A 221,497-nucleotide genomic window follows, 5' to 3' on the forward strand; every position below is an offset into this window, starting at 1 on the left:
GGCGCGCTCGTCCGGCGCGCCTGTTTCGATCGGCAGCGAACCGATCAGCTCCGGCTTCTTGTTCTCGTTGGCCCAGATGATGACGCGCTGGTCGCGCAGGTTGAGCAGGGCCTCCGAACGCTGCAGCGATGCATTGAGGTCGGCGACGCGGCCGCGCAGCTCGACGTTCTCGGCGGCGATGCGTACCTTCTCGCGGATCAGCGCAATGGCGGAAATGAGCGCCGCTCCCATGACGCCGACGAGCACGGCGAGTTGGATGACTTCGGCCGTGCTGACGGGCAGGCCGACGGCGGCGGCCTGCTGGGCATGGGCATATCCGAAAGGCGTGCAGAGCGCCGTGGCGCCAAGCATGACTGCGGCAGAACGGCTGCCGAGCCGGCGCACGGCCTGCCACATACCGCCTGGAAGGGGCATCTGCGAATCCTGTCGGCCGCCGGAAACGGCCTGTCCCGCTGAAAGCGGGTATTCCCCCGGCATGTGTTGTTCCTCTCCGCCGCCTGACTGCAAGACCGCCTTGAAGCGCCCCAAAAAGTTCCGCCGAGAACGGGCGCGTGGCGAATCACGCCACAATAGCCGTTAGGCGAATCGCCGTGAAGAAGGCGTTCGCGCAAAAAAGAAACCGGGCGAAAGTCAATCGCCCGGCTTCAATATGTTGTATGTATTTGCGCTATGGTTAATAGCGGTAGTGTTCCGGCTTGAACGGCCCCTTCGGCGTCACGCCGATATAGCTGGCCTGTTCATCGGACAGGGTGGTCAGCTTGGCGCCGAGCTTGTCGAGGTGCAGGCGGGCGACCTTCTCGTCGAGGTGCTTGGGCAGCACGTAGACTTCGTTCTTGTACTGGCCGGGCTTGGTGAAAAGCTCGATCTGGGCAAGCGTCTGGTTGGTGAAAGACGCCGACATGACGAAGCTCGGGTGGCCGGTCGCATTGCCGAGGTTGAGCAGGCGGCCTTCCGACAGCAGCAGCATGCGCTTGCCATCCGGGAAGCTGATCATGTCGACCTGCGGCTTGACGTTGGTCCACTTGAGGTTGCGCAGGGCCGCGACCTGGATCTCGTTGTCGAAGTGGCCGATGTTGCCGACGATGACCATGTCCTTCATCAGGCGCATGTGGTCGAGGGTGATGACGTCCTTGTTGCCGGTCGTGGTGATGACGATGTCGGCGGTGGGAGCCGCATCTTCCAGCGTGACGACCTCGAAGCCGTCCATAGCAGCCTGGAGCGCGCAGATCGGGTCGACCTCGGTGACCTTGACGCGGGCGCCGGCGCCCTGGAGCGAAGCTGCCGAGCCCTTGCCGACGTCGCCGTAACCGCAGACGACGGCGACCTTGCCGGCCATCATGACGTCGGTGCCGCGGCGGATGCCGTCGACCAGCGATTCCTTGCAGCCGTACTTGTTATCGAACTTCGACTTGGTGACGCTGTCGTTGACGTTGATCGCCGGGAAGGGCAGCAAGCCCTTCTTCTGCAGCTGGTAGAGGCGGTTGACGCCGGTCGTGGTCTCTTCGGTGACGCCGCGGATGGCAGCCTTGTGCTTGGCGAAGAAGCCCGGCGTTTCAGCCATGCGCTTCTTGATCTGGGCGAACAGGATCTCTTCCTCTTCGCTGCCCGGGTTGGACAGTACGTCCTCGCCGGCCTCGGCGCGGGCGCCGATCAGGATGTACATGGTGGCGTCGCCGCCATCATCGAGGATCATGTTGGTGGCGCCGCCATCGGTCCACTGGAAGATCTGGTCGGTGTACTGCCAGTATTCCTCGAGCGTCTCGCCCTTGACGGCGAAGACCGGGATGCCGGCTTCGGCGATGGCGGCCGCGGCATGATCCTGGGTCGAGAAGATGTTGCACGACGCCCAGCGGATGTCGGCGCCGAGTTCCTTCAGCGTCTCGATCAGCACCGCGGTCTGGATGGTCATGTGCAGCGAGCCGGAAATGCGCGCGCCCTTGAGCGGCTTTGCTTCACCGAACTCCTCGCGGCAGGCCATCAGGCCCGGCATTTCGGTTTCGGCGATCTCGATTTCCTTGCGACCCCAGCCGGCGAGCGAAATGTCGGCGACCAGATAATCCTTGCTACCCGTCATGGCTTGCTCCGATTCCTGTTTGCTTCGCGCCGCCGCGGGAGGGCTGCGAGGGCGCGCGAAAGATCGGCCTGACTACCAGATCAGGCCGTTATCGACAATGGGACATAAAGAAATCTTTATTCGTGCATGTCGCACAAGACTCAGTCCGGCGATCAGGACTCCTCGCCGAAGCGCGCCGCGACCAGTGTCGCAAGCGCATCCATCGCTTCGACGGCCTCGGGGCCGCTCGCGGTAACGCGGATGGTGCAACCGGGGCTGGCGGCGAGCATCATCAGGCCCATGATCGACGTGCCGCCTACGGAAATGCCGTCCTTCTCTACGCTGACATTGGCCTGGAACTCGCCGGCAATCTGGACAAACTTGGCCGAGGCGCGGGCATGCAGGCCACGCTGATTGACTATGGTGAGATCGCGGACGATGTGGCCCTTCTCGGGCGAGTAGGGCATGCCGCTCATTTGCCGCTCAACACCTGACTAGCAACGTTGATATATTTGCGGCCAGCAGCCTGTGCCTCGTCGAGCGCGGCGGCCATGTTGTCGGCCTTGCGTACGCTCGTCAGCTTGATGAGCATCGGCAGGTTCATGCCGGCGATGACTTCGACCCGGCCGGCTTCCATCACCGAGATGGCGAGGTTGGACGGCGTGCCGCCGAACATATCGGTGAGCACGACCACACCATTGCCGGTGTCGGCGCTGGCGACGGCGTCGATGATGTCGCTGCGACGCTGCGCCATGTCATCGTCTGCTCCGATCGAAACAGTCTCGAAATTGTCCTGCGGTCCGACGACATGTTCCACGGCATGGCGGAACTCTTCGGCCAGCTGACCGTGCGTCACAAGCACGAGTCCGATCATTCTGATTTGGCTCCCGTCATGGCCTCTTCACAGCCGCGCAGTACTCTTGCCGCCTTCGCGGAGGGCGGGAGCGCTATCTTGTCGACGGCGAAGGCGTTTACAAGCCCCAATCTGCTGCTCGCCACGCCATTTTGACGCAATGCAGCAAAAATAATGTGCAGCTTCAGGCGAAGAGGGTGATGCCGAGTCGGACCAGAATTGTGGGGATGGCTGCGGCAATTTCACGTTCTGCGAGCAACAATCGCTGCGTCATGCAACCAAGAATCAGTTCACTGTCCTGTCCGGGCAGCCGTTCCACCTCGCTTGCCGGAACAAGCCTGACCAGCAGGTCGACCGCAGCCGCCGCCTCATGTTCGACCGGAACCGGCCCGACGCCGCGGACCTCTGCCAGGCCGGCAATGACTGCCGGCGCATGGCACAAAAGCCTGCCGTGGTGCACCGACAGGAAGACCTGGTCGTCGGAAACCAGCCGGGCGAACCGGCCTGCGGCGCGAAATTTCTCGACGAGGGCCAGGGCAAGAGCCGTCTTGCCCGACCCGGACAGCCCTGCAACCAGTACACAGCGATCGCCGAGAACAATCGCCGTGGCATGCATGTTGGCTGGCGCCACGGATCAGCTTTCGGCCGGCAGGGCAACGACGAAGCGCGCGCCCTTGAGTTCGCCAGGCTTGGTGCCGGCGATGTTTTCGGCGCTCAGCGTGCCGCCATGGGCCTCGACGATCTGGCGGCTGATCGACAGGCCGAGGCCGGAATTCTGGCCGAAGGCTTCGCCCGCCGGACGGTCGGTATAGAAACGCTCGAAGATGCGGTCGATGTTTTCGGCGCGGATGCCGGGGCCGTTGTCCTCGACCGTGATGACATTGAACTTGCCGACGCGCGCCAGCGAAATGGCAATGTGGCCATGGTCGTCGGGCACGAAGGAGCGGGCATTCTCTATCAGATTGGTGATGACCTGGCCGATGCGCAGGTCGTGGCCGACCACGTTGTAGTTCTTCGCCCCAGCCGGCAGCTTCGCAACGGTGAATGCGATCTCGACCGCCTTCTTGTGGCGGCTGGCCTCGCGCGACACCGAAACCAGATCGCCGATGAACTTCTTGAGATCCACCTTGCCGGCGTCCTCGCGCGCGAGCTCGGCATCGAGACGGGATGCGTCCGAAATATCGGTGATCAGCCGGTCGAGGCGCTTCACGTCGTGCTGGATGACCTCCATCAGCCGTTCGCGCGAGCTCTCGTTCCTGGCAAGCGGCAAAGTCTCGACTGCGCTGCGCAGCGAGGTCAGCGGGTTCTTGAGTTCGTGGCTGACGTCGGCGGCAAAACTCTCGATCGCCTCGATACGGGCGTAGAGCGCCTTGGTCATGTCGCGCACGGCAACCGACAGGTTGCCGATCTCGTCCTGGCGGTCCGAGAAATCGGGAATTTCCTCGCGGCTCTTGCCGCCACGACGGACGCGGTTGGCGGCAGCCGACAACCGACGCAGCGGGTTGGCGATCGTCGACGCCAGCAGCATCGAAAGGATGGCCGTGACCAATGCAGCGACACCGAACACGCGCAGGATGGCCTTCTGTTCGGCGGCGACGATCTTGTCGATGTCGCCACCTTCGGTCGACAGCATCAGCACGCCGAGCACGGCACGGAAGCGCTGGATGGGGACGGCGACCGACACGATCTGCTCGCCCTGTTCGCTGACCCGGACGATCGGCGCCGGGCGGCCGGTCAATGCCTGCACGACCTCGGGGAAGGCCGCGCCATTGCCACCGGGCTGTTCCTTGTAGACCGGAAGCGCGCTGTCGCGGAAAAAGTCGAAGACGAACTTCTGCGCCCGCTCGAAGACGGTCGGCTCGTCTTCCTCGACCGGCGGAAGGTCGTAGCGCAGGATCTGGCCGCGCGAATAGAGATGCCGCGAATCGAGCAGCAGATTGGCGTCGCGGTCGTAGATACGGGCGCGCGTCCTTGTCGGCGAGATCAGCCGGCGCAGGACCGGCGCCACGCGCTCCGGATTGATCGGAAAATCAAGGCTGTCGAGCTGGTCGGAGCCGGGGCCAAGCGTCTCGCCGGCCTGCAGCTCGAGCAGCTTCTCGGGGTCGATGCTGATCGAATCCGTCTCGACGGTTGCCGAGGCGGCAATGGCGCCGGCAATGATCTCGCCCTGCGTCATCAGGCTTTCGACACGGGCGCCGATCAGGCCGTCGCGAAAGGTGTTGAGATACAGGATGCCGGCGACCAGTACCGCCAACCCGGCAAGGTTGAGGAACAGAATGCGGCGCGTCAGGCTGGAGAAGAAATAGTGGCCGAGGAACCGGCTCAGCCGGATCCTCGAGCGGTCGAGCAACAGCGACAGGCGACCGCGCGACCGCTTCGTGGCGGCCGCGGGTTTCCTGATCTCTGCTTCCATCGCCATGTGATCTCAGCCCCCGCCGATCTCACGCTTCGCGGAATCTGTAGCCGACACCATAGAGCGTTTCGATCATCTCGAAGTCGTCGTCGACGGCCTTGAACTTCTTGCGCAGGCGCTTGATGTGGCTGTCGATGGTACGGTCATCGACATAGACCTGCTCATCATAGGCCGAATCCATCAAAGCGTCTCGGCTTTTGACGACGCCCGGGCGCTGGGCCAGCGAGTGCAGGATCAGGAATTCGGTGACGGTCAGGATGACCGGCTCGCCCTTCCAGGTGCAGGTGTGGCGCTCCTGGTCCATCACCAGCTGACCGCGCTCCAGCGAGCGCGACTGCGGGCTCGGCGTCTTGGCCGCGGCCTCGCGGGCACTTGCCCGGCGCAGCACGGCGCGCACGCGCTCGACCAGCAGACGCTGGGAGAACGGCTTGCGGATGAAATCGTCGGCACCCATCTTGAGGCCGAAGAGCTCATCGATCTCGTCGTCCTTCGACGTCAGGAAAATCACCGGCAGGTCAGTCTTCTGGCGCAGCCGGCGCAGCAGTTCCATACCGTCCATGCGCGGCATCTTGATGTCGAGGATGGCGAGGTTCGGCGGCCGCGCGGCCAGCCCTTCAAGTGCCGAGGCACCGTCGGTGTAGGTCTCGACACGGTAACCTTCGGACTCGAGCGCGATCGAAACCGATGTCAAAATGTTGCGGTCGTCGTCGACAAGCGCGATCGTTGCCATTTCCAGCGGCTCCCTCATGAGCGGGTGTCCCTTCCTGCTTCAGAGCAGGGCTTGTGCAGGACAAATTAGGTACAAAATGTGGCATACCCCCCGATGAAGGGGAGCGCAACCACCACAACCAGTCCGCTTTCTATATGGGGCGCCTCAAGAAAAGCTCGAACAAAAAGGTTTTGTTGCAAGATTTTGACCAGCGTCATGGGAGGAAACCCCTGACAAGTCATCGGCGTATCAAATGTTCAAGAACCGCCAGTTCGCTTGCAATATCGCTCCCGGCGCCGGCGTAAACATCGGCATCAGGCCACGATTGAACCGACGAACATGCAACCGACGAAGTATGCAGCCATGCGCCAGCCCAGGCGGGTCCGTCTTGTCGATTGCAAGCAACTGAGGTGCCGGTTCGATGACGTCCTTGCCAATCGCCTTCTCTCTTCCATCGCGTCGCGAGCGAATTACTGGCCCAGAAAGGCCGCGGCCGCCGACTGACCGCCGATGACCGCCACCACTTCGGCCTCGATCAGGAAGCCCTCATACATCAGGCCGGCAACACGCACGGCGGTGGCCGCGGGGCCTGGATCGGAAATGTAGCGCAGACGCACTCGCGTCATCTTCTCCCAAAACTCCTGGATCTCCTCGCCCTGACCGTCGAAGACGTAGTAGGTGTTGAGCTTGACGACATCCTTCCAGGTCGCGCCGGCGCTGGCCAGCACGCGGGTGATGTTGTCGAAGACGTTCTGCGTCTGCAGTTCGATGTCGCCCTCTCCAACGACATTGCCATGTTTGTCGGCCGATAATTGCCCCCCCACGAACACCATCGGACCGATCCGCCAGCCTTGCGAGAACGGCGTGGGAATGTGCCAGTCCCAATGGTTAGCAGGCGACAGGCGCTGACGTCCGGTATCAAGGATAGGCTGGCTGGACAAAATTCTTTTCCTACTGCTGTTGGCGGCACGCAAGCCGTCGGCCCTCATATCTGCGGCCTCATGCATTAGGACTTGCAAGAATGCATCGATAAACACCTATCTTTCTAAATTCTTTTCGATAGTTTCGATGTGATCGGAGAGGGAGGTCAGCATGCGGTTTTCGCCGTCGGATTTGCGCGGTCTCGCCGTGTTCCGGTCGATCATCGACAATGGCGGCTTCGGCGGCGCCCAGTTGGCCCTCGGCATGAGCCAGTCGACGTTGAGCTTTCATCTGAAGGCGCTGGAAGATCGTGTCGGCTTCGAATTGTGCCGCCGAGGCCGCCGCGGCTTCCAGCTCACCGAAAAGGGCCGGGAAGTGTTCGAGGCCTCCAAGAGCCTCGTCGCAGCCGTTTCAAGTTTCGAAAGCAAGCTCGGCGAACTGAAGAAGGAGATCGTGGGGACACTCCGTGTCGGCGTGGTTGCCAACACTGTCAGCGATCCGAATCTGCCCATCGACGCGGTGATGGAAGCATGCCTGCGGAAGGTGAAGGACGCCGACATCGAGCTTCTGGTCGCACACCCGCAGGCGCTGATAGACGAATTGGGAAGAGACGGCATCGATATTGCGCTGACGCCGCCGATGCGTATCAGTGCGGATTTTCGCGAGAAGGTCTTCTACCACGAGATGCACTCGCTCTACTGCAGCCACCGCCACCCCCTGTTCAAGGTTGGCAAGGCGGCGCTGACACGAGAGGAAATCGCCCGCCACGACTTCATTGTGCGGTCTTACGCCAACAAGGCCGAGATCAGCTTCTATCCGGGTGCCCAGGTACGGATTCAGTCATCCACCATGGAGGCGCAGGCGATCTTGGTCCTGAGCGGCAGCGTGATCGGCTATCTGCCCGAACATTTCGCTCGCCAGTGGGAGCAAAGCGGCCAGATGCGGCGGCTGAATTCACCGGCCGAGCGCTATGCCTCGCCGTTGGTGATCGTCTCGAAGCTGGATCAGAGAATTTCCGCGATCCAGCGCATGTTCATCAAGGAACTGACGAGCCGGTGCGTTCTGGATGGAACCGGCCCGTAGGCCTTCATCGTTGTCTGCTTGCCAGACCCAAGCCAGCCTCCAAAGGCCCCCCAGGTCCGGCTCGCATTTAGGCCGTCACGAAGAAGGCTGCCATTTCCACTTACGGCCGCAACCGGCCTTGCGCGCGGCCATGGCGGCGAATGCCTCGGCCATCAGTCGAGCGGCAAGCGCCGAGGTGATGTGCGAGGCGCTGTCATGCTCGGGAGCAACCTCGACGACGTCGAAACCGACAAGGCCGTTCTCGCAGACCAGCCTTACGGCATCGATGGCCTCCCTGGCCGTCAGTCCGCCGGGCTCGATGCTGTTCGTGGCCGGCGCGAAGGCCGGATCGACACCATCGATGTCGAAGCTGACATAAGGGGCCTGCCCGTCAGGAGAAGCCACCTGAAGCGCCTCGATGGCGACCTCAGAGATCCCGCGCGCCTCGATTTCCGACATTCCATAGATGCGGATTCCAAGCTCACGTGCGATGGGCGTCCACTCCTGGACGTTGCGCGGGCCGCGCGCGCCGATGATCGCGACGCGACGCGGATCGATATTGGGAAGCTCGCAGATGCGCTTGAGCGGCGAGGCGCGGGTCAGGCGGTCCTCACGATAGCTCTCGGCGAGATCGAGATGGGTATCGAAGATGACCATGCCGGCCTTGTAGTCAATATCCCGGACGGCCTCTTTCACCGCCGGATATGTAACGCCATGATCGCCGCCGATCATGAAAGGAACGGCCGACGCCTTCTTGACGGCAGCAATTCGCGCCTCGAGACGCTCGTAGCTCCTGGCATTGTCACCGGGCACGATATCGACATCGCCGGCATCGAGCACCTTGATGTGGTTGAAGACTTCGAGATCCCAATCGAAGTTGTATGACCCATAGAGAAGCGACAGCTTGCGAACCCAGGCCGGTGCCAGGCGCGTAGCACCGCCGCGCAGTGTTGCAATGCCGTCGTAGGGCATGCCGACCACGATCGCGTCGGCTTCGACGTCCGACAGATCGGGGCAGTATGGCGTTGCCATGAAGCTGGGCGTGTCGCCATAGATCAGCTTGACCAGCCGGGGATTCTCGAAGGCGCTTTCAGTCATCATCATTTCCATTCTTGCAGTTTAGAATAGTTGCCCGAAGGCACGCCCAGGCCCTGGAACCGGATCGTACCGATCCGGTTCCGCTGGCGTGACCTGCAGGTTGGGAAGAACTCGTGGACTAAGTCGCCGGACTTGCGCTGACCTTCCGCTAGAAGGAGCGCGTCCTCCAGGTGTCGAGGAATTGCTTGAGGCGGTCGTTACGAGGGTTCTTGAAGATCTCGTCCGGACTGCCTTGTTCAAGGATCACGCCTCGATCCATGAAGACGACCGTGTCGGCCATCTGTGCGGCAAACCCCATTTCGTGTGTCACAATGGCCATGGTCATGCCTTCGACGGCAAGCTGGCGCATCACGCCAAGCACCTCGCCCACCAACTCGGGATCAAGCGCCGAGGTCGGTTCGTCAAACAGGATGACGTGCGGCTTCATCGCGAGTGCCCGGGCAATGGCCACCCGTTGCTGCTGTCCGCCGGACAATTGCGACGGGTAGTTGCCAGCCTTGTCGCCCAGGCCGACCTTGGAGAGTGCTTCTCGGGCCTCCCTTTCGGCCTGATCAGCCTTCAGCTTGCGCGTGACGCGAAGCGCCAAAGCGACGTTTTCCAGAGCCGTCATGTGCGGCCAGAGATTGAAGTGCTGAAAAACCATGCCGACGTTGCGGCGCACCTTGGCGAGCTCGCGATGCCCCTGCATGAGACGGCGCTCGCCCTGTTGCTTGTAGCCCAGCAGTTGCCCCTCGATGCTGACCCTGCCGCCGGTATAGGGATCCAGGAAGGCAAGGCATCGGAGCAGCGTGCTCTTGCCGGACCCCGACGGGCCGATGATGCAAACGACTTCCGACCTTCGGATCTTCAGATCGATCCCATTGAGAACAGGCACCGGACCAAAGGTCTTGGTGAGTTCCTCGACCTCGATGACAACCTCCCGGTCGGAGGCAGCCAATTCAACCCGGGGCTGACCATTAAGCGCCATGACTAAACCTCCGCTCCAGGAACAGGCCACACCGGGCGACGGCCTCAATGATGACCCAGTAGATGACTGTGACCGCGATGTATGGTTCGATTATCGACGACGTCTCGTTGACGATCTGGGTCGCGACCTTCGTCAACTCGCTGACGGTGATGATGGAAAGCAGCGCCGACTCCTTGAACATCATGACGATCTGACCAAACAGGGCGGGAATGATGAGCCGCAGCATCTGCGGAATCTTGATACGCAGGACGATGCTGGTCCGCGAAAGACCGAGCATTTCTCCCGCCTCGATCTGTCCGCGCGGGATCGACTGAAAGCCGGCGCGGAATATCTCCGCAAAATAGGCTGCCCCGTAGATCCCCAGTCCGAGAATTCCTGCGGGAACCGGGTCCACAACGAGCCCGATGGAGGGCCCGCCGTAGTAGAGCATGAACAGCACGATCAGGACGGGCGTGCCGCGCATGATCTCGACATACGTCCTGACCATCCATCGGACCGGCGCCAAAGAGCTTCCGTTGAGAAGTTCGAGGACGAGACCAAGACCGAGCGCCAACACTGTCGCCAGCGATGTCACGTAAAGAGTGGCCCAGGCTCCCGATAGGAGCAGTGGCAGGAATTGGCTGATTGTATCGATGACCGTCACGCCCGGGCTCCACGTGCAAGTCGCGCCTCGGCACGACGCCCCAACTGCGCAATGACCAGATTCATGACGATGTAGATGATGGCGATCAGCCCGTAGACCTCGAGTGGCCGATAGGTAGCGGAGACAATCTGCTGCCCGGTCCGCAGAAGTTCTGTCACCGAGATGACCGAAATAATCGACGAGTTTTTCAGGATGCTTATGAACTCATTGGTGATGGCGGGCGTCACTAGACGCAGCAGCTGCGGGATGACGATACGCCGGCGGATGGTGATGGGCGCTATGCCAAGCATCTGCGCCGCCTCCACCTGTCCCTTGGGAACGGCGCTCAATCCTCCGCGGAAGATTTCTGCCTGGAAAGCCGATGTGTTCAGTATCAATGCGAGCACCGCGGCGGTGACCGGCGAGAGATCCAGCCCGATCGACGGCAGCAGATAAAAGACGAGCAGAATCTGCACGAGCAACGGCGTGCCACGCCAGAAACTCCGGTAGACCGCGCAGAACAGGCGGATCGGCCGGTTATGTGAGACGAGGCCAAAAGCGAAGGCCAGTCCCAGCGGCATGCCGAGCAGGATGGAGGCGCCTGAAATGACTGCCGTCGTTGCCGCGCCCACCAGCAGCATCTCCTTGTAGGCCCATGCAATGTGCAGAAATTCCATCCGCTCCTCCTCCTGGCGCGACTCGTACGGGATTGCTCGTCGGCGCCGCCGTTTGGCGGCGCCGACAGTTCGGGACGGCCTGGTGGCCGATGTGCCTTATTGCGGTGCTGGGAGCGTCAACGGCAGATCGACGGAACTGCCGATCCATTTTTTCTGGAGTTCCGCCAGGACACCGCTCTTGTTCAGTTCCTGCAGACGCTCGTCGATCTTGCGGATCAGAGTGGCACTGTCTTCGTCCCTGCGTGCCGCCCAGGTGATATAACGGCTGGGTCCGAAGGCGGGCTGAACGACCTCGAAATCATCGGGGCGCTTCTGTTTCAGCATGAACAAAGCCGGCAGCGTATTGGCCACGGCATCGATACGACCGACCATCAGGTCAGCGTAGGCCTCCTCGAAGCCGACATAGGTCTTGACTTCCTTGACCGGGATTCCCTGCGCCTTGAGCTGCTCGGCAAATGCATTTATGTCGCCGAGCGGAACCGAACCGGCCTGCGTGCCGACAATCTTGCCGGCGATGTCCTCGGACACGTTGAGCGATGTGTCGGATTTGCGCTTGATCAGAGCGACGGTGGCGTCCGCAATCGGCGCGCTCAACGCGAACTTCTCATAGCGCGCCTTGTCGGCCACGATCGAGGTGACGACATAATCGAACTTTTTCGCCTGAAGGCCAGGAAGAATTCCCTGGAAAGGCAGGTCCATCCGGTTCAGCTTGACGTCGGGGAAAACCTCCATGACGCGAGCGATGACATCGGCCGAATAGCCGACGATCTCGCCGTTTTCGACGAACTCGAACGGCGCATAACGCGCCTCCGTCCCAACCACGAATTCGCCGCGCGTCTCGATCGACGCAAGCAGGTCCTGCTCTCCGGCATGTGCTGGCACCGCAGCAAGAGCGGCCGCGCAACAGCCCAGCGTCAACGACAAAAGGCGCGAAATAAATGCCGACTTGACCTTACCACCCACAAGCCACCTCCCTGATTTTTTCCACCCCAAGCTTCGGCCTCATGGCACGAGCCGTAGGGACAGGGGCGACTGATAGACAGTATTTTACATCACATACATCTCAATTTTGCGATGCTGACATTCAATTTCCAAATACTTGATCGCTGATTATAATGCGGTTCTGGAACGCGCTGAACGCGGGCGGAATGTTGCACATCCGCCTGGGAGCGGCGGGCAAAAACGTGCAAAAAGGGGTAACGATGCGATTTTCGGACATGGATCTGAAGTCGATCCGCGTCTTTCGTGCTGTGGTCGATAACCATGGTTTCGCGGGCGCCCAGATCGCCCTCAACATAAGCCAGCCTGCCGTAAGCGCTCACATCAAAGCCTTGGAGGAACGACTCGGCTTTACCCTGTGCCAAAGAGGCAAGTCGGGCTTCCAGCTCACGGAGAAAGGCGAGCGCGTCTATGACAGCATCAAGACGCTGCTTCATGCGGTCGAACACTGCGAGACGGCAATTGGCGAACTGCGCCACCACCTGACCGGCGTACTGCGCCTGGGGCTTGCGGCCAACACCATCACCGACAGGAATTTCTCCATCCGCGAAGCCATGGAGAGATTCAACCTGCGCGACCACGACGTCTCGCCCAACATTCTGATCGGAACGCCGGACCTTCTGGAGAAGGAGCTATTGAACGGATCGCTTCATCTGGCGGTGGGAAATTTCACGAGCAATTTCGATGTTTTGCGCTACCGAAAGCTCTATGACGAAAAGAACACGATCTATTGCAGCGCTCACAGCCCCCTCTTCACGATAGACGATGCGGAAATTTCGCCGACGAAGGTTCGGAATGGCAATTTCGTCACCCGCGCCTATCTGAACCAGATTGAGCTGTCGCACCTTCCCGGCACGCGCCCATGCGCCGTCGTCTCGAACATGGAGGCGCAAGCGATCCTGATCCTCAGCGGCAACTATATCGGCTATCTTGCGGATCACTATGCCGCGGGGTGGGTGGAAACGGGCGAACTCCGACCGCTGTCCCATCCCGAGCTCGACAGGCTCATCCCGTTCCATCTGGTGACCCGGAAGGGGATGCCGCCGTCGCAGGTGGTAGAAGTGTTTATTGCAGATTTGTGCGCAGCCATGCGCGTCTGAGGGTCCAATCCTGGCGGCTCAGGCCCGCGCCGCGCTGACCATCTGCCCGATGGAAACCAACGGCTTGCGGCCGCCCCCCAAAGCTCTGCGGCAGACACTCGACGAGTTAGTCCTGACCTTCCAATTGCGACGGGCTCTGGCCCTGCGCCGATGCCCGTCGCTTCCCGTACTCAAGCCCAACACCGGAACGAACTCAGAATTGGACAGATTCTGCAGGCAACGACTCAATGAGAAGTGCTCAGTTCGTTGCTACGCATTTTGCGTATGGTCCATTCAATAACCAACGCAACAATCGTCATGGCGATGAGCAAGCTGCTGACCGCGGCAATGGTGGGTTCGACCTCAAGCAAGAGGCTGTTCCAAATACGCACGGGCAACGTTTCCGCGCGAATCCCTGCGAGGAAAAGCGAGATGAGCAATTCATCGAATGAAGTCAGAAACGAGAACAGCAGTGCGGATATCAGGCCGGGCATTGCGAGCGGAAGGACAACGTGGCGAAGCACACCAGCGCGCGAGCAGCCGCTGATCATCGCCGCACGCTCAAGATTTGGATCGATGGTCTTCAAGGTCGACTGCAATATGATCAGAACGACAGGGAGTGCCACGACACTGTGCGCCAACGCGATCCACGGTTTGAACCCTACCAGGCCGAAGCGCGCGGAAAGGAAGTACATGGCAACCGCAGTTACTATGTGCGGCACAATCAGTGGCATCAGAAGCAAGGCGACAACGGCATTGCGGAAGGCGAAAGCGCCGCGTGCGATTGCATAGGCTGCCAGAAACCCCACCGCAGTCGAAAACACGCAGGCCATGAGGGCTATGACGAAGGAGTTCCACAACGACGCGAGCCACCGAGCGTCCCCGAGGAAGCGGAAATACCACTGCAGCGAAAGGCTTTCCGGCGGGAACTTTAGGTATCCGCCACCGCTGAACGATGCCACGACCACCACGGCGATCGGAGCAAGCATCCCGCCGCAAAGCAGAACGACGAGCGCCTGTAGTATCCAGCTTCGGAGTGAATTACCGGCCATCATACGAATCTTTCCCCGGAACGATCCGCAAATCGGCCGTAGAGCGCATAGAGAGTGAGCGTGATGGCCAGCAGCGCGATCGTCATCAGGGCGGCGACAGGCCAGTTTTGCGAAACCTCGATCTCACGCTCGATGAGCGTCGCCATCATGATGTCGCCGGTCCCGCCCATGAGGGCAGGCGTTATGAAAAATCCGATCGCAAGGATAAAGACGATCAGCGATCCGGCCATGACTCCGTGCAGGGTCAACGGCAGGAAGACCTTTGCAAAGATCGTAAGCGGCCTTGCGCCCATTCCCTCGGCGGCCTGGAGCAGCCGGGAATCGACGGCCTTCATCGCACCAAACAGTGTCAGCACCATATATGGAAGCAGAACATAGGTCATGCCAATGACCACCCCGAGCCGGTTGTACATCAGGTTCAACGGCTCATTGATCAACCCGGTCGAAAGAAGAACCTGATTGACGATGCCGTTGCGCCCCAGAATGACCATCCAGGCGTAAGTGCGAACCACAACACTGGTGAAATAGGGAACGACGATGCAAATGAGAATGAGGGAAAAGGCGAGTCCCTTTGCTCTCGAGAGCGCGTAGGAAAGTGGGTATCCGATGATCAGCGCGGAAATCGTCACGACCAGAGCGATCACATTCGTCGTCCAGATTGCCCCAAGGATAGCGCGGGAGCCAAGGACGGACTTCGCCTCCGACCAAATTGCGTCAATGCTGCCAAGCTCCGCCAGCGAGGCGCCGACAAACCAGGCGATCGGCATCATGAACAGCGCGATCACCAGGACAAGGGCTGGCGCGATGAGCGCCCATTGGCTGATGCGGTAAAGGGGCATCTAATTACTTTCCCAGGAAACGTGCATCAGCCGACTGCCAGGAAAGGAGCACTTTGTCCCCCGGGCTAAAAGTCGAGCTGCTTGAGCCATTTGCCGCGTCGCACAGGACGGTCTGATCGTTCACGACGGAGACTTCGTAGCGAATGATGTTTCCGAGGAAGGAAACGCGCCTGACCTCACCGGGCAGCTGATTTACGTTTGGCGGTGCGTCCGACGGCAAGAGGGTCACTTTTTCAGGTCGAACGAACAGTTTCCCATCGTTCAGGTCGCCGATGTCTTCAGCGGTCTGGAATTGCGATCCAGTGGCGCTTTGCAGAACACCGTTGACACGTCTCGCCTCGATCAGGTTTGCCTCACCCAGAAATTTGGCGACGAAGGAGCTTTCGGGACGCTCATAGATCGCACGCGGTGAGCCCATTTGTGCAATCACGCCCCGGTCCATGATCGCGATGCGATCCGACATGGTGAGGGCTTCTTCCTGATCGTGCGTCACGTAGACGACCGTCATACCCAACCGCCGGGAGATCTCCTTGATCTCGACCTGCATGTGGTAGCGCAAGTTCTTGTCGAGAGCTCCCAGAGGCTCATCCATAAGGACGACCGAAGGATGCCCGACGATAGCACGCGCCAATGCCACGCGCTGTTGCTGGCCGCCGGAAAGCTGCCGCGCGAAGCGGCTCTCAAACCCTGTAAGCTTGACCATCTCCAGTGCTTTTTTTACCCGTTCCGCAATCTCTGCCTTCGGCAGTTTTCGGATGGTCAATGGAAAGGCCACATTCCCGAAGACATCGAGGTGCGGAAAGATCGCATAGTTCTGGAAAACCATGCCGAGCCCCCGCTCTCGCGGGGGCGCAAAGGTGGCATCGGTGCCATTGATGTGGATGCGGCCCTGGTCGGGTCGGATGAACCCCGCGAGCAGGGACAAAGTCGTTGTCTTGCCGCTGCCTGAAGGACCCAAAAGACTGAAAAACTCACCTTGCGGGATGGTCAAGGATATATCCTTGACCACGGTTTCCCGACCGTAGCTCTTTCTGAGGGCGCTAAGTTCGACGCTTGGAGGAGTGCTCGGTTTCATTGGAGAATCCAGTTCGACCATTCGCGATTGACCAGTTCCCGATTGTCCTCCCACCAATCAATGTTCGGCAAGAACCCGACCGCCCTCGATGCGGGGCTGCCTGGCAGCTGGGCGGCCTGTTCAGCGGTCAGGATGCCGAAGGCTTTCTGATTGGTAGGTCCGTATTGGAGGTCGGCCGAATACCTCGCCTGAACCTCAGGCTGCAACATGAAGTCGATCAGCATCTGGGCGTTCTTGGCGTTCGGCGCGCCCTCGAATACGCCGAGCGACTGGAGTTGCTGCATGTGCTGGTTCCAGACGAAGCCGAGCGGGACACCCTGATCGATCAGCGGCTGGACGCGACCATTCCAGATCGAGCCAAGCAACACTTCCTGGTCAAGCATCATCTGGCTGGATAGTGCCCCGGTGTCCCAGAACTTGCGGATATGAGGGCGCAGCCTGCTCATCGCTTCGAACGCTCTCTTGATGTCCAGCGGATAAAGCTGATCCATCGGCACTCCATCCGCGAGCAGAGCGAATTCCAGGTTCGGATGGCCCGTGGCCATGTCGGCGAGCATTCTCGGACCCGCGAATTTCTCGGAGTTCCAGAAGTCGGACCAGTTCTGCGGATGCTGTCCATCCGGGAAGCTGTTCGTATTGTAGGCGAGCACGCTCGCATAGACGTAGTGCCCGACATGCTTGTCCTGGCGATAATCGACCATGACGTCATCGGGCTTGGACCATTTCCAACTTCCATAGTCGATCGGAGCCAGGACGCCTTCGCGCTGCAATGTCACGAGCGGACCGATGGCCGCGTCGATAAGGTCCAGCTCGACATTCCGAGCCCTCGCCATGGTCAGCATTTTCGCGATTGTCGCGGCGACCGGAATAACCGTGATACCGGTTAGTTCCGTGAACGGATCGTAGACTTGGCGCCGCATGACATCGTCATAGCGGCCGCCTGTTGTCCGGACGATCACCTGTTCCGACGACTGCGCCGTGCCGCGCAGCACGAACGGCGCAGTGAGCATCACGCCACCGCCTAAAAGAACTTTCCGACGCGACGGCAAGAAATTCGTCGTTGTGTCTGCCATAAACCTCTCCCATTTCCGATATTTCAGGCTGCGTGCGCTGCTTTCAAAACCCGGCACCTCGGAAACCTCGGCCGCGCAATGCACATTCATCGATTTGGTTGGCTGGCCGCGCTATGCGGCGAGACATCAGAGTCTTCGGGCGCTCAGGCCTCGTTGACGATCAGCCGGCGCGGAAACTGAGTAAGCAACTCCGGTCCGTTTGAGCCGACGGCTACGGTTTCACTCATCGAAACCTGGTCGGCCGAGGCGTAGATGTGAAAGACCATGCCCTCCTCGACCACCCAGTCGGCGCCAGGGTGAAACGTTCTGGTGAAGTCGCTGGATCGGGGCGTCTGCGTCAAATAGTGCCCGAGCGTGTAACCGGTGATGTTGTCGTAGCTGTCCCTCAATCCAGATCGCACGACGCCCTCGCGGAGAATACCATCGACCTTCGATGCGAGAGCGCCCGGCCTCAAGGCGGCGATCTGCTCATCCTGAATGGCGATCAGTTTTTCTGCCGTCGCTGCGAGCTTCGCTGACGGCTCACCGACGCTAACGCAGCGCATGAGGCGCGCGCTGTACCCTGACACCCGCGGCATCAGCTCAAGGTGAATCACATCGCCGCGGGAAAGCGGTCCGTCGGTGAAGTGTCCATGGATGAAGTCTGCGCCTATTGCAGGGCAGATCAGCGTGTGCGTGGCAAGGTCGCTCCCGAGCTCGACATAGGCAGCCGTTGCGACACGCGCCGCATCCCGCTGCGAACCGCCGACAACGCAGGCGGCGGCTGCGCGGCGCATGGCCTCGTCGGCGATCGACGAAGCACGGCGGAGCAGTTCGATCTCGGCAGGCAGTTTGATAAGACGCAGATCGTTGGCCAACTGCCCAAGATCCACGGTCCGGAGCCCGGGCAAAACGCTCTTCAATCGCTCCAGCCTATAGTAGGACATGCCATAGGAGTTGTAGTCTAGACCCATGGCGGCGCTGGAAAGTCCCCGCTCTGCCAGCAGCGACGCGAGGACCGGCATCGGGTCTTCCCAATCGCGGTAAGGGTAAACGTCGCGGATCCAAGTGCCCTGGCGGCATGGCTCGGCATCCAACGCCCGGATGAGAATAAACGGGTCGCTTTCGATCGGGACAATGACGCAACGCCACCGGTTCATCGAGTTGGCGTAGCCGCAGATCCAGGTCATGGCTTCAATTTCGTCAAACAAAGCCACATCCACCTTGGACGCCCTCATGTGCCGGCGTATTTCGGCGAGCCGTCCAGCAAATTCTTCTGTCGAGATCTGAACAGTCTTGGTCATCGAAGTCATTTCCGTTGATTCTAGTACCGGCATCGGCCCGGCGGACCGCGAACAATCAGATTGGGAGGCGCGAACGGCGCGGCACGTCTGGCGCGGACATCAGAAATCGTCCCGTAGACGGCAGAGTGCGAATAGCCTGCAACGAGGACCGCATTCAGCCTGCAGGCACCGCAGCCCCATCCTCAAGGACAGTAGCTCCTGATCGCCAAGTAATTGCTGGGACATCGACACGGACACCTCCCCCATATCCACGTTTTGTCCAGCATGGCGCCGCCTATCATATCTGTCAAGTGACTTGATCAATGATCATGCGGTCCGATAAATAGTAATCAGCATTTCTTCTTTTGCAAACGCTCTCGCCGGCAATTATGGTGACAACGGCGACCCCTAAGGAGCAAGCATGGCAAAGCGAGTGAGCGCGCAGTTGAACGTAGGCGATCACCAAGACGTCGATCAGCGCGACCAGCCTCCGGCCATCGGCATCCGTCTCAAGCATGCCCGACTCACCAAAGGGTTGAGCTTGCGGCAGATCGCGGACATCGCCGGCTGCTCGGAGAGCTTCGTCTCGAAGGTGGAGCACGACCGGGTCCGTCCCTCTCTGGCGACCTTGCATCGCTTGGTCAAAGCGCTCGAAATCAATATCGCAGCACTGTTCTCGGACGCGGACCTCGATGAGAGCGGTCCGGTTTTCGTCTATCGCGCAGGACAGCGTCCTCTCATCCACATGGACCCTCTTCGAAAGGGAGAAGGGATCACGCTTGAACGCCTCATTCCCCATGCGCGCGGCATCCTGCTCCAGGCTAACGTGCATATTGTGGCGCCGAACGGGGCGAGCGCTGGCCTGATCGAGCACGAAGGGGAAGAGATTGGCTATGTGCTAGAGGGCGAGCTGGAGTTGCAGGTGGAAGATAAATTCTATCATCTCGTCATCGGTGACAGCTTCTTTTTCAACTCCAAACTGCCGCACGGCTATCGAAATCCGGGCAGCGTCCAAGCCTCGATCCTGTGGGTGAATACACCACCAAGCTTCTGAAAGAATTGTATATTCTGCAACTCGGCACTACAGGACACTCTGATCTACCCCTTGAGTCGTTTGCACGAAAACCAGCCCCGCTGCCTCCCCGGCCCTGGCTTCAAGAATGCCGGGATCCACAAGCGTGTCCCCCTGACCAAGCACGTGGTCGCCGGCGATTAGCTTCCCGAAAGCGCAATAGACGGCGACGAGGTTGTGGGCCAATCGAATGCGATGACCGCCGGCGACGATGCGTGCCGACACCTCGATACGTCCGTAGTCCCGCGCCACATAAACATTGAAGGCGCGCGCGGGAGTCCGCACGCGACAACGGGTAGGCACGTCGCCGGCAAAAAAGAATGGCACAAGCGGGGTGCACCGCACAGGCACACCCGCGCCGACTGCCAGTTCAACCCCTTCGCCATCCACCAGAGTGAAGTATCGGTCACAATCGGCAAAATACGAAAAATCAGCATCCCTCGTCAGGTCCGCGATGCTGATAAGCCAGTCGATTCGTCTGTCCAGCGATTGCTTTCCCGCAACGTCCCGGGTGATGCCATGCCCGTTGGGCCAGGGCTTGGCGACCAGATCTGCACCCCGCACCATTGTCTGAACCATTGTTCGATCCTTTCCGCAGGCCGGGTCTCTTCGATGGTATCCGGCACTCCAGTCATTCTTATGGCATATTTATCAAGCTACTTGACTCAAGAGAAATATATATTCAAGTAGCGCATTCGAAAATTGCCGAAGTGAGCCCCCTATGGATCGCAGCCCCCTATCGAGCCTCCCGCTTACGATCGATGGCGAAGCATTGTGGCGGCGCCTGCAGGAGCTCGCCACATTCGGCGCCCGTTCAGATGGGGGGGTCGATCGCCCAGCCCTAAGTGCGACCGAAAGAGCCGCGCGCCGCCGGCTGATCGAATGGGCGGATGCACTGGGCGCGACCAGCCATATCGACCCTGCAGGAAACATGTTCTTTCGTCGGGCTGGTATCGACGACCTCGATCCGGTTCTTTTCGGGAGCCACATCGACAGCCAGCCCAATGGTGGCCGCTACGACGGCGCGTATGGCGTGGTGGCCGGCTTTGCCTTGCTGGAAGCGGCGGCGCGAGCACAATTGGTCCATGCGCGCCCAATTGAAGTCGTCGTCTGGAACAACGAGGAAGGCTCCCGCTACTCGCCGGGCGCCATGGGATCGGCACTTTTCGCGGGCCAGATCGGACTGGACGCTCTCCGCGACGTGCAAGACGCTGACGGGCTGCGTTTTGCCGACGAACTTGAAGCGACCATTGCCGATGCAAAGGCCGCCGGTGCACGTGAACGAAAGCTGGGGTTTCCGGTTCACGCATTCATCGAGCCTCATATCGAGCAAGGGCCCATTTTGGAAAGAGAAGGCCTGCCCGTCGGTATCGTCGACGGAATACAAGGGCTGCGATGGTATCGCGTCACGGTGCACGGCTCATCGGCCCACGCAGGCACCACCCCGCGGGCCGCGCGACGAGATGCCTTCGTTGGAGCCGCGGAACTGGCAGCGGCGTTGCGGGCGCCCACCATCGATTCCGAAGATGCCGTTCGTTTCACAATCGGCCGCTTCCGAGTCTTCCCGGGCAGCCCGAATACAATCGCCGAACGGGCGGAATTCAGCGTTGACCTGCGTCACAACGACGACGCGCTGCTCACCTCCCTCGATGAGGTTTTCACGGAACTGGCGCAAAGGAGCTGGTCCGGCTGTTCCGTCGAAATGGAAAGGGTGATGACACTGAGCCCGGTCTCCTTCGACGAGCGGGTGATCGGCCTTCTCGAGCAAGGCGCAAGAACCAGCGGACGTTCCTATCGCCGCATGACTTCGGGTGCCTTCCACGACGCCACGCACATGGCATCACTTTGCCCGACTGCAATGGTATTTATTCCCTGTGCCGCCGGAATTAGCCACAATCCCCTCGAACGGATCGAACCTCATGATGCGCTGGCCGGCGCCGAGGTGGCGATTGCCGCTATTGTGGCTCTGGCACAAAGCTGATCCAGGCAACTTGCTGCCACGACGCAGATAGATGGGTGGCATCATTGCTTAGAGCTGCTGCTCGCGAAGCAAACTTCGCCACTTCCGCATCATCTCGATCTCGGTGCTGCACATGCGCATCGTGCGGCATGAGATCCTCGACATACACCAGTCGCCAGTTGAGCCACAGCGCCGAAGCCGCATCGGCAAAATGGCTGCGCTCGACAAAACCTCGGCCACCAAGATCGCTCCCGCAACAAAACCACAACCTGCCTGCCTACCCGGCAAGGTGGGACTAATCCCCGTCATTTAAACGATTTAGATAAATTCTAAAATATTTAAATCGATTAATGATTTGAAATCGCTTGGCTTTTCTGTTTCTGGCTGCCTCGGTCCCTCGGGGACAGCGGCGTCCGGCCCGAAGACCGGACATTGGCGTCAAATCGAACGAGGGTTCACCGAATGTCGGAAGTCGGTAAGCGTAATCCCGCCAACGGGATCGAAACGGCAGGGCTCAAAACGTCGGGCACCGTGCATTACAACCTTGGCGCTGCCCTGCTGGTCGAAGAGGCGGTCCGTCGCGGCGAGGCCCGGCTGACTGCCCATGGCGCGCTCGTTGCCGACACGGGGCAGTACACCGGCCGCTCGCCCAAGGACAAGTTCGTCGTGCGCGACGAAAACACCGAGTCCCAGGTCTGGTGGGACAACAACAATGCGATGATGCGAGCGCAGTTCGACGCGCTGCATGCAGATTTCCTGGCCCATGCGGCCGACAAGGACCTGTTCGTCCAGGACCTGATCGGCGGCGCCGACCGCTCGCTCAGCCTGCCGACGCGCGTCATCACCGAATACGCCTGGCACTCGATGTTCATCCGCAACCTGCTGATCCGCCCGGAAACGGCTGAACTGGCCGGCTTCGCGCCGAAGATGACGATCATCGACCTGCCGTCGTTCCGGGCCGACACGGCGCGCCATGGCGGCCGCAGCGAGACGCTGATCGCGGTCGATCTGACGCGCATGATCGTGCTCATCGGCGGCACCAAATATGCCGGCGAGATGAAGAAGTCGGTCTTCACCGCGCTCAACTACATCCTGCCGGCGGGCGGCGTGATGCCCATGCACTGCTCGGCCAATGAAGGGCCCGATGGCGACGCCGCCGTGTTCTTCGGCCTGTCGGGAACCGGCAAGACGACGCTGTCGGCCGATCCCAAGCGCACGCTGATCGGCGACGACGAGCATGGCTGGGGCCCGGACGGCATCTTCAACTTCGAAGGCGGCTGCTACGCCAAGACCATTCGCCTGTCGGCCGAAGCCGAGCCGGAAATCTTTGCGACGACCCAGCGTTTCGGCACGGTGCTCGAGAACGTCGTGCTCGACGAGAACCGCGTGCCTGACTTCAACGACGGCTCGCGTACCGAAAACACCCGTTGCGCCTATCCGCTCGACTTCATCCCGAATGCCAGCGCCACCGGGCGCGCCAGCCACCCGAAGAACATCATCATGCTGACGGCCGACGCCTTCGGCGTGATGCCGCCCATCGCAAAGCTGACGCCGGCGCAGGCGATGTACCACTTCCTGTCCGGCTATACCGCCAAGGTCGCCGGCACCGAGCGCGGCGTGACCGAGCCGGAAGCGACGTTCTCGACCTGCTTCGGCGCACCGTTCATGCCCAGGCACCCCAGCGAATACGGCAACCTGCTGCGCCAGCTGATCTCCGACCACGGCGTCAATTGCTGGCTGGTCAACACCGGCTGGACCGGCGGCGCCTATGGCACGGGTTCGCGCATGCCGATCAAGGCGACGCGCGCGCTGCTCACTGCCGCCCTCGACGGCTCGCTCAATGGGGTCGAATTCCGCACCGATGCCCATTTCGGCTTCGCCGTGCCGGTTTCGGTTCCCGGCGTCGACGGCAAGATACTCGACCCGCGTTCAACCTGGGCCGACGGCGCTGCCTATGACCGCCAGGCCAAGAAGCTGGTGCAGATGTTCATCGACAACTTCGGCAAGTTCGAAAGCCATGTCGACGCCTCGGTGCGCGGCGCGGCACCGCGCACGCAGGAAGCCGCCGAATAACCACGGCACCTGGCGTAACGATCTCGAAAAAGGCCCGGCCAAGTGCTGGGCCTTTTCTTTTCGGCCGCACCACGGCATGACTTGGCGCATGAGTGCCGACGACAAGATCATCATCGCAAGTGACGTGGTCATCCATCCCGACGACCTCGAGGAGAACTTCATCCGCTCGTCGGGGCCGGGCGGCCAGAACGTCAACAAGGTCGCCACAGCCGTGCAGCTGCGCTTCGATGCGGCCAATGCGCCGGGCCTGCCCGAGCGGGTGCGTGAGCGCACCATAAAGTTCGCGGGCCAGAAGGCGACCAAGGAGGGCGTGATCGTCATCGAGGCGGGGCGCTACCGCACCCAGGAGCAGAACCGGGCCGACGCCAGGGCGCGGCTGGTGGCACTTGTCGCCAAGGCTGCCGAGCCGCCACCGCCGCCGCGCAAGAAGACCAGGCCGACAAAGGGCTCGGTCGAGCGAAGGCTGAAAAGCAAGGCCGGCCGCTCGACGGTCAAGAAGCTGCGCGGGCGCGTCGACGGCGATTAAGCCTTGGGAATCAATCCCGCTTCCATTTTGGCAAGGCAGGTGCCAAGCTCCGGCGAATGCCACAGCAAGGGAGACTACGAATGGGCATGTTCGATTTCGTCAAGAATGTCGGCAAGAAGCTTGGCTTCGGCGACGACGAGGCACCGAGCGCCGACACGCTGAAGAAGGAGCTCGATTCGCACAAGCTCGGCACCGACAACGTTCAGGTGGTGGTCAAGGGCGACACTGCCGTGCTGACGGGCGTGGTCAAGGACCAGTCGATCTTCGAAAAGGCGGTGATCGCCGTCGGCAACACGCTCGGCGTCTCCAAGGTGCAAGCCGACGAGTTGAAGGTGGTGGCGCCCGATTCCGGTCTCAAGCTCGACAGCAAGGTCGACATGACCGAACTGGTCAAGGCGGCGACGCCGGCCAAGGCGCCGGTGTTCTACACGGTCAAGAAGGGCGACAATCTGTCGAAGATCGCCGAAGCCCAGTATGGCAAAGGCAAGGCATCGAAATACACCGTTATCTTCGAAGCCAACAAGCCGATGCTGACGCACCCCGACAAGATCTATCCGGGCCAGGTGCTGCGCATCCCCGATATCGCGACGGCGTAACCTCGCCTCGCACAAATCATTTCGCGGACGGCGGCTTTCGGGTCGCCGTTTTGCATTTCGGCTGACATTGTCGCCTGCGACAACCCAACTGGACCTGAACCGTGCTCGTATTGCCCAAAGGCGTCCGCCACATGCCCGGCTTTCTCTCGCGCGACGTGCAGGAGAGCCTGGTCGAGAGCATCCGCGAGGTGGTGAAGGCTGCACCGCTCTACACGCCGGCCATGCCGAAGACCGGCAAGGAAATGAGCGTCAGGATGACCAATTGCGGCTCGCTGGGCTGGGTCACCGACAAGGAGGGCGGCTACCGCTACCAGCCGACCCATCCCGTCACAGGCGAACCGTGGCCGCCGATCCCCGAGGCGCTACTTGCGCTTTGGCGCGAGGTTTCGGGCTATCCGCATCCTCCGGAAGCCTGCCTCGTCAATTTCTACACGGACACTGCGAAGATGGGCCTGCACCAGGATCGCGACGAGCGGGAGTTCGCCGCACCCGTGGTGTCGGTGTCGCTGGGCGACGCCTGCCTGTTCCGCGTCGGCGGCACAAGGCGCGACGATCGCACCGTGTCGTTCAGGCTGGAAAGCGGAGACGTCGTCGTGCTCGGCGGGGAGGGGCGGCTGGCGTTCCATGGCGTCGACCGCATCTACCCGATGACATCGGCGCTGCTGAAGCAGGGCGGGCGGATCAATCTCACGCTAAGACGCGTGACGCGGCCGGCCTAGAGCATCCCCGAAAAGTGGCCCCGGTTTTCGGACAAGACCATGCTCCAACAAAAAGACCTTCAGAGCTTGCGGATCGCCACTTCCTCGACGAGATGGCCGGCACCCTTCTTGAGGATGAGGTCGGCGCGCGGCCGCGTGGGCAGGATGTTCTCGCGCAGGTTCTTCAGGTTGATGTTGGCCCACAGCCCCTCGGCAATGGCGCGGGCCGCATCCTCCGACAGCTGCGAGTAGCGATGGAAGAAAGACTGCGGATTGCGGAAAGCGGTCTCGCGCAGCCGCATGAAGCGGTCGATGTACCACTCGTGGATGATGCTCTCATCGGCGTCGATGTAGATCGAGAAGTCGAAGAAATCGGAGACGAAAGGCACGAAGTTGCCGTCCTTGGGCAGTTCGCGCGGCTGCAGCACGTTGATGCCCTCGAAGATCAGGATGTCGGGCCGGTCGACGGTGACGAACTCGCCCGGCATCACGTCGTAGGTCAGGTGCGAGTAGACGGGCGCGCGCACATTGGGCTGGCCCGACTTGATCGCCGAGAGGAAGCGCAGCAGCGCACCGACATCGTAGCTGTCGGGGAAACCCTTGCGCTCCATCAGGCTGTCGCGGCGCAGCACGTCGTTGGGGTAGAGGAAGCCGTCGGTGGTGACGAGATCGACCTTCGGGCTCGACGGCCAGCGGGTGAGCAGTTCCTTGAGGATACGCGCGGTGGTCGACTTGCCGACGGCGACCGACCCCGCCATGCCGATGATGAAGGGCGTCTTGGTGCCCTTCTTGTCCGAGTTGAAGAAGCGCTGGCGCTGGCGAAACAGCTGCTGGCTGGTCTCGACATGGGCGGAGAGCAGACGCGACAGCGACAGGTAGATGCGCCGGACCTCGACGAGATCGATGGGCTCGTACATCGAGCTCAGCCGCGCCACCTCGTCCTGGGTCAGGGTCATCGACATGTCGGCGCCGAAACCGGCCCAATGCTCGGCCGAGAAGAACCAATAGGGTGAGTATTTGTCCGTCGGCGCGAGTTGATCCATCGAACCTCCCCTGCGGGACCTGACCAGTGGTCAGCCCTCGTTCTTCCGCGCTGCCTTCTCGGCGACACCCGACTGCGAGGTGCGGCGCTCGAGCTCGGTCATCACCTCGGCCATCGGGACGCCGGCGACAGCCAGCACGACGAGCCAATGATAAAGGAGATCGGCGCTTTCCGAAACGAGGGCACGATCGTCACCCTTGACCGCGGCGATGACGGTCTCGACCGCCTCTTCGCCAAGCTTCTTGGCCGCCCGCTCCATGCCGCCCTGGTAAAGCTTGGCGGTCCATGAATTGGCATCGCCCGAACGTGCCCGCTCGGTGACGATCTTTTCCAGGTCGGCAAGGGAAAATCCGCTCATCTTGGCCTCGGCAACAAAGTCAGCCAATCGGGTCGAGCCGCATCGGCAAACCCGCTTTTGCCATGTGCGCCTTGGCCTCGGCAATGGTGTAGGTGCCGAAATGGAAGATCGAAGCGGCAAGAACCGCCGTCGCATGACCCTCGCGGATGCCTGCTACCATGTGGTCGAGGTTGCCGACGCCACCCGAAGCGATGACCGGCGCTCGCACGGCGTCCGCCACCGCACGGGTGAGGGCGATGTCGTAGCCGATCTTGGTGCCGTCGCGGTCCATCGACGTGAGCAGGATTTCACCGGCGCCGAGATCGACGACCTTGCGGGCGAACTCGACCGCATCGATGCCGGTGCGCTCGCGGCCGCCATGGGTGAAGATCTCCCAGCGATCGGCTTCATTCGCCACCGAAACCTTCTTGGCGTCGATGGCAACGACGATGCACTGGTTGCCGAACTTGTCGGCGGCTTCGGCGACAAAGTCGGGGTTCTTCACGGCAGCCGTGTTGATAGACACCTTGTCGGCGCCGGCGAGCAGCAGCTTGCGGATGTCGGCAACCTGGCGCACGCCGCCGCCGACGGTCAGCGGCATGAAGCACTGCTCGGCGGTACGGGCGATGACGTCGAAGATGGTTTCGCGGTTGTCGGAGGACGCTGTGATGTCGAGGAAGCAGAGTTCGTCGGCACCGGCGGCATCATAGGCCTTGGCGGCCTCGACCGGATCGCCGGCGTCGATTAGATCGACGAACTGCACGCCCTTGACGACGCGGCCGTCCTTGACGTCGAGGCAGGGGATGACACGGGCCTTGAGGGTCATTTCCGTTCCTCGAACAGTCCGGGTTCAGGCTTCAGAGTGCCGCGCAGGATGGCCAGCGCCTCAGCCGGGTCGATGCGACCGTCATAAAGCGCGCGGCCGGAAATCGCACCTTCGAGCTTTTTCGCATCCGGCATGGTCATGCGGACGATGTCGGCGAGCGATGCGAGACCGCCAGAGGCAATGACCGGGATCGACACGGCCTCGGCGAGGTCGATGGTCGAATCCCAATTGATGCCGGCAAGCACCCCGTCGCGGTCGATGTCGGTGTAGATGATGGCGGCGACGCCGACACCCTCGAACTTCTTCGCCAACTCGACGACGCCGAGGCTCGACGCTTCGGCCCAGCCTTCGACGGCGACCTTGCCGCCCTTGGCATCGATGCCGACGGCGACCTTGCCGGGGAATTTCCTGCAAGCTTCCTTGACCAGTTCGGGGTCGCGCACGGCGACCGTGCCGAGGATGACGCGGGCGAGGCCCTTTTCCAGCCAGCTCTCGATATGGGCAAGCGTACGGATGCCGCCGCCGAGCTGGACCGGGTTCTTCGTCGCCTTGAGGATTGCCTCGACGGCCGCACCGTTGACGCTCTCGCCGGCAAAGGCGCCGTTGAGGTCGACGACATGGAGCCATTCGAAGCCCTGGTCCTCAAAGGCTTTCGCCTGGGCAGCGGGGTCGTTGTTGTAGACGGTCGCCTGGTCCATGTCGCCAAGCTTGAGGCGTACGCACTGGCCGTCCTTGAGGTCGATGGCCGGAAAGAGGATCATGGCTTCCACCTCAGGAAATTGGCGATGAGGGCAAGGCCAAGCGCCTGGCTCTTTTCAGGATGAAACTGCGTGCCGACCAGGTTGTCGCGCGCCACCGCGGCAGTGACCCGGCCGCCATAGTCGGCGCTGGCCAGCACCTGTCTCTCGTCGGTTGCGTCGAGATGGTATGAGTGCACGAAATAGGCGTGCAGGCCGCCTGGTCCCGTCGGAATGCCGTCGAAGACGGGGTGGCCATGTTTCACGTGAATCGTGTTCCAGCCAATCTGCGGAATCTTCAGCGACGGGTCGGACGGAGTGATCTCCTTGACGTCGCCCGATATCCAGCCGAAGCCATTGGTGACGGTCTTTTCCAGCCCGCGTTCGGACATCAGCTGCATGCCGACGCAGATACCGAGGAAGGGATGCGCCTTGCGGATGGCCACCTCCTCGACTGCGTCCCACATGCCGTCGACGGCGCGCAGGCCACGGGCACAATCGGCATAAGCGCCGACGCCGGGCAGCACGACGCGGTCGGCGGAAAGCACGCGCTCGGCATCGGCGGTCAGCTCGATCTTGGCCGCTATGCCGGCCTCGCGGGCGGCACGTTCGAAGGCCTTGGTCGCCGAGCGCAGATTGCCCGAGCCGTAGTCGATGATGGCAACGCGCATGTCAGTTTCTTCCGGGATAGTGCAGGAGGCCGAGCGCTCCGCCAGCAGGTTGAGGCCGGGGCGTGGCAGGGGAGATGGCGACGGCAGCCGATGTCGGCTCTTCGTCGGCTTCAGCGGCGAAGAGGTAGCGCATTTCGGCGTCTTCGACCGAATCCGCCTCGATCACGCCCCATTGGCGCCAGCCGGCACGGCGAAGGGCTGCGATGCGCAGCGCACCGCCTTCGAGCCCGACATAGAGCGAGATGAGCAGCGGCAGCAGCGGTGCGGCAAAGGTCAGCCCCGCCCATTCGCTGGCCGCGGCAAGCGCCAGGGTGGCGGCAAAGGTCATCGCCGCCTCGAGCCAGAGCCGGTGCCACAGCAACCACAGCAGCGGCGCAATGAAGCCGAAGAAATGGAAGCCGTCGCGAATGAAGACGGCGCTTTCCGAAGCGCTGGTTCCCGCCTTGGCGGGCGGCTCCATGACGACATGGATGGCCATGGCTATCCCTTCAGGCTGCCCTTGGTCGAGGGTACTGCGTCAGGCTGGCGCGGGTCGCTTTCAAGTGCCATGCGCAGCGCGCGCGCCACAGCCTTGAAGCAGGTTTCGGCGATATGGTGGTTGTTGGCGCCATAATGGTTGGTGACATGCAGGGTGATGCCAGCGTTCTGGGCCAGCGCCTGGAAGAACTCGCGCACCAGCTCGGTATCGAAGGTGCCGATCTTGGGCGCCGAGAAAGCGACGTTCCAGACCAGGAACGGGCGGCCCGACACGTCGATGGCGGCGCGCGTCAGCGTCTCGTCCATGGCGAGGTCGATCGAGGCATAGCGCATGATGCCGCGGCGGTCGCCCAGCGCCTTGGACAAGGCCTGGCCGAGCGCGATGCCGCAATCCTCGACGGTGTGGTGGTCGTCGATGTGCAGGTCGCCCTTGGCGGAGACCTTCATGTCGATCAGCGAATGCCGCGACAGCTGGTCGAGCATGTGGTCGAAGAAGCCGACGCCGGTCGCCATCTCCGAACGGCCGGTGCCGTCGACATGGACCGAGACGGAAATCTCGGTTTCCTTGGTCTTGCGGCTGACTTCGGCGGAACGGGGGGCCATGGCGGATCCTTGTCCTCAAAAACGAGTGCCTAATAGCAGCATGAGCGACCGCTTGCCAATCGCCGCGAAAGGGCATTTCGTGATGCGGCATGCGGATTTGCATTCCTTGCGCCGCGTCATACATAAGATCGAACTTCCACTCGTAACGCCCGAGCCGCCTCGAAGGGGCCGTGCGCCATCGGAGCAACATATGTCCAACGAACAGAGCATGCACGCCACGACCATCGTGACGGTGCGCAAGGGCAACAAGGTAGTGATCGCCGGCGACGGCCAGGTCAGCCTCGGCCAGACCATCATGAAGGGTAATGCCCGCAAGGTTCGCCGCCTCGGCAAGGGCAATGTGATCGCCGGGTTTGCCGGCGCCACGGCCGACGCCTTCACCCTGCTCGAAAGGCTCGAGGCGAAGCTCGAGCAATATCCCGACCAGCTGACGCGCGCCTGCGTCGAACTCGCCAAGGATTGGCGCACAGACCGCTACCTGCGCCGCCTCGAAGCGATGATGCTGGTGGCCGACAAGAACGTGTCGCTGGCGCTGACCGGCACCGGCGACGTGCTGGAGCCCGAATTCGGCGTGATGGCCATCGGCTCGGGCGGCAATTATGCGCTGGCCGCGGCCCGTGCGCTGATGGACACCGACAAGGACGCCGAGGAGATCGCCCGCAAGGCGATGCAGATCGCCGCCGACATCTGCGTCTACACCAACCACAGCTTCGTCATCGAAACGCTCGATGCCGGCTGAGCCAGCCTTGCGCTACGACTTCCGGCCCGTCGAAAAGAAGGACCTGCCGCTGCTGGCCAGATGGCTGGCAGCGCCGCATGTCGCAGAATGGTGGGGCGATGCAGCCGAAGAACTGGCCTCGATCGAAGAACATATCGACAGCATCTCGGTCGAGCCGCTGATCGTCGAGCTCGACGGCAAGCCGATCGGCTATCTCCAGAGCTACGACCCACATCTGGAGGACGACCATCCCTACCAGGACCAGCCTTTCGGCACGCTCGGCGTCGATCTGACCATCGGCGTGCCTGAGCTGGTCGGAAAAGGCCACGGCTCGGCGATCCTACGACAGTTCGTCGAGGAATTGTTCGAGGAAGGCGTTCCACGCGTGATCATCGATCCGGATCCGTCCAACAAGCGGGCCATCCGAGCCTACGAAAAGGCAGGGTTCGTGGCTTTCGACACACGCACGTCGATTTACGGTCCCGCGCAAATGATGGCGCGCGACGCGGAGGAGGGGGATTTCGACGCATGAGCATATCGCAGGACCGTGAAGCCGCCGCGCAACGCGAAAAACTCGGCTGGTGGCTGCTGGTCGCAGCGCTGATGATCGCCGGGCAGGCGGTCGCGCTCTATTGGATGGGCCATCCGGCGATCTGCAAGTGCGGATACGTCAAGCTGTGGCACGGGGTGGTGCAGAGCTCGGAGAATTCCCAGCACATTTCCGACTGGTACACCTTCTCGCACATCATCCACGGTTTCCTTTTCTATGCGCTGCTGAGCTGGCTCGCGCCCAAGAGTTCGCTCGGTTTCCGGCTGGCGGTCGCCATCGGTATCGAGGTGGCGTGGGAGCTGGTCGAAAACAGCGACTTCATCATCAACCGCTACCGCGAGGGGACCATTTCCCTCGACTACTACGGCGACAGTGTCCTGAACTCGGTGTTCGACACCCTGGCCATGGTGCTCGGCTTCGTGATGGCCGCGCGGCTTCCTGTATGGAGCATCGTAGCCCTCGCCCTCATCTTTGAGATCGGCGTCGGCTACGTCATTCGGGACAATCTGACGCTCAACGTCATCATGCTGGTCTATCCGCTCGATGCGATCAAGCAGTGGCAGGCGGGGGTCATGTGATGACCAATCTTGCAATGCCGTCAGAAGCGCCAGGCATATCGCCCGATACCCTGCTCGCCGCAGTCGCAAACGGCCTGCTGACGGCAGAGCAGGCACAAGGGCTGCGGGACCTGGAGAGTGCGAGTGCGAGCACCCTCGACAGGGAGCCGCATGACGACGAAAAATTTCGGTTCATCAGCGGTTTCAGCGATATCTTCGTCACCATCGGCCTTGGGCTGTTTCTGGGCGCCCTGGGCTATTTCTCCGGCGACATGATCGGCAACACCGGCATGTTCGCCGCCATCGCCGTGGCGAGCTGGCTTCTGGCCGAGTATTTCACCCGCCGGCAGCGCATGGCGCTGCCCAGCATCGTGCTGCTTCTGGTCTATGCCGGAGCGGTCTTTTCGACGGTTGCGGAAGCCTTCAACCCCAACCTCAGTTTCGGCATGGGTCTCGGCAACCACGGCGGCTTGCCGATCGTTGTCGCCGGTCTTGCAACCGCCGCGGCAACCGCATTGCACTACCAGCGCTTCCGCGTGCCGGTGACGATCGCAGCCGGCGTAGCCGCCCTTGTCGCCTCGGCCATCGGGATTCTTTTCATGGTCTTGCCGGATTTCGCCATCCAGACGGCCAAGCCCCTGCTGCTCGCCTGCGGCGTTGCAGTGTTCGCGCTGGCCATGCGGTTCGACCTCAGCGACCCGCAACGCCAGACCCGACGCACCGACATCGCGTTCTGGCTGCACATGCTGGCAGCACCGCTGATCGTCCATCCGCTGATCAGCGGGCTCGTCGGCGAAGGCGGTTCCGACGCGATCTCCGCCTGGAGCATCCTGGCGATCTTCATTGGACTGGCGCTGGTCGCCCTCGTCGTCGACAGGCGCGCGATCCTTGTTTCCGGCCTGTCCTACGCCGGTTTTGCCTTCGGCTCGCTGGTCGTCAAGGCGGGGCTGGCGGACAGCGTCGTGCCGCTGACCATGCTGGTGCTCGGCGCCCTGGTGCTGCTGCTCAGCGCCGGCTGGCATGCGCTGCGGCGGACCCTTGTGCCACTGCTGCCCGGCGCCCTTGCGGTCCGGCTTCCAGCCCATACATAAGCCCCAACTGAGTATTCGAGAGTAACGCCATGTCCACATTCTCTCCCCGTGAGATCGTTTCCGAACTCGACCGCTTCATCATCGGCCAGAAGGACGCCAAGCGCGCCGTGGCGATCGCGCTACGCAACCGCTGGCGCCGGCAGCAGCTGGAAGGCCAGATGCGCGAAGAGGTCATGCCCAAGAATATCCTGATGATCGGACCTACCGGCGTCGGCAAGACCGAAATTTCGCGCCGCCTCGCCAAGCTCGCAGGTGCGCCCTTCGTCAAAGTCGAGGCGACCAAGTTCACCGAGGTCGGCTATGTCGGTCGAGACGTCGAGCAGATCATCCGCGATCTCGTCGAGGTCGCCATCGGCCTGGTGCGCGAGAAGATGCGCGAGGACGTCGAGGCCCGCGCCCATGTCAACGCAGAGGAGCGCGTGCTCGAGGCGCTGGTCGGCAAGACCGCCAGCCCGGCGACCCGCGACTCGTTCCGGAAAAAGCTCCGCGACGGCGAACTCGACGACAAGGAAATCGAGATCCAGGTCGCCGACACCGGCACCGGCGGCATGCCGAGCTTCGACATCCCCGGCATGCCCGGCGGCAATGTCGGCGTGCTCAACATCAACGACATGCTGTCGAAGGCGATGGGCGGCCAGCGCACCAAAGCGCGCAAGACCACCGTCAAGGAATCCTACGGGCTTCTGATCAGCGACGAGTCCGACAAGCTGCTCGACCAGGACGAGGTCGTCCGCCGGGCGCTCGAGGTCACCGAGAACGAAGGCATCGTCTTCCTCGACGAGATCGACAAGATCGCCCGGGGGGGCGACGTCCATGGCGGGCCGTCGCGCGAAGGCGTGCAGCGGGATCTGTTGCCGCTGGTCGAAGGCACGACGGTTGCGACCAAGTACGGGCAGGTTAAGACCGACCACATCCTGTTCATCGCCTCGGGTGCGTTCCACGTGGCCAAGCCGTCGGACCTGTTGCCGGAGTTGCAGGGCCGCCTGCCGATCCGCGTCGAGCTGCGCGCGCTGGAGAAGGACGACTTCCGTCGAATCCTGACGGAGACGGAGGCCAGCCTGATCAAGCAGTACATCGCCCTGATGAACACCGAAGGCGTCAACCTCGAATTCACCGACGACGCCATCGATGCGCTCGCCGGCATCGCGGTCGACCTCAATGCCTCGGTCGAGAACATCGGCGCGCGGCGCCTGCAGACGGTGATGGAACGCGTGCTCGACGAGATCTCCTACGACGCACCCGATCGCAACGGCACCTCGGTCAAGATCGACGCTGCCTATGTCGAAAAGCATGTCGGCGATCTCTCGAGGAACACCGACCTGTCGCGGTTCATCCTCTAAAAGCTCCAACGGCGGCCCGGCAGGGCCGCCGTGCATCCCGACCTGTGGCCGAATGGAACCATTCGGCCAGGTTTCGCAGCTTCGGGCGACAACGCCCTCGACTAAGCGTGGGGCATTTTCTAGTTTGCCCGGACAAAGCTTGGGCATACAGCAGCATATGAAAAGCGCATTTCTCACGGCATTTCTTCTGGCGGCAGCCTTCGGCCCGCCGCAGGCATCGGCTGCCACGACGGTGGTCGCCGCCGGCAACGTCAATGTCGAACAGCCCGAAGTGCCCGGCGCCTCGTCCAAACGTACGAGGGCAGGCAAGACCACGTTCGACGCCAAATACCGCAAGGTCTATGCGCTGTTGCAGAACGATGGCGAGCTGCGCGGCAAGATCAAGTCGGTGGCACGCGACTACGGCATCGACCCGATGCATATCGTCGGTGCCATCGTCGGCGAGCACACCTACAATGTCGACGCCTACGACCGGCTGCAGACCTACTACGTCAAGGCAGTGTCCTACCTCTCCAGCAAGCTGCGTTTCGCCTATGAGGGCGAAGACATCTCCGATTTCATCAAGCGGCCGGAATTCGCCGAGTGTAGCGGCAAATCGGGCAGCTACGACCTTTGGGAATGCCGCGAGCGGGTTTGGAACCAGGATTTCCGCGGGAAGACCGTGGGCGGCACCAGTTATCCCAACGACCGCTTCAGCGCGACCTTCTTCCAGCCGTTCTACGCCGGCCAGACATTCGGCATCGGCCAGCTCAATCCGCTGACGGCGCTGCAGATGAGCGACGTCGTGCACAAGGTGTCGCGCCTGCCCAAGCTCGATGAGAGCGACCCCAATGCCGTCTACAAGACGATCATGGACCCGGACCTGACGCTGCCTTACGTCGCAGCGACGCTGAAGACCTCGATCGACGCCTACAAGAGCATCGCCGGCTTCGATATTTCCGGCAATCCGGGGATTACCGCCACGCTGTACAATGTCGGCAACCCCGAAGCGCGCGCCTATGCGCTCAAGGCCGAGAACGACCGGCGCGAGGCGGCTGGCGAAGCGCCCAAGGTGCCGGAGGAAAATTACTACGGTTGGCTGGTCAACGACCGCCTCAGCGAACTCAAGGCGCTGTTCTAGCCGCGTTTCTTCCGCGCGATCGCCAGGCGGACGTGAACGTTGAGGGCGGCAAGTTCGGTCTCGTTCAACTCGCCTATGGCCTGGGCCAGGAGATTGGCGAGTTCGGTGGCGGCAGGCGAAAGCCCCGCCGTGTCGACCACGACGCGCGGGTGCGAACCCTCGGCCAGCTTCTGCAATTCCTCGGCATCATCCCAGATGACATTGAAGTAGCCGATGATCTTCTGGATCATCGCCCAGGTCGGCACGCCGCGATGGCCATGCTCCAGCGCCGAGAGATAGGCGGCGCTGACGCCGATGGAGGCAGCCATGTCCTTCTGGCTGACGCCGCGTTCGCGCCGGAGTTCGCGGATGCGTTCGCCCAGCGGTGTCAATGGCCGGTCCTCCGCCGCAGCCGGATGTAGATCGCACCCGAGCCGCCATGGTGGCGTGCGGCATGATCGTGGCTGGAGACCAGCATGCGGAATGGCGCCGTGTTCAACCAAGCCGGAACCATGCGCTTCAGCACGCCGTCGCCGCCCTTGGAGTTGCCCTTGCCGGTGATGACGAGGACATAGCGAACCCCACCGGCATGGGCCCGCGCCAAAAAGGTAAGCAGCAGGGAATAGGCCTCGTCCTGGGTCAGGCCGTGCAGGTCGACGCGGCCTTCGATCGGCAGGCGGCCCTTGGACAGCTTGTCGCGCGTCGGCTCGTCGAGCGAGTGGGCGACATACTGGCGTTTCGGCGGCGTCGGTGCCGAGGGTGCCGGCACTTGCGCTGCCTGGACCGGTGCTGCCACCGGCTTTTCAGCTAAGGGCACAGGCAGTTCGGGAACCTCAACCGCCCGCTTGCCCTTCAGCGGCGAGGTCGTCCGGGCAATGACGTTCCACAGCACGCGTTCTTCGTCGCTCAGCTTGCGTTCGCGACGCGTGCTCATGAACTGGCCCCGGCGAACAAGGACTTCGGCAGAAGCGCGAAGAAATCGGCATCGTTGCGGACGACGCCGGCGATCTCCCCGGCATCGAAGCCCGATCCGGCGAACAGGTCGCCGCGCGCCTGGCCGGTGATAGCCGATCCGGTATCCTGGGCGATCATGAGCCGGGCGAACGGTCCGCCGCCGAATGCGGTCAGCGACGGCGCCGCGATGAAAAACGGCGTTCCGAAAGTGTGCAGCAGGCGATCGACGGCGACCGAGCGGCCCGGCGTGAGCGGCACCTTTGCCGCGGCGATCGGCCCGAGAGCGGGATCATCGACCTCTGCATGCCTGAAGAAGATGTAGGACCGGTTCTGCCACAGGATCTCGTCGATCCTCTGCGGGTTGGCTTTGAACCAGGCCCGGATCGACTGCATCGTCACCTTCTCGAGCGGAATCTCGCCGATCCCGGCCAAAATCCGGCCGGGACCGGTAAAGCGCTGGCCGGATTTCGCGGCGTAGGTGACGCGCCGCAGCGAACCGTCGGTCATATGCAGGCGCGCGGCACCCTGGACATGGATGAAGAACGCGTCGACAGGATCGGCGACCCAGGCGATCTCGAGGCCCTTGCCCGCCAAGGCGCTCTGTTCGATCGCCGCCCGGTCGAAATATTCGACGAGGCCGTTCGGCGTCTGGCGGGCGAAGGCGAGATAGGGGTCCATGCCGGCTGGACGGTTCTGGTCGTCAATGTCGACGAGGTCGGCCGGGCGCGACAGCAGCGGTATCCGGAAAACCTCTGTCCTGACGGGAGATGCCTCGACTTCGGGCTCGTAGAAACCAGTGACCAGACCACGGTCGCGGCCATCCGGCGCGACAAAGGCTGGCTGGAAATGACGTTCGAAGAATTCGCGGGCCTTGGCGCCGGTGGTTGCCGGTTGTTCGCGGGCGTCGGCATAGGAGGGGCCGAAAGCATCGAAAGCGACGCCAAGGGCGCCGCTGCGATAGGGTTTGGTCAGGACATGAAAGGCAGAGCGCCGGAAGGCTTCGAAGGCCGCCAACTGGTCATCTTCCAGCCAGCCGGGCAGGTCGGCGAAAGTGACCTGGCAGAACGCGGGCGAGAGCGGCACGGGCTTCGCCCGCCAGTCGCGATCAGTCTTCTTCCTCGGTGGCGACGAGCTTCCAGTTCGGGTCGCGCGAGCGGGTGTCGCGGGCGAAGGTCCAGACATCCTTGACCTCGGCCACGGTCTCCGGATCGCCGTCGATGACGTCGCCGGCCTTGTCGCGGGTCGCCGAGATCAGCTCCGAGACGATACGAAGCGTGACATGGGCCTCGCCGCCCTTCATCTCGGCCGAAACGATATCGGCCTTGTCGATACCGACGAAGGAAGACTGGATCTTTTCCGAACGGCCCTCGCGCTCGGTGATCGCCGCGACGAAGCCGTCGAAGACCTCGCGCGACAGCAGGTTCTTGAGAGTTTTGCGGTCGCCGTCGGCATAGGCCATGACGATCATCTCGTAGGCCATCTTGGCGCCTTCGACAAAACCCTTGGGCTCGAAGGAAGCATCCGCATCCTTGATGGCGCGCAGGCCCTTGTTGAGCTCGGTGCCGGGCTTGGCAAAGGCGTCGATGGCGACATAGGCGTCTTCAGCGGGCTCGCCGGCTGCGCGCTTGCGCGGCAGCGAGACGACGTTCTCGGACTTGCCATTGGCGTCCTGCGGCTTGTTACGCGCTGCGGTGTAGGGATCGAAAGGCGGGCGTTCGTTGCCGGTGCGGCGGCCGAGCACGTTGCGCAGCTGGAAGAAGATCACCACCGCTGCGATCAGAAAGAAAATCGTGCCGAAATCGAAGAATTCCATATCTTCCCGCCGATCCGTCCCTTGTTCACGGCCAAAGCCAGACTATCTGCCAATTGCCGGCGCTTTTGGGGCGCCCCTGAGCCTTTGCATATAGAACGCATGCGCCGATCATTCAAATTAAAGGCGCAGCGCCCTATCTAAAGATGTATGCGGTATGCCTGTGACCGCATATCGTTGTCACGTCAACACAAACCGGACCGGATCGACGCCCTTCATGCTGCCACTCCTGATCCTTGCCTTGCCCTTGCTCGAAATAGCCGGCTTCGTGGTGGTCGGCAGCGAAATCGGCGTGCTGGCAACCATCGGCCTGATCCTTCTCAGCGGCATCGTCGGCTCGATCCTGCTGCGGGTGCAGGGTTTTGGCGTCATGACCCGGATTCGCACCGAGATGGACGCCGGCCGCGACCCTTCGAAGGAGCTGGCCAACGGTGCGATGATCGTGCTGGCCGGTATCCTGCTGCTGATCCCCGGCTTCATCACCGACATTCTGGGCATACTCCTGTTCCTGCCGCCGGTCCGCGCCCTGGCCTGGCGCTTCCTCGGCAAGCGGGTTCGCTTCTCTACCGATTTCGGCGGCTTTGCCCGACGCGGCGGTCCGGCCGGCGGCAAGACCATCGATCTCGACGAAGACGATTTTTCGCGCCAGCCCAACCCCAATTCGCCCTGGCGTTCGATCCGCGACGAGTAGGGCCGAAGCTTGCGACGCCGGCAAAACCTTGTCTTGGCATGCCGAGCGTGGTAGCCAACGCGCGATTTCAATACGGGCCGCGCCGCGGCCGAGCCAAGAGGACATGGGCTTATGGCCACTAATGAAGCGCCGGAAGGCGCCAACGGCAACGGTAACGCACAGCAGCCCACGCTCAACGTGCTGGCGCAGTATGTAAAGGACCTGTCCTTCGAAAGCCCCGGCGCGCCGAACTCGCTGCGCGGCCGCGACAAGGCTCCCGGCATCAACATCAACGTCAACGTCAACGCCAACCCGATGACGGACAAGCAGTTCGACGTCAACCTGACGCTGAGCGCCAAGGCTGCCTTCGACAAGGACGTGCTGTTCAACGTCGAGCTGGTCTATGGCGGCGTCTTCCGCATCGACGGTTTCCCGCAGGAACACATGCTGCCGCTGCTCTTCATCGAGTGCCCGCGCCTGCTGTTCCCCTTCGCTCGCCAGATCATCGCCGAAGCGACCCGCAACGGCGGCTTCCCGCCGCTGATGCTTGATCCGATCGACTTCGCGCAAATGTTCCAGCAGAAGATCGCCGAGGAAAAGGCCGCTTCGCAGGTCAAGGTCAGCTAAGACCTCGCCCAAGAGCGCAGATATCTAAAGCCCGGCCTCAGCGCCGGGCTTTTTCGTATCCGCCGGTCAGTTGGGTTCGGCAGGAGAGAGCAGCTTCGCCCAGATCGCCTTTTCGCCAAGGGTGCCTACCAGCTTCTCGTGCGCGGCAAGCTCGGCCTCGCTCAGCCGGGTCGGCAGCGGCTCGGCCCGGGCGGCGATGACGATCTCGATCTGCCGCGTCGACCCGCCATTGCCGCCGGATGACGAAAAGCTGTCCAGCACCAGCGCCGACTGCTTGCCACCAATCAGCTCGATATAAACTTCGGCCAGAAGCTCGGAGTCGAGCAGGGCCCCGTGCTTGGTACGGCGGCTGTTGTCGATGCCGTAGCGCCGGCACAGCGCATCGAGCGAATTCGGGCCCATCGGGTGCTTGCGGCGGGCAAGCGCCAGCGTATCGATCAGGCGCTCGGCCTCGATCGCCGCCTGGTCGAGCCTGGCAAACTCGGCATTGATGAAACCCAGATCGAAAGTGCCGTTGTGCGCGACAAGCTTGGCGCCGTCGATGAAGTCGATGAAGTCGTCGATGATCTCAGCGAAGGTCGGCTTGCCCTCGAGATCGGCGTTGGAGATGCCGTGCACCGCCTGGGCTTCCGGATGGACCTGCCGCCCCTGCGGGTTGATGTATTTGTGGAACGTGCGGCCGGTCGGAAAGCGGTTGACCATCTCGATGCCGCCGATCTCGATCACGCGGTCCTCGCGGTTGTCGAGGCCGGTCGTTTCCGTATCGAAAATGATCTCGCGCAAGTGATGATTCTCCTTGCCGCGAGCATGCCCTCATGGGCAGCCGGCGGACAAGTGCGGCGATTCGCCGGCCTAGGGCTTTCCCACCGTCAAATCGGCAATGATGGCCTGAACGGCAGCGCGGGCCGGCTCAAGGCCCTGGCCCGTATCGACGATGTAGTCGGCGCGCGCGCGCTTTTCAGCGTCGGGTACCTGCTTGGCCAGGATCGCCTCGAATTTTTGCTCGGTCATGCCTGGGCGAGCCAGAACGCGCTCGCGCTGGATTTCCGGCGATGCGGTGACCACCACCACCTTATCGACCCGGCCGCGGCCATTGGTTTCAAACAGCAGCGGGATGTCGAGCACGGCCATCGGCGCACCCGCGGCGCGGCTGCGCTCGAGGAACGCATTTGCATCGGCCCGGACAAGCGGATGGATGATGCCTTCGAGCTTCTTCAGGGCCGCTGCATCGCCCAGGACATGACGGGCGAGTTCGGTGCGGTCGACGGTCCCGTCCTTGACCGTTCCGGGGAAGGCCGCCTCGATCAGGGGGGCTGCGTCGCCGGCATAGAGCCGATGCACCGCCTCGTCGGAATCATGGACCGGGACGCCGGCTTCCGCGAACATCCTGGCTGTCGTCGACTTGCCCATGCCGATCGACCCTGTCAGCCCCAGGACGATCATTTCTTGCGGTCCATGTCGGCAACGATCAGGTTTCGCAACTCGGCCGTGACTTCAGGCCTCTTGCCGAACCAGCGTTCGAAGCCCGGTACTGCCTGGTGCAACAGCATTCCGAGGCCATCGACCGTCTTGAGGCCTCGCGCCTTTGCCGCTGTGAGCAGCGGTGTCTCGAGCGGCACATAGACGATATCGGTGACAATGGCGTGGCCGGGCAGGTTTGCGGGATCGGCAGGCAGGCCCTCATTGCCATGCATGCCGAGCGCCGTCGTGTTGACCAGCAAGGATGCATCTCCAAGCAGTTCGGGCGTCGCCGCCTGCGGATGCGCTGTGATACCGGCGCCGAACTGGTTGGCAAGCTGCTCGGCGCGCGCAACCGTACGGTTGACGATGCGGATATCCTTGAAGCCGCGCTGCTTGAGCGCATGGATGATCGCCCGCGACGCACCGCCGGCGCCCAGCACCACGGCCACATCGCCCTTGGCCCAGCCCGGCGCAAAGTGATCGAGATTGGCGGCAAAACCATAGGCGTCGGTGTTACCACCCCACAAAACGCCATCCTCGAACCACAGCGTGTTGACGGCGCCGATCTGCTCGGCGGCCTCGTCGCGGCGCTGGACAGCGGCGAAGGCTGCCTCCTTGTGCGGGATGGTGACATTGCCGCCGCGGAGGCCAGCCGCAGCAAGACCGCTGAGAAACACGGCAAAATCAGTTGGAGCGACGTCGATTGCCGTGTAGCTGCCGTCAATGCCGTAGCTCTTCAGCCAATGGCTATGGATCAGCGGCGAGCGCGAATGCGCGATGGGGTGGCCGCAGACGAATGCCTTCAACTCAGCCATCGATGGCCCCGAGCTCGCGCAGTTCCTTGAGAACCGGCAAAAGCGGCAGGCCGACGATGGTGAAGTGGTCACCTTCGACCTTTTCGAACAGCTGGATGCCTTCGCCCTCGATCTGGTAGGCGCCGACGCTCGACAGGGCTTTCCTGCCGACACGGGCAAGGTGGCGGCCAATGAAAGCCGGGTCGAGCTGGCGCATGGTCAGCGACGCGACCGCGACATGGCGCCAGATCGTTTCGCCATCGCGCACCAAAACCACGGCGCTGTTGAGCTGATGCGTCTGGCCGGAAAGCTTGAGCAGGTGGCGACGGGCCCCTTCCATGTCGGCCGGCTTGTGGAACACCTCGTCGCCGAGCGACAGCGTCTGGTCGCAGCCGAGCACCAGCCGGCCAGGGTGTGCTTCGCTGACTGCCACCGCCTTTGCCTCGGCGAGCACCAAGGCCACTTCCTCGGGCGTCGCACCGCTTTCGGCCAGCGGTGCCTCGAGAGCACGCTCGTCGAGATCGGCGGGGATGGCATCGACGGCCACGCCGGCATGTTCGAGCATGGCTTTGCGAAACGGGCTGCCGGAAGCAAGGATGAGTTTTTCGGTCACTGGCTTTGCCTGAAAACGAACCGCGCAGGCGGCGTTGCTGGGTGTATCGGGTCCTAGCGGCTCTTGTTGCGCAGGGCAACGATCGCGGCGGCCGTTTCCTCGATCGAGCGGCGGCTGACGTCGATCATCGGCCAATTGTGCTTGGTGCAGATCTTACGGGCATAGGCCAGTTCCTCGGTGATCGAGGCGCGGTCGATGTATTCCTGGGCGTCGAAGGCCATGGTCGTGCCGAGAATACGGTTCTGGCGCACATGCGAGATGCGCTCGGCGGTGGCGATCAGCCCGACGACCAGTGGCTTTTCCGCCTTGACCAGGCTGTCGGGCACGGGGACGCCAAGCACGATGGGGATGTTTGCGGTCTTGATGCCGCGGTTGGCGAGATAGATGCTGGTCGGTGTCTTCGACGTTCTCGAAATGCCGATCAGCACCACGTCGGCCTGCTCCATGTCGGTCGGCAACTGGCCGTCGTCATGTTCCATGGTGAAGTTGAGCGCGTCGATGCGGCGGAAATATTCGGCATCGAGCACGTGCTGGGCGCCGACACGGCGGCCGGCCGGCGCGCCGAGATAGGACTGGAACACCGACAGCACCGGCTCGAGCACCGACACGCAGGGCAGCCCCATCGCCGCGCAGCGGCTGTCGATGATGCCGGCGAGGTGCTGATCGACAACGGTGTAGAGCACGATGCCCGGCTCTTCCTCGATGTCGTCGAACACCTTCATCAGCTGCTTTTCGGTGCGGATCAGCGGGTAGATGTGCTCGATCGCGCGCGCGTCCTTGTATTGCGCGGAGGCCGCGCGCCCGGCCGCCAGAAGCGTCTCGCCGGTGGCGTCGGAGATCAGGTGCAGATGGAAGAAGCTTTGCGGTTTGTTCACAGCGGGCGCCTGGGTCTGTGGTCAAATGTGGATAAACGGGCGGTTTGGCTCAAAGCGGCCGGCGCGACTGTATCAGATGCCGACTTGTCCACAATTCGCTCTGCTGTCTGTTTCGATTCAGTGGCGGGGAGTATTGTGGGGATAGTTTTTTAGTCCCCGGCTGTCCACAGAATCAGCATCTGGCATGCGCTCAGCTACATTCCTGATTCAAATCGACGAATCCGCTTCTTGCTCGAAGTTTTCCACGCTGGCGAAAACGGCCGCGCGTCACTATGACAGGTGGATATCTTGGGCTGCCTATGGACAGGTCGTAATTCTCGATTCCAACAGACTCTAAGAATTAGAAGAATCCTTCGATATAAATTTTTGTTTATAGAAGGCACAAGGAAAGGCAGACCTGATGCCCGTAAAACGCGCTCTGCTCCAAGTCCTGAAAGGCGAAAGCCTGGAGGTTCCTCCGCTCTGGATGATGCGCCAGGCAGGCCGCTATCTCCCGGAGTATCGCGAAGCACGTAAGAAGGCCGGGAGCTTCCTCGATCTCTGCTATAACCCCGACTTTGCCGTCGAAGTGACGCTGCAGCCGATCAGGCGCTTCGACTTCGATGCTTCGATCCTGTTCTCCGACATCCTTGTGGTTCCGCATGCGCTCGGTCGCGATCTCCGCTTCGAGGAAGGCCGTGGGCCCTTGATGACGCCGATCACCGCGGCCGGCGTCGCAGCGCTGGACGGCGAAAAGTTTCACGTGAATCTCGAACCGGTCTACGAAACCGTGCGCCGGCTGCGCCGCGAATTGCCGGAGAAGACGACCCTGATCGGCTTCTGCGGCGCGCCCTGGACGGTTGCCACCTACATGATCGCCGGACACGGCACGCCAGACCAGGCACCAGCAAGACTGTTCGCCTATCGCGAGCCGGAAGCCATGGCGCGGTTGCTGTCGATCCTTGCCGATCATTCGGCAGCCTATCTCATCCGCCAGATCGAAGCGGGCGCCGACGTGGTGCAGATCTTCGATTCCTGGTCGGGCGTGCTCGACGAAGCGACTTTCGAGGCCTGCTGCATCAAGCCGGTTGCCGAGATCGTGCGCAAGGTGCGCGCGGTCTATCCGGACGTTCCGATCATCGGCTTCCCCAAGGGGGCTGGAGCCCAGCTCGACAGCTACAGGCAGCGCACAGGCGTCACCGGCCTCGGCCTAGATTGGACGGTGCCTCTGTCGCAGGCGCAGCGTCTGCAGGGCGCAGGAGCCGTGCAGGGCAACCTCGACCCGCTCAGGCTCGTTGTCGGTGGCAAGGCGCTGGAAGAGGGCGTGGACGCCATCCTGAAGGCGTTGGGAAACGGTCCGCTGATCTTCAATCTCGGCCACGGCATTACGCCCGAAACGCCGGTGGCGCATGTCGAGGCGATGGTCCGCCAGGTGCGAAAGGCAACCCAGCAATGAGCAGCAATGCGCAAGGGACATCAAGCGGTGCGACGGCTGCCAAGCGCGCCGTGATCTCGATCGTCGTTCTGGTCGCGCTGACGGCGCTGCTTTTCCTGGCCGCGCCAGACGGGTTCTACCCCTGGGCAAAGGCCATTCACATCATCGCCGTGATCTCATGGATGGCCGGCATGCTCTATCTGCCGCGGCTGTTGGTTTATCACGCAGAGGCGGAGAAGGGCTCCGTGCAATCGGAGACCTTCAAGGTGATGGAGCGTCGCCTGCTGCGGGCCATCATCAACCCGGCGATGATCGTCACCTGGGTGTTCGGCCTGTGGCTGGCTTGGAAGGGATTTGATTTCAGCGGCGGCTGGCTGCACGCCAAGCTTACCGCAGTACTGCTGCTTTCGGGCGTTCACGGCTATCTGTCAGCGTCCGTCCGCCGCTTTGCCGAGGACCGCAACGAGAAACCGTCGCGGCACTGGCGCATCGTCAACGAGATCCCGACGGTCCTGATGGTCGTCATCGTCATCCTGGTGGTTGTAAAGCCCTTCTGACGACCTTAAATTTGCTGGACTGCGCCTTGCTCTTTCGTTTCGGGAGAGCTAAAAGGCTCTTCTTCCTTCCCGCCATGCGCCGCCCCATTCTCATTCCCTGGCCGCGCCCGGCGCTTATCGCAAAATGCCGATAGCCAATCCTTCCCCACGCTCAGAGTCCGTCTATGCAGGAAACTAAACTCGCCGAATTCAAGAACAAGAAGCCGCCGGAGCTGATCGCTTACGCCGAATCGCTCGAGGTCGAAAACGCCAGCGTCATGCGCAAGCAGGAACTGATGTTTGCGATTCTCAAGAAGCTGGCCGGCCAGGATATCGAGATCATCGGTGACGGTGTCGTCGAAGTGTTGCAGGACGGTTTTGGCTTCCTGCGTTCGGCAAACGCCAATTATCTTCCGGGTCCGGACGATATCTACATTTCACCTTCCCAGATCAGGCGCTTCTCGCTGAAGACCGGCGATACGGTCGAGGGCCCGATCCGCAGCCCCAAGGAGGGCGAGCGCTATTTCGCGCTGCTGAAGGTCAACACGATCAATTTCGATGATCCCGAAAAGATCCGTCACAAGATCCACTTCGACAACCTGACGCCGCTGTACCCGACGTCGCGGCTCAAGATGGAAGTCGAGAACCCGACGACAAAGGACATCTCGCCCCGCGTCATCGACCTGGTGGCGCCGCTGGGCAAGGGCCAGCGCGCCCTGATCGTGGCGCAGCCGCGTACCGGCAAGACCGTGCTGCTGCAGAACATCGCGCACTCGATCACCACCAACCATCCCGAGTGCTACCTGATCGTGCTTCTGATCGACGAGCGTCCGGAAGAAGTGACCGATATGCAGCGCTCGGTGAAGGGCGAGGTGGTGTCGTCGACCTTCGACGAGCCGGCCGTTCGCCACGTCCAGGTTGCTGAAATGGTCATCGAGAAAGCGAAGCGACTGGTCGAACACGGCCGCGACGTCGTTATCCTGCTGGATTCGATCACCCGTCTCGGCCGCGCCTACAACACCGTCGTGCCGTCATCCGGCAAGGTTCTGACCGGCGGTGTCGACGCCAACGCTCTGCAGCGCCCGAAGCGCTTCTTCGGTGCTGCCCGTAACATCGAAGAAGGCGGTTCGTTGACCATCATAGCCACCGCGCTGATCGACACCGGCAGCCGCATGGACGAAGTCATCTTCGAAGAGTTCAAGGGCACCGGCAACTCGGAAATCGTGCTCGACCGCAAGGTCGCAGACAAGCGCATCTATCCGGCGATGGACATCCTCAAGTCCGGCACCCGCAAGGAAGACCTGCTCGTCCAGCGCCAGGACCTGCAGAAGATCTTCGTGCTGCGCCGCATCCTGGCGCCGATGGGCACCACCGATGCGATCGAGTTCCTCATCGACAAGCTCAAGCAGACCAAGACCAACGCCGATTTCTTCGATTCGATGAACACCTGACCTATTCAGCGACGGCGAAGGGCTTCTTCCAGCTTTTCGGGAACGCAAATGACAGGCAGACAGATGAGGCCGGTGCAGAGATATGCACCGGCCTTTTTCGTATCCGGCAGGATGTCGCCGGGCAGTTTGGCACGGGTCACGTCGTCGCCAACATTGACGAAGATGTCGACGCGGCGCGGGTCGGGGTTCCGATTCGCTACCGAAACAAGGCTTGGGCTCGTGGGATCCTCGACGATTATCAGCTTTGACGGCTCGAGCGCCAATACGCTGGCATTGACGATGCCGGCCTGCCCGTATTGCTGGTTCTGGATGCGGCCCGCGGCGTGCTCGGCGATCGTCCAGGCGCGTTGCTGCAGGTCGATGTCGCCGGTGACATTGGCGAGCCGCACCACCGCTTCCATGATCTGGCTGGTTGCTGACGGGATCGCCTCATCGATGTCGCCGCGGATACGCATTGGCACGTCGGTGCTGTCCGAAGCGGTGAGATAGTGCCCCGTCTTGTCGGCATCGGCATGCCAGGTCTCGAGTATGTCGAGAAAACGCGCGCCGTGCTCCAGGTATCGCGCGTCCCTGGTGGCTTCGAACAGCGAAACGGCAGCGTTGATCATCGCGGCGTAATCACTCGACAGTGCCGGATAGAGCCGCTTTTCGCCCAAGCTGGAATGGGGAAGCCGGTCGTCTGGATTGGCCGAAGCCAGAATCGCGTCGAATGCTGCCCTCGCAGCCGCTATCCAATCGCTGCGTTCGAGGCTTCGTCCTGCTTCCGCGAGGGCAACGATGGCCAGGCCGTTCCAATCCGTCAGGGCCTTGTCGTCGCGGCCGGGCCGAACGCGCTTCTCGCGCGCCTCGAGCAGCCGGGCCAGGAGCCCGGAGACTAGGCGGCGCGCATCGGCCGACTGAACGGTCTGCGCCTCTGTCTGGTGGATAATGGGATCCCCTTCCCAAGAATCCGGCTTGCTGAGTGTGAAGTGGTTGAAAAACAACGACGAATCGTCACCGAGAATGGCTTCTATGTCGTGTCTCGTCCAGGTGTAGAACAGGCCTTCTTCACCTTCACTGTCGGCGTCAAGGCTGGAGGCGAATGTTCCGTCAGGCAGCTTCATTTCCCGCATCAACCAGGCGACGGTATCTTCGATTCGTATCCGAAACAGTTCGTTTCCGGTGGCTGCATAGGCCCAGTTGGCCTGGCGGATCATCTGGGCATTGTCGTACAGCATCTTCTCGAAATGCGGCACCAGCCATTTTGCGTCGGTGGAATAGCGCGCCAAACCACCGCCGACATGATCATAGATGCCGCCGGCAAGCATATGTTGCATGCTTTCCGTGACTGCATCGCGATGCTCCTGGTTGTCCGAGCGGAGCCAGGAAAGCCAAAGGGCCTGCATGAAGGGCGCGTTCGGGAATTTTGGCGCCCCGCGGAGCCCGCCCAGTTTGCGGTCGATCATGTCGTAGATGCCAGATGCAAGTGTCCGGGCAGTGTCGGTCGACAATTGGCCGGGAGCACTGCTGCCGCCGAGGCGCTTGCTGACATGCTGGGCAAGGTCGGATGCGCTTTGCAGGATGCTGGCGCGTTTGCCGCGCCATGCTGCATCGACGGCGTTGAGTACCTGGATGACGCCCGGACGCCCGTAGCGCGCCTCACGCGGAAAATAGGTCCCGCCCCAGAACGGCTTGGCGTCCGGCGTGAGAAACATCGTCAGCGGCCAGCCTCCTTGCTCGCCCATGCTGGCGAGCGCTGCCATGTATATCTGGTCGATGTCGGGCCGCTCCTCGCGGTCGACCTTGATGTTAACGAAGAGCCGGTTCATGACCTCAGCAACTTCGGCATTCTCGAAGCTTTCGTGCGCCATGACATGGCACCAATGGCAGGCGGCATAACCGACGGAGAGCAAGATGGGCCTGTCCAGCTCCACGGCTTCCGCCAGAGCCGCAGGTGACCACGGGCGCCAGTGCACCGGATTGTCGCCATGCTGGCGCAGGTAAGGGCTGCCTTCGTCACGAAGCAAATTGTCTTGCGGAAGCATGCGCGATCAGTCCGAAACAGTGGTAATACCGCCCAACCTAGGGCGCTTCCGTGAGACCGGCAAATGCTATTCACCGATTCCATCGCCGCACTTTCCAGCGGCCACTTACCATCCGGGGTGGCGATCATACGCATTTCGGGGCCGAATGTTCGATTCGCCATCGAAACAATTAGCGGTTCTCTCCCGAAACCGCGCTTGGCTCACTACGGCCCATTGCATGCGTCCGACGGCAGGCGGATAGATCAGGCGCTGACGCTGTTTTTCCCCGGTCCGAACAGCTTTACCGGCGAAGACTGCGGCGAGTTCCAGGTGCATGGTGGCCGGGCGGTCGTGGCGACGTTGCTTACCGAAATTTCCGGGTTGCCGGGCTTTCGCCAGGCCGAGGCAGGCGAATTCACGCGACGCGCTTTTCTTAACGGCAAGATCGACCTCCTGGAGGCGGAGGCGCTCGCCGACCTCGTTAACGCGGAGACAGAAGCGCAGCGCCAGTTCGCCGTGTTGAACTCCGGCGGAGTGCAGAGCGAACTCTATCTCGGATGGCGCAAGCGCCTGATCCACGCGCGGGCAATGATTGAAGCGGAGATGGACTTTGCCGACGAGGCCGATGTGCCGGGATCGGTGTCGTCCCAGGTCTGGCGCGACGTCGGATTGCTGATCGAAGAGATCCAACGCCACATCGACAGCTACGGTAAGGCCGAGATGATCCGTGACGGCTTTGACGTTGTCATCCTGGGTGCGCCGAATGCCGGGAAGTCGAGTCTGCTCAATTCATTGTTGCGCCGGGAGGCGGCAATCGTGACTGACGAGGCGGGCACGACGCGCGACCTCGTCGAAGCAGTTCTGGATCTCGATGGCCTGAAGGTTCGGATCACCGATACGGCGGGTTTGCGTGAGCCGGCCGGTAAGGTCGAGGCCATTGGCATCGAACGCGCCAGGGAGCGGGCAAAAGGCGCAGATTTGGTGGTCTTGTTGGAGGACATGTCTTCGCCGGGCGAGGAGCTCGACGTGCCCTCGGGAATTCGCACCGTCAGAGTTGGCAACAAACTGGACCTGGCCACCGGGCCGGCAGCCGATCGGTACGCTGCGACGATCTCCACCAAGTCCGGCGAAGGTATCGATAGTCTTCTCAAAATGATCAGCGAAATGGCTGGCGAAGCCGTTGGACAACGCGGCGACGTCCTTCCCTCGCGTTTGAGGCATGTCGAATTGCTGCAGGAAGCGTCCGGATACCTGGGGTCCGCACTGACGACCCAGAATTCGCTTCTGGAGTTGAAGGCCGAGAATCTGCGGCTGGCGAGCGACAGGATAGGCAAGCTGTCCGGCGCAGTCGACGTTGAAGACCTGTTGGACGTGATTTTCTCCCAGTTTTGCATCGGCAAGTGATTCTCGTGAAACATTTTGGCGGGGGATTGTGCTGATTCACGTGAAACATCGGCGTTGACTCCCGCTCGCGCGGCCAGGTTGTTTCACGTGAAACCACCACTCCAGCGATTCTCTTGACATGAGGCGGAGATGGGGACATCTGTCACGGCAAATGTTTCCTGGAGACTCTGATGCGTGAAAGCTACGACGTCGTCGTGGTGGGCGGAGGCCATGCCGGTTGCGAAGCGGCGTCTGCAGCCGCACGTGCCGGTGCCAAGACCGCGCTCGTGACCCTTCGCCACGATACGATCGGCACCATGTCGTGCAATCCGGCGATCGGCGGATTGGGCAAGGGCCATCTTGTCCGCGAGATCGACGCCATGGACGGGCTGATGGGCCGTGTTGCCGATGCCGCGGGCATCCAGTTTCGTCTGCTCAACCGGCGCAAGGGCCCGGCCGTGCGCGGTCCGCGCACCCAGGCCGACCGCAAGCTCTACCGGCTGGCGATGCAGGATGCCATCGCAGCGCAGCCGAACCTCGCCGTTGTCGAGGCGGAAGTCTCTGATTTCATTATAGATAATGACCGAGTCACAGCTGTCGTTCTCGGTGACGGGCGTGAGTTGGCCTGCGCGGCCGTCGTCCTGACGACCGGCACTTTCTTGCGCGGGCTTATCCATATCGGCGAACGCAAGTTCCCCGCCGGGCGCATGAATGAGCAGGCCTCGATGGGCCTGTCGGAAACGTTGAAGCGGGCCGGATTGCGGCTTGGTCGCTTGAAGACTGGTACGCCGCCGCGTCTCGATGGCCGGACGATCGACTGGGCGGCGCTGGAGACGCAGGCGGCAGACTCAGATCCGGTGCCGTTCTCGTTGCTCACCGACAGCATCACCAACCCGCAGATCGAATGCGGCATCACACGCACGACTGAGGCGACACACCAGATCATCCGGGAGAATCTCGGTCGCTCGGCGATGTATTCCGGTTCGATCGAGGGCATCGGGCCACGTTACTGCCCGTCGATCGAAGACAAGATCGTCAAGTTCGGCGACCGCGAGGGTCACCAGATCTTCCTCGAGCCGGAAGGTCTCGACGACGACACCGTCTATCCCAACGGCATCTCGACCTCGCTGCCCGAAGATGTTCAGCTCGATATCCTGAAATCGATACCGGGGCTGGAGCGTGCGGTCATGCTGCAACCCGGCTATGCGATCGAATACGACCATATCGACCCGCGCGAACTGGAAGCGACGCTTGAAGCCAGGCGCATTCGCGGGCTTTTCCTGGCCGGCCAGATCAACGGGACGACCGGTTACGAAGAAGCGGGTGCGCAGGGCTTGCTGGCGGGCATCAATGCGGCCCGTCTCGCTGGCAATAGCTCGCAGATGATTCTGAGCCGTAGCCAGGCCTACATCGGTGTGATGGTCGATGATCTGATCAGCCGCGGTATCAGTGAGCCCTATCGCATGTTCACCTCGCGGGCCGAGTTCCGGCTTTCGTTGCGTGCCGACAATGCCGACGAGCGACTGACGCCTCTGGCAATCGAGCTCGGCATTGCATCCGAAGAGCGTGAAGCGCGTTTTGGCGAAATGACTGCGCGTGTCGATGCTGCCCGTGCGCTGATCAAGTCGCATATCCTGTCGCCCAACGAAGCGCGGCGCCATGGCATCGAAGTGAATCTCGACGGCGTCAAGCGCTCGCTTTATGAGCTTCTGGCTTACCCCAATATTGACCTCAACCAACTTGTTAAGATCTTGCCAGAACTGGCGTCGATTGACGCCAAGACCGCCGAAGCCATTGAAACTGAAGCGAAATACGCCGTCTATCTTGACCGACAGAAGGCCGATGCGGCACTGATGTTGAAGGAAGAGGAGAGGGTCATCCCCGAAACGCTTGATTTTGAGTCGGTTCCCGGGCTTTCGAATGAATTGCGCCAGAAGATGCGGACGCGTCGCCCGCGCTCTCTGGCTGAAGCACAACGAATCGACGGCATGACGCCGGCGGCGCTTGCAATTATTCTTTCCCACGTCCGAAATGCCGAAGCGCTGGCGCGCAGGGGTGCCGCTTGAAACAGCACGCTTATGACAGGTTGCAAGACGTCGCAGGTCCCGTTTCACGTGAAACATTCGACAAGCTGATTGCCTTCGAGACCGTGTTCCGCAAATGGGCGCAGCGCATCAATCTCGTGGCGCCGTCTACGCTCCCGGATGCGTGGGAGCGGCATATTCTCGACAGCGCCCAGGTCGTACGGCTCGGCGGCGAAGCCAGCCAATGGCTCGACATCGGCTCCGGCGGCGGCTTTCCCGGTTTGATCATAGCTACTATGATTGCGGGGCGGGCGGAGGCATCCATCGATCTGGTTGAGAGCAACCGCAAGAAAGCCGGCTTCCTGCAGGCGGTGACCGGAGAACTCAGCCTGCCGGCGCGGGTTCATGCCAAGCGTATCGAGGACGTGCACGGCGTGATTCGCACTCCTGAAGTGCTGAGTGCCCGGGCACTGGCGCCGCTGCCATTGCTGCTCGAACTGTCGTCGCCCTGGCTCGAGGCCGGCACCACGGCACTTTTCCATAAAGGCCGGGATTACCGCCAGGAGATCGAAGATAGCGCTCTCCAGTGGGGATTCGATCTGGTAGAACACCCAAGCCTGACCGACACGCAGGGGGTCATCCTCGAGATTCGGAACCTGCGTCGCATCTGATCGCGACGCCATGTGACGAGACGGAAAACAGCAGTCGAGCCATGAAGATCACACCAAGAATCATTACAGTTGCCAATCAGAAGGGCGGCGTCGGCAAGACCACGACGGCCATCAATCTGGCGACGGCACTTGCCGCCATCGGCGAGCGCGTGCTCATCATCGACCTTGATCCCCAAGGCAATGCCAGCACCGGTCTCGGCATCGATCGCAAGGATCGCAGCGTGTCGTCTTATGACGTGCTGACCGGCGAGCTGGAGATCGAGCAGGCGGCCATCGAGACGGCCGTGCCGGGCCTATCGCTCATTCCATCGACGCTGGACCTGCTCGGCATCGAAATGGAAATCGCCTCGGCGCCCGATCGCGTGCTCAAGCTGCGCAATGCCCTGCGGGCATCCTCGGAGCGGTCGGCAGGCTACAGCTACGTGCTGATCGATTGCCCGCCGTCGCTCAATCTGTTGACTCTGAATTCGATGGCGGCAGCCGATTCAGTGCTCGTGCCGCTGCAGTGCGAATTCTTTGCGCTTGAGGGCTTGAGCCAGTTGCTTGAGACCGTGGATCAGGTGCGTCGGTCGATCAATCCCGACCTGACCATCCAGGGCATCGTGCTGACGATGTTCGACGGCCGCAACAATCTGGCGAACCAGGTGGTCGAAGACGTGCGCGCGCATATGGGCGAGAAGGTCTACGATACGGTGATCCCGCGCAACGTGCGCATCTCGGAAGCGCCGTCCTATGGCAAGCCGGCGATCCTCTACGACCTCAAGTGCTCAGGCAGCCAAGCCTATCTGCAGCTCGCCTCTGAAGTGATCAGGCGCGAACGTAAACTCCGCGCCGCGTAAATCGATTCGGACTCGAAACAAGCTGGGTTAGACATGAACGAAGACCTTTCCAGAAAGCGCCTTGGGCGAGGACTTGCCGCACTGATCGGTGAAATGGACAAGCCGGTTGTTCCCGAAAAGCCCGCAGCGCGCGCCGATGGACGGGTACCGATCGAATTCGTCAGTCCGAACCCGCGCAATCCGCGGCGCCATTTCGGCGAGGCCGAATTGGCCGACCTGGCGCAGTCGATCCGCGAGCATGGCCTGGTGCAGCCGGTCGTCGTGCGGCCCGCCGCCCAGTCCGGACGCTATGAAATCATCGCCGGCGAGCGCCGCTGGCGCGCCGCCCAGCGCGCAGGGGTCAACGAGATTCCGGTCATTGTCCGTGACGTCAATGACCGGACGGCGCTTGAACTCGCCATCATCGAAAACGTGCAGCGCTCCGATCTCAACGCCATCGAAGAGGCGATGGGCTACCAGCAGCTGATCGACGACCACAGCTACACCCAGGCCGATCTCGGCCAGGTCATCGGCAAGAGCCGCAGCCATGTCGCCAATACGCTGCGGCTGCTGAAGCTGCCGGATGTGGTGCGCGACATGCTGATCAATGGCGAATTGTCCGCCGGCCACGCGCGCGCCCTGATCACGGCCCAGGACCCGGCCGGTCTGGCCAAGCGGATCGTTGAAGAAGGCCTGTCGGTGCGCCAGGCGGAGGCTCTTGCCCAGCTTCCGGCGGACGCCGTTATGGAAAAGCAGCCAGCACGCCCGGTCGAGAAGGATCCGGACACGATCGCACTGGAAAAGCTGCTCACCGACGTCGTCGGCATGAAGATTTCGATCGCCCACAAGGAAAAGGGCGGCGAGCTGCGCATCAGCTACCGCTCGCTCGAACAGCTGGACGATCTATGCCGCCGCCTGAAGAGCGAACGTATCTAATTGATTCCATTTATTCTTATTCTGCGGACGCCGGCTTCTTAGCCGGCGTTCTGCTTTCAACGCCGGCCACCGGCCAAGCGTGCACCTTCGACGGCGATGCCCAGCATCGCTTGCCTGGCCAGGGCAACGGCGAGGTCCGGCCGACGTCGCGTCTGCAAGGTTGTTGACTGCAGCCGCATAAGCGCGCGGGTCAGCGCCGCCGCAGTCCAGCCTGCCAGCGCGCGCTCGACTGCGCGGCGACGTGCGAAGAACACCGGCGGCCGCGTGGCTGCGATCACGGCTGCGGCGTTGCGGCTGCCCGATTCCATCTCGCCGCGCATCAAATGGATGTTTTGCAGGTGGCGGGTCGCAGTTGCCAGCAACTGGGCCGCCTGGCTGCCGGTCTGGCACTGCTTGGTGAAGGCCGCGTCGAACTCGGCGATGTTGCCGCCGAGGGCTGCGTCGATGGCATCGTCGAGAGAAAGCGCGGAGACATCGCCGGTCATCGCCTTGACGTCGTCGAGGCTGATTTCGCCGCGTCCCATGGCGTAGAGCGTGAGCTTCTGAACTTCGCCGCGCGTCGCCAGGCGGTCGCCGCCGAGGCTGCGGCGCAGCGCATTGCGGGCATCGATCGCCATCGACAGGCCTGCGGCACGCAACTCTTCGTCGATAAGGGTCTCGATGTCGCGCGCTTCGTCGCCGTAGCAGGGCAGGGCCATGCCGGCGAAGGCGCCCTCGACCACGGTGCGCAGCGGTGCGCCTTTCTTGAGGTCCTGGGCCTCGATCAATACGATCGCATCGCGCGGCGGATCGGCGACGAGGGCCTTGACGTCGTCGGCCAGGCTCTTCTGGGCGGCTGCGTTGCGCACCCAGATCAGGCGGCGCGGTGCAAACATCGGAACGGTCCGCGCCTCGTCGACGAGGCGCCCGCTGTCGCGTTCGACATCGGCGGCGTCGAGCTTCACCACCGAGAACGGATCGTCGAGAGGAAGGCCGGTCTTGGCGGCAAAGGCTGCCGCACGTTCGGACACGAGACCGCGATCAGGACCGTAGATCAGCACGATCACCGCTTCGGCTGCGGGGCGTGCGAGCCAGGAATCGACCTCGTGAGCTTTCTTCTGCGCCATGCCGCCCTGTTAGCACAGGCCTTCGGGCTGCCGCAGCATTTTTGTCCGCGCTCTAGTCGTCGTCGACCAGGATGCGTTCGGCTGCGCCATCCATGTCGTCGTATTGGCCGCTGTGCAACGACCAGAGAAAGGCCGCAAGCCCGAGTCCGCCGAGGAGAAGTGCGACAGGGAGCAGGAACAACAGACCGGTCATGATGCCATTGCCTCCTTGGTCGAAAAGGGTTGCCCCTGGCCGGCAGCAGGCCTTGGTGACCTGGTCTTGCCGGTACCGAGCCGCAATCCATTGGCGATGACAATAACCGAAGACCCCGACATTGCCAGAGCCGCAACCAGCGGGGTGACGTAGCCGAGCAGGGCAATCGGCACGGCGACGGCATTGTAGACGATCGCCAGGATGAGATTCTGCCGGATCAGGCGGCTTGCTTCGCTGGATGTCGCAAGCGCCAGCGGGATTGCCGAAAGGCTTTCGCGCAGGAAGACGAAATCGGCGGCACTGCGGCCGATATCGGCAGCACTGGCCGGAGCCATGGAGACATGCGCCGCAGCCAGCGCCGGGGCGTCGTTGAGCCCGTCACCAACCATCATCACCTTGCGGCGCTCGGCCTTGAGCGCTTCAAGCCGGGCGACCTTGCCATTGGGCAGCACGCCCGAAGAGAACTGGTCGATGCCCAAGGCTGCGGCGACTGATGCCACCGCATCCGGCCGGTCGCCGGAAACGATCTCGATCGCCAGGCCCTTGTCGCGCAGCGCGGAAACGGCGGCCATGGCGCCGGCGCGCAGCCGGTCCTCGAAGATGAATTCGGCGAGGCGGGTACCATTCTTCGAAAGCACCGTGCCGGTTGCGCCATTCGCCACTGGCAACGCCCAGGCGGCACGGCCCAGACGGTAGGTGTCGGTGCCGCTCCTGGCTTCGAGCCCGAAGCCGGGAATTTCTTCAACCGCGTCGAATGCCCATTCCTTTGCCGGCTTTTCGCCCGGGATTTCGGCCAGGGCGCGCGAGATCGGGTGACGCGAATGCAGGCCGATCGCTGCTGCCAGCGCCAGCGCTTCAGGCGACACCTCGCCGGCATTGACCAGCCGTGGCATGCCGAGCGTCAGCGTGCCGGTCTTGTCGAAGACGACGGTGTCGACTTCGGCCAGCCGCTCCATGGCCGAGCCGTCCTTGACCATGATGCCGTTCTCGAAAAGGCGCCGCGCGGCGGCCACCTGCACGATCGGCACCGCAAGGCCCAGGGCGCAGGGGCAGGTGATGATCAGCACGGCAATGGCGATGGTGATGGCTTGGTGCCAGTTGCCTGCTGCGACCATCCAGCCGATGAAGGTCAGGAACGCGGTCAAATGCAGGATAGGGGCGTACAGGGCCGCCGCCCGGTCGGCGATGCGGCGATAGCCGCCGCGGCCGCTCTCGGCCGCTTCCATCAGCCGCATCATTTCGGCGAGGAACGAATCCTGTGCCGCCGCGGTTGCTTCGATGGTCAGCGGGCCGGTGAGATTGAGCGTGCCGGCGCGCAGCGCGGCACCGGTCTCGACGGCGACGGGATCGCTTTCGCCCGAGACGATGGCGCAGTCCAGCTCGGAGCGGCCCTTGAGCACCCTGGCATCGACAGGCACGCGTTCGCCCGCTGACAGCAGGATGTGCGTGCCCGGCTTGATGTCACTGACCGGCAGATAGGCGCTGCTGCCGTCGGGGTTGAGCACGGTCGCGCCGCGGGCGGCGAGCCGGGCTAGGCCCTTGACGGCGACGCGGGCACGCTCGCGCATGACGTGGTCCAGCGTGCGGCCGATCAGCAGGAAGAACAGCAGCGAGGCCGAGGCGTCGAAATAGGCGTGCGGGCCGCTGTTGGCGGTATCATACAGGCTCATGCTGTAGGCGAGCAGGATGCCGATGGAGATCGGCACGTCCATGTTGGTGCGGCCGTTGCGCAGTGCGCCCCAGGCCGAGCGGAAGAAGATGCGGCCGGCATAGGCGAGTGCCGGCAGGGCGATCAGTGCCGAGATCCAATGGAACAGGTCACGCGTGGCATCGGTTGCACCCGACCATACCGAGACCGACAGCAGCATGATGTTGCCGGCGGCGAAACCGGCAATGCCCAAGCCGCGGATGAGTTCGGCAAGCGTCTCGTCCTTGTCGTCGGCGCCTTGCTCGAAGAGATGGCTTTCATAGCCCAGCCGCCCAAGCGCCTCGGCGATGTCGGGGGCGCCGGCATTCTCGCGCCAGCGCACCGAGACACGCTTGGTTGACAGGTTGACGCGCGCATGGTCGACGCCGTCGAGGCGGCCGAGGGCGGCTTCGATATTGGTCATGCAGGCGCCGCAATGCACGCCGGGAACGGAGAGGTCGGTCTGACGCATGCCGCCGGGCAGGGTGCGGCTGGACAGCGCCAGTTCTTCGCGCGACGGCCCCCTGGCGGCAGCCGAGGGCAGGCTGAGGGCGGCATCGGCGTTAGGACCACAGCAGTTCATTTCACCGCTCCATCGGCCACGACGATCCGGCGTGCCTCCTGGTAGGGCGCCCCGTCCGTCATTCTAGCTTCGGTATTGACGATCCAGATGCCGTCGCGGACGGCAGCCGTCGCCGAGAAGGTTCCGTCGGCCTTGCGAGCGAGCGTTACCTGCCAGTCCTCGGCCTCGTAGGCCGGGCGGCGGAAGGAGGTGGTGACGCTCTCGGCTCGAACGGGCGCGCCGGAGGCATCGTTCAGGCTGTAGCGGATCTCGCCGCCGGCGATCGTCAGCGTGCCCTTCCAGCCGAGGGCAGCCTGGGCGCGGGATTCGGCGACGCGCTCATTGAACTGCTGGCTGGCGACATAGGTGTTCTGGACGACAAGGCCAGTCCAGCTGGTGTTGGCGAAGGTCGCCATCAGCAGGTTGACCGCGATGATGACGCCGAAGAAGGCGACCATGATCGCCAGCATGTGCCAGCCGGTGAACTGCCTGGGCTGGCCGGCGCGAGAGTTCATTTGCCTGCCTCCGGGACGTTGAAGTTTGCAACATAGGAGTCGGCTTCGGAACTTGCCTTGTCCTCGACGATGAACTTGAAGCTCTGGCCCTCGGCCAGGCTTTCGCGCGGCAAGCGGACATAGACCCTGATCGTCTTGAGCCTGTCCGGCTCGGCCTCGACCGTGACCGAACGGCCCTCCGGCAGGTCCATGCCGACCACGGTCATCATCGCTTCCGGCAGGCCCTCCATGCGGAGCACGATGGTGCGCGGCTCAGGCACCATGTTGAGCAGCTTGACGGTGTAGCCGTTGCGGATCGAGCCGTCGGCCAGGCGCACGAATTGCGGATTGCGGTCCTGCAGCACATTGACCTCCAGCCGGTCGCGGCTGAGCAGGGCAATGAGCAAGGCAACACCGATCAAGCTCCAGGCGCCGGCATAGATCAGGGTGCGCAGCCGGAAGATGCGGCCCAGGCGGAAATGGGCGATTGCCGCATTGAGCCTGCCCTCGGAATTGCGCACCCGCTTGGGGTCGATCGTGGCCGTGACCGGGTCGGTGGCGATCGCCATGTTCGACTGGTAGTCGGCAAGCGTGGCATACGAAATCAGGCCGCGTTCCTTGCCGATCTTGTCCATGACGCTATCGCAGGCATCGATGCAGAGCGCACAGGTGATGCATTCGAGCTGCTGGCCGTCGCGGATGTCGATGCCCATCGGGCAGACCGCCACGCAGGCGTTGCAGTCGACGCAGTCGCCGACGGAAAGGCCCTCGGCGGCGGCCTTCTTGGCATGGCGCGAGCGCGGTTCGCCGCGCCAGTCGTTATAGGTGACGGTCAGCGAGTTTTCGTCGAGCATCGCCGCCTGGATGCGCGGCCAAGGGCACATGTAGGTGCAGACCTGTTCGCGCATCAGGCCGCCGAAGACATAGGTGGTGGCGGTGAGAATGGCGACGGTCATATAGGCGACGGGCGCTGCCTGGCCGGTCACGAAGTCGCCCAGCAATCTGGGCGCGTCGGCGAAGTAGAAGATCCAGGCGCCGCCGGTGGCCACCGCGATAACGAGCCAGATGGCGTGCTTGAGCGTGCGCTTCGCCAATTTTGCCGCCGACATGGGCGCCGCGTCGAGCTTGATGCGGGCGTTGCGGTCACCCTCGATGCCACGCTCGACTACCAGGAACAGATCGACCCAGACGGTCTGCGGGCAGGTGTAGCCGCACCAGGCGCGGCCGACGGTGGAGGTGACGAGGAACAGGCCGATGCCGGCCATCACCAGCAGTCCGGCGACGTAGAAGAATTCCTGCGGCCAGATCTCGATGGCGAAGAAGTAGAAGCGGCGGTTGGCGATGTCGAGCAGCACTGCCTGGTCGGGCGCATAGGGACCGCGGTCCCAGCGGATCCATGGCGTCAGGTAGTAGATGCCGAGCGTGATCAGCATGATCAGCCATTTGAACTGGCGGAATCGACCGGAAGCGCGCTTGGGAAAGACCTTCTTGCGCGCGCTGTACAGAGGTTGGCGGGTCTTGGCGGAGTTGACCGCCTCTACCTCGAGCCTCTCGACTTCGGTCTCGTCAAGCATCTAAGTCTCCTGCAACCCATCACCCGGGTTGGCCTGTTATGCCCGGCCGGCTGAAGTCCGGCCTTGACCCAGGTCAATCCCTGGGTTCTTGCGCGTCGAGGCCCGGCATTGCTGCCGAGCCTCTCCCCCGCCTTCGTCCATCACCACACGGCGATGGAGGGTTATTCGCCGCCGCCGAGCGAATGGACGAAGATGGCAAGCTCCTTGACCTTCACGTCGCCCAGTCGCTCGCCCCAGGCGGGCATGGCGCCGTGCTTGGGGTGACGTACCTGCTGGGCGATGGCGGCCTGCCCCGAGGCATAGAGCGCGATGGCGTCGGTCAGGTCGGGCGCGCCCATTTCCTTGTTGCCCTTGGCGTCCTCGCCATGGCAGGCGGCACAATTGTCGGCGAATACCTGCGCACCGGCGGGCACCAGGTCGGGCGTGTCGGCCTGACCCTCGAGGCTGGCGACATAGGCGGCGACCTCGTTGATCTGCTGCGGTTCGAGAACCTCGGCGAAAGCCGGCATCTCCGAGACATGGGTTTCCTCGTCGCCGGCAAAGCGGACGCCGTGCGCGATGGTCTGGTAGATTTGGTCGATGTTGCCGCCCCACAGCCATTCGTCGTCGTTCAGGTTGGGAAAGCCTGGCGAGCCCTGCGCACCAGAGCCGTGGCACTGGATGCAGTTGACCTTGAAAGCTGCCGAACCGGCGGCGGTGGCGAACTGCCTGAGCTCCGGGTCGGCCAGGATATCGCCGACGCTCTTCGCGCTGACTGCCTCGACATAGGCGCTCTTGGCCTCTTCGGCGGCGGCGAGCTCGTTCTTGACGTCGACGCGGCTTGAATAGCCCAGCAGGCCGGTCGTCGCGGTGCTGATCATCGGCCAGGCCGGATAGGCGATGCTGTAGGCAACCGCCCAAACGATGGTGGCGTAGAAGGTCCACAGCCACCAGCGCGGCATCGGATTGTTGAGTTCCTGGATGCCGTCCCATTCATGTCCGGTGGTCTCGACGCCGGACAGTTCGTCGATTTGCTTTTCGCTCACAGATCAGTCCTCCTTGAGCGGAATTTGTGCGGCCCGTTCGGCCGCTTCGCGGCTGCCCGGGCGAAGCGCGAAGATCACGGCGCCGATGAAGAAGACGGTCATCGCCAGCAGCCCCCAGCTGTCGGCGAATTGTCTCAACGTGGTGTAGTCCATGACAGATCTCCTAGCGGTAGCCGGCGGCCGCGTCGTAGGTCGAGAAGTCGACCAGCGTGCCAAGCATCTGCAGATAGGCGACCAGCGCATCCATTTCGGTCAGTGCCGCCGGGTTGCCGTCGAAGTCGCCGAGCTTGGCCTTGGGGTAGCGGGCCAGGACGCCCGAGGTGTCGGCGTTCGGGTCGGCCTGCGCCTTGATGTCGGCCTCGGCGCTGGCGATCATCTCGTCGCTGTAGGGCACGCCGACCCGGCGGTTGGCCGTCAGGTCGTAGCTGATCGTGTTGACCGCAAGCGGCGTCTCCTTGAGGAAGGCGTAGCTCGGCATCACCGATTCCGGCACCACCGAACGCGGTTCGATCAGGTGCTGGACGTGCCATTCGTTGGAATAGCGGTCGCCGACGCGGGCAAGGTCGGGGCCGGTGCGCTTCGATCCCCACTGGAAGGGATGGTCGTACATCGACTCGGCCGCCAGGCTGTAGTGGCCGTAGCGCTCCACCTCGTCGCGGAACGGCCGGATCATCTGGCTGTGGCAGGTGTAGCAGCCCTCGCGGATGTAGATGTTGCGGCCGGCCAGCTCCAGCGGCGAGTAGGGACGCATGCCCTCGACCTTCTCTATGGTGTTCTCGAGGTAGAAGAGAGGCGTGATCTGGACCAAGCCGCCGATGCTGACGACCAGCAGCGTGCCGACCAGCAGGAGCGTCGCGTTCTTCTCGATGGTCTTGTGTTTGTCGAGCAGTGCCATGTCGGGCTCCTTACTGGGCAGGCTGGAGTGCAGGGGCCGCGCCGGGCAGCGGCTCTTCCTGGCGCACGTGGCCGCGGATGGTCATGTAGACGTTCCAGGCCATGACCAGCGCACCGGCGAGGAACATCAGGCCGCCGATGGTGCGGACGATGTAGTAGGGGACCATGGCCGCGACGCTTTCGGCGAAGGAATAGACCAGGAAGCCCTGCTCGTCGTATTCGCGCCACATCAGGCCCTGGCTGATGCCGGCAACCCACATGACGGCGGCATAGACGACGATGCCGAGGGTGGCGAGCCAGAAGTGCCAGGTGACCAGCCGCATCGAGTAGAGCCGCTCGCGGCCCCACAGGCGCGGCACCAGGAAGTAGATGGCGCCGAAGGTGATCATGCCGTTCCAGCCGAGCGCGCCGGAGTGCACGTGGCCGATGGTCCACTCGGTGTAGTGGCTGAGCGAGTTGACCGCCTTGATCGACATCATCGGGCCTTCGAAGGTCGACATGCCGTAGAAGGCGATGGCCACCACCATCATGCGGATGATCGGATCGGTGCGGATCTTGTCCCAGGCGCCGGACAGCGTCATCAGGCCGTTGATCATGCCGCCCCAGGAGGGCATCCACAGCATGATCGAGAACACCATGCCGAGCGTCTGCGCCCAGTCGGGCAGGGCGGTGTAGTGCAGGTGGTGCGGGCCGGCCCAGATGTAGAGGAAGATCAGCGACCAGAAGTGGATGATCGACAGCCGGTAGGAATAGACCGGGCGCTCGGCCTGCTTGGGCACGAAATAGTACATCATGCCGAGGAAGCCGGCGGTCAGGAAGAAGCCGACGGCGTTGTGGCCGTACCACCATTGCGTCAGCGCATCCTGCACGCCCGAGAACAGCGAGTAGCTCTTCGAACCGAGGAAGGACGCCGGCACCGCCAGGTTGTTGACGATGTGTAGCATGGCAATGGTGACGATGAAGGCGAGATAGAACCAGTTGGCCACATAGATATGCGGCTCCTTGCGGTTCAGGATCGTGCCGAGGAAGACGATGAGGTAGGCGACCCAGACGACGGTCAGGAAGATGTCGACATACCATTCGGGCTCGGCATATTCGCGGCTCTGGGTAATGCCCAGGAGATAGCCGGTGGCTGCCATGACGATGAACAGCTGGTAGCCCCAGAACACGTACCAGGCGAGATTGCCCCCGAAGAGGCGCGCGCGCGACGTGCGCTGGACCACGTAGAACGAGGTGGCGATCAGCGCGTTGCCGCCGAAGGCGAAGATCACGGCCGAGGTGTGCAGCGGACGCAGGCGACCGAAATTCAGCCACGGCTCGATGTTGAGGTCGGGGAAGGCAAGCTGTGCCGCAACGATGACGCCAACGAGAAAGCCGGTCACGCCCCAGAAGACGGTGGCGATGACGCCGTAGCGGATCGGCCCGTCCATGTAGGCCGACTTGTCCTCGGCCAAAATGTCGACCGGCGCATAGCTGCTGGTGCGCATCAGGACGATGACGCTCGCGGTCAGCACGAAGAACAGCACCCACATATGGGCGCCGAACTGGCTGTCCTTGGCGAAGGCGGCGCCGAGCAAGGCGGCAAAGGCCGCCAATGCCAGCAGGATTGTTTCCATTGCGTATTTCATGAGCGATCCCCGACGGTAGCTGGGCGCCGAAAGCTCGCGTCGGCACCAGACGGCACACATCCATGACAATTGCCCACCCTGCCTTGATCTGGATCAAGGTCAAGCGCCGCCGGGCAGACCAGCCTTGGGCCAATGAGGAACTTTCAAACAAGATGAATGCGCGCTCGGAAATGAAGGCCGGATCGGAGGACGCCGCTCTACTTGACGCGATCGCGGCCATACAGCGCGCGCATGTGGAAATGCTTGCGCTGTGCGACAGGCTGGAGGAAATCGCCGACTCCCTGCCCAACGAGATCGACCGCCGCAGCTGCGTGCTCGCGGCAAGAGCGCTCGGGCCCGCGATGGTCAAGGTCCATCGCTTCGAGGAGCAGCGGCTCCATTCGCAGTTCGCCGCGCGCCTGTTGCATAGTGGCGAGGCACGCGAGACGGTCGAGCGGCTCAAGAACGAGCATTTCGAGGATGAAGGCTATGCCGCCGAGCTGCGCGATGCCCTGCGTGCGACGGCACGCGGCGGCCGGGCGGAAAACCCGGAGACGCTGGGCTTCATGCTGCGCGGGTTCTTCGGGGCATTGCGAAGGCACATCGCCTTCGAGCGTGACCATGTGCTCCCGGTGCTGTCGTCCGGCGACTGAGCCGAGCGATCAGACGTTGGCGCGACGTTCCAGCCTGGCGACGTCGAAGACGGTGATGTGGCGGTTGTTCTCGACGGCGATCAGGCCGTCCTTGCGCAGCTTGGTCAGCTGCCGGCTGACGGTCTCGATGGTCAGGCCCAGGAAGTCGGCGATGTCGGCACGGGTTAGCGGCAGGTCGAAGCTGATCTCTCCGCTGATTTCTGCTTCGGGATCGCTGTGGCGGGCGATGAGATGCAGGAAGGATGCGACCCGCTCGGAAGCGGTTTTGCGCCCAAGCATCAGCATCCAGTCCCGGGCTTCGTCGAGTTCGTTGAGGGCCTGAAGGTGCAGCCGGTGACTGAGTTCAGGCGCCTGTTCGATCATTCGGTCGAGTGACTTCTTGGGGAAGGCGCAGACGCGTACCGGGGTCGCCGCCTCGGCGGTGATCGAGCTCTCGTGCTTGAACGGACGGCCAAGGAAATCGGGTGCGAATTGCAGGCCGACGATCTGCTGGCGGCCGTCGGGCAGGGTCTTGGTCAGCTTGACCACGCCGGCGAGCACATTGGCATAGCTGTCGATGGTGTCGGCGTCCGACACCAGCACCGTGCCCGGATCGACCTTGCGCTTGGTCGTGTGGCGGCTGAGCTCGACCAGCTGATCGGTAGTCAGCGCTCCGCAGACGCCGCGATGCCGTGCCTCACAGGAGCGGCACAGCGCGGGTATCTCAGAATTGTGAATGTCCTGGCGGATGGTCATCGCATCGTCCGGCGTCTGATTTGCTCAATCTAGGGATCGCGGGGGGTAAAAGGAACCGTGTCATTGTGTCCCCGCCCCGGCGTTTTTGATCCAGGTCAAGGTGTTGCCGCTGCGTCCGTCCGATGCTGGGCCATTGACGGAGATGACCATGGACAGAAGCCTCGTCGAAAAATACGCAAGCCCGGTGCCGCGGTATACGAGTTATCCCACCGCCCCGCATTTCAGCGCCGACGTGTCGACCTCGACCTATTCCGACTGGCTGCGGGCGCTGCCGAAGGGCGCGTCGGCGTCGCTCTACGTCCACATCCCCTATTGCGACCGGCTGTGCTGGTTCTGCGCCTGCCATACCAAGCAGACGCGACAATATGATCCGGTGGCGCGTTACCTCAAGGCGCTCGACGCCGAAATCGCCAGCATCTCCGCACTCGCCGGCAACCGGCTGCGCGTCACGGCGCTGCATTTCGGCGGCGGCTCGCCGACCTTGCTCCAGGCCGACGACATCCTGGCGCTAGGCGGCAGGCTGCGCGACAGCTTCGCCTTTGCGCCCGACGCCGAGATCAGCGTCGAGATGGACCCCAACGACATGGACGAGGCGCGGTTCGACGCGCTGGCCGCCATCGGCATGACGCGCGCCAGCCTCGGCGTCCAGGATTTCAACGAGCGCGTGCAGCAGGCGATCAACCGCGAGCAGACCTTCGAACAGACAAAATGGGTCGTCGATGCCGTCAGGGCCCGCGGCGTACATTCGGTCAATCTCGACATGCTCTACGGGCTGCCGCACCAGACGCTGGCTTCGATCGAAGCGACCACCGAAAAGGTGCTGTCGCTCAGGCCGGACCGCATCGCCCTGTTCGGCTATGCCCATGTGCCTTGGATGAAGAAACACCAGACCATGATCGACGAGGCGCTGCTGCCCGACGCGGCCGCACGGCTGGAGCAGGCCGAGGCGGCGAGCCGCCTGATCCTCGCGGCCGGCTATGAGCCCGTCGGCATGGACCATTTCGCCCTGCTCGAAGACAGCCTTGCGGTTGCCACGCGCTCGGGCACGCTGCGGCGGAACTTCCAGGGCTACACCACCGACCAGGCCGACGCGCTTCTCGGGCTCGGTGCCTCGTCCATCGGGCTGTTGCCGCAGGGCTATGTCCAGAACATGCCGGCGACCGGCGAATACGAGCGCCGCGTTCTGGCCGGCGGATTGGCCACCGTGCGCGGGGTGGCGCTGTCCGATGCCGACCACATGCGCGCCTGGGTCATCGAGCGGCTGATGTGCGACTTTTCCGTCTCCCGCTGCGAACTGCTTTCCCGCTTCGGCGAGCCGGCCCGTGCGGTGATCGCCGAGGCCGAATTGCTCGCCGCCAACGACCGCGACGGCATCTTTGCCCGTGCCGGCAACCGCTTTGTCGTCACCGATCGCGGCAAGCCCTTCGTCCGCTCGATCGCCGCGCATTTCGACGCCTATCTCGGCCAGGGAACGGCGCGCCATTCCGTCGCCGTCTGATCGCAAAGTGGTATTGGTGCGCCACGCCGAATTCCTGTATCTACGCCGTTCAAAGCGGGCGGCGAACAGGAACGGACCGTATGAAGCTCACGGTATTTGGAATCGGCTATGTCGGTCTTGTGCAGGCGGCGGTGCTGGCCGAGGTCGGGCATGACGTCGTCTGCGTCGATGTCGATGCGGCCAAGGTCGAGCGGCTGAACCAGGGGTTCGTGCCGATCTTCGAGCCGGGGCTGGAGGCCCTGGTGCGCGACAACCATGCGGCGGGCCGCATCGTCTTCACCGCGGATGCGGTGCTGGCCGTGCGCCATGGCGAGATCCAGATGATCGCGGTCGGCACGCCGCCGGGCGAGGACGGCTCGGCCGATCTCAAATATGTCCTGGCCGTGGCCGAGACGATCGGCCGCGAGATGGTCGAACCCAAGATCGTCGTCGGCAAGTCGACCGTGCCGGTCGGCACCGCCGACAAGGTACGAGCGGCGATCGCTTCGGCGCTGAAGACGCGCGGCCGCGAGGAGCTTGCCTTCGATGTGGTCTCCAATCCGGAGTTCCTCAAGGAGGGTTCGGCGGTCGCCGACTGCATGAAGCCCGACCGCATCATCGTCGGCACCGAAAGCGAGGCCGCCGAGGCGGTGATGCGCGAGCTCTATGCGCCGTTCAACCGCAACCACGAGAAGATGATCGTGATGGACGTGCGCTCGGCCGAGTTCACCAAATACGCCGCCAACTGCATGCTGGCGACCAAGATCAGCTTCATGAACGAGATGGCGAACCTGGCCGAACTGCTCGGCGCCGACATCGAGGAGGTGCGCAAGGGCATCGGCTCGGACCCGCGCATCGGCTATCACTTCATCTATCCCGGCCTGGGTTATGGCGGCTCGTGTTTTCCCAAGGACGTGCGTGCGCTGATCCGCACCGCCGACGATGTCGGCTTCGAGCCGGTGCTGCTGAAGTCGGTCGAGGAGCGCAACAACGCCCAGAAGGCGGTGCTGTTCGACAAGCTCAAGGGTCACTTCAACGGCGATCTCGCGGGCAAGACGTTTGCGCTGTGGGGGCTGGCGTTCAAGCCCAACACCGACGACATGCGCGAGGCGCCGGCCCGCGTCCTGATGGAGGCGCTGTGGGCCGCGGGCGCCAAGGTCCAGGCCTACGATCCCGAGGCGATGAACGAGGCGCAGCAGATCTATGGCCAGCGCGACGACCTGCTGCTCTGCGGCACCAAGGAGGCGGCCTTGCGCGGCGCCGATGCACTGCTGATCGCCACCGAGTGGAAGAACTTCCGGGCACCGTCCTTCGAGACGATCAGACAGGCGCTGTCGACACCCGTCATCTTCGACGGCCGCAACCTCTACGACCCCGCGGTCGTCGCCCGCCATGGCCTCCAGTACATCTCCATCGGCCGGAAGGCCGCTTAACACCGCCAACAAAAAGACCCGCTCGCCCGAGCCTTTTTTCGTCCGGAGTGGCGGCTACTGGTTGCGGCGCTTGCCTTCCATCAGGTCGAGCACGGCGCGCGCGGCATCGAGCACATTGGTGCCGGGGCCGAAGACGGCTGATACACCGTGATCGAGCAGGTACTGGTAGTCCTGGCGCGGGATGACACCGCCGACCACCACAATGATGTTGTCAGCGCCCTTGGCCTTGAGCGCGTCGACCAACTGCGGCGCGAGTGTCTTGTGGCCGGCGGCCAGCGACGACATGCCGACGACGTGGACCCTGGACGCAATCGCCGTATCGGCAGCCTCGCCAGGGGTCTGGAACAGCGGCCCGGCAATGACCTCGAAGCCGATGTCGCCAAAAGCGGACGCGATCACCTTGGCGCCGCGGTCGTGGCCGTCCTGGCCGAGCTTTGCTACCATGATGCGCGGTTTCTCACCTAGTGAGCCGGCAAACTGTTCGAGGCGCGACAGCAGGGTCTGGAATTCCGGCTCATCGTCATAGGCCTTGCCGTAGACGTTCTCGACCACTTCCGGGACGGCCGCATGATCGCCGAAGGCGCGGCGCATGGCGTCCGAGATTTCGCCCACCGTAGCGCGCGCCCGCGACGCCTCGACGGCGGCGGCGAGGATGTTGCCTTCGCCTGACCGGGCGACCTTCTCAAGCGCGGCAAGCGCTTCCTCGACACGCTTGGGGTCGCGCTGGCGCCGTGTCTGCTCGATGCGAGCGATCTGCGACACGCGGACTGCGGAGTTGTCGATCTCGAGAATGTCGAGATGGTCTTCCTCCTCGAGGCGGTATTTGTTGACGCCGACGATGACCTCGTCGCCGCGGTCGATGGCCGCCTGCTTGCGGGTCGCGGCCTCCTCGATCAGGCGCTTGGGCAGGCCTGTGGCGACCGCCTTGGTCATGCCGCCCATCGCCTCGACCTCCTCGATCAGCGCCCAGGCCTTTTCCGCGAGGTCGTTGGTCAGGGCCTCGACATAATAGGAGCCGGCGAGCGGGTCGACGACCTTGGTGACGCCGGTCTCGTGCTGGAGGATGAGCTGGGTGTTGCGGGCGATGCGGGCGGAAAACTCAGTCGGCAGGGCGATCGCCTCGTCGAAGGAGTTGGTGTGCAGCGACTGCGTCCCGCCCAATGCCGCCGACATCGCCTCGAAAGCGGTGCGGACGACGTTGTTGTAGGGGTCCTGCTCCTGCAACGACACGCCGGAGGTCTGGCAGTGGGTGCGCAGCATCAGCGACGAGGTCTTTTTCGGCTCGAACTCGGTCATGATGCGCGACCAGAGCAGGCGCGCGGCGCGCAGCTTGGCCGCCTCCATGAAGAAGTTCATGCCGATGGCGAAGAAGAACGACAGCCGGCCGGCGAAGTCGTCGACATTCAGGCCCTTGTTCAGCGCTGCGCGGACATATTCACGTCCGTCGGCCAGCGTGAAGGCGAGTTCCTGCACCAGCGTCGAGCCGGCCTCCTGCATGTGGTAGCCGGAGATCGAGATAGAGTTGAACTTCGGCATCTCCTTCGCCGTATACTCGATGATGTCGGCAACGATGCGCATCGAGGGCTCGGGCGGGTAGATGTAGGTGTTGCGGACCATGAACTCCTTGAGGATGTCGTTCTGGATGGTCCCCGACAGCTTGTCGCGCGACACGCCCTGTTCCTCGCCGGCAACGATGAAGTTGGCGAGGATCGGGATCACCGCGCCATTCATCGTCATCGACACCGAGGCCTTTTCGAGCGGGATGCCGTCGAACAGGATCTTCATGTCCTCGACAGAGTCGATCGCCACGCCGGCCTTGCCGACATCGCCCTCGACGCGCGGATGGTCCGAGTCATAGCCGCGATGGGTGGCGAGATCGAAGGCGACCGACACGCCCTGCTGGCCGGCGGCGAGCGCCTTGCGGTAGAAGTTGTTGGACGCCTCCGCCGTCGAAAAGCCGGCATATTGCCGGATGGTCCAGGGGCGGCCGGCATACATGCTGGCGCGCGGGCCGCGCAGGAACGGCTCGAAGCCCGGCAGCGTTCCGAGATGGCCGATGCCTTCGAGATCGTCGGCCGTGTAGAGCGGCTTCACGTCGATGCCCTCGGGCGTGTTCCAGGTCAGCGTGTCAGGCGAAGCCTTGATCTCGCGTTCTGCGAGCTTCTTCCAGGAGTCGATGGATGGTTTGTCGGTCATTTGGGCCTCCTCAGGCGCGGGCGCTCACCCTCCCCCTTGTGGGGAGGATCGGACCGCAGGTCCGGGGTGGGGGTAAGAGGGCTAAATCGAGTCCCTGGGGCGATGGATTCGATCGTCAGACCCCCACCCCGCTCCGCTTCGCGGATCGACCCTCCCCACAAGGGGGAGGGTGAAAGGGAGCCATTCGCCATCACTCGAACTCCATGATCAGCTCGTCGACGGCGAGGCTTTCGCCCGCCGTTGCAGCCACGCGCTTGACCGTGCTCTTGCGCTCGGCGCGCAGCACGTTCTCCATCTTCATCGCTTCGACGGTCGCCAGCGACTGGCCGGCTTCGACTTCGTCGCCCGCCTTGACCAGGATCGATGTCACCACGCCCGGCATCGGGCAGAGCAGCATCTTCGAGGTGTCGGGCGGCAGCTTGACCGGCATCAGCCTGGCCAGTTCGGCGACGCGCGGGCTGCGCACATGGGTCACCACGTCCATGCCGCGCCAGCGCAGGCGCCAGCCGGTGCCCGAGCGCGAAACCTTGACGCCGATGGACATTCCGCCGACCGCGAAATTGGCGTGCAGGTGCCCAGGCATCCAGTCGCTCGACACCGCAAGGGCCGTGCCGTCATCGAACGCGACCACCGTGCCGTCGGCGCCGTCCTTGACCTGCAGCGGCAGCGTGAAGCCGCCGAGCGTCACCACCCAGTCGATGCCGACCGGGCGCTGGTGGTTGGCGAGCGAGCCCGAAATCTGGGCGCCGCGGCGCTGGGTGAACTGGTTGATCAGCGCTGCGACCGCGGCGAGCTTGTGGGCGTCCGCCTCGGTCGGGGCCACGCCGGTAAAGCCGTCGGGAAATTCCTCGGCAATGTAGGCGGTGGTCAGGCGTCCGTCGCGGAAGCGCTGATGGTCCATGACCGCCGACAGGAACGGCAGATTGTGGCCGATGCCCTCGACCTCGAAGTCGTCGAGCGCGCGGCCCATCGCCTCGACAGCCGTCAGGCGGTCGGGCGCCCAGGTGCAGAGCTTGGCGATCATCGGGTCGTAATACATCGAGATCTCGCCGCCCTCGAAGACGCCGGTGTCGTTGCGGACGACCGTACCGTCGTCGCGTTTGCCCTCGACAGGCGGGCGGTAGCGAGTCAGGCGGCCGATCGACGGCAGGAAGTTGCGGTAGGGATCTTCGGCATAAAGCCGGCTCTCGATGGCCCAGCCGTTGAGCTTCACCTCATCCTGGGCGAAGCGCAGCTTTTCGCCCGCGGCGACGCGGATCATCTCCTCGACGAGGTCGATGCCGGTGATCAGCTCGGTCACCGGATGCTCGACCTGCAGGCGGGTGTTCATCTCGAGGAAATAGAAGTTCCTGTTACCATCGACGATGAACTCGACCGTGCCGGCCGAGAAGTAGCCGACGGCCTTGCCCAGCGCCACGGCCTGCTCGCCCATCGCCTTGCGGGTCTCGGCGTCGAGGAAGGGCGACGGTGCCTCCTCGATGACCTTCTGGTTGCGGCGCTGGATCGAGCATTCGCGCTCGCCGAGATAGAGCAGGTTGCCGTGCTGGTCGCCCAGTACCTGGATCTCGATGTGGCGCGGCTGGGTGACGAACTTCTCGATGAAGATGCGGTCGTCGCCGAAGGAGGATTTGGCCTCGTTCTTCGACGACTGGAAGCCCTCGCGTGCCTCGGCGTCGTTCCAGGCAATGCGCATGCCCTTGCCGCCGCCGCCGGCGGAGGCCTTGATCATCACGGGATAGCCGATCTGGTTGGCGATCTTCACCGCCTCGCTGGCGTCCTCGATCAGGCCCATATGGCCCGGCACGGTCGAAACGCCGGCGGAGGCGGCGATCTTCTTCGAGGTGATCTTGTCGCCCATCGCCTCGATGGCCACTGGCGGCGGCCCTATGAAAGCAACGCCTTCGGCCTTCAGCGCCTCGGCGAAGTTCGAGTTCTCCGACAGGAAGCCGTAGCCCGGATGCACGGCATCGGCGCCGGTCTGGCGCACGGCGTCGATGATCTTTTGAATGACGATGTAGGACTGGTTCGACGGCGCTGGCCCGATATGGACGGCCTCGTCGGCCATCTTCACGTGCAATGCTTCGCGGTCGGCGTCGGAATGGACGGCGACCGTTGCGATACCGAGTTTCTGGGCCGTCTTGATGACCCGGCAGGCGATCTCGCCACGATTGGCGATGAGGATTTTCTTGAACATTCTTGTCCTGCTCACAGCGGTATCGTGTCGTGCTTCTTCCACGGCGCCTCGGCCTTCTTGCCGCGCAGGGCGGCGAAGGCGCGGGCGATGCGGCGGCGCGACGAATGCGGCATGATCACTTCGTCGATGAAGCCGCGCTCGGCGGCGACGAAGGGATTGGCGAAGCGTTCTTCATATTCCCTGGTGCGGGCGGCAATCTTCTCCGCGTCGCCGAGTTCCGAGCGGTAAAGGATCTCGGTCGCGCCCTTGGCACCCATCACCGCGATCTCGGCGGTCGGCCAGGCATAGTTGATGTCGGCGCCGATATGCTTGGACGCCATGACGTCATAAGCGCCGCCATAGGCCTTGCGCGTGATCAGCGTCACCATCGGAACGGTCGCCTGCGAATAGGCGAACAACAGCTTGGCGCCGTGCTTGATGACGCCGCCATATTCCTGGGCCGTGCCCGGCAGGAAGCCCGGCACGTCGACCAAAGTCAGGATCGGGATCGAGAACGCGTCGCAGAAGCGCACGAAGCGTGCTGCCTTGCGCGACGAGTCGATGTCGAGGCAGCCGGCCAGCACCATCGGCTGGTTGGCGACGACGCCGACAGACTGGCCCTCGATGCGCATGAAGCCGGTGATGATGTTCCTGGCGAAGGCTTCCTGGATCTCGAAGAAATCGCTCTCGTCGGCGATGGCGAGGATCAGCTCCTTCATGTCGTAGGGCTTGGCCGCGCTGTCGGGGATCAGCGTGTCGAGACGCTTCTCCAGTCGCGCCGGGTCGTCGTGGAACGGCCGGACCGGGGGCTTCTCGCGATTGTTGAGCGGCAGGAAGTCGAACAGCAGGCGAACCTGCTCGAGCGCCTCGATGTCGTTTTCATAGGCACCGTCGGCGACCGAAGACTTCGACGTGTGGGTGCGGGCGCCGCCGAGTTCTTCGGCGGTGACGATCTCGTTGGTGACGGTCTTCACCACGTCGGGACCGGTTACGAACATGTAGGATGAGTCGCGCACCATGAAGATGAAGTCGGTCATGGCAGGCGAATAGACAGCACCACCGGCGCATGGGCCCATGATCACCGAGATCTGCGGCACCACGCCCGAGGCGTCGACATTGCGCTTGAAGACGTCGGCATAGCCGGCGAGCGAGGCAACGCCTTCCTGAATGCGGGCGCCGCCCGAGTCGTTCAAGCCAATGACAGGCGCGCCGTTGCGCATCGCCATGTCCATGATCTTGCAGATCTTCTGGGCGTGCGTCTCCGACAGCGAGCCGCCGAGCACGGTGAAGTCCTGCGAAAAGACATAGACTAGGCGGCCGTTGATGGTGCCCCAGCCGGTGACGACGCCGTCGCCCGCCACCTTCTGCTCGGCCATGCCGAACTCGGTGGTGCGGTGGGTGACATACATGTCGAACTCTTCGAAGGAGCCTTCGTCAAGCAGGACGTCGATGCGCTCGCGCGCCGTCAGCTTGCCCTTGCCATGCTGGGCGTCGATGCGCTTCTGGCCACCGCCGAGGCGGGCTTCGGCGCGGCGGGCTTCCAGTTGTTCGAGTACGGCGCGCATCAGTTCATGCCCTTTGCGGAAAGCCATTTCCAGGCGGCGGGGAAAGCGATGGCCGCAAGCACGGCCTTGGCGATGTCGCCCGGGATGAAGGGATAGAGACCGAAAGCCAGAACCGGCTTGTCCCAGCCGATGACGCCGCCGAGCCAGAGCAGGCCCGGCACGTAGATGATGGCTCCGGCGAGCAGTGCCGCAAGCATGGCGGTAAAGACGTTACGGTCCCAGCCGCGCTCGGCCAGCCAGCCGGCGAGCAAGGCGGCAGGCAGGTAGCCAAGGAGATAGCCGCCGGTCGGGCCCATCATGTAGGCGAGGCCGATGCCCTTTTCCGGCGTGCCGGCGAAGACCGGCAGGCCAAGCGCGCCTTGCGCGAGATAAAGCGCCACGGCCGCGGCGCCACGCACCGGGCCGAGGGCCAGGCCCAGGCCGATGACGACCAGCGTCTGCATGGTCATTGGCACGGGATAGAACGGCACCTGCACCTTTGCGGACAACGTCAAGAGCAGCGAACCCGCGACGACGGCAACGACGTCCATTGTGGTGAGCCGGCTGGTCTGCCTGTCGGCGACGGCTTGGTAGAGCGTCATGAGCTTTCTCCCGCGCTACGAGTTTGAAAACAATGGCCTCTCGCCGCGTCAGCGGCAAGCAGCGAAGTTGGCGCAATAGCCCTGTGGCGCGCGCAGGAAAACAGTTGAAAGTGTGCGAAAGCGTAATATACAAATATGAGAACTGTAAATTGCGAAATTGCAAACATGGCGTCACGCAAACTCTACATCGGCCGCAAGGTGCGCGAGCTGCGCGACGCCAACAAGGCGACGCAGGCGAGCTTCGCCGAGCGCATCGGCATCTCGACCAGCTATCTCAACCAGATCGAGAACAACCAGCGCCCGGTTTCGGCCTCGGTGCTGCTGGCGCTCGCCGAAAAGTTCCAGATCGACATCACCGAGATTTCGCAAGGCGACAGCGACCGGCTGTTGTCGGCGCTGACCGAGGCGCTGAGCGATCCGCTGTTCGAGAACTATGCGCCGAACCTGCAGGAACTGAAGCTGGTGACGCAGAACGCGCCGGGTTTTGCCCGTGCGCTGATCTCGGCGCACCAGGCCTATCGCCGCACTTCGGAGCAGCTGGCGAGCCTCGACGACACGCTGGGCAAGAGCGTCGGCCTGACCGAACCGACGCCTTACGAGGAAGTGCGCGACTTCTTCCACTTCGTCGACAACTACATCCATAGCCTCGACGTGGCGGCTGAGCGGCTAGCCGGCGAGCTCGGCATCGGCGAGCGCGACAGCTATGCGGCGCTCGCAGCACATCTGGACAGCCGGCACGGCGTGCGGATTGCCCGTGCCGAGGCCAATGACGATGCGCTGCGGCGCTTCGATGCCAAGTCGGGCGTGTTGTTCCTCAACCCATACTCGCCGCTCGCCACCCGTAGTTTCCAGATCGCCTTCCAGATCGCCGAGATGGAGATGGAGGCCGAGGTGGCGCAGATCGCCCGCACCGCCGATTTCCGCACCGCCGAGGCGCTGGAAATCTGCAAGATGGGGCTGCGCAACTATTTCGCCGGCGCGCTGACCCTCCCCTACCAGGCCTTCATGCGCGCGGCCGGAGAATTGCGCCACGATCTCGAACTGATGGCGGCGCATTTCGGTGCCTCGATCGAGCAGGTGGCGCATCGGCTCAGCACGCTGCAGCGGCCGGGCCACAAGGGCGTACCGATCTTCTTTGCCCGCATCGACCGCGCCGGCAACATCACCAAGCGCCACAGCGCCGCCAAGCTGCAGTTCGCCCGCTTCGGCGCGGCGTGTCCGCTGTGGAATGTTCACCAGGCCTTCGAGACTCCGGGCCGGATCATCCGCCAGCTGGCCGAGACGCCAGACGGCGCGCGCTATCTCTGCATCGCCACGGAGATCTCCAAGGGCGGCGGCGGCTTCAACGCGCCGCACCGGCGCTATGCCATCGCGCTCGGCTGCGAGGTCACCTATGCCCAGGATTTCGTCTATGCCGACGGGCTGGAGTTGGGCAGCAAGACGGCCTTCGATCCGATCGGCATCTCATGCCGCATCTGCGAGCGCACCAACTGCCAGCAGCGCGCTGTGCCGCCGCTCAAGCGCAAGCTGGTGATCGACCGGGATGTCAGGCATCCCCTTCCCTACAGGATCGGCTAGACTTCTAGTTGTTCCTTGGGGCGAACAGAGCACCAGCGGCGAGCGTCAGCCAACCCAACATCATGCCGGTTCCGCCCATGGGGGCGGCGAAGGGAAACAGCCGCTGGCCGAGATAATCGCGCGCCAGCAGATCGCCTGAGAACACCAGCACGGCCAGCAGCAGGATGGCCGCGCCGATGTGCAGGATCCTGCTGCCGGCAGCCACCAACGACAACGCGATCAGCGCCGGCGCATGAAAAAGCAGGAAGTTGGCTGCTGTCGCGACGTTGGTGCTGCCGCCATGGCTCGCCGCTGCCGAAAGTGCCACGCCCGCCGCGCCGAAAACAGCGCCGGCAGCAAACAGAACCCGGTCGAATTTCATGCTTTCCGCTCCTCGATTCACGGAGGGCGATCATACAGATGCCCGGCATGAAATGTTCCGCCGACTTTGCGCCGATTGCCGCAGGATGGCCGCTTTCCTGTGGACCTTGAACAGGCGGGCATGAATGGCCGTTTGGCGATCCGGCCGGCAGTCACTATGTTCGCGCACCCGTTCAACAGGCACCAGGAATCCATGGCTGGCGACATCAGGAAAATCGCTGCGATCATCGCAGCCGAGATCAATGCGAAGGCCGAGCAGGTCATAGCGGCAGTCGGACTGCTGGATGAGGGTGCGACCGTGCCTTTCGTCGCCCGCTACCGCAAGGAAGTCACTGGCGGCCTGGACGACACCCAGCTGCGCGATCTCTCCGAGCGCCTTGTCTATCTGCGCGAACTCGAAGCGCGGCGCGCGGCGATCGTCGAATCCATCACAAGCCAGGGCAAGCTGACCGACGATCTGGCGATCCGCATCGCCACTGTTACCACCAAGGCCGAGCTTGAGGACATCTATCTGCCCTACAAGCCCAAGCGCCGGACCAAGGCGGAAATCGCCAGGGAGCGCGGCCTCGGGCCGCTCGCCGAAGCCATCCTCGCCGACCGCAGCCTCGTACCGGTTGAGCTTGCCGTTGCCTATGTCGCTGGCGAGGTTGCCGATGTGAAGGCAGCGCTCGAAGGCGCGCGCGACATCGTCGCCGAAGGCATCTCGGAAAACGCCGAGCTTCTCGGTCGCCTGCGCACCCACATGAAGGAGCGCGCGGTGATGCGTGCCCGCGTCGTCGATGGCAAGCAAGAGGCCGGGGCCAAGTTCTCCGACTACTTCGACCATTCCGAGCGCTGGGCCGGCGTGCCCAGCCACCGCGCGCTCGCCATGCTTCGCGGCCGCAACGAGGATGTGCTGTCGCTTGACCTCGAGATCGACGCCGACGACACCTCGCCGGTCAAGCCGGTCGAGCGGATGATTGCCGCTGCCTATGCGATTGGCGCGACGCTGCCCGGCGACCAGTGGCTGATGACCGTCGCCGGCTGGACCTGGCGCGTGAAGCTGTCTCTGTCGCTGTCGCTCGACCTGATGCGCGATCTGCGCGAGGCGGCCGAGGAAGAGGCGATCCGCGTCTTCTCGCGCAACCTCAAGGACCTGCTGCTTGCCGCTCCCGCCGGCTCGCGCGCCACGATGGGTCTCGATCCGGGCATCCGTACCGGCGTCAAGGTGGCGGTCATCGATGCCACCGGCAAGGTGCTCGACACCACCACCGTCTACCCCTTCCCGCCCAGGAACGACGTGCGCGGCACCCAGGCCGAGCTTGCCCGGCTGATCATCCGCCACAAGGTCGAACTGATCGCCATCGGCAACGGTACCGGCAGCCGGGAAACCGAGCGCCTCGTCGCCGACATGCTGGCTGAGCTGCCGGCGCCCAAGCCGACCAAGGTCATCGTCAGCGAGGCCGGCGCGTCGGTCTATTCGGCATCCGCCACGGCTGCCGCCGAATTCCCCAATCTCGACGTGTCGCTGCGCGGCGCGGTGTCCATCGCACGCCGCCTGCAGGACCCGCTCGCCGAGCTGGTCAAGATCGAACCCAAGTCGATCGGCGTCGGCCAGTACCAGCACGACGTCGACCAGTACCGGCTCGGCCGTTCGCTCGAAGCGGTGGTCGAGGACGCGGTGAACGCCGTCGGCGTCGACCTCAACACGGCCTCCGCCCCCCTTCTCGCCCGCGTCTCCGGTCTCGGGCCGTCGCTCGCCGAGTCGATCGTGGCGCATCGCGACGCCTCGGGCGCCTTTGCCACGCGCCGCGACCTGCTCGCCGTGCCACGGCTCGGCCAGCGTGCCTTCGAGCAATGCGCCGGCTTCCTGCGTATCCGCGACGGCAAGGAACCGCTCGACTCATCGTCGGTCCACCCCGAAGCCTATGGCGTGGCCAAGAAGATCGTGGCGTCCTGCGGCCGTGACCTGCGCCAGTTGATGGGCGACAGCGCCGCGCTGAAGGCAATAGATCCGCGCGCGTTCGTCGATGAGCGTTTCGGCCTGCCGACGGTGCGCGACATCATCGCCGAGCTGGAAAAGCCAGGCCGCGATCCGCGTCCGGGCTTCAAGACCGCGACCTTCGCCGACGGTGTCGACGACATCAAGGACCTGAAGCCGGGCATGTTGCTCGAGGGAACCGTCACCAACGTCGCCGCCTTCGGCGCCTTCGTCGACATCGGCGTGCACCAGGACGGGCTTGTCCATGTGTCGCAGCTCGCCGACAAGTTCGTGAAGGACCCACACGAGGTGGTGAAGGCGGGCGACGTGGTGAAGGTCCGCGTCGTCGAGGTCGACATCCCGCGCAAGCGCATCGGGCTGACCATGCGCAAGGACGGCGGCGAGGCAGCCCCGCGCACGGCAGCGCCGGCCAAGGGCCGCGACATGAAGTTCGCCTCGTCCAAGCCACAGCAGGGCAAGCAGGACCAGCAAGGCGCGTTCGGCGCGGCGCTGCTCGAGGCGATGAAGCGTAAGTAAGGCGGCTTCATACCCTCCCCTTGTGGGGAGGGTCGATCCACGCAGCGGATCGGGGTGGAGGTAGAGAGAGGCTGTCGCAGCGGCATGATCGCCCTTGCCCGGCTCGCCGTTCGTGCTTAGAAAGCCCGGGAAAACGCGGCCCTGGGCCGCATGCGAAAGGTGCCGTGATCCCATGTCCAAGTGGAAAGACGTCAAGAAGGTCGTGCTCGCCTATTCCGGTGGCCTCGACACATCGATCATCCTGAAGTGGCTGCAGACCGAGCTCAATGCGGAGGTTGTCACCTTCACCGCCGATCTCGGCCAGGGCGAGGAACTCGAGCCGGCGCGCAAGAAGGCCGAGATGATGGGGATCAAGGAGATCTTCATCGAGGACGTGCGCGAGGAGTTCGTCCGCGACTTCGTCTTCCCGATGTTCCGCGCCAATGCCGTCTATGAAGGCGTCTACCTGCTCGGCACCTCGATCGCGCGTCCGCTGATCTCCAAGCATCTCGTCGACATCGCCCGCAAGACCGGCGCCGACGCCATCGCCCATGGCGCCACCGGCAAGGGCAACGACCAGGTCCGCTTCGAGCTGTCGGCCTACGCGCTGAACCCCGACATCAAGATCATCGCACCATGGCGCGACTGGTCGTTCAAGTCGCGCACCGACCTGCTCGACTTCGCCGAAAAGCACCAGATCCCGGTCGCCAAGGACAAGAAGGGTGAGGCCCCCTTCTCGGTCGACGCCAACCTCCTGCACTCGTCCTCCGAGGGCAAGGTGCTGGAAGATCCGGCCGTCGAGGCGCCCGAATACGTGCACATGCGCACGATTTCGCCTGAGGCAGCACCGGACAAGGCGACGGTCATCAAGATCGGCTTCGAAAAGGGCGATGCCGTGTCGATCAACGGCGAGCGCCTGTCGCCGGCGACCCTGCTCGCCAAGCTCAACGACTATGGCCGCGACAACGGCATCGGCCGTCTCGATCTGGTCGAGAACCGCTTCGTCGGCATGAAGAGCCGCGGCGTCTACGAGACCCCCGGCGGCACGATCCTGCTGTCGGCGCACCGCGCCATCGAATCGATCACGCTCGACCGTGGTGCGGCGCACCTCAAGGACGAGCTGATGCCGCGCTATGCCGAGCTGATTTATTACGGCTTCTGGTTCTCGCCCGAGCGCGAGATGTTGCAGGCGGCGATCGACAGGAGCCAGGAGCATGTCGAAGGCGAAGTCACGCTCAAGCTCTACAAGGGCAACGTCATGGTCATCGGACGCGAGAGCGAAAAGTCGCTCTATTCCGACAAGTTGGTGACCTTCGAGGACGACCAGGGCGCCTACGACCAGAAGGATGCCGCCGGCTTCATCAAGCTCAACGCCCTGCGCCTGCGCACGCTGGCCGCGCGCAACCGGTGAGATCAGCCAAAATCTGGCAGTTTAGTTTGGAGGTGCTTCGGCGCCTCCCTTCGTTTCAGGCCTCGCCCTGATACATGTCGGCGAGGTAGATCCGCTTGGCCGCGTCGTCGCGTGTTGAAAACAGATAGCGGACGAAGGCCTGGCGTTCGTGGTCGACCGCCGCAAGCTCCCAGACGCAGAAGGTCGCGCGGTGCGGCCCTGGCAGGGTAAACAGCGAGAAATCGGGAGCGTCCGCGGTCTTGGCATAGACCGTCTCCCACATCTCGTTGGCATTGCGCCACGAACTCACCAGAAGGAAGTGAAAATCGGCGCCGCAGCGGTGCAGGACGACGAAGCCGAGCTCGCCCTTGAGGTTGAGGCGCCCGGTCGCCGTTTCGGCTGCCAGGAAGCGCTGCGCCAAAGCGCAGGTTTCGCGCGTCACGGGCGTCGCATCTTCGGCAATGTCATACCATTTGAGCAGCCCGCCGCCTGCCGGCACGGCGAGTCCAGGTGTGACTGACTTGGGGTAGTGGCTGTAGCCCTGAATATTGCCGTAGGCGGAAAGGTCGCCCGGCAATGCGTTGAGAGCGTTCATCGTTCGTTCCTCGGCCGCATCGAAAAAACCCGACGTCTCCGCCGGGTTCATTCAATATGCGCCGATGGTCGCCCCTTGGCCAGCAGGATGGCGAACCATCCTGACACCTGCCAAACGGCCGCCTTGGTCAGTTGCCGTCGATCTCGGCGCCGATGATGGCGATCGCCTGCTGGTAGACGCTGGCCGCGTTCCAGCCCTGCAAGGCGCCGAAATTGGCCTGGCCGGGCTGATAGCCGCCGCCGGCGCTCCAGCCGTGGCCGCGCAGGAAGTTGGCCGTCGAGGCCAGCGCGTCGGCCTTCGAGCGGACCATGTCGATCTTGCCGTTGCCGTCGCCGTCGGCGCCGAATTTCAGCACGTTGACCGGCAGGAACTGGGTCTGGCCGATCTCGCCATGCGCGGCACCAACGGCGCTGGGGCTCAGCGTGCCGTTCTGGACGAGCTTGAGCGCGGCATAGAGCTGATCGGTGAAATATTCCGAACGACGGCAGTCGTAGGCCAGCGTCGCCACGGCCGACAGCGTGTGCTGGTTGCCGAGGAAGCCGCCAAAGCCGGTTTCCATGCCCCAGATCGCGATCAGCGGGCCGGCCGGCACGCCGTAACGCGCCTCGATGCTCTGGAACAGCGCCGCGTTCTGCTTCTTGATGGTCTTGCCCTTGGAGGCAATTGTCTTGCCGCCACGCTTGGCCATGAACTGGTCGAGCGAGAGCTTGAAGCTCTTCTGGTTGCGGTCGGCATAGATGGTCTTGGTTGCGTAGGTCGTCTTGGCAAGCGCGTTGAGCGCGTTGCCGCTGATGCCGTTGGCCGCCGCCTCCTGAGCGAAATCGGCCTTCCACGCCTCGAAGCCGCCCGCGTTGTTGCCGCACTGGGCGGCGTATGCGCCGCCAGCTGTCACCGCCAGAACGGCGGAGGCTGCAGCAAAAGTCTTCACCTTGGCAAGTACTGCCATGCCGTTCTCCTGATGCCTGAATCATTCCCCTGGGAGGGATGTTGCCAGCCGAACGCTCTCTTGTCATCGTTAAGAAGGCGTTTACGTCCCCACCGTCTTGCAATGGCTGGTGGCAAAAAACTCGCATACGATCAAGCGGTGAATGTGGCGAGAGCGGGGAAAAACCATGAAAGATGTCGATGTTGTGATCATCGGCGCCGGTTCTGCCGGCCTTTCGGCGGCAAAAGTGCTGCGTTCAGCCGGTTTGAGCTTCAACGTGCTGGAGGCAATGGACCGCATCGGCGGCCGCGCCTGGACCAGCAACCGGCATTTCGGTGTGCCCTTCGACATCGGTTGCGCCTGGCTGCACGCCGCCGACCGCAACCCCTATTTCTCGGAGGCTCAGGCCGCCGGCTGGACGATGCATCACCACGACATGAACATCGACCATCTCTACTATCGCAACCGCAAGGCGAGCGAGGCCGAGGAAGCGGCGGTCAAGGCAGCGGACGCTGCGATGGCAGCGCTGCTGGAAAACCACAGCGACATGGATGATCGCCTTGGCGCTCTTTTGGCCAAGGGACGGTCGTCGCGCGCCGCCGCCACCTTCTGCGGCCCGATGGACTTCGGTGCCGACGAGGACGAGATCTCCATCGCCGACTTCAGGAATGCCGCCGACCTCGACCCCAACTACTTCACCAGGGAAGGCTATGGCGCACTCGTTGCGCGTTTCGGCGCCGACGTACCGGTCGAACTTGCCACGCCGGTAACCCGGATCGACTGGGACGGTGCCGGTGTCGCCTGTCTCACCGATCGTGGCACGCTGCGCGCCAGCGCGGCCATCGTCACGGCATCGCCCGGGGTACTGGCCTTCGAGGAGATCGTCTTTTCGCCGGCCCTTCCCGACAGCCACATGGCCGCGTTTTTCGACCTGCCGATGGGCATGCTGACCAAGCTGCCGGTTGAAATCAGGGGCAGCCGCCTCGGACTCAATGCCTTCGACGACCTTCTGGTCGAGCGCACGGCGCGGCATGACATCTATTTCCTCGGCTTTCCGTTCGACCTCGACCTGATGGTCGGTTTTGTCGGCGGCGACTTTGCCTGGGAGCTGTCGGCTGCCGGCGAAGCTGCCGGCATCGACTTCGCCACGGACCGGCTGTGCGAGATCTTCGGCAACGACACCCGCCGGCATGTAGGTCGCGCGATGATGACCAACTGGGGTGCCGAACGTTATGTCAGGGGCGCCTATGCCGCGGCCCGGCCCGGACGATCCGGGGCGCGCGCGGCATTGATGCAGCCGGTTGGCGAGCGCATCTTCTTTGCCGGCGAGCACCTTGCAGGACCGCTGATCCAGACCTGCGGCGGCGCCCGGCTGTCAGGCGAAGCGGTGGCCAGGCAGGTCGTTGCGCAACTCGCGGCGTAAAGCCGGCACATATGAACATGCTACAATTCGTGAGCGGAACCGGTCTTCTGGACCGGAACTGACAGGTGCTTGGGCCGTTTTCGCCTCCTGAGGGACCAAGAAAACGGAGCGAAAAAATGAAAACCAAGCTGTTGTTTCCCGCTGTGGCGGGCGCGCTTCTCGCCTTCTCCGGCCCGTCATTTGCAGATGTCGCGGTCCAGGCGGCCACCGATCTCAATGTCCGTGCCGGCCCTGGCCCGCAATACCCGGTTGTCGGCGTCATCGGTGCCGGCCAGGCCACAACGCTGCGCGGCTGCCTCGAAAGCAGCAAATGGTGCAGCGTCGCCGATTCAGGCGGCGAGGGCTGGGTCTATTCCGACTATCTGGTCGGTGATTTCGGCGGCCAGCAGGTCGTGCTATCGGCACGCCCGGCCGATTCAGGCATCGTGGTCGTCGATCCGCCAGCCGGCGGCGCCGATGTCGTCATAGATGGGACGACGGGCGCGATCATCGCCGGCGAAGCCATGCCGGCCATCGACCCCCCCGTCGAGGTCCGCACCTATGTGACAGACAACCGGATCGAGCCGGTCTATCTGGACGGCGAAGTGGTCGTCGGCGCCGGATTGCCCGATACAGTCGAACTGACTGAAATCCCCGACTCCGAGTACCGCTATGTCTACGTCAACGGCCAGCCGGTACTGGTCGAGCCTTCTACCCGCCGCGTCGTCTATGTGATGCGTTGAGTTGAAGCGGCCGCCGGGCACCTGTCCGGCGGCTTCGTTTCACACATGGACCTGTGCCAGGGCGCTTTCAGCCGCATCGTCAAGCGGCCGGAACGAAACGTAGAGCAGCCAGAAGTAGAACCCCGCGACGCCTGTCAGGATCAACCAGCCCGGTGCAAGACCAAGGCTGGCATTGGCCGCTACCTCCCACAGCGATGAGACAAGGTCCCTGCTGCCGCCGGAGACCTGCAGCTTGGGCGTCGAAATCTTGAGCACCCATGCGAGCAGCAGGATCAGGAACATCCAGATGTAATTGCGTCTCAGCCGCCGCGAGAAGGCATCGGCGTAGGAGATGCGAAACTGCGGCTCCCGGAGGCTGTCGCCAAGCATCTGGCGCCAATTTGCGGTTTCCCCGGCCCCAGGCGAAAAAATCGGTGCGAAGTAATACCGTTCGAAGGTGCGGACGCGCGACCGGTAGACGTCAAAGAAGCGGTAGCGCCGTGCTTCGATCCAAAGCAGCAGGAAAATGAGCAGCATGGCAAACAGGAGCACGCCGTGATGAGCGTTGGGTGTCGACAGGGACACCGACATCATCGCGGCCACCACCGTGATCGCCCAGTTGCTCGTCTGGTCTATCCGGTCGCGCCACCCGGCCATCCTGGCCATTTCGGCGCGATGGTAATGTGCCATGGTGTTGACGATTTCGGTCGAGGTTGAAGGCAGCAGCGCGACCTGCTGTGGCAAAGATGAACTGGCGCTTTCGGGCATGGCAGCCTCCCTGGACATCCCCGGAGTGCCTGCATCAGGAAGGGCACAAGCCTCCTGGCGATGCTGTTGCGGCGCGGGCCGGGCCGACGGGTTTGCGGCTGTCTCGGCGGCAGGCCACGCTGGGGGCCCGAATATCCTGCGCCGGCGCAAATCCTATACCTGTTGCGAGGGGATCGCGCGGAAATCGACGACAAAGGTTCAGATTTTCGCCGCGGCTGCTTTCCTGGCTGCCTTGGCCGGACGCTTCATCAAGTGTTCGAAATCCGCCGGCGGCAGCGCCTTGGAGTAGAGATAGCCTTGTCCGACACGGCAGCCCATGGCGTAGAGGGCGGCTTCCTGCGCGCGCGTCTCGATGCCCTCGGCGACGACGGCCAGCCCCATGTCCCTGGCCATGCCGAGCACCGCGCGGACGATCGCGGCATCCTGCGGTTGGCTCAGCATGTCGCGGATGAAGCTGCGATCGATCTTGAGCAGCGTCAGCGGAAAGCGCTTGATGGTGCTGAGCGCCGCATGGCCGGTGCCGAAATCGTCGAAGGCAAGGCCGACGCCTGCCTCGCCCAGCTTGCGGAACGGTGCCAGCGTGCGCTCTTCATGGTCGAGGGCGATGGTCTCGGTCACTTCCAGTTCCAGGGCGTCGGCCGGCAGCCCGTGGCGGGCCAGCGTGGTCAGCACGGTTTCCGCCAGATTTCCCGCATTGACCTGCACCGCAAACAGGTTGACCGCCATGGAGATGGGGGCCAGCCCGCGGGCGCGCCATTCCGCCGATTGGCGACATGCCTCGTCGAGGATCCAGCCGCCGACGGTCAGCGCGCCGGAATGCGATTCAAGCACGGCAAGGAAGTCGGCAGGCGAAAGCAGCCCGCGCGAAGGATGGTTCCAGCGCAACAGCGCTTCGGCGCCCAGCACCTTGCCGCTCTCCAGGCAAACCTGCGGCTGGTAGTGCAACACGAATTCGCCGGCGCCGATTGCCCGCAACAGCTCGTCCTGCAAGGCGCGCCGGGCAGCGACCGCGTTGCGCATGTCCGGTTCGAACATGCGGTAGGAATTGCCCTGCTGCCGCGCCCGGTAGAGCGCAAGGTCGGCGCTGGCCAGCAACTCCTCGGCGTCGCCGCCGTCGCTTGGAGCCACGGCGCCGCCGATGCTGACGCCGAGCTTGATCAGGTGGTCGCCGATCTCGAAAGGCTTTTCGAACGACTGGAGCAGGCTGCTTGCGGCTGCCTCGCCGGCTGAGGGGCTGCCGGTCCCGCGCAGCAAGACGGCGAACTCGTCGCTGCCGAGACGGGCCACCATGGCATTGGCCTCGAGTGCTGCGGGCAGCCGTACGGCGAGCGCCTGCAGCAGTGTGTCGCCGGTGGAGTGGCCCAACGTGTCGTTGACCTTCTTGAAGCCGTCGAGGTCGATCAGCAGCACGGCCGTCTGCTCGCCGGCGGCGAGCGCTTCCTCGAGGCGCGTGTCGAACTGGAAACGGTTCGGCAGGCCGGTCAGCGTGTCCTGATGGGCAAGGCGATGCAGGCGCATGTCGCGCTGCCGCCGGTCGGAGATGTCGCGGATCATGCCGCCCATCGATACGCCGTCCGGCCCGTGCCAGACCGAAAGCGACAGCTCGATGGGGAACTCGCTGCCGTCGCGCCGAAGCGCTGCCACCTCGACCGTCTTGCCGGTCAGCTTCGACGGAGTGCCGGAGCCGACGCGCGCGATGCCAGCGTTGTGGGCACCGCGCAACCTGGGTGGAATGATCAGGTCGAGCGTGTGGCCGACCATGTCGGACCTGGCGTACCCGAACATGCGCTCGGCGGATTTGTTGACGAAGGTGATGTTTCCCGAGGCGTCGATGACGACCAGCGCGAATTCGATGTTTTCGACAAATCCGCCCAGCGACGAGTCGGAAATGCGATCGCCTCCCGGGGATACGACATGCGAGCCGGCCGCATGGTCACACATGGTGGCAAAACACCCTTATAAAATGCATATAGAGCCCCCCGGCAGGCGGCACACTAGAGGGCAAGTCTTAACAGGGATTGACCGTCGCGCCGCGAATGGTTCGAAAGCTCGCGGGAAATGTGCCTTCTCTTGACTCTCTGGCCTTTTTCCTGTCTACAGCCCACAAATTCCGCGACGAGTTCCACTCCGAGCGGCCGACCGGGACGCCCTTAGCGGCACAAAACGATCCCGGAGGCCAACACCCGGCAGCGCAGTGCGCCCCCGGGTGCTTTTTGGTTTGGTTCGCAGTCGCAGAGGCATTACCTCTCGGTTCGCCACCGGTTGGCTGAGAGAAGGGAAGTTGAATGTTTGAATCGCTGCAAGAGCGACTTGGATCGATCCTCAACGGCCTGACCGGCCGTGGCGCGCTGTCGGAAGCCGATGTCTCGGCTGCCCTGCGCGAGGTTCGTCGTGCCTTGCTCGAAGCGGACGTCGCACTCGAAGTGGTCCGCTCCTTCACCGATCGCGTCCGCGAGAAGGCGGTCGGCGCGGCGGTCCTGAAATCGATCAAGCCCGGACAGATGGTCGTCAAGATCGTCCATGACGAGCTGATCGAGATGCTCGGCTCCGAAGGCGTCGCCATCGACCTCAATGCGCCGGCGCCGGTTGTCATCATGATGGTCGGCCTGCAGGGCTCGGGCAAGACGACGACCTCGGCCAAGATCGCCAAGCGGCTGACCGAGCGCCAGGGCAAGAAGGTCCTGATGGCCTCGCTCGACACGCGCCGTCCGGCAGCGCAGGAGCAGCTGCGCCAGCTCGGCGAGCAGACAAAGGTTGCCACCCTTCCCGTCATTACCGGCCAGTCACCGGTCGACATCGCCAAGCGCGCCGTCCAGGCGGCCAAGCTCGGCGGCCATGACGTCGTCATCCTCGATACCGCCGGCCGTACCCATATCGACGAGCCGCTGATGGCCGAGATGGCCGACATCCGCAAGGTGTCGGACCCGCACGAGATCCTGCTCGTCGCCGACTCGCTGACCGGCCAGGACGCCGTCAACCTCGCCAAGAATTTCGACGACCGCGTCGGCATCACTGGCCTGGTGCTGACCCGCATGGACGGCGACGGCCGTGGCGGTGCCGCGCTTTCGATGCGTGCCGTCACCGGCAAGCCGATCAAGCTGATCGGCGTCGGCGAGAAGATGGAAGCGCTGGAGGAGTTCTATCCCAAGCGCATCGCCGACCGCATCCTCGGCATGGGCGACATCGTTTCGCTGGTCGAGAAGGCAGCCGAAAACATCGACGCGGAAAAGGCCGCGGCGATGGCCAAGAAGATGCAGTCGGGCAAGTTCGACCTGAACGACCTCGCCGACCAGCTTGGCCAGATGCAGAAGATGGGCGGCATGGGCGGCATCATGGGCATGATGCCAGGCATGGGCAAGATGAAGGACCAGATGGCTTCGGCCGGCCTGGACGACAAGATGTTCGGCCGCCAGATCGCCATCATCTCGTCGATGACCAAGGCCGAGCGCGCCAACCCCGACGTTTTGAAGCATTCGCGCAAGAAGCGCATCGCCGCCGGCTCCGGAACCGATGCGGCCGAAATCAACAAGCTGCTCAAGATGCATCGCCAGATGGCCGACATGATGAAGGCCATGGGCGGCAAGGGCAAAGGCGGCGGTCTCATGCGCGGCATGATGGGCGGCCTTGCTTCAAAGATGGGCCTCGGCGGCATGATGCCGGGCATGGGCGGCATGCCCGACCTGTCGAAGATGGATCCCAAGCAGCTCGAAGCGCTGCAGAAGCAGGCGGAAGCCGCCGGCCTCGGCCAGGGCCTCAAGGGCCTGCCCGGCGGTGGACTTCCCGGTGGCGGTTTGCCGGGCCTGCCTGGCGGCATGAAGCTTCCGGGCCTCGGTGGCGGCCTGCCTGGCCTCGGCAAGAAGAAGTGAGGAGCGCGCGATGACCGATATCAATCCTCAGGCGCAGCTCCAGGAGCTGCGTGCCTCGATCGACAACATCGATGCCGCCCTGATCCATATGCTCGCCGAGCGCTTCCGCTGCACCAAGGCGGTGGGCGTGCTCAAGGCGACCCATGGCCTGCCGCCGGCCGATCCGGCGCGCGAGCAGACCCAGATCGAGCGCCTGCGCCGTCTGGCCGACGATGCCCATCTCGATCCGGATTTCGCGGAGAAGTTCCTCAACTTCATCATCCGCGAGGTGATCCGGCATCATGAAATGCTGGCCGCCGAACATAACGGTGGCTCAGACAGGACTACCTCCGCCTGAGGCGGAACAAGCAGAACATACCAAACCCAAGACAGAACTATTCAGGAGTAAGACAATGTCCCTTAAGATCCGCCTGGCCCGCGCCGGCTCGAAGAAGCGCCCCTACTACCACATCGTCATCGCCGACGCCCGCAGCCCGCGCGACGGCCGCTTCATCGAGGCGATCGGCGCCTGGAACCCGCTGCTGCCCAAGGACGGCGATCGCGTGAAGATCGACGGCGACCGCGTCAAGCATTGGATGGCGAACGGCGCGCTGCCGACCGACCGCGTTGCCCGCTTCCTCGACGAGGCTGGCCTTGTGAAGCGCGAAACCCGCTCGAACCCGACCAAGGGTGAGCCGGGCAAGAAGGCCCAGGAGCGTCTGGCTGCCCTGAAGAAGGCCCAGGACGATGCAGCCGCCGCGATCGCCGCTGCCGCCGCTGCCCCGGCCGAGGCTTCTGCCGAGTAATTTTCGCCCAACCGGCGACTGGAGAACGGCGGGCCGCAAGGTCCGCCGTTTTCGTTTGCATCTGCCTTGGTTCATCCAACTGGCAGCAGTCGAGTCGCCAGCCGGTCGCTTGACCGCTTCTCGTGGCCGCGCCACCTTGCCACGGCGCGGGCCAGGAGGAGCAGGCGATGTCCAGCAGCACTTCGATCAATGCCAACGGTGTGTCCGAGCCCTTCGCGGCGGAATCCGTGCCGCTCGAGGCCTTTTCGCAGGGCGAGCGTTTCGGTTCGAGTTTCAGGCACCTATCCAATTTCGCAGGCGGCGACCACGTCGGCGTGGCGCTGGAAGAACTCGCGCCGGGCAAGGAATCCAACCCGTCGCACTATCACATGCTTGAGGAGGAGCACGCCTACATCCTCGAGGGCGCGCTTACGCTTCGGCTCGGCGCACGCGCCTATGTCATGAAGGCCGGCGACTATGTCTGCTTTCCGGCAGGGCAAAAGGTCGGACACTCGCTGTTCAACCATACGAACGAGCCCTGCCGCTATCTCATCATCGGCGAGCGCGATCCCAACGATGTCATCGTCTATCCCGACTCCGGCCGGGTCAGCGTCCGGCTGACCGGGGAGGGCTACCGCAAGGCGGCGACGATGGACTACTGGGAGGGCATCGACACGACCGCTGCCGGAACTGCGACCCCGGCTGCGCACCCTCAGGAATAGAAGAAGTTCTCGGCGGCCAGCATCGGCGGCGGCGTTTCACCCAAGGCCTCGAACACCGAGATCTCGCAGACGCGGCACAGGCCGTCGAGGGCAAGGTCGTTGGCCTCCATGCCGAAGGGGTCCTCCAGCTCTTCCGAGAGCGCGTCGAGGCCGAAGAAGGTGTAGGCGATCAGTGCGGTAAACAGCGGCGTCGCCCAGCCAGCGGACGCCGCCAGGCCGAATGGCAGGAGCAGGCAGAAGACATAAGCCGTGCGCTGCAGGAGCAGCGTGTAGGCGAAGGGCAGGGGCGTGCCCATGATGCGTTCGCAGCCCGCCTGCAGGGCGGCGATCGCCGACAGCCGCTCGTCGAGGATGCGATAGTCCATGGCTTCCAGAACCTTGGCGCGCTTGAGCAGGGCGAGCCTCGTGCCCATGCGGCGGATGGTGGCGTCCGGCTTGTTGGTGGCGGCATGGATCTCGTCGACGGCGTCGCCGATGAAGGGGCGGGCTGCCTCGCGCGTGTCGACGCGGCGCAGTTCGCCGCGCAGGAAGTGGCAGAAGGCCAGCGCATCCATCAGGAACGGCCGCAACTCGTCGCGGTCCGAAATCATCGCGTTGGAGGCGCGCGACAGGTTCCGGATCTCGAAGACCAGCTGGCCCCACAGCTTGCGCGCCTCCCACCAGCGGTCATAGGCGGCGTTGTTGCGGAAACCGAGATAGATCGACAGGGCGACGCCAAGCAGGGCGAAGGGCGCGACGCCGGCGTCACCCAGGTTGAGATCGAGCGCCTTGATCGCCGCCACCACCAAAGCGCCGTAGAGCGCGAAGCCGAAGATCTGCGGCAGGATGCGCGGCACGACGGACCCGCGCATGACGAAGAACAGTTTCAGCAGGCCGGTGCGGGGGCGGACGATCATGCGGGCGGAAACCTCTGGCGGTGCCGTGAGGCCGCCATTGTGCGCCGAAGGCTATCGGGAAGTCACCTCCAAATGCGACGTTGGCGCCAGTTTCGTCGAAATGATTCAGTCACTTGGCGGCTCGACGCGGGCTACCGCCATTTGCTGGGCCGGCCAGGGTTCAGCGACGTGTGTTCTTGCCGGTCAACAGTTCCAGCAGACTGCGGAACGGACCGCCGCGGCGAAGCTTGCGAACCTCGGCTGCCAGCTCCGCGGTCCTGCCCGAGAGTTCGCCCATGGCGAAATGAAACTCCTCGCTTGGTCCCACCCCTTCGCGCAGCTTGATGAAGCGGGGGTCGAAGATACGGTTCTGCTGGAGAAACGTTTCGAGGATCGCGGCCAGGGCCAAATCCTCCTCGGAGGCGACCTTCCTGGGCCAATCCCGTTCGGAAAGGACCGCGCGATAGATCGCCTCGAGTTGCAGTGCGCCTTCGTCGCTGTTGAAGTTCCGCCTGACATGCTGGGTCACACCGGCTGCGTCGTCTGGCCGATAGGCGGCGATTTCCCTGTCCAGGACTTCAGGTGACGCTGCTTCGGAAAGCGCGCCATAGGCAAAGTTGACGGCAGCGAAATCGTCGAGCCGTTGCCTGGTCACCAGGCCGCCGATGCCGAAACGGTCGGCGTTGATGACGGCGCGGCCTTTGGCCAGCGCTTCGAGCGCCATTCGTCCGCTGGCGAAGACCAGGTCGACACCATCGAGGCGCTTGACGACATCGTCGGCTGCCTTTGCCACCAATTCGCCGCGGAAGGCGATGCCGCGCCGTTCGCACGCTTCGGCAATCAAGTTGGCGAAGGGAATGGTGCCGGGGTGGGCAAAGATCGCGGCCGTGTGCAGCTTCACCGGTGCCGGTGCGGCGGGACCGACGCGCTTGAGGTCGATGGTGTTTGGCCAGAACGTGACGCGTGACGGCGGCAGGCCGTTTTCGTCGACAAGCCGGCCGCGCAGCACGCTGCGCACATAGAAATAACGCCTGATGCGGGGATGAACGGGGGGCGCATCCTGGTCGCTGGCGAAGTCATGGCAGGCAAACACCGCCGGCGTGCCGGGAAAGCGGACGAGGGCGGCGATCGTGGGACCCGTGTGGTGGCCGTGAATGATTTCGGGCACTTCACTGAGCGGTGCCAGCGAGGTGACCACCGGCGAGCCGGTGGCGCGGATTTCGGCCGCCGCCGGGCCGGTCACGGGCGCGAAGGTGACGACCGAATGGCCGCGCCGGCGCAGCGCCAGCACCGTGTCGCGGACGAGCGTTTCCGTGCCGCTGCGGCCGGTCAGGACGGCATTGGTCATGAGAATGCGCAGCGGGCGATCTTGGCCGTTTGCGTCTGTCACAGGGCTGGAATGCGCGGCGTCGACGCTGTCACGCGCCATGGCTGGTGGTCCCGATTGCTGGCGCCCGCACTGCCCATCAAGCAATGCTAATGTAGCGTAGCCGGAATCGGGGTCAAGCTTGAGACAGATGCCGAGGCGTCGAACGCACCGGCATCAAATCGCGTCGTGCCGCGTCGCAGGCCATGCCCGACGCGGCACTTTTCCGAGGCTGGCCTCAGGCCGCCTTCTTCTTCGGCGCAATCAGGCCGCGCTCGACCAGCAGTTCGGCGATCTGCACGGCGTTGAGGGCGGCACCCTTGCGTAGATTGTCGGAGACGATCCACATCGACAGGCCGTTGTCGATGGTCTGGTCCTCGCGGATGCGCGAGATGTAGGTCGCATCCTCGCCGGCCGAGTCGAGCGGGGTGGCGTAGCCGCCGTCCTCGCGCTTGTCGATGACCAGGCAGCCCGGCGCTTCGCGCAGGATGTCGCGTGCCTCGTCGGCGGTGATCGGCTTGTCGAATTCGATGTTGACGGCTTCCGAGTGGCCGATGAACACCGGCACGCGTACGCAGGTGGCGGTCAGCTTGATCTTGGGATCGAGCATCTTCTTGGTCTCGGCGACCATCTTCCACTCTTCCTTGGTCGAGCCGTCGTCCATGAAGACGTCGATGTGCGGAATGACGTTGAAGGCGATGCGCTTGGTGAACTTCTTGGCTTCGACCGGGTCGGCGACGAAGACGGCACGCGTCTGGGTGAACAGCTCGTCCATGCCTTCCTTGCCGGCGCCCGAAACGGACTGGTAGGTGGATACGACGATGCGCTTGATGGTGGCGGCGTCGTGCAGCGGCTTGAGCGCCACGACCAGCTGGGCCGTCGAGCAGTTCGGGTTGGCAATGATGTTCTTCTTGGTGAAGCCGGCAATCGCGTCCGGGTTCACTTCCGGAACGATCAGCGGCACGTCCTGGTCATAGCGGAAGGCCGACGAGTTATCGATGACGACGCAGCCCTGCTTGCCGATCTTGGGCGACCATTCCTTGGAAATGTTGCCACCGGCCGACATGATGCAGATATCGGTGTCGGAGAAGTCATAGGTGTCGAGAACCTTGACCTTCAGCGTCTTGTCGCCGAACGACACTTCGGTGCCGAGCGAGCGGCGCGAGGCCAGTGCGACGATCTCATCGACCGGAAAGCCGCGTTCCTCGAGGATGTTGAGCATTTCCCGGCCGACATTGCCCGTGGCGCCGACGACTGCAACCTTGAAACCCATATCGAAAATCTCCTGTCCCTCTCCGCTCGCTTCTGGAGAAAACCCGCTGGCCGTTGCGGGCTTCATCCCCCGGGCCGGACCCGGGAGAGGGTGAGCAGGCCAAGGGAAATCACACCGTTTTGGTGGTGGTGGTTTTGGCCATGGTTTTGGTCGAAAGCAGGGACGCGGTTGCGCGCCCGGCACGATGGTTGGCATCGTGGCCGGGGAAGTCGAATGCGAAAAGCGCCATCAAGAGGCCGCGCATCGGAGGGTTCCCTGTTCGCCGCCGCTTTTAGCCGGTTTGCGTGGAGAGTCAATCGGGGCCGGAGCTGTCGGCCTCCGGCGCTTGTGATTTGACCTTTGTCGCCTAGTACCTAGGCTCGCCGTGGATCGATTGACGGAGGAGCCCCATGGAAATCCTGTCGAAACGCGTCCCCATCGTCGCCACGCTGGCTGCGGCTGCCATGTTCACCCTGCCGGCACTTGCCCATCACGGCTGGTCCTGGACCCAGGACGGCTTTTTCGAGCTCAAGGGTGTCATCGCCGAAATCTACATCGGAAATCCGCATGCCACGCTCGACGTCGATGTCGAAGGCGACATCTGGCGGGTGGAACTCGCCCCGCCGGCGAGAACGATCTCGGCGGGCTTCAGCGACGAGGTCGCCAAAAAAGGCGACGAGGTCACCGCGATCGGAAACCGTTCGCGTGACGAAACCGAAAAACGCATGAAGGCAGTCCGGATCATCGTCAACGGCAAGACCTACGACGTCTATTCGGACCGCGTGCCGCCGAGCTGAGTGGGATCGGGGGACGTGGAGCCGCTGCAGGCTATCGAGCAACTCGACGCCGTCAAGCTGCTCAAGACCTCGTACTTTGCCTACCCGGTGGTCAATGCGGTCCATATCGCCGCCATCGGCGCCTTGCTCACCTCGGTTGCGCTGATGGACCTGCGCATCCTTGGCGCCTTTCGCGCCCTGCCGGAGCGCCCCTTCGTGGCGCTTCTCAGGCGACTTGCCTTCCTCGCCTTCGGGGTGGCCGTGCTGAGCGGGCTCCTGCTGTTTTCGGTGCGCGCGTCGCACTATGCGCAGATGCCGGTGTTTCTCGCCAAGATGAGCCTCATCGGCCTCGCCGGGGCCAATTTCGTGGCGTTCGCCACCGTCGACAAGGGGCTTGATGCGAGTGTCCGTCCGCCGGCGCCACGCGTGCTTGCCGCAACCTCAATCGTGCTGTGGTGTGCCGTCCTGCTGTGCGGCCGCTTCATCGGATTTCAGTGAAGCTACTTTTCCTTCAGCTTGATGCGGGGGAAACGCAGCGGCGGCCACTCGTCGGTGGGCAAGGGTTGCGCTAGCAGCTCGGTGAGCTCAGCGGGCAGGCCGACATGCGCCTGCTTGGTGGCGACGCCGTCGGCGATGCTGATGACGCTGTCGTAGAACTCCAGCCCCATCGCCGATTTCGGCGGGGTGGCCTCGTGCATCACGCTGATCACGGTGACATCGGGGCAGTTGTCCTTGATCGCCTGGTGGAAAGCGATCTTGGCCTCCGGGTCGAGTGCGGCGGTGGCCTCGTCAAGGAACAGCAGACCGGGCTGGAGCAGGAGAATGCGGGCCACCACCAGCTTCTGCTTCTGGCCGCCCGAGAGCACCTGGTCCCAGACCTTGCCCTCGCGCATCTCCTCGCCGAGATGCTCGATGAAATCGCCGAGCCCGGCCTTGTGTAACGCGACCGCAACGCGGGCCTCCGAATGCTCGTCGGCACTGCCCGGCAGGCAGACAAGCTGCTTTAGCGACACTTGCGGCAGCTTGACGTCCTGCGTGGCGTAGAAGGATTTCACCCCCTCGGGATAGATGATGGCACCGCGGCCATACGGCCACAGCCCGTTGATTGCCTTGACCAGGGATGTCTTGCCGCAGCCGGACTCGCCGCGCACGAAGATCCATTCGCCGCGCCTGAAGCGCAGGTTGGAAACGGTCAGGAACGGCGTTGCGTCGCTGCCCCGATGCATCAGTTCGAGATTGCGCACGGTCAGGCCGAAGATTGCGTTCTGACCGCCGTAGCTGAAATCGGAATGGCCGGTAAGGCCATAGAATTCCTGCGGCCGCTGGACGTCCTCGATTGCGTTGGCAAGGTCGATGACGCGCTGGCTGTTGGCTCTGAGCGTGGCGATCGCCGGCATGACGTGGATGAACCACGAGCACTGGCTGATCAGCGAATTCACCAGCTCGGCGCCGGTAATGTAGCCCTTCAGGTTGATCTGGCCATGCATGTAGGGCAGCAGGCCGGGACCGTAGGCGACGAAGCGGGCGGCGACGAAGTTGTAGATGAGCTCGAACGACATGTAGCCGGCATTGACCGTATTGAGCCGCCCCCAAGTCTTGTCGATGTCGAGATAGAGCCGGTCGTGCATCGACCGCTGCACGCTCTCGCCGCGCGAGGCCGCGACGTGGAAGCTGCGGCGCAAGAAGGTCGTCAGCTCGCCGCGGTAGCTGCCTTCGGCCTGCTGCATCCGGATGCTGAGCCGCTCCATCAGCCCGCCCAGCTTGATGGCGATGTAGGTGTTGAGCGGGACATAGGCCCCGACCGCGCCGATCGCCAGCACGAAGCTGCCGTAGTTGCCAAGGAACTCCAGCCCGCGCACCGAGGTCGAGGTTTCCAGAAGCTTCTGGCCGACGAAGAACAGCGAGGCGGCAACGCTCATGACGCCCATGGCCAGGCCGATCGCTCCGCCGGTCATGCCCTTGATCGAATCCTGGACGCGCTGGTCGATGTTGTCGGGGGGAGGAGTGCCGACGCCCGCGGCGTCGACGCCGCCGTGCTGGACATGGAAATGGGTGTGGTTGCCGTCGAGCAGGGCGGCGTTGAAGCGGCTGTTGAGCCAGCCTCGCCACTTTCGGTGCAATGTGGTGGAGAAGAGATGGCGGATGCCGGTAAAGCCCGCATCCTTGATCAGCACGAGAAGAAGCAGCGTGCCGGCACTGGTAAGCAGAGACGCCAGCGGCGTCAGGTTTGTCGGGTCGTGGAAGAAGGCAATCGAATTGACCAACTCACCGGAGGCTTCGGCCATCCAGACGCTGGCCTTGCTGGAAAGTGCAGTGAGGAGGGCTATCACCAGCGTCAGCCCCCAGGCTTCCTTCCAGCGATCCGACATCCAGTAGGCCCGCATCAGGCCCCAGAAGTTGAGCATCGCCGAAACCGGCGTCAGGGGAGGCGGCCTTGCGGCGCCGCGACGCCATCTGTTCACCGATGGATCTCGAGGTCTGTCGACCCGAATCACTGTTTTCCTGCCCCAGTGCCCATTTGCTATTGAAGGGTAACATGAGTTGAGCATTTCACAGTCAACATGTGGTTACCGGCTAATCAATGCATCGCGAGCGTTGCTGGAGGGCAACTGTCCGCTGTCTCCCCACTACCCCGGCCCATTCCGCCCCCGCGCTTGCGGCGCAGCCGAGTTTGGAACAATCTTCGCGCCAATCACGAGGCGACAGATGCGTGGGGACGTACTGCATTACGACGAGACCCAGGGCTTCGGCTTCATCGCCGGAGCCGACGGCAATCGCTACACCTTCGCCCGCGAGGACCTGAGGCACATGGCTGCGGTGAACAAGGGCGCTCAGGTCGAGTTCCAGCCGAGCGGCGGTCAAGCACGGGAGGTTTTTGCCATCCAGGCTCCGCTTGCCGCTTCGTCGGCCTCGGCTCCGGTCCGGGCTGCGGCACCACAGCATTTCGGCCGATTGGCGGCCGACGGGTCATCGCAACCGACCGGCCTGTGGGGCTATTTCCGCAGTGGATTGACCGAAAACTACGTCAATTTCCGCAGTCGCGCCCGGCGCAAGGAATATTGGGGTTTTTATCTGTTCTGGGCGATTTCGGCGGTCGCGCTCTCGACCGTCGGCTTCGGCATCGATGGGTTGATCGGCAACCTCGATGCCGGACTGGAGGAGCCGGTCGCCGGCTTCGCCTTGCCCGGCCTGTTCGTGCTGGCCACGCTGTTGCCCGGCATCGCCATGACCGTACGCCGTATCCACGACCTCGGCCTGTCGGGCTGGTTCTGTCTGCTGATGCTGCTGCCCTATGTCGGCGGGCTGATCACCTTGGTGTTTTCGCTGCTGCCGTCGCAGAAGCACGACAACAAATGGGGGCCGGTGCCGGCGGGGGTAACGGTTCCCCCGCCCTACGTTCCGGCCGCCTAGCGTTAGGCGAAGAACTTCGCGATGATGGCGTCGCCCATCTGGGTCGTGCCGACCTCGGTCTTGCCCTCGGACATGATGTCCTTGGTGCGCAGGCCGTCGTCGAGCACGGCTGCGATTGCCGCTTCCAGCTTGTCGGCCTCGGCTACCATGTTGAACGAGTAGCGCAGGCACATCGCAAAGGACGCGATCATGGCGATCGGGTTGGCGATGCCCTGGCCGGCGATATCGGGCGCCGAGCCATGCACCGGCTCGTAGAGCGCCTTGCGCTTGCCGGTGAGGGCGTCCGGTGCGCCGAGCGAGGCCGAAGGCAGCATGCCGAGCGAGCCGGTGAGCATCGCGGCAACGTCCGACAGCATGTCGCCGAACAGGTTATCGGTGACGATGACGTCGAACTGCTTGGGCCAGCGCACCAGCTGCATGCCGCCGGCATCGGCCAGCATGTGGTCGAGTTTGACGTCGGCGTACTTCGCCTTGTGGGTGGCGGTCACCACCTCGTTCCACAGCACGCCTGACTTCATGACGTTGCGCTTTTCCATCGACGTCACGCGGTTCTGGCGCGTGCGCGCCAGTTCGAAGGCGACGCCCGAGATGCGCTCGATCTCGAAGGTATCGTAGACCTGCGTGTCGACGCCGCGCTTCTGGCCGTTACCGAGGTCGATGATCTGCTTGGGCTCGCCGAAATAGACGCCGCCGGTCAGCTCGCGCACGATCAGGATGTCGAGGCCCTCGACCACTTCCTGGCGGAGCGAGGACGAAGAGGCGAGGGCGGGATAGCAGATCGCCGGACGCAGGTTGGCGAACAGCTCCATGTCCTTGCGCAGGCGCAGCAGGCCGGCTTCGGGGCGGACCTCGTAAGGCACGGCATCCCACTTCGGGCCGCCAACGGCGCCGAACAGAACGGCATCCGCGGCCATCGCCTTGACCATGTCGGCATCGGAGATCGCCTGGCCGTGGGCGTCGTAGGCCGAGCCGCCGACGAGGCCCTCGTCGGTGGTAAAGCCGCTGCCGAGCTTGTCGTTCATGGCCGCAATCAGCTTGCGGACCTCGGCCATGGCCTCGGGGCCGATGCCGTCGCCGGGGAGGAGAAGAAGATTGCGCGTCGCCATGGAAAGCCTTTCCGAAAGATGCGTGAACCGCGGTCTTGCTAGCCTTGGCGGGGCGCGCGTGCAAGCGGGAAAGGCGCGGATTTCTTGAATCTCTGGGCTGCTATGTGTATGTTTGCGGCAATCCATACACATAGGTGTGTCATGCGCACGAATATCGATATCGATGACCGCTTGATGAAGAAGGCCATGAAGGCCACTGGCCAGTCGACCAAGAAAGCCACCGTCGAGGCCGCCTTGCGCCAAGTGGTCGCGATTTCGGAGCAGGTGGCTGCTCTCGAGGCTATGCGAGGCATGGGTTGGGACGGCGATCTCGATGCCATGCGCAACGATTGGACACCCGATACCGACTGGGGCCTTGAAGACAGGAAATGATCGTCGTCGATACCTCGGTCTGGATTTTCGCCCTACGCGATGTGCAGCGCGAGAGTGTTGCCAAGCTCCACCGGGCAACGGCGCAGGGCAAAATTCTGCTCGGCGACATGGTGTTGCTCGAAGTCTTGCGCGGCGTCCGTGACGACCGGCATGCAACCTTTTTTGAAACCCATTTGCGGAAGTACCCCATCGTGCCGATGATGGACGATCGGCTGGCGGTAGCGGCCGCGGCCAACTATCGCCATCTGCGGGCGCGCGGCATCACCATCAGGGCGCTTGCCGATCTAATCATCGCCACCTTCTGCATCGAGCACGGTCATATGCTTTTGCACGACGACCGCGACTTCCTTCCGATGGCCGAGTACCTCGGCCTCCGACTCGCTTGAGCCGCACGCCTGTCGCCAGCAGCGCATTCACGCGCGCTTCAGCGCAGTCACCTCGATCTCGATCTTCATCTCGGGCTTGTTGAGCTGGCAGACGATCATCGTCGCCGCGGGACGAATGTCGCCGAAGGTCTCGCCGAGGATCGGGAACACCAGGTCCACATAGGCCTGGTCGGTGATGTAGTAGTGCGCGCGCACCACGTCGGCCATGTCGAAGCCGCCGTCTTTCAGCGCCTTGGCGATGGTCGCCAGGCAGTTGCGGGTCTGCGCCTCGACGCTCTCCGGCATGGTCATGGTGGCATAGTCGTAGCCTGTGGTGCCTGAGACGAAGCACCAGTCGCCCTGGACCACCGCGCGCGAATAGCCGGCGGTCTTCTCGAAGGGCGATCCTGTCGAAATCAGTTTTCGCATGGCTTTTCTCACTCTCCCTGTACAAGCGACTTGGTCATGGCGTCCTTCATCTCTGCCGGCCACTCGGCTAATGCCGGCCAGGTGCTGGGCTCGGACGCATCGCCCTGTTTGGCGAAGTAGAGCTTCTTGCCCGCAGTATCGACGCCGATGAAGGAATCGTTGATGCCGCAGGCATGGGGAACGCAGCCGGTGGCGAAGACCAGGCCCGAGGCTGTCTTTTCGGGTCCGCTCGACACCGAAAGGCCGAGCGCCACGCCCTCGAGCTGGTCGCCCAGCATGGCGCTTGCGGCCTGATAGAGCTCGGCGTTGTCGAAAAAGTCTACGGGGTAGGCGATGTTCTCGATCTTGAGGTCGGCCCAGGTCGTGCCGGGCTGCGGCGTGAACGCTAGCTCTCCGGCTACGGTCAGCCCATCGTCAAGCGACCACTTGCGTACGGGCGCCTGGGTGCCGGGCAGCAGGTAGGGCACGAAATAGAGCGTGTCGCTCGTCACAGCCGCAGGCGGGGTGCCGCATTCGCCGTCGCCGACGACGGTCGACTGGATGCCGGCGCCGGTCTTCCAGGCGAGCACGGTCTCCGGGCCGCAGGCATTGCCGCCATCGCCGAGCGCGAAGATTGCCACCTTGGTGCCGCTGACCTCGACCGTGCGATCGTGGAAGGCGACGTAGTTCCTGGCGATTTCCTTGCCGTCGTAGGCGACGATCTTTTCGCCTTCGGCGTTCTCGGCGATGGTGAAGTTGCCGCCTTCGAAGGCGATCGTCTGCGGGCCGTCGTCCTGGGCCAGCGCCGCGGTCGAGGCGGTCAACGCCAGCGCGAAAGCTGCAACGAGGGCGGAAGATTTCATGGTCTGCTCCTAGAGATCGACATGCGAAGTCACGGAGCGGCCGATGTCCGTGCGCGCTCCGAATCCCGAGGTGCGACCATGGCATGGCGCGGCAGGCCAGTCAGCCGGAGCCGATTGTTCCAGCAAAAAGCCCCGCCGCGATTTCAATCGGGACGGGGCTTCGAGACATTCCAGCCTTAAGGCGTCGAGGGCTCAGGCCCAGGGGCGGTTCTCGGCAGCCTTCTTCTCGTAGCTGTCGATCGACGAAGCCTTCTCCATGGTCAGGCCGATGTCGTCGAGGCCGTTGAGCAGGCAATGGCGGCGGAAGTCGTCGAGGTCGAACTTGACCACGCCGCCGTCGGGGCCGCGGATTTCCTTGACTTCGAGATCGACCGACACGGTGGCGTTGGCGCCGCGCGAGGCGTCGTCCATCAGCTTGTCCAGGTCTTCCTGGCTGACGGTGATGGGCAGGATGCCGTTCTTGAAGCAGTTGTTGTAGAAGATGTCGGCGAACGACGTCGAGATGACGCAGCGGATGCCGAAGTCGAGCAGCGCCCAGGGCGCGTGCTCACGCGACGAGCCGCAGCCGAAATTGTCGCCGGCAACCAGGATCTGTGCCTTGCGGTAGGCCGGCTTGTTGAGCACGAAATCGGGGTTCTCCGAGCCGTCCTCATTGAAGCGCATTTCGGCGAAAAGCCCGGTGCCAAGGCCAGTGCGCTTGATCGTCTTGAGATAATCCTTGGGGATGATCATGTCGGTGTCGACGTTGACGATCGGCAGGGGGGCGGCGACGCCCGTGAGCTTGGTGAATTTTTCCATGGCTTTTGCCCGTCTGGCTGTTGCGGGGATTTTGGCTTGCCCCGCTTTACACAAGCTTGGCCGGGAATCAAAGCGTTTCGACGCTGGGGAAAGCCAGGACGCCTCACCGATATGGCGACGCGTCCCCACTGGCGTTGGCTACTGCGCCGGCGTCACGCCGTAGACGCGGGCGATGTCGTCGAGCAACAGGTTGGCGGCGATCGCGCCGCCGGCCGTGTTCCACACCGCATCGTCAACCGCCACGGCCTTGCCGGCCTTCACCACCGGCAGGTTCTGCCACAGCGGCTCGGCCAGCCATTCTTCCGACTGTTTGCTCGCCTTGCCGTTGCCGGTTTCGTAGACGAAGTAGAACAGGCGGTCGCCGTCGAACTCGGGAATGCGTTCCTTGGTCACGTCGTCGGCGAAGCCCGGCTTGTCCTGCACCGCAGGCCGCGAGATGCCGATCTGGTCGAAGATCATGCCGGGGAAGGTGTCCTTGTAGTAGATGCGGGTCAGGCCGGGCATGAAGCGGATCAGCGACACCTTCTCGGCCTTCTTGTCGCCGAGCGCCTCGCCGAGCTTGGTCGCCTTGTCATCGAAGGCCTTGAGCTGCACGTCGCTTTCGGCCTTCTTGCCGAGCGCATCGGCATAAAGCGCGAAGTTCACCTTCCAGTCGCCGCGCAGGCGCTCCGACATGACGGTCGGCGCAATCGCCGAGAGCTGGTCGTAGATCTTCTCCTGGCGCGTCTTGTTGCCGATGATGAGGTCGGGCTGCAGGCCGGCGATCAGCTCGAGGTTGACGGCCGATTCCTCGCCCACCACCTCGACGCCCTCCATCTTGCCGGCGATGTGCCTATACCAGGGCGAGCCGGTCCAGGAGCGCACGGCGCCCACCGGCTTGAGGCCGAGTGCCAGCACCGCCTCGGTGCCCTCGTTGGTCAGCACTACGATGCGCTGGGGGTTCTCGGGCACGTCGGTCACGCCCATGGCGTGCTTGACCTCGTGGGCGAAGGCCGGGTTGAGGCCAAAAGCGACGAGCGCCGCACCGAGAATGGCTTTGACGAAGAGCTTCATGGCAAAAGGCTCCAAACTTGACGAGGGCGGGAAGGTTTGGCAAAGGGTCAGATCAAACCCTGACTGTCAAGTTCATATTAAGGCTGCCACGTGCCCCTCGCTTCGTCGACCACGAGCATCCGAGCGGATCCGCGTATCGGGCACCGGTCGCTCTTCGCCGGGCTTGCGCTGCTCCTGCTCGGGCTGATGTATCTCAGCCTGGCGCTCGGCTACCGGCTCTATTCGCCCGAGGAGATCTGGACGGCGCTCACCGCCTTCGACGGCAGCGAGACCGACGTGGTGATCCGTGACCTGCGGCTGCCCCGGGCGCTGATGGCGCCCATGGTCGGTGCGGCGCTCGGCATTGCCGGCGTCATCGTGCAGACGCTGTCGCGCAACCGCATCGCCTCGCCCGACACGCTTGGCCTCAACGCAGGTGCTGCCTTTGCCGTCGTCATGGCGAGCGGGCTGTTTGGCGTTGTTTCGCTGCCGGGCCTGTCGCTGGCGGCAGCAGTCGGGGCGCTGCTGACCAGTTTCGTCGTCTTCGGCCTGGCCGCCGCGGCCGGCGGCATCTCGCCGCTCAGGATCGTGCTTGTCGGCGTCACCTTCGCCGGCCTGTTCGACAGCTTCGTCAATGTCGTGCTCACTGTGAACGAAACGATGCTCGACCAGCTGCTGTTCTGGCTGGCCGGCTCATTCGCCGACCGCAAGCTTGGCCTCGCCCTCAATGGGCTGCCCTTCGTGGTCGTGGGAGCCGCGCTGGCGGCGTCGCTGGCCCGCCCGCTCGACATCCTCCAGACCGACGATTCGACGGCACGCGGTCTCGGCGTGCCGCTCGGCGTCGTCAGGGGGCTGGCCTTCCTTGCGGTTGCGCTGCTTAGCGGTGCGGCCGTCGCCATGGCCGGTCCCGTCATGTTCGTTGGCCTTGTCGTGCCGCATGCGGCGCGCGCCCTGGTCGGGCTCGGCCACAGGCTGCAGATTGCCGCCGCCGCGATGGTCGGCGCGCTCTACACCACGCTCGCCGACATCGTCGCCCGCTTCGTCATCTATCCGCGAGAGGCGCCCGTGGGCGCGGTCACGGCCATCGTCGGCGGCCTGCTGCTGCTGGTCCTGCTCAGGAGGCGCGCCGCATGAGCCCGCTCGCCCCACGCCTATCGCCGGCATTGGCCCGCATCAGCCGCCGCGCCTGGATCGCAGTTGCCGTCATTGCCGCCGTCGCGGCGGCCCTGGCGCTCTGCGGCATCGGCTTCGGCTCGACCTGGATCGATCCGCGTCGCATCGTCGAAATCCTGTTCGGAGAGGGCACGCGCGGCGAACGTGTCGTCGTGCTGCAGCTGCGCGCGCCGCGTGTCGCCATCGCCATACTCGCCGGCGGCGCCATGGCGGTATCAGGCTATCTGCTGCAGAAGGTGACGCGCAACGAGCTGGCCTCGCCCGGCGTGCTCGGCGTCATCGGCGGTGCCGGCCTCGGCGTCGTCATCTTCCTGGCGCTGCTTTCCGACGAGAGCAATGCGCTTGTCACCTCGATCGTCTGGCAGCCGGTGGCGGCGATGGTCGGCGCCAGCGTGGCGATTGCGGCGGTCTTCCTGCTTTCCGGCCAGCAGGCCTCGTCGGCGGTGCGGCTTTTGCTGTTCGGCATCGCCGTCGGTGCCGTCGCCAAGGCGGCGACACTGATCCTGATGATCGTCGGGCCGATCTACCGCACGACCCAGGCAAGCCGCTGGCTCGCCGGTGCGGTCAATGAGATCAACTGGGGCGAGGTCCAGGTCGTGGCCATCGGCCTCGCCATCGCCATGGTCGGCGTCTTCGCCGTGGCGCGCCGCCTGCCGCCCACCGACCTCGACGAGGTCTCGGCGCGTGGCATCGGCCTCAACCTGCCGGTCTTCCGCATCCTGGTCTTCGCGCTTGCCTCGGCGCTGACCGCACTTGCCGTCGCCTTCGCCGGCGGTGTCGGCTTCATCGGGCTGATGGCGCCGCATCTCGCCCGGCTGATCGTCGGCCGGCCGGTCATCCCGGGCATCGTCGCGAGCTTCCTTTTGGGCGCGATCATGCTCGTCGGTGCCGACCTCATCGTGCGCGTGCTATTTGCGCCGACCGAAGTGCCCGCCGGCACGGTCACCGCAGTCATCGGCACGCCCTATTTCCTCTACCTCGTGCTGCGCAGGGGGAGCACCAATGGATAAAGCGATCACCGTCGCCGCCCTTACCGTCGCCTATGGCGCGGCGACGGCTCTTTCAGCCATCGACCTCGAGATTCCCAAGGGCAAGGTTACCGTGCTCGCCGGCCCCAACGGCTGCGGCAAGTCCACGCTCTTGCGCGCCATCCGTCGGCTGCACCAGCCGAAATCGGGCGAGGTGCGGCTCGGCGACCTGCCGATATCAGGGCTCAAGGAAAAGGAACTGGCCCGTCATATCGGCCTCCTGGCGCAGAACCCGTCGGCGCCCGACGACATGAGCGTCGAGGAGCTGGTCCGGCTCGGGCGCTACCCTCACCAGTCGATGCTGCAGCCGTGGAGCGCCGCCGATGGCGAGGCCATCCAGGCGGCGATGTTCGGTACCGGGGTGTCGCACCTCGCCGACCGCCGGCTCGGCTCGCTGTCGGGCGGCCAGTTGCAGCGCGTCTGGATCGCCATGGTGCTGGCTCAGGAGACCGACATCATCTGCCTCGACGAGCCGGTCAACCATCTCGACATGGCCCACCAGATCGATTGCCTCGACCTGGTCAGGCGTCTCAACCAGGAGCACGGCCGCACGGTGGTGCTGGTGCTGCACGACCTCAACCTCGCCGCCCGCTACGCCGACCGGCTGGTCTTCCTGAAAGACGGCAGCGTCGTCGCCGAGGGCGCGCCGGCCGAGCTGATGAGCGAGGAATTGATCGAGGATGTGTTCGGCATCTCCTGCCGCGTCATCACCGACCCGGTGCACGAGCGTCCGCTGTGCATTCCGATCCGCAATTCGTCGCCACGCTTCCGGGCCGACACGGCGGCCTGATCCGCCCATGTAAAAACGGCCGCGGATCGGATGATCCACGGCCTTAACTTTCAGCGTGAACGAGAAGACATCAGGCGCGTGCGAGCGCCATCACGCCGGTCTCGGTGCCGGTCAGGCGGCGCGAGCGGCCGTCGGCGCCGACCACCATCTGGATGCGCCGGCGTTCCGACGAGAACAGCTTCGAGGTCGACACGTCCACCGGCGGATTGAAGGCGACGGTGACGCGCCAGAGGTCCGGCTTGATCGTCTCTTCGAGGCCGATGACGCGGCCCTGCGCAGGGTTGCCGTTGAAAGTGCCGGCGACGTTTTCGCCGACGGCAAAGGGCACGACAGCCTTGGGCTCGTCGGCCTTCGCCGACACCGGGGTCGCCGCCGGACGCGCAGCAAGCGTGTTCCAGTCGCGGACGCCTTCCTGGCGGGCGACGAGTTCCAGCGCCTTGGCGTGGCTGACGGCGATGCCTTCGCTGGCCAGCGCATCGCGCAGCCTGCGGGCATTGTTCTTGTAGTCGTTGGTCTGACCTGTGGTCATGGGTTCGCTCCTTCGCGATGCGCGAACGGCGTGGTTGAAGGTCGGGAGCCCGCATTGCCGCTTCGGCCGTCGCATCGACAGGGAAACGAACTTTTCGAGGGAAGCTTCACCAGGCCTTGCGGCTGCGGGCGGCAGGGGCTTCCCGCCCTTGACCGCCCTCAGATAGGGAGTAGACGGCGCGACGTCAACGGTCGCGCCGGCGCCGACGCTCAGGCTGCCTTGTCCCAGGTTGGAGCAAGGCCTGCCGGGCTGACGATACGTCCGCCGGAAGCGGAGCGCGCGTGGATCGCCGCCATCTCCTCGGCCGAAAGCTCGAAGTCGAAGATGGCGAAGTTTTCCGGCAGCCGCTTCAGTGTCGAGGTCTTCGACAGCGCGACCACGCCATCCTGCTGCACCAGCCAGCGCAGCACCACCTGCGCCGCCGTCTTGCCGTAGCGCGAACCGATGTCCTTCAACACAGGGTCGGACAGCACCTTGCCGTCGGCCATGGCGTAGTAGGCCGTCACCGACATGCCGAGCCGGCGCGCCGTCTCCAGCACCTTGGTCTGGTCGAGATAGGGGTGGTACTCGACCTGATTGGTGACGATGGGTGCAGCGCTCAGCTGGACAGCCTCGGCCATCAGCGCGGTGTTATAGTTGCTGACGCCGATGTGCCGCACCTTGCCGGCCTGCCGGACCTCGTTCAGTGCGCCGATCTGCTCGGCCAGCGGTACCGCGTCGTTCGGCCAGTGCAGGAGCAGAAGGTCGACATGGTCGGTTCGAAGCTTCTTCAGACTGTCTTCGACCGACGTCACGAAATCGGCGTGACGAAACTTGTCGACCCAGACCTTGGTGGTCAGGAAGATATCGGCGCGGGCGGCGCCAGATTTCTGGATGGCCTCACCGACCTCAGCCTCGTTGCCGTAGATCTGGGCGGTGTCGATGTGGCGGAAGCCGAGCTTGATGGCCTCGGGCACCACTTCGAGCACTTCCTTGCCAGGCATGCGGAAGGTGCCGAAGCCGAGGGCGGGGATCGTCGCGCCATTGGCGTTCACGAAGTTCATGGAATTCTCCTTGTGGGGGCTTGTTGGGGAGGCTTGGGCGGATGGGCTCCGCCTTTAGTTAGGTCTCGGGTGCAGCCGATCAATCATCCTAAGCCGGCTGGCATACCGGTTCGTCGCGACGGTCGAGTGCGCCGCTCCACACGGTCAGGACAAATGCGCCGGCCACCAGCAGGGCACCGACCCAGGGCGTGGCGCCGAGGCCGAGCGGCGAGGCGACCACCAGGCCGCCGATCCAGGCGCCTAGCGCGATGCCGAGGTTGAAGGCGGCGATGTTGAGCGCCGAGGCGACGTCGACCGCACCGGGGCGATGCTCCTTGGCCAGCTGCACGACATAGAGCTGCAGCCCGGGCACATTGGCGAAGGACAGGAAGCCGAGGCCGGCCAGCGTCACCATTGTCCAGGCAGGCGAGACGGCGGTGAAGGAAAACACCAGCAGTACCGCAGCTTGAAGCGCAAACAGCACGGTCAGCGCCTTGACCGGGTTGCGGTCGGCGATGCGGCCGCCGGCGATGTTGCCGGCTGCGATCGCCAGCCCGTAGAGCACCAGCAGCAGGCTGACGCTCGAGGCCGAGAAGCCGGTGACGGTCTCGAGGATCGAGGCGAGGTAGGTGAAGGCGACGAAGGTGCCGCCATAGCCGAGCGCGGTCATGGCAAAGACCAGCAGCAGCCGGCCGGAGCCGAGCACCCTGGCCTGGTCGAGCAGGCTCGACGGGGCGGCCTTCTTCAGCGTCGACGGCAGCAGCGCGGCGATGCCGGCGAAGGCGATGACGCCGAGCGCCGAGACGCCCCAGAAGGTGGCGCGCCAGCCGAAGGTCTGGCCGATGAAGGTGCCGAGCGGCACGCCGGTGACGATTGCCACCGTCAGGCCCATGAACATCATGGCAATCGCAGAGGCGCGGCGGTTTTCCGGTACCAGGTCGGCGGCGATCGTCGCGCCGACCGAGAAGAACACGCCATGGGCGAAGGCCGACAGCACGCGCGCCACCAGCAGCATTTCGTAGCTCGGGCTCAGCGCCGCTGCCGTGTTGCCGATGACGAACAGTGCCATCAGGCCGAGCAGCAGCGGCTTGCGCTCGATCCTGCCGGTCAGTGCTGTCAGCACCGGCGCGCCGAAGGTCACGCCGAGGGCGTAGACGCTGACGATCAGGCCGGCCAGCGGCAAGGTGATCTGGAGGTCATGCGCCACCGTCGGCAACAGCCCGACGATGACGAATTCGGTGGTTCCGATCGCGTAGGCCGCGATGGTCAGTGCGAATATGGCCAGAGGCATGGCAAAACCATTCCCGCCCGCTGAGCGCGGGCGCAGTTGAGGCGAGTTCCGCTCGCCGGTTGATCCTTGCCGGCAATATGGGGCAAAGCCACTTGCGCAATAATCCGCTATGATGGACGAATGCTTGTGAAACAAATTCACAAGAGGCGAGCCATGGACAACCGCGCCGGCGAGATGGACGTGTTCGTGCGGGCCGCGGGCCTCGGCAGCTTTTCTGCCGCTGGGCGCCAACTCGGCCTGTCGCCCTCGGCGGTCAGCAAGCTCATCACCCGCATCGAGGACAGGCTGGGGACGAGGCTGCTGGTGCGCTCAACGCGTGCGCTGCAATTGACGCCCGAGGGCGAGGTCTATCTCGAACGCGCGCAGCGCATCCTGGGCGATATCGAGGAGGCGGAGCGAGTGGTGACGTCGGGCGGCTCGGCCGTGCCGCGCGGCCCGCTCAGGGTCAGCGCCTCCGTCGCCTTCGGCGCCAGCCACGTCGTGCCGCACATGGCCGAATTTCTGGCGCTCTATCCCGAGATCGAGCTCGACCTGTCGCTGACCGACAGTGTTATCGACCTCTACCAGGAGCGCGCCGACGTCGCGATCCGCTCGGGCAAGCTGCGCGATTCCTCGCTCATGGCGCGCAAGATTCTCGAAATCCGCCGTGTCGTCGTCGCCTCGCCCGCCTATCTCGAACGCCACGGCGTGCCACAGGTGCCGGCCGACCTCGTCGGCCACAACTGCCTGCGCTTCAACTTCCTCTCCAGCCGCGACGAATGGATTTTCCGCGACCCCGAGACGGGCGAAAATTTCGCCCAGCGCATCAATGGCAACCTGCTCGCCAACAACGGTCCGAGCCTGCGGCGGCTCTGCCTCGACGGCGTCGGGTTGATCCGCACCGGGCGTTTCCAGGTCGAGGCCGACATCGATGCCGGTATGCTGGTGCCGGTGCTCGAAGCCTACAATCCCGAGGACATCGAGATGATCCACGCGGTCTTTGCCGGCCACGGCCATCTCGCCGCACGCGTCCGGGCCTTCATCGATTTCCTGGCCGAAAAGGCGCGCGGCGGATGACGCCATTGTTTCGGCCGATATGCGTACTACCTTCAACCTGTGTGGATTCTCGCACCGGAAGACCTGTCGATGCCGAGTAAAGCGAGTTCGAAACTGGCAACCCTGGTGGCGGCGGGCATATTGCTTGCCGGTGCTGTGCCGGCGCTTGCCATCGACCTGCCGGGGCAGCCGGACCGCAACCAGCTGGCGCGCGAGGGCCGCTTCAACGAGCTGCAGATCCTGCAGAGCCGCCAGAACCGCATCGAATTCCAGCGCGAGCAGCAACGCTTCCGCGAACAGGACCGCCAGATCGTGGTGCCGCAGATCCAGCGACCCGAGGTGCCGATGGTCAGGCAGAGCTGCCAGATCCGGCTGTTCGGCAATATCTATCGTCGCGTCTGCCGCTGAACGTTCATCCGCCCTCATCCTGAGCCTGTCGAAGGATGGCCTGTCAAAGAACGTGCGCCCGCGCCCGCCCTACTTCGCTGCGACCTGTTCCGCCAGGACGTCGTCCAGCCGGTCGTAGCCCGCCTCGACACCCTTGGCCATGCCGATGGCGATCGCGCCGTCGCGCGCCTCGCGCGAGCTGTAGAGCACGGTGTTGACCGAGATCGTCCGGCCATCCCTCTCCGTCAGCACCAGCGTCGAGCGCGCCTCGCCGTCGGTCCAGTCCATGTCGAACACCTCGACGCTGACGATCCTTTCCGGCCGGAAGATTTCGCGATAGGTGCCGGTCATGCCCATGTCGCGACCGTCCTCGTGGCGCCAGACGAAGCGGTACTTGCCGCCGACCTTCAAGTCGATGTCGCAGACGGCAAACGACCAGCCGTCCGGCCCCGTCATCCAGCGTTTCAGCAGCGCGGGAACGGTCCAGCAGTCGAACACCAGGTCGCGCGGCGCGTCGAAGACGCGGGTCATGGCGATCTCGCGGTCGCTCGGCGTCGTCACTTCCAGCCTGTGCTTCATCGTCGTTCCTCCTGGCCTTGCTGCGTCAGGCCTTGCCCTGGTTGGCCTGCAATTCGGCCAGCAGGGTGTCGAGCAGCTTGAAGTTGCCTTCCCAGACCTTGCGGTAGTCCTCGAGCCAGCCGGTCACTTGAGCCAGCGCCTCGCCCTCGATGCGGCACGGGCGCCGCTGGGCATCGCGGCCGCGCGAGATCAACCCGGCCCGCTCCAGCATCTTCAGGTGTTTGGAAATCGCCGGCTGGCTCATCGCAAATGGCTCGGCCAGTTCCATGACGGAGGCTTCTCCCTGCATCAGCCGTGCAAGGATCGCCCGCCGCGTTGGATCGGCGAGAGCCGTGAATGTGGCGTCGAGGCGTTCGGACGGCGTCATTTCACAACCTTTGTCTATAACAATGTGGTTATGAAGGATAGAGCCGTCTGTCAAGCCTGCGCCGCGAATGACTCATGGGCAGAAGCAGCGTGCCGGCTGAAACCGGCACGCCTCCGGGGGGTCAGGCCGCCTTGCGTGCGGCCTTGGCCCGCACATTCTGGTTCATGCGGAAGAAATTGTCGGGGTCGTACTTCTGCTTCACCTCCAGCAGCCGGGCATAGTTGCTGCCATAGGCCGCTTCGACCCGGTCGGCCTCATCCGCCGGCATGAAGTTGATATAGGCGGTGCCCACCGCCTGCGGCCTCGCCGCTTCGTAGATGTCGCGGGCCCAGTCGATGCAGGCATTGTCCATGTTCGCCTCGCGCCAGCGTGCATGCACGTTCATGACGAAATGCGAGTTGCGCTGCGGGAAGGCGGTGGCATCCGTCGCCACCCGCCCGGCGGCGCCGCCGACATGGCCGATGAAGATCTCGCATTCCGGCCCGGGCAGGTTCCTGATCGCGCCGTCGAGAATGTCGATGGTCTCGTCGGCCAGTTCGATGAAGTCGTGGCTCTTCCAGTAGTTGCGCGCGCCGGGCTGGAGCAGGGGGTCGAAGGCCGCCTGCCAGCCGGTGAACGGGTTCGGGCCGACCACGTCGACGATCGGCTTGCCGATGCCGCGCAGGGCAGCCGTTGCCTTCTCGCCGGCTTCGAGATCGCCGCTATAGCACATGGCCAGCACCAGCACCTCCTTGCCATGCCAGTCCGCTGGCAGGAACGGCAGCGGCGGTGCCTGCCTCGCCACGGCCCAGCAGGTCAGTTCGTCGGGCGCGTCCTCAAGCGCTGCGCGATATTCCGCGAGCACATGCCTGGCGTCGTCGAAGGGATGCACGACCAGCCCCGCCAACACCTGCGGCCCGAGCTTGTGCAGCTTGAACTCGAACGCCGTCACGACGCCGAAATTACCGCCGCCGCCGCGCAGTGCCCAGAACAGGTCCGGATGCTCGGCCGTGCTCGCCCGCACCAGTTCGCCGTCGGCGGTCACCACGTCGGCCGAAAGCAGGTTGTCGATGGTCAGGCCGAGCTTGCGGGTCGTCCAGCCGAAACCGCCGCCGAGCGTCAGCCCTGCGATGCCGGTGGTCGAGTTGATGCCGGTGGGTACCGCGAGGCCGAACGCCTGGGTTTCCTTGTCGAGGTCGGCGAGCGTGCAGCCGGGCTCTACCCAGACGCGCCGTGCGACACGGTCGACGCGCACCGATTTCATCTTGCTGAGATCGATCATCAGCCCGCCGTCGCAGACCGCACTGCCGGCGATGTTGTGGCCGCCGCCGCGCACGGCGACGAGCAGCTTGTTGTCGCGTGCGAAGTTGATCGTGGCGATGACGTCGGCAGCACCGGCGCAGCGCACGATGAGGCCGGGCCGGCGGTCGATCATGGCATTCCAGATGGTACGGGCCTCGTCATAGCCAGCATCGCCGGCATTGAGGACTTCCCCGCGCAGGCTGGCAGCAAAGGCGTCAAGCGTCGTGGCACTGACCATCGCCATGCCGCCATCCAGCGTCGTGAGGCTCAAGTCGTTCATGGTGCATTCCTCCCATGGAGTGACACCTCCTCTTCCGTCGCGGCCGTGGATTGTGCGCCTCCGGGAACGGTTCAACAAGCGACGTCCGTTAAAAGTGACGGATGCGACACGTCGCCGGGCGGATGTCGTCGCCTCGCCTTGCCGTTTCCGCCTCGCTCGCCGTAAAGTCGAGAATCACAGACTGGCTGCTTCGGCTCGCGGCGCACATTCGGAGGCCATGCAACGATGGGGGCTAGGGACAGCGACATCGACCCAGGGGCCGCGCAAGGGCAGGTCCGCCCGCAGAGGCTCAAGACCAGGCAGCGGAAATGGCGGATTCTCGGCTGGGCGGGCACCGCAGCACTGGTCTCCGCAAGCCTCCTCGCCTCCGAACGCGCGCTTGCCGCCGACGACCGCATGCTGCTGCTCGACCATGATGGCCTGATGATCCGGATGCATCTTCAGGCCGGCCTGAACGTGGTGACCGAACACAATGTGTTCTGGAACTATTCAGATACATTCGCACCGTCGGCCGGGTTCAATGCCAATCCGACCTGGCTCGAAGGCTACATTTTGCCCGGCCTCAGCTTCACCCAGGACCTGGGCGGGTTGGTGGCCTATGGCAAGGTCTCGGCCGTTGCTTCGGGTACGCTCGGCATTGATGCCTACGCAACCGGAAACACTGGCCGCGTCACGCTGGAAGAGGGCTACCTCGGCTTGCGCTCGGACGAAAAGAGCGATCCGTCCTTCGATCTCTCGGTCGGTCCCCGCACATTCAAGGCCGGCACCGGCATGCTGCTCGCCAATGGCGGGTCGAGCGGCTTCGACCGCGGCGCGCTCAAGCTCGGCCCGCGCAAGGCCTGGGAAATGGCTTCGATCGGCAGTTTTGGCTTCGACGATTTCACCGCCACGGCATTCTATCTCGATGCCAACGAGCTGAACGAAAGCGACACCCAGACCAGGATCGTCGGCGGCGATTTCCGCTACGATGGCGAGTCCGACACCTTTGCCGGCATGACCTTCGGCCATGTGCTGCAATCCGACTCGCCCTACCCACAGGCCGCGCCCGGCGGCATCGGGGTGCCGACGCTGGTTGCCAATGGCCGCGACGGGCTGAACTTCGTCAATGTCTACGGCCGCGCCATGCCGTTCGGCGACAGTTTCGAGAATTTGTTCGTCGCCGGCGATTTCGCCTACCAATGGAACGACCGCATCGACATGCGGGCATGGGGCGGCCGCGTCCAGGTCGGCTACACCTTCGCCGAATACTCGTGGGCACCGACGATCGCTTATTCCTACCAGACATTCTCCGGCGACGATCCGTCGACGTCGCGTCTGGAGCGCTTCGACCCGCTTTACTACGAGGGCAGCCCGAGTTCCTGGTCGACAGGCTCGAAGTCGTCGATGGTGTTCATCAATTCCAACGTCAACGCCCACCAGCTCAGCCTGCGCGTCACGCCGACCGAGCGCGACACGCTGACCCTGCGCTACGCCTATATCAGCGCCAACGAACTGCGCAGCCCGATCCAGTTCGGCCAGGGCACGCATCTCGAGATCATCAACGGCGTGCCCAATCCGGTCGCCGGCGTCTCCGCCAAGCATCTGTCGGACGACTTTTTCATCGAATACAACCGCGTGCTGAATCCCAACACCTATTTCACCGCCGGGTTCAGCGTTTCATTTCCCGGTCCCGGAGCCGACTCCGTCGTCAGTTTCGATGCACCGGTGTGGACAGGAGCCTTCGCCAATGTCGTCGTCAATTTCTGAAGCTGGGTTGGATGCAGTCAGGGGCGGTTTCGCGGGCGCTGCGCTGGTCGCGGCAATGTTTGCCGTGGCAACCCCGTCGATCTCTTGGGCACAGGAGGCAAAAGTGCTGTCAGCCGCAGAGTCCGATCCCGTCAAGCTCGGCTGGATGGTCGGTTCTCCGCCGCCGGCGGATAAGATCATCCGCTTCACCGATCCCGACTATTTCAGCTTTCCCAAGATGCGCTGGACGGTGTGCCATTTCCGCCAGCTGATGCCGACGGTCAATGTCAGCCGTGGGCTCGGCGCGCCGGCGCCGCTCGAACGCGCGTTGGACGAGACCATCGACGCGGTGAAGTTCACCCCGCTCGGCGGCGACGCCGAGATGACGTGGGAGCAGTCGCTGGCCGCCAACTACACCGACGGCATCGTCGTCACGCATGACGGCAAGATCGTCTACGAGCGCTATTTCGGCTGCCTCGACGATGCCGGCCAGCACGGCGCCATGTCGGTCACCAAGTCGCTCACCGGCCTGATGGGCGAGATGCTGGTGGCCGAAGGCAAGCTCGACGAAAACGCCAAGGTGGCATCAGTCGTGCCCGAACTCGCCAAGAGCGCCTTTGGCGACGCAACCGTCAGGCAGGTGCTCGAGATGACCACCGGCCTGCGCTACAGCGAGGATTATGCCGATCCCAACGCCGACGTCTGGGTCTATTCGGCTGCCGGCAGCCCGCTGCCCAAGCCGGAAGGCTACACTGGCCCGCGCAGCTATTTCGAATACCTGCAGACGGTGCGCAAGGAAGGCGAGCACGGCACGGCCTTCGGCTACAAGACCATCAACACCGACGCCCTCGGCTGGATCATCGCGCGTGTCTCGGGCCAATCGGTCGCCCAGTTCATGTCGGATCGGATCTGGAGCAAAATGGGCGCCGAGCAGGACGCCTACTACACCGTCGATTCCACCGGCACGCCCTTTGCCGGCGGCGGCTTCAACGCCGGCCTGCGCGACATGGCGCGGCTCGGCCAGATCCTGCTCGACGACGGCGCTTTCAACGGCCAGCAACTGGTACCGGCAGCGGCGATCGCCCGCATCCGCGCCGGCGGCGACAAGGCGGCGTTCGAAAAGGCCGGTTATCAGCTACTCAAGGGTTGGAGCTATCGCGGCATGTGGTGGATCACCAACAACGACCACGGCGCCTACATGGCGCGCGGCGTGCATGGCCAGGCGCTCTACATCGACCCCAAGGCGCGCGTCGTCATCGCCCGCTTCTCGTCGCACCCCACCGCCGGCAATGCCGCCAACGACCCGACCTCGCTGCCGGCCTACGAAGCGGTGGCCAAGCATCTGATGAAGTGAGCTCGTGCCGGGTCGGCGCTCCGTCGTCGACCTCCCACGACTGACTAAGCCAGCAGCGCCACGTCCAGCTGCGCTAGCCGATCCGGATCGGCGATGGCGTCGATGCCAACGATCCTGTCGCCGTCGAGCTTGAGGGCCAGCACGACGCGCAGCTTGCCCATCGGCGCGATCAGCAGGCCGATCGAGCCGTCGACCAGTGCCGGGCGGGCGACCTGGGCGCGACCCTTGAAGTTCTGCGCCACCGCCTGCGCCCCGCGCAGCTCGGCGGCCGAGCCCAGCCGGGCCGCCGCGGCGTCGGCGCGGAACACCACGTCGGGGTCGAGCACGGCCAGCAGGCCGGCGAAGTTGCCGCCGCGCGATGCCGCAAGGAACGCGTCCACCACCTCTCGCTGCCGCATCCGGTCGGGTGCGTCGGCCTCGTCGCTGCCCTTCACGCGCCGCCGGGCGCGGCTGGCCAGCTGCCGCGCGGCAACCGGCGTGCGCTCGACGATGGGGGCGATGTCGTCGAAAGACAGGTCGAACATGTCATGCAGCACGAACGCGATGCGCTCGGCCGGTGCCAGCCGCTCCAGCACCACCAGCAGCGCCAGCCCGACGGCGTCGGCCATCGCCAGTTCGCGCTCGGGGTCGATGCCGGCGGTATCGTCGGCGACCTCGTCCGGCCCTTCGACGTCCAGCGGGTCCTCGCGCCGCGATTTGCGCTGGCGCAGCATGTCCAGGCATACGCGGGCCACGACAGTGGTCAGCCAGCCGCCGAGATTGTCGATGTCGCCGGCGCCGGTCCGCGCCAGCCTCAGCCAGGTCTCCTGCACGGCGTCCTCGGCCTCGCTGGCCGAACCCAGCATGCGGTAGGCCACGGCGCGCAAATGCCCGCGATTGGCGGCAAATCGCTCGCTCAGAAAATTTTCGTCGTTCATCTGTCACGTCTCCTCTTCGGCATGCGTCATTGCGATGACGAACGAAACCTGGCCGATGTGACAGAGACCCGTCACGTGGCCGGCGGCGTCACCATCGACCGCACCCGACCGCGAAAGGAAGCGAAAAATGCAAGCCCGCATGAACAACCCAGCCCTCGTCTTGCCCGAAGCCCTGAAGGCGCTGCAGGCGCTCAACAAGGCGACCGAAATCGACAGCCTGCCCGAGGTGACGCGCATGCTGATCCACCTGCGCGCCAGCCAGATCAATGGTTGCAGCGTCTGCGTCCACATGCACTCGCTCGAACTGAGGAAGGCCGGCCAGAAGGACGAGCGCATCTTCGCCGTCGCCGCCTGGCGCGACACGCCGTGGTTCAGTGAGGCCGAGCGCGCAGCGCTGGCGCTTACTGAGGCCGTCACCCGCGTCAGCGACAAGGCCGACCCGGTGCCCGACGACGTTTGGACCGATGCCGCGCGCCACTATGACGAAAAGACGCTATCGGCGCTGATCCTCTCGATCGGCCTGATCAATGTCTGGAACCGGCTCAACGCCGCCGTCCGCCAGGTCGCGGGCGCTGCCTGGAACTGAGCTTCGCCGCGCTCTCCCCTCATCCTGAGCCTGTCGAAGGATGGGGGGCCTCGCCGCCCCCTACACCACCGCGCGGCGATAGAGATGCCACGTCGCGTGGCCGAGCACCGGCAGCACCACCAGCAGGCCGAGGAAGAACGGCACGCAGGCGGCCAGCACCGCAAGCGTCACCACCAGGCCCCAGCCCAGCATGACGACGGGGCTCGCCAGTACCGTGCGCACCGAGGTGATCATGGCGGTGACGAAATCGACCTCGCGGTCGAGCAGCATCGGGATCGAGATCACGGTGATGGAAATAGCACCAGCGCGAGTGCTGCGCCGACGACATGGCCGATGCCGAGGAAGATCCAGCCCTCGCTGGTGGTCGTCACCACGTCGACGAAGCGGTCGAGCGTGGCGAACGACATGCGGCCGAGGATCAGCGCGATCAGCAGACGGATCTGGTACATCCAGATCCAGAACACGAACAGCATGACGAAGGCCATCCACGACACCTCGCGGCGGCGCTGGGCCCAGATCACCCTGAGCACCTCGCCGAGGGTGGGCGCCTGGCCGGCCTCCAGCCGGCGGCTGACCTCGTAGAGGCCGACGGCGGCAAACGGCCCGACCAGCGGGAAGCCAATGGCGAAGGGATAGATCAGCCAGGGTTCGTGCAGCACCAGCAGCGACAACGTGATCGCCATGCCGATGACCATGAACACGGCCCCGATCATCAGCCCGACCGCCGGGCAGCGGGCAAAGTCGGCCGCTCCTTCCGCCAGGCTCTGCCTGATGTCGGCGACCGTCAACGCCCGCACCTCCGGCAGCGCCCCCGGGCGCTTGCCCTGCGGCTGCGCCGTTCCCTTCACGTCTGCCATAGCTTCCTCCCTCGCTGGCGCCGTCTGCCTACCCCTATACGTCACGGTGCGCAGGACATTGATCAGGATCAAGGGAAGTTGCCGTAGTGGCAAGGCAAACGCCGGACAAGAAAAAAGCGGGCAATGCCCGCTTCCCTCTGGCTCCTGAGACCTGTCATGCTGCCGGTACATCCGTGGTCGGCATGCCGTCGATCAGGGCAAATGCAGCGGCTCGCGGCAAAACCCGGTCATCGTATCCCGATGCGCGTTTCGCTCCCGGCAAGCTCGCCGATGAAGCCTATGTGGGGTGCCGGGTTCGCGATTGCAAGGCCGTCGTGCCGCCCTTTTTCGGGCCAGCCTTGCTATTGTCGTATTGAGCACTATATTGGACCAATCGATCTTGCTGTAGAACTTTGTTCCGCGCGCCTGGCGCCTCTACGATCTTCCCCCTCAAAATCGATCGGAAAACATCGCCCTGCATTCTGCTCGGCGAATACTTCACTATGTCGATTGAAAGGTTTCGTCATGGCTACTGGTACCGTTAAATTCTTCAATGCCACCAAAGGTTTCGGCTTCATTGCACCCGACACCGGCGAGCAGGACGTGTTCGTCCACATCTCGGCCGTCGAGCGTGCCGGCATGCGCACCATCGTCGAGGGTCAGAAGCTGAACTTCGACGTCGTGCGCGACAACCGCAGCGGCAAGAACGCAGCCGAGAATCTTCAGGCTGCCTAACGCATTGCTTCCGGCCGCTGACCACGGATGAACTGGCATCGGCCGTCGAGGCAATCAGGAGAAGGTCGGGAGTTCCCGGCCTTTTTCGTTTCAGGAGAAACCGCATGGCGAGTTCCATCACCAAGGACAATCTGTTTGTCCCCTCGCAGAACAAGGCCGAAGCAAAGGGCGACATGACCACCCGGGTGGCGCATTCGATCCTCCATGCCGAGGTCATCGCACGCGAGGCCAAGACCGCGCGGCTTCGGGCGGCACGGCTTGCCATCGAGGCAACCCAGGAACCCGCGCCCGCCAAGCCGGCGCGCCGCAAGAAGCCGGCGGCATAGGCCACCCGCTTCACCTTGGACCCTGATCCGGGCGGCAACTCCCGCCACCGGCGGGACAGGTGATTATCCGGCGGACAACGAGTCCTGCCGGCCTAGCGTGTCGGTGTCTGCTGTAGGGCGCGTCGGCTGACCAGCAGGAGGGGCATTGCCCGCCTATTCGGGACTTGCGCGCGAGCCCACCCATCCTCCACCAAGAACCTGGCGGACAAAACGTACCTTTTGCGGGCCCTCCATGCGCCCTCCAGGGAAGCGAGTCGACAGTGCAAAGCTGTCCACCGGAGGCTCGCCCGTGCGGAAGTAGACGAGCTGCGAATACTGATCGAAATCGCAGACATATTGTTGGCCTGGCTTCTCTGCCTGGCAGCCAGACTTGACAATTTTTTTCAGCCTGGCCTCCAATTCTCCCAACTGACATCTGGGCAGGTCGGTCACATCATGCTGCCCCGGAGCGCATCGCATTGCTGCTAACGGTGCATTGAAGCGTTCTACGAGGGTGAACATATAGGCTGCCATGTCACTGGCACTCGGTTCGGAGCGATCCTCTTCACTTGCGATGCTCTCGACCACAACCTCAGCCAATGCGGCCAGTTTCCGCCCTTCCGCCGCGATCGCGGCAAGCGGATATGACGAACTTGCCTGACCAAGGACATTGTAAATTACGTTCTCGGTCGCTGTGCGGGGGTCAGATTGTTGTCGCGCTACCGCCAACGCTTCGCGAAATGCAATTGCTATGGCCGGATTCAATTCAAGTTCTGCAATCCGTTTCAACATGGGAGACAGCAGGTTTTCTTGGTCTAGAGTTCCAAACGCCTGTTCGAGAGAATGTCGATAGTCTTCGATCGGAGCAATTGCCGCGCGGGCCTCTGCCAGACCTTCCAAGGTGGTGGGCAGGTTTGCTGCCAAAGCCGCAATCCCCGTCAACTTGGGCCGGAGTACTTCAGCTACCTGTTTTTGGCAGGCTTTGTAGACCCGAAGCTTGGTCTTGTCGGGCCATTCTGACGTCTGTGCCTGTCGGAAAATAAAGAGAGCCCTTCCTATGCCCTGAGGAAAGTCCTTCGGGCCAGATGCAAGTTCTTGCAGGAGAGCATCGGCTCGGACATCGGCCCGCGCTTCCCTAACCTCCGCCAGCAGCGTCTCCCTGGTCGCTTGATCGACTTTGCTGAATCCAACTTCGCGTTCGAGTTGGTTCCACCAGCGCGGCTTGTCCACACGCTTCCTGACGTATTCTTGGACTCGAGCGCGGACAGCCTTTATCCACTGGGGACCTTTTCGGTCGAACATTTCTGCTAGAGGGGGCGGCGGAGGCTCTTCGGGCGGTGGCTGCAAAAAAGCAGTAAAGGATCCGCCTTTGCAATCGAGGAGCGTCCCCTGGATCATGGGACGGCTACCGAAACGAGCGACCTGTCCCTGCAGTCCGACGGCTCGGAAGCCGGTGGGTTGCATGATCCATGGTCCGGGATCTAACTGAAACGCGCCTGTCGACGTGGTCGTGCCGACGACATGGTATTTTGCCTTGTGCCACCCGGACCGGAACTCGAAAACGCCCTTCAGCTTCCCATTCCTGGCCTCGGTGATGGATAGCGTCAACGGGAGGTTCTTATCTGGACCGCAGGTAAGGCCTCCAGTCCAGCGACCCAGCAGTTCTTCGTTTGCCAGGACCGCACTACTCGAACAGACCAAGAGTAATAAAACGCCGAGCCACCGGTTCATTGGGCCCCCCAACTACCTAGCGGCACGTTACGCTGACACGACTTCGGCGAACAGATAGCCTTTTTGACCTATTGCGGGGTGCCCTCTGACGTTGTGCTACATTGATCTTGATGGATTCCGGCACGGGGGCGAAGCCCGTTGCGGTGCAGGATATCTGCGGGGGCAATGCGGATCCCTTGCCCAAGGGGCGAGGGCGAATGGAGCGCCCGCATCCTTCGACAGGCTCAGGATGAGGGCGAAAAGACTCGGGATGAAGAAGGCAGGTGCCGAAAACCCTAGATCACGTTCAGCTCGCGGAACGGCCGGCCCTCGGCGATGCGCTGGTAGCCGAAGGCCGAGCAGTCGATCGAGCGGTAGCCGCCATGGACCAGGAGCTCGGCCAGCGCCTTGCCGACTGCGGGTGCCTGCTGCAGGCCGTGGCCGGAAAAGCCGTTGGCGAAGATGAAGTTTGCGACCTCCGGATGCGGGCCGATGACGGCGTTCTGGTCGAGCGCGTTGTAGTCGTAATGCCCGACCCAGGCCTGCGTCGCCTTGATCGCCTCGAAGGCCGGCACGCGCGTCGCCAGCACCGGCCAGATCACGTCTTCGAACAGGCCCCAGTCGGGGTTGAAGTCTTGCGGGTCGGCGGCCAGCTCGCCGTCCTCGCTCTCGGCCCCGCCGGTGATGTAGACCGAACCCTCGGGGCGGACATAGACGCCGCTGGGGTCGACCATCAGCGGCATGTCGGCGAACCTGTCGCGCGCCTCGAAAACGAAGACGTTGCGCTTGCGCGGCTCGACCGGCAGGGCGATGCCGGCCAGGGCCGAGACTTTGCCGGCATTCGGCCCGGCGGCATTGACGACGGTGCCGGCCACAAGGCGTTCGCCATTGGCAAGGGTGACTGCTGTGACACGGTCGCGCTCGCGCTCGATGCCGGTCACCTCGGCGGTGATAAGGTCGATGTCTCTGGTCTTCAGCGCCTTGCGGAACAGGCCGAGCATGGCGTGCGCGTCGAACCAGCCCTCGCCGGTGCGGCCATAGGCGCCGGCGGAAATGCCCTCGGTCGAGATCCAGGCAAAACGCCTGGCGAGCTGCTCGGCGTCCTCCAGCACGATGTCGGCGCCCTCGGCCGTCTGCGCCCGATGGTTGGCCTCGAGGATCGGCAGGCCATTCTCGCCGGCGAGGATCAGGTAGCCGCCCTCGCGGAAGCCGATGTCGGCGTCGGCGCCGAACTCGTCCTTCAGTCGCCGGAACAGGCCGAGCGTGAATTGCGACAGGCGGATGTTCTCGGGGATCGAGAATTGCTGGCGGATCGAGGCGCAGGACAGCGTCGTTGCCGAATGGGCGAATTGCGGGTCGCGCTCGATCAGCGCGATCGAGCCGGCAAAACCCTCGTCGCGCAGATAATAGGCGACCGAGCTGCCGACGATCGCGCCGCCGATGATGACCACGTCGTAGCGTGCCATGAAGTGTTCCCGTCCTGTTATGATGGAGGACAAAAGCAGTTACCGCATTGCCCGGCAAGCCCTTGCAAGGGCCAGCATTGCCGGGCAAGAAGACCAGATGTCACATTCTGTCTCCCGCCCGCGCCGTTCGGCGCTTTTCGTGCCCGCCACCAACGAGAAGGCCATCGCCAAGCTGCCGCAGCTTGCCTGCGATACCGTCATCTTCGACCTGGAGGATGCCGTGCTGCCCGAGCAAAAGGCCGCGGCGCGCGACAGGCTGGCCAAATTCTTCGCCGAAAGGCCGGCCGGCGCGCGCGAATATGTCGTGCGCATCAATTCGCTGAAAAGTGCGTGGGGTGCTGACGATCTTGCGGCGGCGAGCGGCTGGGCCACCGACGGGGTGGTGCTGCCCAAGATCGAGACGCCGCGCGACCTGCTGGAAGCCAATGACGTGCTCGACGAGGCCGACGCCCCCGACACGCTGAAACTCTGGGCGATGATCGAGACGCCGCGGGCGCTGGTCAACCTGGCGGCCATCGCCGAGCTCGGCCGCGATCCTTCGGCCCGGCTGTCGTGCCTGATCGCCGGGCTCAACGACCTCGCCAAGGATACCGGGGTGATGATCACGCCCGACCGCCGCTACCTCCAGCCGTGGCTGTTGCAGATGGTGCTTTACGCCCGCGCCGGCGGCGTCGACATGCTCGACAGCGTCTCCAACGATTTCCGCGATCTGGACGCCTTTGCCGATGAGTGCGGCGAGGCCGCGGCCATGGGCTTTTCCGGCAAGACCGTCATCCACCCGGCACAGATCGGCCCGGCCAATGCGGCATTCTCGCCATCGGCCGCAGCACTTGCCGAAGCACGCGCTGTCGTCGGCGCCTTCGCGCTTCCCGAAAATGCCTCGCGCGGTGTAATCTCGCTCGGTGGCAGGATGGTCGAGCGGCTGCACCTGGTGCAGGCCGAGAAGATGCTGGCGAGGGCTGCGATGATCGCCGAGATGACGGGAGACGAAAAATGAAACTCTACCGCTTCCTGACCGGTCCCGACGATGCCACCTTCTGCCACAAGGTCACGGCAGCGGTGAACAAGGGCTGGCACCTGTTCGGCTCGCCGACCTATTCCTTCGACGCCGACAGCAAGACCATGCGCTGCGGCCAGGCCGTGGTGAAGGACGTCGAAGGCGTCGAATACGACCCCGGTATCAAGCTCAGCGATTTCTGATTTTTCGGCGCTGGTTCGCCGCCTATTCGGCGGCTTCCTCCAGCCGTTCCATGTCGTCGTCCGACAGGCCGAAATGGTGGCCGATCTCGTGGATCAGCACGTGGGTGACGATGTCGCCCAGCGTCTCCTCGTTCTCGGCCCAGTAGTCGAGGATGGCGCGGCGGTAGAGCGTGACGCGATTGGGGCCTTCGCCGGTCTGCGGGTTCCAGCGCTCGGCGATGCCGCGCCCCTCGAAAAGCCCGAGCAGGTCGAACGGCGTTTCCAGCGACAGGTCGTCCATGATCTCGTCGGTGGGGAACTCGGCCAGCTGGATGACGACCTCGCCGGTCAGTTGGCGAAATTCCTCCGGCAGGTGGGCATAGGATTCGAGCGCCAGGAGCTCCATCTCCTCGATCGAGGGCGAAAGCTGGTCGTGCCAGGCGCGGGTCTTGTAGATGCGGGCCATTATTCTTCCTTTTGAGGGCATATAGCCTTTCACCGCTTCGCTTACGAGGCCTTTGCCGCCCGGGCGATAAATAAGCGGTGAGCGGGTTGCCTCCGGGAGAGGAATAAATTCCCCATGAATCGGCTTGACTCTGATCAGAGCCTCTGGAATCTATAAGAACATAACAGGAACAATTAGCCGGAGGCAGATCGACATGGCGACCAGCGCCGTGGCGCGGGACGTCGTTTTTGCCCTGCGCCAGAAGATAGCGAAGATCGAGGGTACGCTGCCCGAGCTGCTGGTGTCGCCTTCCGACAACCGGCCGCCCGCCGGCGTCCTGGTTCGACGCAACGGCGTTGCCTCGGCGCGCGACTTCTTCCTGCCGACCGGTGTCGAGCGCCTCGACGAGGCCCTGGGCGGCGGGCTGCCCAAAGCCGCGCTGACCGAGATCCATGGCACGGAAACCCGCAATGCGGGGGCGGCTGCGGGCCTGGCTCTATGCCTCGTCAGCCTGATGCTCAAAGCCAGCCAGAAGCCGGGGGCACTGGTGCTGTGGATCGGCACCGCCGAAATCTTTCGCGAGGCCGGGCTTCCTTATGCGGCGGGACTGGATTGGCTTTTTGGCCTCGCGCCGGAACGCCTGCTTTTTGCCGAAGCGCCCAAGCCCGCCGACGCACTGTGGATCGCCGAGGAAGCCGCCCGCATCGGCGAGCTTGCCGCCGTCATCGTCGAACTGCGCGGCAACCCGCGCAGCCTGGATCTCACGGCGACGCGCCGGCTGCACCGCCGGGCGCAGGATGCGGGCCGGCCGGTGCTCCTGCTGCGACAGTCGGCTGAATCGGAGGCCACGGCAGCGCCCGTCAGGCTCATCGCTTCGCCGGCCCCGGCATCGCTTCGCCATACCGTCGCCGGTCCGCTTGCCGGTTCCATCGGCCCGCCCGCCATCTCGGTCGAAATCGGCAAGAGCCGCACGGCGCTTCCCGGCAAATTCATTCTGGAATGGAACCCCGATGCACACACCCTCGAAGAAAGAAGACACAGCCCAGAGGATCGTGTCGCTGTGGTTTCCCCATCTCGCAGCCGAGCGGATCCTCAGGCGGCGGTTGGGACGGTCGTGGCGTTCAGGCCAGCGGCCGAACCAGCCCCTGGTGGTGAGCCATCGGGAGAACAATACCCAGCGCATCGCCGCCCTCGACGAGCAGGCTGAAGCACTGCGGCTGAGGCCGGGAATGGGGATTGCCGAAGCGCGCGCCATGCACCCGTCGATCGACGTCGTCGAGGCCGATCCCGAAGCCGACCGCCGGCTGCTCGAAAGCCTCGCCGACTGGTGCGACCGCTACACGCCACTGGTCGCGCTCGACGGCGAAAACGGCCTGTTCCTCGACATCACCGGCTGCGCCCATCTCTTCGGTGGCGAAAAGGCCCTGCTTGCCGATCTCATGGCCCGTTTCTTCCATCAGGGTTTCGATGTCCGCGCCGGCCTTGCCTCGACACCGGGCACGGCGTGGGCGGCGGCGCGTTTCGCCGCCGGCCAGATCATTGCGCCGGGCAGCGAGCGTAATTTCCTTTCCCGCCTGCCGCTGTCGGCGCTCAGGATAGATGCCAGGACGAAGGCGAGCCTCGAAAGCGTCGGGCTGCGCACCGTCGGTGCGATCATGGACGGGCCGCGCGCGCCGCTGGTCCGCCGCTTCGGAGCTGAACTCGTCGAGCGTCTCGACCAGGCGCTCGGCCGGCTCGAGGAGGCGATCTCGCCGCGCCTGCCGGTCGCCCCGCTTTCGGTCGAACGCCACCTCGCCGACCCGCTGTCGCTCCTCGACGATATCGAGCGGCTGGTCGGCCTGCTCGCCGCCACGCTCAAGGTCGATCTCGAACGCCGGGAAGAGGGCGCGCGGGCGCTCGAACTTCTGCTGTTCAGGGTCGACGGCGTGGTCAGCCGCATCACGGTCGGGGCGTCGCGCCCGATCCGCGAACCCAGCCTGGTCCGCAAGCTGTTCCATGAACGGCTGACCGCGCTTGGCGAGACCATCGATGCCGGCTGTGGCTTTGACCTCGTTCGCCTCTCTGCGTTTTCGACGGCCTGCTTCGATGCGCGGCAAGGCGACCTTGCCGGCGAAATCGAAGACACTGGCGAAGAGCTGGCCATCTTCGCCGATCGCGTGACAGCCAGGCTCGGCGAGGCCGCCATCCTCGAACCTGCTCCTGCCGCAAGCCATCTGCCGGAGCGGGCTGCGGCGGTTGTTTCTTACGCGCAGGAAGAAGACAGGAAGGCATTTGCACAGCACGGCAAGGCAAAAAGCGGGGCCACCAGCAGGCCGGCCCGCCTGGAGCGCCCGATCCGCCTGTTTCGCTCGCCAGAGCCGATCGAGGTTCCGTTGACCGAGGTTCCCGATGGTCCGCCGCAAAATTTCCGCTGGCGCCGCGCCATGCATCGCGTCGCTCGTGCCGAGGGGCCGGAACGGATCGCGCCCGAATGGTGGCGCGAAGAAACCGATGCGCCGACGCGGGATTATTACCGGGTCGAGGATGCCGATGGCCGCCGCTACTGGCTCTACCGGCAGGGCCTGTACGGTGCGCAGGCTCCAGCCCCACGCTGGTTCCTGCATGGGGTTTTCGCATGAACACGGTCGCCGCCGCCAGCTATGCTGAATTCGGCATCCAGTCGAATTTCTCCTTCCTGCGCGGGGCTTCCGCGCCGGAAGAGCTGGTGATCGCGGCAAAGTTTCTGGGACTTTCGGCCATCGGCCTTGCCGACTGCAACACGGTGGCCGGTGTCGTCCGCGCCTGGAAGATGGCCGATACGGAAGGGCTCGCCTACCACCCGGGCTGCCGGCTGGTTTTTGCTGATGGCACACCTGACATTCTCGCCTACCCTAGGGATCGCAAGGGCTGGGGGCATCTCTGCCGCATGCTGACCCAGGCCAATACCCGGGATGAAAGCGAAAAGGGCGCGCCGCTCCTCTACCGGGACGACCTTTTCGAGTGGGGCGACCTGCTGTCGCTTGCCGTCCTGCCCGACGTCACGGCTGTCACGGAAGATGATGTCGCGCTTCTACGTAGTCTCAAGGCGCGTTTCGGCGCCTCCTTGTGGCTGGCGGTCGCGCCGAATTTCGGCGGCAACGACCGCTTCAAGATCGAGCAGGCCGCCGCCATGGCCGCGATGGCAGGCGTGCCGCTGATGGCGACCAATGACGTGCTCTACCATGTGCCGGGCCAGCGCCCGCTCCAGGATGTGCTGACAGCGATCCGCCTCAACGTGCCGGTCACCGAGGCCGGGTTCGAACTGAGGGCGAATGCCGAGCGCCATCTGAAAAGTCCTGCCGATATGGCCAGGCTTTTCCGTAACCACCCGGAGCCCCTTGCCGAGACGCTGCGCTTTGCCGCAAGCCTGCATTTTTCGCTGGGTGAACTCAAATACAACTATCCCGACGAGCCGACGGAATCGGGCCTCGAACCGCAGGCGGAACTGGAAAGACTGACCTGGGAAGGGGCGAAAAGGCGCTATCCGGATGGTGTTCCGGAGAAGGTGCAGGGGATCATCCGGCATGAGCTCGGCATCGTCGAGGAACTCAACTATGCCCGCTATTTCCTCACCGTGCATGACATCGTCCAATTCGCGCGCTCGAAGGGCATCCTTTGCCAGGGGCGCGGCTCGGCCGCCAATTCGGTCATCTGTTTCTGCATCGGCATCACCGATGTCGGGCCCGATATCGTCGACGTGCTTTTCGAGCGCTTCATCTCGGTGGAACGTGGCGAGCCGCCGGATATCGACGTCGACTTCGAGCATGAGCGGCGCAGTGAGGTGATCGAGTTCATCTACGAAAAATACAGCGCCAAGCGCACCGCGCTCGCGGCTTCCGTCGTCACTTATCGCGGCCGCTCGGCACTGCGTGAAGTCGCCAAGGCGATGGGCCTGTCCGACGACGTCAGGGGGGCTTTGTCGGGGTCGATCTGGGGTTGGTATTCGTCCGAGCTTGGCGAGAAGGAAACGGCGGCTGGGGGACTCGACAAGGCCGATCCGGTGACCCGGCATGTGATCGAACATGCCAACGGCATCATGGGTTTTCCGCGCCATCTGTCCCAGCATGTCGGCGGCTTCGTCATCACCCGCGACCGGCTCGACGAGATCGTGCCGATCGTCAAGACGGCGATGGACGAGCGTAAGATGGTCGAGTGGGACAAGGATGACCTCGATGCCGTTGGCATATTGAAGGTCGATATCCTGGCGCTCGGCATGCTGACGTGCCTGCGCAAGGCCTTCGGCCTGCTCGAAGCGCATTACGACGAGCGCGACCCGCATGATCGGCCCTACACGCTGGCGACGCTGCCGCCTGGGGACCAAAAAGTCTATGACATGATCTGCCGTGCCGACACGCTCGGAGTCTTCCAGATCGAAAGCCGGGCGCAGATGTCGATGCTGCCGCGTCTAAGGCCGCGCGAATTCTACGATCTGGTGATCGAGGTCGCGATCGTTCGGCCCGGGCCGATCCAGGGCGACATGGTGCATCCCTATCTCAGGCGCCGGCAAGGCAAGGAAAAGGTCGAATTCCCAAAGAAGGAACTTGAGTCGATCCTGGGCAAGACCTTGGGCGTGCCGCTGTTCCAGGAGCAGGCAATGAAGATCGCCATCGTCGCCGGCGGCTTCAGCCCCGGCGAGGCCGACAAGCTCAGGCGCGCCATGGCCACTTTCAAACGCACCGGCACTATCGGCAATCATCGCGACAAGATGATCGAGGGCATGGTTACGCGGGGGTATGAGCGCGACTTCGCCGAACGCTGCTTCAAGCAGATCGAGGGCTTTGGCGAATACGGCTTTCCCGAAAGCCACGCCGCGTCTTTCGCGTTGCTCGTCTATGCCTCCTGCTGGTTCAAGGCCTTTTATCCCGACGTCTTCTGTGCGGCGATCCTCAACTCGCAGCCGATGGGCTTTTACCGACCGGCGCAATTGGTCCGCGATGCGCAGGACCATGGCGTCGAAATCAGGCAGGTCGACATCAATCATTCCGTTTGGGATTGCAGGCTCGAGCGCTCGGGCTTCGACCCGAAACGCATCCAGCGGCGTCACGCCGAAATGCGCGACGTCATCAGGACCAGCCACGCCGTCCGGCTCGGCTTCCGTCAGATCAAGGGCCTTGGCGACAAGAAGATGAACGCCTTCGTCGAACGGCGCGGCAAGGGCTACGTCTCGGTGCGCGATGTCTGGTTGCGCTCGGGGCTCGATGTCGGCGAGATCGAGTTGCTCGCGCAGGCCGATGCGTTCCGCTCGGTCGGCCTCGACCGGCGCGAGGCGCTATGGGCGGTGCGCGCGCTCGACGGCAAGAGTGCCGCCGAAAGGCTGCCGCTGTTCGACCAGCCGGAAGTTCATTTGTCCGATAACGAACCGCAGATGTATCTGCCCGCCATGCCGCTCGGCGAGCATGTCATCCACGACTACCGCTCGCTTGGTCTCTCGCTGAAGGCGCATCCGGTCGCCTTTCTCAGGCATCACCTCGACAGTGCCGGCATCACGCCGAATGCCCGGCTCGGCGACGTGCCCGACGGGCGGCGCGTGTCCGTTGCCGGACTGGTTCTGGTCCGCCAGCGACCGGGCAAGGGCAATGCCATCTTCCTCACGCTGGAGGACGAGCATTCGATCGCCAATGTCATTGTCTGGGCGCGGGTCTTCGACCGTTTCCGGCCCGTCATCATGGGATCGAAATTCATCCGCGTCAGCGGCAAGCTGCAGACGGAGTCGGGCGTCATCCATATCGTTGCCGACAAGATGGAGGACCTGACGCACTGGCTGGCGGCCATGTCGGAGGAACTCCAGGCATCGGCCAATGACAAGGCTGCGCTCCCCTCTGTGACGGGGCCCAGGCAAAGCGCTGCCGAGAAGGCGGCAAAGGACCCGCGTGTCGTGCAGAGCTACGACCGGCTTGTCCGCACGGCTAGCAGCGTGATGCCCAAGGGGCGTAATTTTCAATGAAGGAGGCCTGGAAGGAAGCTTAAATTCAGTCCAAGGACGGAGCGCCTTTCGGCGCTGCCTCGTCCGGAATCTGCCGCGCCTCTGAGGGCAGCATCACGGGGATGCCGTCACGAACAGGGTAGGCGAGGCGGGCGAGCCTGGACACCAGTTCGCCGCGCTCGGCATCCCACTTCAGCGGTCCCTTGGTCAGCGGACAAGCCAGCAGTTCGAGCAGCTTCACGTCGATGTCGCGCTTGTTGGCCTCAACCATTCCAGCCTCCTGGTTGCCCCGCCTATTGCAGGCTCGACCCGAAATCTTCGTTTTCGCGCGCCAGCGCCATTTCGGTGATCGCGATCAGCGTCTCGGCGCGGGTCTTGAGATCGGGCGCTTCGAGCAGCGCCTGCTTTTCGGCGGCCCCGTATGGCGCCATCATCGACAGCGCGTTGACCAGGATGGCATTGTCGGCGCGGCTGACGCTCTCCCAGTCGGCCTCGAGTTCGTTGGCCTGGAGATAGGTGCGGAATGCCTTGAGCAACGCCGGCCGGTCGACATCCGCGCCGGCCTTGTCCTCGCCGAGGTCGGCGCCAAAGCAGGTGATCTTGCATTGCCTGAATGGCGTCTTCACCGCCAGTTCCTGGCTGACCCGGAACCGGCAGACGCCCTGCAGCGAAATCAGGTAACGACCGTCCCCGGTCTCGGCGAGAGAGGTGATGCGGCCGATGCAACCGACGGGGCACAGGGCCGGTTCGCCGTCGGGACGCAGCGTGCCGTCGAGCGATGGCTGGATCATGCCGATCAGCCGCGATCCGGCGATGGCGTCGTCGATCATCTGCAGATAGCGCGGCTCGAAGATGTTGAGCGGCATGCGACCGCCCGGCAGGAGCAGGGCCGCCGTCAGCGGGAACACCGCCAGCGTCGTCGGCAGATCGGTGTCGAGCCTGTAATGCGCGTTTCCTGCCTGCATCTGGTCCTCAGCTGGCTACCCCTTCATCTGGGGCCGTAACGGTCGAGCGCAAGGGCGCCTGCGACAAACCGTTACGAAAACAGCAGCGACGACAGCTTGCGCCGCGTCGCCAGCGTCACCTCGTCGGTGAAGCCCCAGGCTTCGAACAGCTTGAGCAGCTGGGCCCTTGCGCCGTCGTCGTTCCAGGTCCGGTCGGCCTTGACGATGGCGAGCAGGCTGTCGGCCGCCTCGGTGCGCTGCCCGTTTGCATTCTGGATCATGGCGAGATCGAAGCGCGCCTGGTGATCCCCGGGGTTCTGCGCCAGCCGCCGCTCCAACTCGGCGGAATCGCCGAGGGCGGCGGCCTCCTCCGCAAGCGTTATCCTGGCACGCACGGAAGCCAGTGCCGGCGCATCCTGCTTGCCTTCGGGCGCACGCGCCAGCACCTCGTTTGCACCGGCAACATCGCCGGCCTCGAAGAGGATCTCGGCAAGCGCCGCGATGGCATCGAGGTTGTCGGGGGCCTGCTCGAGCACGGCGTCATAGATCTGCACCGCGGTCTGCAGGTCGCCTGCGTCGCGCGCCTCGGCGGCTGCGGCAAGCGCTTCGGCGATCTGCGGCTGGCCGCCATCCTTGCCGGCGACCTTGTCGATGAAGTCGCGGATCTGGCTCTCGGGCACGGCACCCATGAAGCCGTCCACCGGCTGGCCGTCCTTGAAGGCGATGACCGCGGGGATCGACTGGATGCCGAGCTGACCGGCAATCGCGGGATGATCGTCGATGTTCATCTTGACGAGCTTGACGCGGCCACCCGCAGCCTGGACGACGCGCTCGATCACCGGCGTCAGCTGCTTGCACGGGCCGCACCATGGCGCCCAGAAGTCGACCAGCACCGGCTGGTTGCGCGATTCCTGGATGACGTCGGCGCTGAAGGCAGCGGTCGTCGTGTCCTTGATCAGATCGGCCGCCGGTGCAGCACCGCCGGCGGGGGCGCCGCCAAACTGTACGTTCGTGGCATACTGGCTGCTTATGCCGCCGAAGGGGTTGTTCTCGTTGCTCATACTGGTTCTTCCGCTGTGTATTCTGTGCCCATCGGCCACCCGACCGCGCCGCTGTCAGGCCACCATGTGGCGATCAGCCGGTGACTTTCAAGATAACAGGATCGTGGCCGGTTGCCTTGACGAAATGCAACAGGTCGGCGGCCGCGATCGAGGTTGTCGCCTCATTGGTCAGCGGGTGGGCGTTGATCACGGCGTTTTCCATCAGGGCGCTGTCGAGCACCAGCCTGACCCTGCCCGACGTGTCGTTAATCAGCCCGAAGACGGTCACTGCGCCCGGGGCGACGCCGAGGAGTTCCATCAGCGCCTCCGGCTTGCCGAAGGAGACACGGCTCGACGCGCCGATCAGGTGATGGATCTGCTTGAGGTCGACGCTGGCTTCTTCATCGACGGTAACGAGGAAGAAGCTGTCTTTCTTGTCCTTGAGGAACAGGTTCTTGGTGTGGCCGCCGGGAATCGTCCCCCGCAGCGCCTGCGAATCGGCGACGGTGTAGAGTGGCGGGTGCTCGTGCGTCCGGACGGCGATGCCGAGCGTGTCGAGGAAGGCGAGTAGCTCGGCCTTGGTCCTGGGATTCGTCGCGCCGGTCATGGCCGCCTTCGTCAAAATTGTTCGATTGCAGGGTTTATGGGCAAAGCCCGGCGCCAAGACAAGCCCGGCCACCGCTTCCCCAGGCGTTCATTTCGCGGAAATCCGGGCTTTGCCGGGGTGCGGAGGAAGAGCTGAAAAAAGATCGCGATTTGCCTGTTGCATTCGCCGCGAGCATCGGCCATATAGGCGCCGTTGCGGTGACGAGCCGCGGCGAGCGGGTGTAGCTCAGGGGTAGAGCACAACCTTGCCAAGGTTGGGGTCGAGCGTTCGAATCGCTTCACCCGCTCCAAATATCCCACGAAAAAGGCCGCGGTTCTCCGCGGCCTTCGTCGTTTTCGGGCTTTGAAGAAAGCCCGTTCGAAGCTGCACTTAGCAATCGAGGCGCCGAAGTGCCGGCAACGATGGCGCGGTGCCGTGCGGGATTTCAGTCCAGCGCGCGGTCGAGATGGGTGTAGCCGCCGTCGACGAACAACCATTGCCCAGTGGTGTGGCTCGCCTTGTCTGAGAGCAGGAAGATCACCGTGTCGGCGATTTCCTCCGCCGTCGTCATGCGCTGTCCCAACGGGATCCGGCGGGTGATTTCTTCCAGGCGCGCTTCGGGATCGTCGAAGGTCTTCAGCCACTTCTCGTAGAGCGGCGTCATCACCTCGGCCGGGATGACCGCGTTGACGCGGATGCCGTCCCCGCGCAGCGCTGCCGCCCATTCGCGCGTCAGCGACAGTTGCGCACCCTTGGCGGCGGTGTAGCCGCTGGTGCTGCCCTGGCCGGTGAGTGCCGTCTTGGACGAGACGTTGACGATGGCGCCGCGCGATTTCTTCAACCACGGCAGGCAGTGGTGCGCGGTCGTGTAATAGTGGATCAGGTTGCGCTCCAGCGACTCGCGAAAGGCGTTGGGGCCAGCTTCGAGGCCGATGCCGTCGTTGATGCCGGCATTGTTGACCAGCCCGTCGATACGGCCGAAGGCCTTTGCCACTTCAGCGACCGCCGCACCGATCTCCGGGTCGTGCATCAGCTCGACATGGATGAATTTTGCACGCGGTGAGGCAACCTTCAGCTTCGCCGCGAAGTCGTCGGCCAGCGGGCTGCGTCCGAAGACGATGGGGACTGCACCCTCTGCCGCGAGGCCGAGTGTGACCGCACCGCCGATGCCGGCGCCGCCGCCGGTGACGATCACCACCTTGTCCTTCAGCCCCAGGTCCATTTTGGTCTCCCTCAGCCGCGGAACTGAAAATCTTCGAGCGTCGCCGGCTTCATCTCGATGGAGAAGCCGGGCGCGCTGGGGGGCATGTAGGCGGCATTGCGCACCACGCAGGGTTCCTTGAAATGCTCGTGCAGGTGGTCGACATATTCGACCACGCGGCCCTCGCGGGTTCCGGCGATGCAGACATAGTCGATCATCGACAGGTGCTGGACATATTCGCAGAGGCCGACGCCGCCGGCATGCGGGCAGACGAGCAGATTGTATTTGGCCGCCATCAGCAGCACGGCGAGGATCTCGTTGACGCCGCCGAGGCGGCAGGAGTCGATCTGCACCACGTCGATTGCGCCGCGCATGATGAACTGCTTGAACATGATGCGGTTCTGGCACATCTCGCCGGTGGCGACCTGCACCGGCGCCACGCCCTCGCGGATCTTGCGGTGGCCCTCGACGTCGTCGGGATTTGTCGGTTCCTCGATGAACCAGGGCTTGGCGAAAGCGAGGTCGCGCACCCAATCGATGGCCTGGCCGACTTCCCAGACCTGATTGGCGTCGATCATCAGCTGGCGGTCGGGGCCGAGCACCTCGCGGGCGATGCGCAGGCGGCGGATGTCGTCGGCCTTGTCGCGGCCGACCTTGAGCTTGACGTGGTTGAAGCCGGCGTCGACCGCCTCCTGGCAGAGCCGGCGCAGCTTCTCGTCGCCATAGCCGAGCCAGCCGGCCGAGGTGGTGTAGCAGGGGTAACCCTCGCGCTCGAGCGTGGCGATACGCTCTGCCTTGCCCGGTGCCTTGTCGCGCAGCATGGCGAGCGCTTCGTCAGGCGTGATGCAGTCGGTGATGTAGCGGAAGTCGATGCAGCGCACCAGCTCTTCGGGCGACATCTCGGCGACCAGCTTCCACACCGGCTTGCCCACCATCTTGGCCCATATATCCCAGACGGCGTTGACGACCGCGCCGGTGGCCAGATGGATCGCGCCCTTATCGGGCCCGATCCAGCGCAGCTGGCTGTCGGAGGTGACATGGCGCCAGAAGGCGCCCATGTCTGATGTGACCTTGTCCATGTCCAGACCCACGACCAGGTGGCGCATCGCCTCGATCGCCGCGCAGCAGATCTCGTTGCCGCGGCCGATGGTGAATGTCAGGCCATGACCCTCGATGCCTGATGCGTCGGTCTTCAGGATGACATAGGCCGCCGAATAGTCGGGGTCCGGGTTCATCGCGTCGGAACCGTCGAGATGCTGCGAAGTCGGGAAGCGCAGGTCGAGCACCCGCATGTCGATGATTCTGGTCATGGTCTGGGGTCCTCACAGCATGATCCCGAAAAGTTGCAGACTTTTCGGACAAGATCAGGCGACTAAAACGAGAGCTCGGGGCGAGATGGCGGCTCAAGGAGACGTCGTCTCGCACCAATGGGTTCAGGCGGCGACGACGTGCTGCCTCTGGATGCCGAGGCCTTCGATGCCGAGCGACATCGTCTGGCCGGCCTTGAGATAGACAGGCGGCTTCTGGCCGAGGCCGACGCCGGGCGGGGTGCCGGTGGAAATGACGTCGCCGGACTGCAGGCTCATGAAGCGGCTGAGATAGGCGACGACCTGCTGCACGGAGAAGATCATGGTCCTGGTCGAGCCGTCCTGGAAGCGCTTGCCGTCGACGTCGAGCCACATCTTGAGGTTCTGCGGATCGGCGATCTCGTCGGCGGTCACCATCCAGGGGCCGGTCGGGCCGAAGGTGTCGCAGCCCTTGCCCTTGTCCCAGGTGCCGCCGCGCTCGATCTGGTATTCGCGCTCGGAGACGTCGTTGACGACGCAATAGCCGGCGACGTGGCTCATGGCGTCGGCCTCGTCGATGTAGCGGCCGGGCTTGCCGATGACGACGCCGAGCTCGACCTCCCAGTCGGTCTTGAGCGAGCCGCGGGGGATCTCGACGTCGTCGTCGGGTCCGACGATGGCCGAGGTCCACTTGTTGAAGACGATGGGTTCGGCCGGGATGGCGGCGCCGGTTTCGGCGGCGTGGTCGGCATAGTTGAGGCCGATGCAGATGAACTTGCCGATGCGACCGACACAGGCGCCGAGGCGCAGGTCCTGCTGCGGCGTGCCGACGACCAGCGGCAAGGTCTCGGGGTCGATGCCGCGGAGGCGGGCAAGGCCTTCGGGCGCCAGCGCCTCGCCGGCTATGTCGTCGACGATGCCGGAGAGGTCACGGACGCGGCCGGACGTGTCGAGGATGCCGGGCTTTTCGTTGCCCTTGGGGCCGTAACGGAGCAGTTTCATTGAAGTCACCCTGGTTGAGAAAGCCGGAGGCGGCGAACCGCCTCCGGAGATGTCGGGATCGTGGTCAGTCGTACAGCACGGCTGCGATGTCGGGCTGGTCGATGTTCGACTTGTCGTAGTAATAGAAACCGGTGTCGATGTTCTTCTCGACCGCTTCGCCCTTGGCCGCCTTTACGGCCGCTTCGACGGTTTTGTAGCCGATGCCGACCGGGTTCTGGGTGATGGCGCCGGCCATTTCGCCGTCGCGGATCGCCTGCTTCTGCTGGGCACCGGAATCGTAGCCGATGATCACCAGCTTGCGGCCGAGTTCCTTGGCGCCGTTGACGACGCCGATGGCCGAGCCTTCATTGCCGCCGAACATGCCCTTCAGGTCGGGGTTGGCCTGCAGGATGGCCTTGGTGATCTCGGTCGACTTGAGATGGTCGCCGCCGCCATATTCGATCGACACGATCTCGACCTTCGGATGGGCCTCCTTCATGCGATTGACGAAGCCGTCGCGCCGGTCGATGCCGGTGCGGCTGGTCTGGTCGTGCACCAGCACCGCCACCTTGCCCTCGTCGCCGATCAGTTCGGCCATCTTGTCGGCGGCAAGGGCTGCCGCTGCGATGTTGTTGGTGGAGGCGGTGGCAACGGGGATGTCGCTGTCGACGCCGGAGTCGAAGGCGACGACCGGGATCTTGGCATCCTTGGCCTGCTGCAGCAGCGGGATCGCTGCCTGGCTATCGAGGGCGGCAAAGCCGATCGCCGCCGGCTTCTTGGCAAGGGCCGCTGCCAGCATGTCGATCTGGCGGTCGACCTGGGACTCCGAATCTGGACCTTCGAAGGTGACCTCGACGCCGAGATCGGCGGCGGCCTTGTCGGCACCTGCCTTCACGGCCTGCCAGAACTGGTGCTGGAAGCCCTTGGAGATCAGCGGGATGTACATCTTGTCCTGGGCCATTGCCATGGTCGAGCCGTAGCCGAGGATCGTCATGGCGCCGAGGGCGCCAAGCACGGTGCGTCTAGTGAACATGTTTCCTCCAATTGATCGTTGGTTGATCGTTTCCGTGGGGCGCTTTCGCCCTCTTCTTGATGTTGGCGCAGCACGTCGGCGCTGCGCGAAGCAAGCTTTCCTCAAAGCCCGCGGCGCCGCAGAATGTCGGTGTAGACGGCGAGAATGATGATGAGGCCCGTGACGACGGTCTGCCATTCCTGGGCGACCGAAAGGATGCGCAGGCCGTTGGCAAGCACGGAGATGATGAGCGCGCCGATGAGCGTGCCGATGATGGTTCCACGGCCACCGGAGAGCGAGGTGCCGCCGATGACGACCGCGGCGATGGCGTCGAGTTCGTAGCCCTGGCCGAGCGCCGGCTGCGCCGAGTTGAGGCGCGAGGCGATCAGCAGTCCGGCGATGCCGCAGATGGCGCCGGCGAGCGCATAGACGGCGATCTTCCAGCGGTCGGTGTTGACGCCGGAAAGCCGGACCGCCTCCTCGTTGGAGCCGAGTGCAAAGGTAAACCGCCCGAGGATGGTGCGCTCGAGGATGAAGCTCGTCGCAATCGCAACGAGAAACAGGATCAGCACGCCGTTGGGGATAGGCAGGCCGGGAATGACGGTGCCGATGAGCGAGCCCTGCGAGATCTGGGTGAAGCCGGGCGTGCTGTTGAAGTAGATCGGCCGGGTGCCCGAGATGACCAGCGACAGGCCCTTGAGGATCAGCATCATGCCGAGCGTGGCGATGAAGGGCGGGATCTTGAGCTTGGCGACAAACGTTCCGGAGGCGATGCCGCTTGCCGCGCCGGCCAGGATGGCGGCGAGCACGCCGAGGCCGAGTGGCATGCCCCATGAGGTCAGCACCACGCCTGCGACGACGGCGCAAAAGGTCATCAGCGTGCCGACCGACAGGTCGATGCCGCCGGTGATGATGACAAGCGTCGCCGCAATCGCCAGCACGCCGTTGACCGACGTTGCCTGCAGGATGGCGATGATGTTGGAGGTCTGCATGAAATTGGGCGAGGCGAGGCTGAAGACCACGATCAGCGCAATCAGGCTGGCAAAGGCCAGAAGCCTGTGCTGAGCGCCCGAGAAACGCGAGGCGGTCGAGACGTTCGCCGTGGATGCGGTCGCACTCATTTGGCCTCTCCCTTTGCCGGCTTATCTTGTTTGTTGTGGTTGGCGGCCTCGCCGCGAAGCGTGGCGAGATGCATGATCTCTTCCTGGCTGGCGCCGCCTGAAAGAATGCCGGTCAGCCGGCCCTCGCACATCACGGCGATGCGGTGGCTGAGCCGCAGTATCTCGGGCAGTTCGGACGAGATGACGATGATGGCGCGGCCCTGCTGGGCCAGTGCGTTCAACAGCTTGTAGATTTCGTTCTTGGCGCCGACATCGATGCCGCGCGTCGGCTCGTCGAAGATCAGCACCTCGCAGTCGCGCAAAAGCCACTTGGCGATGACGATCTTCTGCTGGTTGCCACCCGAGAGCAGGCGCACCTCCTGCCGGTCGGACGGGGTCTTGATGGCGAGCTGGTCGATGTAGCGGCTTGCTGCCTCGTGCATGGCCGACTCGCGCAACAGGCCGCCCGGGCCGGCGAAGCGGGACAGGCTCGCCAGCACGACGTTGTTGCGCACGTCCATGCCGGTGGCGAGGCCGAAATGTTTGCGGTCCTCGGAGAGGTAGCCAATGCCGGCGCGCACGGCGTCCTGCGGCATGCGGATGTCGACCTTCTTGCCGTGCACGAAGATGTCGCCGCTGTCGCGGCGGTCGGCTCCGAATATGGCGCGGGCGACCTCGGTGCGCCCGGCCCCCATCAGGCCGGCAAAGCCGAGGATCTCGCCCTTGCGGACGGAGAACGAAACGTCGCGGATGACCGCGCCGCGATTGAGATTCCTGACCTCGAGTACGACCTCCGCGTTCGAATGGTCGGGCACTTCAGGGCGATCCTCGGTGAGCGCGCGCCCGACCATCATCGAGATGATCTTTTCCACCGGCGTGTCGGCGGCAGGGACGGTGCCGATATATTCGCCATCGCGCATGACGGTGACGCGGTCGGCGATGCGCTTGAGTTCGTCCATCTTGTGCGAGATGTAGACGATGCCGACACCCTCGGCCTTGAGCCTGGCGATGATGGCGAAGAGCTCGTTGATCTCGGCGTCGTTCAGCGCCGCCGTCGGCTCGTCCATGATCAACACGCGCGAGCGGTAGGACAGCGCCTTGGCGATCTCGACCATCTGCTGGCGGGCGATGGTCAGCCCGCCGACCAACGTGCGCGGGTCGAGCTTGAGATGCATGCTGGCGAAGATTTCGGCGGCATCGGCATTGAGCTTCGCCTCGTCGAGCAAAAGTCCCGCGGCCTTGCGCGGCTCGCGGCCGATGAACATGTTCTGCGCCGCGGTCAGATGCGGCATCAGGTTGAGTTCCTGATGGATGATGCCGATGCCGAGGTCCTGGGCCTGGCGCGGCGAGTTGACCTCGACCGGCTTGCCGTCGAGCAGGATTTCCCCGCCGTCGCGGCGGTAGATGCCGGCGAGGATCTTCATCATCGTCGACTTGCCGGCGCCGTTCTCGCCCATCAGGGCGTGGACCTCGCCTGCGCGCAGGTCGAGTTGGGCATTGTGCAGCGCGCGCACGCCGGGGAAGGATTTCTCGATGTCCTTCATCGAGACGAGGGCGTTCATGCGCGTCCTCCTTCGATACCGTAGAAGCGTGCTGCGGTGCCGCCGAGGATCGCTGCGCGTTGCGACTGGCCGAGGCTCTGGAGCAGGCGTTCGGTTACCTCGTCCCAGAAGGGGAAGGACGCTGCCAGGGTCAGCACCGGCCAATCCGAGCCCCAGATCAGGCGATCCGGCCCGAACCAGGTGAGCAGGCTGTCGACGGTGGGGCGGAGGGCTTCGGCGGCAGCCTTCGGCGTCGTCCTCAACTCCGCCGGCAGTTCGGTCAGCAGGCCGGACAGCTTGCAGCACAGATGCGGGTGGCCCGACAGTTCGGCCATGCCGAACTTCCACATGGCATGGCGCGGGTCGTCGGTCGGTGCGGCGAAGGCGGGTTTCGCGGCGTGGTCGATGACGACAGGCAGGTCGGGATGCGTCTCGACGAAATGCCTGAGCGACTGCAGGTGCTGCGGCAGGACCAGCGCGTCGAAACGCAGGCCGAGGCGCTTCAGCGCGGCGACGGCTTTTCCGCTGGGACGGGTGGCGATCCAGTCGATGTCCTCCAGGTCCTGCAGCATCGGCCGCACGCCCTTGAACAAAGGATTTTTTGCGAAGTTTTCCAGGGAAGCGACGCTTTCGGCTGACGACAGGTCGACCCAGCCGACGATTCCGGCGACGGCCTTGTCGTTGCGGCCCTGGTCGAGCAGGAACAACGTTTCAGCTTCGGTGGGGGCTGCCTGGACGAGGATGCGCCTGGCGATTCCGGCCGCCTCGGCCAGCGGGCGCATCTCGGCCGGACCGAAGTCGCGGTAGATCGGGGCGAGGTGGGCGGCGCCAGGCGTCAGCCAGCCGTAATCGCCGCGCTGGAGCGTCCAGTAGTGGCAGTGGCCGTCGATCCTTTCGATCATGGCCGCCGCTCCGCCTAGATGGTGACGCCGCCGTCGACCAGGACGGCCTGGCCGGTGACGAAGCGGGATTCGTCGGACAATAGGTAGACGACCAGCGGCGCGATGTCGTCGACGGTGGCGAGCCGGCCGATGGGCTGGCGGGCGATGAAATCCTTCTCGGCCTGCACGGGATCGGCGGCGGCAGCGATGCGGCCGCGCAGCGAGGGCGTGTCGACGGTTCCGGGGCAGAGCGCGTTGCAGCGGACGCCGCGGCGGACATAGTCGGCGGCCATGCCTTTGGTGAAGCCGATCACCGCCGCCTTGGTGGCGCCGTAGAGCAGCCGGTTGGGGAAGCCTTTGATCGACGAGGCCATGGAGGCCATGTTGAGGATCGACACGGCGCCGGTCTTTTCCGCCTGCTCCAGCATGCCGGGCAGGAAGGCGCGGGTCGTGCGGTACATGCTCTTGACGTTGAGGTCGAAGCTGAAATCCCAGTCCTCGTCGCTGCAGTCCATGATCGTGCCGTTGTGGACGAAGCCGGCGCAGTTGAAGAGGCCGTCGAGTGCTGGCTGCTGCCTGGCAAAGGCGGCGACTGCCGCGCCGTCGCGCACGTCGAGACGATGGGTCTCGATGCCCGTGCTCTCGGCCGACAGGGCTTTCAGGGCATCGTCATTGATGTCGGTGGCGACGACGTGGGCGCCCTCTTTGGCGCAGGCCAGCGCGCTGGCGCGGCCGATGCCCTGGGCAGCGGCGGAAATGAAAATGCGTTTCCGGCTTAGTCGCATAACCGTCGCTCCTCCCAGCAAACTGCTTGCGCTTCTGTCTATATACGAACATACTATTCATAAATGAACCGACCTTGCAATGGGAAATGTGAGGCGGTGGCGAGGGAGGAATTCGCGCAATGCCAAAAAGGCCGATCAACGCCGCGAACGACCAGGACAAGGACGAGCGCTACCGGGCGCCGGCGCTCGACAAGGGGCTCGACATATTGGAGCTCCTGTCAGAGCAGCCGGGCGGCTTGACCCGTGCCGAGATCGTCAAGGCGATGGGGCGGGGGCCGAGCGAGGTCTACCGCATGCTCGAACGGCTGGTGGCGCGCGACTATGTCAGCCGCTCACCCGAGGGCGACCGCTATGCGCTGACGATGAAGCTGTTCATCCTCGCCCATCGCCATCCGCCGGTGCGCCGCCTGGTGGCGCGCGCCTTGCCGCTGATGGACGCCTTCGCCAGCGAGGCCGGGCAGTCCTGCCACCTCGTCGTTCCCGAAGGCGGCGCGGCACTCGTTGTCGCGCATGCCAGCTGTCCCGGCAACTGGGAGTTCGGCATCCGCATCGGCGCCCATATCGAGCTCTTGACCACCAGTTCCGGCCATATCCTGCTCGCCTTCCTCGACGAGCAGGCGCAGTCGGAGCTGGCGATGCGTTGGGAAGGCACGAAGCAGGCCGAGGCGCGGGACAGGCTGGAGCCGGTGCTGAAGGCCTATCGCGAGGCAGGGCACCGCGTCGGGCCGAGCCAGCAAATGCGCGCCATCGAGGATATCTCGGTGCCGATCCTGTCGCCCGACGGCTACGCGATCGCCGTGCTGACCTGCCCCTACATCCAAAGGCTCGACGACAAGCAGGCCGACATCGACCAGACGCTGTTGTTGCTCAAGGATGTCGCGGCGAAGCTGTCGCTGTCGTAGGCGGGCTGAATACTCTTTGCTCTAACTCTTTCTATTGGGCAGCTCAGCGCTGCCCCTCACCCTTGCCCTCTCCCCGCAAGCGGGGAGAGGGGGCGTCGACGTTTCCGCTGACCTCTTCTGTGTTGTGGAAGTGGGCGTAGTCGTCGCAGCCGGCTTCCTTCGCCCCGTTCACGGGGAGAAGGTCCGGTAGGGGATGAGGGGCGGCTGTTCCCTTTCAGGAGAGGTGCCGACCCTTCGACAAACTCGCAGTTGGATGAGGGCAGGTTGGTCGGAGCGCCTCACGCCTCCGGCGGCACCACGCCCTTGCGCACGGCGAAGTCGGCGTAGAAGCGGCGTTCCTGGGTCTGGATGACGGCATAGGCCTTCCTGGCACGCTCGTAGAAGGCGAAGCGCTCGATGCCGACCATCTTCGTGCCGGTGCCCTCGATCAGCTTGCCGACCTCACGCTGGACGTCCGGGATCTCGTCCGGCTTGCCGACGACCTCCATGCGGCCGAAGGCATCGTCGACGAAGGTGTCGACGGGCATCACCGACAGCACCGCCTTCATCACGCTGACGATGTCGCCATCGATGCGCAGCGGCCGGCCGAACACCGTCTGCCTCGCCATCGCATCGGCCGGGAAGTTGGCGTCGGCGATGATCAGGTCGTCGCCATGGCCCATGGCACGGAGCACGTAGAGCACGTCGGGGCCGAGCAGCGGGTCGATGCCAAGGAGCATTTTTGTCACCTGAGATGCGGGTTGCGGATTGGCTGTATCCAGAATTGCAGGCAAGTGCTTCGGCGTGCAAGCCGCCAGGGCATTTTCGCGTTTGCCGAATTTGCCCTAGCCGCCGCGCACGAATCCTTCCGACGCTACCAGAAGGTTGCGCGTGTAGTCCTGGGCCACGTTACGCGTGGCGAGGTCGCCGGCCTGCAGCCGCTCGACCTCCTCGCCGCTCTGCATCACCATCAGCCGCTCGCACATATGGGTGATGACGCCGAGGTCGTGGCTGACCATGACGAAGGTCAGCTTGCGGTCGCGGCGCACCTGTTCGAGCAGGTTGAGCACCTCGGCCTGGACCGAGGCGTCGAGCGCCGAGGTCGGCTCGTCGAGCAGCAGGATCGATGGCTCGAGGATCAGTGCCCGGGCAATCGCCACGCGCTGGCGCTGGCCGCCAGACAGCTGGTGCGAATAACGGAAGCGGAAGCCGGAACCGAGGCCGACCTCGTCGAGCGCGCGCTGGATGCGTTTTTCGGTGTCGGCGAAGCCGTGGATGTCGAGCGGTTCGAGCAGCAGCCGGTCGACGGTCTGGCGCGGATGCAGCGAACCGTAAGGGTCCTGGAACACCATCTGGACCTGGCGGTAGAACGCCTTGTCGCGGGTCTTGCCGAGGCGCTGGCCGGAAACGTCGATGGTGCCGGAGGTCACGGGCGCCAGACCGGCGACCGCGCGCAGCAGCGTCGACTTGCCGGAACCGGATTCGCCAACGAGGCCGAAGGATTCGCCCTGCGCAACGGTCAGGCTGACATCCTTCAATGCGATGAAGTCGTCATAGACGACGCGCAGTTTGTCGATCGCAAGCGCAGGGGTCACAGCAGCCACTCCGGCTGGCGGTCGAGCACGGGCAGCGGGTGCCGGCTCTCGCCGATCTTGGGCATGCAGTTGAGCAGGCCCTGGGTGTAGGGGTGCTTGGCCTGCGACAGTTCTGAAGCCTTCAACTCCTCGACGATCTTGCCGGCATACATGACGATGACCCGGTCGCAGAAGGTCGAGACCAGGCGCAAATCGTGGGAGATGAAGACCAGCCCCATGCCACGGTCGATCACCAGCCGGTCCAGGATGCGCAAGATGTCGAGCTGGACGGTGACGTCGAGCGCCGAGGTCGGCTCGTCGGCGATCAAGAGTTCGGGGCCGGCGATCAGCATCATCGCGATCATGGCGCGCTGGCCCATGCCGCCCGAGACCTCGTGCGGGTAAAGGTCGTAGACGCGCTTGGGGTCGCGGATCTGAACGGCAGCAAGCATGTCGAGCGCGCGCTGGCGCGCCTCCGACTTGCCGACCTTCTCATGCGTGCGCAGCGTCTCGACGATCTGGCGGCCGATGGTCATGACCGGATCGAGCGAATATTTGGGATCCTGCAGGATCATGGCGATGCGGCTGCCGCGCAAGGCCCGCCGTTCGGCCTGCGACGCCTTCAAAAGGTCGATGCCGCTGAATTCGAGCCGCTTGGCCTTGATCTCGGCCTGCTGCGGCGTCAGCCCCATGATGGCGCGTCCGGTCTGCGACTTGCCCGAACCAGACTCGCCGACGATGCCGAGCCGCTCTTGGCCGAGCGCGAAGGAGACGCCGCGCACCGCCTCGACCACGCCGGTGCGGGTGGGGAAGGAGACGCGCAGGTCTTCGACATGCAGCAGCGTGCTCATTGGCCACCGCTGCGGGTATCGAGCGCGTCGCGCAGGCCGTCGCCGAGCAGGTTGAAGCCGAGGCTGACGATGAGGATCGCTGCACCGGGTGCTGCGGCCACCCACCACTGGTCGAGGATGAAGCGGCGGCCGGAGGCGATCATGGCACCCCATTCGGGCAGCGGCGGCTGGGCGCCGAGGCCGAGGAAGCCGAGGCCGGCGGCGGTGAGGATGATGCCGGCCATGTCGAGCGTCACGCGCACGATCAGCGAGGAGATGCACAGCGGCATGATGTGGCGCAGCACGATTCGCATCGGCGAGGCGCCCATCAGCTTGACCGCTGAGATGTAGTCGGAGTTGCGCACCGTCAGCGTTTCGGCGCGGGCGATGCGGGCATAGGGCGGCCAGGAGGTCAGGGCGATGGCGATGATGGCGTTTTCGATGCCGGGCCCGAGGGCGGCGACGAAGGCCAGTGCCAGCACCAGCTTGGGGAAGGCGAGGAAGATGTCGGTGATGCGCATCAGCACCGCATCGATCCAGCCGCCGGCATAGCCTGCGGCGGTGCCGACCAGCAGGCCGATGGGGGCGGCGATGATCGCCACCAGCACGATGACCTGCAAGGTCAGGCGCGAGCCGTAGATCAGGCGTGAGAGGATGTCGCGGCCCTGATCGTCGGTGCCGAGCCAATAGGTGGAGCTGGGCGGCAGCAGGCGGGCGTTCCTGAGGTCGCCGATATAGGGCGAATGGGGCGCGAGCAGGGGTGCTGTGGCGGCGACGAACAGCAGCAGCAGGATGATGCCGAGGCCGATGACGGCGAGCTTGTTGGCGGTGAAGCGGCGCCAGGTCAGGTAGGTGCGGCCGAGCCGCGCCTGCATGCGTGATTGCGGCCGGTCGGTTAGCAGCCATTCGCGGCGGGTCATTGCTGTGTCGCTCATCTGATCCGCGTCCTTGGGTCGAGCAGGCGATAGAGCAGGTCGGAGAACAGGTTGAGTGCGATGAACACCGACCCGATGATGATCGTGCCGCCCAGCACCGCGTTCATGTCGGCGTTCTGCAGCGAGTTGGTGATGTAGAGGCCGAGCCCTGGCCAGGCAAAGACCGTCTCGGTCAGCACCGAGCCTTCAAGCAGGCCGGCATAGGATAGTGCGATCACGGTCACCAGCGGCACGGCGGCGTTGCGCAGCGCATGGCCCCAGATGATGCGGGTTTCCGACAGGCCCTTGGCGCGCGCGGCGACGATGTATTCCTGGCTGAGCTCGTTGAGCATGAAGGAACGCGTCATCCGGCTGATGTAGGCGAGCGAGAAATAACCGAGCAGCGAGGCCGGCAGGATGATGTGGGCGAAGATGTCCTTGAAGGCAGCCCAGTCGCGGTTGAGCACCGCGTCGAGCAGGTAGAAGCCGGTGATCGGGGTGAAGGTGTATTCGAACACCACGTCGATGCGGCCGGGACCGGCGGTCCAGCCGAGGCGGGCATAGAACACCAGCAGCGCCAGCAGCCCGAGCCAGAAGATCGGTACCGAATAGCCGATCAGGCCGATGATGCGCACGATCTGGTCGGCGAGGCTGCCGCGCTTGACGGCGGCAAGCACGCCAAGCGGGATGCCGAAGGCCGCCCCGATGATGGTGCCGACGGTGGCGAGTTCCATCGTCGCCGGGAAGACGCGGCGGATGTCGGCCATGACAGGGTTGGTGGTCAGCACCGAGGTGCCGAAGTCGCCCTGAAGGACGCCTTTCACGTAGAGATAGAACTGCTGGTAGTAGGGCAGGTTGAAGCCCATCTCGATGCGCGTGCGCTCGACGACATGGGCCGGCGCGCGGTCGCCGACGATGGCCAGCACCGGGTCGATCGGCACGACGCGGCCGATGAAGAAGGTGACGGCCAGCAGGCCGAGATAGGTGGTGGCCACGATCACCACGAAACTGGCGACCGCCTTGAGAATGGCGGAGGCGCGCCGGTTGGCGCGCCTCGCTTGCGTCTGGTTTTCCATGCTGCTCAAAGGTCTGATCCTATTGGGATCATTCCTTGGTCACGGGAGCGACGAAGTTCGAATCGAAGTTCGGCCCGAGCTTGTAGTTCTTGACGTTGCCGCGCAGGCCGGCAACCTCGGTCTGCTGGAAGATCAGCACGAACGGGCTGGTGTCGAGCGCCGCCTGCTGCAGTTCCTTGTACATGGCGGCGCGCTTGTCGTTGTCGCGCTCCAGAAGGGCTGCCTTGGTCTTCTCGGTCAGCTCCGGCACGTCCCAGGCGTTGCGCCAGGCCAGCGTCTTCACGGTGCCGTCGTCGGCGTTGTTCGGGTTGGAGGTGAAGGTCTCGGCGTTGGAGTTCGGATCCCAGTAGTCCATGCCCCACTGGCCGATATACATGTCGTGGTTGCGGGCGCGGTACTTGGTCAGCGTCTGCTTGCCGTCGCCGGGGATGATCTCAACCTTGACGCCGGCCTGGCCGACGGTCTGCTGGAACGATTCGGCGATGCCGGTGACAGGCTGGGTGTTGCGCACATCCATGGTGACCGAGAAGCCGTCCTTCAGGCCTGCCTTCTCCAGCAGTTCCTTGGCCTTGGCGGGGTCGAAGGTGAACGGGTTCGAGTCGAGCGCGCCGAGCACGCCCTTGGCCTGGTAGGTCTGGCGGATTTCGCCGATGCCCTTGATCAGCGTGGCGCCGATGGCGTCGTAGTCGACCAGGTACTTGAGCGCCTGGCGCACTTCCGGCTTGGCCAGGTTCTCGTTCTTCTGGTTGAGGCTGATGTAATAGACCGTGCCCTTGGGCGCGCTGGTGGTGGTCAGCTCGGCGTTCTTCGAAACCGCTTCGAGGTCGCCCGGCTCAAGGTTGCGGGCGACATCGATGTCGCCGGCTTCGAGCATCAGGCGCTGGGTGGCGCTTTCCTTGACGTGGCGATAGATGACGCGGGCCAGTGCCGGCTTGTCGCCATAGTAGTTGTCGTTGCGCTCGAGCACGAGGATCTCGTTGGCACGCCAGTCGCGGATCTTGAACGGTCCCGAGCCGGCATAGCCGGTCTTGAGCCAGCCATTGCCGAAGTCGTTGTCGAACTTGTAGTCGTCGGTCGGCGTGACCGGGGCGACATGCTCGAGCACCAGCTTGCTGTCCATCACCGCGCCGACGGTGGCGGTGAGGCAGTTGAGCACGAAGGACGGCGCATAGGACTTGTCGACGGTGAAGACGAAGGTGCTGTCGTCGGCGGCCTTGGCCTTCTCGGCGACGTTGTCCTTAGTCAGGCCGAACTGGGTGAGGATGAATGCCGGGCTCTTGTCGAGCTTGACGACGCGCTCGAACGACCAGGCGACGTCGGCGGCGGTGATCGGGTTGCCGGAGGCGAACTTCAGGCCGGGCTTGAGCTTGAAGGTATAGGTCAGGCCGTCGTCGGAAACGGTCCAGCTTTCGGCGACGCCGGGGCGCACCTTGGTGGTGTCGTTGATGTCGAGGCGCACCAGCATGTCATAGGCGTTGCCGAGGAATTCGGCCGGGCTGAGCTCGAAGGATTCGGCCGGGTCGAGCGTGATGGTGTCGTCGATGGCCCAGGCCTGGACCAGCGTGTCGGCCGGCGTCACCGCAAGCGCGGGTGCCGCAAAGACCATCGCCGAAAGGGCTGCGCCTGCAAGCAGCAGACGGAATTGTCCGTTCATTTTACCAAGCATCATTTTTCAGTTCCCCAAGTTGACGAATTATTTGTTGTTAGGCTGCCGCTTCGTGCCAGGCCGAGCGCAAGACCCTCAGCCAGTTGTCGCGGCAGATTTTCGCCAGATCGGCGTCACCATATCCAGCGTTCCGGAGGGCCGCAACGAGCTTCTGAAGCCCGGCGGCGTCGCCGATCTCGGCCGGGATCGTGGCGCCGTCGAAGTCGGATCCCAGCGCCACGCCGTCGATGCCGACATGCTCGACCATGTAGTCGATGTGCCGGACCATGTCCGACAGCGGGGTGTCGGCGCTCTTGGCGCCGTCCTCGCGCAGCATGGTGACGGCGAAGTTGAGCCCGACGAGGCCGTTGCTTTCCCTGACGGCGGCAAGCTGCTTGTCGGTCAGGTTGCGGCTGATCGGCGTGAGGGAGTGGGCGTTGGAATGGCTGACGATCAGCGGCTTGTCGCTGAGCTTCGCCACATCCCAGAAGCCCTTTTCGGTGATGTGGGCGAGATCGATGGCGATGCCGATGCGGTTGCACTCGCGGACCAGTCTTTTGCCGGCTTCAGTCAGGCCGGGGCCGGTGTCGGGGCTCGACGGGAAGGCGAAGGGCACGCCGTGGCCGAAGATGGTGTTGCGGCTCCATACCGGGCCGAGCGAACGCAGGCCGGCGGCGTAGAAGACCTCGAGCGCGCGGAGATCGGCGTCGATCGGCTCGCAGCCTTCCATGTGCAGCACGGCGGCAAACTTGCCTTCGGCCTCGGCGGCATCGATGTCGGCGCCGTTGCGGCAGATCTTCCAGCCGCCGGCACGCTCGATCCGGAAGGCGATCGACGCCATGTCGAGGGCGATGTCGAGCGACGGTGCGCGTTCAAGCGGGGCCGAGAGCGGAATGGCGTAGTGGCCGTTGCCGTCGCGGGCGTCGTCGCCAATGTCGCCGGAGGTGATGTAGATGGCGCAGAGGCCGCCGGCGAGGCCACCTTTCCTGGCGCGCGGCATGTCGATATGGCCCTGCCTGGTGCCTTCGATGAATTCGGCCACCGGGTCAGCACCCTTGGCGGCGTTGGTCCACAACCGGAACAGCACATCGTTGTGACCGTCGAAAACTGCCTGCATCATGCACTCCTGTCAGGGAGGCAGTTGAAGGACGCACGGCAGGCCGAGTCAATCTGCCGACGGCATGCGCTTTTGCGCCCATCCCGCAGTTCCGCTTCGTAAGGTGCCGCCAGGACCAAAAGGAAGTTCGCGCTGGACCATTCGTCGCAGGCTTATGTGTTTCGGCGCTAAAACGAGGCAATTTGCCGCCATTGCAGGCACAGACGAAGTTCAGGCCTGACCTTGCGGCAGGTCTGCGACCTTGTTCGGCATTGAAATCTGGCAAAAATTTGGGCAGTCGGGCTGCCAGCGGCTATCCGCCGCTCTCCGAACTGCAAATCCGTTTATCACGACAGGAAATTTACATATGTCAGAAGGCAGTCTTCTCGATCATGCTCTCGTGCGCCTCGACGAGGCGGCAAAACACCTGACCGTCGACGCCGATGTGATCGAGAAACTGAAATTTGCCCGCGAGACCACCAAAGCCCGCCTGATGATCCGCATGGACGACGGCTCGCGCAAATCCTTCCTGGCATGGCGCTGCCGCTACGACGACACGCGCGGCCCGACCAAGGGCGGCATCCGTTTCCATCCTGAATCGACGGCCGACGAAGTCGAGATGCTGGCCTTCTGGATGACGTTCAAATGCGCCGTGATGAACCTGCCCTATGGCGGCGGCAAGGGTGCCGTGCAGGTCGACCCGCGCAAGCTTTCCAAGGCGGAACTGGAGCGCCTCTCTCGCGCCTACATCCAGGCCTTCGCCAGCATCATCGGGCCGGATCGCGACATTCCCGCGCCCGACGTCTACACCAACTCGATGATCATGGGCTGGATGGCCGATGAGTATTCGCAGATCGTCGGCCAGGCGTCGCCCGCCGTCATCACCGGCAAGCCGCTGGCGCTGGGCGGTTCGCTCGGCCGCGGCGACGCCACCGCGCGTGGCGGCTACTATCTGGTCCGCCATCTCGCAGACGAACTCGGTCTGAAGGGCAACCTGCGCATCGCCGTCCAGGGTTTCGGCAACGCCGGCCAGCACATTGCGCGCCTGCTTGCCGCTGATGGCCACACGATCGTTGCCGTTTCCGACTCGGAAGGCGCCGTCCAGGCCGCCAACGGGCTCGACCTCGGCCGCCTGCTGGCCGCCAAGGACAATGGCCGTTCGGTCACCTCGACGGCCGGAGAGGGCGGGCACGAGCTGCTCGACGGCAATGCGCTGGTCGGTGTCGATTGCGATATCCTGGTGCCGTCGGCGCTGGAGAACATGATCCGCATCGACAACGCAGACATCGTCAAGGCCCGCATCGTGCTCGAACTCGCCAACGGCCCGGTCACGTCGGAAGCCGACGAGGTGCTGGAGAAGAAGGGCATCGTCGTGCTGCCCGACATCCTGGCCAATGCCGGCGGCGTCACCGTCTCCTACTTCGAGTGGGTGCAGAACCGGCAGGGCTACTATTGGCCGATCGAGGAGATCCACGACCGCCTGCGCATCATCATGGAGCGCGAGGGCCGCGCCATTTGGGATGTCGCCAAGGCCAAGGATGTCTCGGTGCGCACCGCGGCCTATGTCCATGCGCTCGCACGCCTCGCCGAGGCGATCGAAGCGCACGGCACGCAGAACTACTTCGCAAGCTGAGCCAAACTGCTGCGCCGCCGGATCGAAACGATCCGGCGGCGCAGCAGTGACTTGGGGCGCGCCTTTCCTGCGTCCATTGGGGCGCCCGGCGCTCTGGCCTGCCATTTTCCTGTTGAAGCGCTAGGTTGGCGGGCGTAGGTCTGTGGGTGAAATCCCGACTGACCCCCCTTCATCACGCCTCAAAGGCAAAACCCGGCAGCGCGACCATGTCCTTCATTCCCGATTGGGCGACCATCATCCAGTTTGCGATCGCCACCTTCATCATCGCGATCACGCCCGGCCCCGACATGACGCTGTTCGTCGGTCGGGCGCTGTCCGAGGGCCGCAAGGCGGGTTTTGCCTGCATGGCCGGGGCGATGACCGGCATCGTCATCCACACCACGCTGGTGGCGCTCGGGCTGTCGGCGCTGATCGTCGCCTCGCCGCAGGCCTTCATGGTACTCAAGATCGTCGGCGCCGGCTACCTGGTCTGGCTCGCCTTCCAGGCGGTGACCAAGGGCTCGGCGTTTTCGCCCGACACCGCCAAGCGCGAACCGCGCTCGGTGTTCCAGAACTGGGCGACGGGCCTCGGCATCAACCTGCTCAACCCGAAGATCATCCTGTTCTTCATGACCTTCCTGCCGCAGTTCGTGTCGGCCCACGACACCAATGCGCCGGGCAAGCTGTTCTTCCTGGGCGCGATGTTCATCGTGCTGTCGCTGCCGGTGACGGCGCCGATGGTGATCGCCGCCGACAAGTTCGCCGGCCTGCTCAAGAAGAGCCCGCGCGTCACCCGCATCGTCGATTATCTGTTTGCTGGCGTGTTCTCGGCCTTCGCGCTGAAGATTCTTACGGCGCAGGCGAAGTAGGCAGAATGCCTCATGGAACGGGAGGGTCGTATTCTTGAGGTCGCCGAGCGACGACGATGCCAGTGTCGGGGTCAGTTACTGTCGCGGGGAGTAGGGACCGTTCCAGATGGATTGTCTTTACGGAGGCAAGTTTCTTGTTGCCGACCAAGTTTGCCATTTCTTTGCTGTGCCCGGCATTTGGAGGGGATATCACCTTGATCGCCTTGCTAGGAAATTCAGCAAGAAGCATCTTGATGGCGGGAGTTAGATCGCTGTCACGGCTGAGTACGAAGGCCTCGTCGAAATTGTCTTTGTACGCTTCATTCACGAGCCAAAGAGCGATGTTAACGTCCGTTTCCTTTTCCTCGTGAGATATCCAGACGGCGCCGCAAGATTTGCACTTGCGATTTTTCGCCTTGAAGTGCCCCATGATCGGAGTGACGCCCGTTGCCTTAAGAGCTTCGACATATTGTTGATGCCGGGAATACGGCCCAGGCAGCCATGTCGCGAAAGCAGAGAAATAGAAAACTGATCTCAATTCATGCTTTGCGGGATCCAAAAAAGTTTCGACTAACTTTCTCAGGTCAAACCATTTGAGATGCGATTGCCCCAATTCGGCAACAGCATGATAGAGGTTGAAGCCGTCAACAAAACACGCAACCCGAGTTCGTTCCCCCATTCGCACCCCAGAAATGCAAACCCCCGAGCCGTGGCCCGGGGGAGGCGCTTAAGCCGTAGCCTAAGCGGGTTTACTGTAAACGTTATATGTGATTTGCCCTCGAAATGTAAAGGACGAATCGTCCTTGACAGACTCTTTCCTAGCGCAGAGTCAAGGGCTTTCTACATATGGCGCCCAGTTGCGCGAGCCGAACTACTTCTAGGCAATGCGACTAAGCTTCCAGCATTGTTTAGCGAGCAAATTGGCGCAATGTCCCGGCAAAACGGCCGGTGACGAACCAGTAGGCGATGCCGCCGATCAGGCCGCTGCCGACGATCGAAACCGGTAGCAGGGGATCGCGATAGGCGAAGCCCTGGTCACCGCCCTGGTAGGCAAAGCCGAGGAAGACCAGCGCGACGAAGCCGCCCGACAGCGCGTAGAACAGCCAGTCGCGCTTGCCGAGCAGTTCGGCGAGCAGCATGACGACAAGCGCCGGCACGAAGGCGAAGTAAGCGACGAACAGTGCCGTGAAGGGGATGGTGAAGACCATCGACCCGGTCGCGACCTCAGGCGGGATGTCTGATGCCATGAGGCCGGCAGCACCAAGGAAGACCACGTTCAGGAAAGCGCTGGCGGCAAGCGAGGCCGCGAGATAGCCCAGCACCATGTGGGCGAACTTGCCGAGATAGAGCAGGAAGCGGCTCACGCCTCGCCGTGTCCCGCAATCATCATCGCCTCGAGCGCCAGGCGCTCGCTCTTCTTCATGCGCTCGGATTCTGACTTGAGCTGGCCGCAGGCGGCGAGGATGTCGCGACCGCGCGGGGTGCGGATCGGCGAGGCGTAGCCGGCATTGTTGATGTAGTCGGCGAACTTCTCGATCGTCTCCCAGTCCGAGCACTGGTAGTTGGTGCCGGGCCAGGGGTTGAACGGGATCAAATTGATCTTGGCCGGCACGCCGCGCAGCAGCTTGACCAGTGCCTTGGCGTCCTCGAGGCTGTCGTTGACGTCCTTGAGCATCACATATTCGAAGGTGATGCGGCGGGCGTTCGACAGGCCGGGATAGGAGCGGCAGGCCTCGATCAGGTCCTTGAGCGGGTACTTCTTGTTGATCGGCACGAGCAGGTCGCGCAGATCGTCGTTGGTGGCATGCAGCGAGATCGCCAGCATGACGCCGATCTCCTCGCCGGTGCGGAAGATTTCCGGCACGACACCCGAGGTCGACAGCGTGATGCGGCGCTTGGATAGTGCCAGGCCGTCGCCGTCGGAGGCGATCAGCAACGCCTTCTTCACCGCCTCGAAATTGTAGAGCGGCTCGCCCATGCCCATCATCACGATGTTGGAGATTTTCCGCCCCTCGGCCGGCACGATGGCTCCAGCGGGCGTGTTGCGGTCGGGGAAGTCGCCCAGCCGGTCGCGCGCCGTCATCAGCTGCGTCAGGATCTCTTCCGCTGTCAGGTTGCGCACCAGCTTCTGCGTGCCGGTGTGGCAGAACGAGCAGGTCAGCGTGCAGCCGACCTGGCTGGAGATGCACAGCGTGCCGCGGCCTTCCTCGGGAATGTAGACGGTTTCGATCTCGACCGGGCGGCCCGCGCCGCGCGGCGGGAAACGGAACAGCCACTTGCGCGTGCCGTCGGAGGATATCTGTTCCTCGACGATCTCGGGGCGCGCAATGGTGAAGTGCTTGGCGAGTTCGGCGCGCAGGTCCTTGGAGATGTTGAACATGTCGGCGAAGTCGGAGACGCCGCGGACATAGAGCCAGTGCCAGAGCTGCTGGACGCGCATCTTGGCCTGGCGCTCGGGAACGATGCCCGAGGTTACAAGCGCGTCGGCGAGCTCTTCGCGGGTGAGGCCGATCAGCTCGCCCTTGACGGGCGCAGCCGCACGGGCGCGCAACGCATCGCGGGTAGCATCGGAGGTTAGGTCGAGCGAAAGGGTCATTCGGGCTCAGCTAGGTTGATATAGCGGCAAATGTAGGATTTTGGCGCGACATATCACAGGTCTGTCTCTGCGTCACGTTTTGGCGGCCATGCATTTGTGCCGCAGCTTTGCAGTCTGTTAGGCAATGGCTGGGATGCTGGCGCGATGAGCAACATCCTACACATCGTCCTGGTGGTGCTCGCCGTCAACTTTGCGGCGTTCGCTGCCTTCTGGCGCGACAAGCGCCTGGCCCGGTCCGGAGCGCGTCGTATCCCTGAGAAAACCCTGCTCTGGCTTGCTTTCGCCGGCGGCAGCCTTGGTGCGCTGTCGGCCCAGCACCTGTTCCGGCACAAGACGCGCAAGGAGCCGTTCCGCAGCAGGCTTTATGCGATCGTGGCGCTTCATGCGGTCGCCGTCGCCGTGCTGGCGCTCTGGCTGATCGCGCCGCAATGGGCATCCGGCCTGTTCAATGCGCTGAAAGGTCCCGCGGTTTCGTGAACCGTCGGCCTCAGCTTCCGGCGGCTGGATGGAGCGCCAGCTGGTAGCGTTGTTCCGGCCGCCCGCTGTGCGCATGCGGCACCGGGTCGCCCTGCCTGCGCCAGCCAAGGCGCTCGTAAAGCCTGACGGCGCGATCATTGTCGGCATAGACCGCGAGCTCGGCCGTATCGAAGCCGCGTTCGCGAAGCATTGCCGCAATGCGGGTCAACAGCTCGCCTGCCGCGCCCCGGCCCCAACGGTCGGGATCGACGCCGAAATAATGCAGCTCGGCGGTCGCGTTTGCACCCGGAACGGGTGCAATGGCGCCAAAGGCGACGGCAGTGCCGTCTTCGTTCACGGCGATCGCCAGCAGGGCATGCGGCGAGCTTTCGAGCACCCTCGAGATGACCGGCCGGGCTTCGGCGAGCGAGGCGACATCGTCGTCGCCGTCGCGCGCAGCGGTGGCCCGCGCCCAGATGGCCGCAGCTTCATCGATATGCGTTGAAGTTCCGTCGACGATGCTGAACATGGCTGGGCCTCAAACAAAAGACCGGGCGATCGGATCGCCCGGTCTTTGTAGCTGCACCCGAAGAGCTTATTTGCAGGTGGCGATAGAGCTCAGCGCTGCCGAAATGCCCTTGAGCGAGAAGACGTAGTTGGTCGGGTTGCCGCGGCCGGACTTGGCCGTGACCTTCATGTCCGAGCCGCCGCGCATGGCGGCGATCAGTGCCGGTTCCTCGGCCGCATTCTCGACCCAGGCCGACTTGCCCTTGGTGAACATCGAGAACGACTTGTCGCCGATGGTGACCGCGACCTTGGAGTTTTCCTGGAAATTGTAGCCGGCAATGAACTGCGGCTCGAAGGAAACCTTCTGGCCCGGGCGCTGGCTGACGAAGAAGAACATGTCGCCGTGATCGAGCGTCGGCGGCTGCTTGTCGGTCGGCACCGTCAGCACGTAGCAGACCTTGCCGTTCTGCGCCTGGTAACTGTAGGTGCCCCAGGCATTGTGCTGGCCGATCTTGGTCGCCGACTGGGCGAGCGCCGGCATTGCCGACGCTGCAAGCACCAGACCCGAAATTATAGCTATCAAACCGCGCATCGTTTTTCCTGTAGTTCAAATGGAGCGGGGCAGGCCGACTGCGCGCCCGCCCGTTGGCTTCATTTTGATTTAATCTGGGTTACCAAAGGGTGAATGGCCTTGCAGAAAGGACATTTGCCGCCTGGAACCCCGCCGTTCGGCCTGTCATGCACAGGCATCGTGTCCCTGTCGCGGTTGAACCCCGAGAAAACGGCAAGAGTTTGACTTTTGATGTCAGGCTGAAACAAGGCCGCCGCGCGTCAGGGCTCGCGCGACAGGCTTTCCTTGGCGGCAAGCCGGTGGGCCGGCGTCATGTGCGCGCGCACGGCGGTGATGGCCGCCGTCAGCACGGCGATGTCGTCGGTGAAGCCGAGGCCGAGGATGACGTCGGGAATGGTGTCCACCGGCAGGATGAAATAGCCCAGGGCGGCGAGAAGTATGCCCTTGGCCCGCAGCGGCGTGTCCTTGTCCATGGCGCAATAATAGGCCGCGACCACTTCCTCCATGAAGGGGACGTGGCGGGCGGCGCCTTTGGCCTTGCGCCAGAACTTTTCACGCACTTCGCTCTCGCTCGCCGGCGCATCGTCGCCGCGGAAGCCGTCAAAGCCGGGGATTTTCACCATCCAGACAGTCTCCTTTGCCCGAATTCCTTTGCCGGAAATGTGGGAAGGAGCGCGCCTCGCTGCAAGATGTGGCCCTCAAGAACCGAAATAGGCGTTCATGCGCTTGGCCAGCTTGACGTCGAGTTCGGTCAGCCCGCCGGCGTCATGCGTGTTCAGCTTGACGTCGACGGTCTTGTAGACGTTCGACCAGTCGGGATGGTGGTCCAGCTTCTCAGCCGCCAGGGCAACACGGGTCATGAAGGCGAAGGCCTCGCTAAAATTCCTGAACACGAAGCTGCGCGACATCGACAGCCCGTCGGCGGCTAGCGTCCAGCCGTCGAGCTCGGCAAGGGCCTGCGTCACTGCGGCAGGTTCAAGTTTCTCTCTGGCCATTTCATGCTCCCGTGCTATCGAGTTCTTTCCTCACCAGCATAGCGCGGGATCGATGGTCGAAAAGCAGGTAAAATCCATTCTCTTCGTCTGTCTCGGCAATATCTGCCGTTCGCCGCTGGCCGAAGGCGTGTTTCGCGCCGTGCTTGCCGAACGCGGACTGGACGGCGAATTCACCATCGACTCCGCCGGCACCGGCGGCTGGCATGCCGGCTCGGCGCCCGACCCGCGGTCGATCGCGGTGGCGGCGCAACACGGCATCGACATCGCCGCCCAGCAGGCGCGCAAGGTCGTGCCGGCCGATTTCGAGCGCTTCGACCTGATCCTCGCCATGGATCGCTCCAACGCCGACGACCTCAGGGCGCTTGCACCGCAGCAGGCCCAGGACCGCGTCGAGCTTTTCCTCGGCCATGTCACCGATCGGCCACAGGACGTGCCCGATCCCTATTATGGCGGGGAAGACGGGTTCCTGGTTGTCTACCGCATGATCCGCGAGGCTTCGGAAGCGCTTGCCGACCGGATCAGCGAACCGGCGTCCGAGCCATTGAGCGGCCACGCTTCCTCGACGATGTAGGGGCCGCCGCCGACCGAGTCGCGCGACGACATCAGCACGAAGCGGCCGACGCGGAAGGGCACAGTGGCGAAGTTGCCGCGTGCCGAAAGATAGTGCGCGACGTCGAGCGGGCTGGTGTTGCGGAGCCGTGCCAGCGTCACATGCGGGGTGAATTTGCGCGGGTCGGACGGGACGCCGAGGCGCTTGCAGATGCGTTCGATCTCAGCTTGCAGTGCGTTGAGTTCCGGCGAGGGCGTGACGCCGGCCCAGACCGCATGCGGCTTCTTCTGCCCGAAGGCGCCGACACCTGAAAGCGTCAGCGGAAAGCCTGGCCGGTCGACACGGTCGATGGCCTCGACGATCTCGTCGGCAACATGGCCTTCGACATCGCCGATGAAGCGCAAGGTGAGGTGGTAGTTTTCGACGTCGATCCAGCGGGCGCCCGACAGGCCGCCCCTGAGCAGGGAGAGCGACAACGCGGCATCACGCGGAATTTCGAGGGCGGTGAAAAGTCGCGGCATGGCCAGGCTCCCTTCCTCGAATCGCAATCCGTAACCTCAGCGAATCATCGATCGCAGCGCCGGGCAAGAGGTTTGTTTGCACGTTGCTGTTTAGGCAACGCTGCCGCCGGCGATGTGTTGCAACGTTGCATGACGAGGTTCATTTGCCGGCAATGGCCTTTTCCACCGTTGGCAGGGCGTTCTCGACCATACGGTCGATGCCCAGGGCATTCGGGTGCATGCCGTCCTCCAGCAACAGCTTGGCATCGCCGGCGACGCCATCGAGGAAGAACGGATAGAGCGTGGCGTCGTATTTTTCCGCCAGTTTCGGATAGATCGTCCCGAACTGTTCGCCGTAGGCGTGGCCGAGATTGGGCGCGGCGACCATGCCTGCCAGAAGCACCTCGATTTTGCGTTCCTTGAGCCGGGCAAGCATCTTGTCGAGGTTCTGCTCGACAAGCGCGGGGTCGATGCCGCGCAGCATGTCGTTGGCACCGAGCTCGAGGATCACCAGTTGCGTGCCGTCCGGTATCGACCAGTCGAGCCGCGACAGGCCGCCGCTGGTCGTATCGCCCGACACGCCTGCATTGGCGATCACCACATCGTGACCGCGGGCGCGTAGCGCGGCCTCGAGTTTTTCTGGAAAACCCTCGCCAGGGCCAAGGCCGTAGCCGGCCATCAGGCTGTCGCCGAAGCCGACGATGCGGAAAGGCTCAGCCCAGGAGGAGGCTGCGGCCGCAAGCATCAGAAGGGCCGCGGCAACTAGTTGTTTGAAAGCCATAAAGTCAGACCCGATATGACGAAGACGATCCCCGCCCTTCAATTTCCATATAGGACGAATTTGCCGTGACAGAAGCCGTCATCGAACTGAGGGATGTATCGCTGACGCTGGGCCAGGGGGCTTCCTCGGTACATGTGCTGAAGGGCGTGAGCCTCGATGTCGCTGCGGGCGAAGCAACAGGCATCGTCGGCCCCTCGGGTTCCGGCAAGTCGACGCTGCTGATGGTCCTGGCAGGATTGGAACGGGTCGACGGCGGCACGGTGACGATTGCCGGCGAGCTGCTCAATGGCCGCAGCGAAGACCAGATCGCGGCTTTCCGCGGCCGCAATATCGGCATCGTGTTCCAGTCGTTCCACCTGATCCCCAATATGACGGCGCTGGAAAACGTCGCCGTACCGCTGGAGCTGGCCGGCAAGCGCGATGCCTTTGCCATCGCCGCGCGCGAACTGGCGGCTGTCGGCCTTGCCGATCGCGTCACGCATTATCCGGGTGAGCTTTCGGGCGGCGAGCAGCAGCGCGTGGCGATCGCGCGTGCGCTGGCGCCGGAACCGCGCATCCTCATCGCCGACGAGCCGACCGGCAATCTCGATCAGGCGACCGGCCGCCAGATCGCCGACCTGCTGTTTGCCAAGGCTGCCGAACGGGCGATGACTTTGGTGCTCGTCACGCACGACCCGGCACTTGCCGCGCGCTGCGACCGGCAGGTGGCGATGCGCTCGGGGCGGATCGAGACCGCGACGATCGCGCCGGTTGCCGAGAAGGTGCGGGCATGAGGGTGCCCCTATGCTGAAGGACCTGCCTCTCGCCTTCCGCTTCGCATCGCGCGAGATGCGCGGCGGCCTGCGCGGCTTCCTGATCTTCCTGACCTGCATCGCACTTGGCGTGGCTGCCATCGGCGGGGTCAATTCGGTGGCCCGCGCCATCACCGCAGGCGTTGCCAGTGAAGGCCAGGCGCTGCTTGGCGGCGACATCCGCTTCCAGCTGATCCAGCGCGAGGCGACGGACAAGGAAAAGACCTTCCTCGAAGGGCTCGGCACGGTCTCGCACAATGCCGGCATGCGCTCGATGGCGCGGCTGGAGGACGGCTCCGACCAGTCACTGGTCGAGGCCAAGGCGGTCGATGCCGCCTACCCGCTCTATGGGACGCTGGTCACCGAACCGGCGCTGCCGCGCGACGAACTCTTTGCCGAAAAGTCGGGCGCTTATGGTGCTGCCGCGCCGGACCTGTTGTTCGAAAGGCTCGACCTCAAGCTCGGCGACAGGATCAGGCTCGGCGGCACGACCTTCGAACTGAGGGCCAAGCTGGTCAATGAACCCGACGCGGTTTCCGACGGTTTCGGTTTCGCCCCGCGCCTGCTGGTGTCGATGGAGGGCCTGAGCGCTTCCGGGCTGATCCAGCCGGGCAGCCTGGTCGAACACGCCTACAAGATCCGCATGCCGGTCGGCACCAGCGAGGCCGAGGTCACGGCTGTGCGCGAGCGGGCGAACGCGGAACTGCCCGAAGCCGGCTGGAGCATCCGCACCCGCAGCAATGCGGCGCCGGCGCTCTCGGCCAATATCGAGCGTTTCACGCAGTTCCTGACCCTGGTTGGGCTGACCTCGCTGGTGGTCGGCGGCGTTGGCGTGGCCAATGCCGTGCGCGCCTATCTCGACGGCAAGCGCGGCGTCATCGCCACCTTCAAGAGCCTCGGCGCCTCCGGCGGCTTCGTGCTGTCGGTTTATCTTATCCAGATACTGCTGATCGCCGGCTTCGGCATCGCCGTCGGCCTGGTGTTCGGCGCGCTGATGCCGTTTGCGGCAAGCGCGGCGCTCCAGTCTGTGATTCCGGTCCCGGCCGAGGCGGGCGTCTATCCTGCAGCACTTGGCATGGCCGCACTGTTCGGCGTGCTGGTGACGCTTGCCTTTGCCATCCTGCCGCTGGGCCGCGCCCGCGACGTGCCGGCGACCGCGCTGTTCCGCGAGATGGGTTTCGAGGGGCGCGGCTTGCCGCGACTGGTCTACATCGCGACAGCCGTAGCCATCGCGGCGGCGCTGGCATTGCTTGCGATATGGTTCGCCGGCGACCGGCGCATCGCCACCATCTTCGTCGGCGCGACGGTGTTTTCGTTCCTGGTGCTGCGCGTGGTGGCTGTCGCCGTGCAGTGGCTGGCGCGCAAGAGCCCGCGCGTGCGTTCGACCGCCCTTCGCCTTGCCATCGGCAATATCCACCGGCCCGGCGCGCTGACGCCGTCGGTGGTGCTGTCGCTCGGACTGGGGCTGACGCTGCTGGTGACGCTGGCGCTGATCGACGGCAATCTGCGCCGCCAGATCGCCGGCAGCCTGCCGGAGCGGGCGCCGAACTTCTTCTTCGTCGACATCCAACCCGGCGAGGTCGACGATTTCGCCAAACTGGTGCAGGCCGAAGCGCCCGGTGGCAAGCTGGTGCGCGTGCCGATGCTGCGGGGCCGGGTCATGGCGCTAAACGGCACCGACGTGCAGAAGCTCAACGTGCCGCCCGAGGGCGCCTGGGTGCTGCGCGGCGACCGCGGCCTGACCTATGCCAAGAACATCCCGGAAAACTCGACGCTGTCGCAAGGCACGTGGTGGCCGGCGGACTATGCGGGCGAGCCGCTGGTATCGTTTTCGGCGCAAGAGGCCGGCGAACTCGGCCTCAAGCTCGGCGACATGGTGACGGTCAACGTGCTGGGCCGCAACGTGACGGCGAAGATCGCCAATTTCCGCGAAGTGCAGTGGGAATCGATGGGCATCAACTTCGTCATGGTATTTTCGCCCAACACATTCGCCGGCGCACCGCACAGCTGGCTTGCCACGCTGACCGAAGACAAGGCGTCGCCGATCCAGGAATCGCGCATCCTCAATTCGGTGACGCGCAGCTATCCGGCCATCACCACGGTTCGCGTCAAGGACGCGCTCGACGTCGTCAACCGGCTCGTCGCCCAGCTTGGCACCGCGATCCGCGCGGCTGCCGGCGTGGCGCTGATCGCTTCGGTGCTGGTGCTGGCAGGGGCGCTCGCAGCGGGCAATCGCGCCCGGGTCCACGATGCGGTGATCCTGAAGACGCTGGGTGCCACCCGGCGGACGCTGATCTCGGCCTTTTCGCTCGAATACATGCTGATCGGCCTGGCCACGGCGGTGTTCGCGCTCGCTGCCGGCGGCGTCGCGGCCTGGTTCGTCGTTGCCCGAATCATGACGTTGCCGTCGTCCTTCCTGCCCGAGGTCGCGGTCGCGACGATCGTCTTCGCCCTGGTGCTGACGGTCGGCTTCGGCCTCATCGGCACATGGCGCGTGCTTGGCCACAAGGCAGCACCGGTGTTGCGCAGCGAGTAGCGAAATGCCGTTGAGGGCTGGACTTCAACGACATTTGTATGAGAAATGGCCCTCACAGCGGGTTTCAGGCCGTAACGGGCCTTGTTCTGGCCTGAAAGAATCATCATATTTCGGCGGAGGCATGCTGGAGCCCCGCCAGCGGCGCCTGGGTTTCGGCCTGACACCCGACGGGGCAGAAGCAACAGAGGAAACCATGTCCGACTTCAGAAATTACCAGACGCGTACGGCGACGGCGGGCAGCCGCGTCGACGCGTCGATCGACGAGGGCCTGCGCGCCTACATGCTGAAGGTTTACAACCTGATGGCGCTTGGCCTCGCAATCACCGGCCTGGCCGCGTTCGGCACGATGATGCTGGCGACCACCAACGATCCGGCGACTGCCGTCGCCACGATGGGCAACGGCAAGATGCTGACCAGCCTCGGCGTCGCGCTCTATGGTTCGCCGCTGAAGTGGGTCGTCATGCTGGCTCCGCTCGGCATGGTGTTCTTCCTGAGCGCCCGCATCCAGTCGATGAGCACCTCGGGCGCGCAGACCGCGTTCTGGGTCTTCGCCGGCCTGATGGGCCTGTCGCTGTCGTCGATCTTCCTGGTCTACACCAGCGCCAGCATCGTGCAGACCTTCTTCGTGACCGCTGCCGCCTTCGGCGCGCTGTCGCTGTTCGGCTACACGACCAAGCGTGACCTGACGGCCATGGGCTCGTTCCTGATCATGGGCGTGTTCGGCATCCTGATCGCGATGGTGGTCAACATCTTCCTGCAGTCGTCGGCCCTGCAGTTCGCCATCTCGGCGATCGGCGTGCTGGTGTTCTCGGGCCTGACCGCCTACGACACGCAGAAGATCAAGGAGATGTATTTCGACGGCGACGACGCACTCGTCTCCGGCCGCAAGGCGATCATGGGCGCGCTCACGCTCTATCTCGACTTCATCAACCTGTTCTCGTTCCTGCTGTCGTTCCTGGGCAACCGCGAATAACGCATCGAGACTGGACCATCAGACTTTCGAAGGGCGGCCCAACGGCCGCCCTTTTCATTTGTGCCGAGCTTTGCTCTAATGGAGGCAACAATCTGGATTGCCTAAAAAATGAGCATGACTATACGGCACGCGCTGCCTGACGACCTCGACCGGATTACCGAGATCTATACCGACGCCGTGCTCAACGGCACGGCCAGCTACGAGCTCGAACCGCCGACGCGTGCCGAAATGGGCGCGCGCTACGAGGCGCTGATGGAGGGCGGTTATCCCTATCTCGTCGCTGAACGGGACGGCATCATCCTGGGCTACGCCTATGCCGGTCCATTCCGGGCGCGCCCGGCCTATCGTTTCATCGTCGAGGATTCGATCTATATCGCGCCCGAGGCCAAGGGCACGGGCATCGGCAAGGCATTGATGCAGGCGCTGATCGACGAGGCAACCATCCTCGGCTTTCGCCAGATCATTGCGGTGATCGGCGACGGCCATGCCGATAGCGCGTCGGTTCGGCTGCATGAAAGGCTCGGCTTCCACCATACCGGACGGATGGAAGGCTCTGGCTACAAGCATGGCCGCTGGCTCGACACCGTGTTCATGCAGCTGGCGATGAATGGCGGCGCCACGCTTCCGCCCGACGCCAATTCGATGCCCGAGCGCCGCTTCGTGGCCAAGGGCGGCAAGGGCTAAGTCAGCCCGGACCTTCGATCAGCGGCACGAAACGCACGTCGACCAACGGCCGCTGGCTGTAGTCCTTGTCGCCGGTCCGCACGATCTTCATCAGTTTCTGGTCGCCGAGCGGCCCGAGCGGCAAGACGAGCCGGCCACCGATGGCCAGCTGTTCCTTCCAGGCCGTCGGCACCTTGCGGGTTCCCGCCGCTGAAAGAATGGCATCGAACGGTGCCTGGCCGGCGTACCCCGCCGTGCCGTCGCCCGATATGACTTCCACATTCGCATAGCCGAGCCGCTGCAGCCGGCTTGTCGCCAGCTCCGCCAGTGCCGCCACGCGCTCGATGGTGACGACGTGCCCGGCGATTTCAGCCATCACCGCCGCTGCGTAGCCCGAGCCGGCGCCGATCTCCAGCGCCTTGCCTGCTCCCGTCAGCTCGGCCGCCTGGGCCATCAACGCGACGATGTAGGGCTGGGAGATGGTCTGGCCGTGGGCGATCGGCAGTGCCGTATCCTCATAGGCGTAGTCGCGCAGCGCATCGGTGACGAACTCTTCGCGCGGCACCGCGGACAGCGCCTCGAGTACCGCCAGGTCGCGTATGCCGCGCCGGGCGATCTGGTATTCGACCATTCTGAGGCGCGCTGCCCTGTAGTCGATCATGGCCTTGCCTGCCGTTGCCAATTAACCGGCATGCGGGCACGAAGTTCCCCGCGTGCCGGACTTGCCGCAACGTCCGCCTGATGTTGCAGCGCGACGATCATGTTGCATTGCACAAAACGCAAAGCTCCTATGCAATATCAACACTTTAAAACCCGACCCGGCGGAGCTAGATATGGGTCATCGAATTTGTCGGGCCTACCTCCTCCCAGGTTTCCGACGAATAGGTCAGCGCCTACCTCCTCCCAGACGCTGGCCACCAATACGACACCCGCCGGACCTCCTCCCCCGGCGGGTGTTGTTTTTTCAGCCTCCCCCACATCGATAACTTCTGTGCCCCGCCAATCGGGTTGCAAGCTGTGCTTTCCGCCGGGTTTTGTGGACCACGTCAGGCCAATTCGCCGGCCAGAGGCCCTGGCTCAGCGACTGGTGTGGCGTTTCGGTGCCCGATCAGGCTATAGGCAATGCAAAGCGTCTCCCGGCAAGGCCCGCGGAGATACCAAACGATGAAGCCCCGGCCGGCGACAAGCAAAAACAGACACGCAGATGGCCGCGGGTGGTGAGGAACGAGGAAAGGTAATCAGCATGAACGTGACCAGCGAAACCGCTGCCCTTCTCGAACGGCTGGGCGTTGCCAAGGCCGATTTCAGCGGTGGCGACCTGATCGTGCGCAGCCCGGTGACCGGCGAGCAGATCGGCGCGCTGACGTCGATCTCGCCTGCCGAGGCGGGCAAGGCCATCGAACGTGCCGACAAGGCCTTCAAGGCCTGGCGCAACGTGCCGGCGCCGAAGCGCGGCGAGCTCGTCCGCCTGCTCGGCGAGGAACTGCGCGCCGCCAAGACCGACCTCGGCCGGCTGGTGTCGATCGAGGTGGGAAAAATCCCGTCGGAAGGTTTGGGCGAAGTCCAGGAGATGATCGACATCTGCGATTTCGCCGTCGGCCTGTCGCGCCAGCTCTACGGCCTGACAATTGCCACCGAGCGCCCCGGCCACCGCATGATGGAGACGTGGCACCCGCTCGGCGTGGTCGGCGTCATCTCCGCCTTCAATTTCCCCGTTGCGGTGTGGTCGTGGAATGCCGCACTCGCCTTCGTCTGCGGCAACGCGGTGGTGTGGAAGCCGTCGGAAAAGACGCCGCTGACCGCCCTTGCCTGCGACGCGATCTTCAAGCGCGCCGCGGCCCGTTTCGGTGCCGATGCGCCCGAAAACCTGTCGCAGGTGCTGATCGGCGACCGCGCCGTCGGCGAGGTGCTTGTCGACCACCCCAAGGTGCCGCTGGTGTCGGCCACCGGCTCGACCCGCATGGGCCGCGACGTCGGCCCGCGCCTTGCCAAGCGTTTTGCCCGCGCCATCCTCGAGCTCGGCGGCAACAATGCCGGCATCGTCTGCCCGACCGCCAATCTCGACATGGCACTGCGCGCCATCGCCTTCGGCGCCATGGGCACCGCCGGCCAGCGCTGCACCACCATGCGCCGCCTGTTCGTGCATGACAGCGTCTACGACGCGCTCGTGCCGCGCCTGAAGAAGGCCTATGAGAGCGTTTCGGTCGGCAGCCCGCTGGAGACCTCGGCGCTGGTCGGCCCGCTGATCGACAAGGCCGCCTTCGACGGCATGCAGAAGGCGCTGAAGGAAGCAGCCGGACATGGCGGCAAGGTCACCGGCGGCACCCGTGTCGACAACGGCCATGACGGCGCCTTCTACGTCAAGCCGGCGCTGGTGGAGATGCCGGGCCAGGTCGGCCCGGTGCTGGAAGAGACCTTCGCACCGATCCTCTATGTGATGAAGTATTCCGACTTCGACGCCGTGCTCGACGCGCACAACGCGGTCGGCGCCGGCCTGTCGTCATCGATCTTCACGCTCGACCTGCAGGAGGCCGAGCGCTTCCTGTCGGTCGAGGGTTCGGACTGCGGCATCGCCAACGTCAATATCGGCACTTCGGGCGCCGAGATCGGCGGCGCGTTCGGCGGCGAAAAGGAGACCGGCGGCGGTCGTGAGAGCGGTTCGGACGCCTGGCGCGCCTACATGCGCCGCGCCACCAACACCGTGAACTATTCCAAGGCGCTGCCGCTGGCGCAGGGCGTGTCGTTCGACATCGAATAAGTTATCGGGTGAGCCAACAGGCCTGACCGAAACCAAAGCGTCGCCCGCGAAAGCAGGCGGCGCTTTTTGTTTGCTTCGACTACGAAGCTTGACGGCGCGGCGGCGAAGCGGCTCAGATCGCGGCGGAAGCAGAACGGGGTGGACATGGTCGAACTCAGCATCAGCGGCGATGGCCGCTTCGACGGCACCGTCGAGACGGTCGAGATGCACACGGGCGGCGAACCGGTGCGCATCGTCACCTCGGGCTATCCGCCGATCCCCGGCGCGACGATCCTGGACAAGCGCCGGCACGCCCGTGAAAACCTCGACCACCTGCGCAAGCTGATCATGTTCGAGCCGCGCGGCCATTACGACATGTACGGCGTGATCCCGGTGGAGCCCGACCTGCCCGGCGCTGACATGGCGGTGCTGTTCATCCACAATGAGGGTTACTCGACGATGTGCGGCCACGCCACCATCGCGCTCGGACGCTATGCGGTGGATCACGGCATCGTCGCGCCCCAGGTGCCGGTGACCGAGGTCAGGCTGCAGTGCCCATGCGGGCTGGTCAACGTCAGGGTCGAGGTCGAAAGGACGGCGGATGGCTTCGCCACAGGTGCTGCGTCCTTCGAGAGCGTGGCGTCCTTCGCCTTTGCGCTCGACCAGAAGATCGACGTGCCGGGGCTGGGCGGCGTGACGTTCGATGTCGGTTATGGCGGCGCCTTCTACGCGCTGGTCGAGGCCGCCTCGATCGGGCTCGATCTCAAGGCAACGCCGCTCGACAGGCTGGTCGATGCGGCCGACCGCATCACCAAGGCGGTGGCGAAAAGCCTGCCTCTCGAACATCCCGACGATCCCGATCTCGCCTTTCTCTACGGCACCATCCTGACCGACGGCGGCGAGGGGGCGCTGGATCCGACGCGCAATCTCTGCGTCTTTGCCGAGCGCGAGGTCGACCGCAGCCCGACAGGTTCCGGGGTGTCCGCGCGGATCGCGGTTGCCGTTGCCCGGGGAACACTTGGGTGGGGCGAACAGCGCCGCTTCGAGAGCGTCACCGGTGCGGTGTTTTCCGGCAAGGCGGTGCGCGCCGACAAGGTCGGGCGGTTCGATGCCGTTCGCGTCGAGGTCGGCGGGCGGGCGTTCTATTCGGGGCGTTCGAGCTTCTCGATCGAGGCGGGGGACGAACTTGGCCGCGGCTTCCTGCTGCGATAGTGCGACAGATCAAAGAATATGTCGCAGTTTCCGGTAATTCTCCGGACCTGTCGATGATGCTATCAATTCGGCATCGAAGCTGAGGATCGGGCCGCTTGGTCGTGTTTCGCCGCCAGGGATGGGGATTTGGGGTCGCGTTTGCCGCGGCGCTGATGCTCGTCCTGCAGACGGCGGCCGCAGCGCTGGCGATCGGGCAGGGCACGCCGCCGCTCGACATCTTCGGCAACCCGCTCTGCATTACATCAGCCACTGACCACACAGCGCCTGCCAAGAGCGATCATCCGAGCCTGCCGGAATGCTGCACGCTCGGCTGCAACATGTTCTCCACTGCCATGGCCATGCCGCCCGACGGCGTGGCATTGCCGGTCACGCTGCAGTTTCCAATGGCAGCCGCGTTCGTTCACGTGCGGCGCGATCCGCCTACGGCTGCGAAGCACGATCCGGGCAGTCCGCGCGCGCCGCCACCGGCCGCCTGAGATCACTGTCGCGCGCAAACGCCCGCGGCGTAGTGAAATTTCGCCTGAAAACGAACCTCGCGCCACGATGGCTGGCGCTTCCATTCCATATCGGAGTTCCCCATGACCAATTCCGCTCGCGCCTTTGCGCGCCCGCTCTTCCGCAGCTTCGAAGAACGTCTCGGCATCATCGTCTTTGCGGCGATGCTGCTGTTTGCCTCGACGCATGCTTTACTCGCCCACGGCTTCAAGGTCGGCGATCTCGAGATCGGCCACCCGTGGTCGCGCGCCACGCCAGCCGGGGCCAAGGTTGCCGCCGGCTATCTCACCGTCAAGAACACCGGCGCGGAAGCCGACCGGCTGGTTTCGATCCAGTCGGATGTCTCCGAAAAGGCCGAGATCCACGAGATGGCCGTCGACGCCAAGGGCGTGATGACCATGCGCCAGGTGGCCGAGGGCGTCGAAATCCCGGCCGGTGGCGAAGTCGCGCTCAAGCCGGGCGCCTATCACATCATGTTTATGGGCCTGAAGGCGCCGGTGAAGGAAGGCGAGAAGTTCTCCGGCACGCTGACCTTCGAAAAGGCAGGCACGGTGACGGTCGAGTTCCAGGCCGACAAGATGGGCGGCCAGAGCCAAGACCATTCCGGTCACTGAGCATGGGCGCGCGCCATCTGCTCCGCACCAAGGGCGGCCTGCCGCCTGAAGGCGCGCGCCTCGCAGCCTTGCTCGCCCGGTTCCTGCTGGCCGCTGCGATCCTCGTCGGCGGTACTGCCATGGCCGCAGCCCATGCCTCGCTGCTGCGGGCGACGCCGGCCGAAGGTACGGTGGTCCAGACGTTGCCGCCGCAAGCGACGCTGACCTTCAGCGAGCCGGTGACACCTCTGGTCATCGAACTTCTGCGGCCGGACGGGGGGTCTGTCCGGCTCATCGGCGATGTCTCGGACGACGGCCTGAGCATCGCCTTGCCGGCAAATGATGCCGCCAGCGGCACTTACCTGCTGTCATGGCGCGTGGTTTCGACCGACGGCCATCCGGTCGCAGGCTATTCAACCTTTTCCGTCGGTAGCCCCAGCGCCACGCCGCCGGTGACGCCCGAGTTGAACGACCCGACATTGCGGGCCGCTCTGTGGGCGGCAAAGCTCGCGCTTTATCTCGGTGTGTTTTTCGGCGCCGGTGGCGCGTTTGCACTGGCCTGGCTTGCACCCAAGAGCCGCCACGGCATGGCGACCGTCACCGCCTTCACCGCTCTCGGCCTGGTCGCAGCACCTGTCTCGTTCGGCCTGCAGGGGCTCGATGCGCTCGGCGCGCCGCTCGGGCTGCTTGGCCAGCCGGTCACCTGGCAGGCGGCGGCTGCGACCAGCTACGGTTTCACCGCGGCGATCGCCTTCATGGCGCTGGCGCTGGCGCTTCTGGCGCTGGCGAGCGAGGGCGCGCTGGCGCGTGGGCTGGCGCTGGCGGCACTCGTCGGCACAGGTGCTGCGCTCGCGGCAAGCGGGCACGCCAGCGCGGCCGCCCCGCAATGGCTGACGCGGCCGATGGTCTTCGTCCACGGCGCGGGCATCGCCTTCTGGGCCGGCGCGCTCGTGCCGCTCGGCCTGGCCTGCCGCCACCGTGCGCCCGATGCCGGCGAGGCGTTGCGCCGTTTCTCGACCGCGATCCCCTATGTGGTCGCAGCCCTGATTGCTGCCGGCGTGGTGCTGGCCGTCATCCAGGTGGAGAAGGTCCAAGCCCTATGGCAGACGGCCTATGGCCGGCTCCTGCTGATCAAGCTGGCGCTCGTCGTGCCGCTGCTGCTGCTTGCCGCCGTCAACCGATGGAAGCTGACCAAACCGTCACTGGTCGCGCAGCCGGATGCGCAGCGACGGCTTGCGCGCAATATCGTCCTCGAGACGCTGGTCATGGTGGCGATCCTTGCGGCCGTCGCCGGCTTCCGCTTCACGCCGCCGCCGCGCGTGCTGGCGATCGAGGCAGCCGAACCGGCGACATTCCATGTTCATACGCCGGAGGCGATGGCCGACGTCAGTCTCACGCCCGGACGCGCCGGCGCCGTAAGCGCCTCGATCGTGATCATGTCGGGCGATTTCGGCCCGCTCGACGCGCGCAGCGTGACGCTGCGAATGAACCATGCGGAAGCCAAGGTGGCGCCGATCAGCGTCAGCGCGCACAAGCCCGGCGACGGCACCTGGCGTATCGACGGCATGGAACTGCCTGTGCCGGGAACATGGACGGCGGCGATCGACGTCGAGATCTCTGCGACCGAACGCGTGACACTGACCAGCGAGATCACCATCCGCCCATAGAGTTGAGCGGACGGAGCCTAGCTGGCGGCACCTCCGTCAGGCGACGCCCGACTGGCGGCTGAGCGCCAGGCCCGAGGCCTCGATGCGGCGCACGCCCGAGGTCGACGCTTTCGGCGTCTCGGCCGGGCGGGTTTCGCGGCCGACGAGGCTTGCGATCTCCGATAGCGGCTGGGGCCGGCCAAACAGGAAGCCCTGCATTTCGGAGCAGCCCTCGGCGCGCAGGAACTCGAAGTTCTCCTGCTTTTCGACACCCTCGGCGAGCACCGGGATGCGGAGGTCGTTGGCCAGCAGGATGGTCGCCCGGACGATCGCAGCTGACGCGCTGTCATTGGCCACGTCCTCGACGAAGGAACGGTCGATCTTGACCCTGTCGAAGGGGAAGATCTGCAGCGTCGACAGCGACGAATAGCCGATGCCGTAGTCGTCCATGGCGATGGTGACGCCCAGCGCCTTGAGCTGGCGCACCACATGCAAGGCGCGCTCGCGGTCCTCGATGATGCTGGCCTCGGTGATCTCGAGCTCCAGCCGCGAGGCGGCGAGGCCGGTCGCCAGCAGCGTCTCGTGGACGACCCTAGGCAGGTCGGCCTGGGTGAGCTGGGCGGCGGCGATGTTGACGGCGATCTTGTAGGGCTTGCGCCACGTCGCCACTTCGGCGCAGGCGGTTCGCAGCACCCACTCGCCGATCGGGATGATCAGCCCGTTCTCCTCGGCGATCGGGATGAATTCTTCGGGGGCGACGAGACCGCGTTCGCGGTGATGCCAGCGCAGCAGCGCCTCAAAAGCGGTCACTTCGCCGCTCTTCATGTCGTGCTGCGGCTGGTAATAGAGCTCGAACTCGTCGCGATCCAGCGCATGGCGAAGCTCGATGGCGAGCGCACTGCGCTCGCGCCGGCCCTCGTCCATCGACCGGTCATAGTAGCAGATCTTGTCGGTCAGGGCGCGCTTGGCGCGATACATGGCAAGGTCGGCGGCGCCGATCAGGTCGTCGGCGTCGCCGGCATGGTCGGGATAGAGACTGACGCCGACGCTGGCGCCGACCGACAGTGTCTTGGCCTTGTTGTGGATGGGATCGAGGACGCTGTCGACGAGGCGGCGGACAAAGCTGTCGACCTCTTGCCTGGAGCCGATGTCCTGCTTGACGGCGACGAACTCGTCGCCGCCGACGCGCGCGACCAGTTCGCCCGGACCGGTCAGTGCCTTCAGCCTGTTGGCAAGGGTCTGCAGCAGCAGGTCGCCCGCATTGTGGCCGTGGACGTCGTTGATTTCCTTGAAGCGGTCGAGGTCGACGACGATGACCGCTGCTTCCTTGCCGGCGGCGGCGCTGCGCTCGAGCATTGCGGGCAGGTTGTCGGAAAGGAATGCGCGGTTGGGCAGGCCGGTCAGCGGGTCATGCTGCGCGGCATGGCGGAAGCTGTCGACCAGTTCGCGCTGCGACTTGGCATCCATTGCATAAAGCGTCAGGCCGGCGATGATCGCCATGGTGGCCAGCACCAGGACGGCTAGGAATTCGCTCGAAAATACCTTTGTCGGCACCGGCACCGAGGGATCGGGCACCAATGTTGCCGCGCCCATGCCGGTGAAATGCATGGCGCAAATGGCAAGCACGAGTGCAACGACCGACAGCGGCTTGGCGAAGCGGATGCGCTGGCGGGCGGCCAGGTGCATCGCCAGCGCACCGAAGGCCACGGCAAACAGGATCGAGGCCTCGACCAGCCTGGCGTCCCATTCGATCCGGCCGGCGAACTCGTAGCCGCTCATGCCGGTGTAGTGCATGGCGACGATGCCGATACCGATCACCGCACCCCCGGTTTCAACCGGCATGCCGTTGGGCGGCGTTGCCGAGAGATGCAGTCCGGCAGCGGTGAAGGCGATGGCGATGAGCAGCGAGGCAATCGTCAAAAGAGGATTGAACGCGGCGTCGAAGGGCAGCTGGAAGCCAAGCATGGCGACGAAATGGGTGGTCCAGATGGCCGAGCCGCAGGCGACGCCCGAGAGCATGATCCATGCGAACCGCGCTTCGGGGGAGAGGCGCGCGGCGCGGTCGAAAAGCCGCATCGTCATGGCCGCACCGGCGACGCAGACGATCGCCGCAATGACCACGAATGAATAGTCATGCTCGTAAGCAAGACAGGAAATGACCTTGAACATCGCCACGCCTCAATTCCAGCCAGGACTTCCTGGCAGACCCCGGAACGAGTGTTCACAGCAAAGATGAAAGAATTTCCTAATGTAACAATGGTTTCGCTCGGGCTAGACGACTTCGGTGGCGATGAATCGCCTGTGCCAGGTCTCGCCGGTGAGATATCCGGAGGGAGCGGCTACTGGTCAGCCGCGAACAATCGCCCTGGTTGCGAATCCGGAGCTTATCTCGCACAAATGGACGTCTTAGTTCAAAGGAGCAAGACATGGCCGAGACGAAGACCAAACGCTTCGAGGCAACACTGACGGCGCTGCGGGGCATCCTGATCGTTGCTGCGGCTCTGGTCGGGTTGTTCTATCCGGTGCAGGCGGTGAAGCTGCTGGTCATGGTCGGCGGCGGCCTGCTGCTTGTCGATGGCGTGCTCGGGCTGGCGACGATCGATCATGCGGCGCCGCGTACGACCGGCCACTGGCTGGCATTGGCGCGCAACGTCCTGTCGATCGCCGCCGGCGTGATCGTGCTGGCCAGCGGCATCCTGGCCAATGTCTTCACCCTGTCCTTCATGGCCGGGCTGGTGGGCGCTCTTGCCCTGGTCGTCGGCCTGATCGAGATGGTGTCGAGCTTCATCGACAACGAGCGCCAGACGCGGCTTTGGCCGACGCTGGTAGGTGGCGCGGTCTATGCCGCCTTCGGCCTGGCGCTGATGTTCGTGCCGCTGACCAGTGCGGCGACGCTGATGCGAATCGCCACGATCCTGATGCTGCTCTATGCCTTGCTTCTGTTCTATCGCGCCTGGCGCATCCGCGCTGGGGCCTGATTCGGTCAGCGCGCGCCGGAGAAACCGGTGAGGAGGCAGTCAGGTTGTCGCCGAGCGCATCGCAGAGATAGCCGCCTTCCTGGACCATGACAGTGGGCAGGCCGAGGCGAGCGATCGCTTCGGCGATGCGCGAAAAGCCCGGCGTGGTGACCGACAGGCCGCCGAACGGGTCGCCCTCGAAGGCGTCGAGCCCGAGCGCGACGACGAGTGCATCGGGCGCGAAAGCCTGGATGCGGCGGCTGGCGCGGTCCAGCGCGGCGAGAAACTCGGCGTCGCCCGATTTGCGTGGCAAAGGCAGGTTGAGATTGTAGCCGAGGCCGCCCGCTTCGCCGCGTTCGTCGGCATGGCCCCAGAAGAAAGGGTAGAAGCGGCTCGGATCGGCATGCAGCGAAACCGTCAGTACATCGGGCCTTGCGTAGAAGATGCCTTGGGTGCCGTTGCCGTGATGCAGGTCGACGTCGAGGATGGCGACGCGTGCCCCCGTGCCGCGTAGCCGCTGCGCGGCGATGGCCGAATTGTTGAAGAAGCAGAAGCCGCCGGCGACGTCGGCGAAGGCATGGTGGCCCGGCGGCCGGCACAGCGCATAGGCGGCCGGCTCGCCGGACAGCACGGCGTCAGCGGCGGCCACCGCGCTCCAGGCGCTCCAGTAGGCACTGTCGAAAGTTTCGGCCGATATCGGGCAGGCGGTGTCGGCCATGTGATAGCCGGCCTGGCCGGCAGCGCCTGCCGGATAGCTGCCGTTGCGGGCGAAGGGGTGGATGTTGGGGATCACCTCGGCCGACGCGCCTTCCATGCGTTGCCAGCGCTCAAAGATGTGGGCCAGGAACTCGATATATTCGGGCGTGTGGATGGCGGCGATGGGTCCAAGTCCGAAACTGGGCGGGCGGTGGATCGTCGAGCCTGCGGCGCGGGCGCCCGAAAGCAGGCGCTCGACGCGCTCGGGCTGCTCCGGATTGGGCTTTTGCATCCCCATCGACAGGAAAGCCTTGGGGGCGTGGCGCTTCTGCTCGTCGGCGTAGAAGGTCTTCATGTCTGCTCCCCGATGGCTCCGCTCAGACCGGCAAAAGCGTCGCCGCTGGCAATGTAGGATCGCTGATCGCTCGTCCAAGCAAAACCGAGCCTGACATAGAAGGGGTGCGCCCGCGCGTTGTCGTCGTCGACCGCCAGGCGCATGTAGACGCCGCCTCTGCCGCGGCAAAGCCCGGCGACATGGCGCAAGAGCCGCTCGCCGATGCCGAGACTGCGGAAATGCTTGTCGACATAAAGGTCCTGGACGAACACGCCGGGGCGGCCGTACCAGCTCGAGAAAATCGGGAAGAACAGGCACATGCCGGCAAACGCGCCATCCACTTTCGCGATGACAGCCTCGAAGGCCGGGTTTTCGCCGAAACCGAAACGCCGCAGGTCCGCTTCGGTGCAAGCTACGCCGTCGGCCTCGCCGACATGCTCGGCCAGGCCGGTGATGGCCTGCATCAGCAGCGCCGCATCGTCCGATGTCGCCGGGCGAATGGTGACGGCGATTGGCCGCTTGGCTGTGATGCTCATTCGGTCGAACTCCCGCGCGGATGCGATCTTGATAGCATCCGGCGGAACCGTGGCGAGCAGGATTCAGTCGCTGGCTGCAAGGATCCGGCCGCCATGTCCCGATGCGCTCAGGCCTCGACGACCTTAAGCCGTTTGTCGAACACGCCGAGCACGCGAGCCAGTTCGTGGCCGCGCTTGAGGATCAGGCCGCCGGCGGCGATCACCGAGAAGGCACCTTGTTTGCGGGCGAGCCGGGGGTCCTTGACGATCTGGAACAGCGGGGTTTCGCTGGTGCGGCGGAAAACCGAGAAGACCGCGCGGTCGCTAAGATGGTCGATGGCGTAGTCGCGCCATTCATTGGCGGCAACCATGCGTCCGTAGAGCCTGAGGATCTGGTCGAGCTCCCGCCTCTCGAACGCGACCGGGAGGTCCGGGCGCTCCCGCCGGGCCTCATGAAGCGGGATCACTGTGGATGTCTCGCCATCCTCCGCTCCAGCACCGCGATCCGTCATCAATCGTTCCCTTGCAGAATACGACTACGGCTAAGAATCGCCCATTCGCGCCGGAATTGCAACCCGCGGCGGCGAATCAAACCATGCGGCGAACGATGCACATGGGGTTACCGCAACGGTAACGTTTACAAGACAGGCTGTTGGAATTGGTGATGACTCGCCACATTCCTGCCGTTTATTATCCGCGCTGACGCCCCAATGTCCGACGAATTTAGCCCCGTTGCCTGAGACGGTTCGGTCCGGCACTGGCTCGTAAACCCCAAGCCCCCCGCCCACGGGCCCGAGTCGGATCGAACCAACCTCGGTTCTTACTGGAACCAGGTGCGACGATCCCAAAATCTGAAGCCGACGTCAGGCAGCAAGCTGGCGTCGGCTTTTTTGCATGCCGGTTCGGGTTCGTCCGGGACGCGTCTAGTTGACCGGCCTGCGCACCACCGCCGCGCCGAGGATCGGGCCGGGCAGGCCATCCTTGCCGACCGCCTGCAGCAGGACGGCGCAGCCGCCCTTCTTTTCCACTTCGCTCCTGGGCAGTTCGTAGCGCTGTGGCTTGCCGTGCCACATGCCAGCGGTATGCAGGTCGGTGACGGCATTCCAGTAGGTGACCTTGCGGCCCTTGTTCTCGCCCTTCTGGAGATCGACCTCCTGTGGCGCTTGGTAGTGGACGACCACCACATGGGCTGCACTGCTCGGCCCCTCGGCGGCTCCGACATCGATGGTGAAGGTGTCGGGGTTTTCCGTGATCTTGATGTCGATGTTCATCGCCTGGCCGGTCTTGGCGAGGTTGTCGAGCGCGCCGGTCACGTCTTCGCGCTTGGCACCGCTGACATGGGTGCGGCCATTGATGACGGCCTGGGGCGTGTAGACGGAGCGCGAGCCGAAGGCGCGCATGTAGGCATACTGGCGCTCGGTGTTGTCGTTGCTCGCCAGCTTGTCCTGCCAGCCGAGATAATCCCAATAGGTGACGTGGTAGGCAAGCGCCACCATGTCATCTTGGGCAGCGAACTCGGCGAACAGTTCGTCGGCGGGAGGACAGGAGTTGCAGCCTTGGCTGGTGAAAAGCTCGATCACGCCGAGCGGACGATCCTTCACCTGGGAATTGGCTGAACCGGCAAATCCGGTAAAGGCCAGCGCCACGGCTGCCAGCCGAAAATATCTTCGAAACTCCATGACCAATCCGGATCCTCAGCCGACGTCACCGGCTTTTCTTGTCGTTGGCGAAATATGTGGCAGATGCGCCATTCAACGGGAAGTCACGTTGCGGTGAAATTTTGGCAGCTATGCATTTCCGCTGCGTCACCTTCGGCGTGCGGAATTTCTTATCGAAAAATGCCCCTAGATGGGTAGGATCGGGTACCGGCGGGGGAAGCATCGATGCTGGAACAGCTAAGCCAACATGTCGATCTTTACTGCGAGCGGCTGGGCCCCGGCCTGTGGGCCGAACCGCTCAATGCGGTCAGCAACCTTGCCTTCTTCGCCGCCGGTTTCTGGGGCGTCTACGAGGCGCGGAGGCTGAAGGCGGGCGTCTTCGCAGAGGTGCTGGGCTGGTGGGTGGTGGCAATCGGGATCGGCTCGACGCTGTTCCATACCTTCGCCACCGAAGCCACCAAATGGGCCGACATCCTGCCCATTGCCGGCTTCACGCTTGCCTATACGCTGTTCAACCTCAGGCGTTTCGCCGGCATGGCCTGGCCGAGGGCGCTGGCCATCTTCCTTGGTTTCTACATCGCGGTCGGCCTGTTGACCTACATGGTGCCCGACTGGCTGCGCGCGGCCTCGAACGGCACTACCGGCTACCTGCCGCCGTTCCTGGCACTGATCTTCTTCGGCTGCGTGGTCATCGCCAAGGGCAGTGCAGCCGGCTGGTACAATCTCGCTGCTGCTGCGATCTTTCTCGGCTCCGTCACTTGCCGGGTCCTCGATCCGATGGTCTGCGATGCCATGCCGATCGGCACGCATTTCATGTGGCATGTGCTCAACGGGCTGATGCTCGGCGTGCTGATGGCCGCAACGACGCGCTACGCAAAGCCCCGGACGGAGCCTCAGTCGATGTCGGGAGCCGTCGGCGCATGGCAGTGAACAGGCGCGGGCATGGCCGCGCGCCATCGACAAGCCCGGTCGGTCAGGCAGAGACTGCCGGCTGAGCGTGCCGTTCGGCCCAGCGGTCGAGCCAATCGGCGCCCTGCATCTCGATGAGGCGTGACGACGTACGGTCGAACTCGAAGGCCTCATGGCCGCGCTTGCCGGCATAAAGTTTGTCGGGCGAGGCGGCGGCGCTGAGCACCAGCCGCACATTCTGGTCGTAGAGCGTGTCGATCAGCAGGATGAAACGCTTGGCTTCGTTGCGGTTGGCTTCGGCCATGACCGGCACGTGGTCGACGAAGATCGTCTGATAGTGCGCCGCAATGGCAAGATAGTCGCGTGCCGCAAGCGGCTTGTCGCAGAGATCGGCGAAGCCGAAGCGCGCGCACCCGTCGACCGCTGCCGGTACATGCACCTTGCGGCCCTTGACGGCGACGGTCGCCGGCTGGGCCGCGGCGCCATGGGTCACCGCCGCCCAGGCCTTGTCCATCGCCTGGTCGGCCGCTTCGCCGAGCGGGCTGAGATAGACCGGGACACGGTCGAGCTTCTCCAGCCGGTAATCGGTGTCGGCATCGAGGTTGAGCACCGCGGCGTTCTGTTCGAGCATGGCGATGAAGGGCAAGAACAGCTGGCGGTTCAGTCCGTCGCGGTAAAGGTCCTTCGGCGCCACGTTGGAGGTGGCGACGAGCACCACGCCAAGCCCGAACAGCGCCGAAAACAGCCGCGACAGGATCATCGCATCGGCGATGTCGGTGACCGAGAACTCGTCGAAGCACAGCACCCAAGCCTCTTCGGCAAGGGCTGCGGCAACCGGCGGGATCGGATCGTCGTCGCGCGAGGTGCCGTTTTTGCGCGCCGCCCGCTGCTTCTGGATACGGTCGTGAACGTCGGCCATGAAGTCGTTGAAATGGACGCGGCGCTTGTGCTTGACCGGCACGAGCTCATAGAACATGTCCATCAGCATGGTCTTGCCGCGGCCGACGCCGCCATAGACATAGAGCCCCTTCACAGGCTCGCGCTGGGGCTTGCGCTTGGCGAACAGCCAGCCAAGCGCACTCGATTTGCGCGCCAGGCGCTTGTCGGAAATCTCGTCGATCAGCCTGTCGAGGGCGGCGATGATGGCTAGCTGCGCCGGATCGCGCCGAACGTTGCCGAGCTCGACCAGATGGTCATAGCGCTGCCTGACGGTCACATGGGTCTGTAGGCCGTCACGCAGGTGCATGGTTCACTCTGGCACGAATTCGAAATTTGCTCTTAGCGGTTGAGCGAGATCGGCAGGCCGTTCGAGGTCTGGCCGTCGAAGCGGCCTGCGCCCGACGAATAGAGCCTGGCCAGCGGCGAGCCGCCTTCATCATAGAGCGTCAGTTGCTTGCCGGCGACGTTCCACGACTTGACGCCGTCGACCGGTGCCGGGCAGCGCAGCGGGCCGGCGCGGAAGCCCTGGCCGAACTTGGTCTGCGGCGTCGCCACCTTGCAGCTCTGGCCAGAAACCGAAGCACTCCACACACCAGCCACGCTTGCCGCGGTGAGGTCGGGCGCATTGGCGGCAGCGGCGCCACCGTCGGCGGGCAAAGCCGCGACCTGGGTCTGCTGCTGGGGTGCTGCAGGGAACTGCGAGGCGCTGGCTGCGCCGGGTGCTGCTGGCGGCGGCAGCTGGCCGCTGGTCACCGTGCCTGCAGGTGCCGCGGGCAGCGGCGCGGGCTGTGTATCCATCGAGGAAAGGCGCGAACTGGTGCAGCCGGCGGCCGTCATCAGCGCTACCAGCGATGCGGCCAGTAGGCCGGTTTTCGAAAAAGCCATTGCAGTCCCTCCGTCGGGGCAGTTCTGGGGGCGCCCCCGCGCGATCGATAGCTCGCCTCTAAAGCGGCGAAGTTGGCAGAATTTCAACCCGATATGGTTAAAATAGGGTTTGCATATGAAATTGTTGCAAAATTGCCTCAATAGGCTGGCGCGCCGCGAGACTGGTAATTCGACGATGTTTCCGCCATATAGGCGCCGAACAGCCACGAGAAATGTCCGCCATGGCCAGTGAGGCCCCATTCGCCAAGATGAACGGGCTCGGCAACGAGATCATCGTCGCCGACATGCGCGGTCGCACGGACCGCGTTGCGCCTGCCGCGGCGATTGCGCTCGCCGCCGATCCGGCGACGAAGTTCGACCAGATCATGGCGATCCACGACCCGCGCACGCCGGGCACCGTCAACTATATCGAGATCATCAACGCCGACGGCAGCCATGCCCAGGCCTGCGGCAACGGCACGCGCTGCGTCGTCCAGGCGCTGGCCGCCGAAACCGGGCAGAAGGTCTTCACCTTCGAGACCGTCGCCGGCATCCTTAATGCCGAAGAGCACGCGGACGGCTCCATCTCCGTCGACATGGGCGCCCCGCGCTTCGGCTGGCAGGACATTCCGCTGGCGGAAGAGTTCCGCGACACCCGCGCCATCGAGCTTCAGATCGGCCCGATCGACGCGCCGGTGCTGCACTCGCCGTCGGTCGCCTCTATGGGCAATCCGCACGCCATCTTCTGGGTCGACAACGACGTTTGGTCCTATGACCTCGACCGTTTCGGCCCGCTGCTGGAAAACCATCCGATCTTCCCCGAGCGCGCCAACATCTCGATCGCGCAGGTGACGTCGCGCGAAACGCTGAACCTGCGCACCTGGGAGCGCGGCGCCGGCTTGACGTTGGCCTGCGGCTCGGCAACTTGTGCCGCTGCCGTCTCCGCCGCACGCACCGGCCGCACCGGCCGCACCGTCACGGTCACCGTGCCGAGCGGCGGCACTCTCCAGATCGACTGGCGCGACGACGACCACGTGGTGATGACCGGTCCGGCCGAGTGGGAATTCTCCGGCAGCTTCGATCCGGCCACCGGCGGCTGGAGCCGCGACCGGCAGGACGTCGCCTGATGGCGGTGGATGTCGTCACCTTCGGCTGCCGCCTCAACACCTACGAATCCGAGGTGATGAAGCGCGAGGCCAAGGCCGCCGGGCTCGACGAGCTCAAGGGCGGCGCCGTCATCTTCAACACCTGCGCGGTCACCAGCGAAGCCGTGCGCCAGGCCAAGCAGTCGATCCGCAAGGCGCGGCGCGAGAACCCCGACGCGCGCATCATCGTCACCGGCTGCGCGGCGCAGACCGATCCGGCCGCCTTTGCCGACATGACCGAGGTCGACCTCGTGCTCGGCAACGAAGAAAAGCTCAAGGCGCATAATTACCGCGCGCTGCCCGATTTCGGCGTCAACGATTTCGAGAAGGCCCGGGTCAACGACATCTTTTCCGTGCGCGAGACCGCCGGTCACATGGTCGACGCCATCGAGGGCAGGGCGCGTGCGTTCGTGCAGGTGCAGAACGGCTGCGACCATCGCTGCACCTTCTGCATCATCCCCTACGGCCGCGGCAATTCGCGTTCGGTACCGATGGGGGCTGTGGTCGAGCAGATCAAGCGTCTCGCCGGCAACGGCTATGCCGAGGTGGTGCTGTCGGGCGTCGACATGACGAGCTACGGCGCCGACCTGCCGGGCGCGCCGCGCCTCGGCAAGCTGGTCAAGACCATCCTGCGCCAGGTACCGGATGTGCGTCGCCTGCGCCTGTCCTCCATCGATTCGATCGAGGCCGACGACGACCTGCTCGAGGCGGTCGCCACCGAGAAGCGTCTGATGCCGCATCTGCATTTGTCGCTGCAGTCCGGCGACGACATGATCCTGAAGCGCATGAAGCGCCGCCACCTGCGCGACCAGTCGATCCAGTTCTGCGCTGATGTGCGCAAGCTGCGCCCCGACATCGTCTTCGGTGCCGACATCATTGCCGGCTTCCCGACCGAGACCGACGAGATGTTCGAGAACTCGATCCGTATCGTCGAGGAGTGCGGGCTGACCCATCTCCACGTCTTTCCGTTCAGCCCGCGCGAAGGCACGCCCGCCGCGCGCATGCCGCAGGTCAGACGCGAGATCGTCAAGCAGCGTGCCGCGCGCCTGCGCGCCGCCGGCGAGGGGGCCTACCAGAGCCATCTCGCAAGCCTCGCGGGCACGCGCCAACAGGTGCTGGTCGAGCGCGAAGGCCTCGGCAGGACTGAAGGTTTCACGCTCGTCGCGCTCGATCGCGGAGAACCGGGCGAAATCGTCGAGGTCGACATCGCCGGGCATGACGGCGAGCGGCTGACAGCGGCACCGGCCGCCGCACGTGCGGCCTGACGAAAGCAACCGCATGGCATTCGGGTTCATCAAGAAAGTCTTTTCCTTCGGCAAGAAGGAAGCCGTCGAGCAGCCGGCCGAGGACGAGGTCCTGCCGCCGCTGAATTTCGACGCGCTGGAGGCGCTGAAGCCGACGGAAGAGACTCCGGTCGCTCTGGAAACGCCCGTTGCAGTGGAGACGCCGGCAGTCCCGGTCGAGGAGCCGAAGCCGGAACCTGCTCCTGAAAGGCCGTCGGCGCCGCCAGTTGTGCCCGAACCGAAGCCTGCCGAGCAGCCTGTACCGGTCGAGCCCGCGCCGCAGCCTGCCCCCGAGGAGGAGCCCAAGCCCGAACCCGCGCCGGAAGTTCCTGTTGTCGAGCCGGAAAAGCCCGCCGAGCAGCCTGCGCCTGCGCCGAGCCCGGTCGAACCCGCGCCTGCGCCGGCAGAAGTTCCGCTGCCGCCGGCGGAGCCGTCCACGCCCGAGCTGCCCGAGGAAGTCCCTGTCCAGCCCGCGCCTGTGCCAGCCGAACCGCCGCTCGAAGTGCCTGTTCGCGATGAGGTTGCGCCGCAGCCCGAAGTGGCCGCCGAAGCCGAGCCTGCGCCTGCGATTCCCCTCCCCCTCGAGGGGAGGGTGGCCGCGCAGCGGCCGGGAGGGGTCGCCGAATCGTCGGACGCGACACAATTCGAAGCTACGCAGGCGCCGAGCACTGCCGAGACAACCCCCTCTGGTCCTTCGGACCATCTCCCCCCCGAGGGGGGAGAGGACGCCCAGCCATCGCCTGTTGCCCAGAAACCCGCGGCCGGCAAGGTCACGGTCCAGAAGAAGGTCGAGCAGAAGGCTGAAATCGTCGAAGCTGCCGCGCCAGCGCCGCGGCAAAGCTGGTTCCAGCGCCTGCGCCAGGGCCTGTCGCGCTCGTCGAAGGAGCTGTCGGGCAACATCGCCGGCATCTTCACCAAGCGAAAGCTCGACGAAGACACGCTGCAGGACCTCGAGGACGTGCTGATCCGTGCCGACCTCGGCGTCGAAACCGCGCTGCGCGTCACCGATGCGCTGGCCGCCAGCCGCTACGGCAAGGACGTCTCCGACCATGAGGTCCGCTCGATCATGGCGGTCGAGGTCGAAAAGGTGCTGAAGCCGGTGGCGCTGCCGCTCGAGCTCGACCTGTCGCACAAGCCGCATGTCATTCTTGTCGTCGGCGTCAACGGCACCGGCAAGACCACGACCATCGGCAAGCTCGCGGCCAAGCTCACAGAGGGCGGCCTGTCGGTCATGCTCGCCGCCGGCGACACCTTCCGCGCCGCAGCCATCGAGCAGCTGAAGATCTGGGGCGAGCGGACCAAGTCGCCGGTCATCGCCAGCAAGCTGGGCGCCGATGCTGCCGGCCTCGCATATGACGCTTTCGAGAAGGCCAAGGAAGCCGGCTCGGACGTGCTGATCATCGACACCGCCGGACGCCTGCAGAACAAGGCCGAGCTGATGGCCGAGCTGGAAAAGATCGTGCGCGTGCTCGGCAAGCTCGATCCCGAAGCGCCGCACACGGTGCTGCAGACGGTCGACGCCACCACCGGCCAGAACGCACTCAACCAGGTTGAGATATTCCGCAATATCGCAGGTGTGAATGGCCTGGTGATGACAAAGCTCGACGGCACGGCGCGCGGCGGTATTTTGGTCGCAATCGCCGCCAAACATAAGCTGCCGGTCTATTTCATCGGTGTCGGCGAACAGGTCGACGATCTCGAACCCTTTTCGGCAAGCGATTTCGCCAAGGCGATCGCAGGAGTCGCCTGACCCATGAACGCACCGATCCTCGAACGCGACCCTTCGGATCCGACGACCAAGAAGGAAGAGGTCAGCCCGCTGCTCAAGCTGGTGCTGGAACTTGGGCCGCTGGTCGTGTTCTTCTTCGCCAATGCGCGCGGCGAATGGCTGGCGTCGCAGTTTCCGACGCTGGCCGAGCTCGGCGGACCGATCTTCATCGCCACAGGCCTGTTCATGGCGGCCACGGCGGTGGCGCTGATCGCATCGTGGCTTCTGACCCGTTCGCTGCCAATCATGCCGCTGGTGTCGGGCGTCGTCGTCTTCGTCTTCGGGGCGCTGACGCTCTATCTGCAGGACGACGTCTTCATCAAGATGAAGCCGACCATCGTCAATACGCTGTTCGGGGCGATCCTGCTTGGCGGCCTGATGTTCGGAAAGTCGCTGCTCGGCTACGTCTTTGCCTCCGCTTTCCGGCTCGACGCCGAAGGCTGGCGCAAGCTGACTTTTCGCTGGGGGCTGTTCTTCCTGTTTTTGGCCGTGGTCAACGAAGTGGTCTGGCGCTCGTTCTCGACCGACACCTGGGTGGCCTTCAAGGTGTGGGGCATCATGCCGATCACGCTTCTGTTCACCTTCAGCCAGATGCCGCTGATCATGCGCCATTCGCTGGAAGAGCACGCCGGCAAGTAGGCCGAACCACACCAACTCTGACGCATCGTCGGGTCGCCATGCGCGTCGCGCATTGCTGCATTGCAGCATCTTATTTTGCGGCGCGGCAGTTCCTATGTCATCGTCGGATTGATCAGGGAGGTCAAATCGCGCCGCCACCAGCGGCATGATGAAAGGAACGCACCATGTTTTTCGACAGCCTTCTGAGCCGTGCCCGTGAAAGCGCCTCCAAGCGCAAGCAGTACAAGCGCCTCGTCGCCGAAATCGACGGCTTCTCCGGCCGCGACCTGGCCGACATGCGCGCCGACCGCAGCGAAATGCTGTACCAGGCCTTCAAGCAGGTCTACGGCTAAGCTTCGGCTTGCCCCAGCCATTCGATCCAGCGGCCGTGATAGTCGCAGCGGGCGAGCGCCCTGGTGCTCCCGCCCGGCCATGATGTCAGGCTGAGCGTTGCAAACGGGTCGCCCGCCACAAGCGGCTCCATCCTGAGCCAGTAGAGCGGCGACTGCCTTGTCGCTGCCGCGCCTGCCACCTGAAGCAGCTGCAAGATTTCCGCCCGCGTCGTCTCCGGCATGTACTGCCACATGATCGAGTGGAACAGCACGAAGGCTGCATCCGGCTTTCGTCCGGCAAGGCAGTCTTCCACGAATTCCTCGGCACCTTGCCTGACCAGCATTGGCAGTGCCTGCTCGGCGAGGCCGATCGCGGCGTCGAGCCGCTCGAGCCGAAGCGCCTGGTCGGCCCAGACATAAGAACGCAATCTCAGCCTTTGCGCCTGGTCGGAGATCCGGATCGGCGCGATATCGCAGCCTGCCCGTGCGGCGACCTGCAGGTAGCCCGACAGCGGCGGTGCCTGGCCCCTGATGTCGGGCGCGAGCTGGACGGGCGATACCGTGCTGCCCCAGCCATTTTCCCCGTAGCGATAGCCGAAACTGTCGAACAAGAGGTTCAGCCCGGCGCTGGCGCCGATCTCGGCCAGCTCTAATGGCAGGCCGCTGTCCCTTGATATGGCCAAAAACCCCGGCAGCAGCATGGCGGAGCGGGCGATCTCGTTGGTTTGCGGCGCGCTTTCGAGCATGGCCAGTAGGTGAGCTTCGTTGCGTATCAGCGCGTCGGGAACAGCCGATGCGATAGCCTGGTCGTCGGCTGTCTCGGGCGGATAGATTTTTGCCAGTCCCGCGTCGGTATCGGACAGCACCAGCGCATGCAGTCCGCCGCATAGTCTCAGCGCCAGCGCGTCGGCGCGCGCATCGCCGGGCCAGCCCAGTAGCTTTCGCCCGACCGCCGTTCGGCCGTCGAGCACCGAAGCCAGCGCCCGGCACAGCCGTGCGGTGAAAGGCGAGCCGAGTTGGTCGCAGGCATCGGCCTGATTGTGGAAATGGGCGCGGATTCGAGAGGAAGGGTCGCCATCGTACATGGCGGAGACCCTAACCCGCACAGCTGCTTATTGGGAAGCGGCGGCAGCCTTTTCGATCTCGGGCATCAGTGTGGTTGCTACCGTCTCAGGCGACATCGGGCCGACATGCTTGAACGCGATCTTGCCATCCTTGCCGACGAGGAAGGTCTCCGGAATCCCGTAGACGCCCCAGTCGATCGCCGCGCGGCCGTTAGGGTCGACGCCAACCGCGTCGTAGGGATTGCCAAGATCGCCGAGGAACCGGCGCGCGTTTTCCGCCTTGTCCTTGTAGTTCAGCCCCACGATGGTCAGGCGCTCGTCCTTGGACAGGCTGACGATCACCGGGTGCTCGTCACGGCACGGCCCGCACCACGATGCCCAGACATTGACCAGCGTCACCTTGCCGATGAATTCAGCCGAGTTGAGACCGGGAAGCGAAATCCCTTCGAGCGGCGGCAATACGGTCTTGGGCGCGGCCTGGCCGATCAGCGCCGAGGGCACGACCGACAGATCGCGGCCGGACAAAAGCTGCATCAGGAAAACCGCTGCCAGTGCAAGAAACACCAGCAACGGCAGCAGCACGAACAGCTTGCGCGGGCGTGCCGGCTTTTCGGTTTCGATGGTCATGACGCGGTTCCACTGCGGTCGGAGCGGCGGCGATGGCCGGCTGCCTCGAGTTCGGCCATTTCGCGCTTGCGGGCGCGCTGGTCGGCGAGGATCCAGATGATCAGCCCGGCGATCGCCAGCGCCGAGACGCCGTAGGCTGCGGCGACATAGAGGGCGTGCGCGCTCATCGGGCACCCGTGCGCTGGCAAAAATCGATCATGTCGCTGTTTCCGGCCATGTCCTTCACTTAGCCGCGGGTGTGCCGCCGCGCAATCGGACGCCGCGCCGCACCGTGTGTCTTGAAGCGATCGTGATCAGTCGGTGCCCGAGCGCAGGGCGACCGCCGCCGCCAGCGGCCCGATCACGGCCAGGAACATGCTCAGCGCGCACAAGATCATGAAGGGTGGGGTGAACGGGTCTGGATCGTTGACCGCACCGTAGCTCGCGGTGACGCCGAAGATCAGCACCGGGATGACCAGTGGCAGCACCAGAACCGAGATCAGCAGTCCGCCACGCTGCAGGGCGACTGTCACCGCTGCGCCGGCGGCACCGATGAAGACGATGGCCGGGGTGCCGACGAGCAGCGTCAGCGCCGCAGCGCCAATACCTAGCAGCGACATGTTCATCAACAACCCGAGCAGCGGGGCGGCGATGACCAGCGGCAACACGCTCGCCGTCCAGTGCGCCAGGCATTTTACGAACACTGTCAACGCCAGCATGTGCCGGTCGGAATTCAGCACCAGGAGGTCGAGCGAACCGTCCTCGCGGTCGGCCTGGAACAGGCGGTCGAGGCCAAGCAGGCTGGCGAGCAGCGCGCCGATCCAGAGAATCGCCGGGCCGATGCGGGCGAGCAAATTGAGGTCGGGGCCGACGCCGAATGGGATGGTGACGATGACGGCCAAAAAGAACAGCACGCCCGTCAGCGCCCCGCCGCCGGCGCGGATGCCCATGCGCACGTCACGGAGATAGAGGGCTAGCATGAGGGCTGCCTTTTCGTTCGCGCGCGGGCATTGAAAAGTTGGCGCTTCTTCCCACCCCCCTCTGTCCTGCTGGACATCTCCCCCACGAGGGGGGAGATCACGCCGTCATCGCTGCCCGCGCCAATCTCCGGCGCCGCAGGACGGGCGAAGCGGGTCGAGCTGCCAATCTTCCCCCTTGTGGGGGAGATGTCCGGCAGGACAGAGGGGGGCAACGTAGGGCGCTGATGCGGGCCGGATACGGCGCTAAACATGTACTCGCCCCATCTCCAGGGTCTTCACCCCCACCAGCCCAAGCGGCAGATGTGTCGCGGCGACGATGATGCCGCCGGCGGAGCAATGCGCCTTCATCAAGTCCGCGAAGCGCACATCGGACGCCTTGTCGAGGCCCGATGTAGGCTCGTCGAGCAGCCAGACCGGGCGGTGGCTGATGAGCAGTTTGGCGATGGCGGCGCGGCGTTTCTGGCCGGTGGAGAGGTAGCCGAAGGGCAGGTGGCCGAGGCCGCCGAGGCCTACCTCTTCGAGCGCATCTGCGATGCCGAGCTTTCCGTCGCCTGAGAAGTCACGCCAGAAGGCGAGGTTCTCGTTGACGGTGAGGGCTGCCTTCATCGCGTTCTGGTGGCCGAGATAGTGGCAGGCGGCGGCGACGGTCGAAAACTCCTCGCCCCCGCCCTCGACCATGATTCGTCCTGATGCATGCGGCAAAAGCCCGGCGATGACGCGCAAAAGCGTCGACTTGCCCGAGCCGTTGGGGCCGGTGACGACAAGGCTCTGGCCGTCCTCGAGCGCAAAGCCGATGCCGGTGAAGACAGCCTCGCCGCCGCGCTCTCCGCTGAGATTTTCGGCGATCAGCCGCATCCGTCCCCCATCGCCGAAGTCTTGTCGCCGCTGCCTTGCGTCACAGCAAAATAGGCGAATCTCCGTCTAGAACTATTCCAATTAATTCTCTATATGCCAGTTCGACCATGCCAGCGGTCGGCATGGAAAGCGAATATGCGCCGAACCAGCGCACGCGCCGCCTTGAACGGCTCGGGTTGCTTGGGGCCGGACAGCGGAAATGGCCGTACCCGCACCTTTGCGCGTGATTGCATGCCATCGGAGTCCGTTCCCGTGTAGGCTGAACAGACAAGGATGGATCGCACGTGTCCAAATCACTCGACAGTTTCAATTGCCGCCGCACGCTGACTGCAGCTGGCACCGACTATGTCTATTACAGCCTGATCGAGGCTGAGAAGAACGGCCTGACCGGCATCTCGCAGCTGCCCTATTCGATGAAGGTGCTGCTGGAAAACCTGTTGCGCAACGAAGACGGCCGCACCGTCACCAAGGAGGCGATCCAGGCGGTCGCCGGCTGGCTGACCGACAAGGGCACCGCCGGTGTCGAGATCGCCTACCGCCCGGCGCGTGTGCTGATGCAGGACTTCACCGGCGTCCCCGCCGTCGTCGACCTGGCCGCCATGCGTGACGGCCTCGCCTCGCTCGGCGGCGACCCGCAGAAGATCAACCCGCTGGTGCCGGTCGATCTGGTCATCGACCACTCGGTGATCGTCGACGAATTCGGCACGCCGCTGGCGTTCGCCCGCAACGTCGAGCTCGAATACGAGCGCAACGAAGAGCGCTACAAGTTCCTGAAGTGGGGCCAGCAGGCGTTCCGCAACTTCCGCGTCGTGCCGCCCGGCACTGGCATCTGCCACCAGGTCAACCTCGAATACCTCGCACAGACGGTGTGGACCAACACCGAGGACGGCGAAACCACCGCTTATCCCGACACCTGCGTCGGCACCGATTCGCACACCACCATGGTCAACGGCCTTGGCGTGCTGGGCTGGGGCGTCGGCGGCATCGAGGCGGAAGCGGCGATGCTCGGCCAGCCGGTGTCGATGCTATTGCCCGAGGTCATCGGCTTCCGCCTGACCGGCAAGCTGAAGGAGGGCGTCACCGCCACCGACCTGGTGCTGACCGTCACCCAGATGCTGCGCAAGAAGGGCGTCGTCGGCAAGTTCGTCGAGTTCTTCGGCCCGGGCCTGTCCAACATGACGCTGGCCGACCGTGCCACCATCGGCAACATGGCGCCGGAATATGGCGCGACCTGCGGCTTCTTCCCGGTCGATGCCGAGACCATCCGCTACCTCAACATGTCGGGCCGCGCCGAAAACCGCATCGCACTGGTCGAGGAATATTCCAAGGCGCAAGGCATGTGGCGCGACGCCTCGTCGGCCGATCCCGTCTTCACCGACCTGCTCGAGCTCGACCTCGAAACCGTCGTGCCGTCGATGGCCGGCCCGAAGCGTCCCGAGGGCCGCATCCCGCTCGAAGGCATCGCCGCGGGCTTCGCGACCGCGCTCGAAGCCGAATACAAGAAGACCGTCGACCAGTCGAAGCGTTACGCCGTCGAGGGCGAAAACTTCGACCTCGGCCATGGCGACGTGGTGATCGCGGCGATCACGTCGTGCACCAACACCTCGAACCCGAGCGTGCTGATCGGTGCCGGCCTGCTGGCCCGCAACGCCAACCGCCTCGGCCTCAAGCAGAAGCCGTGGGTCAAGACCTCGCTGGCGCCGGGTTCGCAGGTGGTGGCCGAATATCTCGAGAAGGCCGGCCTGCAGAAGGAGCTCGACCAGATCGGCTTCAACCTCGTCGGCTTCGGCTGCACGACCTGCATCGGCAACTCCGGACCGCTGCCCGCCCCGATCTCCAAGACCATCAACGACAAGGGCCTGATCGGTGCGGCGGTGCTTTCGGGCAACCGCAACTTCGAAGGCCGCGTCTCGCCCGACGTGCAGGCCAACTACCTGGCCTCGCCGCCGCTGGTGGTCGCCTATGCGCTTGCCGGTTCGGTGACCAAGGACCTGACCACAGAGCCGCTCGGCGAGGACCGCGACGGCAAGCCGGTGTTCCTGAGGGATATCTGGCCGACCAATGTCGAGATCGACCGGTTCATCGCCGAAAACGTCACCCGCGAGCTGTTTGCGCGCAAATATGCCGACGTCTTCAAGGGCGACGAGAACTGGCAGAACGTGCAGGCGCCGGAAGGCCAGACCTATGCCTGGGACGACCAGTCGACCTATGTGCAGAACCCGCCCTACTTCGTCGGCATGGGCGCGCGCCCGGGTGCGATCGGCAAGATCGAGGGCGCACGCGTGCTCGGCCTGTTCGGCGACAAGATCACCACCGACCACATCTCGCCGGCCGGTTCGATCAAGGCGGCCTCGCCCGCCGGCAAGTATCTGACCGACAATGGCGTCGGCGTCGCCGACTTCAACCAGTACGGCACGCGTCGTGGCAACCATGAGGTGATGATGCGCGGCACCTTCGCCAACATCCGCATCCGCAACCACATGCTCGGCGAGAACGGCCGCGAGGGCGGCTACACCTTCCACTACCCGTCGAAGGAAGAGATGCCGATCTACGATGCGGCGATGCAGTACCGCGCCGAGGGCGTGCCGCTGGTGATCTTCGCCGGCGTCGAATACGGCAACGGCTCGTCGCGCGACTGGGCGGCCAAGGGCACCAACCTGCTCGGCGTGCGCGCGGTCATCGCCCAGTCGTTCGAGCGCATCCACCGCTCCAACCTGGTCGGCATGGGCGTGATCCCGTTCACCTTCGAGGACGGCACGAGCTGGAAGACGCTCGGCCTCAAGGGCGACGAGCAGGTGACGATCGAGGGCCTGGAGACGATCAAGCCCCGCCAGAAGATGACAGCCAAGGTCACCTTCGCCGACGGTTCGACCAAGGACGTGCCGATCCTGTGCCGCATCGATACGCTCGACGAACTCGACTACTTCAAAAACGGCGGCATCCTGCAATACGTCCTGCGTGACCTCGCAGCGTAAGTTCGACTGGCGATTCATGTGAAACAACCGCCGGGGCGCAAGCTCCGGCGGTTTTTTGTTTTGGGATCGCTACCGTCTCGCTCTACGTTGCCCCCTTCTGGCCGACACACTTATCCACCGCCACGCTCGCTTTCGCGCCTGGCCATTGTCAAAGAGCGCTCCCGTTGCCGGGAGGTAGTTCGGGAAGCGGGGCGCGAGGCCGTGCCTTCCGATAATTAGTATGTGGCGCGACGTTCGCGCCCCGCCCGGTGTTCTTGCCCCGCTCAGTCGCCTCGGCTTTCACCGCCAGCCGCCGCAAGGCCCGGACTTGGGGGCTCATCACCCAGCAAGAGATCCGACCTCCTGCCAGCCCGGCACCGGCGCTTCCCCCCGCTGCCCGGTGCGCACCGGGGTCCCGTGGAAGATCGCGAGGATGAGGATACGGGAGGCTTGGGAGGGTGTGGAGAAACGGGGGCGGCTATCCACGCGGGCTGCTGACAGATGGTGACAGGCTGCATCGATATGTTTGGGTGCTATTGAACCGTAACGGCGGTTGCCATGCCGTGAGGCTGAGGGCCGATGCTAGCGGTGTAGAAGAACGATTTGCCGAAGCGTGGAGAAGTTATCCATGCCATTGCCCCGGCCGAGCCTGAGTTGGGTCCGGCCCTTGCCACGATGCGCGACCGCCGGCTGCCTGCGCCACAACCCGGCCATCATCGCGGGCGACGAAGAGCATGTGGCCCTGCGAGGCGAGGCAGGCCTTCAGGCGGAGCGGGTGAAGGGCTTCGTAGAAGACCTCAGGGCAACATTGTCGAGCAGCGCCTCGACGCTGGGCTGGAGCCTGCGGATTTCGATGGGAGGCATCGTCCTCTTCACCTTTTCTTCGTAAAGTCGTCACAAAACTTTGACGTTTACGTAAATCCCGTTGTTTCTAACCGATTGAAAAAGTTGAGGTCAAAATAATCGGTTGAATTTTTTTGGCCACGGAGCTATTGCGAGCCGCTATTTCTGGCTGCATTCTCGCGGCCACCTGGCCCAAACCTACTCCACCCCGCCGCCACGGCGTCGTTAAAGGCAAAGGGAAATTCCTTCATGGCACGCAACAAGATAGCCCTCATCGGCTCCGGCATGATTGGCGGCACGCTCGCCCATATGGTCGGCCTCAAGGACCTCGGCGACGTCGTCCTGTTCGATATTGCCGAGGGCACCCCGCAGGGCAAGGGCCTCGACATCGCCCAGTCCTCGCCGGTCGACGGCTTTGACTCGCGTTTCACCGGCGTCAACGACTATGCCGGCATCGAAGGCGCCGACGTCTGCATCGTCACCGCCGGCGTGCCGCGCAAGCCGGGCATGAGCCGCGACGACCTTTTGGGCATCAACCTCAAGGTCATGGAACAGGTCGGCGCCGGCATCAAGAAGTATGCGCCGAAGGCTTTCGTCATCTGCATCACCAACCCGCTCGACGCCATGGTGTGGGCGCTGCAGAAGTTCTCGGGCCTGCCCAAGAGCCACGTCGTCGGCATGGCCGGCGTGCTCGACTCGGCGCGTTTCCGCTACTTCCTGTCGGAAGAGTTCAAGGTTTCGGTCGAGGACGTCTCGGCCATGACGCTGGGCGGCCACGGCGACGACATGGTGCCGATGGTGCGCTACTCGACGGTTGCCGGCATCCCGCTGCCGGACCTGATCAAGATGGGCTGGACCAGCCAGGACAAGCTCGACGCCATCGTCGAGCGTACCCGCAAGGGTGGCGGCGAGATCGTCGGCCTGCTCAAGACCGGCTCGGCCTACTATGCGCCGGCCTCCTCGGCGATCCAGATGGCCGAAGCCTATCTCAAGGACAAGAAGCGCGTGCTGCCCTGCGCGACGCACCTGTCGGGCCAGTATGGCGTCAAGGACATGTATGTCGGCGTGCCCGTGGTGATCGGCGCCGGCGGCGTCGAGCGCATCATCGAGCTCGACTTCAACAAGGCCGAGCAGAAGATGTTCGAGAAGTCCGTCGAGGCGGTGAAGGGCCTGTGCGAAGCCTGCGTCGCGATCGCGCCGAACCTCGCCAAGAAGTAAGGATCACGCGCATGAACATCCACGAATATCAGGGCAAGCAATTGCTCAAGGGTTTCGGTGCTCCCGTCGCTGACGGCGTGCCGGTGTTCAAGATCGAGGAAGCGGAAGCGGCGGCCAAGGCGCTGCCGGGTCCGCTCTATGTCGTGAAGAGCCAGATCCACGCCGGCGGCCGCGGCAAGGGCAAGTTCAAGGAATTGACCGCCGAGGCCAAGGGCGGCGTGCGCCTGGCGAAGTCGGTCGACGAGGTCGTGGCGTTCGCCAGGGAAATGCTCGGCAACACGCTGGTGACCAAGCAGACCGGCCCGGCAGGCAAGCAGGTCAACCGCCTCTACATCGAAGACGGCGCCGACATCGACCGCGAGCTGTATCTGTCGATCCTCGTTGACCGCTCCGTCGGTCGCGTCGCCTTCGTGGTTTCGACCGAAGGCGGCATGGACATCGAGGCCGTCGCCCACGACACGCCGGAAAAGATCATCACCGTCGCGATCGACCCGGAAAAGGGCGTGACGGCTGACGACCTCAAGGCGCTGAACGGCGCGCTGAAGCTTTCGGGCGACGCGGCCAAGGACGGCGAGAGCCTGTTCCCGATCCTCTACAAGGCGTTCGTCGACAAGGACATGAGCCTGCTCGAGGTCAACCCGCTGATCGTCATGAAGAACGGCCGCCTGCGCGTGCTCGACGCCAAGGTGTCGTTCGACAACAACGCGCTGTTCCGCCATGCCGACGTGCTCGAGCTGCGCGACACCACCGAAGAGGACGCCAAGGAAATCGAGGCGTCGAAATACGACCTCGCCTATGTCGCGCTCGACGGCAACATCGGCTGCATGGTCAACGGCGCGGGCCTCGCCATGGCGACGATGGACATCATCAAGCTCTACGGCGCCGAGCCCGCCAATTTCCTCGACGTCGGCGGCGGCGCTTCCAAGGAGAAGGTGACGGCGGCGTTCAAGATCATCACCGCCGATCCGGCCGTGAAGGGCATCCTGATCAACATCTTCGGCGGCATCATGAAGTGCGACATCATCGCCGAAGGCGTGATCGCAGCCGTCAAGGAAGTGGGTCTCAAGGTTCCGCTGGTGGTTCGCCTCGAAGGCACCAATGCCGAGCTTGGCAAGAAGATCATCAACGAGAGCGGGCTGAACGTCGTTTCCGCCGATGACCTCGACGACGCGGCGAAGAAGATCGTCGCTGCGGTGAAGGGAAACTGAGCCAATGTCCATTCTCATCGACAAGAACACCAAGATCCTGGTGCAGGGCCTGACCGGCAACACCGGTTCGTTCCACACCGAGCAGGCACTGGCCTATCACGGCACCAAGATGGTCGGCGGCATCCACCCCAAGAAGGGCGGCGAGAAGTGGGACGGCTCGGTGCCGCTGCCGATCTTCTCGACGGTTGCCGAAGGCAAGGAAAAGACCGGCGCCAACGCGTCGGTGGTCTACGTGCCGCCGGCAGGAGCGGCTGCTGCGATCATCGAGGCGATCGACGCCGAGATTCCGCTGATCGTGTGCATCACCGAAGGCATCCCGGTGATGGACATGATCAAGGTCAAGGCGCGGCTCGACCGCTCGGCCTCGCGCCTGATCGGCCCGAACTGCCCGGGCATCGTCACGCCCGACCAGTGCAAGATCGGCATCATGCCGGGCAACATCTTCCGCAAGGGTTCGGTCGGCGTTGTGTCGCGCTCGGGAACGCTTACCTATGAGGCGGTGTTCCAGACCACCAATGCCGGTCTCGGCCAGTCGACGGCTGTCGGCATCGGCGGCGATCCGGTCAAGGGCACGGAATTCATCGACATGCTCGAGATGTTCCTGGCCGACGAAGAGACCAAGTCGATCATCATGATCGGCGAAATCGGCGGCTCGGCCGAAGAGGACGCAGCGCAGTTCCTCATCGACGAGGCCAAGCGCGGCCGCAGCAAGCCGATGGCCGGCTTCATCGCCGGACGCACCGCACCTGAAGGCCGGACAATGGGCCATGCCGGTGCTGTGATTTCCGGCGGCAAGGGCGGCGCGGAAGACAAGATCGCGGCGATGGAGGCAGCGGGCATCCGCGTGTCGCCGTCGCCGGCACGTCTCGGCACGACGCTGGTCGAGGCGATCAAGGGCTAAGTCAATAGCCAATAGAAAGTAGCGAATAGAGAGTAGAGAAGAGCGATGAGCGACCAAGCAAAAGCAAAGTCCTACTCGCTACTCGCTACTCACTACTCGCGCTGAAACAGGAGAGGAGCCAGAGGCTCCGAGCGATAAGATGGCACGATCCGATCAGGCCAACGACCAATTTTCCCTCACTTCGTTCCTCTATGGCGGCAACGCCGACTACATCGAGGCCTTGCACGCCGCCTTCCTTGACGATCCGGAGGCGGTCGATCCCGAGTGGCGCGACTTCTTCTCGGCGCTGAAGGACGACGCCGGCGACATCCGCAAGAATGCCAAGGGCGCTTCGTGGTCGACGCCGAGCTGGCCGCTGCAGGCCAATGGCGAACTGGTGTCGGCACTCGACGGCAATTGGGGCCTGGTCGAAAAGCATCTGGAAAAGAAGGTCAAGGACAAGGCCGCTGCTGTCGGTGTCGTGCCGTCCAAGGCCGATGTGCTGCAGGCGACGCGCGATTCCGTGCGCGCCATCATGATGATCCGCGCCTATCGCATGCGCGGCCATCTGCACGCCAATCTCGACCCGCTCGGCATCGCCAAGCCGCTGGAAGACTATAACGAGCTGTCGCCCGAGGCTTATGGCTTTACCGAGGCCGACTACGACCGGCCGATCTTCATCGACCACGTGCTCGGGCTCGAATACGCGACCATCCGCGACATGCTCGAAATCCTCAAGCGCACCTATTGCTCGACGCTCGGCGTCGAGTTCATGCATATCTCCGATCCCGAGGAGAAGGCGTGGATCCAGGCCCGCATCGAGGGGCCGGACAAGGCGATCGCCTTCACCGCCGAGGGCAAGAAGGCGATCCTGCAGAAGCTGATCGAGGCCGAGGGCTTCGAGCAGTTCATCGACGTCAAGTACAAGGGCACCAAGCGTTTCGGACTCGACGGCGGCGAATCGCTGATCCCGGCACTCGAGCAGATCCTGAAGCGCGGTGGCGCGCTCGGCCTGAAGGAGGTCGTGTTCGGCATGGCCCACCGTGGCCGCCTCAACGTCTTGACCAATGTGATGGCCAAGCCGCACCGCGCCGTGTTCCACGAGTTCAAGGGCGGCTCCTACGCGCCCGACGACGTCGAAGGCTCGGGCGACGTGAAGTACCATCTTGGCGCTTCGTCGGACCGCGAGTTCGACGGCAACAAGGTCCACCTGTCCTTGACCGCCAACCCCTCGCACCTCGAGATCGTCGATCCGGTCGTGATGGGCAAGGCGCGCGCCAAGCAGGACCAGCTGTTTGGCCGTGCGCGCGGCGAGATCGTGCCGCAGGAAGAGCGCGCCAAGGTGATGCCGCTTCTGCTGCACGGCGATGCGGCATTTGCCGGCCAGGGCGTGATCGCGGAAATCCTCGGCCTGTCGGGCCTGCGCGGCCATCGCGTCGCCGGCACGCTGCACTTCATCATCAACAACCAGATCGGCTTCACGACGAACCCGCGCTTCTCGCGCTCGTCGCCCTATCCGTCCGATGTGGCCAAGATGATCGAGGCGCCGATCTTCCACGTCAACGGCGACGATCCGGAAGCGGTGGTGTTCGCGGCCAAGGTGGCGACCGAATTCCGCATGAAGTTCCACAAGCCGGTGGTCGTGGACATGTTCTGCTACCGTCGCTTCGGTCACAACGAAGGCGACGAGCCTGCGTTCACGCAGCCGATCATGTATCGCAACATCCGCACCCATAAGACGACGGTGCAGACCTATGCCGACAAGCTGATCGGCGAGGGACTGATGAACCAGTCCGAGGTCGACAAGATGCGTGCCGACTGGCGCGGCCATCTCGAAGCCGAGTTCGAAGCCGGACAGGCCTACAAGCCGAACAAGGCCGACTGGCTGGATGGCGCGTGGACGGGCCTGCGCACGGCCGACAACCAGGACGAACAGCGCCGCGGCAAGACCGCGGTGCCGGTCAAGACGCTGAAGGAAATCGGCAAGAAGCTGACCGAGGTGCCGAAGGACTTCGAAGTCCACCGCACCATCGGCCGCTTCCTCGAAAACCGCCGCCAGGCGATCGAATCGGGTGAAGGCATCGACTGGGCAACGGCTGAATCGCTGGCGTTTGGCTCGATCCTGCTCGACGGCAATCCGGTCCGCCTGTCGGGCCAGGATTCCGAGCGTGGCACGTTCTCGCAGCGCCACACCGTGCTTTACGACCAGCGCGACGAAAACCGCTACATCCCGCTCAACAACCTGTCGGCAGCACAGGCCGGTTACGAGGTCATCAACTCGATGCTCTCGGAAGAGGCCGTGCTCGGCTTCGAATACGGCTACTCGCTGGCCGAGCCCAAGGCGCTTACGCTTTGGGAAGCGCAGTTCGGCGACTTCGCCAACGGCGCGCAGGTGGTGTTCGACCAGTTCATCTCCAGTGGCGAACGCAAGTGGCTGCGCATGTCGGGCCTCGTGTGCCTTCTGCCGCATGGCTATGAAGGCCAGGGTCCGGAGCATTCGTCGGCGCGCCTCGAACGCTTCCTGCAGCTCTGCGCAGAAGACAACATGCAGGTGGCGAACGTCACGACGCCGGCTAACTACTTCCATATCCTGCGCCGGCAGCTGAAGCGCGACTTCCGCAAGCCGCTGATCCTGATGACGCCGAAGTCGCTGCTGCGCCACAAGCGGGCGGTGTCTTCGCTGTCGGAAATCTCGGGCGAAAGCTCGTTCCACCGCCTGCTGTGGGACGACGCCCAGTATCTCGGCAACGAGCCGATCAAGCTGGTCAAGGATTCGAAGATCCGCCGCGTCGTGCTGTGCACCGGCAAGGTCTATTACGACCTCTACGAGGAGCGCGAGAAGCGCGGCATCGACGACATCTATCTCCTGCGCGTCGAGCAGCTCTATCCGTTCCCGGCCAAGGCGCTGATCACCGAGCTCAGCCGTTTCCGCAACGCGGAGATGGTGTGGTGCCAGGAAGAGCCCAAGAACATGGGTGCGTGGTCGTTCATCGATCCGTACCTGGAATGGGTGCTCGCCCATATCGACGCCAAGCACCAGCGCGTGCGCTACACCGGCCGTCCGGCCGCCGCCTCTCCGGCGACGGGCCTGATGTCCAAGCACCTGGCGCAGCTCCAGGCATTCCTCGACGACGCCCTCGGCGAATAACCAAAGAACGGACAGGCAAAAAATGGCTACCGAAATCCGTGTCCCCACCCTCGGCGAATCCGTTTCCGAGGCAACCATCGGCAAGTGGTTCAAGAAGGCCGGCGATGTGATTGCCGTCGACGAGCCCCTGGTCGAGCTTGAGACCGACAAGGTCACCATCGAAGTGCCGGCACCCGCCGCCGGCGTGCTGGTCGAGCTGACGGTCAAGGAAGGCGAGACCGTCGGCGTCGGCGCGCTGCTCGGCACCATCGGTGCCGGCGACGGCGCAGTTGCCGCTGCCAAGCCCGCTGCCGTGGCGCAGGCGTCGGCTCCGAATGCTGCCTCGACCGTCAAGGAAGCCGTCGCACAGACCGCATCTGTCGCCGGTGCACCGGCCATCGAGGAACGCAAGATGCCGCCGGCACCGGCTGCCGCCAAGCTGCTGGCCGAGACCAATCTTTCGGTCGACCAGGTCGCCGGTTCGGGCAAGCGCGGCCAGGTGCTGAAGGGCGACGTGCTCGAAGCCATCGCCAAGGGCGTTTCAGGGCCCGCAGCGGCTCCGGTTGCTGCGCCCGTGGTTGCACGTGTTCCCTCAAGCGTGGCCGATGCACCGCGCGAAGAGCGCGTGCGCATGACCAAGCTGCGCCAGACGATCGCGCGCCGCCTCAAGGAAGCGCAGTCGACGGCTGCCATGCTGACCACCTTCAACGAGGTCGACATGAGCGCGGTGATGGCGCTGCGCACCAAGTACAAGGACATCTTCGAAAAGAAGCACGGCGTGAAGCTCGGCTTCATGGGCTTCTTCACCAAGGCGGTGACACATGCGCTGAAGGAAATCCCGGCCGTCAACGCCGAGATCGACGGCACCGACATCATCTACAAGAACTTCGCCCATGTCGGCGTCGCCGTCGGCACCGAAAAGGGCCTGGTGGTTCCTGTCGTGCGCGATGCCGACCAGATGTCGATCGCCGAGATCGAGAAGGAAATCGGCCGCCTCGGCCTCGCCGCGCGCGATGGCAAGCTGTCGGTCGCAGACATGCAGGGCGGCACCTTCACCATCTCCAATGGCGGCGTTTACGGTTCGCTGATGTCGACGCCGATCCTGAACGCGCCGCAGTCGGGCATCCTCGGCATGCACAAGATCCAGGAGCGTCCGGTCGTGGTCGGCGGCCAGATCGTCATCCGCCCGATGATGTATCTCGCGCTCTCCTACGATCACCGCATCGTCGACGGCAAGGAAGCCGTGACCTTCCTGGTCCGCGTCAAGGACAGCCTGGAAGATCCGGAACGCCTGGTTCTCGACCTCTGAGGTCGAGGCGTGTAGAGCGGGTTTCACAAAACCCGCTCTGGTTGCGCAGCCGAAAGGAACCGGATCATGGCCTTCGAACCGGAAATTCCCCCGATCCAGGTGCATCTGTGCGTGAAGGGCGGCAAGGAAGCGATTGCCTTCTATGAAAAGGCGTTCGACGCGGTCGAGACCTTCGAGCAGATGGCCGATGACGGGGTTCGCGTGCTGCATGCGAACCTCGCCATGTTCGGCAGCGAAGTGATGCTGCACGACGAATTCCCCGAGTTTGGCGCCGATGTGCTGTCGCCGCTGTCGCGGGGCGGCGCCGGCATGACCGTCAACATCAACCTGAAATTGCCGGGCGAAGTAGACCAGGCCATCGAGCGCGCGGTCGCCGCCGGAGCCGAGATCACCATGGAACCGGACGACGTGTTCTGGGGCGCCCGCTACGGCCGCATCCGCGATCCGTTCGGCCATGTCTGGGCGTTCAACGCGCCTTTGGGCAACGCGGCGCTGGGCGCGCAAGCCGGGAGCGGCAACGCATGATGCAATATGCGTTCGAATTTGCCGGCCTGCTGGCGGTGTTTTCGGTGCTGATGGTGGTGCCAGGCGCCGATTTCGTCATGGTCGTGCGCCAGAGCGTGGTGCATGGCCGCCGTGCCGCAATCATCACCAGTTTCGGCATCGGCACGTCGCTGCTGTTCCACGTCAGCTACACCATCCTGGGCATCGGGCTGATCGTGTCGAAGTCGCTGTTGCTGTTTTCGATGCTGAAATGGGCCGGTGCGGCCTATCTCGTCTATCTCGGCATCAGGGCACTGCGCGCCGACCCGATGGAACTGACTTCAGTAGATGCGCAGGAGGCAGCCGACCAGACCAAGGAAGTTACAGCGACACGCTGCTTTCTGATGGGGTTCGTCACCAACGCGCTGAACCCGAAGGCGGTCCTGCTTTTCGTGCCGCTGTTCACGGCGATGGTCAGCCATGAGACGCCGGCTGCGGTGAAGGGCGTCTATGGGCTGCTGATGGCAGTCGTGCTGATCGCGTGGTTCGTCGGCGTGTCGATGTTCTTCACCATGGCCTCGGTGCGCGCGCGCTTCGTTGCCTGGGGCCGCTGGTTCAATAAGGCGACCGGCATGATCTTCATCGGGCTTGGCGTGAAGCTGGCCACGCAGCAGGCAAGCTGATGCGGCTCCAGGCGCTCATCTCGGCTGTGGCGATGCTGTCGGCGACGACGGCCAATGCTGCATGCCCGATCGAGCTCGCCGTCTATGGCGACCGCGACAAGGCGGCCGAGATCGACTTCCGGCCGACGCTGGAGTCGGCCACCGTCACCAACAGCTTCAAGATGGTGATGGACAATTCCGTCGTGCTCGACGGCGTGGTGATGTGGTCGGACGAGGTGGGGCGGCCGAACGGCATGCTGATGCACCAGTGCCCGGAAGGCGACGTGACCGGCGAGGAGCTGGATGCCTGCACGGTGTGGCAAGGCGTGATCTACAGCGTCGACGAACAGGGCAATGTCGGGCTTCTGCCACGCGAACGCATTGGGGCCGCAGCGCCGAAGAAGCTGATCTTCGCCGACCTCGGCCATTCGCTGCGCATGTCGGCGGCCTATGGTCCGGACGGCTTTTCCAAAGTGCCGTGGGACGTCTTCGAGATACAGGGGTGCCAGGAATGAGCGCTCAAGGGAAAGTCCTGCTGGTGACCGGCGGCAGCCGCGGCATCGGTGCCGCCATCTGCCGGCTCGCCGCCAAGGCCGGTTATGTCGTGGCGATCAACTATGCGTCGAACGAAGCCGCCGCCAACGCGCTGGTGGCCGAGATCAAGGCCGGCGGCGGCGAGGCCATCGCCATCAAGGGTGACGTCGGCAACGAAGCCGACGTGCTTGGCATGTTTGCTGCCGTCGATGCCGCCTTTGGCCGGCTCGACGCCTTCGTCAACAATGCCGGCGTCGTCGACATCAAGGCGCGCGTCGACCAGATGGATGCGGCCCGCCTCGAGCGCATGATGCGCATCAACGTCATCGGCTCGATCCTGTGCGCCGGCGAGGCGGTCAAGCGCATGTCGAGCCTGCATGGCGGCGCAGGCGGGGCGATCGTCAACATCTCGTCGGCGGCCGCCACGCTGGGTTCGCCCGGCGAATATGTCGACTATGCCGCCGCCAAGGGTGCCATCGACACCTTCACCATCGGACTTGCCAAGGAAGTGGCGACCGAAGGCGTCCGGGTCAACGCCGTACGCCCCGGCATCATCGACACCGAAATCCACGCGTCGGGCGGACAACCCGACCGGATCGCCGCCATTCGCGGGATGGTGCCGATGAAGCGCGAAGGCCAGGCAGAAGAAGTCGCCCATGCCGTCATCTGGCTTTTGTCGGATGAGGCATCATATACGACGGGCTCAATTTTGAACGTGAGTGGCGGCCGCTGAGCGCGCGCGCCCAGGAGAAGGACAGGACCATGGCATATGACGTCGTCGTTATCGGATCGGGCCCAGGCGGCTATGTGTGCGCCATCAAGGCAGCACAGCTCGGATTGAAGGTCGCCGTGGTCGAGAAGAACGCGACCTTCGGCGGCACCTGCCTGAACATCGGCTGCATCCCTTCCAAGGCAATTCTGCATGCCTCGGAAATGCTGGCCGAGGCGCAGCATTCGTTCGATGCGCTCGGCGTCGAGGTCGGCACGCCGAAGATGAACCTGAAGAAGATGATGGCGCACAAGGATGCGACGGTTGCGGCCAACGTGACCGGCGTGTCGTTCCTGTTCAAGAAAAACAAGATCGACAGCTTCCAGGGCACCGGCAAGGTGCTTGGCGCCGGCAAGGTCGGCGTGACCGGTTCTGACGGCAAGAGCCAGGAGATCGAGACCAAGAACATCGTCATCGCCACCGGCTCCGACGTCGCCGGTATTCCCGGCGTCGACGTCGCCTTCGACGAGAAGGTGATCGTGTCGTCGACCGGCGCGCTGTCGCTGGAGAAGGTGCCGGGTCATCTGGTAGTCGTTGGTGGCGGCGTCATCGGCCTCGAGCTCGGCTCAGTCTGGGCGCGCCTCGGCGCCAAGGTGACCGTGGTCGAATATCTCGACACCATCCTGGGCGGCATGGACGGCGACGTTGCCAAGCAGTTCCAGCGCATGCTGGCCAAGCAGGGCTTCGAGTTCAAGCTCGGCTCCAAGGTGACCGGTGCCGCCAAGGCCAAGAAGGGTGCGACCGTGACTTTCGAGCCGGTCAAGGGCGGCGCTGCCGAGACCATCGAGGCCGACGTGGTGCTGGTCGCCACCGGCCGCAAGCCCTACACCGATGGCCTCGGCCTCAAGGAAGCCGGCGTCGAGATGGACGAGCGCGGCCGGGTCAAGACCGACGGCCATCTGCGCACCAACGTGGCCGGCATCTATGCCATCGGCGACGTGGTTGCCGGTCCGATGCTGGCGCACAAGGCCGAGGACGAGGGCGTGGCGGTGGCCGAGATCATCGCCGGCCAGGCCGGCCACGTGAACTACGACGTGATCCCCGGCGTGGTCTACACCAGCCCCGAGGTTGCTTCGGTAGGCAAGACCGAGGAAGAGCTCAAGAAGGCCGGCATCGCCTACAAGGCCGGCAAGTTCCCGTTCACGGCAAACGGCCGGGCGCGCGCCATGCTGCACACTGACGGCTTCGTCAAGGTGCTGGCCGACAAGGACAGCGACAAGGTGCTGGGCGTGCACATCGTCGGCTTCGGTGCCGGCGAGATGATCCACGAGGCGGCGGTGCTGATGGAGTTCGGTGGTTCGTCGGAAGATCTCGGCCGTACCTGCCACGCGCATCCGACGATGTCGGAAGCGGTGAAGGAGGCAGCGCTCGCCACGTTCTTCAAGCCAATCCACATGTAAGATCGGCGATTACGCCTGAAACAGAACGGCCCGCTCGATGAGCGGGCCGTTTGCATTAGGAGACCAACCTTAGTTGGCGGGGGCTGCCGGAGCAGGCGCCGGGGCTGGCTCGGCCGGAGCTGGAGCAGGTTCCGCCGGCGCCGGCGCAGGTTCAGCTGGCGCAGGGGCAGGTTCTGCCGGTGCGGGCGCAGGGGCAGGTTCTGCTGGCGCGGGCGCCGGTTCTGCCGGAGCGGGTGCTGGTGTTGTCGCAGCCGGGGGCTCGGCCGGTGCCGGCGCTTCTCCGGTCGGGCCGAAGATGTAATAGGCCACCGCAGCGAGCAGCACGACGATGATGGCTATCAGCCACGTGCTGCCCATGCTCGACTGGCCGGTTGGGCGTCCTGGATCTGGATTGTTCACCATTGAGATCTCCCTCAGCTGCGCTCCGCAATCATTGCGTGAACATCGCAATCAACGCGCGAAACTCATTTCGGTTTCACCGGAGACGAAAAAAGACTGCAAATACAGGAGGCCGACCCCGGTGCAGAGGCCGGGAGGCGCTGCGGCGTCGTTTCGCCACGCCGCCTTCGCTCACAAAACGCGCTAGCTTCGAGAAAGATGCAGCGACCTGAGGCCAGCGACATGCCCGTGGTGCAATGCCTTTCCAACCCGGACGAACTGCTGCCCGGCACGAGCTTTGCCGACCGCTACGCCATGGTGGTCAGCGGGCAGTCGCTGGATGCCATGACGGCGGCCGAGCGGGCCATCGTCAATGTTCCGGCCTGGATTGGCCGGCTGATGATGCTGCGCAACCTGCTGGTGCGGCCTTTCGGGCTGAAAACCGGGCACGCCGACCTCCCCGGGCAGCAAAAGCGGGTCGGCATGTTTCCCGTGATCAGCGAGGCCCCGGCCCGGGTGGTTCTCGGCCTCGACGACCGCCATCTCGATTTCCGGCTGGTGGTCGAAGTGAAGGAACTGGGCGAGGGGCGGCAGGAGGTGAGTGCGACGACGCTGGTCAGGCCTCACAACAGGTTCGGCCGAATCTATCTCGCCGTCGTCATGCCGTTCCACCGCATCATCGTTCCGGCGATGCTGGCCAGGGCGGCGGCCGACGCGCGGGGTTAGCGGTCTGCAGCGGTGACGGTGTAGCCCGCCTTGCGGAACAGCTCGACCAGCCCTGCGGGGCCGGGCAGGTGGAGCGCACCGACGGCCATGAAGACGTCGCCTTGGGCGACGAGCGGTCCTGCGCGATCGACCATGGTCTTGTTGCGCGTCGTCACCATCGCTTCCTCGAAGGCGGCGTAGCCGGAATCGTCAGATTCGCCCGACGGCAGGGCGTTGCGGAACAGCGGCCAGAACATGCCGGTGTCGCCGCGCTGGTAGAGCACGACCATGGTCTCGATGACGTCGTCCATGCGGTTACCGAGCTTGAGGGTCTCGACCAGGCCCTTGATGTGGAACTCGATCGGCAGCGAGGCCATGGCCGAAAGCTGGTCGGCGGCGGTCTCCAGGCCCTTGACCTGCTTGCCGGCGGCCTTGGCCTGCTGGGCGATGAGGATGTCGAGCACCGGCGCGCCCGCGGCCTTGCGGGTGAGCTCGCAGGCCGGGAGGGCGACCATCGACGACAGCATCCACGGCTTCATCTTGGAGACGCTGCCGGGCGGGATGCCGCGCGCTTCGAGCGCCGCGTTGACGGTTGCGAGCTCGTCCGGCGACATCAACGACGGCAGCGTGGTGCTGTCGGTGAACATCATCAGCTCGGGCTGCTTCATCAGGCTGGCGACCATGGCGTTCTGGTCGAGCACATCGGTGGTTTCGATGACCAGCGTGTGCGAGCCGTCGAAGGCCTTCTGCGCTGCGGGCTGAAGCTTGGTGACGCGCGGATCGGTGACATGCATGGTGCCGTAGAGCCAGGACGGCTTCTGGCCGGGCTTTTCCAGCTTCCACAACAGGCCCTGGCCGTTGAGCGTGGCCTTGGCCTCGGCCCCGATCTTGGCCAGAAGCGTCGGGTTGTCCTTGGCAAGCTCGGCCAGCATGTCGGAGCCGGTGCAGACGGGCGCTTCGGCGCGTGCCTTGCCGGCGAACAGGAACGCGACGGCAAAGAACAGGACGAAGAACAGTACGTTGAGCGCTGCAAGCAGCTTCAGCGATAGCAACGATGCGCGGTCGGCAAAGGCGGCGAGACGTGTCATGGGCATTGGTGTAGCCGCCAAAAGCGGCAAAACGGTTAATGCCGCCGTGACAATTGTCAGCCTCGAGATGTCAGGCGCGAGGGTGCGCCGCGTCGTAGATCTCGAGCAGGCGGGCGGTGTCGACGCCGGTATAGATCTGCGTAGTCGACAGACTGGCGTGGCCGAGCAACTCCTGGATGGTGCGCAGATCGCCGCCACGGCCGAGCAGATGGGTGGCGAAGGAGTGGCGCAGCGCGTGCGGGGTTGCCGTGTCGGGCAGGTTCAAGGCCGAGCGCATCTTGCGCATCTCGCGCTGGATGATCGCCGGGTCGAGCTGGCCGCCGCGGGCGCCGCGGAAAAGCGCGCCTTCGGCAGCGAGGTGATATGGGCAAAGCTTGCGGTATTCTGCGACCGCCTGCAGTGCCACCGGCAGAACGGGGACGAGGCGCGTCTTGCCGCCCTTGCCCGTGATGCGCAGCACGGTATCTGAGGGCGAGGCGAGCTCCGTGCCGGACAGGTTGAGCGCTTCGGAAATACGCAGGCCCGAGCCGTAGAGCAGGGTGAGCACGGCAGCATTGCGGGCTGCGATCCAGGGCTCCTCGGCAAGCTGCTCGCCTGCCGATACGACACGCTTGGCGTCGATTGCGGTGAGCGGCTTGGGCAGCGATTTCGGCTGCTTCGGCGCGCGCAGCGCCGTGGAGCCGGCGGCGTTGACCAAGCCCTGGCGTTCGAGGAAACGCAGCAGCGAGCGCACCCCGGCAAGGCCGCGTCCAAGCGTGCGGGCACCGGCGCCGTCAGCCCGTCGCGAGGCGAGATAGCCGCGCAGGTCGGCCGGGCGGAGGTCTCGGATGTCGGAAATGCCGGGTGGGCCGCCATTGTGGCCGGTCAGGAACTGCAGGAACTGGCGCGTGTCGCGTTCGTAGGCATCGACGGTCGACGTCGACAGGCGGCGTTCGCCGGCCAGCGACTTCAGCCAGCCTTCTCGGGCCGCCTGGAGGTCGGGTTTTGCGGCGATGAGGAATTCCTGCATTGGCAGCGCGGGTCCGATTGAATAAGTCAGTGTTGAACGAGCGAAGTTAGCAAGCAGTGAAGCAGGCGATGGCCAGACCCCAAAATCCAATCCAGATGGCCGTGATCGGCGCCGCCCACGGCATCAAGGGCGAACTGCGCGTGAAGACCTTTACCGGCGATCCGCTGGCGCTGGCCGACTACGGCCCGCTTTACGCCAAGGACGGCCGTACCTTCGAGATCGCTGCGATCCGGCCGGCCAACGAGGTGGTGGTGGTGCGCTTCAAGGGCGTCAACGACCGCAACGCCGCCGAGGTGCTGACCAACACCGAGCTGTTCGTCGACCGTTCGGCGCTGCCCGACGATGGCGAGGAGGGCGAATTCTATCACACCGATCTTGTCGGGCTTGCGGTTCGCGATGAGAATGGCGAGCCGGTCGGCAAGGTGTTTGCCGTGCAGAATTTCGGCGGCGGCGACATCCTGGAAATCCAGTATCAGGGCCGCAAGGGCGTGCTGATTCCCTTCACGCAAGCTGCGGTGCCCGTGGTCGACATCGCTGGCGGCTTCGTCGCCATCGATACGGTTGCTGCCGGGCTGGTTGAGGACGAAGACGACGCGGACGCACCTTCCGACGGCGAGTTCGAGCATAAAGGTCGGCCGCGCGGACCCAGGGATGCCGGGGGAAATCGCTGATGTTTCGGGCCAGCGTACTCACGCTCTATCCCGAGATGTTCCCGGGCGCGCTGGGACTGTCGCTGGCGGGGCGGGCGATGGAGCGTGGCGACTGGTCGCTTGAAGCCGTGCAGATCCGCGACTTTGCGACCGACAAGCACCGCACCGTCGACGACACGCCTGCCGGCGGCGGCGCCGGCATGGTGATGCGCGCCGACATCCTGGCCAAGGCGATCGACCATGCCTCGCCCGAGGGCGATACGCGCCCGCGCATCCTGATGAGCCCGCGCGGCAAGCCGCTGACCCAGGAGCGCGTGCGCGAGTTGGCGGCTGGTCCGGGTGCCGTCATCCTGTGCGGCCGCTTCGAAGGCGTCGACCAGCGCGTCATCGAGGCGCGTGAGTTGGAAGAGATTTCGGTCGGCGACTTCATCCTCTCGGGTGGCGAGCCGGCGGCGTTGGTGCTGCTCGATGCGCTGGTCAGGCTGCTGCCCGGCGTGATGGGCAACGAGGTATCGGGCGAGGAAGAGAGTTTTGAGGGCGGGCTGCTGGAGCATCCGCACTATACCCGGCCGCAGGAATTCGAGGGCCGGGCGATCCCCGAGGTGCTGACCTCGGGCAATCACGGCAAGATTGCCAAATGGCGGCGGGCCGAAGCGGAGAAGTTGACGGTTGAACGCCGGCCGGACCTTTGGGCCGGGCGGCTCGAGAAAAAGCGATAGGCCGAACCCGCTCAGCCCTTCGTAAAATAGTAAAAGGCCAAAAACAGCCCGACTGCGACGACCAGTGCGCGGACGATCGCCTGCGGTACGCGGCGTGCGGTCCAGACGCCGGCATAGCCGCCGAGCGCGACGCCCGGAACCATGACTGCAGCGGCCGTCCAGGCGACGACGCCACCGGAGGCGAAGATGATGATGGCGACCGCTGCGATGACGATGGAGAGCATGTTCTTGAGCGCGTTGAGGCGGTGGTAGTCGCCGCCCTCGGTGAGGCCGAGGGTTGCCAGCATCATCACGCCCATGCCAGCACCGAAGAAACCGCCATAGATCGAGGTGAAGAACTGGACGATGCGGCCGGCGAGCGAGGACGGTGCGCCTTCAGGCCGCTCGGCAAGTCTTGCCGGCCGGAGCCAGGGGCCAGCGGCGAACAACGCGGTGGCGGCAAGCAGCAGCCAGGGGACGAGCGCGCCGAAGGAGACATTGTCGAGCGATAGCAGGAACAGCGAGCCGATCAGGGCACCGACGGCCGAGATGACGGCGAAGGCGAGCGCGCCGCGCCACATCCGGCGGATGTCCTTGATATAGGCCCAGGTCGAGGTGATGTAGCCGGGAAACTGGGCGATCGACGACGTCGCATTGGCCGAGATCGGCGGCAGCCCGGCCATGGTCAGCGCGCCGAAGGTCAGGAAGGTGCCGCCGCCGGCAATGGCGTTGACGACGCCCGAGAGGAAGCCCGCGACGAAGAGGATTCCGACTGTGATGAGGGTCACGGGTTGCCTGCTCCGATACGCTGCGCCTGGGGGTCTGTAGGTAGCCCGGGCCGGCGATGCAAGCCATGGCTTGCCGATGGCGGCCACTTGGTCCAAGGTCCGGCAAGCCGCGACAGCACGCAAAGCGCGTAAAAAAGACACTGCAAGGCGTGACAAATGGCTGAAATAGCGGTATGTGCCCGCCCGAACCGGACGAATAATCGACCGGACCCGTCAACAGTGACGGTGTAGTCGCCCCTGCCGGAAGGCCCGCGAGGGAACAAGGCATATCCGAGCGGTCATTGGAACTGCAAGGCGAGCGTGGGCGCTCTGGCTGTCGGAAGAACAAGAAGTGGATAGTTGAGATGGATATCATCCGCCAGCTCGAGGCCGAACAGGCCGCCAAGATCGAAGCCAAGCGCACCCTGCCGGAATTCCAGCCGGGCGACACCGTGCGCGTTCTGGTTCGCGTCACGGAAGGCACGCGTACCCGCGTGCAGGCCTATGAGGGCGTCGTGATCGCCCGCGCCGGCTCGGGCTTCCAGGAAAACTTCACCGTCCGCAAGATCTCCTATGGCGAAGGCGTGGAGCGCGTGTTCCCGGTCTACTCGCCGATGATCGAGGGCGTCGAGATCGTCCGCCGCGGCAAGGTCCGTCGCGCCAAGCTGTACTACCTGCGCGATCGTCGCGGTAAGTCGGCTCGTATCGTCGAGAACACCGGCGTGCGCGCCCGCAAGCTGAACGACGCCGAGCGCGAAGCAGCCAACGCCGAGAAGGCCCGCATCGAGGCCGAGAAGGTCGCCGCCGCCCAGGCCCTGGCCGCCGAGAAGGCCGCTCAGGAAGCAGCCGAGAAGAAGGCAGCAGCCGAGGCCGCCAAGGCTGCGGAAGCAGCGGCCGAGCCTGCAGCCGAGTAATTTCCGGCACTTGTGTTTCGAAAGGGCGGCTTCGGCCGCCCTTTTGCGTTTCGGAGGATGGAATTCCAGTTCTTCCATGCGCGACGCATGGAGCCTGCTTGCATGCGGCCCGCGGCGAGCTAAAGTCTCGCGCAAACGACCGGCGTCGCCGGTCTCGCGCATTTTCGGGGAACTGATCATGAATAGTCTCAAGCTCGCGCTTGCCGGCGCTCTCGCCCTCGTGCTTTCGCCCTTCGTTGCCCAAGCCCAGAGCCTGCCCGACCTCGGCGGCAAGACGGTGGTGGTGGTGACCGAGAACGCCTATCCGCCGCTGCAGTTCATCGATCCCAAGACCGGCAAGCAGATAGGCTGGGAATATGACGCTATGGACGAGATCGCCAAGCGCCTGAACTTCAAGGTCGAGTACCAGAACACTTCCTGGGACGCGATGATCCAGGCGGTGTCCGACGGCCAGTACCAGCTCGGCATGACCGGCATCACCATCAAGGACGACCGCAAGGAGAAGGTCGATTTCTCCGATCCCTACATGCGTTCGCAGCAGTTCATGCTGGTGCGCGCCGACGAGGCCCGCTTCACCGACGCCAAGAGCTTCGGCGCCCTCAAGGACGGCCTGATCGCGGCGCAGCCGGGCACCTCGCCGTTCTACACCGCCGTCTACGAAATCCTCGACGGCAACGAACAGAACCCGCGCATCAAGCTGTTCGAGACCTTCGGCGCCACCGTGCAGGCGCTCAAGGCAGGCGACGTCGACCTGGTGCTGACCGACAGCGTCGCGGCCCAGGGCTATGTCGATGCCTCGGAAGGCAAGCTCAAGGTGGTGGGCGGGCCGCTGGGCAGCGAGGATTTCGGCTTCATCTTCAAGAAGGGTTCGGACCTGGTTCAACCGGTCAATGCGGCGATTGCCGCGCTCAAGGCTGACGGCACCTTCGATGCGCTGAACAAGAAGTGGTTCCTCGACTACAAGATGGGCCAGTAGTCTGGGGCATTCTTCGGTGTCAGTGCTCCACGTTGCCCCCCTCTGGGCTGCCGGCCATCTTCCCCACAAGGGGGGAGATCTGCAGCGTCACCAGCCACGCCAATATGGCAACATCGCAAGTTGGCGAAAGCCAAGCGGCCAGCCTGATCTCACCCCTTGTGAGGAAGATGGCCGGCAGCCCAGAGGGGGGCGACGTAAGGCGCCGCCGTCAACAGCCCCAGCAGTCACTCGATAGATGCCGCCGTCACACCGTACGGGCACAAAGGCGGACTTTCCCTGGTGGCTGGTGGCCGCCGGGGCGATCGGTATTGCCGCCGCGGTGGCGATCGCGGCGAGCGACGTCTACGGCCAGATCCTGTCAACGTTGGTCAAAGGGCTGTGGGTGACGCTGTTCGTCACCGTCGTCGCTTTCGCACTTGCCTCGGCGCTCGGCCTGTTCATTGCCCTTCTCGGACTGTCGAACTCGCAAATGCTGCGCCAGATCGCGCGCTTCTATGTCGAGATCATCAGAGGGCTGCCGATCCTGGTGTTGCTGTTCTGGATCGCCTTCGTCGGCGCGCCAGCCTTCGTGGCGGCATGGAACTGGCTGTCGCTACCGCTGCAGGCGGCGGGGCTGGTCGAGCCGATGCAGGTACGCGACTTCTCGCTGTTGTGGCGGGCAATCCTCGCGCTGACGATTGCCTATTCGTCCTTCATCGCCGAGATTTTCCGCGCCGGCATCCAGGCCGTCGATGTCGGCCAGATCGAGGCGGCGAAGGCCTTGGGCCTTTCGCGCTATCAGCGTTTCAGGCTGATCGTCTGGCCGCAGGCGTTTCGGACGATCCTGCCGCCCTACGGCAATGACTTCATCGCCATGGTGAAGGATTCCTCGCTGGTTTCGGTGCTCGGCGTCGCCGACATCACCCAGATGGCCAAGGTCTATGCCTCGGGCTCGTTCCGCTTCTTCGAGACCTATTCGATCGTCGCCTATGTCTATCTGCTCCTGACCGTCGGGCTGTCACTCGGCCTGAGGGCGCTGGAGCGGCGGATGCGAAGGGACCGCGCAGCATGACCGGAGACGCCGACAAGACCGCGCTCGACATGGTCTACGCCGCCGAGACGGAGGCCGAGCTCGCCGCCGCCTACGCGGCCTGGGCCAATGGCTACGACAGGGAGACGGCGGCGCTCGGCTACTGCCTGCCCTTCGTGATCGCGGGGTGGGTGGCGCGGCATGTGCCGAAAGGCCTCGGGCCACTGCTCGACGCCGGCTGCGGCACCGGGCTTTCGGGGCCGTACCTAGCAGCACTTGGTTATGGCGAGATCGAAGGGCTCGACCTTTCCGAGGAGATGCTTGACCTGGCCCGGGCGCGCGGTGGTTATGCGGCGCTGACCAAGGCCGCGCTCGGCAGGCGGCTGCCGTGGCGCGACGGGCATTTCGCCGCCATCGTCTCGACCGGCGTGTTCACCGCGGGACATGCGCCGGCTTCGAGCCTGGACGAGCTGGTCAGGATCACCAGCCGGGGCGGCTTCGTCATCTTCACGGTGCGAGACGTGGTGCTGGAGGCAGGTGGGTTCCGGACGAAATTCTCCGAGCTTGAGGCGTCAGAAAAATGGCGGCCGGTCGAGGAGAGCCCGCGGTTCCGCGCCTTCGCGGTGGCCGAGCCGGAGGTGCTGGTGCAGGCCTTCGTTTTCGAAGTCCTCTGAGGCGGCGAAGGAACCTCGGCAGTCTCGGCGCGTTGGGTGCCGAACCAGCATGAGGGTCCCATGGAACAACTCGTCGAGGAATTCGGCCATCCGACCTACACCTCGTTTCCGGTCATCGTAGCAAGGCTCTTGCTGGCGACGATCTTCGGCGCGGTCATCGGCTTCGAGCGCGAATGGCGCAACCGGCCGGCGGGCCTGCGCACTCATGTGCTGGTGTGCGTTGCCGCCGCGACCTTCGGCATCCTGACCATCGAGATCGTGCATGCGCCAATGTTCACGGCCGACGGGATGAAGGAGATGGTCAAGGTCGATCCGATCCGTGCGGTCGAGGCGGTGACGGCAGGCGTCGCCTTCCTTGCCGCAGGTACCATCCTGTTCGCCCGAGGTGAGATCCAGGGCCTGACCACTGGAGCCGGCATGTGGCTGGCGGGGGCTATCGGCCTCGCCGCCGGGCTCGGCTTCTGGCAGATCGCCGGCTTCGGCACGTTGCTGGTCCTTGTCGTCCTGGGCCTGATGCACACGATCGAGGTGAAGTTCGACCTGAGCGAGGACAAGCGGGATGAGAAGCCCGTGGCGCGCAAGGCGCAGGTGAAGACCAGACGTCCGTAGCGCTGTTGCATCCTTCGGCCGGAGCGAGAGCTCCATATGCCTAGCCGAGCATGTTGCAATTTCGAGAACCGGCCCCACTTTTGGACCATGTTCCGGACGCAAGCGCGGCCATGACGACGGGTGACGCCATCGCAATTGCCGGGGGCCGAAAAGATTGATATGAGCAGGCCATGGAAGAGCTCTTTGGAGATCCGGCCTACAAAGGTTTCGTGCTGCAGGACCACAAGCGCCTGCCCGCCCGGTTCTTTGCCCGGATTTCCGGCGCCCTAAGCTGCCGACTTCCCTGAGCCGACGGGCTCCTTCCGGCATTTTGGCCGGCCATTTTCAATTGTTGCCATCGACGGATCCAAGATCATGAGCGCACCGCGTACCCTCTACGACAAGATATTCGACGACCACGTTGTCGACCGCCAGGACGACGGCACCTGCCTGCTCTATATCGACCGCCACCTCGTGCACGAAGTGACCAGCCCGCAGGCCTTCGAAGGCCTGCGCATGACCGGCCGCACCGTGCGTCATCCCGAAAAGACGCTGGCCGTGGTCGACCACAACGTTCCGACCTCGCCGGACCGCAAGAACGGCATCAAGAACGAGGAGAGCCGCATCCAGGTCGAGGCGCTGGCCAAGAACTCGGCCGACTTCGGCGTGGAGTATTACTCCGAGAACGACAAGCGCCAGGGCATCGTCCACATCGTCGGCCCCGAGCAGGGCTTCACCCTGCCGGGCATGACCATCGTCTGCGGCGACAGCCACACCTCGACGCATGGTGCATTCGGCGCTTTGGCCCACGGTATCGGCACGTCGGAAGTGGAGCACGTGCTGGCGACCCAGACGCTGATCCAGAAGAAGGCCAAGAACATGCTGGTGCGTGTCGACGGCCAGCTGCCGGAAGGCGTCACTGCCAAGGACATCGTGCTCGCCATCATCGGCGAGATCGGCACGGCCGGCGGCACCGGCTACGTCATCGAATATGCAGGCGAGGCGATCCGCGCGCTGTCGATGGAAGGCCGCATGACGATCTGCAACATGTCGATCGAGGGCGGTGCCCGCGCCGGCCTGATCGCGCCCGACGAAAAGACCTATGCCTACGTCCAGGACAAGCCGCGCGCGCCGAAAGGCAAGGCGTTCGATATGGCGCTGGAGTACTGGAAGACGCTGCACACCGACGAAGGCGCACATTTCGACAAGGTCGTTGTGCTCGACGCAGCCAAGCTGCCGCCCATCGTCACCTGGGGCTCGTCGCCCGAGGACGTCGTCGCCGTCACCGGCGTGGTGCCGGATGCCGAAGTGATCGAGGACGAGAACAAGCGCAACTCCAAGAAGCGCGCTCTCGACTATATGGGCCTGTCCGCCGGCACCAAGATCACCGACATCGCTATCGACCGCGTGTTCATCGGTTCGTGCACCAATGGCCGCATCGAGGACCTGCGCGCGGTGGCCAAGGTGGTCGAGGGCCGCAAGGTCGCCTCGACCGTCAGCGCCATGATCGTGCCGGGCTCGGGCCTGGTGAAGGAGCAGGCGGAAGCCGAGGGCCTGGACAAGATCTTCGTCGCCGCTGGCTTCGACTGGCGCGAGCCGGGCTGCTCGATGTGCCTGGCCATGAACGACGACCGCCTCAAGCCGCATGAGCGCTGCGCTTCGACCTCGAACCGCAACTTCGAGGGCCGCCAGGGCTTCAAGGGTCGCACCCATCTGGTGTCGCCGGCGATGGCTGCAGCGGCGGCGATCGCTGGCCATTTCGTCGACATTCGCGACTGGCACTGATCAGGCGCCGGCCAATCCGGCGTATCGAACACAAGGCGGTGGGCGCGAGCCCGCCGCCTTTTCCATTTGTTGAGGATGTCGAAAAGGTCCTGCTTCCGCGAGGTCACGTTAACGTCTTTTTCTCTCGGATATGGTTTGATCCGGCCGTGGGAGACGACGTCAGACGATGAGCGGTGCAGGGTTCATTCTCACGATCAATGTGTTCGTTGCCGGCCTGCTGGCGGCGGCGTTCATGGCGATCTCGATCTATGACGCCAAGCGCGTTTCAGCGCGCTGGTTCGCGCTCTGCTACCTGACCGGCCTGCTCTATATCGGCACGGAATTCTCGATCCCGTGGTTCGAGAACACGCGGCCCATCGTCACCGCCAATTTTGCTGCCTTCCTGGCCACGCTGATCATCATGAATGTCGGGCTGGCGCGCCGCTACGAGGTGGCGCCGCCATGGCGCACCATGCTGGTGTTCCTGGTGCTGGCCACCGCTGCAGTCTATTTCACCCAGGGACTGCCGCGCGACTCGCTGCTTAGGATGATGACGTTCCAGACGCCCTACGCCGCGGTGCAGGCGATGGGGGCGGCGATCGTGCTCAGGTCGCGGGACAAGCTCAGCCAGTTCGACTACGCCCTGACCGGCGTGCTCCTGACGAGTGCGCTGCAGTTCTTCTCGAAGCCCTACTTGGCGCTTGCCGTCGGTTCCGGTTCCGATCCGCATCAATATCTGCAGAGCACCTATGCGATGATCTCGCAGGCGCTGGGCACGGTGTTCGCGCTGTCCATCGCGCTGATGCTGCTGGTGATCCTGGTGCGCGACATCCTTGCCGACGCGACACAGAAGTCGGAGACGGACGCGCTGTCGGGCCTGCTCAACCGTGGTGGGTTCCAACGCCAGGCTGCGATTGCGCTGCGCGAGGCAGAGCGCCAGGGCCTGCCGGTGACGCTGGTGATTTCCGACCTAGACCATTTCAAGTCGATCAATGACACCTATGGCCACTTGTCCGGTGACCGGGTCATCGAGACGTTCGCGCGCTTCATCCATGAATCCAAGGTGGGCCACCACATAGCGGGGCGCATCGGCGGCGAGGAATTCGCCATCATCCTGCCCGGCACGCATCTGGCTGCGGCGCGGCTGTTCGCTGAGGGCGCACGCAGCGCGTTTTCGGCCCTGCCGATCGAAGGACTGCCGTCGAACCAGCGGTTTACCGCGAGCTTCGGTGTTGCCGAACTGGTGGGCGGCGAGTTGATCGACCAGCTGATGCGCCGCGCGGACGCAGCGCTCTACGAAGCCAAGAAGGATGGGCGCGACTGCGTGCGGGTGGCGCCTGGCAGTGTCGTCGAGATGCAGGCCGAGACGAACGTGGTGCCCTTCGGCAGCAAGTCCTGACCCAAATCAGTAGCAGCGCAGGCCGGGCTGGGGGATCTCTCCCTCGGAGAAGCCGTACATGTAGCTGCGGCCCTTGAGCAGCATCGGTGGACGGTAGCAATGGCGCGTGGCACGCTGCCCCTCGTCGAGGTAGACGACCTTCGGCGTGGCGGAGCGGGTGTATTCGGCCAGCTTGCGGGCCGAATGGCCCTGGCCGACGACGATGCGCTTGTAGCCGGCGGCGCTGTCGACCACGAGATTGCCGAAGGAATCGGCGTAGACGCGGTCATGGTCCCAGCCGCCGGAAGCGGCAGGTGTTGCCAAGGCGATCGTCGCCGCGAGTGCGAGGGACGCAGTTCCGATGAAAGCCAGTGGGAGGCGCATCGCGCAATCTCCATGGTTTGCGGCGCGAGGTTTCGATTCGAAGCTTAACCTTTTCTTAATCTTTGTTAAGAGCCTGGGTCGCCCCGAGCCGCGCTGATTAACAAACATGGTTAATTTCAGCTGAACGCAACCCCGTCGCCGCTCCCAGTCAACGGACGGGTAGGCCCGCGTTTGCGCCAATGGGGGATGCGTCTGCCACCGTTCGTGCCGGCTTCGTCCGCCCGCTGATTACCCAAGCGGGTAGCTGCGATCGGCGTTCAATCGATTGAAGCCGTGATGCGACTAAATAGGTGCGCCAGAACGGTTTTCCGACTTTGACGCGGTGCAAAAAGCACATTAGAAAGCGCGCAGTCCGACGTCGCAAAACGGTGCGACGGCGCCGTATTCAAACATAGCCACGCTCGGATGCAGACCGGGGGAGCCATGAGCAAATCACAAGCAACCCAAGCCACATCGCGTGCGCGGCCATTGTCGCCGCATCTGTCCGTCTATCGCCCGCCAATCACCATGACGACGTCGATCCTGCACCGCATCACCGGCGGCGCGCTCTATTTCGGCACGCTCCTGGTTGCCTGGTGGCTGATCGCGGCGGCGACCTCGCAGCACTATTTCGATTTCGTCAGCTGGGTCTATGGCAGCTGGATCGGGCAGCTGGTGCTGCTTGGTTACACCTGGGCATTGATATTCCACATGATGGGTGGCATCCGTCACCTGATCTGGGATACCGGCGTGGGCCTGGAGAAGCATACCGCATCGAAGATCGCCTGGACGACGGTGTTCGCCTCTGTGGTGCTGACCGCCCTGGTCTGGATCGTCGGCTACATGGTTCGGGGTGCCTGACATGAGCGGCAGCAACAATCACGACATGCGCACCCCGCTCGGCAAGGTTCGCGGTCTCGGCTCCGCCCGCGAAGGCACCGAGCATTTCTGGCGCCAGCGCCTGACTGCGGTCGCCAACATTCCGCTGATGCTGTTTTTCGTCGGCCTTTTGATCGTTCTGAACGGCGCCGATTTCGCGACCGTGCGCGGCTCGCTCGCCAATCCGTTCGTGTCGCTGGTGCTGGCGCTGATGCTGCTCTCGGGCCTCTACCACATGCGCCTCGGCATGCAGGTCGTGATCGAGGACTACATCCATGGCGAGGGCCTCAAGGTGATCCTCATCATGCTCAATACTTTCTTTACCGTAGCGGTCGGCGTGGCCTCGCTCTTCGCCCTGCTCAAACTGGCATTTGGAGGCTGATACGGTGGCCAAGGACGGCAAGACCAGCGGAGCATCCGCCTACACATTCGTCGATCACAAGTTCGACGTCGTCGTTGTCGGCGCCGGCGGTGCGGGCCTGCGCGCCACGCTCGGCATGGCCGAGCAGGGGCTGAAGACCGCCTGCATCACCAAGGTGTTCCCGACCCGCTCGCACACCGTTGCGGCGCAGGGCGGCATCGCCGCCTCGCTGCAGAACATGGGGCCCGACTCCTGGCAGTGGCACATGTACGACACCGTCAAGGGCTCGGACTGGCTCGGCGACATGGACGCCATGGAATACCTGGTGCGCGAAGCGCCGGCCGCAGTCTACGAGCTCGAGCATTACGGCGTGCCGTTCTCGCGCACCGAAGAAGGCAAGATCTACCAGCGCCCGTTCGGCGGCCACATGATGAACTACGGCGACGGCCCGCCCGTGCAGCGCACATGCGCCGCTGCCGACCGCACCGGCCACGCCATCCTGCACACGCTCTACGGCCAGTCGCTCAAGCACAACGCGCAGTTTTTCATCGAGTACTTCGCCCTCGACCTGATCATGGAGCCGGACGGCACTTGCACCGGCGTCGTGGCCTGGAACCTCGACGACGGCACCATCCACCGCTTCTCGGCGAAGATGGTTGTGCTGGCGACCGGCGGCTACGGCCGCGCCTATTTCTCCGCCACGTCGGCCCATACCTGCACCGGCGACGGCGGCGGCATGGCCTCGCGTGCCGGCCTGCCGCTGCAGGACATGGAGTTCGTGCAGTTCCACCCGACCGGCATCTACGGTTCGGGCTGCCTGATCACCGAAGGCGCTCGCGGCGAAGGCGGCTATCTCGTCAACGCCGAGGGCGAGCGCTTCATGGAGCGCTACGCGCCGTCGGCCAAGGACCTGGCGTCGCGCGACGTGGTTTCGCGCTGCATGACGCTGGAGATTCGTGACGGTCGCGGCGTCGGCAAGAACAAGGACCACATCTTCCTGCACCTCGATCACCTCGATCCGGCGGTGCTGCACGAGCGGCTGCCCGGCATCTCGGAATCGGCGAAGATCTTCGCCGGCGTCGACGTGACCCGCGAGCCGATCCCGGTGCTGCCGACGGTGCACTACAACATGGGCGGCATCCCGACCAACTACTGGGGTGAGGTGCTGAACCCGACCGCGGGCAACCCCGACCGCGTGTCGCCCGGCCTGATGGCCGTCGGCGAGGCTGGCTGCGCTTCGGTGCACGGGGCCAACCGCCTCGGCTCCAACTCGCTGATCGATCTGGTGGTGTTCGGCCGCGCCGCAGCCATCCGCGCCGGCGAAGTGGTCGACCGCAACGCACCAATCCCGTCGCCGAACGCGGCCTCGGTCGAAAAGATCATGGACCGCTTCGACCGCCTGCGTCACGCCAATGGCGGCACGCCGACGGCGGTGCTGCGTGAGAAGATGCAGCGTGCGATGCAGGAAGACGCTGCCGTGTTCCGCACCCAGGAGTCGCTGGAGCAGGGCTGCAAGCGCATCTCCCAGATCTGGGGCGAGATGAAGGACATCAAGGTCTTCGACCGCTCGATGATCTGGAACTCGGACCTGGTGGAGACGCTGGAGCTCGAGAACCTGATGTCGAATGCGATCGCCACCGTCTATGGCGCCGAAGCGCGCAAGGAAAGCCGCGGCGCGCACGCCCGCGAGGACTTCTCGGCCCGCGACGACGCCAACTGGCGCAAGCACACGCTGGCAAATGTCGCCGAGGACGGCGAGGTGACGCTGACCTACCGGCCGGTGCACACCGAGCCGTTGCTCAAGGAAGAAGACGGCGGCATCAGCTTGGCAAAGATCGCGCCGAAGGCGCGGGTGTACTGAGCCGTGGCTAGGCAGTTCGAACCGTCCGAAGATGTTGGCGAACGGCAGTTCGCAGACGTTCAGGCTGCCTTTCCGCTCCATATGCGTGAGGAACTGGAAATTCACGTGAACCAGACGGGGTTTCCAGTAGGGGTCAATAGCAACTATCCTGCCCGGCTTCGGGAGATGGTTAGCGCTGCGACCATCACGTTTTTCTTGCAAAACAACTCAATAGATCATGTCCGCAAGACTTACCTCAAAGATGTAAAATACGAAGAAGATCCTGGCGGAAATGCTAGGTTTGATAGAAAGTTTCGTCATCTTTGTTTGAGCGACCTGTCGGCCGCCATTGAGTTGTTGAAGGCGTATCCGGCGCTTCTCGATAGGCCGGCTCGGGTCGGGGAGTGGATCGCTGACCTCACACTAGTTCGATCGGCCTACAGTCTGGAGAGGGCTTTTGCCGAGGCAGATAAAGGCGCCCTTTTTGAAGCGGTAGCTATCGGCCGCATGATGCTCGAACAAATATCCTGGTCGCTTGCCGTCCGAGCAATGGATGATGTGGCCGAGATAAAAGGAACAAAGGTCACAAAGGCCATCACCCAAAGCTCGAGGTCTGTGCCTTCTATTGGCAGGCTTTATGGTTGGATGAGCGATCACGTTCATTGGGAGTACAGTGCTCACCTGAAGGCGATAACCAGCCGGGACGACCAAGCTGCTGCCCTCTTCGCTTCGTCTGAATTCAAGGCGATTGCTTACTCAATGCTGATCGCGTTGACACAAATTGCCGTTGACGTCGTTGATATGACACTTGAGCAGTATCAAGAGCTCCATTCGTTCGCAAAGTTCCAAAAATGGAAGGGACGCGGCCGTGAGCTTGATCCGCAGCAAATGATTGCTGAGATTCTCCAGCTTCTGGGCGAGTCTGCGGATGTTGAGGCGATCCTCGATATTATTACGGCGAGGTCTCAATGATGGTTGTCAAGGAGACCTCCGCCGGTTACTCGGCTACGCCGCTTGCGGCGAAGCTCGGCCTCAAGGACGGCCAGAGCGTGGTGTTTGTCGGCCTGCCGGACGAGCTTGGCGAACTGGCTTTGTCGCGCGCGTTTGCAGCGAAGACGCTGACCGACTGGCCAGGGATCTATGAGGCAGGCGAGGGCCACGACGTGGTCCATGCCTTCACCAGGCGACGTGCCGATCTCGACGGCAATGTCGGGACATTCAAGAAGATGATCGCGCCCGACGGCGCGGTCTGGATTTCCTGGCCCAAGAAGGCGTCGAAGATCGCCACCGACATCACCGAGGATGTCATTCGCGACGTGGCGCTGCCCAAGGGGCTGGTGGACGTCAAGGTCTGTGCCGTGGACACCGTGTGGAGCGGGCTCAAGCTCGTCATCCGCAAGGAACTGCGCGCCAAGCTGTGAGGAACCGATCGTGGTCGAACTAACACTCCCCAAGAACTCGCAGATCAAGCAGGGCAAGACCTGGCCGAAGCCGCAGGGTGCGACCAATCTGCGCGAGTACCGGATCTACCGCTGGTCGCCTGACGATGGCGAGAATCCGAGCATGGACACGTATTTCGTCGACGTCGACGATTGCGGCCCGATGGTGCTGGACCATTTGCTCTACATCAAGAACAACATCGACCCGACGCTGACCTTGCGCCGCTCGTGCCGCGAAGGCATCTGCGGCTCCTGCGCGATGAACATCGACGGCTCGAACACGCTGGCCTGCACCAAGGGCTGCGACGACATTTCGGGTGCTGTGAAGATCTACCCGCTGCCGCACATGCCCGTGGTCAAGGACCTGGTGCCCGACCTCACCAATTTCTACGCCCAGCATCGCTCGATCGAGCCGTGGCTGAAGACGGTGTCGCCGGAGCCGGCGAAGGAGTGGCTGCAGAGCCACGAGGACCGCCAGAAGCTCGACGGCCTCTACGAGTGCATCCTGTGCGCCTGCTGCTCGACCTCGTGCCCGAGCTACTGGTGGAACGGCGACCGCTATCTCGGCCCAGCGACGCTGCTGCAAGCCTATCGCTGGCTGATCGACAGCCGCGACGAAGCCAAGGGCGAGCGCCTCGACAATCTCGAGGATCCGTTCCGGCTGTATCGCTGCCACACGATCATGAACTGCGCCCAGACCTGCCCGAAGGGGCTGAACCCGGCCAAGGCGATCGCCGAGATCAAGAAGATGATGGTCGAACGCCGGGTGTGAGGCGCGCCCGATGCGCGTTCTCTAC

General features: G+C 64.1%; 226 protein-coding genes, 1 tRNA gene and 2 pseudogenes (1 of these 229 only partly in view). 107 read left to right on the top strand and 122 right to left on the bottom strand.

The window, feature by feature from the left end:
- The 8 genes from GGQ99_RS15990 to GGQ99_RS16025 all read right to left on the bottom strand — a co-directional run.
- On the bottom strand, positions 1-477 hold the 5' end (the start) of the coding sequence (locus tag GGQ99_RS15990) for a sensor histidine kinase (RefSeq protein WP_183263303.1). It extends 2,073 nt beyond the left edge of the window; 477 of the gene's 2,550 nt are visible here — the first part of the coding sequence; its start codon is at positions 475-477; its stop codon lies beyond the left edge, outside the window.
- Between the two features lie 196 nt (positions 478-673).
- On the bottom strand, positions 674-2,074 hold the full coding sequence (ahcY, locus tag GGQ99_RS15995) for an adenosylhomocysteinase (RefSeq protein WP_108606131.1): 1,401 nt from the start codon (positions 2,072-2,074) through the stop codon (positions 674-676).
- 152 nt (positions 2,075-2,226) lie between these two features.
- Positions 2,227-2,529, bottom strand: coding sequence for an HPr family phosphocarrier protein (locus tag GGQ99_RS16000; RefSeq protein WP_108606132.1), 303 nt, complete (start codon positions 2,527-2,529; stop codon positions 2,227-2,229).
- Complete coding sequence (locus GGQ99_RS16005; protein WP_055981908.1) at positions 2,526-2,927, bottom strand: PTS sugar transporter subunit IIA; 402 nt, start codon at positions 2,925-2,927, stop codon at positions 2,526-2,528. The genes GGQ99_RS16000 and GGQ99_RS16005 overlap by 4 nt, the downstream gene beginning before the upstream one ends.
- A gap of 163 nt (positions 2,928-3,090) precedes the next feature.
- A complete protein-coding gene (locus GGQ99_RS16010; protein ID WP_183263304.1) occupies positions 3,091-3,522 on the bottom strand; it encodes an HPr kinase/phosphorylase in 432 nt (143 codons plus the stop codon).
- Between the two features lie 18 nt (positions 3,523-3,540).
- A complete protein-coding gene (locus GGQ99_RS16015; protein WP_183263305.1) occupies positions 3,541-5,325 on the bottom strand; it encodes a sensor histidine kinase in 1,785 nt (594 codons plus the stop codon).
- A 22-nt stretch (positions 5,326-5,347) separates the two neighbouring features.
- Positions 5,348-6,049 (bottom strand): response regulator transcription factor, encoded by a 702-nt coding sequence (locus tag GGQ99_RS16020; protein ID WP_055982326.1) that lies wholly within the window; start codon positions 6,047-6,049, stop codon positions 5,348-5,350.
- 449 nt (positions 6,050-6,498) lie between these two features.
- Positions 6,499-7,017 (bottom strand): RidA family protein, encoded by a 519-nt coding sequence (locus tag GGQ99_RS16025; RefSeq protein ID WP_183263306.1) that lies wholly within the window; start codon positions 7,015-7,017, stop codon positions 6,499-6,501.
- A gap of 103 nt (positions 7,018-7,120) precedes the next feature.
- On the opposite strand from GGQ99_RS16025, the gene GGQ99_RS16030 reads away from it, so the two are divergent.
- On the top strand, positions 7,121-8,032 hold the full coding sequence (locus GGQ99_RS16030) for a LysR family transcriptional regulator (RefSeq protein ID WP_183263307.1): 912 nt from the start codon (positions 7,121-7,123) through the stop codon (positions 8,030-8,032).
- A 75-nt stretch (positions 8,033-8,107) separates the two neighbouring features.
- On the opposite strand, the gene GGQ99_RS16035 is transcribed toward GGQ99_RS16030, so the two are convergent.
- The 5 genes from GGQ99_RS16035 to GGQ99_RS16055 all read right to left on the bottom strand — a co-directional run bounded on the left by GGQ99_RS16035 (position 8,108) and on the right by GGQ99_RS16055 (position 12,338).
- Complete coding sequence (locus GGQ99_RS16035) at positions 8,108-9,109, bottom strand: agmatinase family protein (RefSeq protein WP_183263308.1); 1,002 nt, start codon at positions 9,107-9,109, stop codon at positions 8,108-8,110.
- Positions 9,110-9,257: 148 nt separating this feature from the next.
- Positions 9,258-10,076 (bottom strand): amino acid ABC transporter ATP-binding protein, encoded by an 819-nt coding sequence (locus GGQ99_RS16040; protein ID WP_183263486.1) that lies wholly within the window; start codon positions 10,074-10,076, stop codon positions 9,258-9,260.
- The gene (locus GGQ99_RS16045) at positions 10,066-10,719 is read right to left on the bottom strand and encodes an ABC transporter permease subunit (protein WP_183263309.1); all 654 of its coding nucleotides are present in this window, start codon (positions 10,717-10,719) and stop codon (positions 10,066-10,068) included. The genes GGQ99_RS16040 and GGQ99_RS16045 overlap by 11 nt, the downstream gene beginning before the upstream one ends.
- Entirely contained in the window at positions 10,716-11,375 is a 660-nt protein-coding gene (locus tag GGQ99_RS16050) for an amino acid ABC transporter permease (RefSeq protein WP_210307911.1), read from the bottom strand. The genes GGQ99_RS16045 and GGQ99_RS16050 overlap by 4 nt, the downstream gene beginning before the upstream one ends.
- Positions 11,376-11,471: 96 nt before the next feature.
- A complete protein-coding gene (locus GGQ99_RS16055; protein WP_210307912.1) occupies positions 11,472-12,338 on the bottom strand; it encodes a transporter substrate-binding domain-containing protein in 867 nt (288 codons plus the stop codon).
- Between the two features lie 152 nt (positions 12,339-12,490).
- On the opposite strand from GGQ99_RS16055, the gene GGQ99_RS16060 reads away from it, so the two are divergent.
- On the top strand, positions 12,491-13,474 hold the full coding sequence (locus tag GGQ99_RS16060; RefSeq protein ID WP_183263310.1) for a LysR family transcriptional regulator: 984 nt from the start codon (positions 12,491-12,493) through the stop codon (positions 13,472-13,474).
- Between the two features lie 224 nt (positions 13,475-13,698).
- Here GGQ99_RS16060 and GGQ99_RS16065 read toward each other — a convergent pair whose 3' ends face one another.
- From GGQ99_RS16065 to GGQ99_RS16085, 5 genes are all read right to left on the bottom strand, one after another.
- A complete protein-coding gene (locus GGQ99_RS16065; protein ID WP_183263311.1) occupies positions 13,699-14,508 on the bottom strand; it encodes an ABC transporter permease in 810 nt (269 codons plus the stop codon).
- Positions 14,505-15,344 (bottom strand): ABC transporter permease, encoded by an 840-nt coding sequence (locus GGQ99_RS16070; protein WP_183263312.1) that lies wholly within the window; start codon positions 15,342-15,344, stop codon positions 14,505-14,507. The genes GGQ99_RS16065 and GGQ99_RS16070 overlap by 4 nt, the downstream gene beginning before the upstream one ends.
- A gap of 4 nt (positions 15,345-15,348) precedes the next feature.
- Positions 15,349-16,419 carry an ABC transporter ATP-binding protein gene (locus GGQ99_RS16075; RefSeq protein ID WP_183263313.1) on the bottom strand — a complete coding sequence of 357 codons (1,071 nt, stop codon included), beginning with the start codon at positions 16,417-16,419 and terminating at the stop codon, positions 15,349-15,351.
- Positions 16,416-17,492, bottom strand: coding sequence for an ABC transporter substrate-binding protein (locus GGQ99_RS16080; RefSeq protein WP_183263314.1), 1,077 nt, complete (start codon positions 17,490-17,492; stop codon positions 16,416-16,418). The genes GGQ99_RS16075 and GGQ99_RS16080 overlap by 4 nt, the downstream gene beginning before the upstream one ends.
- 143 nt (positions 17,493-17,635) lie before the next feature.
- Positions 17,636-18,775, bottom strand: a complete 1,140-nt coding sequence (locus GGQ99_RS16085) for a M24 family metallopeptidase (RefSeq protein ID WP_183263315.1) — start codon at positions 18,773-18,775, stop codon at positions 17,636-17,638.
- A 400-nt stretch (positions 18,776-19,175) separates the two neighbouring features.
- Here GGQ99_RS16085 and GGQ99_RS16090 point away from each other — a divergent pair, with 400 nt between their 5' ends.
- The gene (locus tag GGQ99_RS16090; RefSeq protein ID WP_183263316.1) at positions 19,176-19,808 is read left to right on the top strand and encodes a cupin domain-containing protein; all 633 of its coding nucleotides are present in this window, start codon (positions 19,176-19,178) and stop codon (positions 19,806-19,808) included.
- 27 nt (positions 19,809-19,835) lie between these two features.
- Here GGQ99_RS16090 and GGQ99_RS16095 read toward each other — a convergent pair whose 3' ends face one another.
- Positions 19,836-20,405: a HutD/Ves family protein gene (locus GGQ99_RS16095; protein WP_183263317.1), complete on the bottom strand. Its 570-nt coding sequence runs from the start codon at positions 20,403-20,405 to the stop codon at positions 19,836-19,838.
- A 142-nt stretch (positions 20,406-20,547) separates the two neighbouring features.
- Here GGQ99_RS16095 and GGQ99_RS16100 point away from each other — a divergent pair, with 142 nt between their 5' ends.
- From GGQ99_RS16100 to GGQ99_RS16120, 5 genes are all read left to right on the top strand, one after another.
- Positions 20,548-21,807, top strand: coding sequence for a M20 family metallo-hydrolase (locus GGQ99_RS16100; RefSeq protein ID WP_183263318.1), 1,260 nt, complete (start codon positions 20,548-20,550; stop codon positions 21,805-21,807).
- Positions 21,808-22,248: 441 nt separating this feature from the next.
- Positions 22,249-23,859: a phosphoenolpyruvate carboxykinase gene (locus tag GGQ99_RS16105; RefSeq protein ID WP_183263319.1), complete on the top strand. Its 1,611-nt coding sequence runs from the start codon at positions 22,249-22,251 to the stop codon at positions 23,857-23,859.
- Between the two features lie 88 nt (positions 23,860-23,947).
- The gene (gene arfB / locus GGQ99_RS16110) at positions 23,948-24,385 is read left to right on the top strand and encodes an alternative ribosome rescue aminoacyl-tRNA hydrolase ArfB (protein ID WP_183263320.1); all 438 of its coding nucleotides are present in this window, start codon (positions 23,948-23,950) and stop codon (positions 24,383-24,385) included.
- A gap of 80 nt (positions 24,386-24,465) precedes the next feature.
- Positions 24,466-24,981 (top strand): peptidoglycan-binding protein LysM, encoded by a 516-nt coding sequence (gene lysM / locus GGQ99_RS16115; RefSeq protein WP_055981896.1) that lies wholly within the window; start codon positions 24,466-24,468, stop codon positions 24,979-24,981.
- A 101-nt stretch (positions 24,982-25,082) separates the two neighbouring features.
- Positions 25,083-25,700, top strand: a complete 618-nt coding sequence (locus GGQ99_RS16120; protein WP_183263321.1) for an alpha-ketoglutarate-dependent dioxygenase AlkB family protein — start codon at positions 25,083-25,085, stop codon at positions 25,698-25,700.
- A 59-nt stretch (positions 25,701-25,759) separates the two neighbouring features.
- Here GGQ99_RS16120 and coaA read toward each other — a convergent pair whose 3' ends face one another.
- From coaA to hisB, 7 genes are read right to left on the bottom strand one after another with little or no spacing between them, the layout of a single operon-like run.
- Positions 25,760-26,722, bottom strand: a complete 963-nt coding sequence (gene coaA, locus GGQ99_RS16125) for a type I pantothenate kinase (RefSeq protein ID WP_108606138.1) — start codon at positions 26,720-26,722, stop codon at positions 25,760-25,762.
- Positions 26,723-26,752: 30 nt separating this feature from the next.
- Positions 26,753-27,079, bottom strand: a complete 327-nt coding sequence (locus tag GGQ99_RS16130) for a phosphoribosyl-ATP diphosphatase (RefSeq protein ID WP_108609620.1) — start codon at positions 27,077-27,079, stop codon at positions 26,753-26,755.
- Between the two features lie 19 nt (positions 27,080-27,098).
- Entirely contained in the window at positions 27,099-27,884 is a 786-nt protein-coding gene (gene hisF, locus GGQ99_RS16135; RefSeq protein ID WP_183263322.1) for an imidazole glycerol phosphate synthase subunit HisF, read from the bottom strand.
- Complete coding sequence (hisA, locus tag GGQ99_RS16140; protein ID WP_183263323.1) at positions 27,881-28,645, bottom strand: 1-(5-phosphoribosyl)-5-[(5-phosphoribosylamino)methylideneamino]imidazole-4-carboxamide isomerase; 765 nt, start codon at positions 28,643-28,645, stop codon at positions 27,881-27,883. Before hisA ends, hisF begins: the two co-directional genes overlap by 4 nt.
- Positions 28,642-29,292: an imidazole glycerol phosphate synthase subunit HisH gene (hisH, locus tag GGQ99_RS16145; RefSeq protein ID WP_183263324.1), complete on the bottom strand. Its 651-nt coding sequence runs from the start codon at positions 29,290-29,292 to the stop codon at positions 28,642-28,644. Before hisH ends, hisA begins: the two co-directional genes overlap by 4 nt.
- 1 nt (position 29,293) lies before the next feature.
- Complete coding sequence (locus GGQ99_RS16150) at positions 29,294-29,770, bottom strand: DUF2628 domain-containing protein (RefSeq protein WP_183263325.1); 477 nt, start codon at positions 29,768-29,770, stop codon at positions 29,294-29,296.
- A gap of 2 nt (positions 29,771-29,772) precedes the next feature.
- Entirely contained in the window at positions 29,773-30,372 is a 600-nt protein-coding gene (gene hisB / locus GGQ99_RS16155) for an imidazoleglycerol-phosphate dehydratase HisB (protein WP_108606143.1), read from the bottom strand.
- Between the two features lie 190 nt (positions 30,373-30,562).
- Between hisB and hslV the strand changes: the two genes are divergently transcribed.
- The 6 genes from hslV to GGQ99_RS16185 all read left to right on the top strand — a co-directional run bounded on the left by hslV (position 30,563) and on the right by GGQ99_RS16185 (position 35,748).
- Positions 30,563-31,111: an ATP-dependent protease subunit HslV gene (gene hslV, locus GGQ99_RS16160; protein ID WP_108606144.1), complete on the top strand. Its 549-nt coding sequence runs from the start codon at positions 30,563-30,565 to the stop codon at positions 31,109-31,111.
- Positions 31,101-31,622 carry a GNAT family N-acetyltransferase gene (locus GGQ99_RS16165; RefSeq protein ID WP_183263326.1) on the top strand — a complete coding sequence of 174 codons (522 nt, stop codon included), beginning with the start codon at positions 31,101-31,103 and terminating at the stop codon, positions 31,620-31,622. Before hslV ends, GGQ99_RS16165 begins: the two co-directional genes overlap by 11 nt.
- Complete coding sequence (locus tag GGQ99_RS16170; RefSeq protein WP_183263327.1) at positions 31,619-32,218, top strand: DUF2585 domain-containing protein; 600 nt, start codon at positions 31,619-31,621, stop codon at positions 32,216-32,218. Before GGQ99_RS16165 ends, GGQ99_RS16170 begins: the two co-directional genes overlap by 4 nt.
- Positions 32,218-33,288 carry a hypothetical protein gene (locus GGQ99_RS16175; protein WP_183263328.1) on the top strand — a complete coding sequence of 357 codons (1,071 nt, stop codon included), beginning with the start codon at positions 32,218-32,220 and terminating at the stop codon, positions 33,286-33,288. The genes GGQ99_RS16170 and GGQ99_RS16175 overlap by 1 nt, the downstream gene beginning before the upstream one ends.
- 29 nt (positions 33,289-33,317) lie before the next feature.
- Positions 33,318-34,628, top strand: coding sequence for an ATP-dependent protease ATPase subunit HslU (gene hslU / locus GGQ99_RS16180; RefSeq protein ID WP_108606147.1), 1,311 nt, complete (start codon positions 33,318-33,320; stop codon positions 34,626-34,628).
- 157 nt (positions 34,629-34,785) lie between these two features.
- Positions 34,786-35,748, top strand: coding sequence for a DUF1402 family protein (locus GGQ99_RS16185; protein ID WP_183263329.1), 963 nt, complete (start codon positions 34,786-34,788; stop codon positions 35,746-35,748).
- Here GGQ99_RS16185 and GGQ99_RS16190 read toward each other — a convergent pair.
- The 4 genes from GGQ99_RS16190 to GGQ99_RS16205 are packed head-to-tail and all read right to left on the bottom strand — an operon-like array spanning position 35,745 to position 38,494.
- Positions 35,745-36,119 carry a helix-turn-helix domain-containing protein gene (locus GGQ99_RS16190; protein ID WP_183263330.1) on the bottom strand — a complete coding sequence of 125 codons (375 nt, stop codon included), beginning with the start codon at positions 36,117-36,119 and terminating at the stop codon, positions 35,745-35,747. The genes GGQ99_RS16185 and GGQ99_RS16190 overlap by 4 nt on opposite strands.
- Positions 36,116-36,661: a Smr/MutS family protein gene (locus GGQ99_RS16195; RefSeq protein ID WP_183263331.1), complete on the bottom strand. Its 546-nt coding sequence runs from the start codon at positions 36,659-36,661 to the stop codon at positions 36,116-36,118. The genes GGQ99_RS16190 and GGQ99_RS16195 overlap by 4 nt, the downstream gene beginning before the upstream one ends.
- Positions 36,658-37,764, bottom strand: coding sequence for an MltA domain-containing protein (mltA, locus tag GGQ99_RS16200; protein ID WP_183263332.1), 1,107 nt, complete (start codon positions 37,762-37,764; stop codon positions 36,658-36,660). Before mltA ends, GGQ99_RS16195 begins: the two co-directional genes overlap by 4 nt.
- 22 nt (positions 37,765-37,786) lie before the next feature.
- Positions 37,787-38,494 carry a Tim44/TimA family putative adaptor protein gene (locus GGQ99_RS16205; protein WP_108606152.1) on the bottom strand — a complete coding sequence of 236 codons (708 nt, stop codon included), beginning with the start codon at positions 38,492-38,494 and terminating at the stop codon, positions 37,787-37,789.
- A gap of 214 nt (positions 38,495-38,708) precedes the next feature.
- Between GGQ99_RS16205 and GGQ99_RS16210 the strand changes: the two genes are divergently transcribed.
- Both GGQ99_RS16210 and secB read left to right on the top strand, forming a co-directional pair.
- Positions 38,709-39,182 (top strand): FxsA family protein, encoded by a 474-nt coding sequence (locus tag GGQ99_RS16210; protein ID WP_108606153.1) that lies wholly within the window; start codon positions 38,709-38,711, stop codon positions 39,180-39,182.
- 111 nt (positions 39,183-39,293) lie between these two features.
- The gene (gene secB / locus GGQ99_RS16215; RefSeq protein WP_055981830.1) at positions 39,294-39,788 is read left to right on the top strand and encodes a protein-export chaperone SecB; all 495 of its coding nucleotides are present in this window, start codon (positions 39,294-39,296) and stop codon (positions 39,786-39,788) included.
- Between the two features lie 66 nt (positions 39,789-39,854).
- On the opposite strand, the gene dnaQ is transcribed toward secB, so the two are convergent.
- The 5 genes from dnaQ to GGQ99_RS16240 all read right to left on the bottom strand — a co-directional run bounded on the left by dnaQ (position 39,855) and on the right by GGQ99_RS16240 (position 43,531).
- Positions 39,855-40,571, bottom strand: coding sequence for a DNA polymerase III subunit epsilon (gene dnaQ, locus GGQ99_RS16220; RefSeq protein ID WP_183263333.1), 717 nt, complete (start codon positions 40,569-40,571; stop codon positions 39,855-39,857).
- A 69-nt stretch (positions 40,572-40,640) separates the two neighbouring features.
- A complete protein-coding gene (coaE, locus tag GGQ99_RS16225; RefSeq protein WP_183263334.1) occupies positions 40,641-41,231 on the bottom strand; it encodes a dephospho-CoA kinase in 591 nt (196 codons plus the stop codon).
- The gene (locus GGQ99_RS16230; protein ID WP_108606156.1) at positions 41,228-42,064 is read right to left on the bottom strand and encodes a shikimate dehydrogenase; all 837 of its coding nucleotides are present in this window, start codon (positions 42,062-42,064) and stop codon (positions 41,228-41,230) included. Before GGQ99_RS16230 ends, coaE begins: the two co-directional genes overlap by 4 nt.
- Positions 42,057-42,656 carry a Maf-like protein gene (locus GGQ99_RS16235; protein ID WP_183263335.1) on the bottom strand — a complete coding sequence of 200 codons (600 nt, stop codon included), beginning with the start codon at positions 42,654-42,656 and terminating at the stop codon, positions 42,057-42,059. Before GGQ99_RS16235 ends, GGQ99_RS16230 begins: the two co-directional genes overlap by 8 nt.
- A 53-nt stretch (positions 42,657-42,709) precedes the next feature.
- A complete protein-coding gene (locus tag GGQ99_RS16240) occupies positions 42,710-43,531 on the bottom strand; it encodes a pyruvate, water dikinase regulatory protein (RefSeq protein ID WP_108606158.1) in 822 nt (273 codons plus the stop codon).
- Between the two features lie 400 nt (positions 43,532-43,931).
- Between GGQ99_RS16240 and hemE the strand changes: the two genes are divergently transcribed.
- The 3 genes from hemE (at position 43,932) to rho (ending at position 46,932) form a co-directional block, all read left to right on the top strand.
- Positions 43,932-44,966, top strand: a complete 1,035-nt coding sequence (gene hemE / locus GGQ99_RS16245; RefSeq protein ID WP_183263336.1) for a uroporphyrinogen decarboxylase — start codon at positions 43,932-43,934, stop codon at positions 44,964-44,966.
- Positions 44,963-45,502 (top strand): protoporphyrinogen oxidase HemJ, encoded by a 540-nt coding sequence (gene hemJ / locus GGQ99_RS16250; protein ID WP_183263337.1) that lies wholly within the window; start codon positions 44,963-44,965, stop codon positions 45,500-45,502. Before hemE ends, hemJ begins: the two co-directional genes overlap by 4 nt.
- 164 nt (positions 45,503-45,666) lie before the next feature.
- Complete coding sequence (gene rho / locus GGQ99_RS16255; RefSeq protein ID WP_055981803.1) at positions 45,667-46,932, top strand: transcription termination factor Rho; 1,266 nt, start codon at positions 45,667-45,669, stop codon at positions 46,930-46,932.
- 5 nt (positions 46,933-46,937) lie between these two features.
- Here rho and GGQ99_RS16260 read toward each other — a convergent pair whose 3' ends face one another.
- Positions 46,938-48,956 carry a thioredoxin domain-containing protein gene (locus GGQ99_RS16260; protein ID WP_183263338.1) on the bottom strand — a complete coding sequence of 673 codons (2,019 nt, stop codon included), beginning with the start codon at positions 48,954-48,956 and terminating at the stop codon, positions 46,938-46,940.
- Between the two features lie 63 nt (positions 48,957-49,019).
- On the opposite strand from GGQ99_RS16260, the gene mnmE reads away from it, so the two are divergent.
- The 5 genes from mnmE (at position 49,020) to GGQ99_RS16285 (ending at position 54,767) form a co-directional block, all read left to right on the top strand.
- The gene (mnmE, locus tag GGQ99_RS16265; RefSeq protein WP_183263339.1) at positions 49,020-50,339 is read left to right on the top strand and encodes a tRNA uridine-5-carboxymethylaminomethyl(34) synthesis GTPase MnmE; all 1,320 of its coding nucleotides are present in this window, start codon (positions 49,020-49,022) and stop codon (positions 50,337-50,339) included.
- A 170-nt stretch (positions 50,340-50,509) separates the two neighbouring features.
- Positions 50,510-52,384 carry a tRNA uridine-5-carboxymethylaminomethyl(34) synthesis enzyme MnmG gene (mnmG, locus tag GGQ99_RS16270; protein ID WP_183263340.1) on the top strand — a complete coding sequence of 625 codons (1,875 nt, stop codon included), beginning with the start codon at positions 50,510-50,512 and terminating at the stop codon, positions 52,382-52,384.
- Entirely contained in the window at positions 52,381-53,013 is a 633-nt protein-coding gene (gene rsmG / locus GGQ99_RS16275) for a 16S rRNA (guanine(527)-N(7))-methyltransferase RsmG (RefSeq protein ID WP_183263341.1), read from the top strand. The genes mnmG and rsmG overlap by 4 nt, the downstream gene beginning before the upstream one ends.
- Positions 53,014-53,054: 41 nt before the next feature.
- Entirely contained in the window at positions 53,055-53,852 is a 798-nt protein-coding gene (locus tag GGQ99_RS16280) for a ParA family protein (protein ID WP_183263342.1), read from the top strand.
- A 33-nt stretch (positions 53,853-53,885) separates the two neighbouring features.
- On the top strand, positions 53,886-54,767 hold the full coding sequence (locus GGQ99_RS16285; RefSeq protein WP_183263343.1) for a ParB/RepB/Spo0J family partition protein: 882 nt from the start codon (positions 53,886-53,888) through the stop codon (positions 54,765-54,767).
- Between the two features lie 56 nt (positions 54,768-54,823).
- On the opposite strand, the gene holA is transcribed toward GGQ99_RS16285, so the two are convergent.
- The 9 genes from holA to ccoN all read right to left on the bottom strand — a co-directional run bounded on the left by holA (position 54,824) and on the right by ccoN (position 63,930).
- A complete protein-coding gene (gene holA / locus GGQ99_RS16290; RefSeq protein ID WP_183263344.1) occupies positions 54,824-55,873 on the bottom strand; it encodes a DNA polymerase III subunit delta in 1,050 nt (349 codons plus the stop codon).
- A gap of 52 nt (positions 55,874-55,925) precedes the next feature.
- Positions 55,926-56,066, bottom strand: a complete 141-nt coding sequence (gene ccoS, locus GGQ99_RS16295; protein WP_108606167.1) for a cbb3-type cytochrome oxidase assembly protein CcoS — start codon at positions 56,064-56,066, stop codon at positions 55,926-55,928.
- The gene (locus GGQ99_RS16300; RefSeq protein ID WP_183263345.1) at positions 56,063-58,336 is read right to left on the bottom strand and encodes a cation-translocating P-type ATPase; all 2,274 of its coding nucleotides are present in this window, start codon (positions 58,334-58,336) and stop codon (positions 56,063-56,065) included. The genes ccoS and GGQ99_RS16300 overlap by 4 nt, the downstream gene beginning before the upstream one ends.
- The gene (locus GGQ99_RS16305; protein WP_183263346.1) at positions 58,333-58,830 is read right to left on the bottom strand and encodes a FixH family protein; all 498 of its coding nucleotides are present in this window, start codon (positions 58,828-58,830) and stop codon (positions 58,333-58,335) included. The genes GGQ99_RS16300 and GGQ99_RS16305 overlap by 4 nt, the downstream gene beginning before the upstream one ends.
- Entirely contained in the window at positions 58,827-60,383 is a 1,557-nt protein-coding gene (gene ccoG, locus GGQ99_RS16310) for a cytochrome c oxidase accessory protein CcoG (RefSeq protein WP_183263347.1), read from the bottom strand. The genes GGQ99_RS16305 and ccoG overlap by 4 nt, the downstream gene beginning before the upstream one ends.
- Before the next feature lie 161 nt (positions 60,384-60,544).
- Positions 60,545-61,408, bottom strand: a complete 864-nt coding sequence (gene ccoP / locus GGQ99_RS16315; RefSeq protein ID WP_183263348.1) for a cytochrome-c oxidase, cbb3-type subunit III — start codon at positions 61,406-61,408, stop codon at positions 60,545-60,547.
- A gap of 3 nt (positions 61,409-61,411) precedes the next feature.
- Complete coding sequence (locus GGQ99_RS16320; RefSeq protein ID WP_108606172.1) at positions 61,412-61,561, bottom strand: cbb3-type cytochrome oxidase subunit 3; 150 nt, start codon at positions 61,559-61,561, stop codon at positions 61,412-61,414.
- A gap of 10 nt (positions 61,562-61,571) precedes the next feature.
- Positions 61,572-62,303, bottom strand: coding sequence for a cytochrome-c oxidase, cbb3-type subunit II (ccoO, locus tag GGQ99_RS16325; protein WP_108606173.1), 732 nt, complete (start codon positions 62,301-62,303; stop codon positions 61,572-61,574).
- A gap of 10 nt (positions 62,304-62,313) precedes the next feature.
- On the bottom strand, positions 62,314-63,930 hold the full coding sequence (gene ccoN, locus GGQ99_RS16330) for a cytochrome-c oxidase, cbb3-type subunit I (RefSeq protein ID WP_183263349.1): 1,617 nt from the start codon (positions 63,928-63,930) through the stop codon (positions 62,314-62,316).
- A gap of 62 nt (positions 63,931-63,992) precedes the next feature.
- Here ccoN and GGQ99_RS16335 point away from each other — a divergent pair, with 62 nt between their 5' ends.
- Positions 63,993-64,562, top strand: coding sequence for a hemerythrin domain-containing protein (locus GGQ99_RS16335; protein ID WP_246389611.1), 570 nt, complete (start codon positions 63,993-63,995; stop codon positions 64,560-64,562).
- A 9-nt stretch (positions 64,563-64,571) separates the two neighbouring features.
- Here GGQ99_RS16335 and GGQ99_RS16340 read toward each other — a convergent pair whose 3' ends face one another.
- Complete coding sequence (locus GGQ99_RS16340; protein WP_108606175.1) at positions 64,572-65,297, bottom strand: Crp/Fnr family transcriptional regulator; 726 nt, start codon at positions 65,295-65,297, stop codon at positions 64,572-64,574.
- A gap of 148 nt (positions 65,298-65,445) precedes the next feature.
- Between GGQ99_RS16340 and hemN the strand changes: the two genes are divergently transcribed.
- Together hemN and GGQ99_RS16350 are read left to right on the top strand one after the other, a co-directional pair.
- Complete coding sequence (hemN, locus tag GGQ99_RS16345) at positions 65,446-66,795, top strand: oxygen-independent coproporphyrinogen III oxidase (protein ID WP_183263350.1); 1,350 nt, start codon at positions 65,446-65,448, stop codon at positions 66,793-66,795.
- A gap of 80 nt (positions 66,796-66,875) precedes the next feature.
- The gene (locus GGQ99_RS16350) at positions 66,876-68,207 is read left to right on the top strand and encodes a UDP-glucose dehydrogenase family protein (RefSeq protein WP_183263351.1); all 1,332 of its coding nucleotides are present in this window, start codon (positions 66,876-66,878) and stop codon (positions 68,205-68,207) included.
- Positions 68,208-68,261: 54 nt separating this feature from the next.
- On the opposite strand, the gene scpA is transcribed toward GGQ99_RS16350, so the two are convergent.
- The 4 genes from scpA to GGQ99_RS16370 form a co-directional block, all read right to left on the bottom strand.
- Complete coding sequence (scpA, locus tag GGQ99_RS16355) at positions 68,262-70,403, bottom strand: methylmalonyl-CoA mutase (RefSeq protein ID WP_183263352.1); 2,142 nt, start codon at positions 70,401-70,403, stop codon at positions 68,262-68,264.
- Between the two features lie 190 nt (positions 70,404-70,593).
- Positions 70,594-72,597 carry an acetyl-CoA carboxylase biotin carboxylase subunit gene (locus tag GGQ99_RS16360; protein WP_183263353.1) on the bottom strand — a complete coding sequence of 668 codons (2,004 nt, stop codon included), beginning with the start codon at positions 72,595-72,597 and terminating at the stop codon, positions 70,594-70,596.
- A gap of 11 nt (positions 72,598-72,608) precedes the next feature.
- On the bottom strand, positions 72,609-74,141 hold the full coding sequence (locus GGQ99_RS16365) for an acyl-CoA carboxylase subunit beta (RefSeq protein WP_183263354.1): 1,533 nt from the start codon (positions 74,139-74,141) through the stop codon (positions 72,609-72,611).
- Positions 74,141-74,722 carry a biotin transporter BioY gene (locus GGQ99_RS16370; RefSeq protein WP_108606181.1) on the bottom strand — a complete coding sequence of 194 codons (582 nt, stop codon included), beginning with the start codon at positions 74,720-74,722 and terminating at the stop codon, positions 74,141-74,143. The genes GGQ99_RS16365 and GGQ99_RS16370 overlap by 1 nt, the downstream gene beginning before the upstream one ends.
- A 165-nt stretch (positions 74,723-74,887) precedes the next feature.
- Here GGQ99_RS16370 and GGQ99_RS16375 point away from each other — a divergent pair, with 165 nt between their 5' ends.
- On the top strand, positions 74,888-76,300 hold the full coding sequence (locus GGQ99_RS16375; RefSeq protein WP_108606182.1) for a helix-turn-helix domain-containing protein: 1,413 nt from the start codon (positions 74,888-74,890) through the stop codon (positions 76,298-76,300).
- A gap of 4 nt (positions 76,301-76,304) precedes the next feature.
- On the opposite strand, the gene GGQ99_RS16380 is transcribed toward GGQ99_RS16375, so the two are convergent.
- Positions 76,305-76,661, bottom strand: a complete 357-nt coding sequence (locus tag GGQ99_RS16380) for a DUF423 domain-containing protein (protein ID WP_183263355.1) — start codon at positions 76,659-76,661, stop codon at positions 76,305-76,307.
- Positions 76,662-76,853: 192 nt separating this feature from the next.
- On the opposite strand from GGQ99_RS16380, the gene GGQ99_RS16385 reads away from it, so the two are divergent.
- Positions 76,854-79,157, top strand: coding sequence for a Tex family protein (locus GGQ99_RS16385; RefSeq protein ID WP_183263356.1), 2,304 nt, complete (start codon positions 76,854-76,856; stop codon positions 79,155-79,157).
- A gap of 172 nt (positions 79,158-79,329) precedes the next feature.
- A complete protein-coding gene (locus GGQ99_RS16390; RefSeq protein ID WP_183263357.1) occupies positions 79,330-80,547 on the top strand; it encodes an argininosuccinate synthase in 1,218 nt (405 codons plus the stop codon).
- A 55-nt stretch (positions 80,548-80,602) separates the two neighbouring features.
- On the opposite strand, the gene GGQ99_RS16395 is transcribed toward GGQ99_RS16390, so the two are convergent.
- Complete coding sequence (locus GGQ99_RS16395; RefSeq protein ID WP_183263358.1) at positions 80,603-81,121, bottom strand: hypothetical protein; 519 nt, start codon at positions 81,119-81,121, stop codon at positions 80,603-80,605.
- A 127-nt stretch (positions 81,122-81,248) separates the two neighbouring features.
- Positions 81,249-82,067 carry a lytic murein transglycosylase gene (locus GGQ99_RS16400; RefSeq protein ID WP_108606186.1) on the bottom strand — a complete coding sequence of 273 codons (819 nt, stop codon included), beginning with the start codon at positions 82,065-82,067 and terminating at the stop codon, positions 81,249-81,251.
- Between the two features lie 166 nt (positions 82,068-82,233).
- Here GGQ99_RS16400 and GGQ99_RS16405 point away from each other — a divergent pair, with 166 nt between their 5' ends.
- Entirely contained in the window at positions 82,234-83,469 is a 1,236-nt protein-coding gene (locus GGQ99_RS16405; RefSeq protein WP_183263359.1) for a flavin monoamine oxidase family protein, read from the top strand.
- A 116-nt stretch (positions 83,470-83,585) separates the two neighbouring features.
- Positions 83,586-84,191, top strand: a complete 606-nt coding sequence (locus GGQ99_RS16410; protein WP_183263360.1) for a DUF1236 domain-containing protein — start codon at positions 83,586-83,588, stop codon at positions 84,189-84,191.
- 39 nt (positions 84,192-84,230) lie between these two features.
- Here the strand turns inward: GGQ99_RS16410 and GGQ99_RS16415 are convergent, their stop codons facing one another.
- Positions 84,231-84,956 (bottom strand): DUF2270 domain-containing protein, encoded by a 726-nt coding sequence (locus tag GGQ99_RS16415; RefSeq protein ID WP_183263490.1) that lies wholly within the window; start codon positions 84,954-84,956, stop codon positions 84,231-84,233.
- Positions 84,957-85,136: 180 nt separating this feature from the next.
- A complete protein-coding gene (locus GGQ99_RS16420) occupies positions 85,137-86,879 on the bottom strand; it encodes a putative bifunctional diguanylate cyclase/phosphodiesterase (RefSeq protein WP_246389613.1) in 1,743 nt (580 codons plus the stop codon).
- A gap of 344 nt (positions 86,880-87,223) precedes the next feature.
- On the opposite strand from GGQ99_RS16420, the gene ffh reads away from it, so the two are divergent.
- From ffh to GGQ99_RS16440, 4 genes are all read left to right on the top strand, one after another.
- On the top strand, positions 87,224-88,804 hold the full coding sequence (gene ffh / locus GGQ99_RS16425; RefSeq protein WP_183263361.1) for a signal recognition particle protein: 1,581 nt from the start codon (positions 87,224-87,226) through the stop codon (positions 88,802-88,804).
- 10 nt (positions 88,805-88,814) lie between these two features.
- Positions 88,815-89,141, top strand: a complete 327-nt coding sequence (locus GGQ99_RS16430; protein ID WP_108606191.1) for a chorismate mutase — start codon at positions 88,815-88,817, stop codon at positions 89,139-89,141.
- Between the two features lie 55 nt (positions 89,142-89,196).
- Positions 89,197-89,589, top strand: coding sequence for a 30S ribosomal protein S16 (rpsP, locus tag GGQ99_RS16435; protein WP_108606192.1), 393 nt, complete (start codon positions 89,197-89,199; stop codon positions 89,587-89,589).
- Between the two features lie 167 nt (positions 89,590-89,756).
- On the top strand, positions 89,757-90,290 hold the full coding sequence (locus GGQ99_RS16440) for a cupin domain-containing protein (protein WP_183263362.1): 534 nt from the start codon (positions 89,757-89,759) through the stop codon (positions 90,288-90,290).
- On the opposite strand, the gene GGQ99_RS16445 is transcribed toward GGQ99_RS16440, so the two are convergent.
- The 4 genes from GGQ99_RS16445 to GGQ99_RS26310 all read right to left on the bottom strand — a co-directional run bounded on the left by GGQ99_RS16445 (position 90,281) and on the right by GGQ99_RS26310 (position 94,048).
- Positions 90,281-91,186: a bestrophin family protein gene (locus GGQ99_RS16445; RefSeq protein ID WP_183263363.1), complete on the bottom strand. Its 906-nt coding sequence runs from the start codon at positions 91,184-91,186 to the stop codon at positions 90,281-90,283. The genes GGQ99_RS16440 and GGQ99_RS16445 overlap by 10 nt on opposite strands.
- Positions 91,187-91,346: 160 nt before the next feature.
- The gene (locus GGQ99_RS16450; protein ID WP_183263364.1) at positions 91,347-92,594 is read right to left on the bottom strand and encodes a glycosyltransferase; all 1,248 of its coding nucleotides are present in this window, start codon (positions 92,592-92,594) and stop codon (positions 91,347-91,349) included.
- A 175-nt stretch (positions 92,595-92,769) separates the two neighbouring features.
- Positions 92,770-93,804 carry an aspartate-semialdehyde dehydrogenase gene (locus GGQ99_RS16455; protein ID WP_108606196.1) on the bottom strand — a complete coding sequence of 345 codons (1,035 nt, stop codon included), beginning with the start codon at positions 93,802-93,804 and terminating at the stop codon, positions 92,770-92,772.
- A gap of 109 nt (positions 93,805-93,913) precedes the next feature.
- Positions 93,914-94,048, bottom strand: coding sequence for a hypothetical protein (locus GGQ99_RS26310; RefSeq protein WP_256371662.1), 135 nt, complete (start codon positions 94,046-94,048; stop codon positions 93,914-93,916).
- A 145-nt stretch (positions 94,049-94,193) separates the two neighbouring features.
- Between GGQ99_RS26310 and GGQ99_RS16460 the strand changes: the two genes are divergently transcribed.
- Positions 94,194-94,580: a DUF6152 family protein gene (locus GGQ99_RS16460; protein ID WP_183263365.1), complete on the top strand. Its 387-nt coding sequence runs from the start codon at positions 94,194-94,196 to the stop codon at positions 94,578-94,580.
- A 15-nt stretch (positions 94,581-94,595) separates the two neighbouring features.
- Positions 94,596-95,057, top strand: coding sequence for a DUF6644 family protein (locus tag GGQ99_RS16465; RefSeq protein WP_183263366.1), 462 nt, complete (start codon positions 94,596-94,598; stop codon positions 95,055-95,057).
- A gap of 2 nt (positions 95,058-95,059) precedes the next feature.
- Here the strand turns inward: GGQ99_RS16465 and GGQ99_RS16470 are convergent, their stop codons facing one another.
- Positions 95,060-96,964 (bottom strand): ABC transporter ATP-binding protein/permease, encoded by a 1,905-nt coding sequence (locus GGQ99_RS16470; protein ID WP_183263492.1) that lies wholly within the window; start codon positions 96,962-96,964, stop codon positions 95,060-95,062.
- 301 nt (positions 96,965-97,265) lie between these two features.
- Here GGQ99_RS16470 and GGQ99_RS16475 point away from each other — a divergent pair, with 301 nt between their 5' ends.
- A complete protein-coding gene (locus GGQ99_RS16475) occupies positions 97,266-97,970 on the top strand; it encodes a DUF805 domain-containing protein (protein ID WP_183263367.1) in 705 nt (234 codons plus the stop codon).
- Between the two features lie 2 nt (positions 97,971-97,972).
- On the opposite strand, the gene leuB is transcribed toward GGQ99_RS16475, so the two are convergent.
- Complete coding sequence (leuB, locus tag GGQ99_RS16480) at positions 97,973-99,076, bottom strand: 3-isopropylmalate dehydrogenase (protein WP_183263368.1); 1,104 nt, start codon at positions 99,074-99,076, stop codon at positions 97,973-97,975.
- 141 nt (positions 99,077-99,217) lie between these two features.
- On the opposite strand from leuB, the gene GGQ99_RS16485 reads away from it, so the two are divergent.
- Complete coding sequence (locus tag GGQ99_RS16485; RefSeq protein ID WP_108606202.1) at positions 99,218-99,448, top strand: type II toxin-antitoxin system VapB family antitoxin; 231 nt, start codon at positions 99,218-99,220, stop codon at positions 99,446-99,448.
- Complete coding sequence (vapC, locus tag GGQ99_RS16490) at positions 99,445-99,834, top strand: type II toxin-antitoxin system VapC family toxin (protein WP_183263369.1); 390 nt, start codon at positions 99,445-99,447, stop codon at positions 99,832-99,834. Before GGQ99_RS16485 ends, vapC begins: the two co-directional genes overlap by 4 nt.
- A gap of 27 nt (positions 99,835-99,861) precedes the next feature.
- On the opposite strand, the gene GGQ99_RS16495 is transcribed toward vapC, so the two are convergent.
- The 4 genes from GGQ99_RS16495 to GGQ99_RS16510 all read right to left on the bottom strand — a co-directional run bounded on the left by GGQ99_RS16495 (position 99,862) and on the right by GGQ99_RS16510 (position 102,935).
- A complete protein-coding gene (locus GGQ99_RS16495) occupies positions 99,862-100,242 on the bottom strand; it encodes a RidA family protein (protein ID WP_183263370.1) in 381 nt (126 codons plus the stop codon).
- A gap of 8 nt (positions 100,243-100,250) precedes the next feature.
- Complete coding sequence (locus tag GGQ99_RS16500) at positions 100,251-101,084, bottom strand: hypothetical protein (RefSeq protein WP_183263371.1); 834 nt, start codon at positions 101,082-101,084, stop codon at positions 100,251-100,253.
- 192 nt (positions 101,085-101,276) lie between these two features.
- On the bottom strand, positions 101,277-101,882 hold the full coding sequence (gene leuD / locus GGQ99_RS16505) for a 3-isopropylmalate dehydratase small subunit (RefSeq protein WP_108606205.1): 606 nt from the start codon (positions 101,880-101,882) through the stop codon (positions 101,277-101,279).
- A 138-nt stretch (positions 101,883-102,020) separates the two neighbouring features.
- Positions 102,021-102,935, bottom strand: a complete 915-nt coding sequence (locus GGQ99_RS16510) for an ABC transporter substrate-binding protein (RefSeq protein WP_183263372.1) — start codon at positions 102,933-102,935, stop codon at positions 102,021-102,023.
- Between the two features lie 90 nt (positions 102,936-103,025).
- Between GGQ99_RS16510 and GGQ99_RS16515 the strand changes: the two genes are divergently transcribed.
- Genes GGQ99_RS16515 through GGQ99_RS16525 form a run of 3 tightly spaced genes read left to right on the top strand, consistent with a single transcriptional unit; the run spans position 103,026 to position 105,905 of the window.
- Positions 103,026-104,048 carry a FecCD family ABC transporter permease gene (locus GGQ99_RS16515; RefSeq protein ID WP_343061747.1) on the top strand — a complete coding sequence of 341 codons (1,023 nt, stop codon included), beginning with the start codon at positions 103,026-103,028 and terminating at the stop codon, positions 104,046-104,048.
- The gene (locus tag GGQ99_RS16520; RefSeq protein WP_183263373.1) at positions 104,045-105,097 is read left to right on the top strand and encodes a FecCD family ABC transporter permease; all 1,053 of its coding nucleotides are present in this window, start codon (positions 104,045-104,047) and stop codon (positions 105,095-105,097) included. The genes GGQ99_RS16515 and GGQ99_RS16520 overlap by 4 nt, the downstream gene beginning before the upstream one ends.
- Positions 105,090-105,905 (top strand): ABC transporter ATP-binding protein, encoded by an 816-nt coding sequence (locus GGQ99_RS16525; RefSeq protein WP_183263374.1) that lies wholly within the window; start codon positions 105,090-105,092, stop codon positions 105,903-105,905. Before GGQ99_RS16520 ends, GGQ99_RS16525 begins: the two co-directional genes overlap by 8 nt.
- 70 nt (positions 105,906-105,975) lie before the next feature.
- Here the strand turns inward: GGQ99_RS16525 and GGQ99_RS16530 are convergent, their stop codons facing one another.
- From GGQ99_RS16530 to GGQ99_RS16540, 3 genes are all read right to left on the bottom strand, one after another.
- A complete protein-coding gene (locus GGQ99_RS16530) occupies positions 105,976-106,434 on the bottom strand; it encodes a glyoxalase superfamily protein (protein WP_183263375.1) in 459 nt (152 codons plus the stop codon).
- 209 nt (positions 106,435-106,643) lie between these two features.
- Positions 106,644-107,477: an aldo/keto reductase gene (locus tag GGQ99_RS16535; protein ID WP_183263376.1), complete on the bottom strand. Its 834-nt coding sequence runs from the start codon at positions 107,475-107,477 to the stop codon at positions 106,644-106,646.
- Between the two features lie 88 nt (positions 107,478-107,565).
- Positions 107,566-108,747, bottom strand: coding sequence for an MFS transporter (locus GGQ99_RS16540; protein ID WP_183263377.1), 1,182 nt, complete (start codon positions 108,745-108,747; stop codon positions 107,566-107,568).
- Between the two features lie 153 nt (positions 108,748-108,900).
- Here GGQ99_RS16540 and GGQ99_RS16545 point away from each other — a divergent pair, with 153 nt between their 5' ends.
- A complete protein-coding gene (locus GGQ99_RS16545) occupies positions 108,901-109,803 on the top strand; it encodes a LysR family transcriptional regulator (protein WP_183263378.1) in 903 nt (300 codons plus the stop codon).
- A 69-nt stretch (positions 109,804-109,872) separates the two neighbouring features.
- Positions 109,873-110,190 (top strand): hypothetical protein, encoded by a 318-nt coding sequence (locus GGQ99_RS16550; RefSeq protein WP_246389614.1) that lies wholly within the window; start codon positions 109,873-109,875, stop codon positions 110,188-110,190.
- A gap of 69 nt (positions 110,191-110,259) precedes the next feature.
- Here the strand turns inward: GGQ99_RS16550 and GGQ99_RS16555 are convergent, their stop codons facing one another.
- The 3 genes from GGQ99_RS16555 to GGQ99_RS16565 form a co-directional block, all read right to left on the bottom strand.
- A complete protein-coding gene (locus GGQ99_RS16555; RefSeq protein WP_108606213.1) occupies positions 110,260-110,748 on the bottom strand; it encodes an SRPBCC family protein in 489 nt (162 codons plus the stop codon).
- A gap of 25 nt (positions 110,749-110,773) precedes the next feature.
- The gene (locus tag GGQ99_RS16560) at positions 110,774-111,115 is read right to left on the bottom strand and encodes an ArsR/SmtB family transcription factor (protein ID WP_108606214.1); all 342 of its coding nucleotides are present in this window, start codon (positions 111,113-111,115) and stop codon (positions 110,774-110,776) included.
- Between the two features lie 121 nt (positions 111,116-111,236).
- The gene (locus GGQ99_RS16565; RefSeq protein ID WP_183263379.1) at positions 111,237-112,676 is read right to left on the bottom strand and encodes an FAD-binding oxidoreductase; all 1,440 of its coding nucleotides are present in this window, start codon (positions 112,674-112,676) and stop codon (positions 111,237-111,239) included.
- A 225-nt stretch (positions 112,677-112,901) separates the two neighbouring features.
- On the opposite strand from GGQ99_RS16565, the gene GGQ99_RS16570 reads away from it, so the two are divergent.
- Complete coding sequence (locus tag GGQ99_RS16570) at positions 112,902-114,422, top strand: alginate export family protein (protein WP_246389615.1); 1,521 nt, start codon at positions 112,902-112,904, stop codon at positions 114,420-114,422.
- A 55-nt stretch (positions 114,423-114,477) separates the two neighbouring features.
- The gene (locus GGQ99_RS16575; protein ID WP_183263496.1) at positions 114,478-115,755 is read left to right on the top strand and encodes a serine hydrolase domain-containing protein; all 1,278 of its coding nucleotides are present in this window, start codon (positions 114,478-114,480) and stop codon (positions 115,753-115,755) included.
- Positions 115,756-115,799: 44 nt separating this feature from the next.
- On the opposite strand, the gene GGQ99_RS16580 is transcribed toward GGQ99_RS16575, so the two are convergent.
- Together GGQ99_RS16580 and GGQ99_RS16585 are read right to left on the bottom strand one after the other, a co-directional pair.
- Positions 115,800-116,672 carry a sigma-70 family RNA polymerase sigma factor gene (locus tag GGQ99_RS16580; protein WP_183263380.1) on the bottom strand — a complete coding sequence of 291 codons (873 nt, stop codon included), beginning with the start codon at positions 116,670-116,672 and terminating at the stop codon, positions 115,800-115,802.
- A gap of 3 nt (positions 116,673-116,675) precedes the next feature.
- Entirely contained in the window at positions 116,676-116,813 is a 138-nt protein-coding gene (locus tag GGQ99_RS16585) for a hypothetical protein (protein WP_159091564.1), read from the bottom strand.
- Here GGQ99_RS16585 and GGQ99_RS16590 point away from each other — a divergent pair.
- The gene (locus tag GGQ99_RS16590) at positions 116,800-117,258 is read left to right on the top strand and encodes a carboxymuconolactone decarboxylase family protein (protein ID WP_108606218.1); all 459 of its coding nucleotides are present in this window, start codon (positions 116,800-116,802) and stop codon (positions 117,256-117,258) included. The two genes, GGQ99_RS16585 and GGQ99_RS16590, sit on opposite strands and share 14 nt — an antisense overlap.
- Before the next feature lie 60 nt (positions 117,259-117,318).
- Here the strand turns inward: GGQ99_RS16590 and GGQ99_RS16595 are convergent.
- Positions 117,319-118,115: pseudogene (locus GGQ99_RS16595) on the bottom strand (DUF2189 domain-containing protein).
- A gap of 86 nt (positions 118,116-118,201) precedes the next feature.
- On the opposite strand from GGQ99_RS16595, the gene GGQ99_RS16600 reads away from it, so the two are divergent.
- The 3 genes from GGQ99_RS16600 to GGQ99_RS16610 all read left to right on the top strand — a co-directional run bounded on the left by GGQ99_RS16600 (position 118,202) and on the right by GGQ99_RS16610 (position 119,155).
- On the top strand, positions 118,202-118,471 hold the full coding sequence (locus tag GGQ99_RS16600; protein ID WP_183263381.1) for a hypothetical protein: 270 nt from the start codon (positions 118,202-118,204) through the stop codon (positions 118,469-118,471).
- 148 nt (positions 118,472-118,619) lie between these two features.
- Positions 118,620-118,829, top strand: a complete 210-nt coding sequence (locus tag GGQ99_RS16605) for a cold-shock protein (RefSeq protein WP_108609632.1) — start codon at positions 118,620-118,622, stop codon at positions 118,827-118,829.
- 104 nt (positions 118,830-118,933) lie between these two features.
- A complete protein-coding gene (locus GGQ99_RS16610; protein WP_108606220.1) occupies positions 118,934-119,155 on the top strand; it encodes a hypothetical protein in 222 nt (73 codons plus the stop codon).
- A gap of 153 nt (positions 119,156-119,308) precedes the next feature.
- On the opposite strand, the gene GGQ99_RS16615 is transcribed toward GGQ99_RS16610, so the two are convergent.
- Both GGQ99_RS16615 and GGQ99_RS16620 read right to left on the bottom strand, forming a co-directional pair.
- Positions 119,309-120,865, bottom strand: a complete 1,557-nt coding sequence (locus GGQ99_RS16615; protein WP_183263382.1) for a hypothetical protein — start codon at positions 120,863-120,865, stop codon at positions 119,309-119,311.
- Positions 120,866-121,140: 275 nt separating this feature from the next.
- Positions 121,141-122,310, bottom strand: coding sequence for an NAD(P)/FAD-dependent oxidoreductase (locus GGQ99_RS16620; protein ID WP_183263383.1), 1,170 nt, complete (start codon positions 122,308-122,310; stop codon positions 121,141-121,143).
- Positions 122,311-122,407: 97 nt separating this feature from the next.
- Here GGQ99_RS16620 and GGQ99_RS16625 point away from each other — a divergent pair, with 97 nt between their 5' ends.
- Entirely contained in the window at positions 122,408-123,307 is a 900-nt protein-coding gene (locus GGQ99_RS16625; protein WP_183263384.1) for an HpcH/HpaI aldolase/citrate lyase family protein, read from the top strand.
- Complete coding sequence (locus GGQ99_RS16630; RefSeq protein WP_108606223.1) at positions 123,304-123,510, top strand: DUF1737 domain-containing protein; 207 nt, start codon at positions 123,304-123,306, stop codon at positions 123,508-123,510. Before GGQ99_RS16625 ends, GGQ99_RS16630 begins: the two co-directional genes overlap by 4 nt.
- Before the next feature lie 22 nt (positions 123,511-123,532).
- Here the strand turns inward: GGQ99_RS16630 and GGQ99_RS16635 are convergent, their stop codons facing one another.
- Entirely contained in the window at positions 123,533-123,955 is a 423-nt protein-coding gene (locus GGQ99_RS16635) for a metallopeptidase family protein (RefSeq protein WP_108606224.1), read from the bottom strand.
- 193 nt (positions 123,956-124,148) lie between these two features.
- Between GGQ99_RS16635 and GGQ99_RS16640 the strand changes: the two genes are divergently transcribed.
- The 3 genes from GGQ99_RS16640 to GGQ99_RS16650 are packed head-to-tail and all read left to right on the top strand — an operon-like array spanning position 124,149 to position 129,896.
- Entirely contained in the window at positions 124,149-125,141 is a 993-nt protein-coding gene (locus GGQ99_RS16640) for an ImuA family protein (protein ID WP_246389616.1), read from the top strand.
- Positions 125,083-126,552, top strand: coding sequence for a DUF6504 family protein (locus GGQ99_RS16645; protein WP_343061748.1), 1,470 nt, complete (start codon positions 125,083-125,085; stop codon positions 126,550-126,552). Before GGQ99_RS16640 ends, GGQ99_RS16645 begins: the two co-directional genes overlap by 59 nt.
- Entirely contained in the window at positions 126,549-129,896 is a 3,348-nt protein-coding gene (locus GGQ99_RS16650; protein WP_183263386.1) for an error-prone DNA polymerase, read from the top strand. The genes GGQ99_RS16645 and GGQ99_RS16650 overlap by 4 nt, the downstream gene beginning before the upstream one ends.
- A 25-nt stretch (positions 129,897-129,921) precedes the next feature.
- Here GGQ99_RS16650 and GGQ99_RS16655 read toward each other — a convergent pair whose 3' ends face one another.
- The 4 genes from GGQ99_RS16655 to GGQ99_RS16670 all read right to left on the bottom strand — a co-directional run bounded on the left by GGQ99_RS16655 (position 129,922) and on the right by GGQ99_RS16670 (position 132,466).
- Positions 129,922-130,146, bottom strand: coding sequence for a Trm112 family protein (locus GGQ99_RS16655; protein WP_183263387.1), 225 nt, complete (start codon positions 130,144-130,146; stop codon positions 129,922-129,924).
- 22 nt (positions 130,147-130,168) lie between these two features.
- Positions 130,169-130,840 carry an LON peptidase substrate-binding domain-containing protein gene (locus tag GGQ99_RS16660; RefSeq protein ID WP_108606227.1) on the bottom strand — a complete coding sequence of 224 codons (672 nt, stop codon included), beginning with the start codon at positions 130,838-130,840 and terminating at the stop codon, positions 130,169-130,171.
- Positions 130,841-130,911: 71 nt separating this feature from the next.
- Complete coding sequence (gene trxA / locus GGQ99_RS16665) at positions 130,912-131,880, bottom strand: thioredoxin (protein ID WP_183263388.1); 969 nt, start codon at positions 131,878-131,880, stop codon at positions 130,912-130,914.
- A 73-nt stretch (positions 131,881-131,953) separates the two neighbouring features.
- Positions 131,954-132,466, bottom strand: coding sequence for a prolyl-tRNA synthetase associated domain-containing protein (locus tag GGQ99_RS16670; protein ID WP_183263389.1), 513 nt, complete (start codon positions 132,464-132,466; stop codon positions 131,954-131,956).
- A 214-nt stretch (positions 132,467-132,680) separates the two neighbouring features.
- Between GGQ99_RS16670 and GGQ99_RS16675 the strand changes: the two genes are divergently transcribed.
- Positions 132,681-132,755 (top strand) — tRNA-Gly (locus tag GGQ99_RS16675).
- Positions 132,756-132,890: 135 nt separating this feature from the next.
- On the opposite strand, the gene GGQ99_RS16680 is transcribed toward GGQ99_RS16675, so the two are convergent.
- From GGQ99_RS16680 to GGQ99_RS16715, 8 genes are all read right to left on the bottom strand, one after another.
- Positions 132,891-133,667 (bottom strand): L-fucose dehydrogenase, encoded by a 777-nt coding sequence (locus GGQ99_RS16680; protein WP_183263390.1) that lies wholly within the window; start codon positions 133,665-133,667, stop codon positions 132,891-132,893.
- Between the two features lie 11 nt (positions 133,668-133,678).
- Entirely contained in the window at positions 133,679-134,956 is a 1,278-nt protein-coding gene (locus GGQ99_RS16685; RefSeq protein ID WP_183263391.1) for an L-fuconate dehydratase, read from the bottom strand.
- A 123-nt stretch (positions 134,957-135,079) separates the two neighbouring features.
- Complete coding sequence (locus GGQ99_RS16690) at positions 135,080-135,934, bottom strand: fumarylacetoacetate hydrolase family protein (RefSeq protein WP_183263392.1); 855 nt, start codon at positions 135,932-135,934, stop codon at positions 135,080-135,082.
- Positions 135,935-135,998: 64 nt separating this feature from the next.
- Positions 135,999-136,946: an ABC transporter substrate-binding protein gene (locus GGQ99_RS16695; protein ID WP_108606233.1), complete on the bottom strand. Its 948-nt coding sequence runs from the start codon at positions 136,944-136,946 to the stop codon at positions 135,999-136,001.
- A gap of 101 nt (positions 136,947-137,047) precedes the next feature.
- Positions 137,048-138,046, bottom strand: coding sequence for an ABC transporter permease (locus tag GGQ99_RS16700; RefSeq protein ID WP_108606234.1), 999 nt, complete (start codon positions 138,044-138,046; stop codon positions 137,048-137,050).
- On the bottom strand, positions 138,043-139,587 hold the full coding sequence (locus GGQ99_RS16705; RefSeq protein ID WP_183263393.1) for a sugar ABC transporter ATP-binding protein: 1,545 nt from the start codon (positions 139,585-139,587) through the stop codon (positions 138,043-138,045). The genes GGQ99_RS16700 and GGQ99_RS16705 overlap by 4 nt, the downstream gene beginning before the upstream one ends.
- Complete coding sequence (locus tag GGQ99_RS16710; protein WP_183263394.1) at positions 139,584-140,468, bottom strand: amidohydrolase family protein; 885 nt, start codon at positions 140,466-140,468, stop codon at positions 139,584-139,586. Before GGQ99_RS16710 ends, GGQ99_RS16705 begins: the two co-directional genes overlap by 4 nt.
- Before the next feature lie 14 nt (positions 140,469-140,482).
- Positions 140,483-141,232 (bottom strand): SDR family oxidoreductase, encoded by a 750-nt coding sequence (locus GGQ99_RS16715; protein WP_183263395.1) that lies wholly within the window; start codon positions 141,230-141,232, stop codon positions 140,483-140,485.
- A gap of 119 nt (positions 141,233-141,351) precedes the next feature.
- Between GGQ99_RS16715 and GGQ99_RS16720 the strand changes: the two genes are divergently transcribed.
- Positions 141,352-142,134 (top strand): IclR family transcriptional regulator, encoded by a 783-nt coding sequence (locus GGQ99_RS16720; RefSeq protein WP_108606238.1) that lies wholly within the window; start codon positions 141,352-141,354, stop codon positions 142,132-142,134.
- A gap of 278 nt (positions 142,135-142,412) precedes the next feature.
- On the opposite strand, the gene GGQ99_RS16725 is transcribed toward GGQ99_RS16720, so the two are convergent.
- The 7 genes from GGQ99_RS16725 to GGQ99_RS16755 all read right to left on the bottom strand — a co-directional run bounded on the left by GGQ99_RS16725 (position 142,413) and on the right by GGQ99_RS16755 (position 149,269).
- Entirely contained in the window at positions 142,413-142,853 is a 441-nt protein-coding gene (locus GGQ99_RS16725) for an RbsD/FucU family protein (RefSeq protein WP_183263396.1), read from the bottom strand.
- 105 nt (positions 142,854-142,958) lie between these two features.
- Positions 142,959-143,708: an ATP-binding cassette domain-containing protein gene (locus GGQ99_RS16730; RefSeq protein ID WP_183263397.1), complete on the bottom strand. Its 750-nt coding sequence runs from the start codon at positions 143,706-143,708 to the stop codon at positions 142,959-142,961.
- The gene (locus GGQ99_RS16735; protein ID WP_183263398.1) at positions 143,705-144,538 is read right to left on the bottom strand and encodes an ABC transporter ATP-binding protein; all 834 of its coding nucleotides are present in this window, start codon (positions 144,536-144,538) and stop codon (positions 143,705-143,707) included. The genes GGQ99_RS16730 and GGQ99_RS16735 overlap by 4 nt, the downstream gene beginning before the upstream one ends.
- Positions 144,535-145,452, bottom strand: a complete 918-nt coding sequence (nikC, locus tag GGQ99_RS16740; RefSeq protein ID WP_108606241.1) for a nickel transporter permease — start codon at positions 145,450-145,452, stop codon at positions 144,535-144,537. The genes GGQ99_RS16735 and nikC overlap by 4 nt, the downstream gene beginning before the upstream one ends.
- On the bottom strand, positions 145,449-146,507 hold the full coding sequence (locus GGQ99_RS16745; RefSeq protein WP_183263497.1) for an ABC transporter permease: 1,059 nt from the start codon (positions 146,505-146,507) through the stop codon (positions 145,449-145,451). The genes nikC and GGQ99_RS16745 overlap by 4 nt, the downstream gene beginning before the upstream one ends.
- 28 nt (positions 146,508-146,535) lie before the next feature.
- A complete protein-coding gene (locus GGQ99_RS16750) occupies positions 146,536-148,173 on the bottom strand; it encodes an ABC transporter substrate-binding protein (protein WP_183263498.1) in 1,638 nt (545 codons plus the stop codon).
- Positions 148,174-148,210: 37 nt separating this feature from the next.
- The gene (locus GGQ99_RS16755; RefSeq protein WP_183263499.1) at positions 148,211-149,269 is read right to left on the bottom strand and encodes a dipeptidase; all 1,059 of its coding nucleotides are present in this window, start codon (positions 149,267-149,269) and stop codon (positions 148,211-148,213) included.
- Between the two features lie 346 nt (positions 149,270-149,615).
- Between GGQ99_RS16755 and GGQ99_RS16760 the strand changes: the two genes are divergently transcribed.
- Both GGQ99_RS16760 and GGQ99_RS16765 read left to right on the top strand, forming a co-directional pair.
- Entirely contained in the window at positions 149,616-150,881 is a 1,266-nt protein-coding gene (locus GGQ99_RS16760; protein ID WP_183263399.1) for a Glu/Leu/Phe/Val family dehydrogenase, read from the top strand.
- Positions 150,882-151,087: 206 nt separating this feature from the next.
- Positions 151,088-151,729 carry a LysE family translocator gene (locus GGQ99_RS16765; protein WP_108606244.1) on the top strand — a complete coding sequence of 214 codons (642 nt, stop codon included), beginning with the start codon at positions 151,088-151,090 and terminating at the stop codon, positions 151,727-151,729.
- A 10-nt stretch (positions 151,730-151,739) separates the two neighbouring features.
- Here GGQ99_RS16765 and GGQ99_RS16770 read toward each other — a convergent pair whose 3' ends face one another.
- The 3 genes from GGQ99_RS16770 to rlmN form a co-directional block, all read right to left on the bottom strand.
- Positions 151,740-152,387, bottom strand: a complete 648-nt coding sequence (locus GGQ99_RS16770; RefSeq protein ID WP_183263400.1) for an NYN domain-containing protein — start codon at positions 152,385-152,387, stop codon at positions 151,740-151,742.
- 229 nt (positions 152,388-152,616) lie between these two features.
- Complete coding sequence (locus GGQ99_RS16775) at positions 152,617-153,072, bottom strand: hypothetical protein (protein ID WP_183263401.1); 456 nt, start codon at positions 153,070-153,072, stop codon at positions 152,617-152,619.
- Positions 153,069-154,304: a dual-specificity RNA methyltransferase RlmN gene (gene rlmN / locus GGQ99_RS16780; protein WP_183263402.1), complete on the bottom strand. Its 1,236-nt coding sequence runs from the start codon at positions 154,302-154,304 to the stop codon at positions 153,069-153,071. The genes GGQ99_RS16775 and rlmN overlap by 4 nt, the downstream gene beginning before the upstream one ends.
- A gap of 144 nt (positions 154,305-154,448) precedes the next feature.
- On the opposite strand from rlmN, the gene GGQ99_RS16785 reads away from it, so the two are divergent.
- Positions 154,449-154,781 carry a DUF1294 domain-containing protein gene (locus GGQ99_RS16785; protein WP_108606247.1) on the top strand — a complete coding sequence of 111 codons (333 nt, stop codon included), beginning with the start codon at positions 154,449-154,451 and terminating at the stop codon, positions 154,779-154,781.
- Between the two features lie 10 nt (positions 154,782-154,791).
- Here GGQ99_RS16785 and GGQ99_RS16790 read toward each other — a convergent pair whose 3' ends face one another.
- The 4 genes from GGQ99_RS16790 to GGQ99_RS16805 all read right to left on the bottom strand — a co-directional run bounded on the left by GGQ99_RS16790 (position 154,792) and on the right by GGQ99_RS16805 (position 156,833).
- The gene (locus tag GGQ99_RS16790; protein WP_183263403.1) at positions 154,792-155,289 is read right to left on the bottom strand and encodes a GNAT family N-acetyltransferase; all 498 of its coding nucleotides are present in this window, start codon (positions 155,287-155,289) and stop codon (positions 154,792-154,794) included.
- Between the two features lie 66 nt (positions 155,290-155,355).
- Positions 155,356-155,859 carry an invasion associated locus B family protein gene (locus GGQ99_RS16795; RefSeq protein WP_108606249.1) on the bottom strand — a complete coding sequence of 168 codons (504 nt, stop codon included), beginning with the start codon at positions 155,857-155,859 and terminating at the stop codon, positions 155,356-155,358.
- Between the two features lie 239 nt (positions 155,860-156,098).
- On the bottom strand, positions 156,099-156,461 hold the full coding sequence (locus GGQ99_RS16800; RefSeq protein ID WP_183263404.1) for a YkvA family protein: 363 nt from the start codon (positions 156,459-156,461) through the stop codon (positions 156,099-156,101).
- 75 nt (positions 156,462-156,536) lie between these two features.
- Entirely contained in the window at positions 156,537-156,833 is a 297-nt protein-coding gene (locus GGQ99_RS16805; protein ID WP_108606251.1) for a 4a-hydroxytetrahydrobiopterin dehydratase, read from the bottom strand.
- 52 nt (positions 156,834-156,885) lie between these two features.
- Here GGQ99_RS16805 and GGQ99_RS16810 point away from each other — a divergent pair, with 52 nt between their 5' ends.
- Positions 156,886-157,404, top strand: a complete 519-nt coding sequence (locus GGQ99_RS16810; protein WP_108606252.1) for a low molecular weight protein-tyrosine-phosphatase — start codon at positions 156,886-156,888, stop codon at positions 157,402-157,404.
- Here the strand turns inward: GGQ99_RS16810 and thpR are convergent.
- Positions 157,308-157,904 (bottom strand): RNA 2',3'-cyclic phosphodiesterase, encoded by a 597-nt coding sequence (gene thpR, locus GGQ99_RS16815; RefSeq protein ID WP_108606253.1) that lies wholly within the window; start codon positions 157,902-157,904, stop codon positions 157,308-157,310. The genes GGQ99_RS16810 and thpR overlap by 97 nt on opposite strands.
- Positions 157,905-158,043: 139 nt before the next feature.
- The gene (locus GGQ99_RS16820) at positions 158,044-158,664 is read right to left on the bottom strand and encodes an arylesterase (protein WP_183263405.1); all 621 of its coding nucleotides are present in this window, start codon (positions 158,662-158,664) and stop codon (positions 158,044-158,046) included.
- 65 nt (positions 158,665-158,729) lie between these two features.
- On the opposite strand from GGQ99_RS16820, the gene GGQ99_RS16825 reads away from it, so the two are divergent.
- From GGQ99_RS16825 to GGQ99_RS16840, 4 genes are all read left to right on the top strand, one after another.
- A complete protein-coding gene (locus tag GGQ99_RS16825; protein ID WP_108606255.1) occupies positions 158,730-159,437 on the top strand; it encodes an ABC transporter ATP-binding protein in 708 nt (235 codons plus the stop codon).
- A gap of 10 nt (positions 159,438-159,447) precedes the next feature.
- Positions 159,448-161,991 carry an ABC transporter permease gene (locus GGQ99_RS16830; protein WP_183263406.1) on the top strand — a complete coding sequence of 848 codons (2,544 nt, stop codon included), beginning with the start codon at positions 159,448-159,450 and terminating at the stop codon, positions 161,989-161,991.
- A gap of 193 nt (positions 161,992-162,184) precedes the next feature.
- Positions 162,185-162,964, top strand: coding sequence for a Bax inhibitor-1/YccA family protein (locus GGQ99_RS16835; protein ID WP_183263407.1), 780 nt, complete (start codon positions 162,185-162,187; stop codon positions 162,962-162,964).
- 108 nt (positions 162,965-163,072) lie between these two features.
- A complete protein-coding gene (locus GGQ99_RS16840) occupies positions 163,073-163,648 on the top strand; it encodes a GNAT family N-acetyltransferase (RefSeq protein ID WP_183263408.1) in 576 nt (191 codons plus the stop codon).
- A gap of 1 nt (position 163,649) precedes the next feature.
- On the opposite strand, the gene GGQ99_RS16845 is transcribed toward GGQ99_RS16840, so the two are convergent.
- Positions 163,650-164,288, bottom strand: coding sequence for a protein-L-isoaspartate(D-aspartate) O-methyltransferase (locus tag GGQ99_RS16845; protein ID WP_183263409.1), 639 nt, complete (start codon positions 164,286-164,288; stop codon positions 163,650-163,652).
- A 582-nt stretch (positions 164,289-164,870) separates the two neighbouring features.
- Here GGQ99_RS16845 and amaB point away from each other — a divergent pair.
- The 5 genes from amaB (at position 164,871) to GGQ99_RS16870 (ending at position 170,331) form a co-directional block, all read left to right on the top strand.
- Positions 164,871-166,385, top strand: coding sequence for an L-piperidine-6-carboxylate dehydrogenase (gene amaB, locus GGQ99_RS16850; RefSeq protein WP_183263410.1), 1,515 nt, complete (start codon positions 164,871-164,873; stop codon positions 166,383-166,385).
- Positions 166,386-166,529: 144 nt separating this feature from the next.
- The gene (locus tag GGQ99_RS16855; RefSeq protein ID WP_210307915.1) at positions 166,530-167,576 is read left to right on the top strand and encodes a proline racemase family protein; all 1,047 of its coding nucleotides are present in this window, start codon (positions 166,530-166,532) and stop codon (positions 167,574-167,576) included.
- Between the two features lie 95 nt (positions 167,577-167,671).
- Positions 167,672-168,052: a hypothetical protein gene (locus GGQ99_RS16860; RefSeq protein ID WP_183263411.1), complete on the top strand. Its 381-nt coding sequence runs from the start codon at positions 167,672-167,674 to the stop codon at positions 168,050-168,052.
- Positions 168,053-168,154: 102 nt separating this feature from the next.
- Positions 168,155-168,685, top strand: a complete 531-nt coding sequence (locus GGQ99_RS16865; protein ID WP_183263412.1) for a copper chaperone PCu(A)C — start codon at positions 168,155-168,157, stop codon at positions 168,683-168,685.
- 2 nt (positions 168,686-168,687) lie between these two features.
- A complete protein-coding gene (locus GGQ99_RS16870; RefSeq protein WP_183263413.1) occupies positions 168,688-170,331 on the top strand; it encodes a copper resistance CopC/CopD family protein in 1,644 nt (547 codons plus the stop codon).
- A gap of 36 nt (positions 170,332-170,367) precedes the next feature.
- On the opposite strand, the gene GGQ99_RS16875 is transcribed toward GGQ99_RS16870, so the two are convergent.
- Complete coding sequence (locus GGQ99_RS16875; protein WP_246389635.1) at positions 170,368-172,479, bottom strand: putative bifunctional diguanylate cyclase/phosphodiesterase; 2,112 nt, start codon at positions 172,477-172,479, stop codon at positions 170,368-170,370.
- 257 nt (positions 172,480-172,736) lie between these two features.
- Here GGQ99_RS16875 and GGQ99_RS16880 point away from each other — a divergent pair, with 257 nt between their 5' ends.
- The gene (locus GGQ99_RS16880; protein ID WP_183263415.1) at positions 172,737-173,288 is read left to right on the top strand and encodes a DUF308 domain-containing protein; all 552 of its coding nucleotides are present in this window, start codon (positions 172,737-172,739) and stop codon (positions 173,286-173,288) included.
- A 5-nt stretch (positions 173,289-173,293) separates the two neighbouring features.
- Here GGQ99_RS16880 and GGQ99_RS16885 read toward each other — a convergent pair.
- The 4 genes and pseudogenes from GGQ99_RS16885 to GGQ99_RS16900 form a co-directional block, all read right to left on the bottom strand.
- A pseudogene (locus GGQ99_RS16885) lies at positions 173,294-174,318 on the bottom strand (histone deacetylase family protein).
- Entirely contained in the window at positions 174,315-174,833 is a 519-nt protein-coding gene (locus tag GGQ99_RS16890; protein WP_183263416.1) for a GNAT family N-acetyltransferase, read from the bottom strand. The pseudogene GGQ99_RS16885 and the gene GGQ99_RS16890 overlap by 4 nt, the downstream one beginning before the upstream one ends.
- 107 nt (positions 174,834-174,940) lie before the next feature.
- Positions 174,941-175,324, bottom strand: a complete 384-nt coding sequence (locus GGQ99_RS16895) for a DUF2794 domain-containing protein (RefSeq protein ID WP_108606266.1) — start codon at positions 175,322-175,324, stop codon at positions 174,941-174,943.
- Between the two features lie 411 nt (positions 175,325-175,735).
- Entirely contained in the window at positions 175,736-176,491 is a 756-nt protein-coding gene (locus GGQ99_RS16900; protein WP_183263417.1) for a DUF1223 domain-containing protein, read from the bottom strand.
- Positions 176,492-176,695: 204 nt separating this feature from the next.
- On the opposite strand from GGQ99_RS16900, the gene GGQ99_RS16905 reads away from it, so the two are divergent.
- Entirely contained in the window at positions 176,696-177,400 is a 705-nt protein-coding gene (locus tag GGQ99_RS16905) for a ceramidase domain-containing protein (RefSeq protein WP_183263418.1), read from the top strand.
- 43 nt (positions 177,401-177,443) lie between these two features.
- Here the strand turns inward: GGQ99_RS16905 and zapE are convergent, their stop codons facing one another.
- Positions 177,444-178,625 (bottom strand): cell division protein ZapE, encoded by a 1,182-nt coding sequence (gene zapE / locus GGQ99_RS16910; protein ID WP_183263419.1) that lies wholly within the window; start codon positions 178,623-178,625, stop codon positions 177,444-177,446.
- 32 nt (positions 178,626-178,657) lie between these two features.
- Positions 178,658-179,203, bottom strand: a complete 546-nt coding sequence (locus GGQ99_RS16915) for a protease inhibitor Inh/omp19 family protein (protein ID WP_183263420.1) — start codon at positions 179,201-179,203, stop codon at positions 178,658-178,660.
- Between the two features lie 221 nt (positions 179,204-179,424).
- On the opposite strand from GGQ99_RS16915, the gene dapF reads away from it, so the two are divergent.
- From dapF to GGQ99_RS16940, 5 genes are all read left to right on the top strand, one after another.
- Complete coding sequence (gene dapF, locus GGQ99_RS16920; RefSeq protein ID WP_183263421.1) at positions 179,425-180,309, top strand: diaminopimelate epimerase; 885 nt, start codon at positions 179,425-179,427, stop codon at positions 180,307-180,309.
- Positions 180,309-181,592, top strand: coding sequence for a tRNA (N(6)-L-threonylcarbamoyladenosine(37)-C(2))-methylthiotransferase MtaB (mtaB, locus tag GGQ99_RS16925; protein WP_183263422.1), 1,284 nt, complete (start codon positions 180,309-180,311; stop codon positions 181,590-181,592). The genes dapF and mtaB overlap by 1 nt, the downstream gene beginning before the upstream one ends.
- A gap of 13 nt (positions 181,593-181,605) precedes the next feature.
- Positions 181,606-183,360, top strand: coding sequence for a signal recognition particle-docking protein FtsY (ftsY, locus tag GGQ99_RS16930; RefSeq protein WP_183263423.1), 1,755 nt, complete (start codon positions 181,606-181,608; stop codon positions 183,358-183,360).
- A 3-nt stretch (positions 183,361-183,363) separates the two neighbouring features.
- Positions 183,364-184,017, top strand: a complete 654-nt coding sequence (locus tag GGQ99_RS16935; RefSeq protein ID WP_183263424.1) for a septation protein A — start codon at positions 183,364-183,366, stop codon at positions 184,015-184,017.
- A gap of 164 nt (positions 184,018-184,181) precedes the next feature.
- On the top strand, positions 184,182-184,349 hold the full coding sequence (locus GGQ99_RS16940; protein WP_183263425.1) for a hypothetical protein: 168 nt from the start codon (positions 184,182-184,184) through the stop codon (positions 184,347-184,349).
- Here GGQ99_RS16940 and GGQ99_RS16945 read toward each other — a convergent pair.
- The 5 genes from GGQ99_RS16945 to ccmA form a co-directional block, all read right to left on the bottom strand.
- A complete protein-coding gene (locus GGQ99_RS16945) occupies positions 184,346-185,413 on the bottom strand; it encodes a DUF2332 domain-containing protein (protein WP_183263426.1) in 1,068 nt (355 codons plus the stop codon). The genes GGQ99_RS16940 and GGQ99_RS16945 overlap by 4 nt on opposite strands.
- A 27-nt stretch (positions 185,414-185,440) precedes the next feature.
- Positions 185,441-186,019, bottom strand: coding sequence for a DsbE family thiol:disulfide interchange protein (locus GGQ99_RS16950; RefSeq protein WP_183263427.1), 579 nt, complete (start codon positions 186,017-186,019; stop codon positions 185,441-185,443).
- On the bottom strand, positions 186,016-186,186 hold the full coding sequence (gene ccmD, locus GGQ99_RS16955) for a heme exporter protein CcmD (RefSeq protein ID WP_108606276.1): 171 nt from the start codon (positions 186,184-186,186) through the stop codon (positions 186,016-186,018). Before ccmD ends, GGQ99_RS16950 begins: the two co-directional genes overlap by 4 nt.
- A 126-nt stretch (positions 186,187-186,312) precedes the next feature.
- Positions 186,313-186,978, bottom strand: coding sequence for a heme exporter protein CcmB (gene ccmB, locus GGQ99_RS16960; RefSeq protein ID WP_183263428.1), 666 nt, complete (start codon positions 186,976-186,978; stop codon positions 186,313-186,315).
- Positions 186,979-187,221: 243 nt separating this feature from the next.
- Positions 187,222-187,833, bottom strand: a complete 612-nt coding sequence (ccmA, locus tag GGQ99_RS16965) for a heme ABC exporter ATP-binding protein CcmA (RefSeq protein ID WP_183263429.1) — start codon at positions 187,831-187,833, stop codon at positions 187,222-187,224.
- A 284-nt stretch (positions 187,834-188,117) separates the two neighbouring features.
- Between ccmA and acnA the strand changes: the two genes are divergently transcribed.
- From acnA to GGQ99_RS17030, 13 genes are all read left to right on the top strand, one after another.
- Entirely contained in the window at positions 188,118-190,808 is a 2,691-nt protein-coding gene (gene acnA / locus GGQ99_RS16970; RefSeq protein WP_183263430.1) for an aconitate hydratase AcnA, read from the top strand.
- A 607-nt stretch (positions 190,809-191,415) separates the two neighbouring features.
- On the top strand, positions 191,416-191,676 hold the full coding sequence (locus GGQ99_RS16975; RefSeq protein ID WP_183263431.1) for a hypothetical protein: 261 nt from the start codon (positions 191,416-191,418) through the stop codon (positions 191,674-191,676).
- A 203-nt stretch (positions 191,677-191,879) separates the two neighbouring features.
- Positions 191,880-192,848, top strand: a complete 969-nt coding sequence (gene mdh, locus GGQ99_RS16980; protein ID WP_108606280.1) for a malate dehydrogenase — start codon at positions 191,880-191,882, stop codon at positions 192,846-192,848.
- Between the two features lie 11 nt (positions 192,849-192,859).
- Complete coding sequence (gene sucC / locus GGQ99_RS16985) at positions 192,860-194,056, top strand: ADP-forming succinate--CoA ligase subunit beta (RefSeq protein ID WP_108606281.1); 1,197 nt, start codon at positions 192,860-192,862, stop codon at positions 194,054-194,056.
- A gap of 4 nt (positions 194,057-194,060) precedes the next feature.
- Positions 194,061-194,957 carry a succinate--CoA ligase subunit alpha gene (gene sucD, locus GGQ99_RS16990; RefSeq protein ID WP_108606282.1) on the top strand — a complete coding sequence of 299 codons (897 nt, stop codon included), beginning with the start codon at positions 194,061-194,063 and terminating at the stop codon, positions 194,955-194,957.
- Between the two features lie 139 nt (positions 194,958-195,096).
- Entirely contained in the window at positions 195,097-198,084 is a 2,988-nt protein-coding gene (locus GGQ99_RS16995; protein ID WP_108606283.1) for a 2-oxoglutarate dehydrogenase E1 component, read from the top strand.
- A 22-nt stretch (positions 198,085-198,106) separates the two neighbouring features.
- The gene (gene odhB / locus GGQ99_RS17000) at positions 198,107-199,372 is read left to right on the top strand and encodes a 2-oxoglutarate dehydrogenase complex dihydrolipoyllysine-residue succinyltransferase (protein ID WP_183263432.1); all 1,266 of its coding nucleotides are present in this window, start codon (positions 198,107-198,109) and stop codon (positions 199,370-199,372) included.
- Between the two features lie 66 nt (positions 199,373-199,438).
- A complete protein-coding gene (locus GGQ99_RS17005; RefSeq protein WP_183263433.1) occupies positions 199,439-199,897 on the top strand; it encodes a VOC family protein in 459 nt (152 codons plus the stop codon).
- Positions 199,897-200,538 carry a LysE family transporter gene (locus GGQ99_RS17010; protein ID WP_183263501.1) on the top strand — a complete coding sequence of 214 codons (642 nt, stop codon included), beginning with the start codon at positions 199,897-199,899 and terminating at the stop codon, positions 200,536-200,538. The genes GGQ99_RS17005 and GGQ99_RS17010 overlap by 1 nt, the downstream gene beginning before the upstream one ends.
- Entirely contained in the window at positions 200,538-201,032 is a 495-nt protein-coding gene (locus tag GGQ99_RS17015; RefSeq protein ID WP_108606288.1) for a hypothetical protein, read from the top strand. Before GGQ99_RS17010 ends, GGQ99_RS17015 begins: the two co-directional genes overlap by 1 nt.
- The gene (locus GGQ99_RS17020; RefSeq protein ID WP_183263434.1) at positions 201,029-201,784 is read left to right on the top strand and encodes an SDR family oxidoreductase; all 756 of its coding nucleotides are present in this window, start codon (positions 201,029-201,031) and stop codon (positions 201,782-201,784) included. The genes GGQ99_RS17015 and GGQ99_RS17020 overlap by 4 nt, the downstream gene beginning before the upstream one ends.
- Positions 201,781-203,220, top strand: coding sequence for a dihydrolipoyl dehydrogenase (lpdA, locus tag GGQ99_RS17025; protein ID WP_281380066.1), 1,440 nt, complete (start codon positions 201,781-201,783; stop codon positions 203,218-203,220). Before GGQ99_RS17020 ends, lpdA begins: the two co-directional genes overlap by 4 nt.
- Before the next feature lie 597 nt (positions 203,221-203,817).
- A complete protein-coding gene (locus GGQ99_RS17030; RefSeq protein WP_246389617.1) occupies positions 203,818-204,324 on the top strand; it encodes a DUF2867 domain-containing protein in 507 nt (168 codons plus the stop codon).
- Here the strand turns inward: GGQ99_RS17030 and GGQ99_RS17035 are convergent.
- Together GGQ99_RS17035 and GGQ99_RS17040 are read right to left on the bottom strand one after the other, a co-directional pair.
- A complete protein-coding gene (locus GGQ99_RS17035; RefSeq protein WP_183263503.1) occupies positions 204,321-205,391 on the bottom strand; it encodes a TraB/GumN family protein in 1,071 nt (356 codons plus the stop codon). The genes GGQ99_RS17030 and GGQ99_RS17035 overlap by 4 nt on opposite strands.
- A gap of 70 nt (positions 205,392-205,461) precedes the next feature.
- Positions 205,462-206,400 carry a tyrosine recombinase XerC gene (locus GGQ99_RS17040; RefSeq protein WP_183263435.1) on the bottom strand — a complete coding sequence of 313 codons (939 nt, stop codon included), beginning with the start codon at positions 206,398-206,400 and terminating at the stop codon, positions 205,462-205,464.
- Between the two features lie 68 nt (positions 206,401-206,468).
- Between GGQ99_RS17040 and rimM the strand changes: the two genes are divergently transcribed.
- Both rimM and trmD read left to right on the top strand, forming a co-directional pair.
- On the top strand, positions 206,469-207,071 hold the full coding sequence (rimM, locus tag GGQ99_RS17045; RefSeq protein WP_183263436.1) for a ribosome maturation factor RimM: 603 nt from the start codon (positions 206,469-206,471) through the stop codon (positions 207,069-207,071).
- Positions 207,068-207,769 (top strand): tRNA (guanosine(37)-N1)-methyltransferase TrmD, encoded by a 702-nt coding sequence (gene trmD, locus GGQ99_RS17050; protein WP_183263504.1) that lies wholly within the window; start codon positions 207,068-207,070, stop codon positions 207,767-207,769. Before rimM ends, trmD begins: the two co-directional genes overlap by 4 nt.
- 11 nt (positions 207,770-207,780) lie before the next feature.
- Here trmD and GGQ99_RS17055 read toward each other — a convergent pair whose 3' ends face one another.
- Positions 207,781-208,536, bottom strand: coding sequence for a TSUP family transporter (locus GGQ99_RS17055; RefSeq protein ID WP_183263437.1), 756 nt, complete (start codon positions 208,534-208,536; stop codon positions 207,781-207,783).
- A gap of 344 nt (positions 208,537-208,880) precedes the next feature.
- Between GGQ99_RS17055 and rplS the strand changes: the two genes are divergently transcribed.
- From rplS to GGQ99_RS17090, 7 genes are all read left to right on the top strand, one after another.
- Entirely contained in the window at positions 208,881-209,429 is a 549-nt protein-coding gene (gene rplS, locus GGQ99_RS17060; RefSeq protein WP_108606297.1) for a 50S ribosomal protein L19, read from the top strand.
- 178 nt (positions 209,430-209,607) lie between these two features.
- Positions 209,608-210,405, top strand: a complete 798-nt coding sequence (locus tag GGQ99_RS17065) for a basic amino acid ABC transporter substrate-binding protein (protein WP_108609647.1) — start codon at positions 209,608-209,610, stop codon at positions 210,403-210,405.
- Between the two features lie 235 nt (positions 210,406-210,640).
- Complete coding sequence (locus tag GGQ99_RS17070) at positions 210,641-211,456, top strand: amino acid ABC transporter permease (RefSeq protein ID WP_183263438.1); 816 nt, start codon at positions 210,641-210,643, stop codon at positions 211,454-211,456.
- Complete coding sequence (locus GGQ99_RS17075; RefSeq protein WP_183263439.1) at positions 211,453-212,088, top strand: class I SAM-dependent DNA methyltransferase; 636 nt, start codon at positions 211,453-211,455, stop codon at positions 212,086-212,088. The genes GGQ99_RS17070 and GGQ99_RS17075 overlap by 4 nt, the downstream gene beginning before the upstream one ends.
- A 60-nt stretch (positions 212,089-212,148) precedes the next feature.
- Positions 212,149-212,697, top strand: coding sequence for an MgtC/SapB family protein (locus GGQ99_RS17080; protein WP_183263440.1), 549 nt, complete (start codon positions 212,149-212,151; stop codon positions 212,695-212,697).
- Between the two features lie 354 nt (positions 212,698-213,051).
- The gene (gene leuC, locus GGQ99_RS17085; protein ID WP_108606302.1) at positions 213,052-214,461 is read left to right on the top strand and encodes a 3-isopropylmalate dehydratase large subunit; all 1,410 of its coding nucleotides are present in this window, start codon (positions 213,052-213,054) and stop codon (positions 214,459-214,461) included.
- 166 nt (positions 214,462-214,627) lie between these two features.
- On the top strand, positions 214,628-215,839 hold the full coding sequence (locus GGQ99_RS17090) for a GGDEF domain-containing protein (protein WP_183263441.1): 1,212 nt from the start codon (positions 214,628-214,630) through the stop codon (positions 215,837-215,839).
- A 6-nt stretch (positions 215,840-215,845) separates the two neighbouring features.
- Here the strand turns inward: GGQ99_RS17090 and GGQ99_RS17095 are convergent, their stop codons facing one another.
- Positions 215,846-216,202, bottom strand: coding sequence for a hypothetical protein (locus GGQ99_RS17095; protein ID WP_108606304.1), 357 nt, complete (start codon positions 216,200-216,202; stop codon positions 215,846-215,848).
- 423 nt (positions 216,203-216,625) lie between these two features.
- On the opposite strand from GGQ99_RS17095, the gene sdhC reads away from it, so the two are divergent.
- The 6 genes from sdhC to GGQ99_RS17125 are packed head-to-tail and all read left to right on the top strand — an operon-like array spanning position 216,626 to position 221,472.
- Complete coding sequence (gene sdhC, locus GGQ99_RS17100; protein ID WP_183263442.1) at positions 216,626-217,042, top strand: succinate dehydrogenase, cytochrome b556 subunit; 417 nt, start codon at positions 216,626-216,628, stop codon at positions 217,040-217,042.
- Between the two features lies 1 nt (position 217,043).
- Positions 217,044-217,442: a succinate dehydrogenase, hydrophobic membrane anchor protein gene (gene sdhD, locus GGQ99_RS17105; protein ID WP_183263443.1), complete on the top strand. Its 399-nt coding sequence runs from the start codon at positions 217,044-217,046 to the stop codon at positions 217,440-217,442.
- 4 nt (positions 217,443-217,446) lie between these two features.
- A complete protein-coding gene (gene sdhA / locus GGQ99_RS17110) occupies positions 217,447-219,282 on the top strand; it encodes a succinate dehydrogenase flavoprotein subunit (RefSeq protein ID WP_183263444.1) in 1,836 nt (611 codons plus the stop codon).
- Between the two features lie 3 nt (positions 219,283-219,285).
- Positions 219,286-220,233, top strand: a complete 948-nt coding sequence (locus tag GGQ99_RS17115) for a hypothetical protein (protein ID WP_183263445.1) — start codon at positions 219,286-219,288, stop codon at positions 220,231-220,233.
- On the top strand, positions 220,230-220,682 hold the full coding sequence (locus GGQ99_RS17120) for a DUF3052 domain-containing protein (protein ID WP_343061749.1): 453 nt from the start codon (positions 220,230-220,232) through the stop codon (positions 220,680-220,682). Before GGQ99_RS17115 ends, GGQ99_RS17120 begins: the two co-directional genes overlap by 4 nt.
- 10 nt (positions 220,683-220,692) lie before the next feature.
- Positions 220,693-221,472 (top strand): succinate dehydrogenase iron-sulfur subunit, encoded by a 780-nt coding sequence (locus tag GGQ99_RS17125; RefSeq protein WP_108609649.1) that lies wholly within the window; start codon positions 220,693-220,695, stop codon positions 221,470-221,472.
- Positions 221,473-221,497: the final 25 nt, after the last annotated feature.

Source organism: Aminobacter niigataensis (assembly GCF_014200015.1).
Taxonomy (GTDB): Bacteria; Pseudomonadota; Alphaproteobacteria; order Rhizobiales; family Rhizobiaceae; genus Aminobacter; species Aminobacter niigataensis.

Coding starts and splice junctions, on each gene's coding strand:
- ahcY (WP_108606131.1), bottom strand. CDS start 2,074: ATGACGGGTAGCAAGGATTATCTGGTCGCCGACATTTCGCTCGCCGGC.
- GGQ99_RS16000 (WP_108606132.1), bottom strand. CDS start 2,529: ATGAGCGGCATGCCCTACTCGCCCGAGAAGGGCCACATCGTCCGCGAT.
- GGQ99_RS16005 (WP_055981908.1), bottom strand. CDS start 2,927: ATGATCGGACTCGTGCTTGTGACGCACGGTCAGCTGGCCGAAGAGTTC.
- GGQ99_RS16010 (WP_183263304.1), bottom strand. CDS start 3,522: ATGCATGCCACGGCGATTGTTCTCGGCGATCGCTGTGTACTGGTTGCA.
- GGQ99_RS16015 (WP_183263305.1), bottom strand. CDS start 5,325: ATGGCGATGGAAGCAGAGATCAGGAAACCCGCGGCCGCCACGAAGCGG.
- GGQ99_RS16020 (WP_055982326.1), bottom strand. CDS start 6,049: ATGGCAACGATCGCGCTTGTCGACGACGACCGCAACATTTTGACATCG.
- GGQ99_RS16025 (WP_183263306.1), bottom strand. CDS start 7,017: ATGAGGGCCGACGGCTTGCGTGCCGCCAACAGCAGTAGGAAAAGAATT.
- GGQ99_RS16030 (WP_183263307.1), top strand. CDS start 7,121: ATGCGGTTTTCGCCGTCGGATTTGCGCGGTCTCGCCGTGTTCCGGTCG.
- GGQ99_RS16035 (WP_183263308.1), bottom strand. CDS start 9,109: ATGACTGAAAGCGCCTTCGAGAATCCCCGGCTGGTCAAGCTGATCTAT.
- GGQ99_RS16040 (WP_183263486.1), bottom strand. CDS start 10,076: ATGGCGCTTAATGGTCAGCCCCGGGTTGAATTGGCTGCCTCCGACCGG.
- GGQ99_RS16050 (WP_210307911.1), bottom strand. CDS start 11,375: ATGGAATTTCTGCACATTGCATGGGCCTACAAGGAGATGCTGCTGGTG.
- GGQ99_RS16060 (WP_183263310.1), top strand. CDS start 12,491: ATGCGGTTCTGGAACGCGCTGAACGCGGGCGGAATGTTGCACATCCGC.
- GGQ99_RS16065 (WP_183263311.1), bottom strand. CDS start 14,508: ATGATGGCCGGTAATTCACTCCGAAGCTGGATACTACAGGCGCTCGTC.
- GGQ99_RS16070 (WP_183263312.1), bottom strand. CDS start 15,344: ATGCCCCTTTACCGCATCAGCCAATGGGCGCTCATCGCGCCAGCCCTT.
- GGQ99_RS16075 (WP_183263313.1), bottom strand. CDS start 16,419: ATGAAACCGAGCACTCCTCCAAGCGTCGAACTTAGCGCCCTCAGAAAG.
- GGQ99_RS16080 (WP_183263314.1), bottom strand. CDS start 17,492: ATGGCAGACACAACGACGAATTTCTTGCCGTCGCGTCGGAAAGTTCTT.
- GGQ99_RS16085 (WP_183263315.1), bottom strand. CDS start 18,775: ATGACCAAGACTGTTCAGATCTCGACAGAAGAATTTGCTGGACGGCTC.
- GGQ99_RS16090 (WP_183263316.1), top strand. CDS start 19,176: ATGGCAAAGCGAGTGAGCGCGCAGTTGAACGTAGGCGATCACCAAGAC.
- GGQ99_RS16095 (WP_183263317.1), bottom strand. CDS start 20,405: ATGGTTCAGACAATGGTGCGGGGTGCAGATCTGGTCGCCAAGCCCTGG.
- GGQ99_RS16100 (WP_183263318.1), top strand. CDS start 20,548: ATGGATCGCAGCCCCCTATCGAGCCTCCCGCTTACGATCGATGGCGAA.
- GGQ99_RS16105 (WP_183263319.1), top strand. CDS start 22,249: ATGTCGGAAGTCGGTAAGCGTAATCCCGCCAACGGGATCGAAACGGCA.
- arfB (WP_183263320.1), top strand. CDS start 23,948: ATGAGTGCCGACGACAAGATCATCATCGCAAGTGACGTGGTCATCCAT.
- lysM (WP_055981896.1), top strand. CDS start 24,466: ATGGGCATGTTCGATTTCGTCAAGAATGTCGGCAAGAAGCTTGGCTTC.
- coaA (WP_108606138.1), bottom strand. CDS start 26,722: ATGGATCAACTCGCGCCGACGGACAAATACTCACCCTATTGGTTCTTC.
- GGQ99_RS16130 (WP_108609620.1), bottom strand. CDS start 27,079: ATGAGCGGATTTTCCCTTGCCGACCTGGAAAAGATCGTCACCGAGCGG.
- hisF (WP_183263322.1), bottom strand. CDS start 27,884: ATGACCCTCAAGGCCCGTGTCATCCCCTGCCTCGACGTCAAGGACGGC.
- hisA (WP_183263323.1), bottom strand. CDS start 28,645: ATGATCCTCTTTCCGGCCATCGACCTCAAGGACGGCCAGTGCGTACGC.
- hisH (WP_183263324.1), bottom strand. CDS start 29,292: ATGCGCGTTGCCATCATCGACTACGGCTCGGGCAATCTGCGCTCGGCG.
- GGQ99_RS16150 (WP_183263325.1), bottom strand. CDS start 29,770: ATGGCCATCCATGTCGTCATGGAGCCGCCCGCCAAGGCGGGAACCAGC.
- hisB (WP_108606143.1), bottom strand. CDS start 30,372: ATGGCCCCCCGTTCCGCCGAAGTCAGCCGCAAGACCAAGGAAACCGAG.
- hslV (WP_108606144.1), top strand. CDS start 30,563: ATGTCCAACGAACAGAGCATGCACGCCACGACCATCGTGACGGTGCGC.
- GGQ99_RS16165 (WP_183263326.1), top strand. CDS start 31,101: ATGCCGGCTGAGCCAGCCTTGCGCTACGACTTCCGGCCCGTCGAAAAG.
- GGQ99_RS16170 (WP_183263327.1), top strand. CDS start 31,619: ATGAGCATATCGCAGGACCGTGAAGCCGCCGCGCAACGCGAAAAACTC.
- GGQ99_RS16175 (WP_183263328.1), top strand. CDS start 32,218: ATGACCAATCTTGCAATGCCGTCAGAAGCGCCAGGCATATCGCCCGAT.
- hslU (WP_108606147.1), top strand. CDS start 33,318: ATGTCCACATTCTCTCCCCGTGAGATCGTTTCCGAACTCGACCGCTTC.
- GGQ99_RS16185 (WP_183263329.1), top strand. CDS start 34,786: ATGAAAAGCGCATTTCTCACGGCATTTCTTCTGGCGGCAGCCTTCGGC.
- GGQ99_RS16195 (WP_183263331.1), bottom strand. CDS start 36,661: ATGAGCACGCGTCGCGAACGCAAGCTGAGCGACGAAGAACGCGTGCTG.
- GGQ99_RS16205 (WP_108606152.1), bottom strand. CDS start 38,494: ATGGAATTCTTCGATTTCGGCACGATTTTCTTTCTGATCGCAGCGGTG.
- GGQ99_RS16210 (WP_108606153.1), top strand. CDS start 38,709: ATGCTGCCACTCCTGATCCTTGCCTTGCCCTTGCTCGAAATAGCCGGC.
- secB (WP_055981830.1), top strand. CDS start 39,294: ATGGCCACTAATGAAGCGCCGGAAGGCGCCAACGGCAACGGTAACGCA.
- coaE (WP_183263334.1), bottom strand. CDS start 41,231: ATGATCGTCCTGGGGCTGACAGGGTCGATCGGCATGGGCAAGTCGACG.
- GGQ99_RS16230 (WP_108606156.1), bottom strand. CDS start 42,064: ATGGCTGAGTTGAAGGCATTCGTCTGCGGCCACCCCATCGCGCATTCG.
- hemE (WP_183263336.1), top strand. CDS start 43,932: ATGCCCGTAAAACGCGCTCTGCTCCAAGTCCTGAAAGGCGAAAGCCTG.
- hemJ (WP_183263337.1), top strand. CDS start 44,963: ATGAGCAGCAATGCGCAAGGGACATCAAGCGGTGCGACGGCTGCCAAG.
- rho (WP_055981803.1), top strand. CDS start 45,667: ATGCAGGAAACTAAACTCGCCGAATTCAAGAACAAGAAGCCGCCGGAG.
- GGQ99_RS16260 (WP_183263338.1), bottom strand. CDS start 48,956: ATGCTTCCGCAAGACAATTTGCTTCGTGACGAAGGCAGCCCTTACCTG.
- mnmE (WP_183263339.1), top strand. CDS start 49,020: ATGCTATTCACCGATTCCATCGCCGCACTTTCCAGCGGCCACTTACCA.
- mnmG (WP_183263340.1), top strand. CDS start 50,510: ATGCGTGAAAGCTACGACGTCGTCGTGGTGGGCGGAGGCCATGCCGGT.
- GGQ99_RS16280 (WP_183263342.1), top strand. CDS start 53,055: ATGAAGATCACACCAAGAATCATTACAGTTGCCAATCAGAAGGGCGGC.
- GGQ99_RS16285 (WP_183263343.1), top strand. CDS start 53,886: ATGAACGAAGACCTTTCCAGAAAGCGCCTTGGGCGAGGACTTGCCGCA.
- holA (WP_183263344.1), bottom strand. CDS start 55,873: ATGGCGCAGAAGAAAGCTCACGAGGTCGATTCCTGGCTCGCACGCCCC.
- ccoS (WP_108606167.1), bottom strand. CDS start 56,066: ATGACCGGTCTGTTGTTCCTGCTCCCTGTCGCACTTCTCCTCGGCGGA.
- GGQ99_RS16300 (WP_183263345.1), bottom strand. CDS start 58,336: ATGAACTGCTGTGGTCCTAACGCCGATGCCGCCCTCAGCCTGCCCTCG.
- GGQ99_RS16305 (WP_183263346.1), bottom strand. CDS start 58,830: ATGAACTCTCGCGCCGGCCAGCCCAGGCAGTTCACCGGCTGGCACATG.
- ccoG (WP_183263347.1), bottom strand. CDS start 60,383: ATGCTTGACGAGACCGAAGTCGAGAGGCTCGAGGTAGAGGCGGTCAAC.
- GGQ99_RS16320 (WP_108606172.1), bottom strand. CDS start 61,561: ATGGACTACACCACGTTGAGACAATTCGCCGACAGCTGGGGGCTGCTG.
- ccoO (WP_108606173.1), bottom strand. CDS start 62,303: ATGGCACTGCTCGACAAACACAAGACCATCGAGAAGAACGCGACGCTC.
- ccoN (WP_183263349.1), bottom strand. CDS start 63,930: ATGAAATACGCAATGGAAACAATCCTGCTGGCATTGGCGGCCTTTGCC.
- GGQ99_RS16335 (WP_246389611.1), top strand. CDS start 63,993: ATGACAATTGCCCACCCTGCCTTGATCTGGATCAAGGTCAAGCGCCGC.
- GGQ99_RS16340 (WP_108606175.1), bottom strand. CDS start 65,297: ATGACCATCCGCCAGGACATTCACAATTCTGAGATACCCGCGCTGTGC.
- hemN (WP_183263350.1), top strand. CDS start 65,446: ATGGACAGAAGCCTCGTCGAAAAATACGCAAGCCCGGTGCCGCGGTAT.
- GGQ99_RS16350 (WP_183263351.1), top strand. CDS start 66,876: ATGAAGCTCACGGTATTTGGAATCGGCTATGTCGGTCTTGTGCAGGCG.
- scpA (WP_183263352.1), bottom strand. CDS start 70,403: ATGACCGACAAACCATCCATCGACTCCTGGAAGAAGCTCGCAGAACGC.
- GGQ99_RS16360 (WP_183263353.1), bottom strand. CDS start 72,597: ATGTTCAAGAAAATCCTCATCGCCAATCGTGGCGAGATCGCCTGCCGG.
- GGQ99_RS16365 (WP_183263354.1), bottom strand. CDS start 74,141: ATGCGCGCCGTACTCGAACAACTGGAAGCCCGCCGCGCCGAAGCCCGC.
- GGQ99_RS16370 (WP_108606181.1), bottom strand. CDS start 74,722: ATGACGCTCTACCAAGCCGTCGCCGACAGGCAGACCAGCCGGCTCACC.
- GGQ99_RS16375 (WP_108606182.1), top strand. CDS start 74,888: ATGGCGTCACGCAAACTCTACATCGGCCGCAAGGTGCGCGAGCTGCGC.
- GGQ99_RS16380 (WP_183263355.1), bottom strand. CDS start 76,661: ATGAAATTCGACCGGGTTCTGTTTGCTGCCGGCGCTGTTTTCGGCGCG.
- GGQ99_RS16385 (WP_183263356.1), top strand. CDS start 76,854: ATGGCTGGCGACATCAGGAAAATCGCTGCGATCATCGCAGCCGAGATC.
- GGQ99_RS16390 (WP_183263357.1), top strand. CDS start 79,330: ATGTCCAAGTGGAAAGACGTCAAGAAGGTCGTGCTCGCCTATTCCGGT.
- GGQ99_RS16395 (WP_183263358.1), bottom strand. CDS start 81,121: ATGAACGCTCTCAACGCATTGCCGGGCGACCTTTCCGCCTACGGCAAT.
- GGQ99_RS16400 (WP_108606186.1), bottom strand. CDS start 82,067: ATGGCAGTACTTGCCAAGGTGAAGACTTTTGCTGCAGCCTCCGCCGTT.
- GGQ99_RS16405 (WP_183263359.1), top strand. CDS start 82,234: ATGAAAGATGTCGATGTTGTGATCATCGGCGCCGGTTCTGCCGGCCTT.
- GGQ99_RS16410 (WP_183263360.1), top strand. CDS start 83,586: ATGAAAACCAAGCTGTTGTTTCCCGCTGTGGCGGGCGCGCTTCTCGCC.
- GGQ99_RS16415 (WP_183263490.1), bottom strand. CDS start 84,956: ATGTCCAGGGAGGCTGCCATGCCCGAAAGCGCCAGTTCATCTTTGCCA.
- GGQ99_RS16420 (WP_246389613.1), bottom strand. CDS start 86,879: ATGTGTGACCATGCGGCCGGCTCGCATGTCGTATCCCCGGGAGGCGAT.
- ffh (WP_183263361.1), top strand. CDS start 87,224: ATGTTTGAATCGCTGCAAGAGCGACTTGGATCGATCCTCAACGGCCTG.
- GGQ99_RS16430 (WP_108606191.1), top strand. CDS start 88,815: ATGACCGATATCAATCCTCAGGCGCAGCTCCAGGAGCTGCGTGCCTCG.
- rpsP (WP_108606192.1), top strand. CDS start 89,197: ATGTCCCTTAAGATCCGCCTGGCCCGCGCCGGCTCGAAGAAGCGCCCC.
- GGQ99_RS16440 (WP_183263362.1), top strand. CDS start 89,757: ATGTCCAGCAGCACTTCGATCAATGCCAACGGTGTGTCCGAGCCCTTC.
- GGQ99_RS16445 (WP_183263363.1), bottom strand. CDS start 91,186: ATGATCGTCCGCCCCCGCACCGGCCTGCTGAAACTGTTCTTCGTCATG.
- GGQ99_RS16450 (WP_183263364.1), bottom strand. CDS start 92,594: ATGGCGCGTGACAGCGTCGACGCCGCGCATTCCAGCCCTGTGACAGAC.
- GGQ99_RS16455 (WP_108606196.1), bottom strand. CDS start 93,804: ATGGGTTTCAAGGTTGCAGTCGTCGGCGCCACGGGCAATGTCGGCCGG.
- GGQ99_RS26310 (WP_256371662.1), bottom strand. CDS start 94,048: ATGCGCGGCCTCTTGATGGCGCTTTTCGCATTCGACTTCCCCGGCCAC.
- GGQ99_RS16460 (WP_183263365.1), top strand. CDS start 94,194: ATGGAAATCCTGTCGAAACGCGTCCCCATCGTCGCCACGCTGGCTGCG.
- GGQ99_RS16470 (WP_183263492.1), bottom strand. CDS start 96,964: ATGCTCAACTTCTGGGGCCTGATGCGGGCCTACTGGATGTCGGATCGC.
- GGQ99_RS16475 (WP_183263367.1), top strand. CDS start 97,266: ATGCGTGGGGACGTACTGCATTACGACGAGACCCAGGGCTTCGGCTTC.
- leuB (WP_183263368.1), bottom strand. CDS start 99,076: ATGGCGACGCGCAATCTTCTTCTCCTCCCCGGCGACGGCATCGGCCCC.
- GGQ99_RS16485 (WP_108606202.1), top strand. CDS start 99,218: ATGCGCACGAATATCGATATCGATGACCGCTTGATGAAGAAGGCCATG.
- vapC (WP_183263369.1), top strand. CDS start 99,445: ATGATCGTCGTCGATACCTCGGTCTGGATTTTCGCCCTACGCGATGTG.
- GGQ99_RS16495 (WP_183263370.1), bottom strand. CDS start 100,242: ATGCGAAAACTGATTTCGACAGGATCGCCCTTCGAGAAGACCGCCGGC.
- GGQ99_RS16500 (WP_183263371.1), bottom strand. CDS start 101,084: ATGAAATCTTCCGCCCTCGTTGCAGCTTTCGCGCTGGCGTTGACCGCC.
- leuD (WP_108606205.1), bottom strand. CDS start 101,882: ATGGAAAAATTCACCAAGCTCACGGGCGTCGCCGCCCCCCTGCCGATC.
- GGQ99_RS16510 (WP_183263372.1), bottom strand. CDS start 102,935: ATGAAGCTCTTCGTCAAAGCCATTCTCGGTGCGGCGCTCGTCGCTTTT.
- GGQ99_RS16520 (WP_183263373.1), top strand. CDS start 104,045: ATGAGCCCGCTCGCCCCACGCCTATCGCCGGCATTGGCCCGCATCAGC.
- GGQ99_RS16525 (WP_183263374.1), top strand. CDS start 105,090: ATGGATAAAGCGATCACCGTCGCCGCCCTTACCGTCGCCTATGGCGCG.
- GGQ99_RS16530 (WP_183263375.1), bottom strand. CDS start 106,434: ATGACCACAGGTCAGACCAACGACTACAAGAACAATGCCCGCAGGCTG.
- GGQ99_RS16535 (WP_183263376.1), bottom strand. CDS start 107,477: ATGAACTTCGTGAACGCCAATGGCGCGACGATCCCCGCCCTCGGCTTC.
- GGQ99_RS16540 (WP_183263377.1), bottom strand. CDS start 108,747: ATGCCTCTGGCCATATTCGCACTGACCATCGCGGCCTACGCGATCGGA.
- GGQ99_RS16545 (WP_183263378.1), top strand. CDS start 108,901: ATGGACAACCGCGCCGGCGAGATGGACGTGTTCGTGCGGGCCGCGGGC.
- GGQ99_RS16550 (WP_246389614.1), top strand. CDS start 109,873: ATGCCGAGTAAAGCGAGTTCGAAACTGGCAACCCTGGTGGCGGCGGGC.
- GGQ99_RS16555 (WP_108606213.1), bottom strand. CDS start 110,748: ATGAAGCACAGGCTGGAAGTGACGACGCCGAGCGACCGCGAGATCGCC.
- GGQ99_RS16560 (WP_108606214.1), bottom strand. CDS start 111,115: ATGACGCCGTCCGAACGCCTCGACGCCACATTCACGGCTCTCGCCGAT.
- GGQ99_RS16565 (WP_183263379.1), bottom strand. CDS start 112,676: ATGAACGACTTGAGCCTCACGACGCTGGATGGCGGCATGGCGATGGTC.
- GGQ99_RS16570 (WP_246389615.1), top strand. CDS start 112,902: ATGGGGGCTAGGGACAGCGACATCGACCCAGGGGCCGCGCAAGGGCAG.
- GGQ99_RS16575 (WP_183263496.1), top strand. CDS start 114,478: ATGTTTGCCGTGGCAACCCCGTCGATCTCTTGGGCACAGGAGGCAAAA.
- GGQ99_RS16580 (WP_183263380.1), bottom strand. CDS start 116,672: ATGAACGACGAAAATTTTCTGAGCGAGCGATTTGCCGCCAATCGCGGG.
- GGQ99_RS16590 (WP_108606218.1), top strand. CDS start 116,800: ATGCAAGCCCGCATGAACAACCCAGCCCTCGTCTTGCCCGAAGCCCTG.
- GGQ99_RS16585 (WP_159091564.1), bottom strand. CDS start 116,813: ATGCGGGCTTGCATTTTTCGCTTCCTTTCGCGGTCGGGTGCGGTCGAT.
- GGQ99_RS16605 (WP_108609632.1), top strand. CDS start 118,620: ATGGCTACTGGTACCGTTAAATTCTTCAATGCCACCAAAGGTTTCGGC.
- GGQ99_RS16610 (WP_108606220.1), top strand. CDS start 118,934: ATGGCGAGTTCCATCACCAAGGACAATCTGTTTGTCCCCTCGCAGAAC.
- GGQ99_RS16615 (WP_183263382.1), bottom strand. CDS start 120,865: ATGAACCGGTGGCTCGGCGTTTTATTACTCTTGGTCTGTTCGAGTAGT.
- GGQ99_RS16620 (WP_183263383.1), bottom strand. CDS start 122,310: ATGGCACGCTACGACGTGGTCATCATCGGCGGCGCGATCGTCGGCAGC.
- GGQ99_RS16625 (WP_183263384.1), top strand. CDS start 122,408: ATGTCACATTCTGTCTCCCGCCCGCGCCGTTCGGCGCTTTTCGTGCCC.
- GGQ99_RS16630 (WP_108606223.1), top strand. CDS start 123,304: ATGAAACTCTACCGCTTCCTGACCGGTCCCGACGATGCCACCTTCTGC.
- GGQ99_RS16635 (WP_108606224.1), bottom strand. CDS start 123,955: ATGGCCCGCATCTACAAGACCCGCGCCTGGCACGACCAGCTTTCGCCC.
- GGQ99_RS16640 (WP_246389616.1), top strand. CDS start 124,149: ATGGCGACCAGCGCCGTGGCGCGGGACGTCGTTTTTGCCCTGCGCCAG.
- GGQ99_RS16650 (WP_183263386.1), top strand. CDS start 126,549: ATGAACACGGTCGCCGCCGCCAGCTATGCTGAATTCGGCATCCAGTCG.
- GGQ99_RS16655 (WP_183263387.1), bottom strand. CDS start 130,146: ATGGTTGAGGCCAACAAGCGCGACATCGACGTGAAGCTGCTCGAACTG.
- GGQ99_RS16660 (WP_108606227.1), bottom strand. CDS start 130,840: ATGCAGGCAGGAAACGCGCATTACAGGCTCGACACCGATCTGCCGACG.
- trxA (WP_183263388.1), bottom strand. CDS start 131,880: ATGAGCAACGAGAACAACCCCTTCGGCGGCATAAGCAGCCAGTATGCC.
- GGQ99_RS16670 (WP_183263389.1), bottom strand. CDS start 132,466: ATGACCGGCGCGACGAATCCCAGGACCAAGGCCGAGCTACTCGCCTTC.
- GGQ99_RS16680 (WP_183263390.1), bottom strand. CDS start 133,667: ATGGACCTGGGGCTGAAGGACAAGGTGGTGATCGTCACCGGCGGCGGC.
- GGQ99_RS16685 (WP_183263391.1), bottom strand. CDS start 134,956: ATGACCAGAATCATCGACATGCGGGTGCTCGACCTGCGCTTCCCGACT.
- GGQ99_RS16690 (WP_183263392.1), bottom strand. CDS start 135,934: ATGAAACTGCTCCGTTACGGCCCCAAGGGCAACGAAAAGCCCGGCATC.
- GGQ99_RS16695 (WP_108606233.1), bottom strand. CDS start 136,946: ATGTTCACTAGACGCACCGTGCTTGGCGCCCTCGGCGCCATGACGATC.
- GGQ99_RS16700 (WP_108606234.1), bottom strand. CDS start 138,046: ATGAGTGCGACCGCATCCACGGCGAACGTCTCGACCGCCTCGCGTTTC.
- GGQ99_RS16705 (WP_183263393.1), bottom strand. CDS start 139,587: ATGAACGCCCTCGTCTCGATGAAGGACATCGAGAAATCCTTCCCCGGC.
- GGQ99_RS16710 (WP_183263394.1), bottom strand. CDS start 140,468: ATGATCGAAAGGATCGACGGCCACTGCCACTACTGGACGCTCCAGCGC.
- GGQ99_RS16715 (WP_183263395.1), bottom strand. CDS start 141,232: ATGCGACTAAGCCGGAAACGCATTTTCATTTCCGCCGCTGCCCAGGGC.
- GGQ99_RS16720 (WP_108606238.1), top strand. CDS start 141,352: ATGCCAAAAAGGCCGATCAACGCCGCGAACGACCAGGACAAGGACGAG.
- GGQ99_RS16725 (WP_183263396.1), bottom strand. CDS start 142,853: ATGCTCCTTGGCATCGACCCGCTGCTCGGCCCCGACGTGCTCTACGTG.
- GGQ99_RS16735 (WP_183263398.1), bottom strand. CDS start 144,538: ATGAGCACGCTGCTGCATGTCGAAGACCTGCGCGTCTCCTTCCCCACC.
- nikC (WP_108606241.1), bottom strand. CDS start 145,452: ATGAGCGACACAGCAATGACCCGCCGCGAATGGCTGCTAACCGACCGG.
- GGQ99_RS16745 (WP_183263497.1), bottom strand. CDS start 146,507: ATGGAAAACCAGACGCAAGCGAGGCGCGCCAACCGGCGCGCCTCCGCC.
- GGQ99_RS16750 (WP_183263498.1), bottom strand. CDS start 148,173: ATGCTTGGTAAAATGAACGGACAATTCCGTCTGCTGCTTGCAGGCGCA.
- GGQ99_RS16755 (WP_183263499.1), bottom strand. CDS start 149,269: ATGCAGGCAGTTTTCGACGGTCACAACGATGTGCTGTTCCGGTTGTGG.
- GGQ99_RS16760 (WP_183263399.1), top strand. CDS start 149,616: ATGTCAGAAGGCAGTCTTCTCGATCATGCTCTCGTGCGCCTCGACGAG.
- GGQ99_RS16765 (WP_108606244.1), top strand. CDS start 151,088: ATGTCCTTCATTCCCGATTGGGCGACCATCATCCAGTTTGCGATCGCC.
- GGQ99_RS16770 (WP_183263400.1), bottom strand. CDS start 152,387: ATGGGGGAACGAACTCGGGTTGCGTGTTTTGTTGACGGCTTCAACCTC.
- rlmN (WP_183263402.1), bottom strand. CDS start 154,304: ATGACCCTTTCGCTCGACCTAACCTCCGATGCTACCCGCGATGCGTTG.
- GGQ99_RS16785 (WP_108606247.1), top strand. CDS start 154,449: ATGAGCAACATCCTACACATCGTCCTGGTGGTGCTCGCCGTCAACTTT.
- GGQ99_RS16790 (WP_183263403.1), bottom strand. CDS start 155,289: ATGTTCAGCATCGTCGACGGAACTTCAACGCATATCGATGAAGCTGCG.
- GGQ99_RS16795 (WP_108606249.1), bottom strand. CDS start 155,859: ATGCGCGGTTTGATAGCTATAATTTCGGGTCTGGTGCTTGCAGCGTCG.
- GGQ99_RS16800 (WP_183263404.1), bottom strand. CDS start 156,461: ATGGTGAAAATCCCCGGCTTTGACGGCTTCCGCGGCGACGATGCGCCG.
- GGQ99_RS16805 (WP_108606251.1), bottom strand. CDS start 156,833: ATGGCCAGAGAGAAACTTGAACCTGCCGCAGTGACGCAGGCCCTTGCC.
- GGQ99_RS16810 (WP_108606252.1), top strand. CDS start 156,886: ATGGTCGAAAAGCAGGTAAAATCCATTCTCTTCGTCTGTCTCGGCAAT.
- thpR (WP_108606253.1), bottom strand. CDS start 157,904: ATGCCGCGACTTTTCACCGCCCTCGAAATTCCGCGTGATGCCGCGTTG.
- GGQ99_RS16820 (WP_183263405.1), bottom strand. CDS start 158,664: ATGGCTTTCAAACAACTAGTTGCCGCGGCCCTTCTGATGCTTGCGGCC.
- GGQ99_RS16830 (WP_183263406.1), top strand. CDS start 159,448: ATGCTGAAGGACCTGCCTCTCGCCTTCCGCTTCGCATCGCGCGAGATG.
- GGQ99_RS16835 (WP_183263407.1), top strand. CDS start 162,185: ATGTCCGACTTCAGAAATTACCAGACGCGTACGGCGACGGCGGGCAGC.
- GGQ99_RS16840 (WP_183263408.1), top strand. CDS start 163,073: ATGAGCATGACTATACGGCACGCGCTGCCTGACGACCTCGACCGGATT.
- GGQ99_RS16845 (WP_183263409.1), bottom strand. CDS start 164,288: ATGATCGACTACAGGGCAGCGCGCCTCAGAATGGTCGAATACCAGATC.
- amaB (WP_183263410.1), top strand. CDS start 164,871: ATGAACGTGACCAGCGAAACCGCTGCCCTTCTCGAACGGCTGGGCGTT.
- GGQ99_RS16855 (WP_210307915.1), top strand. CDS start 166,530: ATGGTCGAACTCAGCATCAGCGGCGATGGCCGCTTCGACGGCACCGTC.
- GGQ99_RS16865 (WP_183263412.1), top strand. CDS start 168,155: ATGACCAATTCCGCTCGCGCCTTTGCGCGCCCGCTCTTCCGCAGCTTC.
- GGQ99_RS16870 (WP_183263413.1), top strand. CDS start 168,688: ATGGGCGCGCGCCATCTGCTCCGCACCAAGGGCGGCCTGCCGCCTGAA.
- GGQ99_RS16875 (WP_246389635.1), bottom strand. CDS start 172,479: ATGTTCAAGGTCATTTCCTGTCTTGCTTACGAGCATGACTATTCATTC.
- GGQ99_RS16880 (WP_183263415.1), top strand. CDS start 172,737: ATGGCCGAGACGAAGACCAAACGCTTCGAGGCAACACTGACGGCGCTG.
- GGQ99_RS16890 (WP_183263416.1), bottom strand. CDS start 174,833: ATGAGCATCACAGCCAAGCGGCCAATCGCCGTCACCATTCGCCCGGCG.
- GGQ99_RS16895 (WP_108606266.1), bottom strand. CDS start 175,324: ATGACGGATCGCGGTGCTGGAGCGGAGGATGGCGAGACATCCACAGTG.
- GGQ99_RS16900 (WP_183263417.1), bottom strand. CDS start 176,491: ATGGAGTTTCGAAGATATTTTCGGCTGGCAGCCGTGGCGCTGGCCTTT.
- GGQ99_RS16905 (WP_183263418.1), top strand. CDS start 176,696: ATGCTGGAACAGCTAAGCCAACATGTCGATCTTTACTGCGAGCGGCTG.
- zapE (WP_183263419.1), bottom strand. CDS start 178,625: ATGCACCTGCGTGACGGCCTACAGACCCATGTGACCGTCAGGCAGCGC.
- GGQ99_RS16915 (WP_183263420.1), bottom strand. CDS start 179,203: ATGGCTTTTTCGAAAACCGGCCTACTGGCCGCATCGCTGGTAGCGCTG.
- dapF (WP_183263421.1), top strand. CDS start 179,425: ATGGCCAGTGAGGCCCCATTCGCCAAGATGAACGGGCTCGGCAACGAG.
- mtaB (WP_183263422.1), top strand. CDS start 180,309: ATGGCGGTGGATGTCGTCACCTTCGGCTGCCGCCTCAACACCTACGAA.
- ftsY (WP_183263423.1), top strand. CDS start 181,606: ATGGCATTCGGGTTCATCAAGAAAGTCTTTTCCTTCGGCAAGAAGGAA.
- GGQ99_RS16935 (WP_183263424.1), top strand. CDS start 183,364: ATGAACGCACCGATCCTCGAACGCGACCCTTCGGATCCGACGACCAAG.
- GGQ99_RS16940 (WP_183263425.1), top strand. CDS start 184,182: ATGTTTTTCGACAGCCTTCTGAGCCGTGCCCGTGAAAGCGCCTCCAAG.
- GGQ99_RS16945 (WP_183263426.1), bottom strand. CDS start 185,413: ATGTACGATGGCGACCCTTCCTCTCGAATCCGCGCCCATTTCCACAAT.
- GGQ99_RS16950 (WP_183263427.1), bottom strand. CDS start 186,019: ATGACCATCGAAACCGAAAAGCCGGCACGCCCGCGCAAGCTGTTCGTG.
- ccmD (WP_108606276.1), bottom strand. CDS start 186,186: ATGAGCGCGCACGCCCTCTATGTCGCCGCAGCCTACGGCGTCTCGGCG.
- ccmB (WP_183263428.1), bottom strand. CDS start 186,978: ATGCTAGCCCTCTATCTCCGTGACGTGCGCATGGGCATCCGCGCCGGC.
- ccmA (WP_183263429.1), bottom strand. CDS start 187,833: ATGCGGCTGATCGCCGAAAATCTCAGCGGAGAGCGCGGCGGCGAGGCT.
- GGQ99_RS16975 (WP_183263431.1), top strand. CDS start 191,416: ATGCCATTGCCCCGGCCGAGCCTGAGTTGGGTCCGGCCCTTGCCACGA.
- mdh (WP_108606280.1), top strand. CDS start 191,880: ATGGCACGCAACAAGATAGCCCTCATCGGCTCCGGCATGATTGGCGGC.
- sucC (WP_108606281.1), top strand. CDS start 192,860: ATGAACATCCACGAATATCAGGGCAAGCAATTGCTCAAGGGTTTCGGT.
- sucD (WP_108606282.1), top strand. CDS start 194,061: ATGTCCATTCTCATCGACAAGAACACCAAGATCCTGGTGCAGGGCCTG.
- GGQ99_RS16995 (WP_108606283.1), top strand. CDS start 195,097: ATGGCACGATCCGATCAGGCCAACGACCAATTTTCCCTCACTTCGTTC.
- odhB (WP_183263432.1), top strand. CDS start 198,107: ATGGCTACCGAAATCCGTGTCCCCACCCTCGGCGAATCCGTTTCCGAG.
- GGQ99_RS17005 (WP_183263433.1), top strand. CDS start 199,439: ATGGCCTTCGAACCGGAAATTCCCCCGATCCAGGTGCATCTGTGCGTG.
- GGQ99_RS17010 (WP_183263501.1), top strand. CDS start 199,897: ATGCAATATGCGTTCGAATTTGCCGGCCTGCTGGCGGTGTTTTCGGTG.
- GGQ99_RS17015 (WP_108606288.1), top strand. CDS start 200,538: ATGCGGCTCCAGGCGCTCATCTCGGCTGTGGCGATGCTGTCGGCGACG.
- GGQ99_RS17020 (WP_183263434.1), top strand. CDS start 201,029: ATGAGCGCTCAAGGGAAAGTCCTGCTGGTGACCGGCGGCAGCCGCGGC.
- GGQ99_RS17030 (WP_246389617.1), top strand. CDS start 203,818: ATGCAGCGACCTGAGGCCAGCGACATGCCCGTGGTGCAATGCCTTTCC.
- GGQ99_RS17035 (WP_183263503.1), bottom strand. CDS start 205,391: ATGACACGTCTCGCCGCCTTTGCCGACCGCGCATCGTTGCTATCGCTG.
- GGQ99_RS17040 (WP_183263435.1), bottom strand. CDS start 206,400: ATGCAGGAATTCCTCATCGCCGCAAAACCCGACCTCCAGGCGGCCCGA.
- rimM (WP_183263436.1), top strand. CDS start 206,469: ATGGCCAGACCCCAAAATCCAATCCAGATGGCCGTGATCGGCGCCGCC.
- rplS (WP_108606297.1), top strand. CDS start 208,881: ATGGATATCATCCGCCAGCTCGAGGCCGAACAGGCCGCCAAGATCGAA.
- GGQ99_RS17065 (WP_108609647.1), top strand. CDS start 209,608: ATGAATAGTCTCAAGCTCGCGCTTGCCGGCGCTCTCGCCCTCGTGCTT.
- GGQ99_RS17070 (WP_183263438.1), top strand. CDS start 210,641: ATGCCGCCGTCACACCGTACGGGCACAAAGGCGGACTTTCCCTGGTGG.
- GGQ99_RS17075 (WP_183263439.1), top strand. CDS start 211,453: ATGACCGGAGACGCCGACAAGACCGCGCTCGACATGGTCTACGCCGCC.
- GGQ99_RS17080 (WP_183263440.1), top strand. CDS start 212,149: ATGGAACAACTCGTCGAGGAATTCGGCCATCCGACCTACACCTCGTTT.
- leuC (WP_108606302.1), top strand. CDS start 213,052: ATGAGCGCACCGCGTACCCTCTACGACAAGATATTCGACGACCACGTT.
- GGQ99_RS17090 (WP_183263441.1), top strand. CDS start 214,628: ATGAGCGGTGCAGGGTTCATTCTCACGATCAATGTGTTCGTTGCCGGC.
- GGQ99_RS17095 (WP_108606304.1), bottom strand. CDS start 216,202: ATGCGCCTCCCACTGGCTTTCATCGGAACTGCGTCCCTCGCACTCGCG.
- sdhC (WP_183263442.1), top strand. CDS start 216,626: ATGAGCAAATCACAAGCAACCCAAGCCACATCGCGTGCGCGGCCATTG.
- sdhD (WP_183263443.1), top strand. CDS start 217,044: ATGAGCGGCAGCAACAATCACGACATGCGCACCCCGCTCGGCAAGGTT.
- GGQ99_RS17120 (WP_343061749.1), top strand. CDS start 220,230: ATGATGGTTGTCAAGGAGACCTCCGCCGGTTACTCGGCTACGCCGCTT.